Origin of the sequence: Actinoplanes missouriensis 431 (genome assembly GCF_000284295.1) — a bacterium.
Lineage (GTDB): Bacteria > Actinomycetota > Actinomycetes > Mycobacteriales > Micromonosporaceae > Actinoplanes > Actinoplanes missouriensis.
In genome coordinates, this window is sequence record NC_017093.1 from 7,624,674 (window position 1) to 7,854,545 (window position 229,872).

197 protein-coding genes, 4 tRNA genes and 1 pseudogene (1 of these 202 cut by a window edge) are annotated in these 229,872 nt (G+C 71.5%); 73 read left to right on the forward strand and 129 right to left on the reverse strand.

Features of this window, described 5'->3' with window-relative positions; translation table 11 throughout:
- The 4 genes in view from AMIS_RS34720 to AMIS_RS34735 are tightly spaced (at most 2 nt apart) and all read right to left on the reverse strand, a layout consistent with a single transcriptional unit that may run on beyond the window.
- A protein-coding gene (locus AMIS_RS34720; protein ID WP_014447146.1) for a glycosyltransferase family 2 protein crosses the window boundary here: on the reverse strand, positions 1-297 show its 5' end (the start). The gene continues 681 nt to the left of window position 1, outside the view; only the first 297 of its 978 coding nucleotides appear in the window; it begins with the start codon at positions 295-297; its stop codon lies off the left edge, out of view.
- On the reverse strand, positions 294-1,874 hold the full coding sequence (locus AMIS_RS34725) for a hypothetical protein (protein ID WP_157435177.1): 1,581 nt from the start codon (positions 1,872-1,874) through the stop codon (positions 294-296). The genes AMIS_RS34720 and AMIS_RS34725 overlap by 4 nt, the downstream gene beginning before the upstream one ends.
- Positions 1,871-2,584: a hypothetical protein gene (locus AMIS_RS34730; protein WP_407921879.1), complete on the reverse strand. Its 714-nt coding sequence runs from the start codon at positions 2,582-2,584 to the stop codon at positions 1,871-1,873. Before AMIS_RS34730 ends, AMIS_RS34725 begins: the two co-directional genes overlap by 4 nt.
- Positions 2,585-2,586: 2 nt before the next feature.
- The gene (locus tag AMIS_RS34735) at positions 2,587-4,785 is read right to left on the reverse strand and encodes a glycosyltransferase (protein ID WP_014447149.1); all 2,199 of its coding nucleotides are present in this window, start codon (positions 4,783-4,785) and stop codon (positions 2,587-2,589) included.
- A 128-nt stretch (positions 4,786-4,913) separates the two neighbouring features.
- On the opposite strand from AMIS_RS34735, the gene AMIS_RS34740 reads away from it, so the two are divergent.
- Positions 4,914-7,418: a glycosyltransferase family 2 protein gene (locus AMIS_RS34740; protein WP_014447150.1), complete on the forward strand. Its 2,505-nt coding sequence runs from the start codon at positions 4,914-4,916 to the stop codon at positions 7,416-7,418.
- 581 nt (positions 7,419-7,999) lie between these two features.
- On the opposite strand, the gene AMIS_RS34745 is transcribed toward AMIS_RS34740, so the two are convergent.
- The 8 genes from AMIS_RS34745 to ftsY form a co-directional block, all read right to left on the reverse strand.
- Complete coding sequence (locus AMIS_RS34745; protein ID WP_014447151.1) at positions 8,000-10,057, reverse strand: acyltransferase family protein; 2,058 nt, start codon at positions 10,055-10,057, stop codon at positions 8,000-8,002.
- A gap of 3 nt (positions 10,058-10,060) precedes the next feature.
- A complete protein-coding gene (locus AMIS_RS34750; RefSeq protein WP_051042274.1) occupies positions 10,061-11,107 on the reverse strand; it encodes an O-methyltransferase in 1,047 nt (348 codons plus the stop codon).
- A gap of 56 nt (positions 11,108-11,163) precedes the next feature.
- A complete protein-coding gene (locus AMIS_RS34755; RefSeq protein ID WP_014447153.1) occupies positions 11,164-13,602 on the reverse strand; it encodes a glycosyltransferase family A protein in 2,439 nt (812 codons plus the stop codon).
- 73 nt (positions 13,603-13,675) lie between these two features.
- Positions 13,676-15,946 (reverse strand): [protein-PII] uridylyltransferase, encoded by a 2,271-nt coding sequence (locus AMIS_RS34760; RefSeq protein ID WP_014447154.1) that lies wholly within the window; start codon positions 15,944-15,946, stop codon positions 13,676-13,678.
- A gap of 5 nt (positions 15,947-15,951) precedes the next feature.
- Positions 15,952-16,290, reverse strand: a complete 339-nt coding sequence (locus AMIS_RS34765) for a P-II family nitrogen regulator (RefSeq protein ID WP_041830256.1) — start codon at positions 16,288-16,290, stop codon at positions 15,952-15,954.
- Positions 16,291-16,323: 33 nt separating this feature from the next.
- Positions 16,324-17,694, reverse strand: coding sequence for an ammonium transporter (locus AMIS_RS34770; RefSeq protein ID WP_014447156.1), 1,371 nt, complete (start codon positions 17,692-17,694; stop codon positions 16,324-16,326).
- Between the two features lie 174 nt (positions 17,695-17,868).
- A complete protein-coding gene (locus AMIS_RS34775; protein ID WP_014447157.1) occupies positions 17,869-18,666 on the reverse strand; it encodes a phosphotransferase in 798 nt (265 codons plus the stop codon).
- An 84-nt stretch (positions 18,667-18,750) separates the two neighbouring features.
- Complete coding sequence (ftsY, locus tag AMIS_RS34780) at positions 18,751-19,962, reverse strand: signal recognition particle-docking protein FtsY (RefSeq protein WP_014447158.1); 1,212 nt, start codon at positions 19,960-19,962, stop codon at positions 18,751-18,753.
- A gap of 143 nt (positions 19,963-20,105) precedes the next feature.
- Between ftsY and AMIS_RS34785 the strand changes: the two genes are divergently transcribed.
- Complete coding sequence (locus AMIS_RS34785) at positions 20,106-21,776, forward strand: alkaline phosphatase D family protein (RefSeq protein ID WP_014447159.1); 1,671 nt, start codon at positions 20,106-20,108, stop codon at positions 21,774-21,776.
- A gap of 43 nt (positions 21,777-21,819) precedes the next feature.
- The gene (locus AMIS_RS34790; RefSeq protein ID WP_014447160.1) at positions 21,820-22,338 is read left to right on the forward strand and encodes a DinB family protein; all 519 of its coding nucleotides are present in this window, start codon (positions 21,820-21,822) and stop codon (positions 22,336-22,338) included.
- On the opposite strand, the gene AMIS_RS34795 is transcribed toward AMIS_RS34790, so the two are convergent.
- The 4 genes from AMIS_RS34795 to AMIS_RS34815 form a co-directional block, all read right to left on the reverse strand.
- On the reverse strand, positions 22,339-22,938 hold the full coding sequence (locus AMIS_RS34795) for a hypothetical protein (RefSeq protein WP_157435178.1): 600 nt from the start codon (positions 22,936-22,938) through the stop codon (positions 22,339-22,341).
- Between the two features lie 201 nt (positions 22,939-23,139).
- Positions 23,140-23,754, reverse strand: coding sequence for an HAD family hydrolase (locus AMIS_RS34805; RefSeq protein ID WP_014447163.1), 615 nt, complete (start codon positions 23,752-23,754; stop codon positions 23,140-23,142).
- 31 nt (positions 23,755-23,785) lie between these two features.
- Positions 23,786-27,391, reverse strand: a complete 3,606-nt coding sequence (smc, locus tag AMIS_RS34810) for a chromosome segregation protein SMC (RefSeq protein WP_014447164.1) — start codon at positions 27,389-27,391, stop codon at positions 23,786-23,788.
- 239 nt (positions 27,392-27,630) lie between these two features.
- Complete coding sequence (locus tag AMIS_RS34815) at positions 27,631-27,825, reverse strand: hypothetical protein (protein WP_014447165.1); 195 nt, start codon at positions 27,823-27,825, stop codon at positions 27,631-27,633.
- A 580-nt stretch (positions 27,826-28,405) separates the two neighbouring features.
- On the opposite strand from AMIS_RS34815, the gene AMIS_RS34820 reads away from it, so the two are divergent.
- The 3 genes from AMIS_RS34820 to AMIS_RS34830 are packed head-to-tail and all read left to right on the forward strand — an operon-like array spanning position 28,406 to position 31,958.
- Positions 28,406-29,923 (forward strand): DUF3492 domain-containing protein, encoded by a 1,518-nt coding sequence (locus tag AMIS_RS34820; RefSeq protein ID WP_014447166.1) that lies wholly within the window; start codon positions 28,406-28,408, stop codon positions 29,921-29,923.
- Positions 29,920-31,395 carry a hypothetical protein gene (locus AMIS_RS34825; RefSeq protein ID WP_231859156.1) on the forward strand — a complete coding sequence of 492 codons (1,476 nt, stop codon included), beginning with the start codon at positions 29,920-29,922 and terminating at the stop codon, positions 31,393-31,395. The genes AMIS_RS34820 and AMIS_RS34825 overlap by 4 nt, the downstream gene beginning before the upstream one ends.
- On the forward strand, positions 31,392-31,958 hold the full coding sequence (locus tag AMIS_RS34830; protein WP_014447168.1) for a spherulation-specific family 4 protein: 567 nt from the start codon (positions 31,392-31,394) through the stop codon (positions 31,956-31,958). Before AMIS_RS34825 ends, AMIS_RS34830 begins: the two co-directional genes overlap by 4 nt.
- 995 nt (positions 31,959-32,953) lie before the next feature.
- On the opposite strand, the gene mutM is transcribed toward AMIS_RS34830, so the two are convergent.
- The 9 genes from mutM to rsmD all read right to left on the reverse strand — a co-directional run bounded on the left by mutM (position 32,954) and on the right by rsmD (position 39,208).
- Positions 32,954-33,799 carry a bifunctional DNA-formamidopyrimidine glycosylase/DNA-(apurinic or apyrimidinic site) lyase gene (gene mutM, locus AMIS_RS34835; protein WP_014447169.1) on the reverse strand — a complete coding sequence of 282 codons (846 nt, stop codon included), beginning with the start codon at positions 33,797-33,799 and terminating at the stop codon, positions 32,954-32,956.
- Between the two features lie 13 nt (positions 33,800-33,812).
- Positions 33,813-34,988: a mannosyltransferase family protein gene (locus AMIS_RS34840; protein ID WP_231859157.1), complete on the reverse strand. Its 1,176-nt coding sequence runs from the start codon at positions 34,986-34,988 to the stop codon at positions 33,813-33,815.
- 8 nt (positions 34,989-34,996) lie between these two features.
- Positions 34,997-35,737 (reverse strand): ribonuclease III, encoded by a 741-nt coding sequence (rnc, locus tag AMIS_RS34845; protein ID WP_014447171.1) that lies wholly within the window; start codon positions 35,735-35,737, stop codon positions 34,997-34,999.
- Positions 35,730-36,674: a fatty acid synthesis plsX protein gene (locus AMIS_RS34850; protein WP_051042617.1), complete on the reverse strand. Its 945-nt coding sequence runs from the start codon at positions 36,672-36,674 to the stop codon at positions 35,730-35,732. Before AMIS_RS34850 ends, rnc begins: the two co-directional genes overlap by 8 nt.
- 57 nt (positions 36,675-36,731) lie before the next feature.
- Entirely contained in the window at positions 36,732-36,905 is a 174-nt protein-coding gene (rpmF, locus tag AMIS_RS34855) for a 50S ribosomal protein L32 (RefSeq protein WP_014447173.1), read from the reverse strand.
- A 4-nt stretch (positions 36,906-36,909) separates the two neighbouring features.
- Complete coding sequence (locus AMIS_RS34860; protein ID WP_014447174.1) at positions 36,910-37,512, reverse strand: YceD family protein; 603 nt, start codon at positions 37,510-37,512, stop codon at positions 36,910-36,912.
- A 76-nt stretch (positions 37,513-37,588) separates the two neighbouring features.
- Complete coding sequence (locus AMIS_RS34865; RefSeq protein WP_014447175.1) at positions 37,589-38,086, reverse strand: SPFH domain-containing protein; 498 nt, start codon at positions 38,084-38,086, stop codon at positions 37,589-37,591.
- Positions 38,087-38,168: 82 nt separating this feature from the next.
- Positions 38,169-38,648 carry a pantetheine-phosphate adenylyltransferase gene (gene coaD / locus AMIS_RS34870; RefSeq protein WP_014447176.1) on the reverse strand — a complete coding sequence of 160 codons (480 nt, stop codon included), beginning with the start codon at positions 38,646-38,648 and terminating at the stop codon, positions 38,169-38,171.
- Entirely contained in the window at positions 38,645-39,208 is a 564-nt protein-coding gene (gene rsmD / locus AMIS_RS34875; protein ID WP_014447177.1) for a 16S rRNA (guanine(966)-N(2))-methyltransferase RsmD, read from the reverse strand. Before rsmD ends, coaD begins: the two co-directional genes overlap by 4 nt.
- A gap of 312 nt (positions 39,209-39,520) precedes the next feature.
- Between rsmD and AMIS_RS43790 the strand changes: the two genes are divergently transcribed.
- The gene (locus tag AMIS_RS43790; protein WP_014447178.1) at positions 39,521-40,534 is read left to right on the forward strand and encodes a hypothetical protein; all 1,014 of its coding nucleotides are present in this window, start codon (positions 39,521-39,523) and stop codon (positions 40,532-40,534) included.
- Positions 40,535-40,645: 111 nt separating this feature from the next.
- Entirely contained in the window at positions 40,646-41,956 is a 1,311-nt protein-coding gene (locus AMIS_RS41060) for a hypothetical protein (protein WP_014447179.1), read from the forward strand.
- A 54-nt stretch (positions 41,957-42,010) separates the two neighbouring features.
- Here the strand turns inward: AMIS_RS41060 and AMIS_RS34890 are convergent, their stop codons facing one another.
- The 3 genes from AMIS_RS34890 to AMIS_RS34900 are packed head-to-tail and all read right to left on the reverse strand — an operon-like array spanning position 42,011 to position 46,250.
- The gene (locus AMIS_RS34890; RefSeq protein ID WP_014447180.1) at positions 42,011-42,343 is read right to left on the reverse strand and encodes a DUF952 domain-containing protein; all 333 of its coding nucleotides are present in this window, start codon (positions 42,341-42,343) and stop codon (positions 42,011-42,013) included.
- Positions 42,340-44,517 (reverse strand): ATP-dependent DNA helicase RecG, encoded by a 2,178-nt coding sequence (gene recG / locus AMIS_RS34895; RefSeq protein ID WP_014447181.1) that lies wholly within the window; start codon positions 44,515-44,517, stop codon positions 42,340-42,342. Before recG ends, AMIS_RS34890 begins: the two co-directional genes overlap by 4 nt.
- Entirely contained in the window at positions 44,514-46,250 is a 1,737-nt protein-coding gene (locus AMIS_RS34900; protein WP_014447182.1) for a DAK2 domain-containing protein, read from the reverse strand. Before AMIS_RS34900 ends, recG begins: the two co-directional genes overlap by 4 nt.
- A gap of 159 nt (positions 46,251-46,409) precedes the next feature.
- Between AMIS_RS34900 and rpmB the strand changes: the two genes are divergently transcribed.
- Entirely contained in the window at positions 46,410-46,601 is a 192-nt protein-coding gene (gene rpmB / locus AMIS_RS34905; RefSeq protein WP_014447183.1) for a 50S ribosomal protein L28, read from the forward strand.
- A gap of 291 nt (positions 46,602-46,892) precedes the next feature.
- Here rpmB and AMIS_RS34910 read toward each other — a convergent pair whose 3' ends face one another.
- Complete coding sequence (locus AMIS_RS34910) at positions 46,893-47,354, reverse strand: GNAT family N-acetyltransferase (RefSeq protein ID WP_014447184.1); 462 nt, start codon at positions 47,352-47,354, stop codon at positions 46,893-46,895.
- A gap of 20 nt (positions 47,355-47,374) precedes the next feature.
- Entirely contained in the window at positions 47,375-48,313 is a 939-nt protein-coding gene (locus AMIS_RS34915) for a thiamine-phosphate kinase (protein WP_014447185.1), read from the reverse strand.
- A 96-nt stretch (positions 48,314-48,409) separates the two neighbouring features.
- On the opposite strand from AMIS_RS34915, the gene AMIS_RS34920 reads away from it, so the two are divergent.
- A complete protein-coding gene (locus AMIS_RS34920; protein WP_014447186.1) occupies positions 48,410-48,643 on the forward strand; it encodes an Lrp/AsnC ligand binding domain-containing protein in 234 nt (77 codons plus the stop codon).
- Positions 48,644-48,645: 2 nt separating this feature from the next.
- Entirely contained in the window at positions 48,646-49,251 is a 606-nt protein-coding gene (locus tag AMIS_RS34925) for a DUF3515 domain-containing protein (protein ID WP_014447187.1), read from the forward strand.
- Positions 49,252-49,270: 19 nt separating this feature from the next.
- Here the strand turns inward: AMIS_RS34925 and AMIS_RS34930 are convergent, their stop codons facing one another.
- Positions 49,271-50,356: a D-alanine--D-alanine ligase family protein gene (locus AMIS_RS34930; RefSeq protein WP_014447188.1), complete on the reverse strand. Its 1,086-nt coding sequence runs from the start codon at positions 50,354-50,356 to the stop codon at positions 49,271-49,273.
- A 97-nt stretch (positions 50,357-50,453) separates the two neighbouring features.
- Here AMIS_RS34930 and AMIS_RS34935 point away from each other — a divergent pair, with 97 nt between their 5' ends.
- Positions 50,454-50,894: a hypothetical protein gene (locus AMIS_RS34935; protein ID WP_157435179.1), complete on the forward strand. Its 441-nt coding sequence runs from the start codon at positions 50,454-50,456 to the stop codon at positions 50,892-50,894.
- A 146-nt stretch (positions 50,895-51,040) separates the two neighbouring features.
- Here AMIS_RS34935 and AMIS_RS34940 read toward each other — a convergent pair whose 3' ends face one another.
- The 4 genes from AMIS_RS34940 to AMIS_RS34955 are packed head-to-tail and all read right to left on the reverse strand — an operon-like array spanning position 51,041 to position 54,214.
- Positions 51,041-51,397 (reverse strand): hypothetical protein, encoded by a 357-nt coding sequence (locus AMIS_RS34940; RefSeq protein ID WP_014447190.1) that lies wholly within the window; start codon positions 51,395-51,397, stop codon positions 51,041-51,043.
- Positions 51,394-52,503: a cystathionine gamma-lyase gene (locus tag AMIS_RS34945; RefSeq protein WP_014447191.1), complete on the reverse strand. Its 1,110-nt coding sequence runs from the start codon at positions 52,501-52,503 to the stop codon at positions 51,394-51,396. Before AMIS_RS34945 ends, AMIS_RS34940 begins: the two co-directional genes overlap by 4 nt.
- A complete protein-coding gene (locus tag AMIS_RS34950; protein ID WP_014447192.1) occupies positions 52,500-53,492 on the reverse strand; it encodes an NAD(P)H-dependent glycerol-3-phosphate dehydrogenase in 993 nt (330 codons plus the stop codon). The genes AMIS_RS34945 and AMIS_RS34950 overlap by 4 nt, the downstream gene beginning before the upstream one ends.
- Positions 53,489-54,214: a lysophospholipid acyltransferase family protein gene (locus AMIS_RS34955; RefSeq protein WP_014447193.1), complete on the reverse strand. Its 726-nt coding sequence runs from the start codon at positions 54,212-54,214 to the stop codon at positions 53,489-53,491. Before AMIS_RS34955 ends, AMIS_RS34950 begins: the two co-directional genes overlap by 4 nt.
- 269 nt (positions 54,215-54,483) lie before the next feature.
- Here AMIS_RS34955 and cofC point away from each other — a divergent pair, with 269 nt between their 5' ends.
- The 4 genes from cofC to AMIS_RS34975 are packed head-to-tail and all read left to right on the forward strand — an operon-like array spanning position 54,484 to position 58,629.
- On the forward strand, positions 54,484-55,140 hold the full coding sequence (gene cofC / locus AMIS_RS34960) for a 2-phospho-L-lactate guanylyltransferase (RefSeq protein ID WP_014447194.1): 657 nt from the start codon (positions 54,484-54,486) through the stop codon (positions 55,138-55,140).
- Positions 55,141-55,160: 20 nt separating this feature from the next.
- Positions 55,161-55,358: a cold-shock protein gene (locus AMIS_RS34965; protein ID WP_014447195.1), complete on the forward strand. Its 198-nt coding sequence runs from the start codon at positions 55,161-55,163 to the stop codon at positions 55,356-55,358.
- A 56-nt stretch (positions 55,359-55,414) separates the two neighbouring features.
- On the forward strand, positions 55,415-57,751 hold the full coding sequence (locus tag AMIS_RS34970) for an RNA degradosome polyphosphate kinase (protein ID WP_014447196.1): 2,337 nt from the start codon (positions 55,415-55,417) through the stop codon (positions 57,749-57,751).
- Entirely contained in the window at positions 57,751-58,629 is an 879-nt protein-coding gene (locus AMIS_RS34975) for an NUDIX hydrolase (protein WP_014447197.1), read from the forward strand. Before AMIS_RS34970 ends, AMIS_RS34975 begins: the two co-directional genes overlap by 1 nt.
- Here AMIS_RS34975 and AMIS_RS34980 read toward each other — a convergent pair.
- The 4 genes from AMIS_RS34980 to leuC all read right to left on the reverse strand — a co-directional run bounded on the left by AMIS_RS34980 (position 58,586) and on the right by leuC (position 62,113).
- The gene (locus AMIS_RS34980; RefSeq protein WP_014447198.1) at positions 58,586-59,017 is read right to left on the reverse strand and encodes a hypothetical protein; all 432 of its coding nucleotides are present in this window, start codon (positions 59,015-59,017) and stop codon (positions 58,586-58,588) included. The genes AMIS_RS34975 and AMIS_RS34980 overlap by 44 nt on opposite strands.
- An 89-nt stretch (positions 59,018-59,106) precedes the next feature.
- Entirely contained in the window at positions 59,107-59,886 is a 780-nt protein-coding gene (locus tag AMIS_RS34985; RefSeq protein ID WP_014447199.1) for an HU family DNA-binding protein, read from the reverse strand.
- 162 nt (positions 59,887-60,048) lie between these two features.
- Positions 60,049-60,639, reverse strand: coding sequence for a 3-isopropylmalate dehydratase small subunit (gene leuD / locus AMIS_RS34990; protein WP_014447200.1), 591 nt, complete (start codon positions 60,637-60,639; stop codon positions 60,049-60,051).
- Positions 60,640-60,658: 19 nt separating this feature from the next.
- The gene (gene leuC, locus AMIS_RS34995; RefSeq protein WP_014447201.1) at positions 60,659-62,113 is read right to left on the reverse strand and encodes a 3-isopropylmalate dehydratase large subunit; all 1,455 of its coding nucleotides are present in this window, start codon (positions 62,111-62,113) and stop codon (positions 60,659-60,661) included.
- Between the two features lie 49 nt (positions 62,114-62,162).
- On the opposite strand from leuC, the gene AMIS_RS35000 reads away from it, so the two are divergent.
- The 4 genes from AMIS_RS35000 to AMIS_RS35015 all read left to right on the forward strand — a co-directional run bounded on the left by AMIS_RS35000 (position 62,163) and on the right by AMIS_RS35015 (position 67,260).
- A complete protein-coding gene (locus tag AMIS_RS35000) occupies positions 62,163-62,849 on the forward strand; it encodes an IclR family transcriptional regulator (protein ID WP_014447202.1) in 687 nt (228 codons plus the stop codon).
- Positions 62,850-62,880: 31 nt separating this feature from the next.
- Positions 62,881-65,622: a helix-turn-helix transcriptional regulator gene (locus tag AMIS_RS35005; RefSeq protein WP_014447203.1), complete on the forward strand. Its 2,742-nt coding sequence runs from the start codon at positions 62,881-62,883 to the stop codon at positions 65,620-65,622.
- 61 nt (positions 65,623-65,683) lie between these two features.
- Positions 65,684-66,511 carry an alpha/beta hydrolase gene (locus AMIS_RS35010; protein ID WP_014447204.1) on the forward strand — a complete coding sequence of 276 codons (828 nt, stop codon included), beginning with the start codon at positions 65,684-65,686 and terminating at the stop codon, positions 66,509-66,511.
- Positions 66,508-67,260, forward strand: coding sequence for an MBL fold metallo-hydrolase (locus AMIS_RS35015; protein ID WP_014447205.1), 753 nt, complete (start codon positions 66,508-66,510; stop codon positions 67,258-67,260). Before AMIS_RS35010 ends, AMIS_RS35015 begins: the two co-directional genes overlap by 4 nt.
- Here the strand turns inward: AMIS_RS35015 and AMIS_RS35020 are convergent, their stop codons facing one another.
- From AMIS_RS35020 to AMIS_RS35060, 9 genes are all read right to left on the reverse strand, one after another.
- Entirely contained in the window at positions 67,261-67,926 is a 666-nt protein-coding gene (locus AMIS_RS35020) for an MBL fold metallo-hydrolase (protein ID WP_014447206.1), read from the reverse strand.
- Between the two features lie 94 nt (positions 67,927-68,020).
- Positions 68,021-68,093: transfer RNA gene (locus AMIS_RS35025), tRNA-Glu, on the reverse strand.
- Positions 68,094-68,400: 307 nt separating this feature from the next.
- Positions 68,401-68,473 (reverse strand) — tRNA-Glu (locus AMIS_RS35030).
- Positions 68,474-68,530: 57 nt separating this feature from the next.
- Positions 68,531-68,602 (reverse strand) — tRNA-Gln (locus AMIS_RS35035).
- 63 nt (positions 68,603-68,665) lie between these two features.
- Positions 68,666-69,472, reverse strand: coding sequence for an NAD(P)H-binding protein (locus AMIS_RS35040; RefSeq protein WP_014447207.1), 807 nt, complete (start codon positions 69,470-69,472; stop codon positions 68,666-68,668).
- 93 nt (positions 69,473-69,565) lie between these two features.
- Positions 69,566-70,360: a fumarylacetoacetate hydrolase family protein gene (locus AMIS_RS35045; RefSeq protein ID WP_014447208.1), complete on the reverse strand. Its 795-nt coding sequence runs from the start codon at positions 70,358-70,360 to the stop codon at positions 69,566-69,568.
- Between the two features lie 46 nt (positions 70,361-70,406).
- The gene (locus AMIS_RS35050) at positions 70,407-70,649 is read right to left on the reverse strand and encodes a helix-turn-helix transcriptional regulator (protein ID WP_014447209.1); all 243 of its coding nucleotides are present in this window, start codon (positions 70,647-70,649) and stop codon (positions 70,407-70,409) included.
- A 7-nt stretch (positions 70,650-70,656) separates the two neighbouring features.
- Positions 70,657-71,496, reverse strand: coding sequence for an ABC transporter permease (locus AMIS_RS35055; RefSeq protein WP_014447210.1), 840 nt, complete (start codon positions 71,494-71,496; stop codon positions 70,657-70,659).
- Positions 71,493-72,374: an ABC transporter ATP-binding protein gene (locus tag AMIS_RS35060; RefSeq protein WP_014447211.1), complete on the reverse strand. Its 882-nt coding sequence runs from the start codon at positions 72,372-72,374 to the stop codon at positions 71,493-71,495. Before AMIS_RS35060 ends, AMIS_RS35055 begins: the two co-directional genes overlap by 4 nt.
- A 155-nt stretch (positions 72,375-72,529) precedes the next feature.
- On the opposite strand from AMIS_RS35060, the gene AMIS_RS35065 reads away from it, so the two are divergent.
- Positions 72,530-73,471, forward strand: coding sequence for a hypothetical protein (locus AMIS_RS35065; RefSeq protein WP_041830260.1), 942 nt, complete (start codon positions 72,530-72,532; stop codon positions 73,469-73,471).
- 116 nt (positions 73,472-73,587) lie between these two features.
- Here AMIS_RS35065 and arfB read toward each other — a convergent pair whose 3' ends face one another.
- Positions 73,588-73,995: an alternative ribosome rescue aminoacyl-tRNA hydrolase ArfB gene (arfB, locus tag AMIS_RS35070; RefSeq protein WP_386933656.1), complete on the reverse strand. Its 408-nt coding sequence runs from the start codon at positions 73,993-73,995 to the stop codon at positions 73,588-73,590.
- 94 nt (positions 73,996-74,089) lie between these two features.
- Here arfB and AMIS_RS35075 point away from each other — a divergent pair, with 94 nt between their 5' ends.
- From AMIS_RS35075 to AMIS_RS35090, 4 genes are read left to right on the forward strand one after another with little or no spacing between them, the layout of a single operon-like run.
- On the forward strand, positions 74,090-75,412 hold the full coding sequence (locus AMIS_RS35075; protein ID WP_014447214.1) for a M16 family metallopeptidase: 1,323 nt from the start codon (positions 74,090-74,092) through the stop codon (positions 75,410-75,412).
- On the forward strand, positions 75,409-76,737 hold the full coding sequence (locus AMIS_RS35080) for a M16 family metallopeptidase (protein WP_014447215.1): 1,329 nt from the start codon (positions 75,409-75,411) through the stop codon (positions 76,735-76,737). Before AMIS_RS35075 ends, AMIS_RS35080 begins: the two co-directional genes overlap by 4 nt.
- Positions 76,738-76,790: 53 nt before the next feature.
- Entirely contained in the window at positions 76,791-77,798 is a 1,008-nt protein-coding gene (locus AMIS_RS35085; RefSeq protein ID WP_014447216.1) for an endonuclease/exonuclease/phosphatase family protein, read from the forward strand.
- Complete coding sequence (locus AMIS_RS35090; protein ID WP_014447217.1) at positions 77,795-78,304, forward strand: GNAT family N-acetyltransferase; 510 nt, start codon at positions 77,795-77,797, stop codon at positions 78,302-78,304. The genes AMIS_RS35085 and AMIS_RS35090 overlap by 4 nt, the downstream gene beginning before the upstream one ends.
- Here AMIS_RS35090 and cimA read toward each other — a convergent pair.
- Positions 78,282-79,853 (reverse strand): citramalate synthase, encoded by a 1,572-nt coding sequence (cimA, locus tag AMIS_RS35095; protein WP_014447218.1) that lies wholly within the window; start codon positions 79,851-79,853, stop codon positions 78,282-78,284. The genes AMIS_RS35090 and cimA overlap by 23 nt on opposite strands.
- A gap of 205 nt (positions 79,854-80,058) precedes the next feature.
- Here cimA and AMIS_RS35100 point away from each other — a divergent pair, with 205 nt between their 5' ends.
- Positions 80,059-80,805 carry a tyrosine-protein phosphatase gene (locus AMIS_RS35100; protein WP_014447219.1) on the forward strand — a complete coding sequence of 249 codons (747 nt, stop codon included), beginning with the start codon at positions 80,059-80,061 and terminating at the stop codon, positions 80,803-80,805.
- 254 nt (positions 80,806-81,059) lie between these two features.
- Here AMIS_RS35100 and AMIS_RS35105 read toward each other — a convergent pair whose 3' ends face one another.
- Positions 81,060-82,157 (reverse strand): branched-chain amino acid aminotransferase, encoded by a 1,098-nt coding sequence (locus AMIS_RS35105; RefSeq protein ID WP_014447221.1) that lies wholly within the window; start codon positions 82,155-82,157, stop codon positions 81,060-81,062.
- 129 nt (positions 82,158-82,286) lie between these two features.
- On the reverse strand, positions 82,287-83,312 hold the full coding sequence (locus AMIS_RS35110) for a 3-isopropylmalate dehydrogenase (protein ID WP_172666710.1): 1,026 nt from the start codon (positions 83,310-83,312) through the stop codon (positions 82,287-82,289).
- 369 nt (positions 83,313-83,681) lie between these two features.
- Here AMIS_RS35110 and AMIS_RS35115 point away from each other — a divergent pair, with 369 nt between their 5' ends.
- Complete coding sequence (locus tag AMIS_RS35115; protein ID WP_041830261.1) at positions 83,682-84,035, forward strand: hypothetical protein; 354 nt, start codon at positions 83,682-83,684, stop codon at positions 84,033-84,035.
- Here the strand turns inward: AMIS_RS35115 and serA are convergent.
- The 5 genes from serA to AMIS_RS35140 all read right to left on the reverse strand — a co-directional run bounded on the left by serA (position 84,004) and on the right by AMIS_RS35140 (position 92,205).
- The gene (serA, locus tag AMIS_RS35120; protein ID WP_014447224.1) at positions 84,004-85,581 is read right to left on the reverse strand and encodes a phosphoglycerate dehydrogenase; all 1,578 of its coding nucleotides are present in this window, start codon (positions 85,579-85,581) and stop codon (positions 84,004-84,006) included. The genes AMIS_RS35115 and serA overlap by 32 nt on opposite strands.
- A 688-nt stretch (positions 85,582-86,269) precedes the next feature.
- Positions 86,270-87,283, reverse strand: a complete 1,014-nt coding sequence (gene ilvC, locus AMIS_RS35125; RefSeq protein WP_014447225.1) for a ketol-acid reductoisomerase — start codon at positions 87,281-87,283, stop codon at positions 86,270-86,272.
- Positions 87,284-87,310: 27 nt separating this feature from the next.
- The gene (gene ilvN, locus AMIS_RS35130; protein WP_014447226.1) at positions 87,311-87,829 is read right to left on the reverse strand and encodes an acetolactate synthase small subunit; all 519 of its coding nucleotides are present in this window, start codon (positions 87,827-87,829) and stop codon (positions 87,311-87,313) included.
- On the reverse strand, positions 87,829-89,658 hold the full coding sequence (locus AMIS_RS35135; protein WP_014447227.1) for an acetolactate synthase large subunit: 1,830 nt from the start codon (positions 89,656-89,658) through the stop codon (positions 87,829-87,831). The genes ilvN and AMIS_RS35135 overlap by 1 nt, the downstream gene beginning before the upstream one ends.
- A 141-nt stretch (positions 89,659-89,799) precedes the next feature.
- Entirely contained in the window at positions 89,800-92,205 is a 2,406-nt protein-coding gene (locus AMIS_RS35140; protein ID WP_331428993.1) for a putative bifunctional diguanylate cyclase/phosphodiesterase, read from the reverse strand.
- A 101-nt stretch (positions 92,206-92,306) separates the two neighbouring features.
- Between AMIS_RS35140 and ilvD the strand changes: the two genes are divergently transcribed.
- Positions 92,307-94,154, forward strand: a complete 1,848-nt coding sequence (gene ilvD / locus AMIS_RS35145) for a dihydroxy-acid dehydratase (protein ID WP_014447229.1) — start codon at positions 92,307-92,309, stop codon at positions 94,152-94,154.
- A 48-nt stretch (positions 94,155-94,202) separates the two neighbouring features.
- Here ilvD and AMIS_RS35150 read toward each other — a convergent pair whose 3' ends face one another.
- The 4 genes from AMIS_RS35150 to AMIS_RS35165 form a co-directional block, all read right to left on the reverse strand.
- Complete coding sequence (locus AMIS_RS35150; protein ID WP_014447230.1) at positions 94,203-94,673, reverse strand: NUDIX hydrolase; 471 nt, start codon at positions 94,671-94,673, stop codon at positions 94,203-94,205.
- Positions 94,674-94,695: 22 nt separating this feature from the next.
- A complete protein-coding gene (locus AMIS_RS35155; RefSeq protein WP_014447231.1) occupies positions 94,696-95,547 on the reverse strand; it encodes a carbohydrate ABC transporter permease in 852 nt (283 codons plus the stop codon).
- The gene (locus AMIS_RS35160) at positions 95,544-96,524 is read right to left on the reverse strand and encodes a carbohydrate ABC transporter permease (RefSeq protein WP_014447232.1); all 981 of its coding nucleotides are present in this window, start codon (positions 96,522-96,524) and stop codon (positions 95,544-95,546) included. The genes AMIS_RS35155 and AMIS_RS35160 overlap by 4 nt, the downstream gene beginning before the upstream one ends.
- A 73-nt stretch (positions 96,525-96,597) precedes the next feature.
- Positions 96,598-97,875 (reverse strand): ABC transporter substrate-binding protein, encoded by a 1,278-nt coding sequence (locus AMIS_RS35165; RefSeq protein ID WP_041830264.1) that lies wholly within the window; start codon positions 97,873-97,875, stop codon positions 96,598-96,600.
- A gap of 272 nt (positions 97,876-98,147) precedes the next feature.
- Between AMIS_RS35165 and AMIS_RS35170 the strand changes: the two genes are divergently transcribed.
- Complete coding sequence (locus tag AMIS_RS35170; protein ID WP_014447234.1) at positions 98,148-99,161, forward strand: LacI family DNA-binding transcriptional regulator; 1,014 nt, start codon at positions 98,148-98,150, stop codon at positions 99,159-99,161.
- A gap of 17 nt (positions 99,162-99,178) precedes the next feature.
- Here AMIS_RS35170 and AMIS_RS35175 read toward each other — a convergent pair whose 3' ends face one another.
- Entirely contained in the window at positions 99,179-101,788 is a 2,610-nt protein-coding gene (locus tag AMIS_RS35175; protein WP_157435180.1) for a putative bifunctional diguanylate cyclase/phosphodiesterase, read from the reverse strand.
- Positions 101,789-101,988: 200 nt separating this feature from the next.
- Between AMIS_RS35175 and AMIS_RS35180 the strand changes: the two genes are divergently transcribed.
- The 3 genes from AMIS_RS35180 to AMIS_RS35190 all read left to right on the forward strand — a co-directional run bounded on the left by AMIS_RS35180 (position 101,989) and on the right by AMIS_RS35190 (position 105,317).
- Complete coding sequence (locus AMIS_RS35180) at positions 101,989-102,375, forward strand: PH domain-containing protein (protein ID WP_014447236.1); 387 nt, start codon at positions 101,989-101,991, stop codon at positions 102,373-102,375.
- A 65-nt stretch (positions 102,376-102,440) separates the two neighbouring features.
- A complete protein-coding gene (locus AMIS_RS35185) occupies positions 102,441-103,598 on the forward strand; it encodes a PQQ-dependent sugar dehydrogenase (protein WP_041830265.1) in 1,158 nt (385 codons plus the stop codon).
- A gap of 114 nt (positions 103,599-103,712) precedes the next feature.
- A complete protein-coding gene (locus AMIS_RS35190; protein ID WP_014447238.1) occupies positions 103,713-105,317 on the forward strand; it encodes a metallophosphoesterase family protein in 1,605 nt (534 codons plus the stop codon).
- Positions 105,318-105,401: 84 nt separating this feature from the next.
- On the opposite strand, the gene AMIS_RS35195 is transcribed toward AMIS_RS35190, so the two are convergent.
- The 11 genes from AMIS_RS35195 to AMIS_RS35245 all read right to left on the reverse strand — a co-directional run bounded on the left by AMIS_RS35195 (position 105,402) and on the right by AMIS_RS35245 (position 120,131).
- A complete protein-coding gene (locus AMIS_RS35195) occupies positions 105,402-106,664 on the reverse strand; it encodes a pectate lyase (RefSeq protein WP_014447239.1) in 1,263 nt (420 codons plus the stop codon).
- 222 nt (positions 106,665-106,886) lie between these two features.
- Positions 106,887-108,368 (reverse strand): Asp-tRNA(Asn)/Glu-tRNA(Gln) amidotransferase subunit GatB, encoded by a 1,482-nt coding sequence (gene gatB, locus AMIS_RS35200; RefSeq protein WP_014447240.1) that lies wholly within the window; start codon positions 108,366-108,368, stop codon positions 106,887-106,889.
- Position 108,369: 1 nt separating this feature from the next.
- Positions 108,370-109,833, reverse strand: a complete 1,464-nt coding sequence (gatA, locus tag AMIS_RS35205; protein ID WP_041831594.1) for an Asp-tRNA(Asn)/Glu-tRNA(Gln) amidotransferase subunit GatA — start codon at positions 109,831-109,833, stop codon at positions 108,370-108,372.
- Positions 109,834-109,835: 2 nt separating this feature from the next.
- Positions 109,836-110,135 carry an Asp-tRNA(Asn)/Glu-tRNA(Gln) amidotransferase subunit GatC gene (gene gatC, locus AMIS_RS35210; protein ID WP_014447242.1) on the reverse strand — a complete coding sequence of 100 codons (300 nt, stop codon included), beginning with the start codon at positions 110,133-110,135 and terminating at the stop codon, positions 109,836-109,838.
- Between the two features lie 10 nt (positions 110,136-110,145).
- Positions 110,146-112,512 carry a putative bifunctional diguanylate cyclase/phosphodiesterase gene (locus AMIS_RS35215; protein ID WP_014447243.1) on the reverse strand — a complete coding sequence of 789 codons (2,367 nt, stop codon included), beginning with the start codon at positions 112,510-112,512 and terminating at the stop codon, positions 110,146-110,148.
- 146 nt (positions 112,513-112,658) lie between these two features.
- A complete protein-coding gene (gene ligA, locus AMIS_RS35220; protein WP_014447244.1) occupies positions 112,659-114,926 on the reverse strand; it encodes an NAD-dependent DNA ligase LigA in 2,268 nt (755 codons plus the stop codon).
- 64 nt (positions 114,927-114,990) lie between these two features.
- Entirely contained in the window at positions 114,991-115,980 is a 990-nt protein-coding gene (locus tag AMIS_RS35225; protein ID WP_014447245.1) for a uroporphyrinogen decarboxylase/cobalamine-independent methonine synthase family protein, read from the reverse strand.
- Complete coding sequence (mnmA, locus tag AMIS_RS35230; protein ID WP_014447246.1) at positions 115,973-117,061, reverse strand: tRNA 2-thiouridine(34) synthase MnmA; 1,089 nt, start codon at positions 117,059-117,061, stop codon at positions 115,973-115,975. Before mnmA ends, AMIS_RS35225 begins: the two co-directional genes overlap by 8 nt.
- A gap of 9 nt (positions 117,062-117,070) precedes the next feature.
- Positions 117,071-118,246 carry a cysteine desulfurase family protein gene (locus AMIS_RS35235; RefSeq protein ID WP_041831596.1) on the reverse strand — a complete coding sequence of 392 codons (1,176 nt, stop codon included), beginning with the start codon at positions 118,244-118,246 and terminating at the stop codon, positions 117,071-117,073.
- Positions 118,247-118,402: 156 nt separating this feature from the next.
- A complete protein-coding gene (locus AMIS_RS35240; RefSeq protein WP_014447248.1) occupies positions 118,403-119,335 on the reverse strand; it encodes an electron transfer flavoprotein subunit alpha/FixB family protein in 933 nt (310 codons plus the stop codon).
- Between the two features lie 19 nt (positions 119,336-119,354).
- Complete coding sequence (locus AMIS_RS35245) at positions 119,355-120,131, reverse strand: electron transfer flavoprotein subunit beta/FixA family protein (protein ID WP_014447249.1); 777 nt, start codon at positions 120,129-120,131, stop codon at positions 119,355-119,357.
- 408 nt (positions 120,132-120,539) lie between these two features.
- Here AMIS_RS35245 and AMIS_RS35250 point away from each other — a divergent pair, with 408 nt between their 5' ends.
- From AMIS_RS35250 to AMIS_RS35260, 3 genes are read left to right on the forward strand one after another with little or no spacing between them, the layout of a single operon-like run.
- Entirely contained in the window at positions 120,540-120,923 is a 384-nt protein-coding gene (locus tag AMIS_RS35250) for a YidH family protein (RefSeq protein WP_014447250.1), read from the forward strand.
- A gap of 13 nt (positions 120,924-120,936) precedes the next feature.
- Positions 120,937-121,260 carry a DUF202 domain-containing protein gene (locus tag AMIS_RS35255; protein ID WP_014447251.1) on the forward strand — a complete coding sequence of 108 codons (324 nt, stop codon included), beginning with the start codon at positions 120,937-120,939 and terminating at the stop codon, positions 121,258-121,260.
- 38 nt (positions 121,261-121,298) lie between these two features.
- Positions 121,299-121,682 (forward strand): PLD nuclease N-terminal domain-containing protein, encoded by a 384-nt coding sequence (locus tag AMIS_RS35260; RefSeq protein ID WP_014447252.1) that lies wholly within the window; start codon positions 121,299-121,301, stop codon positions 121,680-121,682.
- On the opposite strand, the gene AMIS_RS35265 is transcribed toward AMIS_RS35260, so the two are convergent.
- The 3 genes from AMIS_RS35265 to AMIS_RS35275 are packed head-to-tail and all read right to left on the reverse strand — an operon-like array spanning position 121,683 to position 126,322.
- Positions 121,683-123,305: an acetolactate synthase gene (locus AMIS_RS35265; RefSeq protein ID WP_014447253.1), complete on the reverse strand. Its 1,623-nt coding sequence runs from the start codon at positions 123,303-123,305 to the stop codon at positions 121,683-121,685. It abuts the gene before it with no gap.
- 41 nt (positions 123,306-123,346) lie between these two features.
- Entirely contained in the window at positions 123,347-125,506 is a 2,160-nt protein-coding gene (locus tag AMIS_RS44420) for an Hsp70 family protein (RefSeq protein ID WP_014447254.1), read from the reverse strand.
- Between the two features lie 42 nt (positions 125,507-125,548).
- The gene (locus AMIS_RS35275) at positions 125,549-126,322 is read right to left on the reverse strand and encodes an enoyl-CoA hydratase/isomerase family protein (RefSeq protein ID WP_014447255.1); all 774 of its coding nucleotides are present in this window, start codon (positions 126,320-126,322) and stop codon (positions 125,549-125,551) included.
- A gap of 80 nt (positions 126,323-126,402) precedes the next feature.
- On the opposite strand from AMIS_RS35275, the gene AMIS_RS35280 reads away from it, so the two are divergent.
- The 4 genes from AMIS_RS35280 to AMIS_RS35295 are packed head-to-tail and all read left to right on the forward strand — an operon-like array spanning position 126,403 to position 128,768.
- Positions 126,403-126,864, forward strand: coding sequence for a DUF6232 family protein (locus tag AMIS_RS35280; RefSeq protein ID WP_014447256.1), 462 nt, complete (start codon positions 126,403-126,405; stop codon positions 126,862-126,864).
- Positions 126,861-127,214, forward strand: coding sequence for a DoxX family protein (locus AMIS_RS35285; RefSeq protein WP_014447257.1), 354 nt, complete (start codon positions 126,861-126,863; stop codon positions 127,212-127,214). Before AMIS_RS35280 ends, AMIS_RS35285 begins: the two co-directional genes overlap by 4 nt.
- A 56-nt stretch (positions 127,215-127,270) precedes the next feature.
- On the forward strand, positions 127,271-128,188 hold the full coding sequence (locus AMIS_RS35290) for a methyl-accepting chemotaxis protein (RefSeq protein WP_014447258.1): 918 nt from the start codon (positions 127,271-127,273) through the stop codon (positions 128,186-128,188).
- 52 nt (positions 128,189-128,240) lie between these two features.
- Positions 128,241-128,768 (forward strand): PAS domain-containing protein, encoded by a 528-nt coding sequence (locus AMIS_RS35295; RefSeq protein WP_014447259.1) that lies wholly within the window; start codon positions 128,241-128,243, stop codon positions 128,766-128,768.
- Positions 128,769-128,778: 10 nt separating this feature from the next.
- On the opposite strand, the gene AMIS_RS35300 is transcribed toward AMIS_RS35295, so the two are convergent.
- The 3 genes from AMIS_RS35300 to AMIS_RS35310 are packed head-to-tail and all read right to left on the reverse strand — an operon-like array spanning position 128,779 to position 131,726.
- The gene (locus AMIS_RS35300; protein WP_014447260.1) at positions 128,779-129,687 is read right to left on the reverse strand and encodes a ribokinase; all 909 of its coding nucleotides are present in this window, start codon (positions 129,685-129,687) and stop codon (positions 128,779-128,781) included.
- Position 129,688: 1 nt separating this feature from the next.
- Entirely contained in the window at positions 129,689-130,504 is an 816-nt protein-coding gene (locus AMIS_RS35305) for an ABC transporter ATP-binding protein (RefSeq protein ID WP_041830266.1), read from the reverse strand.
- 46 nt (positions 130,505-130,550) lie between these two features.
- A complete protein-coding gene (locus AMIS_RS35310; protein ID WP_014447262.1) occupies positions 130,551-131,726 on the reverse strand; it encodes an ROK family transcriptional regulator in 1,176 nt (391 codons plus the stop codon).
- Positions 131,727-131,899: 173 nt separating this feature from the next.
- Here AMIS_RS35310 and AMIS_RS35315 point away from each other — a divergent pair, with 173 nt between their 5' ends.
- Positions 131,900-133,351: a glycoside hydrolase family 3 N-terminal domain-containing protein gene (locus AMIS_RS35315; RefSeq protein WP_014447263.1), complete on the forward strand. Its 1,452-nt coding sequence runs from the start codon at positions 131,900-131,902 to the stop codon at positions 133,349-133,351.
- A gap of 907 nt (positions 133,352-134,258) precedes the next feature.
- Here AMIS_RS35315 and AMIS_RS35320 read toward each other — a convergent pair.
- Both AMIS_RS35320 and AMIS_RS35325 read right to left on the reverse strand, forming a co-directional pair.
- A complete protein-coding gene (locus AMIS_RS35320; RefSeq protein WP_014447264.1) occupies positions 134,259-135,218 on the reverse strand; it encodes a type IV toxin-antitoxin system AbiEi family antitoxin domain-containing protein in 960 nt (319 codons plus the stop codon).
- 159 nt (positions 135,219-135,377) lie between these two features.
- Complete coding sequence (locus AMIS_RS35325; RefSeq protein WP_014447265.1) at positions 135,378-140,315, reverse strand: NAD-glutamate dehydrogenase; 4,938 nt, start codon at positions 140,313-140,315, stop codon at positions 135,378-135,380.
- Between the two features lie 236 nt (positions 140,316-140,551).
- On the opposite strand from AMIS_RS35325, the gene AMIS_RS35330 reads away from it, so the two are divergent.
- The gene (locus AMIS_RS35330; protein WP_014447266.1) at positions 140,552-142,456 is read left to right on the forward strand and encodes a penicillin-binding transpeptidase domain-containing protein; all 1,905 of its coding nucleotides are present in this window, start codon (positions 140,552-140,554) and stop codon (positions 142,454-142,456) included.
- A 917-nt stretch (positions 142,457-143,373) separates the two neighbouring features.
- Here the strand turns inward: AMIS_RS35330 and AMIS_RS42075 are convergent.
- From AMIS_RS42075 to AMIS_RS44425, 4 genes and pseudogenes are all read right to left on the reverse strand, one after another.
- Positions 143,374-144,277, reverse strand: a pseudogene (locus AMIS_RS42075) (arginase family protein); the annotation flags it as partial.
- Positions 144,278-144,314: 37 nt separating this feature from the next.
- Entirely contained in the window at positions 144,315-145,283 is a 969-nt protein-coding gene (locus AMIS_RS35340; RefSeq protein ID WP_014447268.1) for a tetratricopeptide repeat protein, read from the reverse strand.
- Between the two features lie 75 nt (positions 145,284-145,358).
- Positions 145,359-147,032 (reverse strand): acyl-CoA mutase large subunit family protein, encoded by a 1,674-nt coding sequence (locus AMIS_RS35345; protein WP_014447269.1) that lies wholly within the window; start codon positions 147,030-147,032, stop codon positions 145,359-145,361.
- A gap of 183 nt (positions 147,033-147,215) precedes the next feature.
- A complete protein-coding gene (locus AMIS_RS44425; RefSeq protein WP_014447270.1) occupies positions 147,216-148,553 on the reverse strand; it encodes an FAD-dependent oxidoreductase in 1,338 nt (445 codons plus the stop codon).
- Positions 148,554-148,606: 53 nt separating this feature from the next.
- Here AMIS_RS44425 and AMIS_RS35355 point away from each other — a divergent pair, with 53 nt between their 5' ends.
- On the forward strand, positions 148,607-149,191 hold the full coding sequence (locus AMIS_RS35355; protein ID WP_014447271.1) for a PadR family transcriptional regulator: 585 nt from the start codon (positions 148,607-148,609) through the stop codon (positions 149,189-149,191).
- Positions 149,192-149,203: 12 nt separating this feature from the next.
- Here AMIS_RS35355 and meaB read toward each other — a convergent pair whose 3' ends face one another.
- Both meaB and AMIS_RS35365 read right to left on the reverse strand, forming a co-directional pair.
- On the reverse strand, positions 149,204-150,160 hold the full coding sequence (meaB, locus tag AMIS_RS35360) for a methylmalonyl Co-A mutase-associated GTPase MeaB (protein WP_014447272.1): 957 nt from the start codon (positions 150,158-150,160) through the stop codon (positions 149,204-149,206).
- Positions 150,157-151,368, reverse strand: coding sequence for an acetyl-CoA C-acetyltransferase (locus AMIS_RS35365; protein WP_041831599.1), 1,212 nt, complete (start codon positions 151,366-151,368; stop codon positions 150,157-150,159). Before AMIS_RS35365 ends, meaB begins: the two co-directional genes overlap by 4 nt.
- Positions 151,369-151,451: 83 nt before the next feature.
- Between AMIS_RS35365 and mce the strand changes: the two genes are divergently transcribed.
- From mce to AMIS_RS35385, 4 genes are all read left to right on the forward strand, one after another.
- Positions 151,452-151,919: a methylmalonyl-CoA epimerase gene (mce, locus tag AMIS_RS35370; RefSeq protein WP_014447274.1), complete on the forward strand. Its 468-nt coding sequence runs from the start codon at positions 151,452-151,454 to the stop codon at positions 151,917-151,919.
- Between the two features lie 279 nt (positions 151,920-152,198).
- Positions 152,199-153,581, forward strand: a complete 1,383-nt coding sequence (locus AMIS_RS35375) for a coiled-coil domain-containing protein (protein WP_014447275.1) — start codon at positions 152,199-152,201, stop codon at positions 153,579-153,581.
- Between the two features lie 244 nt (positions 153,582-153,825).
- Positions 153,826-155,274 (forward strand): coiled-coil domain-containing protein, encoded by a 1,449-nt coding sequence (locus AMIS_RS35380; RefSeq protein WP_041831601.1) that lies wholly within the window; start codon positions 153,826-153,828, stop codon positions 155,272-155,274.
- 139 nt (positions 155,275-155,413) lie between these two features.
- Positions 155,414-156,760: an AI-2E family transporter gene (locus tag AMIS_RS35385; RefSeq protein ID WP_014447277.1), complete on the forward strand. Its 1,347-nt coding sequence runs from the start codon at positions 155,414-155,416 to the stop codon at positions 156,758-156,760.
- Here AMIS_RS35385 and AMIS_RS35390 read toward each other — a convergent pair.
- Both AMIS_RS35390 and AMIS_RS35395 read right to left on the reverse strand, forming a co-directional pair.
- Positions 156,757-157,539 carry an alpha/beta hydrolase gene (locus AMIS_RS35390; protein ID WP_014447278.1) on the reverse strand — a complete coding sequence of 261 codons (783 nt, stop codon included), beginning with the start codon at positions 157,537-157,539 and terminating at the stop codon, positions 156,757-156,759. The two genes, AMIS_RS35385 and AMIS_RS35390, sit on opposite strands and share 4 nt — an antisense overlap.
- 43 nt (positions 157,540-157,582) lie before the next feature.
- A complete protein-coding gene (locus AMIS_RS35395) occupies positions 157,583-157,915 on the reverse strand; it encodes a hypothetical protein (RefSeq protein ID WP_014447279.1) in 333 nt (110 codons plus the stop codon).
- A 53-nt stretch (positions 157,916-157,968) separates the two neighbouring features.
- Here AMIS_RS35395 and AMIS_RS35400 point away from each other — a divergent pair, with 53 nt between their 5' ends.
- The 3 genes from AMIS_RS35400 to AMIS_RS35410 are packed head-to-tail and all read left to right on the forward strand — an operon-like array spanning position 157,969 to position 161,633.
- Complete coding sequence (locus AMIS_RS35400; RefSeq protein ID WP_014447280.1) at positions 157,969-159,462, forward strand: aldehyde dehydrogenase family protein; 1,494 nt, start codon at positions 157,969-157,971, stop codon at positions 159,460-159,462.
- Between the two features lie 9 nt (positions 159,463-159,471).
- Entirely contained in the window at positions 159,472-160,101 is a 630-nt protein-coding gene (locus tag AMIS_RS35405; protein WP_014447281.1) for an ABC transporter ATP-binding protein, read from the forward strand.
- On the forward strand, positions 160,098-161,633 hold the full coding sequence (locus tag AMIS_RS35410) for a DUF6297 family protein (protein WP_014447282.1): 1,536 nt from the start codon (positions 160,098-160,100) through the stop codon (positions 161,631-161,633). Before AMIS_RS35405 ends, AMIS_RS35410 begins: the two co-directional genes overlap by 4 nt.
- Before the next feature lie 64 nt (positions 161,634-161,697).
- Here AMIS_RS35410 and nucS read toward each other — a convergent pair whose 3' ends face one another.
- Positions 161,698-162,357: an endonuclease NucS gene (nucS, locus tag AMIS_RS35415; protein ID WP_014447283.1), complete on the reverse strand. Its 660-nt coding sequence runs from the start codon at positions 162,355-162,357 to the stop codon at positions 161,698-161,700.
- Between the two features lie 93 nt (positions 162,358-162,450).
- Between nucS and AMIS_RS35420 the strand changes: the two genes are divergently transcribed.
- From AMIS_RS35420 to AMIS_RS43530, 5 genes are all read left to right on the forward strand, one after another.
- Positions 162,451-163,059 (forward strand): DUF4126 domain-containing protein, encoded by a 609-nt coding sequence (locus AMIS_RS35420; RefSeq protein ID WP_014447284.1) that lies wholly within the window; start codon positions 162,451-162,453, stop codon positions 163,057-163,059.
- 8 nt (positions 163,060-163,067) lie between these two features.
- Complete coding sequence (locus tag AMIS_RS35425; protein WP_014447285.1) at positions 163,068-164,369, forward strand: hypothetical protein; 1,302 nt, start codon at positions 163,068-163,070, stop codon at positions 164,367-164,369.
- A 57-nt stretch (positions 164,370-164,426) separates the two neighbouring features.
- Positions 164,427-166,955 carry an FtsK/SpoIIIE domain-containing protein gene (locus tag AMIS_RS35430; protein WP_041830267.1) on the forward strand — a complete coding sequence of 843 codons (2,529 nt, stop codon included), beginning with the start codon at positions 164,427-164,429 and terminating at the stop codon, positions 166,953-166,955.
- Positions 166,942-167,874, forward strand: a complete 933-nt coding sequence (locus AMIS_RS44430; protein ID WP_014447287.1) for a hypothetical protein — start codon at positions 166,942-166,944, stop codon at positions 167,872-167,874. Before AMIS_RS35430 ends, AMIS_RS44430 begins: the two co-directional genes overlap by 14 nt.
- Before the next feature lie 469 nt (positions 167,875-168,343).
- Positions 168,344-168,538: a hypothetical protein gene (locus AMIS_RS43530; protein ID WP_172666642.1), complete on the forward strand. Its 195-nt coding sequence runs from the start codon at positions 168,344-168,346 to the stop codon at positions 168,536-168,538.
- Between the two features lie 61 nt (positions 168,539-168,599).
- Here AMIS_RS43530 and AMIS_RS35445 read toward each other — a convergent pair whose 3' ends face one another.
- Complete coding sequence (locus AMIS_RS35445) at positions 168,600-169,448, reverse strand: 3-hydroxyacyl-CoA dehydrogenase family protein (protein WP_014447289.1); 849 nt, start codon at positions 169,446-169,448, stop codon at positions 168,600-168,602.
- 124 nt (positions 169,449-169,572) lie between these two features.
- Here AMIS_RS35445 and AMIS_RS35450 point away from each other — a divergent pair, with 124 nt between their 5' ends.
- On the forward strand, positions 169,573-169,905 hold the full coding sequence (locus AMIS_RS35450; RefSeq protein WP_014447290.1) for a hypothetical protein: 333 nt from the start codon (positions 169,573-169,575) through the stop codon (positions 169,903-169,905).
- Between the two features lie 35 nt (positions 169,906-169,940).
- Here AMIS_RS35450 and murA read toward each other — a convergent pair whose 3' ends face one another.
- On the reverse strand, positions 169,941-171,230 hold the full coding sequence (gene murA / locus AMIS_RS35455; protein ID WP_014447291.1) for a UDP-N-acetylglucosamine 1-carboxyvinyltransferase: 1,290 nt from the start codon (positions 171,228-171,230) through the stop codon (positions 169,941-169,943).
- A 42-nt stretch (positions 171,231-171,272) separates the two neighbouring features.
- Here murA and AMIS_RS35460 point away from each other — a divergent pair, with 42 nt between their 5' ends.
- Positions 171,273-171,848, forward strand: a complete 576-nt coding sequence (locus tag AMIS_RS35460) for a cob(I)yrinic acid a,c-diamide adenosyltransferase (protein ID WP_014447292.1) — start codon at positions 171,273-171,275, stop codon at positions 171,846-171,848.
- 212 nt (positions 171,849-172,060) lie between these two features.
- Here the strand turns inward: AMIS_RS35460 and AMIS_RS35465 are convergent, their stop codons facing one another.
- From AMIS_RS35465 to AMIS_RS35525, 14 genes are all read right to left on the reverse strand, one after another.
- On the reverse strand, positions 172,061-172,891 hold the full coding sequence (locus AMIS_RS35465) for a PhzF family phenazine biosynthesis protein (RefSeq protein WP_014447293.1): 831 nt from the start codon (positions 172,889-172,891) through the stop codon (positions 172,061-172,063).
- Positions 172,892-172,924: 33 nt separating this feature from the next.
- Positions 172,925-173,392, reverse strand: coding sequence for a DUF2550 domain-containing protein (locus tag AMIS_RS35470; protein WP_014447294.1), 468 nt, complete (start codon positions 173,390-173,392; stop codon positions 172,925-172,927).
- 8 nt (positions 173,393-173,400) lie between these two features.
- A complete protein-coding gene (locus tag AMIS_RS35475; RefSeq protein WP_014447295.1) occupies positions 173,401-173,682 on the reverse strand; it encodes a F0F1 ATP synthase subunit epsilon in 282 nt (93 codons plus the stop codon).
- A gap of 73 nt (positions 173,683-173,755) precedes the next feature.
- Positions 173,756-174,871 carry an LCP family protein gene (locus tag AMIS_RS35480; protein WP_041830269.1) on the reverse strand — a complete coding sequence of 372 codons (1,116 nt, stop codon included), beginning with the start codon at positions 174,869-174,871 and terminating at the stop codon, positions 173,756-173,758.
- Between the two features lie 212 nt (positions 174,872-175,083).
- A complete protein-coding gene (gene atpD / locus AMIS_RS35485) occupies positions 175,084-176,526 on the reverse strand; it encodes a F0F1 ATP synthase subunit beta (protein ID WP_041830270.1) in 1,443 nt (480 codons plus the stop codon).
- On the reverse strand, positions 176,526-177,452 hold the full coding sequence (locus AMIS_RS35490; protein ID WP_014447298.1) for a F0F1 ATP synthase subunit gamma: 927 nt from the start codon (positions 177,450-177,452) through the stop codon (positions 176,526-176,528). The genes atpD and AMIS_RS35490 overlap by 1 nt, the downstream gene beginning before the upstream one ends.
- A 2-nt stretch (positions 177,453-177,454) precedes the next feature.
- Entirely contained in the window at positions 177,455-179,023 is a 1,569-nt protein-coding gene (gene atpA, locus AMIS_RS35495; RefSeq protein WP_014447299.1) for a F0F1 ATP synthase subunit alpha, read from the reverse strand.
- 76 nt (positions 179,024-179,099) lie between these two features.
- On the reverse strand, positions 179,100-179,921 hold the full coding sequence (locus AMIS_RS35500; protein ID WP_014447300.1) for a F0F1 ATP synthase subunit delta: 822 nt from the start codon (positions 179,919-179,921) through the stop codon (positions 179,100-179,102).
- Positions 179,921-180,478, reverse strand: a complete 558-nt coding sequence (locus AMIS_RS35505; RefSeq protein ID WP_014447301.1) for a F0F1 ATP synthase subunit B — start codon at positions 180,476-180,478, stop codon at positions 179,921-179,923. The genes AMIS_RS35500 and AMIS_RS35505 overlap by 1 nt, the downstream gene beginning before the upstream one ends.
- A 26-nt stretch (positions 180,479-180,504) precedes the next feature.
- On the reverse strand, positions 180,505-180,735 hold the full coding sequence (locus AMIS_RS35510) for an ATP synthase F0 subunit C (RefSeq protein WP_014447302.1): 231 nt from the start codon (positions 180,733-180,735) through the stop codon (positions 180,505-180,507).
- A gap of 77 nt (positions 180,736-180,812) precedes the next feature.
- A complete protein-coding gene (gene atpB / locus AMIS_RS35515; protein WP_041831602.1) occupies positions 180,813-181,601 on the reverse strand; it encodes a F0F1 ATP synthase subunit A in 789 nt (262 codons plus the stop codon).
- Positions 181,602-181,615: 14 nt separating this feature from the next.
- Complete coding sequence (locus tag AMIS_RS43175; protein WP_231859160.1) at positions 181,616-181,777, reverse strand: AtpZ/AtpI family protein; 162 nt, start codon at positions 181,775-181,777, stop codon at positions 181,616-181,618.
- Between the two features lie 285 nt (positions 181,778-182,062).
- The gene (locus AMIS_RS35520; RefSeq protein ID WP_014447305.1) at positions 182,063-182,545 is read right to left on the reverse strand and encodes a hypothetical protein; all 483 of its coding nucleotides are present in this window, start codon (positions 182,543-182,545) and stop codon (positions 182,063-182,065) included.
- Positions 182,542-183,831 carry a serine hydroxymethyltransferase gene (locus tag AMIS_RS35525; protein WP_014447306.1) on the reverse strand — a complete coding sequence of 430 codons (1,290 nt, stop codon included), beginning with the start codon at positions 183,829-183,831 and terminating at the stop codon, positions 182,542-182,544. Before AMIS_RS35525 ends, AMIS_RS35520 begins: the two co-directional genes overlap by 4 nt.
- A gap of 75 nt (positions 183,832-183,906) precedes the next feature.
- Between AMIS_RS35525 and AMIS_RS35530 the strand changes: the two genes are divergently transcribed.
- Positions 183,907-185,391: an SDR family oxidoreductase gene (locus tag AMIS_RS35530; RefSeq protein ID WP_014447307.1), complete on the forward strand. Its 1,485-nt coding sequence runs from the start codon at positions 183,907-183,909 to the stop codon at positions 185,389-185,391.
- Here the strand turns inward: AMIS_RS35530 and AMIS_RS35535 are convergent.
- The 4 genes from AMIS_RS35535 to prmC are packed head-to-tail and all read right to left on the reverse strand — an operon-like array spanning position 185,350 to position 188,433.
- The gene (locus AMIS_RS35535) at positions 185,350-186,291 is read right to left on the reverse strand and encodes an L-threonylcarbamoyladenylate synthase (RefSeq protein ID WP_014447308.1); all 942 of its coding nucleotides are present in this window, start codon (positions 186,289-186,291) and stop codon (positions 185,350-185,352) included. The genes AMIS_RS35530 and AMIS_RS35535 overlap by 42 nt on opposite strands.
- Entirely contained in the window at positions 186,288-186,890 is a 603-nt protein-coding gene (locus tag AMIS_RS35540; RefSeq protein WP_014447309.1) for an arsenate reductase/protein-tyrosine-phosphatase family protein, read from the reverse strand. Before AMIS_RS35540 ends, AMIS_RS35535 begins: the two co-directional genes overlap by 4 nt.
- A gap of 1 nt (position 186,891) precedes the next feature.
- A complete protein-coding gene (locus AMIS_RS35545; RefSeq protein ID WP_041830271.1) occupies positions 186,892-187,536 on the reverse strand; it encodes an L-threonylcarbamoyladenylate synthase in 645 nt (214 codons plus the stop codon).
- Positions 187,537-187,560: 24 nt separating this feature from the next.
- Positions 187,561-188,433 (reverse strand): peptide chain release factor N(5)-glutamine methyltransferase, encoded by an 873-nt coding sequence (gene prmC / locus AMIS_RS35550; RefSeq protein WP_051042280.1) that lies wholly within the window; start codon positions 188,431-188,433, stop codon positions 187,561-187,563.
- Positions 188,434-188,515: 82 nt separating this feature from the next.
- On the opposite strand from prmC, the gene AMIS_RS35555 reads away from it, so the two are divergent.
- Genes AMIS_RS35555 through AMIS_RS35565 form a run of 3 tightly spaced genes read left to right on the forward strand, consistent with a single transcriptional unit; the run spans position 188,516 to position 192,669 of the window.
- A complete protein-coding gene (locus AMIS_RS35555) occupies positions 188,516-190,012 on the forward strand; it encodes a GGDEF domain-containing protein (protein WP_014447312.1) in 1,497 nt (498 codons plus the stop codon).
- Between the two features lies 1 nt (position 190,013).
- Positions 190,014-191,303 carry an outer membrane protein assembly factor BamB family protein gene (locus AMIS_RS35560; protein WP_014447313.1) on the forward strand — a complete coding sequence of 430 codons (1,290 nt, stop codon included), beginning with the start codon at positions 190,014-190,016 and terminating at the stop codon, positions 191,301-191,303.
- A 19-nt stretch (positions 191,304-191,322) separates the two neighbouring features.
- The gene (locus AMIS_RS35565; RefSeq protein ID WP_014447314.1) at positions 191,323-192,669 is read left to right on the forward strand and encodes an outer membrane protein assembly factor BamB family protein; all 1,347 of its coding nucleotides are present in this window, start codon (positions 191,323-191,325) and stop codon (positions 192,667-192,669) included.
- On the opposite strand, the gene prfA is transcribed toward AMIS_RS35565, so the two are convergent.
- Both prfA and rpmE read right to left on the reverse strand, forming a co-directional pair.
- On the reverse strand, positions 192,653-193,744 hold the full coding sequence (gene prfA / locus AMIS_RS35570) for a peptide chain release factor 1 (protein ID WP_014447315.1): 1,092 nt from the start codon (positions 193,742-193,744) through the stop codon (positions 192,653-192,655). The two genes, AMIS_RS35565 and prfA, sit on opposite strands and share 17 nt — an antisense overlap.
- Positions 193,745-193,833: 89 nt before the next feature.
- Positions 193,834-194,058, reverse strand: a complete 225-nt coding sequence (gene rpmE, locus AMIS_RS35575; RefSeq protein WP_014447316.1) for a 50S ribosomal protein L31 — start codon at positions 194,056-194,058, stop codon at positions 193,834-193,836.
- A 199-nt stretch (positions 194,059-194,257) separates the two neighbouring features.
- Here rpmE and AMIS_RS35580 point away from each other — a divergent pair, with 199 nt between their 5' ends.
- Genes AMIS_RS35580 through AMIS_RS35590 form a run of 3 tightly spaced genes read left to right on the forward strand, consistent with a single transcriptional unit; the run spans position 194,258 to position 196,821 of the window.
- Positions 194,258-195,298, forward strand: coding sequence for an RNA ligase (locus AMIS_RS35580; protein WP_014447317.1), 1,041 nt, complete (start codon positions 194,258-194,260; stop codon positions 195,296-195,298).
- 7 nt (positions 195,299-195,305) lie between these two features.
- Positions 195,306-196,202: a phosphatase domain-containing protein gene (locus AMIS_RS35585; RefSeq protein WP_014447318.1), complete on the forward strand. Its 897-nt coding sequence runs from the start codon at positions 195,306-195,308 to the stop codon at positions 196,200-196,202.
- A 1-nt stretch (position 196,203) separates the two neighbouring features.
- On the forward strand, positions 196,204-196,821 hold the full coding sequence (locus AMIS_RS35590) for an RNA ligase family protein (protein ID WP_014447319.1): 618 nt from the start codon (positions 196,204-196,206) through the stop codon (positions 196,819-196,821).
- Between the two features lie 102 nt (positions 196,822-196,923).
- On the opposite strand, the gene AMIS_RS35595 is transcribed toward AMIS_RS35590, so the two are convergent.
- The 5 genes from AMIS_RS35595 to AMIS_RS35615 form a co-directional block, all read right to left on the reverse strand.
- Positions 196,924-198,093, reverse strand: a complete 1,170-nt coding sequence (locus AMIS_RS35595) for a nitric oxide synthase oxygenase (RefSeq protein ID WP_014447320.1) — start codon at positions 198,091-198,093, stop codon at positions 196,924-196,926.
- A 131-nt stretch (positions 198,094-198,224) separates the two neighbouring features.
- A complete protein-coding gene (rho, locus tag AMIS_RS35600; RefSeq protein WP_041830272.1) occupies positions 198,225-200,393 on the reverse strand; it encodes a transcription termination factor Rho in 2,169 nt (722 codons plus the stop codon).
- Positions 200,394-200,701: 308 nt separating this feature from the next.
- Complete coding sequence (gene thrB / locus AMIS_RS35605) at positions 200,702-201,646, reverse strand: homoserine kinase (protein WP_014447322.1); 945 nt, start codon at positions 201,644-201,646, stop codon at positions 200,702-200,704.
- Between the two features lie 25 nt (positions 201,647-201,671).
- Positions 201,672-202,913, reverse strand: a complete 1,242-nt coding sequence (locus AMIS_RS35610) for an MFS transporter (RefSeq protein ID WP_014447323.1) — start codon at positions 202,911-202,913, stop codon at positions 201,672-201,674.
- A gap of 69 nt (positions 202,914-202,982) precedes the next feature.
- Positions 202,983-206,204, reverse strand: coding sequence for an efflux RND transporter permease subunit (locus AMIS_RS35615; RefSeq protein ID WP_014447324.1), 3,222 nt, complete (start codon positions 206,202-206,204; stop codon positions 202,983-202,985).
- Positions 206,205-206,393: 189 nt separating this feature from the next.
- Here AMIS_RS35615 and AMIS_RS35620 point away from each other — a divergent pair, with 189 nt between their 5' ends.
- Positions 206,394-206,849 carry a MarR family winged helix-turn-helix transcriptional regulator gene (locus AMIS_RS35620; RefSeq protein WP_231859161.1) on the forward strand — a complete coding sequence of 152 codons (456 nt, stop codon included), beginning with the start codon at positions 206,394-206,396 and terminating at the stop codon, positions 206,847-206,849.
- 265 nt (positions 206,850-207,114) lie between these two features.
- Here the strand turns inward: AMIS_RS35620 and AMIS_RS35625 are convergent.
- The 3 genes from AMIS_RS35625 to AMIS_RS35635 form a co-directional block, all read right to left on the reverse strand.
- Positions 207,115-207,186, reverse strand: a tRNA-Arg gene (locus tag AMIS_RS35625).
- 66 nt (positions 207,187-207,252) lie between these two features.
- On the reverse strand, positions 207,253-207,918 hold the full coding sequence (locus tag AMIS_RS35630) for a DUF305 domain-containing protein (protein WP_014447326.1): 666 nt from the start codon (positions 207,916-207,918) through the stop codon (positions 207,253-207,255).
- Complete coding sequence (locus AMIS_RS35635) at positions 207,915-208,724, reverse strand: DUF3105 domain-containing protein (protein WP_014447327.1); 810 nt, start codon at positions 208,722-208,724, stop codon at positions 207,915-207,917. Before AMIS_RS35635 ends, AMIS_RS35630 begins: the two co-directional genes overlap by 4 nt.
- An 87-nt stretch (positions 208,725-208,811) precedes the next feature.
- Here AMIS_RS35635 and argS point away from each other — a divergent pair, with 87 nt between their 5' ends.
- From argS to thrC, 4 genes are all read left to right on the forward strand, one after another.
- Entirely contained in the window at positions 208,812-210,470 is a 1,659-nt protein-coding gene (argS, locus tag AMIS_RS35640; protein ID WP_014447328.1) for an arginine--tRNA ligase, read from the forward strand.
- Positions 210,471-210,472: 2 nt separating this feature from the next.
- Positions 210,473-211,858 carry a diaminopimelate decarboxylase gene (lysA, locus tag AMIS_RS35645; protein ID WP_014447329.1) on the forward strand — a complete coding sequence of 462 codons (1,386 nt, stop codon included), beginning with the start codon at positions 210,473-210,475 and terminating at the stop codon, positions 211,856-211,858.
- Positions 211,855-213,150 (forward strand): homoserine dehydrogenase, encoded by a 1,296-nt coding sequence (locus AMIS_RS35650; protein WP_014447330.1) that lies wholly within the window; start codon positions 211,855-211,857, stop codon positions 213,148-213,150. The genes lysA and AMIS_RS35650 overlap by 4 nt, the downstream gene beginning before the upstream one ends.
- Before the next feature lie 81 nt (positions 213,151-213,231).
- Positions 213,232-214,281, forward strand: a complete 1,050-nt coding sequence (thrC, locus tag AMIS_RS35655) for a threonine synthase (protein WP_014447331.1) — start codon at positions 213,232-213,234, stop codon at positions 214,279-214,281.
- Between the two features lie 526 nt (positions 214,282-214,807).
- On the opposite strand, the gene glmS is transcribed toward thrC, so the two are convergent.
- Complete coding sequence (glmS, locus tag AMIS_RS35660; protein ID WP_014447332.1) at positions 214,808-216,637, reverse strand: glutamine--fructose-6-phosphate transaminase (isomerizing); 1,830 nt, start codon at positions 216,635-216,637, stop codon at positions 214,808-214,810.
- Between the two features lie 68 nt (positions 216,638-216,705).
- Positions 216,706-218,868, reverse strand: coding sequence for a bifunctional polysaccharide deacetylase/glycosyltransferase family 2 protein (locus AMIS_RS35665; protein WP_014447333.1), 2,163 nt, complete (start codon positions 218,866-218,868; stop codon positions 216,706-216,708).
- 97 nt (positions 218,869-218,965) lie between these two features.
- Here AMIS_RS35665 and AMIS_RS35670 point away from each other — a divergent pair, with 97 nt between their 5' ends.
- The gene (locus AMIS_RS35670) at positions 218,966-219,979 is read left to right on the forward strand and encodes a glycoside hydrolase family 18 protein (protein WP_014447334.1); all 1,014 of its coding nucleotides are present in this window, start codon (positions 218,966-218,968) and stop codon (positions 219,977-219,979) included.
- On the opposite strand, the gene AMIS_RS35675 is transcribed toward AMIS_RS35670, so the two are convergent.
- From AMIS_RS35675 to AMIS_RS35690, 4 genes are all read right to left on the reverse strand, one after another.
- Positions 219,969-220,217: a hypothetical protein gene (locus AMIS_RS35675; protein ID WP_014447335.1), complete on the reverse strand. Its 249-nt coding sequence runs from the start codon at positions 220,215-220,217 to the stop codon at positions 219,969-219,971. The two genes, AMIS_RS35670 and AMIS_RS35675, sit on opposite strands and share 11 nt — an antisense overlap.
- A 90-nt stretch (positions 220,218-220,307) precedes the next feature.
- Positions 220,308-222,278 (reverse strand): capsular polysaccharide synthesis protein, encoded by a 1,971-nt coding sequence (locus AMIS_RS35680; protein ID WP_157435184.1) that lies wholly within the window; start codon positions 222,276-222,278, stop codon positions 220,308-220,310.
- A gap of 86 nt (positions 222,279-222,364) precedes the next feature.
- Positions 222,365-223,963, reverse strand: coding sequence for a serine/threonine-protein kinase (locus tag AMIS_RS35685; protein ID WP_014447337.1), 1,599 nt, complete (start codon positions 223,961-223,963; stop codon positions 222,365-222,367).
- A 49-nt stretch (positions 223,964-224,012) separates the two neighbouring features.
- Entirely contained in the window at positions 224,013-224,372 is a 360-nt protein-coding gene (locus AMIS_RS35690; protein ID WP_014447338.1) for a nuclear transport factor 2 family protein, read from the reverse strand.
- A gap of 51 nt (positions 224,373-224,423) precedes the next feature.
- On the opposite strand from AMIS_RS35690, the gene AMIS_RS35695 reads away from it, so the two are divergent.
- Genes AMIS_RS35695 through AMIS_RS35705 form a run of 3 tightly spaced genes read left to right on the forward strand, consistent with a single transcriptional unit; the run spans position 224,424 to position 227,054 of the window.
- On the forward strand, positions 224,424-224,867 hold the full coding sequence (locus AMIS_RS35695) for a hypothetical protein (RefSeq protein WP_014447339.1): 444 nt from the start codon (positions 224,424-224,426) through the stop codon (positions 224,865-224,867).
- Positions 224,868-224,907: 40 nt separating this feature from the next.
- Complete coding sequence (locus AMIS_RS35700; protein ID WP_014447340.1) at positions 224,908-225,507, forward strand: TetR/AcrR family transcriptional regulator; 600 nt, start codon at positions 224,908-224,910, stop codon at positions 225,505-225,507.
- On the forward strand, positions 225,504-227,054 hold the full coding sequence (locus AMIS_RS35705; protein ID WP_014447341.1) for an MDR family MFS transporter: 1,551 nt from the start codon (positions 225,504-225,506) through the stop codon (positions 227,052-227,054). The genes AMIS_RS35700 and AMIS_RS35705 overlap by 4 nt, the downstream gene beginning before the upstream one ends.
- A gap of 64 nt (positions 227,055-227,118) precedes the next feature.
- Here the strand turns inward: AMIS_RS35705 and AMIS_RS35710 are convergent, their stop codons facing one another.
- Positions 227,119-227,448 carry a YnfA family protein gene (locus AMIS_RS35710; RefSeq protein ID WP_014447342.1) on the reverse strand — a complete coding sequence of 110 codons (330 nt, stop codon included), beginning with the start codon at positions 227,446-227,448 and terminating at the stop codon, positions 227,119-227,121.
- A gap of 34 nt (positions 227,449-227,482) precedes the next feature.
- A complete protein-coding gene (locus tag AMIS_RS35715; RefSeq protein WP_014447343.1) occupies positions 227,483-227,839 on the reverse strand; it encodes an STAS domain-containing protein in 357 nt (118 codons plus the stop codon).
- 284 nt (positions 227,840-228,123) lie between these two features.
- Between AMIS_RS35715 and AMIS_RS35720 the strand changes: the two genes are divergently transcribed.
- The gene (locus AMIS_RS35720; protein ID WP_014447344.1) at positions 228,124-229,113 is read left to right on the forward strand and encodes a helix-turn-helix transcriptional regulator; all 990 of its coding nucleotides are present in this window, start codon (positions 228,124-228,126) and stop codon (positions 229,111-229,113) included.
- Between the two features lie 16 nt (positions 229,114-229,129).
- On the opposite strand, the gene AMIS_RS35725 is transcribed toward AMIS_RS35720, so the two are convergent.
- Entirely contained in the window at positions 229,130-229,465 is a 336-nt protein-coding gene (locus AMIS_RS35725; protein WP_014447345.1) for a hypothetical protein, read from the reverse strand.
- Positions 229,466-229,872: the final 407 nt, after the last annotated feature.

Sequence of the window (229,872 nt, forward strand, 5' to 3'; positions counted from 1 at the left end):
CTGCAGGTCCGCGTCGATCACCACGACGGCGTCGCCCGTCGCCTGCTCCAGGCCGGCGAGCAGGGCGGCTTCCTTGCCGAAGTTGCGGGACAGCCGCAGGCCGCGGACCCGGGAGTCGAGGCGGGACTGGTGTGCGATCCGGGACCACGAGTCGTCGGTGGAGCCGTCGTCGACGAGCAGCAGCTCGTAGCGCAGTCCGGCGCCGCCGAGCACCTCGGCGATCCGGGCGGTGAACCGGTCGACGCCGTCGCCCTCGTTGTAGATCGGCGCGACCACCGAGATGAGCGGGTCGTTCATCGGACCACCTGGCAGAACGGGACGCCGGCCAGCGCGCGGGCGGCGGCGTCGAGCGATTCGGTGAGGCGGCGCTGGCGGGCCGGCTCGCCGTCGAGGTTGTGCAGCGCCTCGCCGAGCAGCTCGCAGCGCCGCTCGTTGCCGGCCGCGCCGCGTTCGAAGCCGCCGACCGCGAGCGCGATCCGGTTGTCCAGCTGGGAGGACGCCCAGCCGGCCGAGACGTCGGCGTAGGCGCGGTTCGCGGCGGTACCGGCGCCCGCGCAGAGCACCAGCCCGGCCAGGACCAGGGCGACCGAGGCCCGGCTGCGGACCACGAGCAGCGCCACGACCACGAGCAGCAGCATGCCGGCGGGCGCGGTGACGGCCGAGTCCCGCCAGCCCTGGGTGAGCAGCGCGCGCATGTCGAAGTAGTCGTGCACCTCGACGCTGAGCGCTGCCGGGAGCGCACCGCTGACGAGCAGGGCGGCGGCGGCGACTGCCAGGCCGGTGAGCGGTCCGGCGCCGGGCCGCGACGCCGCGGAGAGGACCTTGAGGGTACGAACCCCGAGCACCGCGAGAACCAGGAACGCGGCGACCGGCAGGACTCCCCAGAGCCAGTTCCCGCGCGCCTGCTCGGTCGCCGCCTGCCACTGGGCCGGCGGGAGCCAGGCCAGCATCCGGGCCGGCAGCACCAGCAGCGACCGGGCGTCCGCCGCGACGTCGGAGCCGTGGTAGCAGCCGCCGTCCGCGCAGTACCCCCGGATGATCCAGCGGACGATCGCGACGACCGGCAGGAAACCGGCCCAGAGCAGGGCGGCGAGGCGCATCCCGCCGGAGGTGAGCAGCCGGCGGCCGCGCAGCCCCAGCACGAACCGGCCGCGGGCCAGGACCGCCACGGTGGCCAGCGGCACGGCGAAGTAGGCGGGCTCGTTGAAGACCGCGAGCGCACCCCCGGTGGTGACCGCCAGGACCGCGTGCCACCAGCGCAGCCGGTCCAGCCGGCAGGCCGCCGCGGCGACGAGCAGGACCAGCCCGGCGGTGCTCAGGTAGAGACCGCCGAAGAGCGTGGTGGTGCTGTTGCGCCCGGCGGCGATCAGGCCTCCCGCGACCGCGTACGGGGTCAGCAGCGCCACCACCGACGGCCCGGCACCGAACAGCGGCCCGCGGGTCAGCACGCTCTCCGCGAAGATCACCACGGCGCCGGTCAGCACCACCGCGGCGCCCATCGTGACCAGTCGCAACATGATCGCCGGGGACAGGTGCAGCTGTTCCGCGCCGAGCAGCACCAGCAGGTCGAGCGCCTTCTCCAGCATCCGCCCGAGCGGCCGGAAGTTGCCCAGCCGCAGGTAGGTCTCCCCGGTCCCGATGGTGTGCGAGACGATCCGCAGCGGGTCGTCGAGGAACAGCCCGCCGTGCCAGTAGATGTTGAACCGGTGGTCACCGCGGGGCGCCACCGCCACGAGCGGCGCCAGCACGATCAGCGGCAGCAGCAGGCAGCGGCGCAGCACGTGCCCCCAGAGCCGGACCCCGGACGACGGATCCGGTGGAGGGCCGGACCGATTCTCCGGCTGCTGCGGTAATAGTGCGGTTTGCGCGGTCACGACTGAGGCAACGACGGGTGCGCGGGCGGGGTTGTGTCGATCTCGGAGAGCAGATCCGGCAATCCGGGCGGCGCGTCCGGATCGACGAAGATCACCTGCGCGGCGCCGTGGTCGCGGGAGAGGTGCGCGAGACGCTCGGCCAGCACGCCGTCCCAGGGCCGGTCCGGCCGGTGCTTCTCCCAGGTCCGCCGGTCCGGCAGGTACTCCAGGATCAGCCCGGCCTTGCGCAGCAGCGAGAACGCCGGCTCGTCGGTGAGCACCACCGCCCGGTGATCGTTCTCGACGAGCAGCCGGCGCCGCACCGCCAGCACGAAGTCGCGCAGGGCCGCCAGGTCCAGCCCGATCGCCACGTACAGGTGGGTGGGCAGCGGCGGCGTGGCGGCCTTCTTGCGCCTCGCCGGCTTCGCCGGCTTGCGGCGCGCCTTGCGGACCAGCTTCCGGGAGGCGCCGAGCGGGCTTCGAGCAAGATCCACGAGGGTACGGCCCAACCGGTACGACCCACTGGCCCGCAACCGCCGGATCGCCTCCCGTTCGTCGTCCCGTTCGCCGGCCACCTGATCGAAGCGGGACCGCCAGGCGTCGCGCTGCTGTTCGATGGTGCGCAGCCGGACGACCAGCGCGTCCACCCGTGCCGGGTCGGTGAGTCCGGTACTGCCGTCGGGCGTCGTCACGTGGGGCTCTGTCACATCGGGCTCTGTCACGTCGGGCATCGTCATACTCCGGGGGTTCGTCGGTCGGCCAGCTCGGCGAGCCAGCGGGCGGCCGCCGCGGCGCCGTTGCCGGGCCTGACCTGTTCGCAGCGGCGGCTCAGCTGGTCCCGCACCTCGGCCCGCACCGCAACCGCCAGCACCCGGTCCAGGTCCTCGCCGTCCGGATCCTCGACGATCAGCGCGGCGCCGGCCGCCGCCGCGAACCGGGCCCGGCTCACCTGGTCGTCCAGGGACGTCTCGTGGTTCGGCACGAAGACCGCCGGCACGCCGAACGCCAGCAGCTCATGGAACGAGTTGTAGCCGGACGCGCTGATCACCAGGTCCAGTCCGCGCAGATACCGACTGATCGGGTACAGCTTCACCAGATGCGCGCCGGGGATCGGCGGCATCGGGTCGGTGGCGATCGCGGACTCGGCGAGCACCACCTGGAAGCCGGCGGACCGCAGGTGCCCGGCGATCCGGGCGACCGGCGACGCGATGTCGTTGATGTTGCCGGCGCCGAGCTGCAGCAGTGCGGCCGGGCGCCCCGGTTCGAGCCCGAGCGCCTCCCGGGCGGCGACCGGCTCGGCCAGCTCGTCCGGGTCCAGATAGGTGATCGGTTCGACGGCGTGCACGCCGGCCCGGTCGGTGACGGTCGGACCCTCGTCGGCGGCGGCCGCGAACTCGCCGGGCTCGAGGATCGCGTCGAAGTACCCGCCCCGCTCGATCCACTCGGCGCCGGTGTCGCGCCGCCACATCGGGCGCCGCACCCAGACCCAGGTGACGTCCGGGCGGGACCGGACCGCGGCCACGATGCCGTCGTGCGGGACGCTGTCGACCGCGACCACCGCCGGTTCGTGCAGGTCGATCAGGTGCTCGAGCCGGCTGCGCAGCGTGTCCGTCCAGCCCTGCCGGGGAAGCTTGAGCACGCTGCGGGACGGGATGTACTCGGTGAGGAAGCCCTCCCGGTGCGCGACCGAGGCGCCGTGCGACTGGGTGGCGATCACCGCCGGGGTGCCCGCCGGGAGCCGCCGGCCGATCGCCATGAGCCGGGACAGGTGGCCCAGTCCCACCCCGTTGTCGCTGACCATCAGCACGCCCCGGTGCCGCCGGGAGACCACGAGCGAGGACGGCCGGTGCACCTCGACGTCGGTGCCGGGGCCGGGTGGGCGCACGCCGCGGTCGGCAAGGCGGGACAGGTGGGACGCGTACCCGAATCGGTCCTCGACGAAGGCGCGGGCGTTCTCGGCGACCTCGCGGTACCGCTGCGGGTCGGCATGCAGCTCACGGACCAGCGGCAACACGCCGGCCGGGGTGGTGTAGAGCGCCGCGTCGCCGAAGACCGGGCGGAAGTGCTCGCCGATCAGCACCGGCACACCGGCCGCCATCGCCTCCATGATCGTGCGGCCGAACGCCTCGACCAGGTCCGGGTCGTGGAAGTAGACGAAGAAGTCCAGGGTGCCGAGGAACTCCCGTGGCGGCACCGAGCCGAACTCGACGATCTCCCAGCCGGCCGGGGTACGGCCGAGCCGCTCGACGGCCAGCTCGCCGCCGCCGAGGATCCGCACCCGCACGCCCGGGTCGTCCGGGTACACCTGCAGCAGTTCCTCGGTGGTGCGCGGCCACTTCACCGGGTCGGGCCGTCCGTGCCGGCCGATGACCGGCGCCGCGCCGGCCGGGCCGTCGCGGCCGGTCCGCCACTGCGCCACATCGATGATCTCGTGCCAGTCCTCGCCGGACAGGGCTGCGTCCGGGGCCGCGCGCAGCACTTCGGCCCGGACCTGCGGGCTGATCGGCGCCCACTCCACGTCACTGCCGCAGTAACCCTCGATCCGCGCCTTGACCTTGGCGAAGTCGTAGTAGCGGGCCGGGTCGGCGGCGTCGCCGGGCGCCTGGTTCAGCACCATGACCGTGCGATCCGCGGCGACCCGGGGCACCGACGCGAGGTCGGCCGTGAAGATCCGTGGCTGGCGGAGCACGAACAGCTTCGCCCGCACCGGCTCGCCCTCCACCGCGAGGTGCGCCGACCCGTCCCGGAGCAACTCCACGATCAGGGGATTGAACGGACGGTCCCGCTTCAGATGCGGCGAGCGCACCTGGATCAGCACCGTGGAGAGCCCGGCTTCCGCCTGCGCCCGCACCTCGGCGGCGATGCTGGCCGAGGTGCCGCCCGGATAGCGGAAGTCCGAGAGGATCGCCACGTCATGGACGTGCTCGCTCATTGAACAGCTCCGATGTCTCGCGTGGCGTGCCTGACGACGCCACAACGAACGGCGCTCGCCCGGCGTCACGCTCCCACCCACCCGGCCGTTGATCCCCGGGGCACCGCGAGATCACCCGGCAGGAGCACATGCGCAGGCTGCACACGACACCCGACGCGTACGGAACCGAGCTGCTCGAACGGCAGTGGGGTGAACTGTGCGACAGCTCACCGGACGGGCCCGCCACGGCCGCCCTGCACACCAGGTCGGCCTCGGCACGGGCGCTCCTCGCCCACGCCGCCGCCCGGCGCTCGGTCGACGAACTGATCGGCGGCGCGTACGAGGGCCGCCTCTTCCCGGACGCCGACCCCTGGGTCTTCGGCGAACTCGCCCGGGTGATCGCCCTCCAGGACCTCTGGACCGAGGACCGGGCCGACGCCATGGTGCTGCTCGACTCGCTGCTGCGCACCGCCGGGGCAGCCGGTGTCGCGCCCCGGCACCAGGGTCTGCACGCGCAGCTCGCTTTCGTCACCGGTGACCGCACCCGCACCGAGAAGCTGCTCGCCGACTATCCGCAGATCCCCGATCCGGTACGGACCGCGCTGGTCGTCGACCTGACCACCGGCGAGGACTGGACCGGCCGTTTCCTCGGTCTGCTGCCGGCGCCCGGCTTCACCCTGGACGGTGAGATCGGCCCCCGGTTCGACCGGATCCGCTCGAACCGGGCCGGCCGGGCCGGCTCGGCACACCGGATCACCACGATCGTCACCACGTACCGGCCGGGGCTGCCGCTGCTCACCGCCGTCCGCTCGCTCGTCGCGCAGAGCTGGACCAACCACGAGATCCTGGTCGTCGACGACGGCTCCGGGCCGGGCCACGACGCGGTGCTGGACCGGGCCGCCGCGCTCGACCCCCGGGTACGGGTGCTGCGGATGCCGCAGAACGGCGGCACGTACCTGGCCCGCAACGCCGGCCTGGACGCGGCCACCGGCACGTTCGTCACGTTCCAGGACTCCGACGACTGGTCCCATCCGCTGCGGCTGGAACGGCAGGTGGCGCCGCTGATCGCCGACGAGACGCTGTTCGCCACCACGTCGGCCGCCATCCGGGTCACCGAGGACCTGACGGTGACCCGGCCCGGCGTGCCGGAGCACCGGTCGTACAACCTGTCCTCGCTGATGATCCGCCGGGAGGCCGCGCTGCAGCGGCTCGGCTATCTCGACACCGTCCGCAAGGGCGCCGACGCGGAGTACGTGGAACGGGCGCGCGCCGTCTTCGGGCGGCCGGCCGTGCATCATCTCGGTGGTGAGCCGCTCGCGCTGGTCCGGCTCGGGGCGGGGACGCTCTCCAGCGCCGACATCGCGCCCGGGTGGATGCATCCGGCGCGGCACGCATACCTGTCGGCGTTTCAGGCCTGGCACCGGCGGCTGACCGCCGGGCGCGCGGAGGCCCGGCGGGAGCGGTTGCCGGGGGCACGGGCCTTCGCCGTCCCACGCCGGCTCGCCCTGCATTCGTCGTCGCAGCGCGCGCTGGCGGCGTCGGCCTGCCCTCCCGCGAGCTTCTCCGGGGGCTTCGATCTGCCCGTACGGGATTATGACGTGATCCTGGCGGCGGACTGGAGCGCGTTGCCACCGGGGCTGGCCGAGCCGCACGCCGACCGGTTGCGTGCCGTGGCCGTGCCGGGCCGCTCGGTGGCGGTGCTGCACCTCAGCCTGCTGCGGAACGTGACGGGCCGGCCCGCCAACCTGGATCCGGACGTCCAAGAAATGATCAATTCCGGACGCGTGGACCAGGTCGTGCTCTCCGACGAGGTGACCGCCCGGCTGGTCCTCGTACAGGATCCGGCGCTCGTCGGCTTCGCACCCGGATACCCCTCGGCGATCCGCGCGGACCGCGTCGTGATCGAGGCAGACTCGGCGTGGGGGGAGGCGGCCTTCCACTGCGAGGCCGAAGCACGACGCCTGTTCGGGGTGGAACCGTGGTGGGCGCCCGCCGGAGCCGCCGACCGCCGGCACCTGGCCGGCGGCCCGTTCGGCATCCGGCTGGCCAAGGCCGACCTGCCGGCGACCATCGACCCCGACCGCTGGCGGCTGCACCGCACCGGGCCCCGCGCGGACCGCCCGGTGATCGGCCGGGTGCTCACCGCCCGCCCCGGCGCCGGCATCGCCGCCGAATGGCTGCGCCTGCGCGAGGCGCTGCCCACACCGGCCGGATTGGACGTACGCGTCCTCGCCCCCGAACCACCCGCCAAACTAGGGAAGAACTGGCTGGTCTACCGGCCGTCCGACGTGGAAGTGCGCGCGTTCCTGCACCAGCTCGACTTCTACCTGCACCTGCTGGCCGACGAGCGGACCACGACACTCGACCCGGAGCTGCTGGCGGCACTGGCGGCGGGCTGCGTGCCGGTTCTGCCCCACCGGTACCGGCCGCTGCTGGGGACGGCCGCGGTGTACTGCGAGCCGGCGGAAGTGGCGGGGACGGTGGCGAAGCTGCACCGGCGGCCGGAGGCGCTGGTGGCGCAGAGCAGGCGGGGGTTGGAGTTCGTCCGGCGGGAGCATCATCACGGTCGGTTCGCGGAGGCGGTGGCCGTGCTGCTCACCCCCGACCCGGTGGAGGGGTCGGCGGTGGCCGCGTTGACGGCGGCGGGCGGGTAGGCGCGGTTGGCGGGTCGCGCGCGGTTGGCGGGTCCGGCGCGGTTGGCGGGTCGGGCACGGTTGGCGGGTCGGGCGTGGTGAGCGGGTGTTGCGGATTTGTGCTGGCGCGCCGCCATTTCGCAGATCTTGGAGCATTCAGGACCGGACCGACGCCGAGCCGTTCGCAGATCTTGGAGCATGCGGGACCACCCCAGCATCGGCCCCTTCGCGGATCTTCGAGCTTTCGAGGCCGGCTGGTTCTCAGCGCGGACAAATCGGGCGCACAAGAGCACTGACGACCAGCCCGGCAAGACCAGCTGGCTACCAGTGCTGCTGATGGGCCCTAAGACAGCACTCAGCACCAGCCGGACCAGCCGGCCCTCAGCGCACAACCGACAACACCCCGCACCAGCCGGACCGGCCGGCCCTCAGTGCACGACACTCAGCGCCAGCCGGTCCGGCTGGTGCTGAGTGTCGTGTGAGCGCGGCCGGGGCGGTGCGGGGACGGCCGGCAACGGTGAAGGCAGCGCGGGCGGAGTGCGGAACCGGCACGAGCGGCCGCGCGGAACCGGCGTGGACCGGGCAGTCGGGCGGGGCGAGGGCTAGCGGTCTGGGCGGGGGTGCCAGGGGAGTTTCGGGTCCAGCAGCGGGGCGATCAGCCTCGCGTACGCCGACGTCATGTGGTTGCTGTCCCGGTAGACCAGCCGATTGCCGACCACCAGCGGACACCTCTGTGCGCACAACCACGGCAACGGATCGACGGTGGGGATCCCCACCTCGTTTCCGGTGGCTCGCTGGATTGCTCGCCAGCCCGGCTCCAGGACCACCATGTCGGCCGGCGGCGCGCAGGTGCCGATCGCGGCTGGGCGGGTGGCGAGGCAGTCGGCCGGGTCGCCGGCCAGGAACGGGGTGTCGCCGAGGATCGCGACCTGGCCGGCGGCGCGCTGGAGCCGGTCGAGGGTGCGGCGCCAGGCGGCCCGCCACACCGCGTCGGGGTCGGACGGCTCGCCGGTGAGCAGGGCGCGGTAGTTGACGCTTGAGGAGACCACGACCAGGTCGGCCCGGAGTTTCCCGATCTTCTTGATGATCTGGCGGCGCCAGGTGTCGCACTCGGTGTAGCGGCGCTGCGCCCGGCGTTCCTGCAGTTCCAGGTCGGCCGGGCTGCAGGCGCTGCGGGTGTAGACCATCAGCCGCCAGTCGTGTTTCTTCGCGAGGTCCTCGAATGCCGGGAACCATTGCAACGCGTGCGAGTCGCCGAACAGCACCACGGTGCGGTCGGCGTCGGTGTCCGCGTAGGCGCAGTCGGTCTGCGGCGCGAACGGGCCGGTCAGCCCGACGTGGCAGCCTTCGTCCTGGGGCGCGGACCGCTCACCGGCGGCCGTCTCGAACTCCGGTGTCAGGTTCTCCGGCACCTTGGTGGCCGACTGCCCGGCGACGATCATGTGTTTGAGTTCAGCGGCCGGGTCGACGGCCCGGGCCATCAACCGGCGGGCGTCCGGGACAGCCTCGCCGGTCGGCACCAGCGGCGGGAAGATCATGCCGAAGGCGGCCAGTCCGGCGGCCGCGGCCGACAGGACGAAGCCGAAGCCCAGGCCGCGGCGCGGGTACGGCTGCCAGAAGCGGTGGTGGCGCACCGGGTTCTCCAGCAGGTGGTGGCTGATCGCGGCGAGCCCGAGCGCGGCGGCCGCGAACCCGGCCCGCGCGGGCAGCCCGGCCGGCGCCAGGAAGAGCATCGGCCAGTGCCAGAGGTACCAGCCGTAGGACATCCGGCCGACCCAGCGCATCGGCCAGGTCTCCAGCAGGCGGTTGCCGCCTGCTGCGATCACCGCGATCGTGCCGAGCACCGGGACCAGGGCGGCCGTGCCGGGGAACGGGGTGGCCTCGTCGTAGAGGACGGCTGCGGCCACCACTGCGGCGGCGCCGAGCCAGCCCAGCCACGGGCGCTTCGTACGCGTACCGGTCAGGAGAAGCGCGAGAAGCGCGCCCGCGCCGAGCTCCCACGCCCGGCTCAGCGAGCCGAAGTACGCCCACGGGGCGGCCCGGCCGAGCTCGTGCACGCTCCAGGCGAAGGAGGCGATGGTGCCGAGGGAGAGCACCGCGCCGGGCAGCCAGCGCCGGCGGCGTCCCCAGATCGCCAGGGCACCGATCAGAACCGGCCAGATCAGGTAGAACTGCTCCTCGACGGCGAGCGACCAGAAGTGCTGGAACGGCGAGGGCGCCTGGTCGGCGAAGTAGTCGGTGCCGGCGTCGGCGAGGCGCAGGTTCATGGTGTACGTGGCGGCGCCGACCGCGTCCGCCGCGTAGCCGCCGAACCTGTTCGGCGGGGCCAGCCACCACGCTGCCGCCAGCGTCGACGCGATCACCAGCGTGGCCAGCGGCAGCAGCCGCACGGCCCGGCGCGCGTAGAACCGGGGCAGGTCGAGCCGTCCGGTGCGCAGCAGCTCGGCCCGGAGCAGCGAGGTGATCAGGAAGCCGGAGATGACGAAGAAGACGTCCACTCCGACGAACCCGCCGGCCAGCCGGGGCACACCTACGTGGGCGAGCACCACGAGCAGCACCGCGACGGCCCGCAGGCCCTCGATGTCCGCCCGGTGCCGGTGGCGGGGAGGTTCCGCGGCGGGCGCCGGACGGGCTTCGGGTCGCACGAGCGTCGTGGTCATCTGTCAGCCGTGCGCGGCGGCCATCGCGGGTGGACGGGCGAACGCCAGCACCGCGTGCCGGCCGAGGATCTCGCCTTCCCGGGTGAGCCCCTCGTACCGCTCGGTCCAGGCGGCCAGCGCGGCCTGCTCGTCCTTGCGCCCGGCGTCGTCGAAGATCAGCGTGGCCCGGTCCGCGAGCCGCTTCTCGATCATGTGAAGGGCCGGGAAGCGGGCGTCGGCGCCGATCGCCGCGGGCGGCCCGTCGATCAGCACGAAGTCGATGTCGTGCAGGTCGGCGAGGGTCTCCGGGTCGTACCAGGGGTAGTCGCGGCCGTCGATCGAGGCGGGCGTGAGCGGCGCGTCGCGGACCTCGGCGACCTCGGTGAGCCCGTGTGCGGCGAGCACCGCGCGGGTACGGCGGGCGAACTCGGCGTCGTGGTCGAGGGAGATCAGCCGGCCGCCGGACTGCTCCAGCGCGTAGGCGATCCACACCGACGACGTGCCGCTGCCCAGTTCCAGCACGAGGCGCGGCTGGCGGATCCGGATCAGGTGCAGCAGCTCCAGCAGATCGGTCGGGTTCAGCGCCCAGTCACCGGAGGACGGCATCGGCGCGCGCGGCACGAAACCCTGGAACAGCTGGACGGTCGCCTCGAACTCGCGCGGCAGGCCGAGCACCTGGGCGGAGCCGGCCTTGCGGTCGGCGACCTGCTTGACCCGGGCGATCGCCTCGGCGAGCTCGAGATGACGGTCACCGGCGGTGAGCCGTTCCCGCTCCACGGCCGCGACCAGGCGCCGCTGCATCTCCTCGACGGTGGTGCGCAGGTCACGCTGGGCGGCGAGACCTGCCTTCTGCACCCCGGCGAGCCGGCGCAGCACCACGAGCAGCAGCGCCAGCGTCACGCCGGCGAGCAGGCCGAGGAGGGCGGTCGCCACCCGGGGGTGCCCGGTGAGCGCGGCAGCCGCGACACCGGCACAGAGGACACCGGCGCCGCACAGGGCGGCCGCCTGCCGTGCGGAGAGGCTCGGCAACCGGCGGACGACCCGCCGGCCGATTCGGGTCAGGGAACTCATGCGGGCACTCCTCATCGCTGCGTTCACCCTCGGTAACGCCGGTGGACACGACCCCGTTACGCCCCGGCGGCGGGCACCCGTTGCGCCGGTGTCGCGGACCGCGGGGTGAGAGCGCTGATCCGGGCGGCCAGCGCGGCCGGCGCGTGGTCCCGGGCGATCGCCGCGCGGGCCCGGCGGCTCTGTTCCGCGTACCGGCGGGGTTCCCGCTGGAAACGGCGGATCACCGCGGGCACGTCGGCCGGGTCACAGGCGACGGCGGCTTCGGCGTACGCGGGAAGCAATCGTCCCGGCACGAGCACCACGCACCCGGTCGCGGCCGCCTCCAGGGCCGGCCGGGAGAGCAGCTCCGGCGCCTGTTCGGACGGGAAGTGCAGGTAGAAGTCGAGCTGCGCGGCGAATGTGCGCGGATCGAGGTCGCCCGGCTCGTAGGCCAGCCAGGACACCGGCAGCGTCCCGGGCCGCAGCGGGGTCTCCGGCAGGCGGACCCGCACGTCGGCGCCCTTGCAGCGGCGCGGCACGGCGAGCGTCGCGGCGAGGTCGGCGGCCCACTCCCCCGCGTCGCACAGGTCGACGCCGATCACCGGCGGGCCGGCCGGGCCGGGCAGCGGGCGGCGGACGTCCTGCGGCTCGACGACCGCGGGGAAGGGCGCGGCGCCGAGCAGGGCGCGGATCCCCGGGTCCGGCGAGCACCAGAGAGGCTCGGCCCCGAACAGCCGCCGGGCCGCCTCGCCGACGGCGCCCACCGTGTAGCGCCGGTCGGTGCCGTCGGCCCGCTGCGGCGCCCGGTCGGCGACCACGACGACGGTACGGGGCCGTAGCCCGCACCCGCCCTCGGGGGCGAACTGGAGCACCTCGGGCTGCCGGATCACCAGCAGATCCGCGTCGACCCGATCGCTCTCCAGCACCTGCGCCACCTGACCGGTGTTGATCAGTTGCTGGACGCTCGGGCTCAGCAGGCGGCGCTGCCGGTCCACCGAGCGCAGCGACTCCAGGTGCATGATCGCCACCGACCGGCCGGCCTCGCGCAGCGCCCGGACCTCGGCGAGGGCGGCCCGCTGCGCGCCGGCCAGGAACCGCCAGTCGGCGGCGATCACCACGTCCCAGCCGGGTGGCGCCGATCCGCCGGTGAGGTGCGGTGGCGCCACGAACGGGCGTCCGGTCGTGCCCGGCTCGCGGCGCAGCGGCCCGCCCGAGGCGTGCCAGCAGCGGTACGCCGACATGTACGCGGTCCTCGCCGGATGCATCCAGTAGGCCCGGATCTCGGCCCGGGACAGCGACCCCTCGGAGAGCCGGATCAGCGCCAGGGGTTTCGGCACCCGCCGTACCGACCCGGCGCCGAAGGCCGCCTCGATCCGTTCCATGAACTCCGAGTCGGCGGCCTTGCGCACCGCGTCGAAGCAGCCGATCCGGCGCAGCACCGGGTCGCGGCGGAACAGCAGCGAGGAGACGTTGACCCGCCCGCGCCGGATGCCCGGCCGGGTCATCACCAGCTGGTCGGTGACGCTGATCCCCTCCGAGGTGGTGGCCATCGTCTCCGGGCGCTGGAGCAGCGGCTGCATCTGCAGCTCGACGCGGCGCGGATGGGACCAGTCGTCGGAGTCCTGGAATGTGACGAACTCGCCGTGCGCCGCCTCGACGCCGGCGTTGCGGGCCACATACGTGCCGCGGTTCTCCGGCAGCCGCAGCACCCGGACCCGGTCGTCGAGCGCCTCTGCCTCGGCCAGGACCGCGTCGTACTCCGGGCCGGACGCGTCGTCCACGATCAGGATCTCCAGGTCGCGCCAGGTCTGCGCGGCGATCGAGCGGACCGCGGTGATCAGGCCGACGCCGGGACGGAACGCGGTCACCACCACAGTGACCCGCTGATCGGCCGTCACCGGTGACGGAGGGTCGGTGGTGAGACGGTCGAAGGGCAGCCGCTCCGGCGCCGCCATCAGCGCCGGCGCGGGCGCGGGGAAGAGCCGCCCGAACCGGGACAGCCAGGTCTCCTCGGCGACCGATCCACCGGCGTACGGGTTGGCGAGGTCGATCTCCAGGGTCTCCCGGGCCGGCCGGGGCATCCGCCGGTACGCCGCGAGCAGGTCACGGGCCTGGGCCGGCCCCTGCCACGCGTACGCGAGCTGAGCGTGCAGGGCCTGGTGCGCCGGTGGCATCGCCCGCGCGCCGAGACCGGTGCGGATCAGCGCGTACAGCGCCAGCGCGTCCTCCCGGTCGCCGGGCAGCTCGTCCTGCAGCGCGATGGTCTGCGCCAGGCCGGCCAGCAGCGCGGGATCGACCTTGCGGCGGATCCTGCGCAGCCGGCGGGTGTCCCCGGCCCGCGCCGCCTCGATCAGCTCCTCGAACGTGGAACAGGCGCCGGTCGCCGCACGGGCGAGAACCCGCCGCGCCGCCACGGAACGGTTGCGCATCGCGGTGTGCGGCAGCGACAGCTCCGCCCCGGCGCCGGCCAACGTAACGTGATCGTCCAGCAGTCCGACCGGCTGCGCCTCGCCCATCGACTCTCCGTCCGTGTATCCCGCGGTGTCGATCAGCTCAACGCGACGCGGCGGCCCGGGGTGACGAGAGGAGTCAGACGGCGGACAGGACGGCGGCCTCCACGCGGTCCCGTTCGGCGGGGTCGGCCCAGGTGCCGACCAGGTAGAAGGCGTCCACCACGTCACCGCCGAGAGTGGAGATCCGAGCGGCCCGGATCTCCGCCCCGGCCTCGTCAAGGGCGGAGGTCACCCGGTACAGCAGGCCCGGCGAGTCGGCGGCGCGCAGCTCCAGCACGACGGCGTCGGTGGCCGCGGCACGCTGCCAGACCACCCGTGGCGAGGCGGTGCCGCCCCGCGCGCTCATCGCGCGGGCCCGCACCCGCTGGGTCACCGAGACGTCGCCGGCGGCGACCCGGCGCAGGTCGGCCGCGAGGGCCACCGGCTCGTACGGCGACCCGAACCGTGGTGACGTGTAGAACTCCACGATCGCCCGCCCGTTCACGGTCGCCGTGTTGGCGGCCACCACGTCCAGCCGGTGCATCGCGAGGCAGGCCGCCACCCCGGCGAGCAGTCCCCGCCGGTCGGCCGCGGCCACCGCGACCCGGTCGCCGTCCAGGTGCACCACCGGCAGGCCGCCCTCCAGCAGCTCCGGGTCGGGCCGGGGCGGCTCGGGCAGCTCACCGGTGTCGAGCGCGGTGTGCACCCGGCGGACCAGCTCGGCCATCAGCCGGCCTTTCCATTCCGACCAGGCGGCCGGGCCGGTCGCCTGCGAGTCGGCGCGGGCGAGGGCGTGCAGCAGGTCCAGGGTGGCCGGGTCACCGACCGCCTCGGCCACCGTCGAGATGGTCTTCGGGTCGCTCAGGTCCCGGCGGGTCGCCACGTCCGGGAGCAGCAGGTGCAGGCGGACCATCTTCTCGATGGTCGCCACGTCGGCGGGCGGCAGCCCGATCCGGGCCGCGATGTCGGCGGCGATCGGCGCGCCGACCACGCTGTGGTCACCGGGCAGCCCCTTGCCGACGTCGTGCAGGAACGCGCCGAGCAGCAGCAGGTCCGGCCGGTCCACCTCCCGGGTGAACCGGGTGGCCTCGTAGGCGGCCTGCACCAGGTGCCGGTCCAGGGTGTAGCGGTGGATCGGGTGGTGCTGCGGGAGGCTGCGCATCCGGGCCCATTCGGGCAGCCAGGCGTCGATCAGCCCGTACCTGTCGGCGGTCTCCCAGGCCGGCAGCAGGCCCGGGCCGGCGCCGAGCAGCGAGATCAGCGCCGCGCGGGCGGCCGGCGGCCAGGGCGTGGGCAGCGGCGGGCAGAACGCGGCGAGCCATTCGCAGGTGGCGCGGGCGATGGGCAGCTCGACGACGGCGGCCGCGGCGGCCACCCGCAGCGAGAGGCTGGGGTCCGGCACCGGGCCGATCGCGGTCCGCGCGAGCACCAGCTCGCCGTCCTGCTCCACCACGTCACGGGCGACCGGGCGGCGGCCGGGCGCGGCCGGTGGCCCACCGCGGCGGCGGCCGCTGCGCAGCCGGTCGACCGCGCGCCAGGCGTCGTCGACGGCGTGCGCGATGGTCCGGGCGTCGCCGGAGACCCGCCGCAGCAGCGCGTCGGAGTCATCCAGTTCGAGCAGGCCGGCGACCGCGGCGCGTTCCTGGGCGACCAGCCGGTCCACCCGCCGGCCGACTGCCAGGTGCAGGGCGTCGCGGGTGTCGAGCAGGCGCAGGCCGGCCGCACGGACGGCGGGACGCATGGTGTCGGCGATGCCGGCCCGGCCGATGCCGCGCAGCAGCGTGAGGTCGCGCAGGCCGCCGGCGGCCTCCTTGAGGTCGCCTTCGAGCAGGAAGGCGAGCTCGCCGTGCTGGGTCCAGCGGGACGTGGTGAGCTCGCGCAACTGCGGCAGGAGCCGGACCGCGGTACGCCGCCACTGGTCGCCGGTCGCCGCGATCAGCTCGGCGGAGAGGGCGGCGTCCCCGGCGACGTGCCGGGCGTCGAGCAGGCCGAGGGCCACCTTGACGTCGTCGTGCGCCACCGAGAGAGCTTCCGGGAGGGTACGCACGGAGTGGTCCAGGCCGAGCCGGGCGTCCCAGATCGGGTACCAGAGGCCGGAGGCGATCCGGTCGATCCCGGCGGTGCCGTTGTGCACCAGCACCAGGTCGAGGTCGCTGTAGGGCGCGCAGTCGCAGCGCCCGAGGCCGCCCACCGCGACCAGGCTGACGCCTGGAACGTGGGACGGGAAGAGATCGGTCAGCCACACGTCGAGCGCCGCCGCCCGGTCGTCCCGGGCAGCGGCGCCGATGTGGTCTCGCAGTTTGTTGAGCGAGCCACCGGCTGCCGGGCGGGCCGGCGGGGCCGGCGGCTCACTCAACGGATTCGTCATGTCGTCTACAGGGCGTCGAGGCCGCGCTCGCCGGTGCGGACCCGGACCACGTCGTCGACCGACGTGACCCAGACCTTGCCGTCACCGATCTTGCCGGTCCGCGACGCCGTGATCACGGCGTCGACGATCTTCTCGACGTCGATCTCGTCGGTCAGCACCTCGACCTTGATCTTCGGCAGGAACTCGACGGTGTACTCGGCACCCCGGTACACCTCGGTGTGGCCCTTCTGGCGGCCGTAACCCTGTACCTCGCTCACGGTGAGCCCGGCGACGCCCAGGGCGTGCAGAGCCTCCTTCACCGCGTCGAGCTGGTACGGCTTGATGACCGCGGTCACCAGCTTCATGCTCAGTCCTTCCATCGGAGCAGCCATCAGAATTTAACCGGATACCTTTTCGCTGACCGGGGAAGTCTCCGGAGCGGCGGAGGAACCGGGCTTGAGACCCGCCATCGCGAAGGCGCCGCCACCGCTGCCGCCGGCCGGCGACAGGTCGTAGCCGCTCTCGGCGTGCTCGGCGAGGTCGATGCCGTCGATCTCGGCCTCCTTGGAGATCCGGAAACCGATGGTCTTGTTGATGACGAAGCCCAGGACGAAGGCGACGACGAAGGAGTAGACCGTGACGATCAGGGCGCTCAGCGCCTGGATGCCGAGCTGCTTGACGCCACCGCCGGTGAAGAGGCCGTCGTTGGCGACCAGCGCGTTGACCGAGCTGTCACCGAAGAGGCCGATCCAGAGGCAGCCGATCCAGCCGCCGACGAAGTGCACGCCGACCACGTCGAGCGAGTCGTCGTAACCGAGCTTGTACTTCAGGCTGACCGCGAGGGCGCAGACCGCACCGGCGACGAGGCCGAGCAGGGTGGCCGCCCACGGGGCGACGAAGGCACAAGCCGGGGTGATGGCGACCAGACCGGCGATGGCGCCGGAGGACGCGCCGACCAGGGTCGGCTTGCCGTCGCGGATCTTCTCGACGATCAGCCAGCCGAGGACCGCGGCCGCGGTGGCGAGCTGGGTGTTGATGAACGCGAGACCGGTGATCGAGTCGGCGGTCAGCTCGGAGCCGGCGTTGAAGCCGAACCAGCCGAACCACAGCAGACCGGTGCCGAGCGCGACGAGCGGGATGTTGTGCGGCTTCATGGCCTCACGCGGCCAGCCCGCCCGCTTGCCGAGGACCAGGACCAGAGCGAGGGCCGCGGCGCCCGCGTTGATGTGGACCGCAGTGCCACCGGCGAAGTCGAGAGCGCCGAGGTCGTAGATGAAACCGCCGCCCCACACCCAGTGCGCGACCGGGAAGTAGACCAGGGTGGCCCAGGCGCCGGCGAAGAGCAGCCAGCCGCTGAACTTGGTGCGGTCGCTGATCGCGCCGCTGATCAGGGCGACCGTGATGACCGCGAACATCATCTGGAACGCCATGAAGACGTAGAGCGGGATGCCGGTGCCGCTCGGGTTCTCCGCGGTGGCGCCCCACAGGTCGCCCTCGCCGAGGAAGGTCTTGGTGCCCAGGTAGTCACCGATGTTGCCGACGACACTGCCCTGGTCGGTGCCGAACGCCATCGAGAAGCCGTAGAAGAACCACAGCACGGAGACGAGCCCGATCGAGCTGAAGCTCATCATCATCATATTCAGAACGCCCTTGGACCGGTTCAGGCCGCCGTAGAACAGCGCCAGTCCAGGAGTCATGAGCAGTACGAGCGCGGTGGAGACGAGCAGCCACGCGGTGTTGCCGGTATCAATCGTCGGTGCTTCAGGCACGCTGGCCTCCTAAGTAGGAATCCCTCCCTCGCGGCACAGCGTGGCGGCGACGCCCCTGGCCGGATGCGGCGAAGCATTCCGGGCCGCTGTTTCGCACACGGTCTTCGAGCGATTACCGGCGAGTGACGGCGTGTTTCCGACGTGTGAAGAAACTCTCACAGTCCTGCGGAGGCGTCAGCGGAGCGCGTATTCGAGAGTGTGCCGCTCGTAGTCGAGCAGCCGCAGGTCGCGCATCGGGCGGCGCAGATGGCCCTTGTGCACGATCCGGACGAACGCCGGGTCACCGGCCGCGGCCATCCGGCGGATGCCCTCGACGTGGTCGACGATCCGCTTGCGGATGGTCCGGACCAGGCGGTGCCGGTCCCGCGGGATCAACCCGTAGGCGTCGGCGAACAGGCGCAGCCGGCGCGGGCGGTTCGGCCGTTTCCAGCCGAGCGTGTACGAGTCACGGTCGCTGAACAGCGGGACCCAGGTCCACGCCGCGTACGCCACGTCGTAGAGCCGTGAGCCCGGCGACGCGAGGTCGAAATCGATCAGGGCGAGCGTGCCGTCGGGCCGCCAGACCACGTTGTGCGGCGCGGCGTCGTGGTGACAGATCACCTCGGTGTCCGGTGGCGGCGGCCCGAACGAGCGCCACACCGCGCCGGGCGGGGGAACGAAACCGTACTGAGCGTCGTGGAACATCCGCAGCATCGTGCCGACGGTGACCAGCGCCTCCTCGGTGACCCAGTGCGGGGCCAGAGGGTACTCGCCGCACTCGCCGTCCAGGTAGGAGAGGACCTCGCGGCCCTTCTCGTCCATGCCGAGCGCGTGCGGCGAGCCCGTGAAACCGACCCGTTCCAGATGGTTCAGCAGTGCGTGCACGGCCGGGGTCCAGGGACCCGCGTTACGCCGGACCGTGTCGCCGATCCGGGACACCGTGCTGACGTTGCCACCGTGCAGCGGTATCTCGCGCACCGGCTCCTGCGTCACCAACGTCCTCCCGGGTCCCTCATCACCATCCGACCACCCCGCCCGCCGCCCTTGAGACGGGCTGAGGGCCGAGCAAAGCGAAGCCTACGCGTCCGCGCCAAGAAGGGCCTCGACGAAGGCGGCCGGCTCGAACGGCGCGAGGTCGTCCGGCCCCTCGCCGAGACCCACCAGCTTCACCGGAATGCCCAGCTTGCGCTGTACCGCGATGACGATGCCGCCCTTCGCGGTGCCGTCCAGCTTGGTCAGCACCACGCCCGTGACATCCACCACCTCGGTGAACACCCGGGCCTGCTCCAGCCCGTTCTGACCGGTCGTGGCGTCGAGCACCAGCAGGGTCTCGTCGACCGGCCCGTGCTTCTCCACGACCCGCTTCACCTTGCCGAGCTCGTCCATCAGGCCGACCTTGTTCTGCAGGCGGCCGGCGGTGTCGACGAGCACGGTGTCCACGCCGACCTCGATACCCCGTTTCACCGCGTCGAACGCCACGCTCGCCGGGTCGCCGCCCTCCGGGCCGCGCACGGTCTCCGCGCCGACCCGCTCACCCCAGGTGGAGAGCTGCTCGGCGGCGGCCGCCCGGAACGTGTCGGCGGCGCCGAAGAGCACGGTACGCCCGTCCGCGATCAGCACCCGGCCGATCTTCCCGCAGGTGGTGGTCTTGCCCGCGCCGTTCACGCCGACGACCATCACGACCGCCGGGCGGCCCTCGTGCGGCGTCGTCCGCAGGCTGCGGTCCATGTCCGGCTCGAGCGCCGCCACGAGTTCCTCGGCGAGCTGCTCACGGACGCCGGAGACGGTCCGCGTGCCGAGGATCCGGACCCGCTCCCGCAGCCGCTCCACGATCACCTGAGTGGCCTCGACACCGACGTCCGCGGTGATCAGGCTCTCCTCGATCTCCTCCCAGTCCTCCTCCTCCAGGTGGTCCCGGGAGAGAACGGTGAGCAGGCCGCGGCCGAACGCGTTCTGCGAGCGGGCCAGCCGGGCGCGCAGCCGGACCAGGCGGCCGGCGGTCGGCGCCGGCTGCTCGATCTCCGGTTTCGCCTCCTCGACCGGCGCCTGCTCGACGACCGGAGCCTCCGCCACCACGGGCGGGGCGGGTGCGGGCGAGACCGGCCGCTCGATCAGCGGCGGCAGCTCCTGCTCCGGAACCGTCGGGACGGCCGGCGGGCGCTCCAGCGTGGTTGTCGAGCCCTTGGACTGCGGCGGGAGCTCCCGGCGGCGCAGCTTCGGCACCACCAGCCCGGCCGCGCCGACGACCAGGACGACGAGCAGGATCACTGCGGCGACCACGTATTCCATGCCCGAATCCTGACAGATGAGCCGTGCGGCCGTGGCGGAGGCCGCGCACTGGCGGTTCCGGTCCTCCGTGACGGAGGATGGGGCACCCCTCGAAAGAACTGCGTGGAAGGCATCCGAATGCGGCGATCCCCCGGCGTCCTCCGATGACGGCACAACTGCTCATCGGGCCGGTGCTGCGACGCGTGACAGGCGACAGCGCCACCATCTGGGTGGAGACCAGCGCGCCGGCGCAGGTCCGGGTCGAGGCCGACAGCGGCGCCTCCGGCTCCGCGACCACCTTCTGTGCGTACGGTCATCACTACGCGCTCGTGGTGGTGGCCGGCCTCGCACCGGACTCGGCCCAGGCCTACACGGTGACACTCGACGACCGTGTGGTGTGGCCGGCGGCCGGTTCCCCGTACCCTCCGTCGGTGATCCGGACCCGGGCCACCGACGACCGCGACCAACCCGTCAGCCTGGCGTTCGGCTCCTGCCGTGAGGCGACGCACGAGTCGTCGCGCCGGCGGCTGCCGCCGGACGCGCTGGACGCCTTCGCCCGGCGGCTGATGGCCGAGCCGATGGAGCGTCCCGACCTGCTGGTGCTGCTCGGCGACCAGGTCTATGCGGACGAGACCTCGGCGAAGGTCCGGCGGTACCTGAAACGCCGTCGCCGCAACGGGCACCGCGGCCCGCAGGATCAGGTCGTCACGTTCGAGGAGTACACCAAGCTCTACCTGGAGTCCTGGCGCGACCCGGAGGTGCGCTGGCTCTTCTCCACCGTGCCCAGCGTGATGATCTTCGACGACCACGAGCTGATCGACGACTGGAACACCTCGGCGTCCTGGCGTGCCGACATCGCACAGAACTCCTGGTGGCGGGAGCGGATCTCGGGCGGCCTCGCGTCGTACTGGATCTATCAGCACCTGGGCAACCTGAGCCCGGACGAGCTGGCCGCGGACCCGATGTTCCAGAAGGTGTCGACGGCCGGCGACGCCACCGACCTGATGCGCGACTTCGGGCTGCGGGTGGACGATCCGGCGTCGGCGGAGAACATCGATCAGCCGTACCAGTGGAGCTTCGCCCTTGATCTCGGCCGGACCCGGCTGGTCGTGCTCGACAACAGGTGCAACCGGGTGCTCACCCCAGGCGCGCGGGCGATGCTGCCGGCCGCCGAGTGGGACTGGTTCCTGGACCGCGCCCACGGCGACTACGACCACCTGGTCGTCGGCTCGTCGCTGCCGTGGCTCATGCCGCCCGCCCTCCATCATCTGGAGGCGTGGAACGAGCGGATCGCCGAGTCCCGCCACCGGCGCACCGCCGCGCTCGGGGAGGCCATGCGGCGTGCCTTCGACATGGAGCACTGGGCGGCGTTCGGCAAGTCGTTCACCGCGCTCGGCGAGCTGTTCCGGCGGCTCGGCGAGGGCGGCGACGGTGACCGGGTCGGCGCGGGCGGCGCCTATGCCGCGCCCGCCTCGATCAGCGTCCTCTCGGGTGACGTGCATCACTCGTACGTGGCACGTGCCGATTTCGGACACCCGCTCGCCACCCCGGTGATGCAGCTGACGTGCTCGCCGATCCACAACCAGGTACCCGCGCCGATGCGCCCGCTCATGCGGTTCAGCTGGTCGCGGGCGGTGGCCCGGGTGGCTCGCGGGCTGGCCAAGTCGGCCGGGGTGGCGAAACCGGCGCTGCGCTGGAAACGGGTCGCCGGGCCGTATTTCGGCAACGCGGTCGGCGTGCTCCGGCTGGAGGGCCGGGCGGCCACCGTCACGATCGAGGGCACCAAGAAGGACGGCGAGCTGTTCGATGTGGCCTCGGTGACCTACCACTCCTGAAATCGGTGGCGGCGGGGACGGGCGTGGACCAGGATCGATCTCGATGACTACCTGGACCGCGCCCGAGGCGCAACGCGTTGACGAACCGACGACCGGCGACGAGCGGGCCATGCTGCAGGGCTGGCTGGACTGGCACCGGCAGACCCTGCTGAGCAAGTGCGCCGGCCTGACCGCCGAGCAGCTCAAGGTCGCCTCGGCCGAGCCGTCCAACCTGACCCTGCTGGGGCTGGTGCGCCACATGACGGAGGTGGAGCGCTCCTGGTTCCGCCAGCGGGCGGCCGCCCAGGACGTGCCGGACCTGTACAGCTCCCCCGACAACCCGGACGGCGACTTCGACGACGTCGCGCAGGCCGACGCCGAGGCCGACCTGGCCGCGTTCCGCGCGGAGCTGGAGCTCGCCGACGCCGCGGCGGCCGGCCTCTCGCTGGACTCCGAGTTCACCGGCCGGCGCAGCCAGATCAGTGTGCGCTGGGTCTACCTCCACATGATCGAGGAGTACGCGCGGCACAACGGTCACGCCGACCTGATCCGCGAGCGCATCGACGGCGCCACCGGGGACTGATCAGTCGAGAGCCGGGATGTTCGCCGCGCCCCGGTCGACCACGGTGAAGCTGGTGAGGCCGTCGCCCTCGCCGCTCTCCTGGACGATCGCATCGGGATCCGTCCCGCCGGCCAGCGTGAACAGCCCGGCCACCTCGACGTGCCGGCCCGAGCGGTCGGCCGCGACCGGGAACGTGAAGATCTGATCCTTCTCGCTCGCGTCGCACCCCTCGATCGCGAGCTGGAGCGGGTTGCTGCCGCCCGGCGAGCGCACCTGCAGGCAGTACGCCTCGCCGCCGGACCGCAGCGTGCCGGTCTTCAGCAGGAACTTCTCGGCGCCGGGGCGGACCGGGACGGCGACGAACAGGGACCTGTCACCGGGGGCGCCGAGCTCGACCACGCCCTTCGCACCGACGGTGAGCACTTTGTCGCCGCCCGACTCGACGGTCGCGAAGACCACCTGCCGGTTGAGGCCGGGCAGGTCACCCGGCCCTCCAGCAGGGGCCGTGGTCGCTGTCTTCGTGGCGGAGGGAGTCGCCGTGGTGGCAGCTGGAGTCGCCGTGGCCGCAGTTGACGTCGCGGCCGGAGCCGACGGCGACGCGGACGCCGGCGCGGCGGCCACGCTTCCCGGAGCCGCGGTCCCGGCTGTGGAAGCCGGGGAGGACGAGCAGGCCTGGACAGCGAGAACCAGGGCACATCCGCCGACTGAAGCGACGATCCTGCCGAGACGAGACATCGAGGTCCTTTCGAGGTGATGTGCCGCGGTGGCACCACCTCATCCTTTCCCGGACCCCTCGCGAGCCGTATCCCGGAAAGATGCCGATCACTCCGGCAGGTCGAGGACCTTCCGCAGGTACGGCACGTGCTCCGAGCCGGTCCAGCGGTACCCGGACAGGCCGGACGAGCGCGCGCCCCGGATCACCCGGTCGTCGTCGTCCACCATCAGCACGTGCCTCGGCAGCTGGCCGACCAGCACGCACGCCTCGGTGAAGAACTCCGGCGCGGGCTTGTGCACCTTCAGCTCCCACGAACTGATCACCAGGTCCACCTCGCCGGTCAGACCGAGCGCGTCGAGGTCGCCGCGCAGCCGGTCGGTGGCGTTGGTGGCGATCGCGACCGGGCGGCCCGCCGCGCGCACCTCCCGGACGAACGCCAGCGCCTCCGGGTCCACCTCACCCCGGTACGCCTGCCACTCCGCCACCGCGGCGGCCGACTCGTCGTCGCCGAGCGGCAGCCGGGTCGCGACCAGGCTCATCCACTCCGCGTCGGTGATCTCGCCGGCCATCGCGGGCCGGTAGATGTCCCACGACATCGCCGTCTCGAGCAGCGAGGCCGGCTTCAGCCCGTACTTCACCTCGACGGCGATCATCGGGGCCGGATCCCAGCGGCGCAGCACGCCGTCCAGGTCGATGAACAGGGCCCGGGCGCGATCGCGCATTGTCTTACTGCTCCTCTGCTGAAGTCAGCCTTCAGTCCGCGTTATGGGTGGCGGGTGGGGCGGTTGGATCGGGGACGAGGCGCTGGCTGATCACCTGGGTGACGCCGGCTCGCATGGTGACGCCGTACAGGGCGTCCGCGACCTCCATCGTGCGTTTCTGGTGCGTGATGATGAGCAGCTGGCTCTTCTCCCGCAACTGCCGGAAGAGCGTAATCAACCGGCCCAGGTTGACGTCGTCCAGGGCCGCCTCGACCTCGTCCATGATGTAGAAGGGCGAGGGGCGGGCCCGGAAGATCGCGCAGAGCATCGCGACAGCGGTCAGCGAGCGCTCGCCGCCGGAGAGCAGCGACAGCCGCTTGATCTTCTTCCCCGGCGGGCGGGCCTCGACCTCGACACCGGTGGTCAGCATGTCCTCCGGGTCGGTCAGCACGAGCCGGCCCTCACCACCCGGGAAGAGCACCTGGAAGACGGTCTGGAACTCGCGCGCGGTGTCCTCGAACGCCGACGCGAACACCTCGAGGATCCGGTCGTCCACGTCCTTCACGACGGTGAGCAGGTCCTTGCGGGTGGCCTTGAGGTCCTCGAGCTGGTCGGAGAGGAACTTGTAGCGCTCCTCCAGGGCCGCGAACTCCTCCAGTGCCAGCGGGTTGACCTTGCCGAGCAGGGTGAGGTCGCGTTCCGCCTTGTTGGCCCGTTTCTCCTGGGTCTGCCGGTGGAACGGCACCGGGCCGGGAGCCGGCTTGCCGTCCTTCTCGGCCTGCGCCACGTCCGCCTGGGTCGGCGGCACCAGCTGGTCCGGGCCGTACTCACTGATCAGCGTGTCGACGTCGAGTGAGAAGTCCTCGGCGGCCTTTGCCTCCAGCTGCTCGATGCGCATCCGCTGCTCGGCCCGCGCCATCTCGTCGCGGTGCACCTCGCTGGTGAGCCGCTCCAGCTCGGCGACCAGACGTTTCGCTCCTGCGCGCACCTCCTGGAGCTGCGCCTCCCGGCTGGTGCGCGCGATCGCCAGCTCGTCGCGGTGGTCGGCCGCGGCCGCGAGCGAGACCGCGACGCGTTCCAGCGCGGCGGCGGCCCCGAGCGCGACCGCCTGCGCGATCTCGGCGCCCCTGGCCCGCGCGGCACGGCGGGCCGCGGCCCGTTCCCGGGCCTGGCGTTCCGCGGTGGCCTGGCGCAACAGCGAGTCGGCCCGTCCGGCGATCGAGGAGACCCGCTCCTCGGCCGTACGCACTGCGAGCCGCACCTCCATCTCGTTCTGCCGGGCCTGCGGGACCAGCGCGGCGAGCCGGTCCCGCTCCTCGGTGGACGGCTCCTCGTCGATCGGCGTGTCCTCGGCCAGCCGGAGGCGTTCCTCCAGTTCGGCGAGGCGCATCAGGTCGGTCTCCCGGGCCGCTTCGGCCTTCTGGCGGGACGCGCCGAGCCGTTCGCTCTCCGCCTTCGCCGACCGGGCCGCCGCGCCCAGTTCGGCCAGCCGCCGGGCGGCCGCGTTCCGCTCGCCCTCGGCGGCCCGTTTCTCGGTCGCGGCCAGGTTCACCGCCTGCTTGAGCTCGGCCACCTCGGCCCGGGCCTCGCCGAGCTGCTCCTTGATTTCGGCGATGGCCTGCTCGGCGGCGGTCCGCTTGGCTTTCGCCTCGTCGACCGCGGCCTGCACCTCGATGTAGCTGGTCGCCTTCGACGAGCCACCGGCCGCCGCGTAGGCACCGAGCACGTCGCCCTCCGGCGTCACCGCCCGCAGCTCCGCGTTGCCGGCGACCAGCCGGGCCGCGGCGGCGAGGTCGGGCACCAGCACCATGTCGCGCAGCACCCGGTTGAGCGCCGGGCGGATCTGCTCGGGGCAGTCGATCACCTCGGGCGCCCAGACCGCGCCCTCCGGCAGCTCGGGGCGCAGGCTCGCGAGCGAGCCCTGCATGCCGGGCCCGGCGGAACCGGCGACCACGAGATCGGCGCGACCGGCGTCGGCGATCTTGAGCGCACGCATCGCCTCGATCGCCTCGTCCACGCCGGAGAGGGCCACCGCGTCGGCGAGCCCGCCCAGCGCCGCGGCGAGCGCGACCTCGTGTCCGGGCCGGACCGTCAGCAGTGAGGCGAGGCTGCCGAGCAGGCCGGGCACCTGACCGGCCCGGGCGAGCAGCGCTCCCGCGCCGTCCTTGCGCTTGAGGCCGAGCGCCAGCGCCTCCTCTCGGGCCTTCCAGCTGGCGGCGTCCTTCTCGGCGGCGCGTTCGGCGTCGGAGAGCTCGCGGACCACCGCGGCGGCCCGGTCGTGCGCCGCGACCGCCTCGTCGTGCCGGGCGTCCAGGCCGGCGTTGTCCCGGTCGGCCTCCGACGACTCGGCCGCGACCAGGTCCACCTCGGCCTGTGCCGCCTCGGCCCGCATCAGCGCGTCGGTGTGCGCCGCCGCGAGCCGCTCGATCTCCTCGTCCGCGCTGCTGGTCCGGGCCCGCGCCGCGTTCACGTTGCCGGCGAGCTTGGCCAGGCCCTCCCGCCGGTCGGCGATCGCCTTCGCGGCCGCGCGCAGCGCGCTCTCCGCCGCGGCCAGCTCGCGTTCCAGGTCCTGGCGGTGCTCGACCGCCTCGGCCAGGCGCATCTGGTCCTCGGTGAGCGCCTCGCGCAGTTCCTCCTCCTGCTCGCGGACCTGCTCCGCCTCGGCCTCGAGCATCTCCGGGTCACGGCCGGGACGCTCGTCGTCTCCGGTGGCGGCGAGGTGACGCAGCCGCTCGGTGGCGAGCTGCTCGGTGGAGCGGAACCGTTCCTGCAGCGCGGAGAGCCGGTACCAGGCGTCCTGCGCGGCCTGCAGCAGCGGCGCGTCCTCGGCGTGCTGCGCCTCCAGGTCGGCGAGCCACCGCTGCACCTCGCGGTTCTCCTCCTCGACCTGCCCGCGCCGCTCGCGCATCGCCGACTCGTCGGCGATCTCCTTGTCCAACGTGGTGCGCAGCGTGTACAGGTCGTCGGCGAGCAGCCGGAGCCGAGCGTCGCGCAGGTCGGCCTGGATGCCGGCCGCGCGGCGGGCCACCTCGGCCTGCTTGCCGAGCGGCTTGAGCTGGCGGCGCAGCTCGTGGGTCAGGTCACCGAGACGGTTCAGGTTGACCTGCATCGCGTCGAGCTTGCGGATCGCCTTCTCTTTGCGCTTGCGATGCTTGAGGACGCCGGCCGCCTCCTCGATGAAGGCGCGGCGGTCCTCCGGCTTGGCGTGCAGCATCGCGTCGAGCCGGCCCTGCCCGACGATGATGTGCATCTCCCGGCCGATGCCGGAGTCGCTGAGCAGCTCCTGGATGTCGAGCAGGCGGCAGGCGTTGCCGTTGATCTCGTACTCACTCGCGCCGTCCCGGAACATCCGGCGGGTGATGGAGACCTCGGTGTACTCGATCGGCAGCGCGCCGTCGTTGTTGTCGATCGTGAGCGTCACCTCGGCGCGGCCCAGCGGCGCGCGACCGGCGGTGCCGGCGAAGATGACGTCCTCCATCTTGCCGCCGCGCAGGGCCTTGGCGCCCTGCTCGCCCAGCACCCAGGCGATGGCGTCGACGACGTTGGACTTGCCGGATCCGTTCGGGCCCACGACACAGGTGATGCCCGGCTCCAGCCGCAGCGTGGTAGCGGAGGCGAAGGACTTGAAGCCCTTGACCGTCAGGCTCTTGAGGTGCACGGATCTCCGAGGGTCGGCGGTGGTCTGCTGGTGGCAGGCTACCCGCAGAGCATCGGCGGAACGGTGACACGCCGCGCCCGAGGGTCCCGCGCAACCGCGAAAGTCAGGCAAAAAGCTGCGCGCCGCCACGAATGTGGAGGCGCGCTTTTTCTTTAGTTCTTCACTTCGTGCGAACTAGCGGTGCGAGGGGATGAACGCCGGGAGGTCACCCCGCGGACTCACCGGCGGCCGGGTGGAGCTCAGGTCAGGGCGGGCTCGGTCAGCCGCGCGAAATCGTCTGCCTCCGCGGCTGCCGCCGCGAGACGATCATTTTCCGCCCGGAGGCGGGTGACCTCGAACTCCAGGGACTGCACCCTGGAACGCAGTCGGGTGACCTCGTCGAGCAGGCGCCGGTCGGGCGCCGCACCTACGTGGCCGTAGAGGGCCTTCGCCATCGTGACTCCTTGTGACGCGCTGCGTCTCGTTGTGATGCGTTGCCGGAAAGGCCGGCCAACGTGCGCCCAGTACGGTGCACTGCACCAGCGATCACGGGCACGCGTGAACGCAGAACCCTGTCAGGTGATCAACAGAGTTCTTAAGGTGCGGAAGCTCATGCCACGAACGGATCGGGGCGTGAGTGGGCGCGACTGGCGACACCTCCATAGTCCGCCGATACCCATGCTCCGTCAAGCCGAGGCATTCGTGGTGGCGCGCTTCTTCTCAGTGAATCACGCCACCAACACGGTTTAGCTGCGGTTATGCGCCTTCTGCCAGTTTCGTGAAGCGGCCCGCATCCCGAGAGGAAGCCGGGACCGCCCCGACCTGGCGTCAGTGTCGACACCACCCATCGGCAGCGGCCGCGCCCACCTGAGACCCCGCCCGGGGCGCTTTTCCGGCCGGATCGGCGTCGCATCAATGCCCCTTCCGGGCAAAAACGGGCAAAGACGGCGTACATATGTGTGCAAAAGGGTCGTAATTGTGTCGCCTAGGCGACAGGCTCCAGTGACTTCGGCGGGCTGCGTCGTTGCCCCCACCGTGAATCCAACCCCGTCGCGCGAGCGCATCTGTCTGCTCACCGGCGGCGGGTACCCGTACCGGCGGGACGCCCTCGGAGGGTGGTGCCGGACCCTCGTGGAGGGCCTGCGCCGGTTCCGCTTCGAGCTGCTGACCGTCACGGACCGTGAACTCCCGTCCGCGCCGGCGTACCCGCTCCCGTTCAATGTCGGCTCGTCGCACGCCGTCGCGCTGGGCCGTGAGACTGCCCGCGCCGGACGCCGCCGCCCCCGTGCGCCGGAGGAGGCCGGTGAAGCGGCGGCGCTGCTCTGCCGCGGGCTGCTGAGCGTGGACGGACACGGCGCCGGGGAGTTCGGTGACGGTCTGCGCCGGCTCGCCGGGCTGACCGGGCGGCCCGACCCGCTCGCCGGGGTCCCGTTCACCGACGCCCTGATCGAGGCGTGGCGCGAGCGGCAGGCCGGAACCGGCTCGGACACCACCCCGCTCCCCCGGCTCAGCGTGCGGGACGCGCGCACCGCCGCCACCCTGCTGCGGCACGCCCTGCGAGCGCTCGCCGTGGAACTCCCCGACGCCGAGCTCGTGCACTGCGTCGGCGGGACCACGCCCCTGCTCGCCGCCCTGGCCGGCCGGTGGCGCACCGGCGTTCCGCTGCTGCTCACCGAGGCCCGCGCGCCGGTGCCCCGGCAACGGCCCGCCGAGGACCGGCTCTCGCCCGCCGTGCGGACCGTGCTGCGGCGGTTCCGGGCCGGGGTGGCACGCGCCGGATACGCCGAGGCGGAGCTGATCGCGCCGTTGAGCACGTACCACCACGGGTGGGCGCTGGAGCACGGCGCGCTGCCGGCACGGCTGGTGCAGGTGCCCGCCGGCGTCGATCCGCGCGACTACCCCGGAGCGGTCGAGCTCAGTGCGGCGCCGGCCGTCGTCTGGGCCGGCAGCGGCGGGCCGGACAGCGGGCTCACGCTCGTGCTGGACGCGTTCATCGAGGTGGCGGCCGCCGTGCCGGGGACCGTGCTGCACCTGGTCGGGGTCACCGCGGCTCACGAGGAACACTGCGCGCAGCGGATCGAGCGCGCCGGGCTGGGCCGCACCGTACGGCTGCATCCGCTGCCCGCCGACCCCCGGGACCGGTACACGGCCGGGCACGTCGTCGCCCATGTGCCGGGACCGGCCGATCCGCCGTACCGGCTGGTGGAGGCCATGATGTCGGGCCGGGCCGTGGTCGGTGTGGACGTCGGGCCGGCCGGCGAGACCCTCGGCACGACCGGGCTGCTGGTGCCGCCGGACGAACCGTCCGAACTGGCCATCGCCATCGTCGGGCTGCTCCGCGACCCGGCCCGCCGCCGCACGCTCGGCGACGCGGCACGGCAGCGGGCGATGAGCCACTTCACCGTCGACCGGGTCGTGCGCGTCTACGGCGCGCTCTACACCGATCTCGCCGCGCCACCGCCGGCGCCGGCCTTCGAACTCGCGCTCGCCGTCCCGGCGCCGCGGACCACGACGCCGGCCACGGTGCGCTGGCTGACCGGAGAGAACCGATGACCATCACGCCTTCACGCGGCGTACCCGCGACGCAGACCCGGTCGGCACGGAACCGGGCCCGCCGGCGGGCGGCCGGCGGGGATCCCCGGCACGCGTTCGACGAGCTGGCACCACCCCGGAGGCGGGCCGGTGGCCGCCACTCGGCCGAGCCGGCGCCGCCGGTCCCGGCCGGTGTGGACCCGACCGGCGGTGGTGCCGCGGTCGTCGCTCTGCCGGCCGCCACGGGACGGGGTGGATCACCGTCCGGGGAGGGCGAGCGCGCCGACCCGTACCCGAGGAGAAGCAGGCGCCGCGCCCGCCGCGGCTTTCTCGGCGGCGCGCTGGTGCGCTGCTGCCTCTATCTGGGACCGCTCAGCGTCGCCGTGGCCGCCGCGCCGTCGCTGAGCGTGGTCGCGTGGCAGGTGCCGGCCGTGATGCTGCTGCTCGGCTGGAGCGCGGCACAGGGTCTGACCAGCATGGGCGTTGTCGCGGCCCGGCGGAACGGCCCGGAGGCGGCGGCCCGGCTCGTCGGATCCGGGTTCGCCGCGGTGACGGGCCTGTGGTGCGCCCTCGTCTGGATCGCGCCGGACTCGCTGCTCGGACCGAGCCGCGGGCTCGCCGCCGCCGTCGGCGCCCTCGGGCTGATCACCCTCGGCAGCGTGACGTGTGCGCTGGTCAGCCGCTCCGAGGGAGTGATCTCCCTGTGGTTCGTGCCGTGCTGGCTGCTCGCCCTTTTCACCACCGCGGGCAATGCCGGCGTCCCCTGGGCCGCCACGCCCGTCGACGCGCTGCTGCCCGCCGCGATCGTGGCGGTGGCGGTGCGCGCGTTCCGGCCGGCCGTGCTCGCCCGCCCCGGACCCGGTCGGCTGACCGGATCGGATCGCCGGCGCGGGCTGTCCTACGTGGTCATCGGGGCGTCGCAGGCAGTCTGCGTGATGCTGCTCTGGCGTACCGGTCCGGCCGTCACCCCGCTGCCCGCGGCGCTGCCTCTGCTGATCGCCGTACCGGTGCTGGAGACCCTGATCAGCTGGCACACCTACCGGATCGAGGCCGCGCTCGACTCCGCCTCCGACTCCGCGGAGTTCGGCCGGCACCTCCGCAACGTCACCGCGATCACGCTGGCCGGTCTCCTGCCGCCGCTCGCCGCCGGCGCCGGGCTCGCGGTCGCCGCCTACCGGCTCCCCGAACTCCGGGACGGCGTGCTCGCCCTGGCCGCGGGAACCCTGCTGGGCGGGGTGTTCGCCGTGACGTTCCTGCTGGCGGCGCGCTGCCGCACCGGCATCGCCGCCAGCCTCGCCGCCGTGCCACCGCTGGCCGCCGCGATCATCGCCCTCGCTCCGGACTCGCCGGCGCCCGCATCCCTGGCGCTCTCATCTCTGATGCCCGCATCCGCCGGCCCGTTGCCGGCCGCCGTCGCCGTGCTCGCAGCGGCGCACCTGGCCGGCCTGCTCATCGTCGCCCTGACCGCTGCCGATCTACGGAGGACGCCGTGAAGACACTGTTCCCCCCTTACGCCCACCCGTCCCCCTCGCTCGAACTGGACGCCGACACCTGGATCGTCCGCGAGCACCCCGGCGACCGCCGGACCCTGCACCAGTCGCTCGGCCGCATCGACCTGGACTGGGGCAGCCGCTCCCTGGCCGACGTGCTGACCGATGTGGATGCCTGGCGCGCGGACGGGGTGGAGGGGTTGTTCCTCGATCGCGCGCCGGCCGGGTCGGGCGGGGTGGGGCCGGTAGCGTTGACGGTCAGGTTGGCGGCGCGGCGCGGGTTGCATCGGGTGGTGCTGAATCCGGGCGTGCCGACCCACCCCCTTTATCGGGATTTAGGCGTACGAATCTGCTCGTTCGAGGGGCCGTGGGACGCGTACCAGAACTGGGACGGCGATGGGAGCCGCCCCGGGGACGGCCACATCGTGCACGGCGTCCCACCCGAGCTGCTCACCGCCGCCCGTCGGTTGATGGGACGCCGCGGGGCGGGGTTCGGCCTGGCCACGGACCTCAGCCCCCGTCGCAGCGTGGCGACGTCCGGGCGTGGGGCGCACGCGGCCGAGTGAGTGTTTCTCTTCCTCGGGGTACGCACTGAGCAGTCCCCACCCGCAGCCGATCCCGTCACCCGGTCTTCCGGGCGACTGACGTCCGCCGGGCCGGCGCTTCCCGCCGCCGGCCCCGGCGCCCCCTCCCGGCCGGGGTCACCGCAATGCCACTCACCTTAAGTTGATCACTCTGTTGACGTGCTGCTCCGGTTGCCCGGGTGGAGCGCCGCCGACCGCCGCACCGACCGGCCGCGCCGCATTGGCGGGGCCTGGCCCGAGACGTCCCGGCGTGGTCACGTCCGCTGGCATGGACGAGGTCACACACAACGCCACCGCCGCATGGACGAGGTCCCACCCAACGCCACCGCCGCATGGACGAGGTCCCACCCAACGCCACCGCCGCATGGACGAGGTCCCACCCAACGCCGGCGCCGCGGGGATCAGGTCACACGCAAGGCCCGTGCCACAGGGATCCGGTCACACGCAACGCTTATGTGGCGATCCATCAACGCCAGGGCCGGGATGGAAGCACACGAACCGTTTCCGTGCGACCTCATCGCGGCCGGCGCGAACGTCGGCGCGCCGCCGCCCCGCGACAGAGCCGCATCGTGAGCCGCCACCCACCCACGAGCCCACCGTGAGCCGCCCTGCCGTTCACCACCCGAACGGGAGATCAACGTGAGCCCGAGTGGCATCACGCGCACGCCAGCCGTAGCCGGCGCAGGTCTCGCGGCCGTTTTTGCCTGCGCGCACTACGGCTCGCGCACGCCGGCCGTAGCCGGCGCAGGCTTCCCGGCCGTTTTACCTGCGCGCACTACGGCTCGCGCACGCCGGCCGTAGCCGGCGCAGGCTTCCCGGCCGTTTTACCTGCGCGCACTACGGCTCGCGAGCGCCCCCACGCCACTTCGCTTGAGTTGATCTCGGCTTCGGCCGGGTGCGGCGATCGGCAGGGGGCGGATCTTGGTCGGCGAGCGGAGTCCCGGATCGTCCAGCGGCGGGTCGTCAGCGGCGGGCTGTCAGCGGCGGGGGCGGGGCTGGCAGCGGGGGCAGCTGAACGAGGAGCGGTTCATGAACTGCTCCCGCCGGATGATGGCGCCGCACCGCGGGCACGGCTCGTTCTCCCGGCCGTAGGCGTTCAGCGAGCGGTCGAAATAGCCGCTCTCGCCGTTCACGTTGACGTACAGCTCGTCGAAGCTGGTGCCGCCCGCCACGATCGCCTCGGACAGCACGTCGCGCACGTGGGCCAGCAGGCGTTTCGCGGCCGGGCGGGTGATCTGGTCGGTGGGGCGGGCGCCGTGCAGCTTGGCCCGCCACAGTGCCTCGTCGGCGTAGATGTTGCCGACACCGGAGATCAGGGTCTGGTCGAGAAGGGCTCGTTTGATCTCGGTGTGGCGGCCGCGCAGGCGGGCCACGAAGGCCTCGTCGTCGAAGAGCGGGTCCATCGGGTCACGGGCGATGTGGGAGATCTCGCCGGGCAGCTCGGCGCCGCCTTCGGAGACCGAGAGGCCGCCGAACGTACGCTGATCGACGAAACGCAGCTGGGGGCCGCCGTCGGTGAAGGTGAAGCGGACCCGCAGGTGTTTCTCGTCGGGTGCCTCGGCGGGCTGCATCAGCAGCTGGCCGCTCATGCCGAGGTGGGCGATGACCGCGTCGCCGGAGTCCAGCGGCAGCCAGAGGTATTTGCCCCTCCGGGAGATGTCCAGGATGGTGCGACCGGCCAGGACCGCGGAGAAGTGGGCGTCGCCGGGCAGGTGCCGGCGGATGGCACGCGGGTGGTGCACCTCGGCGGCGGCGATCGTGCGGCCGGCCACCCACTTGGACAGGCCCTGGCGGACGGTCTCGACCTCGGGGAGCTCAGGCACGTGGAGAACCTTTCTACAACGTGTACGGCCAGACGGTGACCAGATAGGCGCCGTACCAGAGTCCGAACACCGCCCACGCCGTGATCGACAGGATCGCGACCCGGGGACGGGCCCGTGAGGCGGCGACCGCGGCCGGCAGCAGCGTCAACAGTACGGGCAGCAGCAGGCGCGGCTTGGAGTGGTAGAAGCCGGCCTGGCCGTACACCAGGATCATCGCCACCACTCCGTAAACCGCGAGGGGCAGCCACGGCTTCCCGGACAGCGCGACCCCGGCGGCGGCCAGCGCGGCCAGGAGGATCAGCGCCACGCTCATCGGGATCCAGCCGTCACCCGTACGCAGGGTGGTCTTGAGAAATGCGAAGGTGCTGGAACCGTAGTCGAACGTGGTGCCCCAGCCCGCAGTCTGAATCTTGAACCAGGCGTCGAGGTCGCCGACCCGCCACGCCACCCAGCCGATGTAGAGCGGCACGCCGGCGAGGGCGGCCGCCGCCGCGGCGAGCGGTTCCCAGGCGAACCGGCTCTCGGCCTTGCGAATCTCCCTGACGGCGATCACCGCGGCCACCGCGAGCGCCAGCGCGGCCGCCGCACCGGTCGGGCGGCTCAGCGCGGTGAGCAGGCCGAGCAGGCCGGCCGCCCACCAGACCCGCCGATGCGCGGCCACCAGCATCCCGGCGACCAGGGCGAGAAAGATGCTTTCCGAGTACGCCATGGAGAGCACCACCGAAGCGGGCGCCGAGCAGCAGATCGCCACCAGGGCCCAGCCGGCCCGTTTCCCGTAGAGGCTGGTGCCGAGCAGGTGCAGGGCGACCGCCGCCCCGATCGACGCGAGCCACGCGACGAGGATCGCCGCGGTCGACGCGGGCAGGCCGATCGCGGCCCCGAGCCGGATCAGGATCGGGTAGACCGGGAAGAACGCCAGCTCGTTGCCCTGCAGCACGCCGTTCGCGTCGTAGGTGTACCCGTGCGGGTACCCGTCCATCGCGACCCGCAGGAACCAGCCGCCGTCCCAGACGAGCAGCCGGTCCCAGACGCTGCGTGGCTCGGCGGTCGCCCCGCCCAGCCACCAGATCATGAGAAGTTGGCCGGCCCGGGTGAGCGCGAGGATGCCGATCGCGGTCCCGACACCCTGCGCAGCGCCCGCTTTGTCCCAGAGGCGCTCTTTATGCGCCACCATGGTCTCCGTCTCCACGCCCGGGATCATGGCACGTCCGGCACCGATTCCTCAGCCTCCGCACGGTCCGTCAGGGTTCGCCAGGCCGCCGCGGCGGCCCGTTGCTCGGCCTGCTTCTTGCTGCGGCCCTCGGAGCCGCCGTAGCGCTCACCGGCCACCACCACCCAGGCGGTGAACGTCTTCGCGTGGTCCGGGCCGGAGTCCTCGATCTCGTAGTCCGGCACGCCCAGGCCGAGAGCGGCGGTGAGTTCCTGCAGGCTGGTCTTCCAGTCCAGGGCCGCGCCCCGGCTCGCCGACTCGAGCATCAGCGGGTCGAAGAGCCGGTGGATCACCTCGCCGGCGACCTCCAGCCCGTGCTCCAGGTAGATCGCGCCGAGCAACGCTTCCAGGGTGTCGGCGAGGATGCTCGCCTTGTCCCGTCCCCCGGTGGTCTCCTCGCCCTTGCCGAGCAGCAGGTGCGGCCCGAGGCCCAGCGGTCCCAGGCCACGCGCCACGTCGGCGAGCGCGTGCATGTTGACCACGCTGGCCCGGAGCTTGGCGAGCTGCCCCTCGGGCAGGTCCGGGTGGTTGTGGAAGAGCGCCGACGTGATCACCACGCCGAGCACCGAGTCGCCGAGGAACTCCAGCCGCTCGTTGGTGGGCAGACCACCGTTCTCGTACGCGTACGAGCGGTGGGTCAGCGCGCGTTCCAGAAGCTCCGGCTTGAAGGGAATGCCGAACGCCTCCTCCAGCGGCTCGGTGGACGGACGGCGACGCTTGTCAATCATGCGATACCTCGCTGTATCTGAGCAGATCGGCGATGGCCGCGACCGAGGCGCGGCGATGCAGGTCCGCCGCGTGGGCGATGCCCGCGGCGAGATCGGAACCGGAGGCCGCGCCGTGGCAGACCACGACGGTGCCACCCACCCCCAGGAGCACGGCGGCCCGCGGGGGCATCTCCTGGGAGATCAACGGTGGCCCGGCCAGCGCGTAACCGGTCTCCAAGCCTTTGAGCAGGATGTTTCCGGTGAAACCGTCGGTCACCACGACGTCCGCGGCCGCACCGAGGACGACGTCGCCGCCCTCGACCAGCCCGGCGTAGCTCGCACCGGCGGGCAGGGGCCGGGCGGCCAGCAGCGGAGGGAGGGCACGGCGCAGGCGATCGCCCTTGCCGGGCTCGGTGCCGATGGTGAGCAGGCCGACGCGGGGGTTTTTCACGTCGAGAACCGCTGATGCGTACGCGGCGCCGAGGCCCGCGTGCACCAGCAGGGTCTCCTCGTCCGGGTCGACGGACGAGCCGACGTCGAGGAGGACGATCCGGCCGGCAGCCGTGGGCAGCACCGCGGCGAGGGCCGGTCGGCGCACACCGGGCCAGCGGCCCAGTTCCCGGGCCGCGGAGAGAACCGTGGCGCCGGTGTCACCGGCCGAGACCAGAGCGTCGGCGCGCCCCTGGGCGACCGCGCGGGCCGCGCCCCGGGCGGTGCCGGACGTGGTGATTGTGGTGCTGATGCGCTGCCGATCCGCGGGATCGAGGGCAGCGAGGATCGCGTCGGCGGCTTCAGCCGGGCCGACGAGGGTCAGGTGCAGGGCGGGATCGGCCTGAGCGGCACGCAGAGCGCCGTCAACCACGACGGCGGGAGCTTGGTCCCCGCCGAGGAGGTCGACGGCGATCCGCGCGGTGCCCGGCTCCCCGACAGTCCGCTGTCCGGGAGCCGTTGCACCGATGGTTCGCCATCGCTCCGGTGCGACCCGCCCGATGATCGGGCGTGTCACGCGACGACGTCAGACCTCGAGGACCTGACGGCCGTTGTAGGTGCCGCAGACCGAGCAGGCGGTGTGCGGAAGCTTCGGCGACTTGCACTGGGGGCACGCCGCGGTGACGACCGCGGTGGCCTTCCAGTTGGCCCGGCGCGAGCGGGTGTTGCTGCGCGACATCTTGCGCTTGGGGACGGCCACGGTACTACTCCTTAGAATATTGCTCTTGCTGCGGCGCAGCCGCCTCAGGCGACTCAGCTGTCAGGTTGCGCAAAGCGGCCCAGCGGGGATCGACGTCCTCGTGGCTGTGATCGGCCGGAAGGTCGTCGAAGTGCACCCCGCACTCGGGGCACAACCCTGGGCAGTCCGGCCGGCAGAGCGGGTTGGTCGGCAGGGTCAGCACGATCGCGTCCCTAATCGCCGGCTCCAAGTCGAGCAGGTCGCCCTGCATCCGCCCCACCTCGTCGTCGTCGGTGGTCTCCTCGGTGGTGCTGTCCTCGTAGGCGAACAGCTCCGCGATGGAGACCTCGAACGACGTGCCGATCTCGTTGAGGCACCGCCCGCACTCGCCCGAGAGCGAGCCACGAACGGCGCCGCTGATGTAGACCCCCTCGGAGACCGACGTCATGCTCAGATCGAGCTCGAGGTCGGAACCCTCGGGGACCGAGATCAGCTCCAGACCGAGGTCCGCCGGCGCCGGCACCACCCGACTCAGGGCACGCGTCGCACCAGGCTGCCGGGGAAGTTTCGTCGTGTCGACGACAAGCGGCTGCCTGGGATCCAGGTGACTCTGCGGTGACTTGGGCATCGTGATTCCTCAGCCATAGGTAGGCCGACCGAAAACATTACCTGAGCTTGGTTGACGTCGTCGAATCGGGCTCCGCTTAGAAGGGGAGAGGCCGCTCACTGTCCTCGCCCTGGAAAGTGCCGATCTCGCGGAGCGCGTGCATCTTGTCACGGCCCCGCTCTATCGAGGCGAGTGCCCTGGTCAGGAACTGTTCGAAGTTGGCGAGGGCGGTGTCGACGTAGTCGTCCACCTCCTCGCGGAGCCGCTGCGCCTCGGTGCGCGCCTCGGCGATGATCCGCGCGCCCTCGTGCTCGGCCGAGACGGTGATCTCGTTGACCGAGACCAGCCGGGCGTGCTCGGCCTCACCCTCGCTGACGATCCGGTCGGCCTCGCGGCGGCCGGCCTCGATGATCCGGTCGCGCTCCTCCAGCACCGCCGCCGCCTTGCGCAGCTCGGAGGGGAGCTCGGACCGGAGGATCTCGAGCCGGTCGATCATTTCGACACGGTCGAACATGAAATTCGTACGAGACATGGGTACGGAGCGCGCGTCCTGCACGAAATCGATGATCTCGTCGATCCGATCGAGTGGATCCACCAGTTCCTCACCTCTCCGTTTGCAGCATCGCCCGAACGTTACTGCGTCTCCGGCGTACCGGAATTCGGCGCGCCGGAGCCGATCAGTTCTGCTTCAGCCGGCTGATCAGACGCTCGAGCACCGGGTCGGGCAGGTACGCCGACGCGTCGCCGCCCCACTTGACCACGTCTTTGACGAGGCTCGACGAGAGGAACGAATAGAGCGGATTGGTCGGCATGAACAGCGTTTCCACACCGGACAACCCGATGTTCATCTGCGCCATCTGCAACTCGTAGTCGAAGTCGCTGACCGCGCGCAGTCCCTTGACCACCACGGCCGCGCCCTGGTCCCGGCAGAAGTCCACCAGCAGTCCGTGGAACGCGGCGACGCGGACGTTGCCGTACTGGGCGGTGGACTCGCCCAGCATCTCGAGCCGTTCCTCGATGGTGAAGAGTCCCACCTTCGACTGATTGATAAGCACGCCGATGATGACCTCGTCGAAGAGCCTGCTGGCCCTTCCGATGATGTCGAGATGTCCGTTGGTGACAGGATCGAAGGAGCCTGGACACACCGCTCGTCTCATGATCGGCGACCGTACCAAAGAGTGGTCTCGCCGTAACGCCGGGTGCGCTCTCCGACAAGACCGTCCACCCAGCTCAACGGGCCACTGCGACGGGATCTTTCGAAAACCACGACGGCGTCCGGCGCGAGCCAGTCCTGGGACACCAGAAGCTCCTGCACAGTGTCCACCTCGTCGGCGTCCAACGCGTACGGCGGATCGGCGAAGATCACGTCGTAGGGGCCGCCGTCCGGGGGTCCGGCGAGGACCTGCAGCACCTTTCCGGTCACCACGCGCGCGGCCGGTCCGACACGGAGAGCCACCACGTTGTCACGGATCACCCGTGCGGCTTTGGCATCCGATTCCACCATCAGGGAGTGTGCGGCACCCCGGGAGAGCGCCTCGAGGGCGACCGCGCCGGACCCGGCATAGAGGTCGGCGAACCGCGCATCGGAAATGTCCGTCATGGTGTCGAGTGAGCTGAACAGCGCCTCTCGCACACGGTCCGAAGTGGGCCTCGTGTTCGCGCCGGCGGGGGCGGAGAGCCGGCGACCGCCGTGCAGGCCCGCGATAATCCTGGTCATCACCGCTGACGCTACTTCACCAGCAAAGTCAAGCCACCAGCCAGTGAAGATTTCCCTCGTCACGGGCACTACGCGCGACGGCACCGTTCCGTTCGGTGCATGGAAGATCTCGGATTGATATCAAGAGGCTTGGAGGCCCCTGCGCGGTTTCTTTGATCTCGTGAAGTGACTATGGTCGGGCGACGTTGCGGGTCCGTTCTATCGTTCCCGCCGATGACGCGGGGAGGCGTTGTCGCAGGTGTCGCTACGTCCACAAGCGACAGATGCGGGCCCCTCGTGCGCACCTTCCTGACCCCTTACACAGGAGATGGCGTGAACCTGCCCCAGTCCCCGCTCCGCCGCTTCGGCTCGCTGGCCGCCGGCACCGTCCTCGGCCTCGCCGGCGTCGCGGTCGTCGCATCGCCCGCTTTCGCCCACCACAGCGAGGTCACGGGCGAGTACTGCAAGACCGCCAGCGGTGACCTGAACGTCACCTGGAACCTCGACGCCGTCGGCCAGCACGTGGGCGAGCCCCGCCCGTACCGGCTGGTCACGTGGAAGCCGAGCCCGGCCGGCACGGTCACGAACATCGCCGCCACCGAGGACGAGAACAAGTTCCCGTACACGGCGGGCACGGTCGTCACCGGCAAGCAGACGATCACCGGCGCCGAGCCGGGAACCGTCCCCACGGTCGAGTACAAGGCCAAGTTCGACAACGGTCACGGCGACATCGACGTGCGGACCGCCAAGGCCGTGGACAAGGGCGCCTGTGCCCCCACCGAGCAGCCGCCCGCCGAGGAGGAGCCGCCGCCCGCCGAAGGGGAGCAGCCGCCCGCCTCACAGTCGCCGTCGGCCTCGCCGAGCGCCTCCCAGTCGCCGTCGGCCTCGCCGAGCGCCTCCGAGGAGCCGGAGATCCCCACTGAGGACATCCCGGTCGACGCGGACATCAAGGAGATCTTCGAGGTCACCTGCGACACCATGACGATCGGCCTCGACAACCCGGCCGACAGCCTGCCGATCAACCTGCACTACAAGACGAGCAAGGGCGAGGAGCGCGACCTCACCATCAACCCGGGTGAGGCCAAGAGCGAGAAGTTCAGCGCCTCCGAGGGCTTCACGGTCGACCTGACCATCTCGATCAGCGCCGAGGGCGAGACCTTCAGCGAGACCGTCACCGTCCCGTGGGAGAAGCCGGCCGGCGAGGACTGCGACGGCGGCACCGGCGGCGGCCTGCCCGTCACCGGTGCGGCTGCCGGCGGCATCGCCGGTGGCGCCGCGGCCCTGCTGGCCGTGGGTGCGGTCCTCTTCATGCTGGCCCGTCGCCGCAAGGTGAAGTTCACCGCCTGATTTGAGCAGTAAGTACCACCGCACACTTGCGCGGCATCAACCGGGGGGCGCGTCGACATCACTTCGTCGGCGCGCCCTTCGTCACTCCTCTCGTTCCCCCTGGAGAACAACTTGCGAACCACCCCCCTCCGCCGTGCCGCGCTCGTCGCGGCCGGCGCGCTGCTGGGCCTGACCGGCCTGATCGGCGTCGCCTCCCCCGCCAGCGCCACGAACCACGGCTCCGAGCCGCTGCCCGGCTGCGTCTCGGCCGACAAGGCACCGCTCAGCGTCTCGGGATGGCAGAAGGGCAAGACGGACGCCGTCGTCAAGTACGACGGTCCCGCTCCCCTGTGTCAGGACCTCGTCGTCAACATGCTGACCTACACGGCGACGTCCTCCAGCTTCAAGCTGCCGCAGTACCTCTTCGACAGCCAGACGCTGCAGATCAAGAAGGACGCCACCTCCGGCACGCTGGAGTTCTCCGGCGCCGAGGTCCCGGGCTGCTTCGCGCAGATCGACCTGGTCCGTGGCGAGCGCATCATCAACCCGCTGAAGAGCGACAACGACCTGTACGGCGACCGCAAGCTCAAGTGGTGGAACGGTGGCGAGGGCGAATGCTCCGCCAAGCCCGTCGCCGAGCCGATCGCGGACTGCACAGGCGCCGCCTCGGTCAAGCTGATCAACCCGCAGACCACGAAGGAGACCACCTTCGACGTCACCGCGGAGGGCGGCTTCACCAAGACTGTCGTCATCGAGCCGAACGACTTCGGCACCGTCGAGATCCCGGCCGACAACGCCAAGAACATCGTGGTGAAGGCGAACGGCAAGGAGCTCTACAACGGCACCCCGAGCAAGCCCGAGGACTGCCCGAAGCCGCAGCCGACCCCGGCCGTGCTCACCCCGTCCAGCACCTGTGACGGCCTGACCTTCACGGTCAAGAACCCGGGCGACGGCAAGGACGTGACCGTCACCTTCACACCGAGCCAGGGCAACGGCGACGCCAAGGTCGTCACCCTGAAGCCGGGCCAGGACACCGAGGTCACCTTCCCCGCCAAGGAGAACCTGGCCGTCACCGTCTCCGGTGACATCACCGCCTCCAACGGCGTCGTGACCTGGACCAAGCCGGAAGAGTGCGAGACCCCCGTCAAGCCGAGCACCCCGGCTTCCGAGGGCCCGTCCGAGCAGCCTTCCGAGGGCCCGTCCGAGGAGCCGTCGGCGACCCCGTCCGAGTCGGTCAGCGAGTCCGCCTCGCCGTCCGTGTCGGCCACCACCAGCACCACGCCGGTCGCCACCACCCCGGTGAGCGACAACGAGGACGGCGGCTCGCTGCCGGTCACCGGTGCCGCTGCCGGTGGCATCGCGGGCGGTGCGGCTCTGCTGCTCGTCGTGGGCGCCGGCCTGTTCTTCATGGCCCGTCGCCGCAAGCTGAACTTCAAGGCCTGACGTAACAAACCGTAAGAACGAGAAGGGCGCGCCGATCACGGCGCGCCCTTTTCGCTATCCCAGGGGCGGGAACGATCCGTCCTCGCGAGGCGGGTACGGACTGACGGTCATCACCGCCGAGACCGGCAGCGGACCGTAGATGTGCGGGAACTGCCGCCCGTCCGGTGACGGCGGGACACCGTCCTCCCAGACCACCGGCACGTCCACCAGAGCGGGGTCGATCTCCAGCACCAGGAGATCGGTACGGCCCCGGAACCTCGCCGTCGCCGGGACGTGCACCCAGTCGGGCGGTGAGCAGTGGATGAAACCCTCGGTGGCGAGCGTGTCGCCCTCGTAGGAAGCGGCTGACGGATCCCACGCGTCACGCGGGCAGATGTGCAGGATCATCCCTTCTCCAAGTACTCGGCGCGTTCTTCGTCGACCAGCGCGGCCACCGAGGCGGCCAGCGCCGGATAGCGGGAGAGGTCGGGATCGTCGCCGATCAGCTCCGACGCCTCCGCCCGGGCCTCCTTGATCAGTTTCTCGTCGCGCAGCAGCGAGAGCAGCCGCAGGTGCGAGTGCTTGCCGGACTGGGACGCGCCCAGCACGTCACCCTCTCGGCGCTGCTCCAGGTCGATCTCGGAGAGTTTGAAGCCGTCCGTCGTGGAGGCCACCGCGTCCAGCCGCTCCCGGGCCGCCGATCCCTCGGCTGCCTCGGTGTGCAGCAGGCAGATGCCGGGCGCCGAGCCACGGCCGACCCGGCCGCGCAGCTGGTGCAGCTGGGACACCCCGAACCGGTCGGCGTCCAGGATCAGCATGACCGTCGAGTTCGGCACGTCCACCCCCACCTCGATCACCGTGGTCGCCACCAGCACGTCCAGGTCACCGGCGGCGAACGTACGCATGACCCTGTCCTTGTCCTCGGCCGGCATCTTGCCGTGCAGCATGCCGATCCGCAGGCCCTTCAGGTACTCGTGCTCGAGCAGCGGCAGCACCTCGGTGACCGCCAGCGGGGGCCGGCGGGCACCCTCGTCACCCTCTTTCGGAGGCGACTCGTCGTCCTCCCCGATCCGCGGGCACACCACGTAGGCCTGATGCCCGGCCCGTACCTCCTCCTTGATCCGCACCCAGGCACGGTCCAGATAGGCCGGTTTGTCCAGGGCGGGAACCACGTGCGACGCGATCGGCGACCGGCCCCGCGGCAGCTGCGACAGCACCGACGTCTCCAGGTCGCCGTAGACGGTCATCGCCACCGTGCGCGGAATCGGCGTGGCGGTCATCACCAGCACGTGCGGGGGCCGGGCCGCCTTGGCGCGCAACGCGTCCCGCTGCTCCACACCGAACCGGTGCTGCTCGTCGACGACCACCAGCCCGAGATCCTTGAAGTCGACCCCCTCGTACAGAAGGGCGTGTGTGCCGACCACGATGCCGGCGGTCCCGTCCGCGACCTTGGCCAGCGCCGCACGCCGGGCCGCCGCGCCCAGCGAGCCGGTCACCAGGGTCAGCTGGGTTCCCTCCGGGTCGCCGTCCAGCTCACCGGCTCGGCCGAGCGCGCCGAGCTGCGCGCTGATCCCGCGGAAGTGCTGCGTCGCGAGCACCTCCGTCGGCGCCAGCAGAGCCGCCTGCCCACCGGCGTCCACGACCTGCAGCATCGCCCGTACCGAAACGAGGGTTTTGCCGGAACCGACCTCGCCCTGCAGCAGCCGGTGCATCGGATGCGGCCGGGCCAGGTCCGCGGCGATCTCCTCACCGACCTGACGCTGCCCCTCGGTCAGCTCGTAGGGCAGCGCGGCGTCGAACTTCGCGAGCAACCCGGCCTCCGCGCGGGGCCGGGCGGTGCCGGGCGCCAGGGCCGCACGCGCCCGGCGTTGCACGAGCGTCAGCTGTACGGCCAGCGCCTCGTCCCACTTCAGCCGGTGTTTCGCCCGGTACAGCGCCTCCTCCGAGCTCGGCCGGTGAATCTCGCGCAGCGCCGTCCCGATGCCGACCAGGCCGCGCTTGCCCCGCACGTCGCCGGGCAGCGGATCGGTCGGCGGCGCAAACGTGTCCAGCAGCGTCCGCACACACTTCGCGATCGTCCACGTCGGCACCGCCTGCGCCGCCGGATAGACCGGGATCAGCGCGCCGGCGAACTCCTCGATCTCGGCCGCCGCGTCGTCCTGCGTGGCGTCGGCCTTGAGCAGCTGATAGGCGGGCCCGTTCAGCTGACGCTTGCCGCGGAAGTCGGTGACCTTGCCGGCGAACAGGCCCCAGACACCCTTGCGCAGCTCCCGCTCACGCCACGCCTGGTTGAAGAAGGTGCAGGTCAGCGTCGCGCCCGAGCCGTCGCCGATGGTCACCTCGAGCATGTTGCCCTTGCGCGCCCGGAACGGTTTCAGACTGATCCCCTGCACCTGGGCCAGCACCGTGACCTGCTCGTCCACCTCCAGCCGGCGCAGGTCGGTGTGCTCGCCGCGCTCGTCGTAACGCCGCGGGAAGTGGTAGATCAGGTCCCCCGCGGTGTGCAGGTCCAGGTGGTCGGCGAGAGCCTTCGCGGTCTTCGCGCCGAGCACCTTGGTGAGCGGGGTGTCGGTCGTGGTCATTCGACTCCTGCCAGAAGGTGGTACCGCGGTTGTCCGCCCGCGTAGCACTGCAACTCGATGAAGGGCCAGGTCCGGTGGGTGTGCTCGCGTATCCGGTCCTCGAGGTCCGGCGGGGCGTCCGCGCCGAGCACGCAGGTGACCAGCTCGCCACCGCCGCCGAGCATCCGGTCCAGCAGCAGGCGGCTGACCTCGGTCAGATCGTTGCCGATCACGTGCACCTCGCCGTCGACCAGGCCGAGCAGGTCACCCGCACGGCACGGGCCGGCCACCGTGAGGGCGTCCCGCTGGGCGGTGCAGACCTCGCCGTACCGGCACGCGCCGGCCGCCTCGGCCATCGCGATCACGTCGTCGGGGAACGGCCGCTGCGGGTCACGCACCGCCAGAGCCGCGAGCGCCTGCACCGGCGACCGGGTCGGCACCACGCTGACCTGCACTCCCCCGGCCGCCGCCTCCCGCGCCGCCGACGTGGCGACGGCATGCGTGTTCGCGTCGTTCGGCAGCACCACCACCGAGCCGGCCCCGGTCGCGGCGATCGCGGCGAGCAGCTCGGCGGTCGACGGGTTCCGGTCCACGACCATGGCGCCCTCACCCTCGAAGAGCGCGGTCAGCCCGTCACCCGCGGCGACGACCACCGCGGCCCGGAGATCATGTCCAGGCCGTCGTTCCTCCAGCCTGGTCACACTGATCTTGTACGGCCGGCCCGCCTCGATCCCTGCCTCGATGGCCGGCCCGACGTCGGCCACGTGGACATGAACGTTCCACGTGCCGTCCCCGGTGCCGACGACGACGAGCGAGTCACCGAGGGCGTCGAGGGTCTCGCGGAGCTTGGTGACGGCTTCGGGCGGGGCGTCCAGAAGGTACTGAACCTCGTAGCCGTAACCGCTGCAGTCGTCGCGATCAGCACCGGGCCCGCCGGCGCGGTCGGCGTGCTCGCCACCGGCCTCGGATGTCCGGGTGCCTGTCCAAGACTTGCGTGATTCGACTTGCGGGGCACTTCCGGAATTTCGGTCATGCTCGTTGGGAGTCCGCTCCGCTGTGATCCGCACGCCGTTGCCGCCGGCCTCTTCCGCGGCCGCCCCGGCCCTGCCACCGTGGTTGCCGCCGTCTTCCGCGGTCTCGCCGGCCACGGCATCGACCAGCGCGTCCAGCAGCAGGCACAGTCCGCGCCCACCGGCGTCCACCACGCCCGCCCGGGCCAGCACCGGCAGCTGCTGCGGCGTGCGGTCCAGCGCCTCCGCGGCCGCCCGGGCCGCCGCGCGCGCCACCGCCAGCAGGTTGTCCGACTTGATCCGGCCGGCGCCCTCGGCTGCCGCGGCCACGACCGAGAGCACCGTGCCCTCCACCGGGCGGGCCACCGCCGCATATGCCGCGTCGGTCGCCATCCGCAGCGCCCGCGCCAGCTCCGGCCCCCGGACCGTCACCACCGTCGCGAACGTGTCCGCCATCCCCCGCAGGATCTGCGAGACGATCACGCCGGAGTTGCCCCTGGCCCCGAGCAGGGCGCCGCGTGCCATCCGGCGCATCAGGCGGTCGACCGGGCGGCCCGGCTCCGGGGTCTCCTCGTCGAGCGCCTCGTAGGCCGCGGTCAGCGTCAGGACGAGGTTGGTGCCGGTGTCACCGTCGGGCACCGGGTAGACGTTCAAGTCGTCGATCTCACGCTGGTGTGCCCGGAGTGCCTCCAGCCCACCACCGCACCAGCGACGGACCGTGGCGGCATCGAGGGTCTCCAGCACGCGAAAATCGTACTAACCACCCCCGACAATCGCCCGGGCACGCACCCTGAGCGGGGGCGATTGGTTCTTACCCCGGTGAGTCGGGTAAGCTCGCCGGGTTGCCTGGCTGAGGTTGTTCGTCAGGTGCCTTCAGTTTCGTTTCAAACCCAGGAGTATCCCGTGGCTAGCGTGTGCGACGTCTGTGGCAAGGGACCGGGCTTCGGCCACAACGTGTCCCACTCGCACCGGCGGACCAACCGCCGCTGGAACCCGAACATCCAGTCGGTGCGCACCCCGGCCGGTGGCGGGACGACCAAGAAGGTCAAGGCCTGCACCTCGTGCATCAAGGCCGGCAAGGTCACGCGCGCCTGACCCTCTGAGTCTTACATCGTTGTAGCCGCCGAGCCCTCAAGCTCGGCGGCTACAACGCGTTTACCACGGGAAGCGCGAGCCGCCCACCCGCGCCCCACGGTCGCAGCTGGCACCGCCGACGCCCACCGCGCCGTGACGAGCACGAGCAGCGCGCGGCGGCAGCTGCGGAACGACGCGCGGCGGCCGCGGAACGGCACGCGGCGCGGTCGTGGAACGGCGCGCGGCGGCGGCTGCGGCGGAACGACGCGCGGCGGCGGCCGCGGAACGGCGCGACCGCGACCGCCGTCCGCGCTACAGGGGCTTCGCGTAGGACAGAACTCCCTCGTGCCCCGCGTAGAACCCGAAGTCCTCGATCCGCACGTATCCCGCCGATTCGTACAGCGCGATCGCCTCCGGCTGCTTGTCGCCCGTCTCCAGGATCACCCGGGAGCACCCCGCCTCCCGCGCTGACTCCTCGATCGCGGCCAGCATGCGGCGGGCCACCCCGCGACCACGGGCCTCCGCCAGCGTGAACATCCGCTTCAGTTCAGCGTCGGAGGCCCCGTGCCGGCGCCAGCCCGCGCTCCCGATCAGCTTCCCGTCCAGCGAAGCCACGAGGAAAGCCCCGTTCGGCGGCGTGAAGTCAGCGCCGCTGATCGGGGTGTCGTCGCCGGTGCCGCCGTAGCGTTCGGACAGGTCCCGCAGGTTCGCCGTCACCAGCCGCTGGACGTCCGGGTCGTCGAAGTCCGCCAACTTGATCTTGATCTCTGACACGTGGGACAGGCTAACCAACGTCAGCGGAAGTGGTCCCAGCCCAGGCCCCCGGTCCACGGCTTGCGGTCGACCGTCACGCCCTCGCCGTCGTGCACCGCGCCGATCACCTGCCAGCCGGCCGGCAGCGCCACGCCGGGCGGGAACGTCGCGGCCAGCGGGTGGTCGTCCCCACCGGCGAGGACCCACTGGTACGGGTCCACCCCGAGCGCCTTGGCCGCGTCCCGCATCTGGTCGGGTACGTCGAACGCGTCCCGGTGCACGTCGATAGCGACGAGACTGGCAGTCGCGATGTGTCCCAGATCCTGCAGCAGCCCGTCCGAGACGTCGATCATCGAGGTCGCGCCCAGCCGTGCCGCGAGCGGGCCGGACGCGTACGGGACGGCCGGCCGCCGGTACGCCTCGACGAGCTTCTTGGGGGTCCGGAACCCCCGGGAGAGGACGGTGAGTCCCGCGGCCGCGTACCCGATCCGGCCGGAAAGGGCGAGAACGTCGCCCGGCTGCGCCCCGTCGCGCCGGACCGGTTCCGCCCCGCCCAGGTCTCCCAGCGCGGTGACCGCGATCGTGAGCGTCGGGCTGGCGGTGGTGTCGCCGCCGACGACGCTCGCGCCGACCAGCGCGGCCTCGGCGGTCAGGCCGTCGGCGAGGCTCTCCACCCATTCACTCTCCACGCCGGGCGGCACGCAGAGGGCCACCAGCAGCGCGGTCGGGACGGCGCCCATGGCGGCTATGTCGGCGAGGTTGGCGGCGGCGGCGCGGTGCCCGATGTCGGCGGGGCCGCACCAGTCGCGGCGGAAGTGGCGTCCGTCGACGAGCACGTCGGTGGAGGCCACCACCCGCCCGTCGGCGGCGCGCACGATGGCGGCGTCGTCACCCGGACCGAGCAGGGTGGACGGGCTGGTGCCGAGACGGGAGACGATTCGGCCGATCAGTCCGAATTCGCCGCCTTCGGAGATGCTCACGTCTAAGTCCTTCGATGGTGGCGTCCCGCTCCCGGGTCGCTTCGTACGGTAGTTTCACGACCGGGGATCACCGACAGTGGCGGATAGGAGTCGATCGTGGTCCAGGCATACATCCTCATCCAAACCGAGGTCGGTAAGGCCCGTGACGTGGCCGCCGCGATCGAGAAGATACCGGGGGTCGTCCGGGTGGACGCCGTGACCGGGCCGTACGACGTCGTGGTCCTCACCGAGGCGCACACCGTCGACGAGCTCGGTGGCCTGATTGTGAGCAAGGTCCAGTACGTGCCGGGCATCACGAGGACGCTCACCTGCTCCGTGGTAAACCTCTGAGCATGGTGAACAAGGACCCGGCCACCCGAGCAGCCGCCCTCTGGGCAACCGTGATCGCCGTTCCGGTGGCGCTCCTGGTCGGTGTCCTAGCATTTATCGCAATTCAACCAGATAAATCCGAAAAAGCGGACAACACGCCGGTCGCCATCCCGAGCACGCCCGTCGTCATGGACGCGCCGAAACTCGACGACCGTACCGCCACCGTCTGCCTCGCGGTCACCTCGCAGCTCCCGGCGACGATCCGGGAGCTGCCGGCCCGGGTGGTCTCCGCCGGCCCCGAGCAGAACGCCGCCTACGGCGAGCCGCCGGTCACGGTCTCCTGCGGCGTGCCCGCGCCGGTCATGTGCGAGTCGCTCAAGGACGAGACCCCCGGCTGCGTCCCGATGGACACCGAGCTGCTGATCATGAACCGGGTCTGCTGGTACGCGAAGATCGGCGCCGACGCGGCCACCGTCACCACGATGGACCGTGAGGTCCCGGTGGCGGTGACCGTGCCGAACACCTACGAGAACCCGGCGCAGTGGGCGAACGAGTTCTCCGACACGATCGTGGAGACCGTGAAGTCGAAACCGGTCGCCGAGATGCCCAGCGGGTGCCAGATCAGCTAGGCCCGATCAACCAGATCAGCTAGTGCAGGCCGGTCCCGCGCCGCAGCGCGGTGCGGATCAGCCGGTCGACCACCTTCGGGTACTCCAGGCCGGTCGCCGCCCACATCATCGGGAACATCGACGTCGGCGTCATCCCCGGCATCGTGTTGATCTCGTTGAGAAAGATCTCGCCGGACGGGGTCACGAAGAAGTCGACGCGGGCCAGCCCGGCACAGTCCAGGGCGGTGAACGTCTGCAACGCGAACTCCCGGACCTGACGGGTGATCTCCGGAGAAAGCGCGGCCGGGATCGTGTAGCGGCTGCCGACCAGGTACTTCGTCTCGAAGTCGTACCAGTCCGCGTCGTCCACGTGGATCTCGGCGAGCAGCGAGGCCTCGGGCGCGCCGCCGGCCTCGCCCTCCAGCACGCCGCACTCGATCTCCCGGCCCACGATCGCGGCCTCGACCAGCACCTTCGGGTCGATCTGCCGGGCGGTGGCGACAGCCGCGTCCAGGTCCGCCCAGTCGGTGACCTTGGTGATCCCGGTGGACGAGCCGGCCCGGGACGGCTTCACGAAGACCGGCAGCCCGAGACGCTCCTTGTCCGCTTCCGACAGGGAGACGCCGGCGCGGAGCACCGCGTACGGCCCGACCGGGATGCCCTCGGCGGCCGCGAGCTTCTTGGTGAACTCCTTGTCCATGGCGGCCGCGGAGGCGAAGACGTTCGCCCCGACATACGGAATACCGGCCATCTCCAGCATCCCCTGGATCGTGCCGTCCTCGCCGTAGGCGCCGTGCAGCACCGGGAACACCACGTCCACGCCGTCCAGCGAGGGAAGACCGTCCTGGACGATCAGCTCGGTCACCGTCGGGTCAGCCGCGAGGACCACCGAGCTTCCGGAGGCCTCGGTGATCTCCGGCAGTGTGCGGCCCTGGATCGTCAGCTGCGAGGCCTCGCCCGTGGGGAGAACCCAGCGACCCTCTCGGGTGATTCCGACCGGAACCGCCTCGTACTGATCCGGATCCAGCGCGCCGAGGATGGCGCCCGCGCTCACGCAGGAAATGGCGTGCTCAGTGCTGCGACCGCCGAAAACGATCGCGACGCGGGTCTTCCGGGGGGTCGTCACTCTTCTCTGTGCCTCTCGCTAGCGGTCATGCCGGGGGTGACCCTACTCTGCGTAAGCCGAATATGGGATGTGCCGAGGCGGGGGGAACGAACAGGTCATGGCACCAGCACTCCACGTGATCGCCGGGCCTGGTCCGGGGCAACTGGCGACGATGGCGCACCCGTCCGGTGATCCGTGGTCGGCGACGGAGCTGGGGGCGCTGGCGCGAGCCGGCGTGCAGATCCTGGTCTGCACGAACGCGACAGGCGATACCGCCGGCATCGAGCTGATCCCGTTCCCGGGCACCACCGAGCCGCCGAAGCGGGAGGAGGCCACCGAGATGGTCGCGCTCGCCGCCCGCCTCGCGCAGGACGTCCGCGCCGGCTGCTTCGTGGTCACCGAGTCCTCCTCCGGCACCGGCCGGTCCACCCTGCTCGCGGTGATGACCCTGGTCCTGCTCGGCGTCAGCCCCGGCGAAGCCCTGCGCCGCATCGGCGGCCGCGCCACCGCCGAGGTCCCCCGCAACTGGCTCCACGACTTCGTCTCCACCCACGGCTGACCCCAAAAACGTCAGATTTACGCGCAGACCAGCCCACAACCGCACCGGACCCGTCCCGCAGGCCCCCGCGACTGACGCCCCTTCCGCCGGCGCGACCCGCCGCCGGCCCCGGCGTCCCGGCAGGCTCCAAGCCGGGCCGGCAGCCTCTACGCCGCGGTGAAGGTCTGTGGCAGGACTCCCGTGTTCCAGAGGGAGTCCAGGTGGGCCAGGAAACCCGTCACCGTGCGCTCCAGCTCGCGCCGCTCGTCCGCCGGCAGCAGCGCCAGCGGGTCCGAGAAGATCAGCCCCTCCGGGTGCTTGGCGCGGGTGCCGACGAACTTGCCGCACCCGCTGCACCAGACGTAGCTGACCAGCGTGGGCCGCCGCGCGTTCGCCGGTGCCGTGACATAGGCCCGCAGCCGCCGCTCGCCGCACGACGGGCACTCCCGCTCCCCCGGCGCCAGGAAGAAGCTCTCCCCCAGGGTGAGAGCCGCCACCTCGTCGGCGGAGAACGTGCCGGTCACCGGGACGCGTCCAGGGCCGCCGTCACGTCCGCGATCAGATCCGCGGTGTCCTCGATCCCGCAGGAGAACCTGACGAACCCGGGCGACGTGTCGTCACCCCACTGCGCCCGCCGGTCAGCGGTGGTGTGCACGCCGCCGAACGACGTCGCCGCGAACACCAGGCGTGCCGCGTCCAGGAACCGGGCCACCCGCTCGGCCGTGCCCAGGTCGAACGAGACCACCCCGGGGATCCGCCGCATCTGCGCCGACGCGACCGCGAACGACGGGTCGGCGGGCAGCCCCGGCCATCGCACCCCGGTCACGTCCGTGCGGCTCACCAGCAACGACGCGAGCGCCTCGGCGTTGCGGCTCTGCCGGGCCAGCCGCAGGTCGAGCGTCGCGATCGAGCGGTGCGCCAGCCAGCAGTCGAACGCCCCCGGCACCGCGCCGGTCTGCTTGCGCCACGTCTCCACCCTGCCGAGCAACTCCGGGTCGGTGGCCGCCACGTAGCCGAGCAGCACGTCGGAGTGCCCGGTCAGCGCCTTGGTGCCGGACGCGACCACCAGGTCGGCGCCGAGCGCGAGCGGGTTCTGCCCGAGCGGCGTGGCGGTGGTGTTGTCGACGGCGACGAGCGCCCCCGCCCGGTGTGCCTGCGCGGCGACCGCGCGCACGTCGCAGACGTCGAGGCCGGGGTTGGCCGGGGTCTCCAGCAGCACCAGCCGCACCCCGGTGAGGTCCGGGTACGGGCCGGCGGTCGGCACCAGGACCGTCGTCACCCCGAGGTCCCGCAGGAAGCTCTCGGCGAACGCCCGCACCGTGAAATAGCCGTCCGCCGGAAGCGCGACCGTGTCGCCGGACCGCAGGACCGCGAGCAGCAGCGCGGTGATCGCCGCCTGGCCGCTCGAGAAGGCGAGCGCCGGCCCGCCCTCCAGCTCGCCGATCGCGGCTTCCAGGAGCTCCCGGGTCGGGTGCTCGGTGCGGGCGTACCCGTGCTCGCCGGGCCCGGTCGCCGGGTCCAGGTGGTAGGGCGCCGCGAAGACCGGACCGGGCAGGAACGGCTCACCGACGGCCGGCGCGGGGAGACCGGCGTGCACGGAACGGGTGCCGTCAGAAAAAGGGGTGCTCACTCGGGTTTCATCTCTCGTGTCATCAGTAGTTTCACCGCGACCCGCGGGTCGGCGCCCTCGTGGCAGACCCGTTCCACCTGCTCGACGATCGGCATCTCGACGCCGTTCGCCCGGGCGAGGTCGCGGATGGAGAGGCAGCTCTTGACGCCCTCGGCGGTCTGCCGGGTGGCGACCTGCGCCTGTTCGAGGGTCTCGCCGCGGCCGAGGTGCTCGCCGAAGGTCCGGTTCCGGGCCAGCGGCGAGGAGCAGGAGGCGACCAGGTCGCCGAGGCCGGCCAGTCCGGCGAACGTCAGCGGGTCGGCGCCGAGCGCCACACCGAGCCGGGCCGTCTCGGCCAGGCCGCGGGTGATCAGCGACGCCCGGGTGTTGTCGCCGAGGCCGATCGCGACGGCCATCCCGTAGGCCAGCGCGATCACGTTCTTGGTGGCGCCGCCGAGTTCGCAGCCGATCACGTCGTCGCTGGTGTACGGCCGGAAGTACGGCGTGGCGAGCGCGTGCTGCACCTGCTTGGCACGCCCCTCGTCGGAGCAGGCCACCACCGTGGCGGTGGGCTGCCGCGCGGCGATCTCGGGCGCCAGGTTCGGCCCGGAGACCACCACCACCCGGTCCGCGGCGACACCGGCCGTCTCGACGATGACCTCGCTCATCCGTTTCAGGGTGCCGAGTTCGATGCCCTTCATCAGCGAGACCACCGTGGCGTCGGAGGGGAACGCGCCGGCCCAGTCCGCGAGGTTGCCGCGCAGGGTCTGCGACGGCACGGCGATGGCGATCAGCTCCGCGCCGGCCACGGCTTCGGCCAGATCGGTCGTGCCGGTGACCGACTCGGCGAGGCGTACACCCGGAAGTGATCCCTCGTTGCCGCGCCGCTCCCGGATCTCGGCAGCGACGGCCTCGCGCCGCGCCCACATGGTGACCTGCGATCCGGCGTCGCCGAGCACCTTCGCGAACGCGGTACCCCAGGCTCCGGATCCGATGACGGCGGCCCTCATGAAGCGTCCTCCGAGGTAGAGGCCCGGCGTGCGGGCCGTTCGTAGAGCGCCGGCGGTTCGCCGTCGCGGATCTCAGCGAGCAGGTCCCGGACATCGAGCATGATCGCGTCGGTCATCTCCTGCAGCACCGCGCGGGTCGGCGCGGCGCCGGCCCACCGGCTCAGGTCGATCTGCGGCCCGGCGATGACCGTCACCGGCGTACGCCGCAGACGCAGTTTGTTGGTCCGCGGGTCGAAGATCGTCTGCGGGCCCCAGGTGGCGATCGGCACGACCGGCGCCCCGGTGAGCAGCGCGAGGCGTGCCGCGCCGGTCTTGCCCCGCATCGGCCAGAGGTCCGGGTGCCGGGTGGTCGTGCCCTCCGGGTAGATCACCACGGCGCCGCCCTCGTTCAGCGCCGTGACCAGGGCCTCCACCGACTTGGCCGCCTCGGTGCTGCCGCGCTCGACCGGAATCTGCCGGGTCTTGCGCAGCAGGTACCCGATGACCGGAACCTTCCAGATGCTGGCCTTGCCGAGGAACCGCGGCCACCGCGGAACCCGGTAGATGAAGTGGGCGACCACCAGCGGGTCGAAGTGCGAGACGTGGTTCGGCACCAGGATCACCGGCCCGGTGCGCGGGATGTTCTCCCGGCCGATCCAGGTCTTCCGGGTGAGAGCGGTCATGACGGGAAGGACCAGCATCACCGCGACACGCTGCCAGAATCCGAGCCTGAGCTGCGTCACGGCTTCCCCTGTCCCTCGTTCGGCGACGAATCCGCGCCGCACCCGCTCCACCTGTTCACCTGCGGAGAAATCATGCCCGCTGAGAACCGGCGAGACCAGGCAGGGGTCTCCAGGAGTAAGCAAAAGCGCAGTGCTGACCGGCTTCGCTCCGCTCGCGGCAAGGCGCCTGATACCCGGTGAGATGACACACGGTTTTCCGCCACCGCAAACCCCGCGGCGTCGGAAAACCGCGGGCCATCTCACCGGCGGCGCCTTGCGAGCATCTCGTCGTGCAGACTGGCGGGGTGGTGCGGAAGTGGACTGTGGTGATCCCGGTCAAGCGGCTGAGGGCGGCGAAGACACGGTTGCGAGGCGCCGTGCCCGCCGACCGGCATCCGGATCTGGCGCTCGCCATGGTGCGCGACACCGTGGTCGCGGTCCTGTCCACGCCCGCGGTGACCCGGCTGATCGTGGTGACCGACGACGCCGCCGTCGCGGCGTCGGTGGGCCGGCTCGGCGCCGAGGTCGCCCCGGACCCGGGCGCGGGGCTGAACGCGGCTCTGCGGTTCGGCGCGGACGACGTCGCGGGCCCGGAGGCGTACCGGGCGGTGCTCACCGGCGACCTGCCGGCGCTCACCCCTGAGCAGCTCGACCAGGCACTGGGCGGCGTGAGCGGCCGCAGTTTCGTGCCGGACGCGGCCGGCACCGGCACGGTGCTGCTCGCGGTCCCGCCGGGCGAGTCCCTCCGGCCGCTCTTCGGCCCGCACTCGGCGCAGGCGCACGCCGGCTCCGGCGCCACGCCGCTCACCGGGGACTGGCCGGGCCTGCGGCAGGACGTCGACACCGCCGCCGACCTGGGCACCGTGCTGAGTCTCGGCGCCGGCCGCCGCACCTGCGAGCTCTTACGTGATCTCGGACTCACGGCGGAGTGCGCCCCGGCGGCCTGAGCCGGGTAGCGTGCAGCGTTATGCAGGGCACCGTCGCGACCTTCGACTCCGGCACCCGCAGCGGCACGCTGCTCCTCGACGACGGCTCTGAACTGGGGTTCGGAGCTGAAGCGTTCCAACGGTCCGGTCTGCGGCTGCTGCGCCTCGGGCAGCGGGTCACGGTCGAGGCGGGCGACGACGGTACCGTGCGGCGGGTCTCCATTCCCGGAGTCGACTGAATTGATCACCCAGTAGTTCGTTTCACGTTCCGCCGGAAGCGGCAAGAATAAGCTTCATGCAGACCCCGCCCCGGACCCCCGACCCCCGTAGGCGTGGCCCGAACGGCCGCTTTCTCCGCACCTCGGAACTCGCGGAGTCAGAACCGGCCGCGACCGTCGAGCCCGTCGCCGATCAGCTTCCCGAGCGGGAGACCGGGATGGAGGTCGTGGTGAAACCCGAGGCGGAACCCGTGGGAATCGAGACCGTGGTGACAGACGAGGCAGCCGAGGCTTTCGAGGAAGACGCCGACGACGACGCGGCGGAGGCCGTCCCGGACGAGCGCTACCTGCTCCCCGACGACCGGTTCCTGAACCGGGAGCTCTCCTGGCTGGACTTCAACGCCCGGGTGCTGGCCCTCGCCGAGGACCCCGGCACGCCGCTGCTGGAGCGGGCGAAATTCCTGGCGATCTTCGCGAGCAACCTCGACGAGTTCTTCATGGTCCGGGTCGCCGGCCTGAAGCGGCGGCTCAGCGCGGGTCTGCCGGTCCGCGGCGGCGACCGTTCCCCGCTGCGCCACCAGATCGAGATGATCACTGGGCGGACCGCCGACCTGGTCACCCGGCACGCCGCCTGCTTCGCCGACGAGGTCCGGCCGAAACTCGCCGCCGAGGGCATCGAGGTGGTCAGCTGGAAGGAGCTGGACGCGCCGGAGCAGGGGCGACTGCGGACGTTCTTCCGGGAGCAGGTCTTCCCGGTGCTGACGCCGCTCGCGGTCGACCCGGCGCACCCCTTCCCGTACATCTCGAGCCGTTCGCTGAACCTCGCGGTGGCCCTGCGCTACCCGGGTGAGGACGCCGCGGAGCTGTTCGCCCGGATCAAGGTGCCGAACAACGTGTCCCGTTTCGTGACGGTGCAGAACGACAGCCGCGGCGTGCGGTTCCTGCCCATCGAGGAGCTCATCGCCAACCACCTGGACCAGCTCTTCCCCGGGATGCAGATCCTCGAGACGCACGCGTTCCGGGTGACCCGCAACGCCGAGCTGGAGGTCGACGAGGACCGCGACGAGGACCTGCTGCAGGCCCTGGAGCGGGAGATCGCGCAGCGCCGGTTCGGCCCGCCGGTCCGGCTCGAGGTGGCCGCGTCGATCAGCGACCACGTGCTCGACCTGCTGGTCCGCGAGCTCGACATGGACAGCCACGACGTGCTGCGGGTGCCCGGACTGCTCGACCTGTCGGCGCTCTGGCAGATGTTCGGCGAGGTCGACCGGGACGACCTGAAGGACCGCCCTTTCGTGCCGGCGACCCATCCGCAGCTGGCGGACGGGGAGGTGCCGCGGAGCGTCTTCAACCGGCTCCGTGAGTCGGACATCCTGGTCCACCACCCGTACCACTCGTTCTCGACGAGCGTGCAGCGCTTCATCGAGCAGGCCGCGGCCGACCCGAATGTGCTGGCGATCAAGCAGACGCTGTACCGGACCTCGGGCGACTCCCCGATCGTGGACGCCCTGGTCGACGCGGCGGCGGCCGGCAAGCAGGTGGTGGTGCTGGTCGAGGTGAAGGCCCGGTTCGACGAGGTCGCCAACATCGCCTGGGCGCGCACCCTGGAACGGGCCGGCTGTCACGTGGTCTACGGCCTGGTCGGCCTGAAGACGCACTGCAAGACCGCGCTGGTGGTCCGCCAGGAGGGCAACCAGATCCGGCGGTACTGCCACATCGGCACCGGCAACTACCACCCGAAGACCGCCCGCCTCTACGAGGACTTCGGCATGCTGACCGCCGACCCCGAGGTTGGCGCGGACGTCACCGACCTGTTCAACGTGCTGACCGGGTACAGCCGGCAGACCACGTACCGGCGGCTGCTGGTGGCGCCGCACGGCGTACGCAAGGGTTTGATCGAAAGAATTGAGGAGCAGTCCCGGATCGCCCGGTCCGGCGGCGAGGCGCTCGTCCAGATCAAGGTGAACTCGCTGGTGGACGAGGAGACCATCGACGCCCTCTACCGCGCCTCTCAGGACGGTGTGAAGGTCGACCTGGTGATCCGCGGCATGTGCGCGCTGCGGCCGGGTGTGCCGGGGATGTCGGAGAACATCCGGGTACGCTCGATCGTCGGCCGGTTCCTGGAGCACTCCCGGGTCTTCCGGTTCGGTCCGGGCGCCGACTCGGAGTACTGGATCGGCTCGGCCGACATGATGCACCGCAACCTGGACCGCCGGGTGGAGGCGCTGGTCCGGGTCACCCTCCCGTCGGCCCGTGAGGAGCTGCGCACCGTGCTCGACCTGTCGATGCGAGATCAGTCGGAGGGCTGGGACCTGGACGGCGACGGTGTCTGGCACCGCAACGCCGGCACCCCCGGCCGTCCGCAGGTCCACCTCCAGGAGGCTCTGCTCCGCCGCGTCATCGGCAAGAAGAGCTGATGCCGGAGAAGGAACTCGCCGCGGGCGCGGTGCTGCACCGGCCCGGCGCGGACGGCATCGAGATCTGCGTGGTGCACCGGCCCCGCTACGACGACTGGAGCCTGCCGAAAGGCAAGCTGACGGCCGGCGAACCGGCGCTTCTCGGCGCGCTGCGCGAGGTCGAGGAGGAGACCGGCACGGCCGGGATCCCGCTGCTGCGCCTGCCCGACGTGGACTACGTGCTGCCCGGCGGCCGCCCGAAGAACGTGGCGTACTGGCTGATGCTGGCGTCCTCGGATGGTCCGGTGCAGGACGTCGAGGAGGTCGACGAGCTCGCCTGGCTGCCGCTCGCGGCGGCGCGGGAGAGGCTCACCTACGCCGGCGAGCGGGAGCTGCTGGACCACGTGGCGTCGCTGCCGCCGGTGACCGCGGTGACCGCGCTGGTCCGGCACGCCCACGCGGGCGAGCGGAAGAAGTGGAACGGCCGGGACGAGCTGCGCCCGATCGACCCGGAGGGCACGAAGCAGGCCGACCGGATCGCGGCGACGCTGACCTCGTTCCGTCCGCGCCGGCTGGTGTCCGCGCCGCCGCTGCGCTGCTCGCAGACGCTGGAGCCGCTTGCCGCCGCGCTCGGCGCCCAGCCGGTCATTCTGGACGGCGCGTTCGCCGAGCCGTCCGACGTGGCGGGTCTGCCGGCCCGGCTGGCGGCGGCCCGGTCCCGGATCGCCCAGCTCCGCGCGGACGGCCGGGTGGTGATCTGCAGCCAGGGCAAGGTGATGCCGCCGCTGCTGGCCGCGCTGCACGGCAGCGACGACCCGGAGCCGTTCAAGACCCGCAAGGGCGACGGCTGGCTGCTCACCTGGTCCGGCGAGCGGCTGCTGGGCGCCTCCCGGCTGTGACAGCCCGGCCGGAGGGCAGGTCGGCCCGCCAGTAACCGAGCAGGTCCCCGGTGAGCCAGCGGGCGCGCCAGAGCTCGTCACGCCGGGGATCCCAGTCCCGGTAGGGCAGCAGCGCGAGCCGCCAGCTCAGCACGCCGAGCAGGTACCAGCCGTAGAGCGGGACGGCGCCGAGCCAGCCGTCCCGCCGCCGGTACGAGCACCACGGCGCGTAGACCGTGACGGCCAGCCCGGACCAGCCGCAGGTGATCAGCCAGTCCAGCACCGGCCGGCCGGTCCGCTGCTCGGCCAGGCCACCGAGTGTCCATCCGGGCAGGAGGGCGACCGCGAACAGGGTCGCGGCCAGGGCGGATCGCGCGGTCAGGCCCCGCGGCGTCGAACGGTGTCCCATGTCCGGACGGTAGGACCGGCCCGGTGCCCGCGGGCCCGGAACACGAAAGGCGTCCACCCAGCGGTGGACGCCTTTCGGTGCGGCTGCGGTCAGCGTGCCTTGCGCGACGACGCGGAACGGGCCCGGGCCGGCGCCGGGGCCGGCGTGGTGGACTTGCGTGCCGTCTTCTTGGCAGCGGCGCTCGTCGCCTTCGGAGCCGCCGCCGCCTTGCTCGTGGTCTTCTTCGCCGCGCTCTTCGCCGGCGCGGCCTTGGCGACCGTGGTCTTCTTCGCGGCCGCCGACTTGGCCGTGGTGGCCTTGGCAGCGGTCGCCTTGCTCGCAGTCGCCTTGCTCGCCGTGGCCTTGCTGGCCGTGGCCTTGCTCGCTGTGGCCTTCGCCGCGCCCGACTTCGCCGGGGTCGCCTTGCTGGCCGTCGCCTTACTGGCGGTCGCCTTGGCCGCCGACTTCGCAGCCGTGGCCTTGGTGGCAGTGGCTTTGGTAGCGGTGGCCTTGGTGGCAGTGGCTTTGGTAGCGGTGGCCTTGGTCGCCGTGGCCTTGGCAGCCGTCGTCTTCTTCGCCGCGGTGCTCTTGCCGGCGGCTGCCGCCTTGGCCGGCTTGCCGCTCGCCACCAGCTCCCGGAACGCGCTACCCGGTTTGAAAGCTGCGACCGACGTCTTCTTCACCTTTACCGGCTCACCGGTTCGCGGATTCCGTGCGGTACGCGCATTGCGCACTCGCTTCTCGAAAGAGCCGAAGCCGGTGAGGGCCACCTTGTCGCCCTTGGCGACGGCGTTCTGCACCTCGCTGATGAACGCGTCCAGTGCCTGGGTCGCGACCTTCTTGTCACCCAGTCGGACGGCGAGCGCCTCGATGAGCTCGGCCTTGTTCACGGTTTTCCTCCCGGACGTGAGAACTGGCCCGTCACGGGCCATTCTGCGCGCACGGTATGCCCTGTGACCTGGAGACACAAACATTCGCGGCAAAAAAGCCGTTGTGTCCCAACGAATTCGCCCCGGCCGGGCGACCGGCCGGGGCGAATTGCAACCACAGAGCTAAAGGACGACGACCGGCTTGAAAGCGGGACGGCTCTTCTCGTACGCGGTAATCATCTCTTCGTTGCGAAGCGTGAGTCCGATGTCGTCGAGGCCTTCCATCAGCCGCCAGCGACTGAAATCGTCGATCGGGAAGCCGTAGGCGGCGTCGTCCACGCGAACCACTCGCGCTTCGAGGTCGACCGTGATCTGCTTTTCCGGCTCGCTCTCGGCGAGGTCCCAGAGGCTCTCGATGATCTTCTGGTCGAGCTGGATCGGGAGCAGGCCCTCCTTGAGGGAGTTGCCCCGGAAGATGTCGCCGAACCGGGAGGCGATGACGGCCTTGAAACCCCAGTCGCGCAGCGCCCAGACGGCGTGCTGCCGGGACGAGCCGGTGCCGAAGTTCGGGCCGGCCACCAGGATCGTGGCGCCGGCGTGGGCCGGCCGGTTCAGCACGAAGTCCGGGTCCTCACGCCAGGCGTTGAAGAGGCCGTCCTCGAAGCCGGTCCGGGTGACCCGCTTCAGGTAGACCGCCGGGATGATCTGGTCGGTGTCCACATCGGAGCGGCGCAGCGGCATGACCTTGCCGCTGTGGGTGACGAACTTGTCCATTTTCTGAAAGCTCCCCTGCTCAGAGGTCCGCGGGGGCGGCCAGCCTGCCGACCACGGCGGTGGCGGCGGCGACCTGCGGCGAGACCAGGTGGGTGCGGCCACCCTTGCCCTGCCGGCCCTCGAAGTTGCGGTTGGAGGTCGAGGCGGCACGCTGGCCGGGGCTGAGCGTGTCCGGGTTCATACCGAGACACATCGAGCAGCCGGCGAAGCGCCACTCGGCGCCCGCCTCCTTGAAGATCTGGTCGAGGCCCTCGGCCTCGGCCTGCTCGCGCACCTGGTACGAGCCCGGGACGATCATCATCCGGACGCCCTCGTGCACCTTGTGACCGCGGATCACCTCGGCCGCCGCGCGCAGGTCCTCGAGCCGGCCGTTGGTGCAGGAACCGACGAAGACCACGTCCACCGGGACCTCGCGGAACGGGGTGCCAGGCGTGAGATCCATGTACTCCAGGGCGCGCTCGGCGGCGGACCGCTCGACCTCGTCCAGGAAGTCCCCGGGGCTCGGCACGACGCTGTCCAACGCGGCGCCCTGACCCGGGTTGGTGCCCCAGGTGATGAACGGGCTGATCGTCGAGGCGTCCAGGATGATCTCGGTGTCGTACTCGGCGTCGGCATCGGTGGCGAGGGTCTGCCAGTACGCGACGGCGGCGTCCCAGTCGGCGCCCTTCGGCGCGTGCTCGCGGCCCTTCAGGTACGCGAACGTGGTCTCGTCCGGCGCGATCATGCCGGCCTTGGCGCCCCACTCGATCGACATGTTGCAGATCGTCATCCGGCCCTCCATGGAGAGCTTGCGGATGGCCTCACCGCGGTACTCCACGATGTGGCCGTTGCCGCCGCCGGTGCCGGTCTGCGTGATCAGCGCGAGGATCAGGTCCTTCGCGCTCACGCCGGGGCCGAGCTCTCCGACGACCGTGACGGCCATCGTCTTCGGCTTGGCCTGCGGCAGCGTCTGGGTGGCGAGCACGTGCTCGACCTCGCTGGTGCCGATGCCGAAGGCGAGCGCGCCGAACGCGCCGTGGGTGGCGGTGTGCGAGTCGCCGCAGACGATCGTCATGCCCGGCTGGGTGAGACCGAGCTGCGGGCCGATGACGTGCACGATGCCCTGGTTCACGTCGCCCAGCGGACGGATCTCGACACCGAACTCGGCGCAGTTCTTCCGCAGCGTCTCGATCTGGGTACGCGAGACGGTGTCGGCGATCGTGAGCAGCTCGCCGCGGCGGGTGTTGAAGGCGGGATCCGCGTACCCGGTCGGGGTGTTGTGGTCCTCCGTCGCCAGCGTGAGGTCGGTCCGGCGGACCGGGCGACCGGCCATCCGGAGACCGTCGAACGCCTGCGGGCTGGTGACCTCGTGCAGCAGGTGCAGGTCGATGTAGAGCAGGTCGGGCTCGCCCTCGGCCGTGCGCACCACGTGGTCATCCCAGACCTTCTCGGCCAGGGTCCTGGGTTTCCCGCTCTGGGGAGTGACTCCCACCATCTGGACATCCTAAATTCTGGAATGTATGTTTCGGCTTGTGGGACACAGTATGAGCGGTGTCGGCGTTCTCGACAAGGCGGTCGTCATTCTTGCCGCCTGCGTCGACGGCGCCAGCCTGGCCGAACTAGTCGAGCGCACGAAGCTGCCGCGGGCAACCGCACATCGCCTGGCACAGGCCCTGGAGATTCATCGGATGCTGGTCCGTGACACCCAGGGCAGGTGGCGCCCGGGACCCCGTCTGGGCGAGCTGGCGAACGCCGCGCCGGACGTGTTGCTGACCGCCGCGGAGCCCCTGCTGTCCGCATTGCGGGACGCCACCGGGGAGAGCGCGCAGCTCTACTTGCGCCGCGCCGACGAACGCATCTGCGTGGCCGCCGCGGAGCGTGCGAGTGGTCTTCGCGACACCGTCCCGGTCGGCTCGGTGCTGCCGATGGTGGCCGGTTCCGCCGCGCAGATCCTGCTCGCGTGGGAGCCGCCGGAGGCGGTCATGCCGCTGCTGCCCCGCTGCAAGTTCACCGGCCGCACCCTCGCCGAGGTCCGCCGCCGCGGCTGGGCGCAGAGCGTCGCCGAGCGCGAGCCCGGTGTGGCAAGCGTCTCCGCGCCGATCCGCGACCGGACCGGCCGGGTGATCGCCTCGATCTCGATAAGCGGTCCGATCGAACGGCTCGGCCGCCGTCCCGGCGAGCGTCACGCGATGGCGGTCGTCCGGGCCGGCCAGCGGCTCTCAGGCCTGTAATCCATCGATCACCGTCCGATAGGCTGCCGCCGTGCGGCTCTTCGGACTCCATGATCGGCTCTTCGGTCGCGAGACTGAGTGCGCGGTCCTCGACGGCCTCCTCACGGCGGCGCGATCCGGGCACAGCGCGGCCCTGGTGCTGCGCGGCGAGGCCGGCGTGGGCAAGACCACCCTCCTGCGGTACGCGTTGAGCACCGCGCCCGAGAGCCTGTCCGTCAGCGGTGTCGAGTCCGAGGCCGACTTCCCGTACGCGGGTCTGCACCGGTTGCTGCTCCCGTTGCTGCGCCGGCGTCACCGGCTGCCGGCCGGTCAGCGCGCCGCCCTGGAGGTGGCCTGCGGTCTCGCCGACGGCCCACCGCCCGATCTCTACCTGGTCAGCCTCGCGGCGCTCACCCTGATCGCCGCGACGCCCCGGCTCTGCGTCGTCGACGACGTGCAGTGGCTGGACCGGGAATCGGCCCGGGCTCTCGCGTTCGTGGCCCGGCGGCTGCACGCCGAGGGGGTGGTCCTGCTCTTCGGCAGGCGCCGCACCGAGGAGGAGACGGACGTCTTCGCCGGCGTCGACGTGCTCGAGATCGAGGGGCTGACCCGGGACGCCGCGATCGCGCTCCTCTCCGACGTGGTCGCCGGCGACCTCGACCTCGTCCTGGCCGAGAACCTCGCGGCGTCCACCGGCGGCAACCCGCTGGCGCTCACCGACCTCGGCCACGAGCTCACCGGCGACCAGTGGCGCGGCGCCGCTCCGCTGCCCGAGCCGCTGCCGATCGGCAGCCGCCTGGAGTCGCACTACTCGTCGCAGGTCCGCGGCTATCCGGCGGAGACCCGGACCTGGCTGCTGCTGGCCGCGGCCGGCGCCGGCGGCCGGGACGAGCACCTGCTCGCCGCGGCCCGGCTCCTCGACGCCGAACCGGAGGACGCGGCGCCCGCCGAGGCCGACCGGCTGATCGCCGGCTCACCCCCGGTGCACTTCAAGCACCCGCTGGTCCGGTCCGCGGTCTACGGCGACGCGGCGCCGGCGCAGCGCCGGGCCGTGCACGCCGCGCTCGCCGCGGGCACCACCGATCCGGCCGAGGCCGACCGGCGCGCCTGGCACCTGGCGGCCGCCACCCCCGCGCCGGACGAGGACGTCGCCGCCGAGCTGGAGCGTCGCGCCGGGCGGGCCGGCGCACGCGGCGGATACAGCGCGCGGGTCACCTTCCTGAACCGGGCCGCCGAGCTCACCCCGGACACCGCCGTCCGCGCCGGGCGGCAGGTGGAGGCGGCCGCCGCGGCGATGACCGCCGGCGCGCCGGCCCGGGCCCTGGCGCTGCTGGACACCGTGGACGGTGAGCTGCTGACCGGCCCGGTGCTCGGCTCCGCCCTGCTCACCCGGGCGCTCGCCACCGTCAACGTGGGCGCGCCGACCGGGCTGCGGGACGCCTCGGAGCTGTGCCTGCGGGCGGCCGCGGCGTTCGGCGACGACCACGCCCGGGCCCGGCAGGCAGCCGTGCAGGCCGTCGACCACTCCAGCGCCGCCGAGCACCTCGCCTCGATCGACTACACGGTCGTCGCCACCGAGGCGGCCCGGCTGGCCGGCACCGACCCGGACGGGCTGGACGGGCTGCTGCTGGCCGGGTACGCGGCGTTCGTCCTGGGCGGATACGAGACCGGCGCCCCGGCGCTGCGCCGCGCGGTCGCCGCGATCACCGACCCGGCCGTCCCGGACGAGACGCTGCTCCGGAGGTTCGTCGTCGGGATCAACTTCGCCAACCAGCTCTGGGACGACGTCAGCCGGATGCTGCTGATCGAGCGGGCCGAGAGCGCGGCCCGGCGCACCGGCGCGCTGCACGCGCTCGACCTGGTGCACTTCGTCGGGGCGATGACCGAGGCCACCCTGGGCCGGCTCAACCACGCCGACCAGCACGACGCGGCCGGGATGCGGACCCGCCGGTCAATCGGTGTGACGGGCGAGCAGGAGCAGGTGTGGCGCCACCCCGAGCTGGTGGCGTGGCGGGCGCCGGACGGTTTCCGCCAGACCGTGCCGCAGGCGCTCCAGGTCTTCGAGATGCTGCACCTCGGCGGCATGCAGTCGGTCACGCTGCTCGCCATGGGCGTCCTGGAGAACGCGAGCTGCGACTACCGCGCGGCCCGCGAGGCGCTGCTGCGCATCGTCGACCTGGGCCGGCCCCGGCGGTACGCCTACGCGCTCCCGGATCTCGTCGAGGCCGCCGTGCGCTCCGGCGACCGGGCCACCGCCACCGCCGCGCACGCCGACCTGACCCTGGCGGCCCGGGCCAGCGACACACCTCTGGCGCGGGGACTGCTCGCCCGGTGCGACGCGCTGATGAGCGGGCCGGAGCGGGCCGAGCAGCACTACCGGGACGCGATCGAGCTGCTCGGCGGGACGGCCGGCTACGGCGATCTGGCCCGCGCCCGGCTGCTCTACGGCGAGTGGCTGCGCCGGCGACGACGCCGGCGCGACGCCCGGGATCAGCTCGCCGGGGCGCTGGAGATGTTCTCCGACGTCCAGGCGAACGCCTTCGCCAACCGGGCGCGGCAGGAACTCGCGGCCCTCGGCGAGAGTGTGCTCTCCCCCGTACCCGAAAGTGACGAGACGGCCCTGACCCCGCAGGAGGCCGCCGTGGCGCGCCTGGCCCGCGCCGGATCGACGAACGCCGAGATCGCGGCGCATCTGTTCCTCAGCGCCAGCACCGTCGACTACCACCTGCGCAAGGTGTTCCGGAAACTCGGCGTCAGCTCGCGGCGGCAGCTCCGGGAGGCGCTGCGGGACTGATCGCACGCTGCTTGCACGCGCGACTACGCGTGACACGTGATGCGCGCGCGGGATCGCTCCCATGAGGATCGGGCCAGGTTCTCAACAGGGGGTAAAGATCTTGAAACCGATCGTTCTCGTCCATGGATTCTGGGTGACGCCGCGGAGCTGGGAGAACTGGATCGCACACTACGAGGCCAAGGGACACCCGGTGATCGCACCCGGATACCCCGGCTTCGAGGTCGAGGTGGAGGCGCTCAACGCGGACCCCGCGCCGATCCTGAACGTCACCGTGCCGCAGATCATCACCCACTACGAGGAGGAGATCCGGAAACTGCCCGAGGCGCCGATCATCATCGGTCACTCGGCGGGCGGGGCGTTCACCCAGATCCTGCTCGACCACGGGTACGGGGCGGCCGGCGTCGCGATGAACTCGGCGCCCACCGAAGGCGTCCGGGTGGTGCCGCTCTCCCAGGTGAAGTCGACCTTCCCGGTGCTGAAGAGCCCGGCGAACCGGCACAAGGCGGTGCCGCTCAGCTTCGAGGAATGGAAGTACGCGTTCACCAACACGTTCACCGAGGAGGAGTCCCGCTACCTCTACGAGCGGTACGCCATCCCGGCCAACGGCGGCATCCTCTGGGGCAGCGTGCTCGCCAACTTCCAGCCCGGCCACCAGGACACCTGGGTCGACTACCACAACGACGACCGGGCGCCGCTGCTCTTCGTCTCCGGCTCCGAGGACCACATCATGCCGCCGGCGATCCAGGAGTCGAACGCCAGGCACTACAAGTCGAACACCGTCACCGAACGCCGGGAGTACGCCGGGTACGCCCACCTGCTTCCCGCGCAGAAGGGCTGGGAGCAGATCGCGGACGAGGTGCTCGACTGGGCGCTGCGGCACGCCCGATGAACCTGTCGATCACCCACGTCGGCGGACCCACCACACTGATCGAAATCGACGGTGTGCGCCTGCTCACCGACCCCACCTTCGACGAGCCGGGCCGCCGGTACGCGTTCGGCCTCGGCACGTCCTCGGTGAAGGTCAGCGGGCCGGCGCTGCAGCCCGACCAGCTGGGCCGGATCGACGCGGTGCTGCTCACCCACGACCACCACGCGGACAACCTGGACGACGCCGGACGGGCCCTGCTGCCGTCGGCGCCGGTCGTGGTGACCACGGCAGGCGGCGCCCGGCGGCTCGATCCGTTCTGCACGTCCGTCGGCCTCGACCCGTGGGCCACCACCACCGTCGGCGCTCTGGAGATCACCGCCACCCCGGCCCGGCACGGCCCGCCGCTGAGCCGCGGCATCGTGGGCGACGCCATCGGGTTCGCCCTGCGCCCGGCCGGCGCGCCGTCGGTGGTCTGGATCACCGGGGACACGGTGCTCTTCGGCGGGGTGCGCGAGGTGGCGTCCCGATTCACCGTCGACACCGCGATCGTCCATCTGGGTGAGGTGCGGTTCGGGCTGACCGGCCCGATCAAGTACACGATGAACGGCCGGGACGCGGCCCGGCTGATCGCCGCCGTGAAGCCGCGACGGGTAGTGCCGGTGCACTACGAGGGGTGGTCGCACTTCCATGAGGGGCGGGCCGGCGTCGAGGCGGCCTTCCCCCCGGCGACGCTGACGTGGCTCACGCCGGGGGTGCCGCAGGCGGTCTGATCAGGGTTCCCAGACGGCGTTGTCGTGGGCGAAGACGATGCGCCGCGGATCCAGGTCGAGCAGCCCGGCCAGCCAGGGCGGCTGCTCGCCCACCCCGGCGTGCGCGCCCAGCACGTCACTCGTGAACGCGGTCGCGTGGTCGTGGCTCTGCCCGGCGACGATCACGGTGCCGTCTCCCGTGGTGAGCACCACCGACTGGTGGCCGGCCGTGTGGCCCGGCGTCGGCACGACGAGGACGCCGGGGAGGATCTCCGCTTCGCCGTCCAGCTCCTCGTAACGGCCGCCGTCCAGCAACTCCGGCAGAGTGTGATGGGTCACGGTCCGGGCGGTCCGCAGCTCGGTGCGCTGGGTGAAGACCGGAGTGCCGGCCAGTTCCGGATTGCCACCGCAGTGGTCGAAGTGAAGGTGGCAGTTCACCACGTACCGGATCTGGCTCTTGATCGTGCCGGCGGCCGCCAGCGCCGCGTTCAGAGCGATCCGGCGGGGCTGGTAGTGGGCGTCGACCTCGGGGTGGCTGCCCATGCCGGTGTCGATCAGCAGCTGGCCGTCGGGATGATCGACCAGATAGCCCAGCGTGGGCTCGACGCGCGGGGACCCGGTGCCGGTCTCGGTCGCCGGCCGGACGAACCAGCCGTAGTCGATCCGGCGAACAGTGATGTCGGTCATGCCGCGATTTTTCCCGCTGCGGCGCTCGGGAGTCGCATCTGTCTCCGGCAAGCAGAACGGCCCGCATCGAAGTGATGCGGGCCGTTCTCAGATGTAGTCCCGAAGGGATTCGAACCCTCGCTACCGCCTTGAGAGGGCGGCGTCCTAGGCCGCTAGACGACGGGACCCTTGCCGCTCGGTGCGAACTCCCCCGTGCGGCGGGCTGAACTCTATCAGCCCACCAGCCTGCACCCGAAATCGGCCGCCGCCGCTCTCCCCGCCGGCCCGCCGACCCGTCATGCGCAGGCCCGCCAACCGGCGGCGACGCGACGGCGGCACGGCAGCGCAGCACGACGACGACACGGCGGCACGGCAGCGCAGCACGACGACGACACGGCGGCACGGCAGCGCAGCACGACGACGACACGGTGCCACCCGATGACCTGCCGAAACGACGAACGGCCCGCATCATGTGATGCGGGCCGTTCGCAGATGTAGTCCCGAAGGGATTCGAACCCTCGCTACCGCCTTGAGAGGGCGGCGTCCTAGGCCGCTAGACGACGGGACCCCTTGCTGCACTTCGTGAGAAGCTCCAGCACCCCCCTCCCTCGCGGGAGGAGAAGCGCTGGGGTACCAGGACTCGAACCTAGACTAACTGAACCAGAATCAGTCGGGCTGCCAATTACCCCATACCCCATTTGGCCCGGCTTGCCGAGCCGTTGAGAACTTTACCTGAGCCCACCCGGCCCGCCAAATCGGGTTACCGAAACAGGTCTGAGTGACGTCGTGCCCACTCTTCGTAAGTCATCGCCGGGCGGCCCAGCAGATCAGCAACGGTCGATACCGCTGCCTGCGGATGAGCGGCCAGCTGGGTGAGGCCGTCGAGGTACCAGTCCCCGTACTCGCCCATCACCGAACGGAACAGCGACCGCGCCTCCTCGTCGGCCACCTCGACGTACTCCAGGTCGCGACCGAGGGCTCGCCCGATCGCCGCCACCTTCTGCCGCCGGCTGAGCGCCTCCGGGCCGGTCAGCTCGTACGAGCGGCCCGCGTGATCGTCCGCGGACAGCAGCACCCGGGCTGCCACGGCCGCGATGTCCTCCTGGGCGACCGGCGCGTTGACGACGTCCGCGCCGGCGTCCCGCACCACGTCACCGGCCCGGATCTGCGGCGCCCAGAGGTCCGCGTTCGCCATGAACTCGCCGGGCTCGAGATGCGTGAACGCCACCCCGCACGCCTCGACCGCGTCCTCGACGACCTGCCAGTGTTCGCCTTTCGCGCCCGCCATGTCGACGATGTGCCGTACCCCGGCCTCGGCAGCGAGCCGGCACACCTCGAAAGCGGAGGCGGGGTGTGGCGCGAGATACATCCGGTCGACGCCCGCCAGGGCGGAGGCCAGGGTGGCGGGCCGCCCCACGAAGCCGCGCACCACCTCGACGCCCGGTGGCAGCGCGGCTTTCGCGGGATCGACGGTGAGGGCGCGGACGCTCGTGGCGCCGAGGGCGAGAAGCTCGTCGACGACCATCCGGCCGACGTTGCCGGTGGCGCCGGTGACCAGGATCCTCATCTCCGTAGGCTATACGGAATTAGCCGCCCGGCAAGACCCCGCGAGCGAACCGCTGGCGGGTGGCGGCCATTGCCGCCGGCCGGCACCCGGACCTCAGTCCAGCGCCACCACCGGGTTACGCAGCTCCCCGATGCCCTGCACGCTCACCGACACGGTGTCGCCGGGCACGATCTGGCTGACCCCCGCCGGCGTGCCGGTGAGGATGATGTCGCCGGGCAGCAGCGTCATGACGTGCGACACGTACGAGATCAGGCTGGGGATGTCGAAGACCATGTCCTTGGTCCGGCCGATCTGCCGCACCTCCATGTTCTCCGGGTCGCGGCCGACCTCGCAGCGCACCTCGATGTCGCTCACGTCCAGGCCGGTGACGATCCACGGGCCGATCGGGCAGAACGAGTCGAACCCCTTGGCCCGGGTCCACTGCGGGTCCTTGCGCTGCAGGTCGCGGGCGGTGACGTCGTTGCCGCAGGTGTAGCCGAAGATCGCTTTCTCGGCGCCGGCCCGGTCGACCCGGCGGGCGCCGCTCGCGCCGATGACGACGGCGAGCTCGGCCTCCTCCTCGACCCGCTGGGTGACGCCGGGGATGCGAATCGCGTCGTTCGGCCCGATCACCGACGTCGACGGCTTGATGAAGATCAGCGGCTCCTTGGGCACCTCGTTGCCCATCTCGGCCGCGTGGTCGGCGTAGTTGCGGCCGATCCCGATCACCTTGCTGGAGAAGATCGGCGCGAGCAGCCGCACATCGGCGAGCGCCCACCGCTGACCGGTGAAGCGGACCTCCTCGAACGGCAGGCTGTTGGTCTCGGCCACCGTCAGGCCCGAGGAGCCGTCACCCTCGACGACGCCGAACGACACTCCACCGGCATGAACAAATCGGGCGAAACGCACGGTAACCCCATCTCTAGGAACGCAGATTCCCTCGAAATCTACGCTCTCACGCGGACTCCGCCGTCGCGCCCAGGCGCGGGAACGGGTGCAGTGAGAACACCACCTCGATCGGCACCCCGAAGTACTCCGAGATCCGCAACGCGAGGTGCAGGCTGGGGCTGAACTCGCCGCGTTCCAGATAGCCCACGGTCTGGTAGTGCACGCCGAGGGCATCCGCCAGCTGCCGCCGGGAGATCCCCCGCTCGGCGCGCAGCATCGCGATCCGGTTGAACGTGACCTCGCTGCCCATCGCTCCCTCAAACGCCCATGCGCGTCATCGCCCGCTCACGACGAGCCGCCACGACCGATCCGGACTCCCGCCGCGCCATCCGGCGCAGGATGCCCGGCGCGAGCGCCAGACCGGCTGCCGCCCAGACCCCCAGCACGGCGAAGGTCGCGAGGTGCCGCCAGGAACCGCCCAGCTCGACGGCCGCCAGCGCGTCCGGCAGCAGAGCTGACCGCAGGCCCAACCCTAGCCAATACATCGGGAAGATCTGCGCGACGCCCTGCAGCCAGCCGGGCAGCGCGGTGATCGGATAGAAGATGCCGGAGATCGCGGTCAGCCCGAAGATCGGGAGCATCATCATCGAGAGCGTGCGCACGTTGTCGAAGAGCGAGCCGAGCACCGCCCCGATCGGGATGGTCGCGAGGAACGCCAGCGGCACGAGCCAGAGCAGGATCAGCGCGCCGCTCACGCCGAGGCTCAGCCCGTCCACCAGGAAGGCGCCCGGCAGCACCACGACGCAACTGATCAGGCCGACGCCGGCAACCACGACGATCTTGCCGGTCAGGTAGCCGACCATGCCGCCGGGCGTGGCCTTCGCCCGCAGCAGGGTGCCGTCCTCCCGGTCCATCGCCAGGTACTGCGCCATCGTCATCACGCCGCTCAGCGCGATCAGCAGGCCGAGCGAGCTCACGAACGTGTGCGCGCCGAGGGCAAAATTCGTACCGGGAATGGTGGATCCGCGCATCAGCGCCAGCGTGCCGACGAGCAGCAGCGCGGGCAGGAGGTAGCCGAACAGGTCGGCGCCGTTGGTCAGCGTCTGCCGCAGCTCCACGCCGCCGCGGGTCAGACCGAGCCGGATCACCCGGGTCATCGTGCGCTCCCCTCCGCCTCACGGACCAGCTTCATGTACGTCTCCTCGAGGCTGCTCGGGCGCACCTCCAGATCATCGATCTCCGCGTCGTGCTGGCGGAACAGCTCCCGGACGAAGGCCGTGGCGTCACCCGTGGAGTGCACGAACCGCCGGCCGTCGCGGGTCCAGCGGACCTCGGTCTCCCCGGCCACCTCGCGGGCGAGCTCGTCGGCCGACCCGCCGGCGACGATCCGGCCACCGGCCAGGATCAGGATGCGGTCCGCCAGTTTCTCCGCCTCGTCGAGATCGTGGGTGGTGAGCAGCACCGTCGTCTCCTCCACATCGGTCAGCCGATGCACGAGGTCGTGGAACTCCCGCCGCGCCTCCGGGTCGAACCCGACCGTCGGCTCGTCGAGGAAGAGCAGCTCCGGCCGCCCGACGATGCCGATCGCGACGTCCAGCCGGCGCCGCTGGCCGCCGGAGAGCCGGGCGATCCGGGTCCCGGCCGACTCGGTCAGCCCGACCACGTCGAGAAGCTCGTCCACCGGCCACGGCCGCTCCCGGTCACCGGAATAGCCCGCGTAGTAGGCGCCGAGATGCCGCAGCAGCTCCCGGACCCGCCACTTGCCGTGGTCGCGCCAGGACTGGAGCACCACGCCGAGCCGGGCCCGCCAGGGCTCGTCGCCACGTGCCGGGTCCACGCCCAGAACCCGCACGTCACCCGCCGAGCGCCGCCGGAACCCCTCCAGGATCTCGATCGTCGTCGACTTGCCGGCGCCGTTCGGCCCGAGCAGGACCAGCACCTCGCCGCGGCGTGCCGTGAAGTCGACACCCGCCAGGACCTCTTTCGGCCCGTAACTCATCCGGAGGTCACGCACCTCGATGACCGCGCCTGTCATGTCCAGCACACTATCAAAGCCGTAGTAGGTGTACTACATACCTGAGCAGCTGTACTTCATGACGGTACGGGTTCGATCGGCGTACATACCGTGGCGGAACTCATTCGCGCCAAACGGTGATCGTGTTGATCGCCTTGGCTATATACATTGGTGCGATGGGGATCAAGCAGGTGAGGGCACTCACCACCACGTTGCCCTCGGTCACCTGGATACCCCTCGCCCGAGCGCACGCCGAGCGCGCCGACCAGATGACCGCTGACCACCGTGCCCGCCGGGCCGCCGGCGAGAAACACGCCATCGAGGACTTTCTCTACGACTACTACAACACCCGCCCGTCGCTGCTGCGTCGCTGGCATCCGGGCGTGGGCGCGGGCCTCGCCCCGGCACCCGACGGGGTGGCCGAGCACGCCGGGTGGAAGTTCTACGTCACCCACCCGGACGGCGTGGTGACACTCGATCAGGACGCGTTCCTGCACGCCCGCGGCGAGAGCGTGCGCTACATCCACGGCCTGCTCACCGCGACCGCGTCCCGCCCGGTCTTCTCCGGCTGCTTCGGCCTGCACGAGTGGGCGATGGTCTACCGCGACCCCGACCACCGCCACGAGCTGCCGCTGCGCCTCGGCCAGGCGGAGACCGACAAGGTGGTCGAGCAGCACACGATCCGCTGCACCCACTTCGACGCGTTCCGCTTCTTCACCCCCGAGGCGGTCGGTCTGAACCGTCTCCAGCCCACCCGGGCCACCCAGGTCGACCTCGACCAGCCCGGCTGCCTGCACGCCGCGATGGACGTGCACAAGTGGGCGCAGAAACTCGGCCCCGCGGTCCCCGGCGCCCTGGCCCTGGACTGCTTCGCCCTGGCCGGCGAGATCCGCCTGCTCGACATGCAGGCCAGCCCCTACGACCTGGCCTCCTACGGCCATCCCCCGGTGAAGATCGAGACCCCGGAGGGCAAGGCGGAGTACGTCGCCCGCCAGCGCGAACTTGCCCGCCGCGCCGCGGGCCTGCGCAGCCGCCTCATCCGCGTCTGCGAGGAACTCCTCGGCCCCGACGCCTCCGCCCAGAACCGCGAGGCCGTCGCGCCCTTCAACCAGCGATAAACCAGGGGGTACGCGCTCCACCTCCCTCGCCGACCCGAGCCGTCCCCCGGCGATCCGGGGCGACCCTCTGCAGCGCAAGGCCGTAACGCCCCTCTCGCGTCAGGTGCCCACCACGCTCAGTCGAGCTCGCCGCGGCGGCCCTTCTTCACCTGGCCGCGGCGTTTCTTCTCGGCTATGCGGCGCTCGACGGCGCCGCGCGACGGCCTGGTGGCGCGGCGCTGGCGGGGTGGCGCGGCGATCGCTCCCGCGATCAGGCCGGACAGCCGGGCCGCGGCGGCCTCACGGTTGCGCAGCTGGGAACGGTGCTCGGAGGCGGTGATCGTCAGCACACCGTTGACGAGGCGGTTGCCGAGGCGGTCGGCGGCGCGCTCCTTCAGGACCGGGGGCAGCAGGTCGCTGCCGAGCACGTCCCACGACAGCTCGACCCTCGAATCGGTGGTGTTGACGCCCTGGCCACCGGGGCCGCTCGCGCGGGAGAAACGCCACGAGAGCTCGGCCGCCGGGATGGTCAGGCGGTCGTTCACCCGGATGTCCTCCAGCACGCGCCAAGCATTCCACCCTTCACGATCATGCGCCACGCGGTTATCGGCGGCTCTCCGGCAGTGCAAGATTGGTGGGGTGACGTCACCAACCGCACCGGTCGCCACGACCGGGTATCCGTGGCCCATCGAAACAACGCGGCTCGCGAACGGCCTCCGGGTCGTCGTGAGCGAGGACCGGACCGCCCCGGTCGTCTGCGTCAACCTCTGGTACGACGTCGGCTCACGGCATGAACCGGCCGGTCAGACCGGGTTCGCACACCTCTTCGAGCACCTGATGTTCGAGGGTTCGCAGCACGTGAAGAAGACCGAGCACATGAAGCTGGTGCAGGGCAACGGCGGCTCGCTGAACGCCACCACCAACCCGGACCGGACGAACTACTTCGAGACCATGCCGTCGGAGCACCTCGAGCTGGCGCTCTGGCTGGAGGCGGACCGGATGGGCGGGCTGGTCCCGGCGCTCACCCAGGAGACGCTGGACAACCAGCGCGAGGTGGTGAAGAACGAGCGCCGGCAGCGGTACGAGAACGTGCCGTACGGCGACGCCTGGCTGCGCCTGCTCCCGCTGCTCTACCCGCAGGGCCACCCGTACCACCACGCCACGATCGGGTCGATGGAGGACCTGAACGCGGCTGCCCTGGAAACCTTCCAGGCGTTCCACCAGCAGTATTACGCGCCGAACAACTGTGTGCTCACGGTCGTCGGCGACACCACGCCGGCGGAGGTGTTCGCGCTGGCCGAGAAGTACTTCGGCGCGATCGCGGCGGTGCCGGACATCCCGCCCGCCCCGGACGGCAGCCTGCCCGCCCCGGCGACCGAGCCGGCCGTCGAGACGGTGACCGCCGACGTGCCCGCGCCGCGGCTCTACCTGTCGCACCGCACCTACCCGTTCGGCACGGCCGGCTACGACACGGTCACCGTGCTCGCGACGGTGCTCGGCAGCGGCCGGGGCAGCCGGCTCTACCAGCGGCTCGCGGACGGCGCCCGGATCGCCCAGCCCGACTACATCGGGTCGTACGGCGTCGACCTCGCGCACGCGCCCGCCCCGCTGATCGTCACGGCGACCGCGAAGGACGGCGTGCCGGTGGAGACGCTGGAGGCGGGTCTCGCCGAGGTGATGCAGAGCCTGATCGACGAGCCGGTCACCGACGACGAGCTGAACCGGGCGAAGGCGCTGCTCACCACGGCCTGGTGGCGCCAGGTCTCCACGGTCGGCGGCCGCGCCGACACGCTCGGCCGGTACGCCACCCAGTTCGGTGACCCGGCCGCCGCCGCGGACCGCCTGGCCGGATGGCTCGCGGTGACCGCCGAGGACATCGCGGCCGCCGCCGCCGAGACCCTGCGTCCCGAGTCCCGCGTCACCCTTACCTACATCCCCGAAGCGAAGGGTGAGCAGGCATGACACTCATCACCGAACGGCCCCTGCCGGGGACGGCCCGGCCGTACACGTTCCCGCAGATCCGACGGGCCGGCAACGTGATCGCCGCGCACCTGCCCGGCCAGATCCTGGCCAGCGCGGTCCTGCTGCTCGACGCCAGCGCCGCCCGGGAGACCGAGGGCCGCGAGGGCACCGCCACGGTGCTCGCCAAGTCGCTGGAGGAGGGCACGAAGAAGCGCGACTCGGCGGCGTACGCGCTGGCCCTGGAAGGTCTGGGCGCCGAGCTCTCCCCGTCGGTCGACTGGGACACGTTCCGGGTGGGTGTCTCGGCGCCCGCGCCCATGCTGGCCGACGCCGTGCGCCTGGCCGCCGAGGCCGCCCGCACCCCGCGGCTGGACCCGTCGGACGTCGCCCGGGTGCGCGACGACGAGGTGACCGCCCTGCGGATGGACTGGGCCCAGCCGGGTCCGCGGGCCGACGCGGCGCTGCGCAGGGACCTGTTCGCGGCGGACGGGCGCTACTCCCGGCCGCTGCACGGCGACCCGGCGAGCGTCGCCGCGGTGACCGTGGAGGACGTGCTCGCCTTCCACGAGGCGTGGATGCTGCGGCCGGGTGTGCTGCTGGTCGCCGGTGACCTGGACGCGCTGAACCTGGACGCGCTGGCCGAGGCCGCGTTCGCCGGCACGTCCGGTGACCCGCTGACCCCGGAGGGCCCGCTCGGCGTGCCGGTCCGGCAGGGCCGCCGGACGATCCTGGTGGACCGGCCCGGCTCGGTGCAGTCGACGCTGCGGATCGGGCACCGCGCCCCGGAGCGGGCGACGCCCGACTACGTGGCGATGACCCTCGCGGCGACGGTGCTGGGCGGCGCGTTCACGTCCCGGCTGAACCACCTGATCCGCGAGGTGAAGGGCTACACGTACGGCATTCGCGGCTCGTACGGGATGACCCGCCGCGCCGGCCGTTTCGAGGTGGCCGCCGGCGTGCAGACCGCGGTCACCGGGCCGGCCGTCGCGGACACGCTCGGCGAGATCCGCCGGACCCAGAACGAGGGTGTCACCGAGGCGGAGCTGGAGGTGGCCCGGTCGTGGCGGGCCGGCCAGCTCTCGGTGGAGATGCAGACGCCCGGCGCGATCGCCGGGGCGCTCTCCACGCTGGTGGTGCACGGGCTGCCGGACGACTACTACGAGACGCTGCGCCGGGAGTACCTGGAGGCGACCGTCGAGCAGGTGTCCGAGGCGGCCGCCCGGCATCTGTCGGTGGACGGGCTGACGCTCGTGGTGGAGGGTGACGCGGCCGTCATCCGGGATGATCTGGCCGAGTTCGGCGAGCTGGTCGACAGCGAGATCTGAGACGGGTGGCCGTCAGGGCGCTCCCCTGGCGGCCTCCCGCTAACGTCACCGCCATGACGATCACCGACGCGCCTGCCGAGACGCGCCCGGCCCATCGGCCGCGGATCACCCGCACCCTCATGATCTGGCTGCTGGTGATCCCGGCCGTGGTCTGGTTCGTCATCCGGGCCTTCGGGCTGGAGAGCGGCCGGATGATCCAGGGCATCGCCTTCACCCCGTACGTCGCTGCCTGGTCCTTGATCCCCGCCCTGCTGGCGCTTCTGGCCCGGCGGTGGGGCGCCGCGGCCGTGGCCGTGCTGACCGCTTTCGGTCTGGCGATGGGCGTCGTGCCGCGCGCGCTGCCGAACCTCGACCGGGGACCCGCGGACGGGGTGACGCTGACCGTGATGACGGCGAATCTGCTGTTCGGCGGCGCGGACCCGGCCGATGTGGTGCGGCTGGTCCGGGAGAACGACGTCGCGGTCCTTGCCGTGCAGGAGTTCACCGAGCCGGCCCGGGACGGTCTGCGCGCGGCCGGCCTGGACGAGCTGCTGCCCCACCACTCGTTCGCGGCGGAAGCGGGCGCGAGCGGCTCCGGCCTGTACTCCCGTTATCCGGTCAGCGATCCGGGTGCGCGCCGCAACAACGGCGGCTGGCGCTTCTTGCAGGCGTACGCGACCGTCCAGGTCCCCGGTGCCACGCCGGTGCTCGCCGAGTCGGCGCACCCGCTCGCGCCGGCGGTGCCGAACACGTTCGACGGGTGGCGCAGCGACCTGGCCGAGCAGCCGGCGGCGGATCCGGACGGGACACCGCGGATCCTGCTCGGGGACTTCAACTCGACGCTCGATCACAAGCCGCTGCGTGACCTGATCAAGACGGGTTACCGGGACGCTGCGGAGACCACGGGCGAGGGGCTGATCGGGACCTGGGGGCCGTACGACGGGGACCTGATCCCGCCGGTCACGATCGATCACGTGCTGGTCGACGAGCGGATCGGCGTAAACGACATTTCCGTTTTCAACGTGAAAAATTCGGACCATCGCGCCGTGATCGCGGCCCTCACTCTCCCGGAGGCGAAATGATCAGGCTGGTCACGCCGGACGACGCCGGCGTTCTCGCAGCCCTGCTCACCGCGAACCGCGCGTACCTGGCGCCATGGGATCCGATTCGCGAGGACAGCTTCTACACCGAGGCCGGCCAGCGGGAGAAGATCGTGGACCTTCTGGGGGCCGGCACCGCGTTCCCCTACGTGATCATCGAGGACGGCGAGATCGTCGGCCGGGTCAACCTGAACAACGTGGTGCTCGGCACGTTCCTCTCGGCGAGCCTCGGTTACTGGGTGGCGGAGAGCGCGGCCGGCCGCGGGGTGGCGACCCGCGCCGTCGCCGACGTCGTCGACCGTGCGTTCACCGAGCACGGCCTGCACCGGGTGGAAGCCGGGACGCTGACCCACAACGTACGGTCGCAGCGGGTCCTGGAACGCAACGGCTTCACCCGGTTCGGCCTGGCCCCGCGCTACCTGAAGATCGCCGGCGAGTGGCAGGACCACATCCTGTTCCAGAAACTCAACGAGCCAGACCGTAGGTGAGGGCGTCGACAAGCGCGGTCCACGAGGCGTCGACGATGTTCTCGTGGACGCCCACGGTGGTCCACTCGCCACGGCTGTCGCTGGTCTCCAGCAGCACCCGGGTGATCGCGTTGGTGCCGTGGCTGCCCTCCAGGATCCGCACCTTGAAGTCGGTCAGCTCGAACGTCTTGAGCTGCGGGTAGTTGTTCGACAGCGCGGTGCGCAGCGCCTCGTCGAGCGCGTTGACCGGGCCGTTGCCCTCGGCGGTCGCGATGATCCGCTCGCCCTCGACGCGTACCTTCACTGTCGCCTCGGAGATCACCTTGCCGTCCTCGCGGTGCTCGACCAGCACCCGGTAGCTCTCCAGCTCGAACGGCTTCGGCACCTCGGCGCCCGGCAGCTCGCTGCGGACCAGCAGCTCGAACGACGCGTCCGCGGCCTCGAACGACCAGCCGCCGGCCTCCAGCTCCTTGACCTTGTTGGTGACGGCTGTCGTCGTCTCCGGGTGGCCGGCCAGGTCCAGTCCGAGCTCGGCGCTCTTGAGCTCGATGCTGGCCCGGCCGGCCATCTCCGTCACCAGGATCCGCATGTCGTTGCCGACAACCGCAGGGTCGATGTGGTTGTACAGCAGCGGATCCACCTTGATCGCGCTCGCGTGCAACCCCGCCTTGTGGGCGAAGGCGGCGGCCCCGACGTAGGCCTGGTGGGTGTCGGGGGCGATGTTGGCGATCTCGGCGAGCGCGGCCGAGACCCGCGTCGCCTTCTCCAGGCATCCGTCCGGTAGGACCTTCAGCCCGAGCTTGAGTTGCAGGTTGCTGACCGTGGCGAACAGGTCGGCGTTGCCGGGGCGCTCGCCGTACCCGTTGGCCGTGCACTGGAAGTGCTTCACGCCCGCCTCGACCGCGGCGACCGTGTTCGCGACCGCGCAGGAGGTGTCGTTCTGGCAGTGGATGCCGAGCCGGTCAGCGGACACCCCGGTGCGGGAGACCACGTCGTTGACCGCCGCCGTGATCATGGACGGGAGCATGCCGCCGTTCGTGTCGCACATGACCACCCGCTCGGCGCCGGCCTCGAAAGCCGCCTTGACCACGCTCGCGGTGTAGGCGGGGTCATGGCGGAACCCGTCGAAGAAGTGCTCGCAGTCGACGAACGCCCGCCGGCCGTTCGCCACCAGGTGCCGCACGGTGTCCCGGACCATGGCGAGGTTCTCCTCACCGGTGGTGCGCAGCGCCCGCTCGACGTGCCGGATGTCCGACTTGGCGACCACACAGACGACCGGCGTCTCGGCGTCCAGCAGCGCCTTGACCTGCGGGTCCTCGGCCACGTCGACGCCCGCCTTGCGGGTCGAGCCGAACGCGACGAGCACCGCGTGCTTGAGGTCGAGCTCGGTCTTGGCGCGCTCGAAGAACTCGGTGTCCTTGGGCATCGCGCCCGGCCAGCCGCCCTCGATGAACCCCACGCCGAATTCGTCCAGCAGGCGCGCGACCGCGAGCTTGTCGGCGACCGTGTAGCTGATTCCCTCGCGCTGCCCGCCGTCGCGCAACGTCGTGTCGAACACCTGGTAGTCCATCGGGGAAGTCCTCTCGGTTGGTCACCCACCACAACAAAAAGACCCCCCGCGGATGCGGGAGGTCTGCGCGTCGGGCTGGACAGTGTCAGCAGCAGCCGGCGCGCTGGGTGCGAATAATCAGCACGGAGTGGGTCACGAGATGAAGCATGCCACTAACCGGGTTCGTGGGAAGCGCCGTTCCACTTTTCGAGACTAAGTTGGTCGCGTGGTGGACGAATCGTATTCACGAAACCTGCCCTTCTCGAAGGCGTACAACTTCCGTGACGTCGGCGGTTACACCGGCCTCGATGGACGGACGGTGCGCTGGCGCCGCCTCTTCCGGGCCGACTCGCTGCACCGGCTCGGCGAGCAGGACGCCGAGGCGTTCGCGGCGCTCGGCGTCCGGACCGTGATCGACCTCCGACGTCCGCACGAGGTGGAGAAGTTCGGCCGCGTCGCGGAGGAGCACGGCACGGACTACCGCAACCTGGTCCTGCGCCACGTGGACTGGGAGGAGGTCGACCACCCCGAGGACGCCGTGCACGAGCGCTGGCTGGCCGACCGCTACCTGAACTTCGCCGAGGACGGCCACGAGGCGCTGCTGGAGTCGCTGCGGGTGATCGCCGACCCTTCCGCGGCCCCCGTCGTCGTGCACTGCATGGCCGGAAAAGATCGCACCGGCACGGTCTGCGCCCTGGCCCTCTCCCTGCTCGGCGTCGGCGACGAGGAGATCGCCGCCGACTACGCCCTGACCACCGAGGCGATGCGCCCGCTCACCGAGTACCTTCTGCGCACCAGCCCGGAGTCGATCCTCGGCAACGAGCACATGTTCGACTCCCCGCCCGAGGCCATGCTCCTGTTCCTCGCCGACCTCCGCGCGCTCCACGGCTCGGTCGAGGGCTACGCCAAACAGATCGGCCTCACGGACGACGAGATCGCGTCCATGCGGGCCCACCTTCTCAACCCCATCTAGTACGCCGTCGAACAGCCCCCAACCGCACCGAAGCCGTCCCCGGGAAGCCGCGCGGCCGAAGCGGCCGGTCCAGGCCGTTGCGCGTCTTTCGCTACCGGCGCGGGGCTCGTGACCTCCTGCGGGACCGGGCGGGGCTTGAGGTGGCAGCGGTAGCGGAAGACGCGCAACGGCCCGGACCGGGGTGGCGCGGTGGCGCGGCATTCCCGGGACGGGCCGATGGCGGTGGGGGACTGCTCCATGGCGTACCGAATGGGTCAGAGGACCCGGTGCACCCAGCCGAAGGGGTCGTCGGCCAGGCCGCGCTGGATGTCGACCAGCTGTTTGCGGATGCTCATGGTGACCTCGCCGGGGCCGCCGTCGCCGTTCGTGAACTCGCCGCTCTCGCTCTTCACGACGCCGATCGGGGTGATGACCGCGGCTGTGCCGCAGGCGAAGGCCTCGCGGACGCGGCCCGAGGCGGTTCCCTCGCGCCACTCGTCGAGGCTGACCTGGCGTTCCTCGACGCGGCGGCCGTCGCGCTGCGCCAGCTTGATCACCGAGTCGCGGGTGATGCCGGGCAGGATCGTGCCGGCCAGCGGCGGGGTCACCAGCGTGCCGTCGTCGAGGACCAGGAAGACGTTCATGCCGCCCAGCTCGTCGATGTACTTACGCTCGATCGCGTCCAGGTAGACCACCTGGTCGCAGCCGTGCTCGGCGGCCTCGGCCTGGGCCGACAGACCCGCCGCGTAGTTGCCGCCGCACTTGGCCGCGCCGGTGCCGCCGGGGGCCGCCCGGGTGAAGTCCGGCGTGACCCAGAGGTTCACCGGCTTCACCCCGCCGGAGAAGTAGGAGCCGACCGGCGACGCGATCACCAGGTAGAGGTACTCCGTGGCCGGGCGGACGCCGAGGAAGACCTCGCTCGCGTAGGCGAACGGGCGCAGGTAGAGGCTGCCGTCCTCGACCTCGGGGATCCAGCTGCGGTCGATCTTGATGACCTCGTGCAGCGACCGGAGGAACGTCTCGACCGGGAGCTGCGGCATCGCCATCCGCTGGGCGGAGGAGTTGAACCGGTTCGCGTTCGCGTCCGGGCGGAACATCGCGACGCCACCGTCCGGCAGCGTGTACGCCTTCAGACCCTCGAAGATCTCCTGGGCGTAGTGCAGCACCGCGCTGGCGGGGTCCATCGGGATCGGCGCGCGGGCCTCGACCCGGGGTTCGTACCACCCCTTGCCGTCCGCGTACCGGATGGTCGCCATGTGGTCGGTGAAGATGCGGCCGAAGCCGGGGTTGGCCAGCAGGGCAGCGCGGTCAGCGTCGCCTACGGGTGCCGGGTTCGGACGGATCTCGAATTCGAGGTTGTCACCACCGCTCATGACAAAAGAACCTGCTTTCTCGCAGAAAGACTGAGGGCATGCGGGCACCCGTAGTGTCGCGCATGAAATTTACCCCGAACGGTCGTTAAAACAACGACCGCACGGGGCATCGACGGACTTCAGCCGTGCTCAGACGGCAGCTGCCACCAGGTCGCCGACTTCGGCGGTACGCAGCGCCGCGCCCGGGGTCCGGGACGCGACATGAGCCGCGACCGCCTCGGTTACTCGGCGGGCCTCGTCGTGGCGGCCCAGGTGCTCCAGCAGCAGCGCGGCGGAGAGGATCGCGGCCGCGGGGTCGGCGATGCCCTTGCCGGCGATGTCCGGCGCGGAGCCGTGCACCGGCTCGAAGGTCGACGGGTAGGTGCGCTCCGGGTTCACGGAACCGCTGGCCGCCATGCCGATGCCGCCGGTCACGGCCGCGGCGATGTCGGTGAGGATGTCACCGAAGAGGTTGTCGGTCACCACCACGTCGAACCGCTGCGGGTTGCTCACCATGAACATGCTGGCGGCGTCGATGTGCTGGTACTCCGTGGTGACCTCGGGGAACTCGGCGGCGACCGCGGCGAAGGTCCGCGACCACAGGTTCCCGGCGTGGGTCAGCACGTTGGTCTTGTGCACGAGCGTGACGTGGCGGCGGTCGCGGCGCTGGGCGCGGGCGAACGCGTCCCGGACGACCCGCTCCACGCCGTGCCTCGTGTTGAGGCTCTCCTCGGTCGCGATCTCGGCGGGGGTGTCCCGGTGCAGGACGCCGCCGGCGCCGACGTAGAGGCCCTCGGTGCCCTCGCGGACCACGACCATGTCGATCTCGCCGGGCTTGACGCCGGCCAGCGGGCTCGTGGTGCCGGGCCAGAGCTTGGAGGGGCGGAGGTTCACATACTGATCGAACTCGAAGCGGAGCTTCAGCAGCAGGCCGCGCTCGAGCACACCCGGCGGGACGCTCGGGTCGCCGATCGCGCCGAGCAGGATGGCGTCGTGGCCGGCCAGCTCGTCCTGGATCGCGCCCGGGAGGACCTCGCCGGTCCGGTTGTAGAGGCGGGCGCCCAGGTCGTACTCGTTGTAGTCGACGCCGGGGAGGACGGCATCGATGACCTTGCGGGCCTCAGCGGTCACCTCGGTCCCGATACCGTCACCGGCGACCACCGCGATCCGCGCCACGCTCACGTCACAACTCCCCAACTGTCGACCCAACCAGGGACACGGTAGCGCGCTATCCCGAGGTACGGAACGAGAGTCCCATTAAATGAAATGACACCGGAACGGGAACAGCCCCCGGGCCGCGGCAAACGGCTCGGGGGCTGTTGCGACGATGACACGTGGTTCGGTCCCGCCGGGAACACACACGGCCCTGCGACAGACGGCGTCACCCGAAGACGGGTCCACCCGGGTCGTGCGGCAGGGACAACGCTAGCGATGCGGACTAAAGACGCGCAAGACGCGCCCCCGCGTGTCGGCCCACGGTTTCGGTACGCTGGGCCTCGGTGGTGGCACCATGCGCCGGTGAGTTTCGACCTAGTGGTGTGGGCCATGGCCCCGTCGGCGGCGCCGGACGCCGTCCGCGACGCGAACGCGCGATGCGCCCGCGGCGAGCACCCGCAGCGGCCCGCCGACCCTCGCGTCGTCGCGTTCTACGACGCGCTGACCAGCACGTACCCGGATCGCGGCCCGCGTGCGGCAGCCCCCGGTTCGCCCTGGGCCAGCGCGCCGCTGCACGCCGCCGCCGACCACGTGCAGATGCGGCTCGACGAGCGCTGCCCGGATGTGGTCCTGGAGACGATCGAGAGGCTGGCCGGCGAGCTCAACCTCGACCTGCTGGACCTCCAGGACGGCACGGTGTACCCGCCGCCCGTCAGGACAGGTCAGCCACTGCTGCCCGGGTAGAGCCGATCTCCGCCGCCACCTCGGCCAGCAGCTCCGGCGCCACGGGCGAGTCCACGGTGAGGGCCATCAGCGCCTCGCCGCCGGCCGCCCGCCGCGACACCTGCATCGCCGCGATGTTCACCCCGGCCCGGCCCAGCGTGGTGCCGATCGTCCCGACCACGCCCGGCCGGTCCCGGTAGCGGAAGAAGAGCAGCACGCCCTCCGGCGCCAGGTCCAGCTCGAAGCCGTCCACCTCGACCAGCCGGGACTCGCTGGCGAAGGCGCCCGCCACCGCGAGCGTGCCGCCGTCCGGCATCGCGCCGCACACGGTGATCAGGGTGGCCGGGCCGGCCGCGCCGTCCGCGGTCGCCAGCTCCACCTCGACGCCGCGGTCAGCGGCCATGTGCGGCGCGTTCACATAGGTGACCGCCTCCGCGGCGATCGGCGCGAACAGCCCCTTCATCGCGGCCAGTTCCAGCACCGAGACGTCGTGCGCGACCACCGCGCCGTGCACCTCGACGGTCATCCGGGCGGCCACCCCGCCGGCCACCGCCGTGAAGATCCGGCCGAGGCGTTCGGCGAGCGGCAACAGCGGGCGTACGTCCTCGTCCACCGCCCCGCCGGCCCGGATGTTCACCGCGTCCGGCACGAACTCGCCGCGCAGCGCCAGCCGCACGCTCTCCGCCACGGCCAGCCCGGCCTTGTCCTGCGCCTCCACGGTGGACGCGCCGAGATGCGGGGTGACCACCACGTTCTCGAAGGCGAACAGCGGCGACGAGGTGAGCGGCTCGGTCTCGAAGACGTCCAGGCCGGCGCCGGCCACCCGTCCGTCGGCGAGCGCCTCGGCCAGGGCCCGCTCGTCCACCAGGCCGCCGCGGGCCGCGTTCACGATCCGCACGCCGGGCTTCACCTCGGCGAGCTCCTTCTCCCCGATCAGGCCGAGCGTCTCGGGAGTACGCGGCAGGTGCACCGAGATGAAATCACTCTCCCGGAGTAGTTCGTCGAGGCTCACCAGGCGGACGCCGAGCTGCGCCGCGCGGGCCGGTTGCACGTACGGGTCGTACGCGATGAGCCGCACCCCGAAAGCGGCCATCCGCTGCGCGAAGAGCACGCCGATCCGCCCCAGCCCGACCACGCCCACGGTCTTGCCGTGCACCTCGACGCCGGTGAACGCGGACCGCCGCCAGGATCCGGCCCGCAGCGCCGCGCTCGCCGCGGCGGTGTGCCGGGCCACCGCGAGGGTCAGCGCGACCGCCTGCTCGGCGGCCGAGACGATGTTGCTGGTCGGGGCGTTCACCACGAGCACGCCGCGGGCGGTGGCGGCCGGGACGTCGACGTTGTCCAGGCCCACCCCGGCCCGGGCAACGACACGCAGCCGACCGGCTGCGGCGAGCGCCTCGGCGTCGATGCGGGTGACGCTGCGGACGATCACCGCGTCCGCGCCGGCCAGCGCGGCCAGCAGGGCGGGGCGATCGGCGCCGTCGACCTTCCGGACCTCGAAGTCGGCGGTCAGCATGCCGATCGCGGGCGCCGCCAGTTCCTCGGTCACCAGGACTACGTCAGTCATGGTCCTCCATCCGATCCGCGCCCCCATCGGCGCTCGCCTCATCGACGATGCCGAATGGTACGGAGGGATGTCATCCCGAAGTTCAGTTCACTCACGGCGTGAAGCGCTTGACGCTCCTGACGAATCTCACTCGTCCGGGTGCGTGGGGTGTCCCCCGGTCGTGTGCGTCGGCGGACGGACGGGGTCCCGCGGTGCGGCGATCCCATCCGTGGAGTGATCCGGGCTATCGGACTGATCAGAAGCAGTGCGGGGCGTGCTGCTTCTCCCGCCTGGGCGAAGCGCCTGGATGAGGCCACACACAACGCTTGCGTGGCGATTCATCAACGCCAGGGCAGGGATGACGGCACACGAACCGTTTCCGTGCGACCTCATCGCGGCCTGCGCAAACGTCGGTGCGCCGCCGCCCCGCCCCGCGACAGAGCCGCATCGTGAGCCGCCACCCACGCACGGGCCGGCGGGCTACACGAGCGGGCGGGCGCGCGGGGCGCGAGCGGGTGGGGCGCGAGCGGGCGGGGCGCGAGCGGGCAGGGCGCGAGCGGGCAGGGCGCGAGCGGGCAGGGCGCGAGCGGGCAGGGCGCGAGCGGGCAGGGCGCGAGCGGGCAGGCCGCGAGCGGGCACCCGCCCGCCCCCGGACAGCGAAATGCCCGGCCGGGGGGAGCCGGCCGGGCATTTCATGACATGCGGAGAATCAGGCGGTCTCGGTGATCGGCCGGTCCACCCAGCTCATCATCCCGCGCAGCTTCGCGCCGGTGATCTCGATCGGGTGCTGGGCGCCCTGCTCCCGGTACTTCTTCAGCTCCGGGCCACCGGCCTCGTCGTCGGCGATCAGGTGACGGGTGAACTCGCCGGACTGGATGTCCGCGAGGATCTTCTTCATCTCCTGCTTGGTGTCCGCATTGATCACCCGCGGGCCGGAGACGTAGTCACCGAACTCGGCGGTGTCCGAGACGCTGTAGCGCATCCGGGAGATGCCGCCCTCGTACATCAGGTCGACGATCAGCTTGAGCTCGTGCAGGCACTCGAAGTACGCGATCTCCGGGGCGTAACCGGCCTCGGTGAGCACCTCGAAACCGGTCTGCACCAGCGCCGCCGTACCGCCACAGAGGACGGCCTGCTCGCCGAAGAGGTCGGTCTCGGTCTCCTCCTTGAAGGTGGTCTTGATGACGCCGGCGCGGGTTCCGCCGATCGCCTTCGCGTAGGAGAGGGCGAGGGCCAGGCCGTCGCCGGCCGGGTCCTGCTCGACCGCGACCAGGGCCGGAACGCCCTTGCCGTCCACGTACTGGCGGCGGACCAGGTGGCCCGGGCCCTTCGGCGCGACCATCGCCACGGTGACGTCCGCCGGCGGCTTGATCAGCTCGAAGCGGATGTTGAGGCCGTGGCCGAAGAAGAGCGCCTTGCCCGCGGACAGGTTCGGGGCGATCGACTCGGAGTAGATCTTGCGCTGCGCGGTGTCCGGCGCGAGCACCATGATCACGTCGGCCCAGGCGGAGGCCTCGGCCGGAGTCTTCACCGTCAGGCCCTGCTCCTCGGCCTTGGAGCGGCTCTTCGAGCCCTCCTGCAGACCGACCACCACGTCGACGCCCGAGTCACGCAGCGACAGCGAGTGCGCGTGGCCCTGGCTGCCGTAGCCGATCACGGCGACCTTCTTGCCCTGGATGATCGACAGGTCGGCGTCGTCGTCGTAGAACACTTCGGCGGTCATGAACTTCCTTCTTCTCTCTGGGGAAAACTATGCGGCGCGCAGAGCGGGCCCGGTGGTGATGGAACGAGAGCCGCGCCCGATGGCAACGAGTCCCGACTGCACCATCTCCTTGATGCCGTACGGCTCGAGGTCGCGCAGTAACGCATCCAGTTTGTCTGGATTACCGGTGGCCTCAATCGTCAGGGTGTCCGGAGCGACGTCGATCACTCGCGCCCGGAACAGCTCGACGGTCTCGAGCACCTGGCTGCGCTGCGCCCGATCGGCACGCACCTTCACCAGGAGGAGCTCACGCTGGACCGACTGAGAGGGGTCCAGCTCCACGATCTTCAGGACGTTCACCAGCTTGTTGAGCTGCTTGGTGACCTGTTCCAACGGGGACGAGTCCGCGTTGACCACGATCGTGATGCGGGAGACGTCCGGGTTCTCCGTCTCGCCCACCGCAAGGGAGTCGATGTTGAAGCTCCGGCGGGAGAACAGGCCACTGACGCGCGCGAGCACACCGGGCTTGTTCTCGACCAGCACGGACAGCGTGTGCTTGTTGGTCATCAGAGGTCGTCCTCTTCGAACGTCGGGCGCACGTCCCGGGCGAACATGATCTCGTCGTTGCTGGTGCCGGCCGCGACCATCGGCCAGACCATCGCGTCCTTGCCGACGGTGAAGTCGATGACCACCGGGGCGTCGTTGATCTCCATGGCCTGCTTGATGACCTTGTCGACGTCGTCCTTCGACTCGCACCGCAGGCCGATGCATCCGAGCGCCTCGGCCAGCTTCACGAAGTCCGGGATCCGGTGCTTGTGGGTGCCCAGCTCGGTGTTCGAGTAGCGGCCGTCGTAGAACAGGGTCTGCCACTGCCGGACCATGCCGAGGTTGCCGTTGTTGATCACGGCGACCTTGATCGGGATGCCCTCCAGGGCGCAGGTGGCCAGCTCCTGGTTGGTCATCTGGAAGCAGCCGTCGCCGTCGATCGCCCAGACCTGGGTGTCCGGCTTGGCGACCTTCGCGCCCATCGCGGCCGGGACCGCGTAGCCCATCGTGCCGGCGCCGCCCGAGTTGAGCCAGGTGCCCGGCTTCTCGTACTTGATGAACTGGGACGCCCACATCTGGTGCTGGCCGACGCCCGCGCAGTAGACCGCGTCCGGACCGACCAGCCGGCCGATCCGCTCGATCACGTACTGCGGGGAGAGGCTGCCGTCGGTCGGCTCCTCGTAGCCCAGCGGGTACCGCTCGCGGATGTCGTTGAGCGTGCGCCACCAGGCTTCGTACTGCTCGGTGCCGCCGGCACCGGCCGAGACCGCCGCGATCAGCTCGTCGATCACGTGCCGGGCGTCGCCGACGATCGGGACGTCCGCGTGCCGGTTCTTGCCGATCTCCGCCGGGTCGATGTCGGCGTGGACCACCTTGGCGTCCGGAGCGAACGAGTCGAGGTTGCCGGTGACCCGGTCGTCGAAGCGGGCGCCGAGGGTGACCAGCAGGTCGGCCTTCTGCAGCGCGTAGACCGCCGGGACCGTGCCGTGCATGCCGGGCATGCCCAGGTGCTGCGGGTGCGAGTCGGGGAACGCGCCGATGCCCATCAGCGTGGTGACCACCGGGATGCCGGTGAGCTCGGCCAGCTTGCGCAGCCCGTCGGTGGCACCGGCCTTGTGGACGCCGCCGCCCACGTACAGCACCGGGCGCTTGGCCGCGGCGATCAGCCGGGCCGCCTCGCGGATCTGCTTGCCGTGCGGGTGCAGGGTCGGCCGGTAGCCGGGCAGGTCCAGCGTCGGCGGCCACTGGAACGTGGTCTGCGCCTGCAGCACGTCCTTCGGGATGTCGACGAGAACCGGGCCGGGGCGGCCGGTGGCCGCCAGGTGGAACGCCTCGGCCAGGATCCGGGGCAGCTCCTCCGGGGTCTGCACCAGGAAGTTGTGCTTGGTGATCGGCAGCGTGATGCCCTGGATGTCGGCCTCCTGGAAGGCGTCCGTGCCGATGTACGGCCGGCCCACCTGCCCGGTGATCGCGACGATCGGGACCGAGTCCATGTACGCGTCGGCGATCGGCGTGACCAGGTTCGTGGCGCCCGGCCCGCTCGTCGCGATGCAGACGCCGACCTTGCCGGTGGCCTGCGCGTACCCGGTCGCGGCGTGGCCCGCGCCCTGCTCGTGGCGGACCAGGATGTGGCGGACCTTGGAGTCGAACAGCGGGTCGTAGGCCGGGAGGATCGCCCCGCCCGGAATGCCGAACGCGACCTCTACCCCGAGCGCCTCGAGCGACCGGACGAGCGCGCCGGCGCCGGTGGTGGCTACCGGGGAGACGGCGGCCGGAGCGGTGTTCGCGGCCGCGGCCACGGTGGCCGGGTTGACTCGATGGGCGAGCGTTTCAGGAGTGGGTCTCGTCATGGCTGTTCAGACCTTCTCGGGATGGGCGTCCGGAAACTTGAGCAACAAAAAAGGCCCACGTGCAATGCACGGGACCTAGCGCACTCTCCTGTCGGTGGAGAGCGCGCTCAAATAAGTACTCGGGACGCGAAGCACATGCGGCTAACCTTGCCCCATCTCACGCCCTGAGTCAACTGATCCCACATTTTGATCACGGCGGGTTCCCTTGAAATCCGGATCGCTCGGCAGCAACGCTCTGACCTGCCGCATTCCGGGTCCGAGGCGGACGACCTGACTCCGCGCCGGCGCGTCACTGCGCGGAATGGACCGGGGCGCCGGCAGCGGCCGCGGACCCACCGGCTGAAGTGTCCGGAGCCGGGTCTCGAAGTGCTCGGCCGGCACTCCCCAGCCGAAGAGCGAGCCCTGCCCGAGCCGGCAGCCGGCCTCCTCGACCACCTCGCGCTGCGCCGTGGTGCCGATCCCCTCGGCCAGCACCTCCAGGCCCAGCCGGTGCCCGAGCCGGACCACCACGTCGACCAGCGGGGCGGCCGTGCCGGTCCGCGACTCCGGCTCCGCCACCAGAGCGTGGTCGATCTTCAGGATGTCCACCGGAAGAGTGCGCAGCTGGGTCAGCGACGAGTACCCGGCGCCGAAGTCGTCGAGCGCGATCCGCACGCCGGTCTCCCGCACCTCGGCGAGCCGTCGGACGAGCTCGTCCATGTCGGTGGCGACCGCGTGCTCGGTCACCTCCAGGACCAGCCGCTGCGGCGGCACGTTGTGCTCGGCCAGCACGTCGGCGACCTGGGCCGCGTAGTCGGCGTTGTGCAGCTCCTTGGGCGACAGGTTCACCGAGACCCAGACGTCGTGCCCGGCCGCCCGCCACGCGGCCAGCTGCACGACGGCCTGCTCCAGCACCCAGGCGCCGATCCGGTTGATCAGGCCGGACTCCTCGGCGACCGGGATGAACTCGTCCGGGCGGACCGGGCCGAGGTCCGGGTGGGTCCAGCGGAGCAGCGCCTCGGCGCCGACCGGCCTCATCGACGGCAGGGCCACCACCGGCTGGAAGACCAGGCGCAGCTGCTCACGGTCGATCGCGTGCCGCAGCTCGCCCTGGAGCGTGCCGCGCCGGCGGAGCAGCTCGTCGTACCCGGCCTGATAGCGCTCGACCCGGTTCTTGCCGCGCTGTTTCGCGTAGCGCAGCGCCAGGTCGGCGTCGTGCAGCAGCTCACCGGTGTCGGCCACGCCGAGGCTGGCGGAGAGGAAGATGGAGCCGCCGTCGACCTCGTACGGCTCACCGAGCACCGCGAGCAGCCGGTGCGCCGCGAGCATCGCCTCGTCGGCGTCCCCGTGCATGAGCACCGCGAACTCGTCCCCGCCGAGCCGGGCCGCCACGTCGCCGTCGAGCAGGTTGCGCCGCAGCCGGGCGGCCACCTCGGCGAGCACGCTGTCGCCGATGTCGTGCCCGCGCATGTCGTTGACGGTCTTGAAGCCGTCCAGGTCGATGCCGATCAGTACAGCTCTTCGGTGGTCCTCCCCCGCCGGACGGCCCGGCACGGCGTCGTCGCGCTCCTGGGCGAGCAGGGCCCGCTGCAGCCCGCGGCGGTTCGCCAGGCCGGTCAGCGGGTCGGTGTGCGCCAGCTCGCGGAAGTGCGCCTCGCGCTGGCGCAGCCGCACCGTGTAGCGCCGCACGTCGTCGAGAGCGAGGTACTGCCGGGCGACCAGGGCCAGCCCCACCACGCTGGCGCCGAAGTAGCCGAGCGCGTCGAGCGTCCCGCCCCGGGTCAGGTGATAGCCGAGGGCGCCGATCACGGCGAGCATCGGCACCACCGCGTACGCCCCGCCGCGCTCCAGCACGTCGCCGGTGACCTCGACCGGACGGTCCGCGGCCTTCACCGCGAGGGCCACCGTGATCAGCCCGGCGGCGAGCAGCAGCACACCGGCCAGGGCCAGCGCGTCACGCTGCCGGCAGATCGCCGTGGAGACCGCGGTCGCCGCCACCGCGACGACGCTCACCCCGGCCGCGATCCGGATGCTGTTGCGCCGGGGCCGGTGCGCGTGCAGCGCCATCACCGCGGTCAGGCCGAGCGCGAGGGCCGCCAGCACCGCGGGCAGCAGGACCGCGGGGCAGGGGTACGGCGTGAGGTCGCCCAGGATCCGGGTCGGCCGGGAGATCAGCACCCAGCCGACGAACCAGATCGCGGCCGCGATGACCAGCCCGTCCAGCACATGACGCAGCGCGGCGGCCGGGCCGCGGGTGGCGCCGGGCAGCGCCACCGCGCCGGCCAGCAGGGTCAGCGTGCCGATGCCCATCGCGATCGCGACCATGGTCGCCAGCGACCGGGCGTGCGCCGCGTCGTGGTGATGGTGACCGCCGCCGGTGATCAGCGCGCTGGCCAGCCCGGCCAGGGCCCCGGCGGCGGAGAGCGCGCCCCCGGCGGCGAGCAGCAGGTGCGCACGCCGGGCCGCGCCGGTGTGCCGGCGTCCGGACTGACCGAGATAGGCGACCGCGGGCACCGCGGCGAGCAGGCCCGCGAGACCCGCCAGCTCCATACCGGACGGTGAGTGCACGGACACACTCTGCCCGATCATCGTCGATTCGAACAGTCCCGGCGTCCCGCGCTGTGGACGTCCTTGGCATTTCGCCAGGGGGCCGGTGGCACTATGGGGGGATGCCTGAGCTGCGCTCCCGGACCTCGACCCATGGTCGCACCATGGCCGGCGCGCGCGCCCTGTGGCGCGCCACCGGCATGACCGACGACGATTTCGGCAAGCCGATCGTCGCGATCGCCAACAGTTACACCCAGTTCGTACCCGGGCATGTGCACCTCAAGGATCTCGGCGGCCTCGTCGCCGATTCGATCGCCGAGGCCGGCGGCGTCGGTCGCGAGTTCAACACGATCGCCGTCGACGACGGCATCGCGATGGGCCACGGCGGCATGCTCTACTCACTGCCCAGCCGCGAGCTGATCGCCGACGCCGTGGAGTACATGGTGAACGCGCACTGCGCCGACGCCCTGGTCTGCATCTCGAACTGCGACAAGATCACGCCCGGCATGCTGATCGCCGCGCTGCGGCTCAACATCCCGACGGTCTTCGTCTCCGGCGGCCCGATGGAGGCCGGCAAGACGGTCGCCATCGAGGGCATCGTGCACGAGAAACTCGACCTGGTCGACGCGATGAGCGCCGCCGCCAACGACAACGTCACCGACGCCCAGCTGGACACCATCGAGCGCTCGGCCTGCCCGACGTGCGGTTCCTGCTCCGGCATGTTCACGGCGAACTCGATGAACTGCCTGACCGAGGCAATCGGCCTGTCGCTGCCCGGCAACGGCTCGACGCTGGCGACGCACGCGTCCCGCAAGGCGCTCTTCACCGAGGCCGGCCGGCTGATCGTGGAGATCGCCAAGGACTACTACGAGAAGAACGACGAGTCGGTGCTGCCCCGCTCGATCGCCAACCGGGACGCCTTCGAGAACGCGGTGGCGCTCGACGTGGCGATGGGCGGCTCCACGAACACGGTGCTGCACCTGCTCGCCGCAGCCCGGGAGGCGGGTCTGGACTTCTCCGTCTCGGACATCGACGCGATCTCGCGCCGGGTGCCGTGCCTCGCCAAGGTCGCGCCGAACAGCCCGAAGTACCACATGGAGGACGTGCACCGCGCCGGCGGCATCCCCGCCCTGCTCGGTGAGCTGCACCGCGGTGGCGCCCTGAAGACGGAGGTCCGCTCGGTGCACGCGCCGTCGCTGACCGCCTGGCTCGACAAGTGGGACATCCGAGGCGAATCGCCGTCGGCGGAGGCGCTGGAGCTCTTCCACGCCGCTCCCGGTGGCGTCCGCACCACCCAGGCGTTCAGCACCACCAACCGCTGGGCGAAACTGGACACCGACGCCGAGGGCGGCTGCATCCGCTCGGTCGAGCACGCCTACACGGTCGACGGCGGCCTGGCGATCCTCTTCGGCAACCTCGCCCCGGACGGCTGCGTCGTGAAGACCGCCGGCGTCGACGAGTCGATCTGGAAATTCACCGGCCCGGCCCGGGTCTACGAGTCCCAGGACGACGCGGTCACCGGCATCCTCGGCAAGGAGGTCGTCGAGGGCGACGTCGTGATCATCCGATACGAGGGCCCGAAGGGCGGCCCCGGCATGCAGGAGATGCTCTACCCGACGAGCTTCCTGAAAGGCCGTGGCCTCGGCAAGGCGTGCGCGCTGATCACCGACGGGCGCTTCTCCGGCGGCACGTCCGGCCTGTCGATCGGCCACGTCTCCCCCGAGGCGGCCGGCGGCGGCCTGATCGCCCTGGTCGAGACCGGCGACGAGATCACCATCGACATCCCCGGCCGCAGCATCACGCTGAACGTCCACGACGACGTCCTCGCCCAGCGCCGGCACGAGCAGGAGCGGCGCCCGAAGCCGTACACGCCTGTCGACCGCGAGCGCCCGGTGTCGGCGGCTCTGCGCGCGTACGCCTCGATGGCGACCAGCGCGTCGGACGGCGCTTACCGCAAGGTCCCGGAATAAGCCCGCAAGTCCCGGATCAAGCCCGCAAGCTCCCGGAACAGGAAGTCCTCAGCTGAGGAAGGACGTGGCGGCGGACGCGTCACCTGCCTGTCGCAGGTAACGCGTCTGCCGCTCGTTCAGTTGCGGCAGCGCGTCCGGTTCGAACCACCGCACGTCCAGCGACTCGTCGTCGTTGACCCGGGCTTCGCCGCCCACCGCCCGGCAGGCCAGCACGGTCTCGAACCAGTGGACCTGGTCACCGTTCTGCAGCGTCCGCAGCTCCAGCGCCTCCACCGCGACGACCCGCTCGCACACGATGTCGACCGCGGTCTCCTCCCACACCTCCCGGATCGCACCGGCGGCCGGCTGCTCGCCGGGTTCGAGCACACCGGCGAGCAGCGACCAGCGCCGATCGTCGCTCCGCTGGTTCAGGAGCACCCGCCCTCGCTCGTCGAAGACGACCGCCGTGACGCTGGGGAGGAACAGCGGAGCGTGCCCGATGGACTTGCGCAGTTCCAGGATGAATTCAGGGGTAGCCACAAACCCACCCTAAACGGCGCAATCACTTCAGGGCGCCCTCCATGATGCCGCGGACGATCTGGCGGCCGCCGATCAGCAGCAGGATCACCAGGGGGACCGTGGCGGCGAAGGCGCCGGCCAGGACCCGCCGGTAGATCACGTAGTTGCCGCTTGCCAGGTCGGACAGCGCGACCATGGACGTCGGGAAATCGGTGCCGCCCAGGGTGATGAGCGGCCACTGGAAGTCGTTCCAGGTCGCCACGAACGTGAGCAGGCCGAGCACGGCCAGAGCCGGGCGGATGGCCGGGAGCACCACGGTCCAGTAGATCCGCAGCGTGAGCGCACCGTCGATGCGGGCCGCCTCGATCAGCTCGTCCGGGATGGCGTGCGAGATGAACTGCCGCATGTAGAAGACACCGAACGCGGTGACCAGACCGGGCGCGATGACCGCCAGCAGGGTGCCGTTCCAGTCCAGCCGGGCCATCAGGATGTAGAGCGCGACGACGCCGAGCTGGTTGGGCACGGTCAGGGTCAGGATGACCACGAACATCAGCGCGTTGCGATACCGGAAGCGGAGTTTCGCGAACGCGAATCCGGCGAGCGAGCAGAAGAACAGTGTGGTCGCGGTGACCACGCCGGCGACGATCACACTGTTGATCAGGGACGCCGTGAAGTAGACGTTCTGCATGCCGAAGACCTCGCCGAGGTTCACCAGCAGCTGGTCGCCCGGGATCACGGTGGGCGGGAAGCCCATCACCTTCTCGTCGGTGCTCGTCGCGATGACGAACATCCAGTACACCGGGAAGGCCGAGATCACCATGAAGGCGGCGAGGGCGGCGTACGTCTTCCAGTTGCCCCGTGTCTCCTGCGGCGCCCGATTCACCAGGGTGGTCACTTGTCACCGCCGAGGCGTCGGGTGGCGAGCGCGTTCACACCGGCCACGATGAGGATGATCAGGAAAAGGGCCCAGGACATCGCTGCCGCGTACCCGAGGTTGAGGTCCTTCCAGCCGACCTTGTAGATCAGCTGGGCGATGGTCTGGAACTGCCCGTCGGAGCCGCCGCTGGCCGAGGCCGGGTTCTCGTCGAAGAGCATCGGCTCGTTGAAGAGCTGGAGCCCGCCGATCGTGGAGAGCACGACGGTGAAGAGGATGACCGGCTGGATCATCGGGACGGTGATCCGCCACAGCTGCGTCCACGGCCCGGCGCCGTCGACGGCGGCCGCCTCGTAGACGTCCTTCGGGATGGACTGCATCGCGGAGAGGTAGAGCAGCGCGTTGTAGCCGATCCACTTCCAGTTGACCATCGTGGCGATGGCGATCCAGCTGCTCCACTTCGCGGCACGCCAGTCGATCGGATCCTCCTCGCCGAAGCCGACGAGGGAGAGGAACCAGTTCGCCAGGCCGTAGTCGCGGGCGAAGAACATCGCGAAGACGAGCGTCGACGCGGCGACCGGTGTGACGTACGGAAGAAGAATGCCCACCCGCCACCACGTGGTGGCCCGCAGCTTGCGATTGAGCAGGTTCGCGACGATCAGCGCGATGAGCAGCTGCGGGATCGTGGAGAGCACGAAGATCCCGAAGGTGTTGCCGAGCGCGTTCCAGAAGTCGTCGTCGGTCAGCAGGCGGGAGAAGTTCTCCCCGCCGGCCCAGCCGCGGTTGTCCGGCTCGTCGATCCGCCAGTTCCGCAGTGACACCACCGCGTTGAAGATGATCGGAAAGAGCCCGAAGACCGCGAAGAGCAGGAAGAACGGCGCGATCAGCAGGTACGGGACGGTTTTGGTGTCGAAGCGGTACCACCAGTACCGCGAACGCGGCGGCGGTGCGTGTTTCGGCTCGCCCGGCGGGGCGGGACGGGTCTGGGTGAGCGACACGGGAACTCCTGTCGAAAGGCCGGGAGGCGGGGCTCCTCACCGGGTAGGAGGAGCCCCGCCGGTCAGCGACGGGTCAGGCCTTGGAGGCCTTGTCGGCTTCCTTGACGGCTTCCGCCCAGGCGGCTGCCGGCGCCAGGCCACCCTGCTGCACCCGGGTGATCACGTTCTCCACGGCGACCCGGGTCGGGCCGTTCTTCTTGCCCAGGTACTGCGGCTTCAGGTTCTCCGCGGTCGCCGCGAAGATCTGGCCGGTCGGGGCGTCGGTGAAGAACTCCTTCTTGTAGTCGAGGACGGCCGGGTCCTTGTAGAGCGCCGGCTGCGACGGCAGGTTGCCGACCGTCTTGAAGACCTCGATCTGCTGCTCCGGCTGGATCAGCCACTCGACGAACTTGTACGCCTCGTCGACGTTCTTGCCCTGCTTCGGGATGGTCCACCAGGAGCCGCCCCAGTTGCCGCCGCCGCCGGGGATGTTGGCGATGTCCCACTTGCCCTTCTGGTCGGGCGCGGTGTCCTGGATGTGGCCGAGCATCCACGCCGGGCAGGCCAGTGCCGCGAACTGGTCCTTCTTGAAGCCCTGGTCCCAGTTCGGCTGGAAGCTGGCGAGGTTCGCCGAGATGCCGGCCTCGATCGCCTTCATGCTGACGTCGAACGCGACCTTGGGGCCGCCCTCCATCTGCAGCGCCTCCTGCGGGTCGTAGAAGCCGACCGGCTGCTGGGCGAGGACCGGGTTGAACAGGTTGGTGCCGGAGTCGACGAACTTCTTGCCGGTCGCCTTGGTGTACTTCTTGCCGGTCTCGATGAACGCGTCCCAGGTCGGCCAGAGCTTGGAGACCGACTCACGGTCGGTGGGCAGGCCGGCCGCCTTGAACAGGTCGGTGCGGTAGCACATGGCGAGACCGCCGACGTCGGTGCCGAGGCCGATCTGCTTGCCGTCGGCGGACTGCGAGGCCTGCCATTTCCAGCCCAGGTACTTCGACTCGTAGCTGCTCGCGCCCTTGTCCAGCAGGTTCACGAACTGGTCGGCCTGGCTGCGGAACTGGACGATGAAGCCCTCGTCGACCGCCGAGATGTCCGGCGCGCCGGAGCCGGCGACCAGCTTCTTCTGCAGGTCCTCGTGCTGGGCGTTGTACTCGCCCGAGTTCAGCACGATCTTGACGTTGGTGTGCTCGGCCTCGTACTTGGCCTTCAGCTTGTCGAGGCCCATGTCGCCCCAGAAGTTGATCTTCAGGGAGACCTGGCCGTCGCCGCTCGCGTCGTCGCCGCCGTTCTCCAGGCTCTGCCCGCTACAGCCGGCGAGGGCCAGTGCGGCCACCAGGCCGACGGCCGCCACTCGGCGCGCTGAACGTCCCATAACTACCTCCATCAAGGAGAGCTGCATCACTGAACCGGGTAAGTTCGCAGAACGGTAGGCGTCGATTCGAGGCGTGTCAATAGCGTGTTACAGCCGTGATCACGTCCCGTGCCAAGCTGGATTAAACGGACGTATTGGCGATCACCGGTTTACATTGCTCGACAGGTGCCGTAACACTGAACCGATCAAGCTTCCGATCCGGGTCGAGGGAGTTCGTTGAATGCTGTTCAGCTCCAGATAAGCTCGGCAGCAGTGGGGACAGAGGAGATCGAGTGAAGCGGCCCACGATCGCCGACATCGCGCGGCGGGCGGGCGTGTCCAAAGGCGCTGTGTCGTACGCGCTGAACGGCCAGCCCGGCGTCTCCGAGGCGACCCGGAAACGGATCATCGCGATCGCCCAGGAGATCGGTTTCAACGCGAACAGCGCCGCCCGCGCGCTCTCCGGCGCTCGCGCCCGCGCCGTCGGCCTGACCCTGTGCCGCCCCGCCCGGATCCTCGGCATCGAGCCCTGGTTCATGGGGCTGATCAGCGGTTTCGAGGCCGAGCTCGGCGCCCAGTCGTACGCTCTGACCCTCCAGGTGGTGGCCACCCCCGAGCAGGAGGTCGAGGTCTACCGCCGCTGGTGGGGCGAGCGCCGCATCGACGGGGTGATCGTCACCGACATCCGGCAGGACGACGTCCGCATCCCGGTGCTGCAGGAGCTCCAGCTGCCCGCCGTGGTGATCGGCGGTCCCGGCGACACCGGCAGCATCGCGCAGATCTGGTCCGACGACGCCGGCGCGATCACCGAGGCGGTCCGCTACCTGGTCGCCCTCGGCCACCACCGGATCGCCCGGGTCAGCGGCGTCCCCGGTCTGCTGCACACGCAGGTCCGCACGAAGGCGTTCGACGAGATCTGCGCGTCCCTCGGCCTGGAGAACACGATCACCGTGCCGGCTGACTACACCGGCGAGGAGGGCAGCCGGGCGACCCGGCGACTGCTGATCGGCGGGGACCGGCCGAGCGCGATCATCTACGACAACGACGTGATGGCGGTGGCCGGGCTGGCCGTGGCGCAGGAGATGGGCCTGTCCGTTCCCGGCGACCTGTCGATCGTGGCCTGGGACGACTCGCCGCTCTGCAGCCTGGTCCACCCACCGCTCACGGCGCTGAGCCGGGACATCTCGGCCTACGGCGCGCAGGCCGCCCGTGAGCTGCTCAACGCCATCGACGGCAAGCGGGTCGGCAACGTCGAGGCCGGCCGCGTCCACCTGACCCCCCGGGGAAGCACCGCCCCGCCCCGCTAGCCGGCGGCAATCGCGGGTCAGCTGGTCCGGTGGGTCTCCAGGTATGCCTCGATGCGCTCTGCCGGGGCCGGGTGGGCCAGGGCGAAACCCTGGCCGTACCGGCAACCCGCCGCCGCGGCGCGCTCGATGCCCTCCGCCGATTCCAGTCCCTTGGCGACGATCTCCAGGCCCAGCCGGCGACCGAGACTGACCACCACGTCGAGCACCGAGTCGGGGCCTCCGGCGACGAGGGACTGACTGAGTTTGAGCATGTCCACGGGAAGCCGCCGAAGGTGGGACAGGGAGGTCTGGCCGGAGCCGAAGTCGTCGAGCGCCGCCCGTACCCCCAATTTTCGCAGGCCCGTCAGGGCCGCGACGATGGCCGGGACGTCCTCGGCGATCCACGTCTCCGCGACCTCGACGACCAGGCGTTCCGGGGTGAGGCCGTAGCGTTTCAGGGTGCCGGCCACCCGGTCCGGGAAACGCGCGGTGAGCAGCTCGCGCGGCCCCACGTTGACCGAGAGCCAGAAGTCGGTGTCACCGCCGTCCCACGCGGTCAGGCTGCGGCAGGCCTCGTCGAGCACCCATTCGTCCAGCTCCGCGGTGATGCCGAGCGCGGACGCGATCGGCAGGATCTCCTCCGGGAGGATCGTGCCGAGCTCCGGGTGGCGCCAGCGCAGCAGCGCCTCGACGCCGACCGGGCGGCCGTCGCGCAGACCCGTCACCGGCTGGAAGACCAGGTCCAGCTCACCCCGGCCGGCCGCGCCGAGCAACTGTTTCTCCAGCTCCATCCGGCGGTGCAGCTGGATCTCCACGTCCGTGTCGTACCACTCGACGCGGCCCAGGCCGAGCTGACGGGCGCGCTGCCGGGCCAGGTCGGCGTGGCGCAGCACCTCGTCCGAGTCGGCGCCGCCGGCCAGTTCCGCCAGGCCGACGCTGCACTGCAGCTCGACCGGCCCGCCGGGCAGCTGGTACGGCTCGCCGAGGACCGTCACGATGCGGGTGGCCAGCGCGTACGCCGCGACGGCCGACTCCGTGGTGAGCACCGCGAACTCGTCACCGGCCAGCCGGGCCGGCACGTCCTGCTCACCGATCAGCGACTTGATCCGGCGGCTCACCTCGATCAGCACCGCGTCACCGACCTCCCGGCTCCGGGCGTTGTTGATCTCGGCGAGGCCGTGCAGGTCGATCACGATGACGTTGCCCCGGCGGCCCGGGCGGCGGCGGTACGCCAGCAGGTCCCGCATCAGCGCCCGGCGGTTCGCCAGGCCGGTCAGCTGGTCCAGGTAGGAGAGCCGGTGCAGGGTGCGTTCCAGGTGCACCCGCTCGCCGACGTCCCGCACGTGCACGACCAGAGCGGCCACCTCGGGCACGCCGCGCTGGTCGGAGATGGTGGACTCGGTGTCACGCCAGAGCCGGGCGCCGTCCCGCATCCGGGCGCTGACCAGCACCGGTGGCCCGCCCTCGTGCTCGCCGGCCAGCACCGACCCGATCACCGCCTGGGCGTCCGCCACGTCCTCGGGGTGGATCAGCTCCCGGAACTCGCGGCCGATCACCTCGTCGTCGCGCAGGCCGAAGAGCCGGGCCGCGGCCGGCGACTGCCAGCGGACCGTGAGCTGCTCGTCGAGGACCAGGGTCAGGTCGGTCGCGCCGGCGACGAGCGAGCGGAAGTGCGCCTCGGCGACCCGGAGCCGGCCGGCGTAGCGGCGGATGTCGCGCACCACGAGCAGTTCCCGGACCACCAGCACACTGACCATCACGAGACCGAAAATGATCGCCTTGTTGTCGAAGCTGCGCACGGTCGCGAGATGCCAGACGGCGGCCAGCACACCGACCGCGGCCGGCACCGCGAGAAGCGGGTAGCTCGCCAGGTACTGATCCGGGTTGCGGGGCTCCAGCACCGGCGGCGGCAGATCCCGGCGGGAGCCGCCGACCGCCGCGGCGGTCATCCCGGCGACGATCGGCACACCGGTGAGCGCGAGCAGCCAGTCGTCCGCACCGGCGTCGATCAGAGCGGTCAGGACGCCGAGCGAGAGCAGGATCAGCACCGAGCCGGCGGCGCACCAGATCGCCGGGCGCGGGCGGGGCCGGGCGCGCAGCACGATCACCGTGACGATCGAGACGCCGCCGGTCGCGATGAGCATCGCCGGCACCGCGGCCGGCCGGGTGGACACGCCGGGCACCAGGTACGCCGCGAAGCCGAGGCTCACGCCGAGCCCGGCGCCGTCGAACGCCCGCCGCAACCGGACCGGCCAGCTCCGCGCGGCGCCCGGCAGCAGCGAGATGCCCGCCACGTAGCAGCCGGCGGCGACGGTCAGGCCGGCGGTGAGCCAGCCGGTCACGTCCGGCGGGTTCCACCACGGGACCGCTGCGGTGGCGGCCGCGACCACCGTGCCGACGCCGACGATGCCCGCGCCACGACAGGATACGAACGCCCGCTCGGCACGGTGCAGGTCGATGGCCGTACCGAAGAGGAAGGCGGAGGCGCACACACCGGCGCAACCCACCGCACAGGCCAGCGCGAGCGCGGCCGGCAGCAGGCCGGCGACGCCGGCCGCGAGCAGCACGGCAGCGACGCTCGGCACAGCGACCAGGACCGCCCGGCCAGGAACTCGGGGCGGGGCCGGCGCGGGGTGCGACACAGCCACGGCGTGTCCTCTGCGGTGTTCCCCTGCGGGATCCGGGGAGGGTGGGAGAGGCGGATTACGTGAGGAGGGACTGGCACCCGGTCAACGAGCGTCTCCGGAGCGGGTAACGCCTTGAACGAAATCGTCAGTCATGCAACGACGGTGGTCAAATCGAGCGGTGCTGCGGGTCCCGGTCCGGGCGGTGGTGGGAGGATGGGCACGTGCGCAGTCGTCCCGCCCTTCGTGTCCGCAAATCCGGCGCCCTGCTCGTCGCGGCCCTGATCGCCCTGGTCGGCGCGTTCCCGCTGGCCGGGTCGTCGTGGGCACTCGCCCCGATTCTGCTGATCCCGCTCGCTGTGCTGATCTGGACCTATCGGGCCGGCACCGACGTCTACCCCGACGAGCTGCGGGTGCGGGCGCTGTTCGGCGGCACCCGGGTGCCGTGGAGCCGGATCGCCGAGCTCGCGCCGGACGCCCGGGGCCGGGTCTCCGCGCTTCTCGACAACGGCAACGTGATCCGCCTGACCGGTGTCACCAGCGACAACCTGCCGGCGGTGCTGGCCGCCGGCGGCCAGGCGGTGGACGCCACCCCCGCGACGGATCAGTGATCGCCGGGATCTCTCAGCGCGCACGGCTACCCTGGTCGGCAGGAATCTTAGGGGGTGGTCTGGTCGTGCGTTCCCGCCGGGGCCGTGCCGCGGTCGCGACGGTCGGTGCCGTTCTGGTGCTGACCACCGGATGCAGCTTCGGACCGCCCGGCCCGGACCAGGCCGGCTCACCGCCCAACCTGCCCCGCCCCTCGGCGGCGCCCACCTCCAGCCAGGGCGGCGAGGACCGGGAGGCCGCGATCACCGTCCTCGCCAAGAACCTCGAGGTGCCGTGGGGCGTCGCGTTCCTGCCCGACGGATCCGCCGTGGTCACTGAGCGCGACACCGCCCGGATCCTCAAGGTCGGGCCCGAGTCCGACGCCGAGGGTCTCAAGGTCACCGAGATGGACCGGCTCGCCGAGGTGCGCCCGTCCGGCAGCGGTGGCCTGCTCGGCATCGCCGCGTCGCCCGCATTCAAGACCGACAAGACGTTGTACGTCTACTACTCCACCGAGCGTGACAACCGCGTCGGCAGCCTCGTGGACGGCAAGCTTCAGCCGATCCTCACCGGCATCCCGCGGTCCGCCCAGCAGAACGGCGGCGCGCTCGCCTTCGGCCCGGACGGCATGCTCTACGTCGGGACCGGCGACGGCACGCCCACCGGCGCCCTCGCGCCCGACCCGAAAAGCCTCGGCGGCAAGATCCTGCGGATCACCACGGCCGGCAAGCCGGCGAGCGGCAACCCGGTGAAGAACTCCGCGGTCTGGTCCTCCGGCCACCGCGACGTCCAGGGTCTCGCCTGGGACTCGACGGGCAAGATGTACGCGACGGACAGCACCCAGCCGAAGACCAGCGAGCTGAACGTGATCCGCAAGGGCGGCAACTACGGCTGGCCGAAAGCCGACGGCGACAGCACCGACGCGAAACTCGCGAACCCGATGGTCTCCTGGCCGGCCACCGAGTCGTCGTGCGGCGGGGTGGCCGCGGTGGAGAGCCTGGTCGCCACGTCGTGCCTGCTCGGCGAGAAGCTCTACGTCCTCTCCGTCACCGGCAACGGGACCGTGCTCGGCGAGCCGCAGGAGCTGCTCACCGAGGAGTTCGGGCGGCTGCGCGCGCTGGTCGCCGCGCCGGACGGGTCGCTCTGGGTCAGCACGTCGAATCAGGAGGACGGCGGTGAGCCCGGTCCGGAGGACGATCGCCTGATCCGTCTGGTGTTCTCCGACGGCGGCGCCGGCCGGAGCTGATGGCTGCTTCACGGGTGCTGACGGCCGTGTCACCGCGTCCCGCGGTGCCGGCAGCCGGTCCCGTGGCGCTGACGGTTGTTTCGCGTGGCGCGAATTCGGGCAGGTGAGCGCTCGATGACTCCGGACACCGCAGCGACACCGCCCGCGTGGCGCCGCCGCTTGAGCTCCACCGCCCGGCTGACCGGCCGGGTCCTGCGCAGCAGGTGGACCCGGCGAATCCGGACCGCCCTCGCGGTCGGGCTGGTCAGCCTGGTCGGCGCGGTGATCGGCGTGATGCTCTTCGCGCACGCGAGCATCAACGTCGGTCCGTTCAGCGCGGAGATGTCGGTGGCGCCCTCGGTCCACGGCGGCACCGAGGTGGACATCCCGCCGCTCGGCTCACTGCACCTGGACAGCCACCGCGGGCCGCTGCACCTCAAGGTCGCCCTCGGCTCCCTGGACCAGAGCCGTACCGAAGCGCTGCTCGACAACCCGGCCGGGATCACCTCGGCCGGTGACCGCGCGGTCGACGAGGTTGTGGACGGGGTGTCCCGGCTCGGGTTGCGGACGCTCGGGCTGGCCGTCCTCAGCGCGCTCATCCTCGCCGCGCTGGTCTTCCGCGACGTCCGGCGCACCGCGGCGGCCGGCGTCACCGCCCTGGTGGTCACGGCGGGCAGCTTCGGCGTCGCGGCCGGCACGCTGCGGCCCGACGCGATCAGCGAGCCACGGTACGAAGGGCTGCTCATCAACGCGCCCGCCGTCGTCGGTGACGCCCGCCGGATCGCCGACAACTACGGCCGGTACGCGGAACAGCTCCAGACGATCGTGAGCAATGTGAGCCGGGTCTACTCGACGATCTCGGCGCTGCCCGTCTACGAGCCGGCCGGGAACACCACCCGCCTGCTGCACGTCTCCGACCTGCACCTGAACCCGTCGTCGTGGGGCCTGATCCGGACCGTCGTGGAGACCTTCGAGATCGACGCCGTGATCGACACCGGGGACATCGTCGACTGGGGCAGCGGGGCCGAGACGTCGTACGTCTCCTCGATCCCGTCGATCCAGGTGCCGTACATCTACGTCCGGGGCAACCACGACTCGACAGCCATCCAGGCCGCCGTGGCCCGCCAGCGCAACGCGGTCGTCCTCGACAACGCGATCACAGAAGTCGACGGGCTGACCATCGCCGGCATCGGCGACCCGCAGTTCACCCCGGACAAGAGCGAGTCCAACGAGGCGACCGGCGACAACGCCGGCCCGGAGTTGCTCACCGCCTCCGGCGAAACGCTCGCCGCCACGGTCCGCGGCTCGGCGGACAAGGTCGACATCGCGCTCGTCCACGACCCGGCCATGGCCCAGCCGCTCTCCGGCCTGGTGCCCCTCGTCCTGGCCGGCCACCGGCACCAGCGCTCGGTCTCGATCCTGCCGGCGCCGGCCGCTCCCGCTCCGGACCCGTCGGCGTCCGCCTCGCCGGCTCCGGCGGCCTCCGCTCCGGCCGAGCCGCTGATGACCACGCGTCTCATGGTGGAGGGTTCGACGGGCGGCGCGGGGCTGCGCGGCCTGGAGAACGACGAGCCGACTCCGCTGGCGTTGTCGGTGCTCTATTTCGACGAGAACAACGAGCTCAAGGCGTACGACGACATCCAGCTCGGCGGCACGGGCGAGTCGAACGTGGAGATGCAGCGCAACGTCGTGGGGCTCGCGCCGGAGGAGTCACCCTCGCCCACCCCCTCCACCAGCTGACCGACCGGGGATGGGCGCTGGGGGGTGTGGGCTGCGGGTGACCGGAGTCCTTGGCCGCCCGCAGCCCACGACTGGGATGGGGGATCAGGAATACGTGATGTCGGACGTCGAGTAACGGCAGTACGTGCCGTCCGGGCCCGAGCCCGTCTTCGTCGGCTCGTTGCCGCTGCTGTTGCCCGTGAAGCGGTCGCAGATGGAGATCTTCCTGGAGCTGTCACCCACGATGACGATCTGGCTGAACGTGGCGGTGTCGCCGTAGTTCGTGTTGATGCCGGCGATCGAGCTGCCCGGCGCGGTGGCACGGATGTTCTGGATCACCACGGTACGTTTGTACTGGGTGGAGCAGTTGCCGCACGAGCGGTACAGCTTGCCGAAGTTCGACACCTGGAAGTTCTTGATGGTCAGAGTGCCGCCGCCGTTGTGCTGGAACACCTTGTCGGACGCGGAGCGCGCGCCGCCGCCGTCGACCGTCGCGACAGTGGAGCTGCCGCCGCGGAAGGTCGCCGCGTCCTCGCCCACGTCGAGCCACCAGACGTTGCGCAGGGTGCAGTTGCCGTCGCAGTGCACGCCGTCGCCGGCCGGGGCGCCGATGATCACGTTGGCGAGGGTGGCGCCGTTGGCGAGCTTGAACATCGGGTCCTGGCTCTCGCTCTGGCCGCCGTCCCCGATGCCGTAGTAGCGCTTGTTGCCGCCGTCGAGGCCGCTGGCCGGTACGGCGATCGTCGCGTTCACCTTCACGCTGCCGGTCTCGGACGGCCACGGCGTGGTCGGGCCGGTGCCGCCTCCCCCGCCGCTGCTGCCCATCTTGATGAGCTGCCACTGCTGGTTGGCGAAGTTCTGGTCGGCGTACTGCACGACGTTGCCGCCGTCTGCCGTGGACCACTCGAAGACCTCGAGCGCCTTGCCGCTGTTCCGGTTGATCAGCTGGATGTTGCTGCCGATGTCCTGGATCTTCCACTGCTGGCTTGTCGCGTTGCGGTCGCCGTTGGACTGGATGATCTGCGCGCCGTCGGCGGTCGAGGCGCCCTGCACGTTGAGGACCTTGCCGCTGTGCTTGGCCTGCAGGCGGTAGTTGCCGCTGCCCATGTCGAGGAACTTGAACTGCTGCCAGTCGCCGTTGTTCTGGCTCCACTGGTTGATCACCGCTCCGTCGGCGGTGGAGTAATTCCAGACGTCCAGCACCTTGCCGCTGTGCTGATTCTTCAGGACGTAGTAGGCGTTCAGGTCGATGCTGGCCGCGCTCGCCTGCTGCGCCGTGACCAGCCCGGCCGCGCCGAGAGCCGCCGTGGCGAGCGTCGTGACCGCCACGGCGGCCCATCGGCGGCCGGGTCCGAGGACGAGACTCATGACTTCCTCTCCGCCCGCCGGGGCGCGGGCGTGGATCAGGGGATGCGAGTGACCGACATTCATCGATGTTGTCGCTCACAAAATCCCTGGTCAAGGGAGGACGTAGTTGCAGTTTGTTGCAGGTTTCCGGGGCGATGGAAGCGCTCCCACGAAACCGCTGGTCAACGCGGAGACGCCCGGCCCCGCAGACTCGCGGGACCGGGCGTCGGCCGTACCGGGAAATCAGGAGACGCCGAGGCGCTCCAAGAGCAACTCGCGGACGGCCTTGGCGTCCGCCTGGCCGCGCGTGGTCTTCATGACCGCGCCGACCAGAGCGCCGGCGGCCGCCACCTTGCCATCACGGATCTTGGCGGCGATGTCCGGGTTGGCGGCGATCGCGTCGTCCACCGCCTTGGTGAGCGCGCCGGTGTCGCTGACCACCTCGAGGCCACGGGCGGCCATCACCTCGGCCGGGTCGCCCTCGCCGGCCACGACGCCCTCCAGCACCTGACGGGCCAGCTTGTCGTTCAGCTTGCCGTCGTCGACCAGCTTCTGCAGCGCGGCGACCTGAGCCGGGGTCGCGCCGACCGCGGCCAGCTCGACGTCCAGCTCGTTGGCGCGGCGGGCCAGCTCGCCCATCCACCACTTGCGGGCGCCGGCCGGGGACGCGCCCGCGGCGATGGTCTCCTCGATCAGCTCGACCGCGCCGGCGTTCGCCACCGACTGCATGTCGATCTCGGAGATGCCCCAGTCCTCGCGGAGACGGGCCCGCTTCACGCTCGGCTTCTCCGGGAGAGCCTCCTTGAGCGCCGCGACCCACGCCCGGTCCGGCGCGATCGGCACCAGGTCGGGCTCGGGGAAGTAGCGGTAGTCGGTCGCGGTCTCCTTGGAGCGGCCCGGACGGGTGTCGCCGGTGGTCTCCTGGAAGTGCCGCGTCTCCTGGAAGATCTTGCCGCCCTCGTCCAGGATGCCGGCCTGCCGGATGATCTCGGAGCGGACGGCGCGCTCGACCGAGCGCAGCGAGTTGACGTTCTTCGTCTCGGTGCGCGTGCCCCACTCCTCCCCCGGCAGGTTCAGCGAGGTGTTCACGTCGCACCGCATCGAGCCCTGCTCCATGCGCACATCGGAGACACCGAGCGAGCGGACGATGTCGCGCAGCTCGGCGACGTAGGCCTTGGCGATCTCCGGGGCGAGCGCGCCCAGGCCGGGGACCGGCTTGGTGACGATCTCGACGAGCGGGATGCCGGCCCGGTTGTAGTCGACGAGCGACTCGGTGGCGCCGTGGATGCGACCGGTGGCGCCGCCGACGTGCAGCGTCTTGCCGGTGTCCTCCTCGATGTGCACCCGCTCGATGCCGATCCGGTGCGTGACGCCGTCCACCTCGACGTCGACGTAACCGTCGACGCAGAGCGGTTCGTCGTACTGCGAGGTCTGGAAGTTCTTCGGCATGTCCGGGTAGAAGTAGTTCTTCCGGGCCATCCGGCACCACTCGGCGATGTCGCAGTTCAGCGCGAGGCCGATCTGGATCGTCGCCTCGATCGCGGCCTTGTTCATCACCGGCAGCGCGCCCGGCAGGGCCAGGCAGACCGGGCAGACCTGGGTGTTCGGCTCGGCGCCGAAGTCGGTCTTGCAACCACAGAACATCTTGGTACGCGTACCGAGCTCGACGTGCGTCTCGAGCCCGATCACCGGCTCGTACTTCGTGAGGATCTCTTCGTATGTCATCTCACAGCTCCGGAGGAGTGAACGAGCCGACAGCGGACTCCAGCGCGGCGGCGACCCGGTACATCCGGTCGTCGGCCATGGTCGGGGCCATGATCTGGAAGCCGACCGGGAGGCCCTCGGAGAGCCCGCAGGGAACCGAGATGGCCGGCCCGCCGTACAGGTTCGTCGGGATCGTGAAGAGGTCGGCGAGGTACATCTGGTACGGGTCGCTGGTCCGCGATCCGAACGGGAACGCCACGAACGGGGTGGTCGGCGAGACCAGCACGTCGACCCGCTCGAACGCGGACTGGAAGTCGCGCGTGATCAGCGTGCGGACCTTCTGCGCCTGGCCGTAATAGGCGTCGTAGTAACCGCTGGAGAGCGCGTACGTCCCGATGATGATGCGGCGCTTCACCTCGGCCCCGAAACCGGCCTCGCGGGTCAGCGACATGACCTCTTCGAGTGAGCGGTTGCCGTCGTCGCCTTCCCGGAGCCCGTACCGCACGCCGTCGAAGCGGGCCAGGTTGCTGGACGCCTCGCTGGGGGCGATCAGGTAGTAGGCAGGCAGGGCGTACTGGAAGTTCGGGCAGGAGACCTCGACGATCTCGGCGCCGAGCTTGACCAGCTTCTCCAGGGACTCGTGGAAGCTGCTCAGAACGCCCGGCTCGGACCCGTCGCCGGCGAACTCCTTGACGACACCCAGCTTCACGCCAGACAAGTCACCATTTTTGCCGAGACGTGCTGCTTTGACGACATCCGGAACCGGGGCGTTGATCGACGTCGAGTCCCGCGGGTCGTAGCCGGCCATCACCGAATGCAGCAGCGCGGTGTCCTCCACGGTCCGGCCGCACGGACCGGGGGTGTCGAGCGAGGACGAGAAGGCGATCAGCCCATAGCGGGAGGTGCCACCATAAGTCGGTTTTGCACCCACGGTTCCCGTAACCGCGCCGGGCTGACGGATTGAGCCACCGGTGTCCGTGCCGATCGCGAGCGGCGCCTCGAAAGCCGCCAGTGCCGCCGACGAGCCGCCACCCGAGCCACCGGGGATCCGGCCCAGGTCCCACGGGTTGTTGGTGGCGCCGTAAGCGCTGTATTCCGTGGACGAGCCCATCGCGAACTCGTCCATGTTGGTCTTGCCGAGGATCGGCATGCCGGCCTGCTTCAGACGCTCCACGATCGTCGCGTCGTACGGCGGCTTCCAGCCCTCAAGGATCTTGGAAGCGGCGGTCGTGGGCACGCCCTTGGTCGTCACCACGTCCTTGACCGCGATCGGCACGCCGGCCAGCGGCCCGGTGATCTCGCCGTTGTCGACCTTCCTCGCCGCCGCCAGAGCACCCTCGCGGTCGACGTGCAGGAAAGCGTGCACCCGCTCGTCGACGGCGGCAATCCGGTCGAGGTGAGCGGTGGTCACCTCGACCGCCGACACCTCCTTGCTAGCGATCTTGGAAGCCAGCGAAGCGGCGCTGAGCCTGGTCAGGTCGGTCACGGTCATTCCTCCTCGTCCAGGATGCGCGGCACCCGGAACCGGGCCTCGTAGGCGTCCGGCGCGCCGGAGAGCGCCTCCTCCTGCGTCAGGCTCGGGGCAGGAACGTCCTCGCGGTACACGTTGGTCAGCGGAACCGAGTGCGAGGTCGGCGGGATGTCGTCCGCGGCCACCTCACCGACCCGGGCGACCGACTGCAGGATCACATCGAGCTGACCCGCGAATCGATCGAGCTCCTCTTCGGTCACGGCGAGCCGCGACAGGCGCGCCAGATGCGCTACCTCTTCGCGGGAGATGGCGGCCATCCTGCCCCCTCTATTGGTTCGACGGTTTGCCTGATTCTATTTTCCGGGGCTGGACCGGCCGGTACCGGGCCAGCCACTCGGCGAGATCGGCGGCCGGCATCGGGCGGGCGTGGAACCAGCCCTGCGCGGTGTGACACCCGGCGGCGGCCAGGAGCCGCCAGGTCGCCTCGTCCTCGACCCCCTCCGCCACGGCGCGCAGGCCGAGCGAATCGGCGAGAGCCACCACCGAGCGTACGATCGCCGCGTCGCCCCGGTCCGTCGCCATCCCCAGCACGAACGACCTGTCGATCTTCACCTCGGAGAGCGGCAGCCGGCGCAGGTGCTGCAACGACGAGTAACCGGTGCCGAAGTCGTCCAGCGAGATCGCCACGCCCATCCGGCTGAGCCGCGTGGTGGTCTCCAGCACCCGGAACGGGTCGGCCATCAGCGCGCTCTCGGTGATCTCCAGCTGGAGCAGGTCGGCGGGGACGGCGTACCGCTGGAGCAGTGCGCCGACCCGGTCCGCGATGTCACCGGAGTGCAGGTCACGGGCGCTCACGTTGACCGCGGCCCGCAACGGCCGGTCCTCCGCGAGCCAGAGCGCCAGCTGGGCGATCACCTCCTCCAGCACACGGGCGGTGAGCAGCCGCATCACCGGGGTCGGCTCGGCCACCCGCAGCAGCTCCTCCGGCCCGACCGTGCCGCGGTGCGGGTGACACCAGCGCAGCAGCGCCTCCACGCCGATCACCTCGCCCGTCGCGATCGCGATCTGCGGCTGGTAGAAGAGCGTTATTCCGTCGTCGTCCTCGCGCAGGGCGGTCCGCAGCTCGGCCAGCAGCGCCAGCCGGTCCGGGGAGTGGTGCGCGGCGTCCGGTCCGTGCACCGCCACCTGGTCGCCGCGCTGCTTCGCCTCGTACATCGCGGCCTCGGCCTCGCGCAGCAGCGTGCCGGCGTCCCGGCGGCCGGACTGCAGCGAGATCCCGATCGAGGCGCTCAGCTCCACCGGCATGCCGTCCAGCGGGAACGGGTCGCTCAGCGCTTCACCCAGGTGCTGCGCGATGCGGCGGGCCGACGCCGGGCCCTCGACCCGGGTGGCGAGCACCGCGAACTCGTCCCCGCCGAGGCGGACCACCAGGTCATGGGACGGGACCACGGTGGTGAGACGGTCCGCGACCCGGGCCAGCAGGCGGTCGCCGGCGCCGTGGCCGAGGGCGTCGTTGACGGTCCGGAACTGGTCCAGGTCCAGCAGCAGCAGCGCACGGCGGCGGTCCGGGGAGCGGTCCGCGATCGCGGCCTGCAGCGCCCGGCGGTTCGGCAGGCCGGTGAGCGCGTCGAACCGGGCGGCCCGCTCGGACTCGCCCGCCCAGCGGACCATCCGGTGCACGGCGTGCAGCGCGAGCAGGGCCAGCGGCAGCAGCGCCGGGCTCACCACGGCCGCGACCAGCAGGATCGGCCCGAGCAGCAGCAGCGCCGCGGTGGCGAGCAGATCGGCGCGCCCGCGGCGGCGGTGGGTGCGCGGTTTGCTGTCGGCGGTCCAGCGGCGCACGCAGGCGGCCACCGCGTACCGGGCGGCGATCCAGGCAGCGGCCGCGGCGCAGGTCAGGGCGGCGTCCCGCCAGCTCGGACCGGCCGCCCCCACCGCTCCGGCCGCCCCGGTTGCCAGGCCCGAGCCGTCCGGCGCGAGGCCCGGCCCGCCGGTGGCGAGGCCCAGCTCGGCCGGGCCGATGCGCAGGCCGGTGAGACCGGCGACCGCGGCGGCCGCGCCGAGCGCGACCGCGTGCTGAAGAGCCAGATGGACGGTACGGCGGACGGAATGGCGCAGCCGCACCCCGGCGACGGTCACCGCCGCGATCTGCACCGCCAGTGCCGGCGGGCCGCCCCAGGCCAGCAGGATCGCGAACGTGAAGCAGATCGACGGAAGGATGATCGCGCTGGCCCGGCGCCCGGGGACCAGGTAGGGACGGGCGTCCGCGATCAGCGCCAGGACGGCCATCACCCAGAAGGCGGCGGGCAACCCGGCGAAGGCGCCCGGGTCGGCCGCCCAGAGGATCAGGCCGCCGGCGATCGAGCCGATCGTCGTGACGATGATCGTGCGCCGGTGCCGCGCGTCCGCCCTGGCGTCGTCTCCGGCCGCGTCGCCGGCACCGCCGCCGCTCGGACGGCCGGCGACCGGCCGGCCGAGATCCGGCCGCATGAGGTCGAGCCGCGTGACATCCGGATGCGCGGCATCCAGGTGCGTGACATCCGGATGCGGGGCATCCGGGTGCGGCCCATCCGGGCATGCGGCCTCCAGACGCATGGTGTCCATGCACCCCGCGTCCATGCGTGTGACATCCGTGCGCGTGACGTCCGCGCCGGCGGGGGACGAGCCGGCCGTGTGCAGGCGAGCGGCATCCATGCGACCTCCATGACGGCCTTGATCACCGATCGCCTACACCATAGATCCACATGGTGCCTTCTAGGCTAAACTACCCATCAGTTACTAAAGCGACATAGCCTCCACCACGCCAGAATGGCACCAATTCCTCCTCCTGGGTGACCCGGTCAGCCCTCGGCAGCCTCGCGCGCCGCTTCCGGGCCGCTGTCCAGCAGAACCGCGAAACCGGCCTCGTCGAGCACCGGAACCTTCAGCGCGATCGCCTTGTCGTGCTTGCTGCCCGGGTTCTCCCCGACCACCACGAAGCCGGTCTTCTTCGAGACCGAGCCGCTCACCTTGCCGCCGCGCGACGTCACCGCCTCGGCGGCCTGGTCGCGGGTGAAGCCGGCCAGCGTGCCGGTGACCACTACCGTCACACCCTCCAGCGGGCGCGGGCCGGAGTCGACCCGCTCGTCGGCCATCTTCACGCCGGCCGCACGCCACTTCGCGACGATCTCCCGGTGCCACGGAACGGTGAACCACTCCCGCAGGCTGTCCGCGATGATCGGCCCCACGCCCTCGACGGCGGCGAGAGGGTCGACCGCCTTGGCCTTCCGCGCGGCCTCCGCAGCCTCGGTGTCCTCCGCGTTCTCCCCGCTCTCCGCGTTCTCCCCGCTCTCCGCTTTCTCCGCGCTCGCCGCTTTCTCCGCGCTATCCGCGCTCGCCGCTTTCTCCGCGCTCTCCGCTTTCTCGGCGGCCTCGGCGGTCGCCGCCACCACCCCGGGCTCGGCCGCCGTCCGGGCGAGCAGCTCCTCCAGAGCCGTCATCGACCCGAACTCGGCCGCCAGCGCCTGGGCCGCCGTCGGGCCGACATGGCGGATCGAGAGCGCCACCAGGATCCGGGCCAGCGGGCGGGATCTCGCCTCGGCCAGGCTCTGCAGCATCTTGCCGGCGTTGGCGCTCAGCTCGCCGTTCTGTTTCACGAAGAACGGCACCTGACGCAGGTGCTCCTCGGTGAGCCCGAACAGATCGCCCTCGTCGTGCAGCACGCCGGAGTCGAGCAGCGCCCGCGCGGCTTTCGCGCCCAGCACCTCGATGTCGAGCACGTCCCGGCTGCCCACGTAGCCCAGCCGCTCGCGGCGCTGACCGGGGCAGAACTCCGCGTTCGGGCAGCGGATGTCGATGTCGCTCTCTTTCGCCGGGGCGAGCGGGGTACCGCAGTCCGGGCAGGCGGACGGCATGACGAACGGGCGCGCGTCGGCCGGTCGCAGGTCCATCACCGGGCCGAGAATCTCCGGGATCACGTCGCCGGCCTTGCGCAGCACCACGGTGTCGCCGATCAGCACGCCCTTGCGGGCCACCTCCTGCTCGTTGTGCAGGGTGGCCTGCGCGACCACCGAACCGGCCACCTTCACCGGCTCGAGCACGGCGAACGGCGTGACCCGGCCGGTGCGTCCCACGTTCACCGCGATGTCGAGCAGCTTGGTGGTGACCTCCTCCGGCGGGTACTTGAAGGCGATCGCCCACCGCGGCGCCCGGCTGGTCGACCCGAGCCGGCCCTGGATCGCCACGTCGTCGACCTTGACCACCACGCCGTCGATCTCGTGCTCCACGTCGTGCCGGTGCTTGCCGTAGTAGTCGATGAACTCGCGGACGCCGGCCATGTCGTCGACAAGCCTCCACCGGGTGCTGGTCGGCAAACCCCAGGCCCGCAACGCGTCGTAGGCGTGCGCCTGGGACGCCGGGTGGAAGCCCTCCCGCGCGCCGATGCCGTGCACCACCATCCGCAGGCCGCGGGAGGCGGTGACCCGCGGGTCCTTCTGCCGCAGGCTCCCGGCGGCCGCGTTACGCGGGTTGGCGAACGGCGGCTTGCCCTGCTCGACGAGCGTCGCGTTCAGATCGGCGAACGCCTCGGCCGGGAAGTAGATCTCGCCGCGCACCTCGAGCAGATCGGGCACGTCGTCGCCGAGCAGCCGCTCCGGGATCTCCCGGATGGTCCGCACGTTGGGCGTCACATCCTCACCGGTGCGCCCGTCACCGCGGGTCGCGCCCCGGATCAGACGGCCTTTCTCATAGGTCAGGTTGATCGCCAGACCGTCGACCTTGAGCTCGCAGAGGAAGCCGACCGGGCCGCCCGCGTCCCGCACGGTCCGCTCGGACCACGCCGTCAGCTCGTCGAAGTTGAACACGTTGTCGAGCGACATCATCCGCTCGGCGTGCTGCACCGGCGTGAACTGCGTGGAGAAGGTGCCGCCCACGTTCTGCGTGGGCGAGTCGGGCGTGCGCAACGCGGGGAACTCGGTCTCCAGCGCCTCCAGCTCGCGCAGGAGCACGTCGAAGTCGGCGTCCGGGATCGTCGGCGCGTCGAGCACGTAATAGCGGTACTGATGACCGCGGATCTCGTCGGCCAGCTCGGCGTGCCGCGCGCTCGCCTGTGGTGTCGGATCCTCGATCAACGCAACCCCCTGGTCAGTGGATACCTAGGAGCACCGTAGCCCCACCCACCGACAAATCCCGGGGTCACACCTCGGAGATCCGGCGCCCCGCTTCGGTGATCGCGGTGAGGACCGCTCGCGCGTACCCCGGCGAGGCGCCCGCCAGGCCGCAGGCCGGCGTGATCACCACCTGCTCGGGCAGGCGCGCCGCCGGGAAGCCCAGCCGCCGCCAGAGCGTGCTCACCCGCTCGGCGACCGCCTTGGCGTCCGGCCGGGTCGTCCCGGTCGACGGCGCCGCGCCGGCGAAGACGCCCAGTCCGGCCTCGATCGCCTCACCGAGCGGGTCGAGGTCCTTGACCAGCGACAGGTCGAGCGCCACCGCGGAGGCCGTGGCGTCCCGGATCACCTGCAGCGGCACCGAGGGAGCGCAGCAGTGGACGACGACCGGCACCTCGACGGCGGAGACGACGGTACGCAGGCGGGTGGCGGCGTCCGGGCCGTCCACCTCCCGATAGGCGGAGAGGCCGCTCTCGGTCGGCACCCGGCCGGCCAGCACGGCGGGCAGCGACGGCTCGTCGAGCTGCAGCAGCACCGTCGCGCCCGGAACACGTTTGCGCACGTCGGCGACGTGCCGCCGGAGGCCCTCGGCGAGCGAGTCGGTCAAGTCCCGGACCGCGCCCGGGTCACGCAGCAGACGGCCGCCGATCGGCAGGTCCAGGCCGGCGGCCAGGGTCCACGGCCCGGTCGCCTGGACCTTCAGCGTGCCGGTGAACCCGTCGCCCTGCTCGGTGAGCTGGTCCAGGTCTCGTTCCAGCAGGTCAGCCGTGCGACGCTGGTCCTTGCCGGGCCGCGAGGCGATCTGCCAGCGGCCGGCGTAGAGCTGCACCGGCAACTCGACCAGGAACCCGGCGCCCCGGCCGATCATGTCGGCGCCCGGGCCACGGCCCGGCAGCTCGGCGAGATGCGGCAGCAGCGGCAGCTCGCCGAAGACGATCCGCTGCGCCTCGTCGATGTCGGTGCCGGGCAGCGAGCCGATGCCGGTGGCGGAACCGGCCGGCCAGGGGAAATCAGGCATCGACGGCGGCCCGGCTTCCCTCGGTGATCGTCGCGGAGCCCAGCACGATGTCACCGTCGGCGTCCGGCTGGTAGGCGACGATGGCCTGACCGGCGGCGACACCGCGAGCCGGCGACTTCAAGCGGGCGGTCAGCACGTCACCGGCCACCGACACGGAGGCCTCGACCACCTCGCCGTGGGCCCGCAGCTGCACCTCGCAGTCCGAGATGTCCGCCGCGGAGTGCCAGATCGGACGAGCGGCGCTGACCACGTCGACCTCGAGGTCCTCACGCGGGCCGACCGTCACCGTGTTCGACACCGGGGTGATCGACAGCACGTAGCGCGGCCGGCCGTCAGCGGCCGGGACGCGCAGATCGAGGCCCTTGCGCTGACCGATGGTGAAGCCGTAAGCCCCGTTGTGGGTGCCCAGTTTCTCGCCGGTCCGCCCGTCCACGATGTCGCCGGGGGCCGACCCGAGCCGGCTCTCCAGGAAGCCACGGGTGTCACCGTCGGAGATGAAGCAGATGTCGTGCGAGTCGGGCTTGTCGGCGACGGCCAGCCCGCGCTCCGCGGCCTCGGCCCGGACCCGCTCCTTGGTCGAGTCGCCGAGCGGGAACATCGCCCGGTCCAGCTGCGCCCGGGTCAGCACGGCCAGCACGTACGACTGGTCTTTCGCCAGGTCGACGCTGCGCCGCAGCAGCCCGTCGGCGCCCAGCCGGGCGTGGTGGCCGGTGACCACCGCGTCGAAGCCGAGCGCCACCGCCCGGTCCAGCACCGCCGCGAACTTGATCTTCTCGTTGCAGCGCAGGCACGGGTTCGGCGTGCGGCCCGCCGCGTACTCGTTCACGAAGTCGTCGACCACGCTGTCGTGGAACTCCTCCGCCATGTCCCAGACGTAGAACGGGATGCCGATCACATCGGCGGCGCGGCGCGCGTCCCGGGAGTCCTCCAGGGTGCAGCAGCCGCGCGCTCCGGTCCGGAACGTCTGTGGGTTACGCGCCAGCGCCAGGTGGACGCCGGTGACGTCGTGCCCGGCGTCACGGGCCCGCGCCGCCGCCACCGCGGAATCGACACCACCCGACATCGCCGCAAGAACTCGCATGACACCAGCCTATCTGGGTGTCTTCCACGCTCCGGCCCGGCGGGCACGCTCGACGGCGCCGGGCAGCGCGGCGAGCAGCGCCTCGACGTCCTCGCCGGTGCTGTCGTGGCCGAGCGTGAACCGCAGCGAGGACCGCGCCCGCGCGTCGTCGGCACCCATCGCGAGCAGCACGTGGCTCGGCTGGGCCACGCCGGCCGAGCAGGCCGAGCCGGTCGAGCAGTAGACCCCCTGCGCGTCCAGGAGCAGCAGCAGCGCATCGCCCTCGCAGCCGGGGAAGGAGAAGTGCGCGTTGCCGGGGAGCCGCTCCCCGGCCGCGCCGTTGAAGATCACATCGGGGATCAGCGCCCGGACCCGGGCCACCAGGTCGTCACGGAGGGCGGCGACGCGCTGCGCGTACTCGTCGCGGGTCTTGACCGCTGCCTCGACGGCGGTGGCGAACGCCACCACACCGGCCGTGTCCAGGGTCCCGGAGCGCACGTCGCGTTCCTGCCCGCCGCCGTGCAGCAGCGGGGTGACCGCCACGTCCCGGCCCAGCAGCAGCGCGCCCACCCCGACCGGGCCACCGAGCTTGTGCCCGGTGAGCGTGAGCGCGGCCGCGCCGCTCGCCGCGAAGTCGACCGGGATCTGGCCGGCCGCCTGGACCGCGTCGGTGTGGAACGGGATGCCGGCGGCGGCCGCGAGACCGGCCAGCTCGGCGATCGGCTGGATCGTGCCGACCTCGTTGTTCGCCCACTGCACGCTGATCACGGCGATCCGCTCGCCGGCCTCGGCGATCAGCTCGGCCACCGCCGCGGGCAGCACCCGGCCGTCGCCGTCCACCGGCAGCGTCACCACCTGGGCGCCCTCCCGCGCGCCCAGCCAGTCGGCCGCGTCCAGCACCGCGTGATGCTCGACCGAGGAGACGACCACGAGGTCGCGCGCGGGGTCGGCCGCACGCCGCGACCAGAAGATGCCTTTGACCGCCAGGTTGTCGCTCTCGGTCCCGCCACCCGTGAAGATCACTTCGGAGGGGCGTGCGCCGAGCACCGCGGCGATCCGCTCGCGCGACTCCTCGACCAGGCGCCGGGCGCCGCGACCGGCGGCATGCAGGGACGACGGATTGCCGACCTCCCGCGCCGCCTCGACGTAGGCGTCGAGCGCGGCGGGAAGCATCGGCGTGGTCGCCGCGTGATCCAGGTAGGCCATCACGTCCAAGCTTAGGCCGTGCTCAGCCGGAAACCTCCAGCCGTCCAGCCGCCCGAGATCAAGGTCAAATTCTGTGGGTACGGGAACAATCCGCCCGTACCCAATAAACCGAAACGGCCCGGCGGCGAACCACCGGGCCGTTCGCGAGCACGTGGCTCACTTACGCTTGCGCACCTCGTCGGCGGCCTGCGGGACGACCTTGAAGAGGTCGCCCACGACACCGAAGTCGGCGAGCTCGAAGATCGGCGCCTCGGCGTCCTTGTTCACCGCGACGATGGTCTTCGAGGTCTGCATGCCGGCCCGGTGCTGGATCGCGCCGGAGATGCCGAGCGCAACGTAGAGCTGCGGCGACACGGTCTTGCCGGTCTGGCCGACCTGGAACTGGTGCGGGTAGTAACCCGAGTCGACCGCCGCGCGGGACGCGCCGACCGCGCCGCCGAGCAGGTCGGCGAGCTCCTCGACCAGCTTGAAGTTGTCGGCGTTGCCGACGCCGCGGCCACCGGAGACGACGATGCCGGCCTCGGTGAGCTCGGGGCGCGAGCCCTTCTGCTCGACGACCCGCTCGACGACCTTGGTCAGCTTGTCCTTGTCGGACACCGTGACGGTCAGCTGCTCGATCGCGGGCGACGCCGCGGCGGGCTCCGGTGTGACCGAGTTCGGGCGGATGGTGACGATCGGCAGGCCCTTGGTGACCTTGGACTTGACGATCGTGGAGCCGGCGAAGACCACCTGGGTGGCGGTGCCGTCGGCCTCGACCGCGACCGCGTCGGTGAGCAGGCCGTTGTCCAGCTTGACCGCCAGGCGACCGGCGATCTCCTTGCCCTCCTGGGTGGAGCCCAGCAGCACGGCGGCCGGCTGCACCCGGTTGACCAGCTCGGCCACGACGGCGGCCTTCGGGGCGACCAGGTAGCCCTCGACGTCCTCGCCGGACGCCACGTAGATCTTCTCGGCGCCGTACTCACCGAGCTTGGCGGTGTCGGCCTCGCCGAACACCACCGCGGAGACCGAGCCCAGACCGCGAGCGATCGTGAGCATCTCCAGCGTGACCTTCTTGACGCCGGCCTCGACGACGACCAATACCTCAGCCATGTCCTCTACCTCTCCCGGCTCAGACGAACTTCTCGGTGGCGAGGAACGCGACAAGCTGCGTGCCGCCGTCGCCCTCGTCGATGACCTTGGTGCCGCCGGAACGCGCCGGCCGCTTCGAGAACTCCAGCACCTGGCTGGTGGCGCCGGCGAAGCCGACCTCGTCGGCAGCGACGCCCAGGTCGGCCAGGCTCAGGCTCTGCACCGGCTTCTTCTTGGCGGCCATGATGCCCTTGAAGGACGGGTACCGAGGCTCGTTGATGGTGTCCCAGACGCTCACGATCGCCGGGGTGGCGGCCGTGACGACCTCGTAGCCCTCGTCGGTCTGCCGCTCGACGGTCAGCTGCGAGCCGTCCACGGTCAGCTTGCGGGCGCCGGTCAGGGCGGCCACGCCGAGACGCTCGGCCAGCATGTGCGGCACGACCTGGACGCGGCCGTCGGTGGACTCCGCGCCGCAGAGGATCAGGTCGGCGTTGAGCGTGCCGAGAGCGGCGGCGAGGACCTTGGAGGTGGCGACCGCGCAGGAGCCGTGGAGGGCGTCGTCCTGAACGTGGACGGCCTTGTCGGGGCCCATGGAGAGCGCCTTGCGGATCGACTCGGTCGCGCCGGCCGGGCCGACCGTCAGGACGGTCACCTCGCCGCCGTGCGCTTCCTTGATCTTCAGCGCTTCCTCGATGGCGTATTCGTCCATCTCGTTGATGACGTTGCTCGAGGACGCCCGGTCCACCGAGTAGTCGGCGCTCAGGGTGCGCTCGGCACCGGAGTCGGGTACCTGCTTGACCAGTACGACGATATTCATCGCGCTCCTACGACCCTCCTGTATTGAACGCACCGTTGCGGTCGCCCGTCCGCCGGCATCTCGCACCTTCGCGGCGGACATGTCGGCAAGGTTACCCGCCAGTAGCTTCCGTGTTGCCGGCCACCCAGAGTGACACACCTCACCCACGAGACGATCACGATCGCTACAGTGAGCACAGAGGAGGTGTCACGACATGTCCGGCCAAAACGTCTCACTCGTGGACGACACCAGCCCGCCCACGCCCCATAATCTCTCACCCGGCAACTTAACGGCGCCTCAGTCCCACGGCCGCGCCGGGCCTGACTCTCCGTGGTGCCTCTGCGGCCGCCCCCGGGAGGCCTGCGTCAGTGACGAAGTCCGCACCCTGTGGCACCCCCTTCTTGACCCGGCAGGTCAATAATCGGCGTCGTGCTCGGTGACCTGACGCTGTGGTTCGACCCGGAAAGATCGTCGAAGGTGGGCACCACCCCGGACTACCGGTTCTCGCTCGCCAACGAACGGACGTTTCTCGCCTGGATCCGCACCGGCCTCGCGCTGATCGCGGGCGGCCTGGCCTGCGCCCAGTTCCTGCCGCCGCTCCCGATCGAGCACCTCCGCGAGATCATCTCCATCCTGTTGCTGCTGCTCGGCGGCCTGGTCGCGCTGCGCGCCGTGGATCACTGGGCGCGCACCGAACGCGCCATGCGGCTCGGCGTGGACCTCCCCCGGTCCCGCTTCCCCGCGGTGCTCGCGCTGGTGGTGGCGGTCGGCGCGGTGGCGCTGATCGTCGCCGTGCTGGTCCAGGTCTTCTGATCTTCTGTATTCGATGCCTGATCCCACACCGGGCGCGGCCACCGACCCCGGGGCGGCGCCCCAGCGCACCCGGCTGGCCTGGCGCCGTACCGGCCTCTCCGCCGCCGCGGTGGCGCTGCTCTCCGTCCGGCCCGCCTTCTCCCCCGGCGCCGGCCCGCCGGAATGGCTGGCCGCGGCCGGCGCGATGATCTGCTGGGCCGCCCTGGTCGGCATCGCCCTGCACCGCGCTCCCGGTCTGCGCGCCCCCGTCCCGGCCGTCGTTCCGCGGTCGATCCGGGCCTACGCGCTGATCACCGTGGCGCTGGCGGCGCTCGCCGGATGGGTTGTCATGCTCTGATCGTCGCCGTCCCGGCTCCGGCGGGGCATCATTGCGGCATGGTCCGGTTGTTCATCCTCTTGGCCGCGGCGGCGCTCGTCCTGCTGATCCTCGCGCTGATCAGCGGTCTCTCCGCGGATCGCGTCCGCCACCTGCCGCGCGCGGTCTGGGTTCTGGTGATCCTTCTCATCCCGATCGCCGGTCCGGTCGCCTATTTCGCCTGGGGCCGTCCGGTCGCCGCCCGCCGCGCGCCGGCCCGCCCCTCGTCACCGGATGACGACCCGGAGTTCCTGCGTTCGATGAATGTCGAGCAGTCCCGCCGGGAGCGCGAGATGCTGGCGAACTGGGAGCGGGAGCTGAACCAGTCCGGGGAGAGCCAGACCGCCGAGAAGCACGACGAGGAACAGCCGGATGGCGAACAAAAAGACGAAAAGAAGCCCTAGCTAGGCCAGGTTCGAGCTCCGGGGGTAAGCGTCGGCCGGGTCGGTGAGGACATTCACCAGGTACGGGACCCCCGCCGCGAACGCCCGACGCAGCGCCGGCCCGATCTCGCCGGCCTTCTCCACCGTCTCGCCCGCGCCGCCGAGCGCCCGCACCACCTCGTCGTAACGCAGCCCCGGCGTCAGATCGGCGGCCACGTCATAGCCGTACATCGCGCGCATCGGGTGCTTCTCCAGCCCCCAGATGCCGTTGTTGCCGACCACGATCACCACGGGCAGGTTCTGCCGGACCAGCGACTCGGCGTCCATCAGCGAGAACCCGGCCGCGCCGTCGCCCATCAGCACGCAGATCTGCCGGTCGGGATGGACGACCCGGGCGCCCATGGCGTAGCCCAGCCCGGTGCCGAGACATCCGTACGGTCCGGGGTCCAGCCACGTGCCGGGACGGGACGGTTCCAGGTACCGGCCCGCGTACGAGACGAAGTCCCCGCCGTCCCCGATCGTCACGGCGTCCGGCTCCAGGATCCGCCGCAGCTCGCCGTAGACGCGGGCCGGCCGGATCGGGTCGGTCTCCGCGGCCGTCTCGGCGGCGTCGCGGGCCTTCCCGGCGTCCTCGGCGGCCCGCAGCCCGGCCACCCACTCCGCATGATCGGCCCGCCGGCCGGTCCAGGCGGCCAGCGCGGTCAGCGTCCGGCACAGGTCACCGGCGGGCGCGGCGGCAGGCGTCAGATGCGTGGCCCGCTGCTCCGGCGCGGCCACGACGTGCACCACCCGGGCCGCACCGAAATCGCCGAACCCGAGCCGGAAGTCGAGCGGCGTGCCGATCACCGCGACCACGTCGGCCTCGGCCAGGGCCGGCCGGCGGGCCCGGGCGAACGCCAGCGGATGCCCGGGTGGCAGGACGCCCCGGCCCATACCGTTGGTGAAGACCGGGACGTTCAGCTCCTCGGCGGCGTGCCGGAGCTCGTCGACGGCGCCCAGGCTCCAGACGTCCGAGCCGGCCACGATCACCGGCCGCTGCGCGGTGGCGAGCAGCTCGGCGGCGGTGGCCACGTCGTCCGGGTCGGCTTCGGTGACCGCGATCGCGAGCTCCCCCGGCCGCGGCGCCTCCGCTGTTGAGAAGATCACTTCGAGCGGGAGGTCGAGGAACGCCGGCCCGCGGTGCGGGGTGAGCGCGGCGGTCAGCGCGGCGGCGATCTCACCGGGGATCGACGCGGTGGCCGGGACCGTCGCGGCGTACCGGGTGATCGGCGTGACCAGCGGGACGTGATCGATCTCCTGGAGGCTGCCGGAGCCCCAGCGGAAGGCCGGCGCGCGCCCGCCGAGCACCAGCACCGGCGAGCCGTTGAAGTGGGCGCTGGTCACGGCGGAGATGCCGTTCGTCACACCGGGACCGGCGGTCAGCACGGCGAGCCCGGGACGGCGCCGCAGTTTCGCCACCGCCTCGGCGGCGAAGACCGCGGACTGCTCGTGGCGCACGTCGTAGACGCCGAAACCGGCGTCGTGCGCGGCCGCGTACAGGGGGAAGACGTGCCCGCCGGAGAGCGTGAACATCTCGGTGATCCCGTGTGCCCGCAGCGCCGCCAGCGCCAGCTCGCCGCCGTGCCCCTCGATCGTCTCGCCCATGCCCGCTCCCGTCCGTCACGCCGGCCGGCCCCGCCGGTCGGTCAGCCCAGGCCGACAAGCCTGGCGATGTCCTCGAAGACGTTCACCGCGTCCTGCGGCAGCGGCTTACCGTTCGCGTACCCGTACGCCAGCACCAGCGCGACGAGCGGCACGACCACCATCGCCATCAGGCTGATCAGGATCTGCACCGCCCGCAGCATCCGCCCGCGCCGCTTCGGTTTCCGCTGCGGTTTCTGCTGCGGTTTCTGCTTGCCGGAACGTTTCCGCAGGTCGGGCTGCGGGTCAGGACCGGGTGGCTGCGGTCGCTGCGGCGCACGCGGCGCGGCCGCGACCGCCCGCGCCGGCGGAACCGGGCGTGCCGACCCCATCACCGGCGAGACCGGACGCGTCTGCGCGCCCATCGGGGAGATCGGCCGGGCGTGTGCCACCACCGGCGGCGCCTGCCGCGTCGCGCGCGGCGCCGGTCCGGCCTGCCTCGGGGGTACGGCTGACGGCCACCCGTCGTTCCGCGGCGGCGCAGTGGCGGCCGTGGCGTCCGGATCGGGTCGCCAGGTCGACGGGTCGGCGTGCGGCCACGGGTCGACCGGCGGTCGCAGATGCGGCGGCAGGTCCGTGTGCTCGGGTTCGAACCGCTGCGGCTCCGGCTCGGCGGCCTCGACCCGCTGCGGCGTCCGCTTCGGCAGCGGCGCGGCCTCGTCCCGGCGGTCCGCCCCGGCCGAGCTCGGTGCCGGCTGGTCCGGTGGCGGGGTCTCGCCGAGGTTCTCCGTGGCGAGCGGCCCGGGAACCGGGAACGGGCCTGACACCCGCACCGCTGTCGGGCCGTCCTCCGCCGGACCCGCCTCGTCCGGGGAGTCGGCGGCCGGCTCCGGGCGATCGGCGAGCGCCGTCGCCGCCTCGGCCTCGGCGGCCAGCTCGGCCGACGGCTGCACGGCGACCGGCGTGGTCACCGCGGGTCGTTCCTCGGTCGGACCGGCCACCGCGGTCAGCGGGGCGCCGGACACGGCGGCCGGGAGCCGGCCGGCCACGACCGTCGCGCCGTCCGGCTCGGCGCCGGCCTTCTCGGCCGGGAGGTACTTCGAGGGCAGCCGCAGCTCCTCGGTGGGCCCGGGCGCGGCCGGCTCGCTCGCCAGCAGCGCCGCGCCGGCCAGGATGCTGCCCTCGGCCACCACCAGCTCCGGCTGTTCGATCACCACCGGCGGGTCGCCCAGCTCGCGGTGCAGCAGCGTGGCGACCAGCGGGATCCGGCTCGCGCCGCCGACCAGGAAGACGCCGGCCAGCCGGCCGTCCGGCAGGTCGGCCCAGCGCAGCAGGTTCCGGGTGATCTCGACGGTCTGGTCCAGCACCGGCCGGGCCACCGTCTCCAGCTCCTCGCGGGTGAGGTGCGCCTCGGTGTCCAGCAGCGGCACCACGAAGTCCGCGGCCTGCGCCCGGGAGAGCCGCTCCTTGGCGATCCGCACGTCGTCCCAGAGCTGCCGCCGGGCGCGCCGCTCCTCGACTGTCGCCGGTTCCATCAGCGGCTGCCAGCCGTCGGTCCGCAGGTGCTCCACGATCGCCGCGTCCACGTCCAGGCCGCCGAGATCGTCCCGGCCGTCCACGGCCAGAACCTCGAACCCCGACGAGGTACGCGCCACCACGCTCGCGTCGAACGTGCCGGCCCCGAAGTCGTGCACCACCACGACCGAGCCGATCGGCACGTCGCGCCCGAGCACCTCGGCGAAGTACGTCGCTGCGGCGACCGGCTCGGCGACCAGGCGGACGCTCTCCAGACCGGCTCGCGCGGCCGCCTCGGCGAGCAGGGTGCGGCGCGCCGAGCCCCAGCTGGCCGGGCAGGTCAGCGTGGTCTCCGGCCGGTACGGCCCGACCGCCCGGTGCCACTCCTCGACGACCCGGGCCAGCACCGCCGCGATCAGCTCGACGGTCTCGAACTCCCGCTCGCCGAGCAGCACCAGGCCGTCGTCGACGCGGCGTTTCGGGTTCGGCTCGAACCGCGCCGGGTCGAGCCGGGCGCTGTGCACCGCGTCCCGCCCGACGAGCAGGTTGCCCGCGGCGTCGGCGTAGACGGCCGACGGCAGCAGCGGGGAGCCGTCGACCAGGATCGGCCGGGCACGGCCGTCCGGCCATCGCGCCACGGCGACGGTGTTCGAGGTGCCGAAGTCGATGCCGAGGGCGTACCGCTTCGGACCACCCTGGTCGATGGACATGACCGCAGTCTAGGCAATGACGGACCCGTATCGGTCCCTCCACTACCTGCCGGTGAACTTCGGCCGCCGCTTCTCGACGAAAGCGGTGGTTCCCTCCACCCGGTCGTCGGTCGCGAACAGCCCGGTGAACAGGTGCGACTCCAGCGCAAGGCCGGAATCGAGGTCCACGTCCAGTCCGCCGTCGATCGCCTGTTTCGCGGCGCGCAGCGCGAGCGCCGGGCCGGTGACGAACGGGCGGACCAGGTCGAGCGCCGTCGCGTAGACCTCCGCGGCCGGGACGACCCGGTCGGCGAGACCGATCCGCAGGGACTCCTCGGCGTCCACCATCCGGCCGGAGAAGATCAGGTCCTTGGCCTTGGCCGGGCCGATCAGGCGGGCCAGCCGCTGGGTGCCGCCGGCGCCCGGGATGAGCCCGAGCTTCACCTCCGGCTGGCCCAGCTTGGCGTCGTCCGCGACCACCCGCCAGTCGCAGGCGAGAGCCAGCTCACATCCGCCGCCCAGCGCGTACCCGGTGATCGCGGCGACGACCGGTTTCGGGATCCGGGCGACGGTATCGATCGCGCTGGTCAGCGCGCCGGCCCGGGACACCATCCGCGAGTAGGTGGCGGTGGTGAACTCGGTGATGTCGGCGCCGGCCGCGAAGACCTTCTCGCCGCCGAAGACGACCACCGCGCGGATCTCGTCGTCGGCGGACGCGGCCTGCGCGGCCTCCCGCAACTCCTCCTGGACCCGCACGTTGACCGCGTTCATCGGTGGCCGGTCGAGCCGGATCGTCCCGATGCCACCGGACACCTCGAGCCGTACGAACTCGCCCACCCGTGCCTCCTCGCGCTGGGTCGTTTGGCCGACAGCCTATGCCGGGTACCGATTACATTGGGGGGTCTCTGGGAGGGGAAATGACGACGTACTACCGGGACCCGGAAGTGCTCATCACATCGTCCGGCGTCCACATGAACAACCAGGACTTCCGGCTGCCCGAGCTGATCCGGGTCTGGTACACGCGAGGCGCCCGGGACTGGGGCGTCATCGCCCGGCGCGGCGCGCTCGGGCTCACCATGCTGCTGCCGCTCGCGGCCGGCGTGCTCGCCATCGGCGTGGCGCTGGTCATCGAGGCCACCTTCGCCACCACGCTCGCCTTCCTGGTCGGCGGTGTCCTGGTCGGCCTCGCCGTCGTGCCCGTCGCCGACCTGCTGCTCGAGCGGGTCGACAGGTCGTACGACCGGGGGAGCCGCAGCCTGGAGATCTGGGGCCGCGTGCCGGGCGGCGACGTGCTGCTGCTGCGCACCGACAACGCCCAGCGGTTCGGCCGGGTCTACCGGGCACTCCAGCGGGCTCTCGAACCGGCCGTGCGCCGGTGAGGCGGGACGCCGCGGGCCTGGCCGCCCTGCTCGCCACGACGGGTGTGCTGCACCTCGCCGTCCCGAAGCCCTTCGACCGGATCGTCCCGCGGTCCCTGCCCGGATCACCGCGCACGTGGACGTACCTCAGCGGGGTGGCCGAGCTGGCAGTGGCCGCCGCCGTCGCACATCCCCGGACCCGGCGGGCCGGCGGTCTCGCCGCCGCCGCGCTCTTCGCGGCGGTCTTCCCCGCCAACGTCACGATGGCCGCCGACTGGCGGCGCGCCTCCCCGGCCCGGCGGGCGATCGCCTATGGCCGGCTGCCGCTGCAGGCGCCCCTGATCGCCTGGGCCTGGCGGGTGTCCCGCTGACCGCTTCGGCGGAAATCACGGACCTCGTCGTCCGTCTTGGGGACGATGAAGGGACCATGAGCAGGAACGCCGGAATTCCCATCGCATCCCTGGACGACGCCGTTCGCGTGGTCACCGACGTCTGCGACCGTGCCCGCGGCGGCGACATGGAGGCCCGGGTGCCACCGCTCGGCGACGCGCCCGAGGCGGCCGGCCTGCGGACGGCGGTGAACGGCCTGCTGGACCAGGTCGACGCGTTCGTCCGGGAGGCGGGGGCGGCGTCCGCCGCGGCCGCCGCGGGACGGTTCCACCGGCGTTTCCTCGATCAGGGCCTGAACGGGGTGTACCGGGCGGCCGCCCGGCAGATCACCCACTCCAACCAGGTGATGAGCCGGACCGCCGCCGAGTTCGCGGACGCCGCGCAGGGCCGGCTGCGCCTCGCCGACCAGCTGGAGTCGGCGGTGCTCACCGTCTCCGAGCAGGTCGCCACCGCGGCCACCGAGATGGGCGCCTCGGCGAACGGGCTGGCCTCCTTCGCCCGGGAGGCGGTCACCGACGCGGAGCGGGGCCTGGGCACGGTCTCCTCGCTGCGCAGCTCCTCGGACGAGATCCGGCACGCCGTCGACCTGATCAACAAGGTCTCGGCGCAGACCCGTCTGCTGGCGCTCAACGCCACCATCGAGGCGGCCCGGGCCGGGACCGCCGGGCTCGGCTTCGGCGTGGTCGCGGGCGAGGTGAAGACCCTCGCGAACGAGACGAGCGCGTCCAGTGAGGAGATCATGCGGCAGGTCGCCACGGTCCAGCAGGCGGCGGCCGATGCGATCGGCGTCCTGGAGGCGGTCACCGCGCGGATCCGCGAGATGAGCGACCTCGTCGACGGCATCGCGCGGGCCGTGGACGGCGGACCGGACCTGGCGTCCGGTGGGTTGTCCCAGCTCGCCGAGGTGCTGCAGGGCGAAGTCTCGCGGTTCGTCACGATGATCCGCGAGGCGTGAATCGGCGAACCCGGCGCGCGGGCCCGGCCGGCCGGGGACCATCGGAGTCACCATGAAACCGACACTGGTCCGGCCGAGCGGGGTGGAGCGCACGTTCAGCGAGGGCGAGCTGATCGTCACGAAGACCGACCCGCGCGGCGTCATCACGTACGCGAACGACGTCTTCCTGCGCATGTCCGCGCTCACCGAGGAGGAGGCGGTCGGGCAGCCGCACAGCGTGATCCGTCACCCGGACATGCCGCGTGCCGTGTTCAAGCTGCTCTGGGACACCCTCAAAGCCCAGAACGAGATCTTCGCGTACGTGGTGAATCTCGCCGCCGACGGAGCGCACTACTGGGTTTTCGCGCACGTCACTCCGTCCTACGACAGCGCCGGACGGGTGGCCGGTTACCACTCCAACCGGCGGGTGCCGTCGCGTACCGCGATCAGCGCGGCCGAGGAGCTCTACGGCGTGCTGCGGGCCGCCGAGCGCCGGCACGACCGCACCCCGGACGCCGTGGCAGCCGGCGAGGAGGCCCTGATCCGGATCCTCGCCGAGCGCGGCCGCACCTACGACGAGCTGGTCTGGGATCTGGCCTGACCGGAGGGCCTCAGCTCGCCCCGCTCGCGTACAGCCGGTCGATCTCGGCGCGTTCCGGGAGCGCGGTGCTGGCACCCACCCGCTGGACGCAGACCGCGCCTGCCGCGTTGGCCCAGCGGACCGCGTCCACCAGGTCGCGGCCCTCGCCCCAGGCCACCGCGAGGGCGCCGGTGAACGCGTCGCCGGCGGCCGTGGTGTCGGCGACAGGCACCGCGAAGGCCGGCACGTGCACGTCCCGGCCGTCGCGGTCGGCGAACCGGGCGCCGGAGCCACTGAGCGTGAGCACCACCCGCGGCACCAGCGCCAGCAGCGCCGCCATGCCGGCCGGATCATGAACCTCCGTGCCGGTGATGGCCCGCGCCTCGATCTCGTTGACCACCAGCAGGTCGACCTCGTCGAGCAGGCCGGCCGGCAGGTCCCGAGCCGGTGCGGCGTTGAGGATGGTGCGGGTGCCGCCGGCCCGGCCGGCCCGGAGCGCGGCGTGCACCGTCTCCATCGGAATCTCCTGCTGGCAGAGCAGCACGTCGGCTCCGGCGATCACCGACTGCTCGTCGGCGGTGAGGCCGGTGAACGTCCGGTTCGCCCCCGGGCTGACCAGGATGGAGTTCTCGCCGGCCCGGTCCACCATGATCACCGCGACACCGGAGGCGCCGTAGCTCGTGCGTACCCGCCCGGTGTCGACGCCCGCGGCGGCCAGCCGCGCGCCCAGGGTGACCCCGAACGCGTCCGAGCCGATCGCGCCGAGGAACGTGGTCGCGCCACCGGCCCGCGCGGCCGCGATGGCCTGGTTCGAGCCCTTGCCGCCGGGCGCCATCACGAAATCGTCACCGAGCACGGTTTCACCCGGCCGGGGCAACGCCGGCGCCAGCCCGACGAGGTCCATGTTCGCGCTGCCGGCGACGACGACCCGGGGCGCCATCTCAGGCGGCCCGTGCCGTGTAACGGTCGCCGAACCGGTCCACCACCAGCGGCAGCCCGAACGTCTTGGTCAGGTTCTCGGCGGTCATCACCTCGCCGAGCAGACCGGCCGCGACGGCGACGCCCTCGCGCAGCAGCAGCGCGTGGGTGAAGCCCGGCGGGATCTCCTCGACGTGGTGCGTGACCAGCACCATGGCCGGGGCGTCCGGGTCCAGCGCCAGCTCGCTCAGGTGGCCGATCAGGTTCTCCCGGCCGCCCAGGTCGAGACCGGCGGTCGGCTCGTCCAGCAGCATCAGCTCGGGGTCGGTCATCAGCGCGCGGGCGATCTGGGTGCGCTTGCGCTCGCCCTCGGAGAGAGTCCCGAACTCACGGTCGGCGAACGCCGTCATGCCGAGCTGTTCGAGCAGCTCACGGGCGCGGGCCTCGTCCAGCGGGTCGTAGCTCTCCCGCCAGCGGCCGACCACCGACCAGGCGGCGGTGAGCACCACGTCCAGCACCTTCTCGCCCGGCGGCACCTGGTCGGCGAACCGGCCGGTGGTGATACCCACCCGGGTGCGCAGTTCGTTCACGTCGGTGCGGCCCAGCTTCTCGGCCAGCACGTACGCCTGGCCGCTGGTCGGGTGCATCCGGGCGGACGCGAGGTTGAGCAGGGTGGTCTTGCCGGCGCCGTTCGGCCCCAGCACCACCCAGCGTTCGTCGAGCTCAACCTGCCAGGACAGGTCACGGATCAGGAAGTTGCCCGCGCGGACCACGCTGACGCGGTCGAAGGCGATGACGGTGTCCTCGTCGGGCGGAATGGATACAGCGGCCTCCAGCACGCGTCCATCCAACCACGTGGGCGTGGTGTTCCCCGGCACCACCTACTCAGTCGGTGGTCGAGCCGAAGACCTCGTCGCGGACCGCGTTCAGCGCCGTCCGCAGGGCGCCGTGCAGCACCGGCTCGGACGCCACGCCGGTCACCACGACCTTCGGCGAGACCAGCGTGATCGCGGCGACCTCCCGCTCCACGCGCTCGGCCAGCGCGGTGTCACCCGCCCGGCCGACCTCGCCGGCCAGCACCACGAGCGGCGGGTCGAGCACCACACAGGTCGCCGCGACACCGAGGGCGAGACGCCGGGCCAGCTCGTCGAGCACCGGCTCACCGGCCGGACCGGCCGCGACGGCGGCCCGCACCACGTCGACCGCCTCCGCGCCACGGAACCCGAACTGCTTGCCGATCGCCTTGACCGCGTCGGCGCCGGCCAGCGCCTGGAACGCGCCTTTCACTCCACGGCGGGACGCGTTGTGCGGCACCTCGGCGCCGGCCACCGGCAGATAGCCGATCTCGCCGGCCGCCCCGGTGGCGCCCTGGTGCAGGCGGCCGGCGATCACCGTGGCGAGGCCGACGCCGCGGCCGATCCAGATCAGCGCGAAGTCGCTGACCCCGGTGGCCGCGCCGGTGCCGGACTCGGCGACCGCGGCCAGGTTCACGTCGTTGCCGAAGAAGACCGGGGTGCTCAGGTCCCGGCGCAGCTCGGCGAGCAGGCCCCGGTGCCAGCGCGGCAGGTCGTGGGCGAAGGAGATCTCGCCGGACTCCGGGTCGACGAGTCCGGGGGTGCCGAGCACGACACGGCGTACCGAGGACATATCGGTGCCGGCCTCGCCGGCGGCCTGGACCACCGCGTTGTGCACCACGCCGACCGGGTCGTCGGTGTCCTTGGTGCTCTGCTCGACACGGCTGATGACGGTGCCGGTGATGTCCGCGCAGGCGGCGACCACGCAGTCCGGGCCGACGTCCACGCCGATCACGTACGCGCTGCCGGGGGTGACCGCGTAGAGCTGCGCGTTCGGGCCACGGCCACCGGCCTGCTCGCCAATCCGGCGGACCAGGCCGCGTTCCTCGAGACGCTCGACGAGCTGGGAGGCGGTGACCTTGCTGAGGCCGGTCATCTCACCGAGCTGTGCCCGCGTCAGCGGTCCACGGGTGAGCAGCAGGTCCAGCGCCGCACGGTCGTTGAGTGCGCGCAGCAGCCGGGGCGTGCCCGGGAGACGGGTGACCATAGCGTTGTCCCCTAATACTAAAGGTTCTTTCCTGTTACAGTGTCGACGCTCGACACGCAGCCGCAGCGTAACGGTAGGCGACGTTGCCTGACCGGAGGGTGGCTCATCGACTCCGAGCGATCATGGCAGGTCGCGGGCATCCCGGACCACTCTCCCGCCACCGGAAGGACAACATGTCTCACGATCCGGGCCTTCGCCGGCTCGCCCTGCGCACCCTGCTCGCGGCCTTCCCCGGCGCCACCGCGCCGGACTGGGCGCTCGAACTCGTCGCCGACGGGCTCGCCGGGCACACCCTGTTCGCGACGAACGTGGACGACCCCGCCCAGCTCGCCGCCCTGACCGGGACACTCCGGACGGCCCGCCCCGATGTGCTGGTCGCCATCGACGAAGAGGGCGGCGACGTCACCCGGCTGGGGCATCACGCGGGTAGCCCGTACCCCGGAAACGCCGCCCTCGGCGCGGTGGACGACCCGGATCTCACCCGCCGGGTCTATGCCGCCATCGGCGGCGACCTGGCCGCCGCCGGCGTGAACCTCGACCTCGCGCCCACCGTCGACGTCAACACCGCCGACGAGAACCCGATCATCGGAACCCGCTCCTTCGGCGCCGACCCCGACCTGGTCGCCCGGCACGCCGCCGCGGCCGTCACCGGCCTGGAATCGACAGGCGTCGCGGCCTGCGCCAAACACTTCCCCGGCCACGGCGCCACGGTCAGCGACTCGCACCTCGAACTGCCCACCGTCGACGTGCCACTGGACGTGCTGCGCACGCGGGACCTGCCGCCGTTCGCCGCGGCGGTGGCGGCCGGCGCGCAGGCCGTGATGAGCGCCCACATCCGGGTGCCCGCACTCACCGGGGCCGGGCCCGCGACGTTCAGCCGGGCCGCGCTCACCGGCCTGCTCCGCGAGGAGCTCGGCTTCCGGGGCGCGATCGTGACGGACGCCCTGGAGATGCGCGGGGCGGCGGGGGCAGCCGGGAGCATTCCGCTCGCCGCGGTGGCCGCGCTCTCCGCCGGGGCCGACCTGCTCTGCATCGGCGCGTCGGTCGGACGGGAGCTGGTGGAGCAGGTCGCCCTCGAGATCGCTGCGGCGGTGCGGGACGGGCGGCTCGCGCAGTCGCGGCTGGAGGGTGCCGCGGCGCGAACCGCGGCGCTTGCCGCCTGGGCGGCTGCGCCGCGCCCGGCGGCGGAATCGGACGGCGAGCTGGGTGCGGCGGCGGCACGATTGGCGGTACGCGTGGAGGGGGCCCCCTCCCCCCTCCCCTCCCCCCTCGTCGTGCGGCTGGTGTCCGGCTCCTCGATCGCCGAAGGGCGCGTGCCGTGGGGCCTGCGCCCACACCTGAACGGCATCGAGCAGGTCGACCTCGTCGCGGCGTCGACGACCGCCGACGAGGTCGCGGCGCTCGCCGGTGACCGGCCCGTGGTCGTCGTCGGCCGGCGACTGCACAGTTCGGCACCGGCCCGGGATCTCGTGGAGAAACTGGCCGTCGCGCGACAGGTCAGCGTCGTCGAGATGGGCTGGCCGTCGAGCTGGCGGCCGGCCGGGGTGGCGGCCTTCGTGGTGACGCACGGCGCGAGTCTCGCGAACGGGCGGGCCGCCGCGGAGGCCCTGCACCTGGCCGGCTGACGCCAATGCCACTCAGCTTGAGTTGATCGTTCGATGACGTGCTGCTTCGGTTGACTGGGTGGAGCGCCGTGGGCCGTCGCATCGCCCGGCCGCGCCGCAGTCGCGGGGCCCGGCCCGAGACGTACCGGCGCCAGCGGTGGCGGCGTGGATGAGGCCACACGCAACGCCGGCACCGCAGGGACGAGGTCACACGCAACGCCCGTGCCACGGGGACGAGGTCACACGCAACGCCCTTGCCACAGGGATCAGGGCACACGCAACGCCCGTGCCACAGGATCAGGTCACACGTAACGGCTGCGTGGCGTTTCATCAACGCCAGGGCCGGGATGGAAGCACACGAACCGTTTCCGTGCGACCTCATCGCGGCCGGCGTGAGCTTCGGTGTGCCGCCGCCCTCGCGACAGAGCCGCATCGTGAGCCGCCACCCACGCACGAGCCACCGTGAGCCGCCCTGCCGTTCACCACCCGGGCCGGGCCCCGCGACTGCGGCGCAACCGGTTGATGCGGCGGTCCGGTCGCTCCGTCCAGGCGAGCGAAGCAGCACGTCGGTGAGCTGACGCCGTGACCACTGACGTGTCCCGGCGGTCGCGCTGCGGCCTTGAGTGGCAGGTGGTCGCGCGGCTTCTCGGGGACTGTGCTGGTGCGGTTGTCCGGCGGATCTGCGCGTACCCCATTATTTGTTTTCATCGACACCTTCCGCCCGAAACGGGCTAACCGAACGGACATAGTCGGCGTTGGGCGGTTTCCGGGTGGGGGTCCATCACGTAGCGTCATGGTCACAGGTGGATCTGGGGACGTCGTGGACTTCGGCTCGGGACCAGCAGGAACCGCGACGCAGACGGTGGGCCGGGCACGGGTCGACTTCGCCGAGTAGTCGCGGCGCCCGGCTCACCACCGTGCCGCCGCGCTATGCCGCTGCCTCGTGGAGATCCAGCCTGCACGCCGCGCCGCACTGCCGGGGCACGCCGCGCCAGCCTCGGCTTCGCAGCACGCCGGCCACCTGAGCGGCCACCCCGCACGGGTCCTCGCCGATGTCGAGTGATCCGTAGCGGAGGACGCGCTCACCGGACCGCACCCCTGCGTGGTCCCTGCGGAAGTTCCGCCGGCGGCCCTCGGGCGGGTGTGCCGCCAGGCCGTCGAGTTCGACGCGGACGCCGTGTTCCAGGTAGTGGACGTCGTCGTACCAGCTTCCGCCGGGACGCGGGCGACGCTGCTGGCGGGCGCCGGGTGGCAGGGCGTGCGCCCGCTCCACGTCACGCAGGTAACGCCACTCCAGCACCGATCCGACGCCGGCGCCCGCCTCGCCGAGCAGGACGGTCAGGTCGCGCCGCCGCAGCAGGCGGGGACGGTCGGACAGCGCCTTGGCGATCCGGGCCGGTGTGGTGAGGCGACGACCGCAGGCTGCCGCTATCCACGCCATCGCCTCCTCCTCCGAGCGCGCCGCCGACGCCATGTCCAGCACGGTGTCCTCCACCCGGGTCTGCGGTGGCAGCCGGACCGGGTCCAGACGCGTCGCGGTCCCCTTGGCGCGGTGCACCACCAGGCCGGCGGACGGGCGGACGCGCCGTTCGTCCGGGATGAGGACGTGGATCGGGCCGGGTGTGTCGTCGGCCAGGCCGGCCTCCTCGGCGGCCGACCGGTGGGAGAGCATCGCGCCCCGGCCGGCGGCGAGGACCGCGGCCCAGCGCAGGGCCGGGCGGGCCACCGGGCCGCTGAAGGTGGCGTAGACGCCCCGGTGGAGCCGTTGCCAGCCGCCGGACGTGTACAGGCGCCGGAGGTGGTCCGGGCTCATGCCGCTGGCCAGAGCCTGGGCGCGGGTCAGGATGCCGCGCTGATGCCGGCTGATCTCGTCGATGTGTCGCGTCATGCGGGCCAGGATCGCCGGGCGCCGGGGATGCCGCCGGTGGGGTTGTGGACGAGGCGGGGATGTGGACAACGGGTTCGCGGAGCCCGGCGGGTGGTAGGGGCGTGACGCAGGAAGCGGGCCGCCCGGTTCCCCGGACGGCCACGCCCCCACCGGGACCCGTCAAGCAGCCGACGTCTTGACCAGCGTCCGGATCTGCCGCAGCAGCACCGACAACGCCGCCAGGTCAGCCGGCGAATCCTCCACGTTCCCCATCGCGTTCGACGCCCGCGCGATCGACGCCGCGTTCACCTGCTCCCACTCGGACACCCGGTCCTCCGGGGCCGCCTCCGCCGGCGTCGACTGCAGGACCTCCGCCGTCAACGCGGCCAGCGCCGCGTACAGGTCGTACCGCAGCGCCATCCGCGCGAGCGTCTGCCACCTGTCGTTACGCGGCAGCCGGGAGATGTGCGACAGGAGCGTGTCGACCCCGAAGCGCTCGGAGAGCACGAAGTACACCGACGCCACCTCGTGCGGGTCGCGGCCGACGGACGCCGCCGTCTCCAGGATGTCCAGCAGACCGAAGCCGTAGAACACCCGGCTCACCGACTCGGCGATCGCCTCCGGGACGTCCTTGCCGGTCAGCGCGGCGGTCCGCTGTTCCAGGTTGCGCCGCTCGGCGCCGACGATGACGTGGGGCAGGCGGGGCATCAGCTCGGCGACGCCGGGCCGCAGCTTGGCGATCTCGCCGGCCACGTCGATCGGCGAGCGGCGGGTGCTGACCAGCCAGCGGACCGCCCGGTCGAGCAGCCGCCGGGTCTCCAGCAGCACCGCGGTCTGCGCGGCGGTCGGCACCTCGTTGTCCAGGCCCTCGGCGGCCTGCCAGATCTCCTTGAGGCCGTAGACGTCGCGGACCACGATGTACGCCCGGATCACGTCGGCCGCCGACGCCCCGCTCTCCTCCATCGCCCGGTAGACGAACGAGGTGCCGCCCCGGTTGACCACCTCATTCACCAGCGACGTGGAGATGATCTCCCGGCGCAAGCGGTGACCGGCCATCCGGCCGGCGAACCGGTCGCGCAGCGGTGTGGGGAAGTACCGGGTGAGGACGTCGGCCGTCCAGCCCTCGTCGACGAGCTCGTCGGCGAGGACCTCGCGCTCCAGACTGATCTTGACGTAGGCCAGGAGCACGGCGAACTCCGGCGCGGACAGGCCTTCGCCGGTCTCGTACCGGGCGGCGAGCTCCTTGTCCGAGGGCAGCGCCTCGAGCTCGCGGTTCAGTTCGCCCCGCTCCTCCAGCGACTTGAGCATCCGCCGGTGCACCGGGAGCAGCGAGTGCGCCTGGGCCCGGGCGTTGCCGAGCGCCATCGCCTGCTCGTAGTTGTCCCGCAGCACCAGCGCGCCGACCTCGTCGGTCATCGCGGCGAGCAGCTCGTCGCGTTCCGGCAGGGTCATCTCGCCGTCGGTCACCGCGCCGCCGAGCAGGATCTTGATGTTGACCTCGTGGTCGGAGCAGTCCACACCGGCCGAGTTGTCGATGAAGTCGGTGAAGACCCGGCCGCCGGAGCGGGCGAACTCGATCCGCCCGCGCTGGGTGAGACCGAGGTTGCCGCCCTCGCCGACCACCTTGACCCGCAGGTCGGCGCCGTTGATCCGGATCGCGTCGTTGCCCTTGTCACCGACGTCCGCGTGCGACTCGGAGGCCGCTTTCACGTAGGTGCCGATGCCGCCGTTGAAGTACAGGTCGACCGGCGCGGTCAGGATCCCCCGCATCAACTCGGTCGGGCTGACCGAGGTGGCCTCACCGAGCCCGAGGACGGCCCGGACCTGCGGGCTCACCGGGATCGACTTGGCGCTGCGCGGATAGACGCCGCCGCCCTCGCTGATCAGCTCACGGTCGTAGTCGGCCCAGGACGAGCGCGGAAGGTCGAACAGGCGGCGCCGTTCCGCGTACGAGATCGCGGGGTCGGGGTCGGGGTCCAGGAAGATGTGCCGGTGGTCGAAGGCCGCCACCAGCCTGATGTGCTCGGAGAGCAGCATCCCGTTGCCGAAGACGTCGCCGGACATGTCGCCGACGCCGACCACGGTGAAGTCCTCGCTCTGGGTGTCGATCCCCAGGTCGCGGAAGTGCTTCTTCACCGACTCCCACGCGCCGCGGGCGGTGATGCCCATCTTCTTGTGGTCGTAACCGGCCGAGCCGCCGCTGGCGAACGCGTCACCGAGCCAGAAGTCCTTGCTCACCGAGATCTCGTTGGCGATGTCGCTGAACGTGGCGGTGCCCTTGTCCGCGGCGACCACCAGGTACGGGTCGTCGCCGTCGTGCCGCACCACGTCCTGCGGCGGGATGATCTTGCCGCTCAGGATGTTGTCGGTGACGTCCAGCAGCGCGGTGATGAAACCCTTGTAGCACTCCACCGCCTCGTCCCGGTCGCCCGGCTTCTGCTTCAGGACGAAGCCGCCCTTCGCGCCCACCGGGACGATCACCGCGTTCTTCACCATCTGCGCCTTGACCAGGCCCAGGACCTCGGTGCGGAAGTCCTCGCGCCGGTCCGACCAGCGCAGGCCGCCGCGGGCCACCGCGCCGAACCGCAGGTGCACACCCTCGAACCGCGGCGAGTAGACGAAGATCTCGTACTTCGGGCGGGGCTGCGGCAGGTCCGGGATGGCCTGCGGGTCCAGCTTGAACGCCACGTACGACTTGGGCCGGCCCTCGGTGCCCCGCTGGAAGAAGCTGGTCCGCAGGGTGGCCTCGATCAGGGTCAGGTACGAGCGCAGGATCCGGTCCTGGTCGAGGCTCTCCACCTGGTCGAGCAGCGCGGTGATCCGGTCCCGCAGCCCGGTCGCGCGGCGGGCCCGTTCCGCCTCGCCCACCTCCAGCGCCGGCGAGAACCGGGTCTCGAAGAGCCGCACCAGCAGACCGGCGATCTCCGGATAGGCGGTGAAGGTCGATTCCACGTACCGCTGGGAGAAGACGTTCCCGGTCTGCCGCAGATATTTCGCGTACGCCCGCAGCACCACCACCTGACGCCAGGTGAGCCCGGCCCGCAGCACCAGTTCGTTGAACCCGTCCACCTCGGCCTCACCACGCCAGGCCGCCGCGAACGCGTTCTCCACCTGCGGGCGCACCTCGGCGAGCTCGCGGTGGCCGGCCGGTGGGAGCAGGCCGAAGTCGTACAGGTAGATCACGCCGTCGTCGCGGCGGATCTCGTACGGCCGCTCGTCGGTGACCCGGACGCCGAGCGAGTGCAGCACCGGCAGGACCGTGGAGAGCATCATCGGCTCCCCGTACCGGTAGACCTTGAACCGCACGTCCCGCTCGTCCGGCTCGGGCACGCCGTCCGCGCCGAGCCGGCGGCGCCGGAACAGGTGCATGGCGAGCTGGCCCGGCTCCTCGAGCAGCTCCAGCTTGGCGAGATCCTGGATTCCCTCGTACGGGGTGTGCCCGTTCTTGTAGCTCTCCGGGAAGGCCGCCGAGTACCTGTTGAACAGCGTCTTGGCCTGCTCGTCGCCGAGTTTGCGCTCGAGGACCAGGGAGAAGTCGTCGTCCCACATCCGGGTCGCGTCGGCGAGCAGCTCGGCCAGCTCGTTCGGGTCGACGTGGCCGGGCGGGTCGCCCGGGTCGGTCCGCACGATGAAGTGCACCCGCGCCAGCATCCGCTCGGTGACCCGGGTGGTGTAGTCGACACCGACGCCGTTCAGCTCGCGGAGCAGGATCTCCTGCATGCGCAGCCGGTTGCCGGTGGTGAACCGGTCCCGGGGCAGGTAGATCAGGCAGGAGATGAACCGGCCGTACCCGTCGCGGCGCAGGAAGAGGCGCAACTGGCGGCGGCCGGCCATCCGCAGGACGCCGATCACCGCCTCGTACAGATCGTCGGTCTTGATCTGGAAGAGCTCGTCGCGGGGGTAGGTCTCCAGGATCTGGAGCAGGTCCTTGCCGGAGTGCCCGCGCGGGGACAGCCCGGAGCGCTCCAGCACCTCCATCACCTTGCGCTTGACCACCGGAAGCTGGCGCACGCTGGTCCGGTACGCGGAGGAGGAGAAGAGCCCGAGGAAGCGGCGCTCGCCGACCACGGTGCCGGAGGCGTCGAAGATCTTCACGCCGATGTAGTCGAGGTACGCCGACCGGTGCACGGTGGCCCGCGAGTTGGCCTTGGTGATCACCAGGAGCCGTTTCTCCAGGACCCGCTGGTACGCCTCGGGCGCCATCGTGGCGAGCGGGCGCGGCTTGCTGGCGCCGCGCATGATGCCGAGCCCGGTGCCCGGAACCGCGCTGAGGACCCCCTCGTCCAGGTGGTACTCGCGGTAGCCGAGGAACGTGAAATGGTCGTGCGCGAGCCACTCGAGCAGCTCGATCGTGTCCGTGACGTCCTTGTCCGGCACCGGTGGCATGGTGCCGGACTCGGTGGCGGAGGCCAGCTCCGCGGAGATCATCAGGGCGCGCTGCCGCATCCGGGGCCAGTCCTCGACCGCGTCCCGGACGTCGGTGAGCACCCGGCGCACCTCGTTGGTGAGCTGCTCGCGGGCCTCCGGGCGGCGGACCGGGTCGACCTCGATCCGGATCCAGCTCTCCACCAGGTCGCCGTCGATCGCGTCGTCCGGCTCGACCTCGGGCTCCACCTGCGCGAGCGCGCCGAGCGGCTCGCGGCGGACCACGATCAGCGGGTGCACGAGCAGGTGGACCTGCAGGTTGTGCGCGGTGAGCAGGGCCATCACGGAGTCGACCAGGAACGGCATGTCGTCGGTCACGATCCGGACGACGGTGTGCCCCTGGGAGCCGCTGGGCTCGGTGACGGACAGCTTCACCTCGCCGGGCAGGCGGTTGCGGGCCAGCTCGCGGTGCTCGACCGCGGCCGCGTACATCTCGTCCGGCGTGTAGCCGACCAGCTCCTCGTCGGGTGCGAACCGCCAGAAGCGGTCGACCAGTGATGCGGTGCTGATGTCCTCGCCCGCCTGCTGGACCGCCTGCGCGACGAGCCTCTCGGCGTTCGGCAGTGGCTCGTCCAGCTCCCCTGAGTCGGTGGACGCCCCCAGACGCCCGGTGAGGGCGAGTCCGGGCTGCGGCACCGAAGGATCGGGCACAGTGTGATCAGAATCGGTCGCTGCCTCGTCGGCGACAGCCATGGCTCCGGCGCTCCCCTCACCCACGGCACTGTGGGTTCGAACGTGTCGAGCACAGCCTAGAACGACCGGCCCGGCACCTCTCACACCCCGGGTGTGCCAGCGAGTGATGTGCGCTTTTGCGCCGTATCACCTACTGCGGGACACCATGACGGGCGTTGGCCTACTACGGTTCGATGAGCTACCCAGGGATTCGATCAACTACCCAGGGGATCAACTACCCAGGGGAAAGGAACGTCATGCGCCGCACCACCGCCGGGATCGCCGCGCTGCTCGTACTCGCCGCGGGCGGATTGGCCGGGTGCTCCGCCGACCCGCCCGAGGACGCCGTCTCGGCGTTCGTCGCCGGCTGGCAGAGCGGTGACCTGAACGACGTCGGATTCGTCACCGCGAGCGGCAGCGGGATCGCCGCGCCCGAGGTGCTCACGGGCATCCGCGAACTCTACGGCGACCTCACCGGACCGCCGCCGGCGGTCTCCGCCGGGAAGACCACGACCACCGGGGACGACGCCAGCACCCCGATCACCGTGAAGTGGACGCTGCCCGGCGGGGTCGAGTGGTCGTACCAGAGCACGGTCCGCGCCACCAAGGCCGGCCGCGACGACTGGGCCGTCATCTGGGAGCCGGCGCTCGTCCAGCCGGATCTCGCCACCGGTGACAAGCTGCGTCTGCGCCGGGTCGCCTCGGACCGCGCCACCATCCAGGACGCGGACGGCAAACCCCTGGTCGGGCCGCAGAAGGTAGTGGTGATCGGGGTCAGCCCCGAGAAGATCACCGACTTCACCAAGCTGAAGAACGGCCTCGCCGCCGCGTTCAAGAAGGTCGCCGTGGACGTGGACCTGGACGCACTGAAGGGCCGGGTCGACGCCGCCGATCCGGGCGCCTTCATCGACCTGGTCACGCTGCGGCGGGCCGACTACAACAAGGTCCGCAATCAGGTACGGCCACTGCCCGGCACCGTGTTCCGCGAGGAGACCCGGCAGCTCGCGCCGACCCGCGCCTTCGCCCGCGCCCTGCTCGGCACCGTCGACGCCGCCACGAAAGAGGACATCGACGCCCGTCCGGACGTCCTCAAGGTGGGCGACCAGGCCGGGCACGGCGGCCTGCAGCAGAAGTACGACGACACGCTGCGCGGCACCGCCGGCCTCTCCGTGGTGATCTCCCGGGAGGCCGCCGACGGCGCCGTCGAGGACGACCCGATCTTCCAGTCCGACCCGGTCGACGGCAAACCCGTGAAGGTCACCATCGACACCGCCACCCAGAACGCCGCCGACAAGGCCCTGGCCGGCGAGAAACAGCCCAGCTCGATGGTGGCGATCCGGGTCAGCGACGGGGCCGTGCTGGCGGTCGCGAACGGCCCCGACGCGGGCGGCGTGAACACCGCCCTGACCGGCCAGGTCCCGCCCGGCTCGACATTCAAGATGGTTTCCGGGTACGGGGTTCTGGCCCGTGACGTGGTCACCGCCGACACGGTCGTCGACTGCCCGAAGACGTTCACCGTCGACGGGCGGGAGTTCAAGAACTCGCACGACGAGGCGCTCGGCAAGGTGCCGTTCCACGTCGACTTCGCGAAGTCCTGCAACACCGCGTTCGCCAGTCTCGCGCCGAAACTGACCGCGGCCGGCCTGCAGGAGGCGTCCACGGCGCTCGGCCTCGGCGGCGCCTGGGACATGGGCATCGAGGCGTACACCGGAGAGGTCTCCGACGGCGGCACCGGGACCGAACTGGCCGCCGCGATCTTCGGTCAGGGCAGCACCGTGGTGAGCCCGGTCGCCATGGCGGCGGCCACCGCGGCCGTCGCGAAAGGACAGTTCCAGCCGCCGAAACTGGTCCTCGACCCGGCGCCGGCGAAACCCGGCGAGGCCGGGCCGCAGCTCGACCCCGAGGCGGTGGCGTCACTGCGGGAGATGATGCGCGAGGTCGTCACCAACGGCACGGGTACGGCGTTGAAGAGCGTCCCCGGCAAACCGGTGCACGGCAAGACGGGCACCGCGGAGTTCGAGAACGGCTCCGAGGACACCCACTCGTGGTTCGTCGGCTACCAGGACGACGTGGCGTTCGCGGTGATGGTGCAGAAGGGCGGCGCCGGCTCGGAGGCGGCCGTGCCGATCGTCAAGCGCTTCCTCACCGAGCTGAACAAGTAGGACCCGACCCGAGACCCCCAGGCGGCCGGTGCGACAGCGCACCGGCCGTCTCAGCGGCGGCGCCGGCGGTCTCAGGAGCCGTGCGGCGGGCAGGGCCGGCTCAGCGGGCGCGGTGCCGGCTCAGGCCGCTCCGCCGCCCGGGAAATCCGGACCTTGGAAATCGCCGGCCGGGAACTCGGTGGCGCGGAAGCCGGGCCGCAGGACGCCGATCGCCGGCGGGTCCAGCGGCGGCCGCGGGCGCAGCATGCCGGGCCTGGTGGCCGGGAGCGGCTCGGAGTCGAGCAGCGGCGCCGAGCCGAGCGGCCTGGTCAGCAGCCGCATGTCGGGGCGCTCGCTCGGAGCAGCGGCGGACGCCGTAACCCGGTGCTCGCTGTCGTCCGGCTCCGATTCGTGCTGTTCGTCCGGCTCGTGCGCTTCCTCGGCCTCGTCGAGCGCCGCTGCGGAGCGCTCGTCCTCCGCGAAATCGTCCTCGCCATCACCCGAAGACGGCTCCTCGAACTGATCGGAATCAGCCACAGCCTCGAAGTCACCCACCGTCTCCGGCTCGGGCGCTTCCTCCGGCTCGCCCATCGATTCCGGCGCGGCGGTCAGATCCGGCGCGCGGACCGGGTCAGGCTCAGCGGTCAGGTCCGGCTCAGCGGTCAGGTCGGGCTCGGCTATCGGGTCCGGCTCGGCGATCGAGTCCGGCTCAGCGACGCGGTCCGGCTCAGCGATCGGGTCCGGCTCAGCGACGGGGTCCGGCTCGGCGATGGGGTCGGGGCTGTCGTCCATGGCGGGGATCGGGTCCATCCCGGCCGCCGACACCACCACCGGGTCCTGCGCCGCCGCGTCGTCCACGCCGTCCAGCAGCGGGGACACCTGCGGGGTCGCCAGATCACGGCGGGCCGCTATCAGGTCCGGCCGGGGCGCCGTGGTCTTCACCGGCGCCAGCCCCGCCGTCACGGCCGACACTATCTCCGCCGCGTAACGGCCGTCCGGGTCGTAGTCCGGGTCGAAGACGGTGATCTCCACGCCGAGGCAGTGCGGCGACTCGACCAGACCGGCCAGCAGCAGCTCCAGCTCGGGGAAGGCGATGCCACCCGGGTCCGGCGCGTCCACGGCCGGCATCACCGCCGGGTCCAGGACGTCGACGTCGATGTGCACCCAGTACCCCGCGCAGTCGACCAGCTGGTCGCGTGCCCACTGGGCGCTGCGGGCCGCCCCCTCGGCGCGCAGGGCCGGCACCGGCCGGGTCACGATCCCGGCGGCCTGCAGGTCCAGCCGGTACTCGTCCTGGGCGCGGATGCCGAGGACCACCACGTCGACGTCGCGGAAGTACGGCCGGCGGCGCTCGATCGCGGCCAGGTCGGCCTGACCACGACCGGTCACCAGGGCCAGGTCCTCACCGGCGGCTGCGCCCACGTAGGACGCGTTGCCCGGGTGCCGGAAATCGGAGTGCCCGTCCACGAAGACCAGGCCGATCCGTCCGCCGACCGCCTCGCCGAGACGGTGCATGGCGACGCCGGATCCGATCAGGATGGAACAGTCCCCGCCGAGCACCACCGGGAACTCACCGCCGTCGATGATCGCGCCGATCCGGTCGGCCAGCGCCCGCGAGTACGCGGCGATCTCCGCGGCGTGGGCGACGCCGTCACCGGGACGCCAGTCGCCCGGGTCGTACCGCGGCGGGGTGAGGCAGCCCGCGTCGCGGGCGCCGAGCTTGCTCAGTAGTCCGTGGTCGCGGAGGGCGCCGGGCGCCTTGGCGCAGCCCGGCACCGACGTCGCGGTCGGCGGGCGCAGGCCGAGATTGGACGGCGCGTCCAGAACGGCGATGCGGCGCACGACGCCCCCCTCTTCCTCAGTAGTAAGAAGCGCTGCCCTAGAAGAGCGCGCTGGCGAGGGCACGGCGTGCGCCGGCCACCGCGGGATCGTCCGGACCGGCCACGCTGAACAGCGACAGCAGGTGCTTGCGCACGGCGTCGCGATCCTCGCCGCTGGTGCGCTTCACCAGGCGGACCAGCCGCGCGTACGCGTCGGCGGCCTGCCCGCTGAGCACCTCGATGTCGGCGGCGAGCCGCTGCGACTCGACGTCGTCCGGGTTCGCCTCGGCCTTGGCGAGCACGGCCGCCGGGTCAGCGCCGCTGATCCGGCGGTAGAGCTCGACCTGGGCCAGCCCGGCCTCGGCCGCCGCGTCGGCCGGCGACTCCGCCAGGATCTTGCGGTACGCCGCCTCGGCCGCGTCCAGGTCGCCGGTCATCAGGGCGTCGTCGGCCGCGTCGAGCCGCGGGTCCTCGGGCGCGGCCACGCTCACTCCGGCCGCCTTGAGAACGGCGTCGATGTACTGCCGGATCTGGGCCTCGGGGAGCACCCCGGTGAAGCCCTCGACCGGCTGGCCGCCGATCACCGCGGTGACCATCGGGATGCCCTGCACCCGGAAGACCTGAGCGAGGCGCGGGTTGGAGTCCACATCGACCTTGCCGAGGAGCCAGGCCCCCGCGTACTCCCCGGCCAGCCGCTCCAGCACCGGCGAGAGCTGCTTGCACGGCTCGCACCAGTCGGCCCAGAAGTCCAGCAGGATCGGCGTGGTCAGGGACCGCTCCAGGACGGACTGGAAGTTGGCCTCGTTGACCTCGATGATGGTCTCCGGCGAGACGCCGGGAACCGCACCGGGGACACCGGCCGGCGGCGGGGCGGCTGCGGGCGCGCCGGTTGCCGGGTTACTGGTCGCCGGGGCACTGGTCGCCGGGGCACTGGGCGCGGCCGGTTTGGCCGGCGCCGAGGGGCGCAGCGCGCTGAGATCGACCGCGCCGCGGGTGAAGATCGACGGAGTGGTCCGTGGGTCGCTCATGGTTATTTAGTCTCGCACGCAGCAACGCCTGTTCGCGCCGCCACCAGGCCGCCGATATCGGACGTCACAGCGCTCCTAGAACCGGGCCGGCTCGCGGTAGATCCCCCACTCGTCCTTCAGCACGCCGCAGATCTCGCCCAGCGTCGCCTCGGCGCGGGCGGCGTCGAGCATCGCGGGGATCATGTTCTCCCCGGTGCGGGCCGTCGCGACCAGCCTCTCGAGAGCCGCCTTGACCCGTACCCCATCACGGTTGATCTTGCGAGTGCCCAGCTCGCGCCGCTGCACCACCTCGACCTCGTGGGAGACACGCAGGATCTCCAGGTCCTTGGCGACGGTGGTGGTGTGCGCGTTGACGCCGACCACCCTCTTGTCGCCTTTCTCCAGCGCCTGCTGGTAGACGAACGCGGCCTCGGCGATGTTCGCGGTGAACCAGCCGTCCTCGATGCCACGCAGGATGCCCTGTGTCACGCTGCCGTCGTGACCGAGCTCGCGGATCCGGGCGAAGATCTCCTCGGCCTCGGCCTCGATCCGGTCGGTGAGCGCCTCCACGTACCACGAACCGCCGAGCGGGTCGGCCACATTGACCACACCCGTCTCCTCCATCAGCACCTGCTGGGTGCGCAGGGCGATCTCGGCCGACTCGTCGGTGGGCAGCGCGAGGGTCTCGTCGAGCGCGTTGGTGTGCAGCGAGTTGGTGCCGCCGAGGACCGCCGCCAGGGCCTCGACAGCGGTCCGGACCACGTTGTTGACCGGCTGCTGCGCGGTCAGCGAGACACCGGCGGTCTGCGTGTGGAACTTCAGCCACAGCGCTTTCTCGCTCGTCGCGCCGTAGTCGTCGCGCAGGTGCCGGGCCCAGATCCGGCGGGCCGCCCGGAACTTCGCGATCTCCTCGAAGAAGTCGACGTGCGCGTCGAAGAAGAAGCTCAGGCCGGGCGCGAACTGGTTGACGTCGAGACCGCGGGACAGGCCCAGCTCGACGTACCCGAAGCCGTCCGCGAGGGTGTAGGCAAGCTCCTGCGCGGCGGTCGCCCCGGCCTCGCGGATGTGGTAGCCGGAGACGCTGAGCGGCTTGTATTTCGGGATCTCGGCCGCGCAGTACTCCATCAGGTCACCGATCAGGCGCAGGTGCGGCTCGGGCTCGAAGAGCCACTCCTTCTGCGCGATGTACTCCTTGAAGATGTCGGTCTGCAGCGTGCCGTCGAGCTTGCTGAGGTCGGCGCCCTGCCGCTCGGCGGCCACCAGGTACATGCAGAAGACCGGCACCGCGGGACCGGAGATGGTCATGCTGGTGGTGACGTCCTGCAGGGGGATGCCGTCGAAGAGCACGTCCATGTCGGCGGCCGAGTCGATCGCCACGCCGCAGTGGCCGACCTCGCCGAGCGACTGCGGCTCGTCCGAGTCGCGGCCCATCAGCGTGGGCATGTCGAACGCGACGCTGAGCCCGCCGCCTCCGGCCGCGAGGATCATCTTGTAGCGCTCGTTGGTCTGCCGGGCGTTGCCGAACCCCGCGAACTGCCGGATGGTCCAGGTCCTGCCGCGATAGCCGGTGGGATAAAGACCGCGGGTGTACGGGTATTCGCCCGGCCACCCGATGCGATCGAAGCCCGGGTAGTCGGCGCCGTCCGGCGGGCCGTAGACGGGATCGACCGTCGAACCGGAGAGCGTGGTGAAGTCGGCGTCCCGCTTGCGGGCAGCATCGAAGCGTCGTTGCCAGCGCTCCCGGCCGGCGGCGATCTCGGCAGCGTTCATCCCGACATCCTAGAGCAGAACTGAACGTTCATTAAGGCTATGACCCGGTTGCGATGACCAGCATGAGCTGTTCATCCCACTTTGACTGTTGTCGCTTCTTGCCCGGCCGACCGTCCGATCGCGAGAGTGGTCAGCGGATCCCCCCACCGCCCCGGTGGCGTCCGCCACGCTGCCGGGGCACCCTCAGACGATCTCCGGCACCCGGTGCTCGAAGATCCACGCCTGCGGGTCGCCCTTCCGGGTGAGCATCTTCGCCACCAGCGGGAACATCGCGTCCCGGATGGCCGCGCCGACCGGTCCGGCCGTCTTGCCGCTGCCGTTGCGGCGGCCGTGCGCGACGACCTTCTGCACACGGGTACGGCGGAGACGCTCGTATTTCTCCAGCGCGGCCGCCGTGTCGCCGGTCGCCGCCAGGCATCGCCCCAGGGTGACGGCGTCCTCGATCGCCATCGACGCGCCCTGGCCGGAGGAGGGCGAGACGGCGTGGGCCGCGTCGCCGATCAGGACGGTTCGCCGCGAGCGCCACACCGGGACCCGGCGCAGGTCCTCGGTGTTCCACGGGCCGAGCACCTCGTCGCTGGCCCGGATGATCGCGGCGGCGGGCAGGTCGTCGCCGTCGAAGAGGTCGATCAGGTAGTTCTTCCAGCTCTCCGGGGTGAACTCGCCGGGGCGGACCGGCTCCCGCCGCGGCGGATTGGCGAACCACCAGACCCGATTCCCGGGCCGATCCTCCGCGACCGGCCCGCTACCGGCGGCCGGCTCGTGGGCCGGTTCATGGGGCGGCTCGTGGGACGGCTCGTAGGGCGGCTCGTGGGACGGCTCGTAGGCCGGCTCGCGGAGCGGCTCGCGGGGCGGCGCGTGGGGCGGCTCGTGGGGCGGCTCGACCACCCAGCCGAAGAAGGCTCGGCGCCCGAAGGCCATCTGCACCAGGCCCGGGACGCCGGCGTCGACCGGACGGCTGGTGAACCCACCGGCGTTGAGCAGACCCAGATAGGCGGGCTCGGCGGCGCCCGGGTTCAGCGCCGCGCGGACGCGGGAGCGGAGGCCGTCCGCGCCGACCAGCAGTTCCCCCTCCGCCTCACCGCCGTCCTCGAACCGCACGGTCACGCCGGGCTCGGTGAAGCCGACGACCCGGCGGCCGTGCTCGATCGGGATGCCGCGCTCGGCCGCCGCTGACCGCAGCGCCGCGTAGAGGTCGGCACGCCGGATCGTCGTCGTCGTGGAACCGTCCGCGGCCGGGCCGCCGAGCGGCAGCACCGCGAGCCGCTTTCCCCGGCTGTTGCACATCGCCAGGGCCGGTGTGGGGAAGCCGGCCGCCAGCATCCGCTCGGGGTCGAGGCCGAGGTCACGCAGGGCGGCCACGCCGTTGACGGCCACCGTCAGGAACGCGCCGCGCTCGTCGGCGCCACGCTCGCGGGCCTCGAAGACGCGGGGCTCCCATCCGGCGCGGTGCAGGGCGATGGCGGTGACCGCTCCGGCGATGCCACCTCCGGCGATCAGAGCTCTCGGTTTATTAGTCATGTAATGACTATTGATGCCATGACTAAGAACCGTCAAGGCCTATTCTGAGCGCCATGAAGCGGTCCCCCCTCGCGATGGTTCTGCTGGCGCTACTGGTGGAGGCGCCGATGCACCCGTACCGGATGCAGCAGATGATCAAAGAGCGCGGGCAGGACCAGCTGGTCAACGTCGCGCAGCGCAACAGCGTCTACCAGGCGCTGGACCGCCTGGTGCGGGACGGCCTGGTGCGCGCCGGCGGCACCAGCCGGGAGGCGGGACGGCCGGAGCGCACGGTCTACGAGGTGACCGCGGAAGGCACGGCCACCCTGCGGCAGTGGCTGCTGGAGACGCTGCCGGAGCCGGCCCGCGAGTTCCCGGAGTTCCCGGTGGCGCTCGCGTTCCTGCCGATGCTCAGCCCGGACGAGGCCGCCGGCCTGCTGCGCCGGCGGCTCACCACGCTGGAGGAACGCGCCGCCGGCATCGAGGCACAGGCACCACCCGGGTTGCCACGGCTCTTCCTGGTCGAGGACGAGTACCGCGTCGTCCTGCTTCGCGCCGAGATCGCCTGGCTACGCGCCCTGACGGCCGATCTGGAGGCGGGGCGCCTCACCTGGGACCGTACCCTGATCGAGGAGACGCTGAAGCGTTTCGGCAGCTAGCCGCGGCAGGCGTCAGGTGAGGCCGGCCAGCAGCTCGCCGGCTGCGGCGTAGGGGTCCAGTTCGCCGGCTGCCACCTTCGCGGCCAGCTCGGTCAGGGTGGTTCCCTGCGACGGGTCGCCCATCCGGGCCCGCAACGAGCCCAGGGCGATCGCGGACACCTCGGCGGCGGCGCGGCGCTCACGGCGTACCCGAAGGTTGTCGCTGCTCTCCAGCCAGTCCCGGTGCTTGGCGATCGCGGCGACCACGTCGTCCAGACCCTCGCCCTTGACCGCCACCGCGCGGGTGACCTGCGGCCGCCAGTCCCCCGGGCCGCGCTCGCCGAGGGCAAGCATCCCCTGGATGTCGCGGTAGGTGATGTCCGCGCCGGGGCGGTCCGCCTTGTTGATCACGAAGACGTCGGCGATCTCCAGGACGCCGGCCTTGACCGCCTGGATCGCGTCGCCCATGCCCGGCGCGAGCAGCACCAGCGTGGTGTCGGCGAGCGAGGCGATCTCCACCTCGGCCTGGCCGACACCGACCGTCTCGACCAGGATCACGTCGCAGCCGGCGCCCTCCAGCACGCGCACCGCCTGGGGTGTCGCCGCCGAGAGACCGCCCAGCTGGCCGCGACTGGACATCGAGCGGATGTAGACGCCCCGGTCGGCGCTGTGGTCCTGCATCCGGATCCGGTCGCCGAGGATCGCGCCGCCGGTGAACGGGCTGGACGGGTCGACGGCGAGCACACCGACCCGGGCGCGTGTCGCGCGCAGCGCCCGGACCAGCTCGTTCGTGGTGGTGGACTTGCCGACGCCGGGCGCGCCGGTGAGGCCGACGACCTGGGCGCGGCCCGCGAACGGCGCCATCGCGGCGGCCACCTCGGGCAGCGCCGGATCGCCGTTCTCGACCAGGCTGATCAGGCGGGCGACGGACCGCGGATCGCCCTCTCTCGCCGCGGCGACGAGAGAGGGGACGTCGCGGGATCTGCTCACGCGGCCGGGGCCTCGGTCACCGGAGCGCCGGCCGGCACCTTGAGGATGAGGGCGTCGCCCTGGCCGCCGCCGCCGCAGAGGCCGGCCGCGCCGAGGCCCCCGCCGCGCCGCTGCAGTTCGAGGGCGAGGGTGAGCGCGAGCCGGGCGCCGGACATGCCGATCGGGTGGCCCAGGGCGATCGCGCCGCCGTTCACGTTGACGATCTCCTCGCTCACCTTGAGCTCGCGCGCCGACTGGATGACCACCTGGGCGAACGCCTCATTGATCTCGATCAGATCCAGATCGTCCACCGCGAGACCGGCCTTGTCCAGGGCGTGCCGGATGGCGTTGGCCGGCTGGGACTGCAGCGAGCTGTCCGGGCCGGCGACGTTGCCGTGCGCGACGATCTCGGCGAGCCAGGTGAGCCCGAGCTCCTCGGCCTTGGCCTTGCTCATCACGACCACCGCGGCGGCGCCGTCGGAGATCGGGGAGGCGGAGGCCGCGGTGATCGTGCCGTCCGCGGTGAAGGCGGGGCGCAGCTTGGCCAGCGACTCGGCGGTGGTGTCCGGGCGCACGCCCTCGTCGGTGTCGACCGGGCCGGTGGCGCCGCGGCCGCCGGCCGGGACTCCCGTGATCTCCTCGGCGAACCGGCCCTCGCGCTGGGCCGCGGCGGCGCGCTGGTGGCTGAGCGCGGCGAACGCGTCCTGCTCGGCGCGGGTGATCCCGAGCGCGGTTCCGCTGGTCTCGGTGGACTCACCCATCGAGATGCCGGCCCACGGGTCGGTGAGCCCGTCGAGGGCCATGTGGTCGCGAACCGTCACGTCACCGAACTTCTTGCCCTGCCGGGAGTCGGTGAGCAGGTGCGGGGCGTTGGTCATCGACTCCATGCCGCCGGCCACCACGATGTCGAACTCGCCGGCCCGGATCAGCTGGTCGGCCAGGGCGATCGCGTCCAGCCCGGAGAGGCACACCTTGTTGACGGTGACGGCCGGGGTGGTCATCGGGATGCCGGCCGCGACGGCGGCCTGCCGGGCCGGGATCTGCCCGCAGCCGGCCTGCAGCACCTGACCCATGATCACGTACTGCACCTGGTCGGGAGTGACGCCGGCGCGCTCGAGGGCGGCGGCGATCGCGTGACCGCCGAGGGCGGTGGCGGTCAGATGCTTGAGGTTGCCGAGCAGGCGCCCCATCGGGGTCCGGGCGCCACTGACGATGACGGAGCTGGTCACGGTCACGATCCGATCTGCGTCGACCGAGTGCTGAGGAGACACCCGTCTGGCCTTAACGATGGGTCAGGCCCGAGACTAACCGCATGACGGACGTCTCATCGAGTAACAGTGCCCCTGAGAATGTCACATTCTCCGGCGTCGAACTGCTGCGCATCGACCACGTCGGGATCGCGGTCGCCGACCTGGACGCGGCCATCACCTTCTATGCCGAGAACCTGGGTTTGCGGTGTGTGCACCAAGAGACGAACGAGGAGCAAGGCGTACGGGAGGCGATGCTCGCGGTCGGCGACGACAGCGGGCCGCGGATCCAGCTCCTCGCGCCGTTGCGCCCCGACTCGGCGATCGCCAGGTTCCTCGACCGCAGCGGCCCGGGCCTGCAGCAACTGGCCTACACGGTGGCCGACGTCGAGGCGGCCGCGGAGAAGCTGCGGGCACGTGGGCTTCGTCTCCTCTATGACACGCCGCGCCGGGGCACCGGCGGGTCGCGGATCAACTTCGTGCACCCCAAGGACGCCGGCGGTGTCCTGGTGGAGCTGGTGGAGCCGGCCTGACGGGTACGCCGGTCGGGTGATTTGACCTGACTCATCCCGACCGGCCTGGCAGGATCGAGAGCATTGAGCAGCTCCGACGACCCACCCGGACCGACCACTGTCGCGCAGAGCCCCGACTGGGCTGGTGACAGCGGGAGGAGAGCGAACTGACCGGTGAGTCGAGCATCGCATCCGTTCGGCCCGGTACCGCGCTACGGTCCTGGTCAAAGCTGATCTACGATGCGGTTCGGATGCCCATCCGCTCTTGCATGTCCGTTCCCTTCTCGCCAGGATGGCGCAATGCCCCAGCAGCAGGATCAGAACCTGGCCTTCTTCGAGACCGCTAACTCGCAGCACGACTTCACCGTGGTTCTGCGGGGTTACGACCGTCACCAGGTCGACGGACACATCGGCCGGCTGCTCGCCGCGCTGAACCAGTCCGAGCAGGCTCGCGGCGAGGCCGAGCAGCGGATGAACGACGCCCAGCGTCGTCTGCGCCAGGCCGAGCAGCGGCTGAACGCGCTGGAGCAGAAACTCGCCGACTCCAACAAGCTGCTGGAGGAGAACAACCGGCCGACGCTCTCCGGGCTGGGCACCCGGGTGGAGCAGATCCTGCGTCTCGCCGAGGAGCAGGCGAACGACCACCGCAACGAGGCGAAACGGGAGTCGGAGGGCATCCTCTCCGCGGCTCGCCTCGAAGCACGTGAGATCACCGACAAGGCGCGGGCCGAGGCCGCCGCGATGAAGGCCACCGCCGAGCGGGAGGCCGGTCAGCTGCGGACCCACGCCGAGCGCGAGGCCGCCGAGAACCGGGTGCAGGCCCGTCGCGAGGCCGACACGCTGCGCTCCGACGCGGACCGCGAGACCAAGCAGCTGCGCACGGTCACCGCGCACGAGGTCGCCGAGCTGAAGTCGACCGTGGAGCGTGAGGTCGCCTCGATGCGGGCCACCGCCGAGCGCGAGATCACCCAGGCCCGGGCCAAGGCCGCCCGCGAGGCCGAGGAGAAGCGCGCCGAGGCCACCAAGCTGCTCACCGACGCCCGTGACAAGCGTGACAAGGACCTGCAGGCGCTGGCCCTGGAGATCGCCGAGCGGCGGGAGAAGGCCGAGCGCGAGGAGTCCGAGCGGCACGCCGCGCAGGTCGCCGCCACCCAGAAGATGGTGGCCGAGGCCGAGGAGCGGGCCCGTGCCGCCGAGGACCGCGCCAAGGAGATCGAGCAGCGCGCCGAGAGCCGCCGCATCGAGTCCGAGCGCAGCGCCGCCGAGGCCGTCGAGAAAGCCCGCGCGCTCGCCGAGAAGACCGTCACCGAGGCGCGCACCGAGTCGCAGCGCCTGCTCAGCGAGGCCCGCACCGAGGCCGAGCTGACCACCCAGGCCGCCCGTCGCGAGGTCGAGGACCTCACCCGGCAGAAGGACGCGGTCACCAACCAGCTGGGACAGATGCTCTCCGGCCTGTCCGGTCTGGTGCCGGGCGTCGGCGGCGCCGCGGCGGTCAAGGCGGTGGCCGAGGCGGCCGCCCCCAAGCCCGCCGAGCAGCCCGCCAAGCCGGTCGAGGCGCCGGCGCAGCGGGCCCCCGAGCAGCCCGCCCAGCCGGCCGCACAGCAGGCCGGCGAGCCGGTCGCTGAGGAGGATGACCAGGCAGAGGCCGGTGACGAGCCGGTGACGGCTCAGACCAACTCCTGAGATATTCGACGCGTCGTCTCCGGGTTGCGGAGCCGCCGTGAGTACGCGACGGTGAAACGGCCGGACGGTCGTGGCTGATTCGAGGCCGTATCGGAGTTTCTCCGGTGCGGCCTCGCTCGTTTTCGCCGCGTAGCCTTGGGTCTTGGCAGCCTGGGTCGGACAATTCGTAACTACCCGCACAGTCCCTGCCAGCCTGGTGTGTATGCACACGCCTCGGGACGATGCGTATGTGAGGATGGACAGCATGTCGCACGGCGGTGAAATCTTCGGTCTCAGCGGAGACTCGGCCACCGAACCGAGCTTCGAGACCGCCCTCCGGGGCTACGAGAAGAAACAGGTCGAGCGATACGTAGCCCGGGCGGAGAACGAGATCGCCGCGCTGGCCGCAGAGCGTGAGCAGGCGTACTCGCAGATCCAGGCGATGAGCGCGCAGATCGAGCGGCTGCAGCAGGAGATGACCCAGGTCCGGCGGCAGTCCGGCGCGGTCGGCGAGGTCTCGTTCCGGCACCTCGGCCCCCGCGTCGAGCAGATCCTCGCGCTGGCCGAGGAGCAGGCCGAGGCGATCAAGGCGTCGGCGACCGACGACATCGCGGGCCGGCTCGCCGAGGCGGAGCGGATCCGGGCCGAGGCCGAGGCGCACGCGCACGACGGCATCCGGGACTTCGAGATCGCCCTGGCCGCGCGCCGGGCCGAGGAGGAGAAAGCCGACACCGCCAAGCGCGTCGCCACCGAGAAGGCGCTGGCCGCGACCCGGCAGAACGCCGAGCAGATGCGCAGCGAGGCCGAGGCGACGCTGAACCGGGCGCGCAACGAGGCCCAGCACCTCACCGACAAGGCGGTGCAGGAGGCGCAGCGCACCAAGGCCGAAGTGGACGGTTACGTGCAGTCCACCCGGCTCCAGTCGGAGCAGGAGCTCAAGGCGCTGCGCGAGAAGACGCAGCAGGAGATCGCCGCGAAGCGGGCCGCCGCCGAGCGCGAGGCCACCGAGCTGAAGGCCGCCGTCGACCAGGAGCTGGCCCTGCGCCGGCACTCGGTGATCGAGGAGCTGGGCCAGATGCGGTCCGGCGTCGAGAAGCAGTGCGCCGACCTGCGCAGCGAGGCCGACAAGTACGCCGAAGAGGTGCTCCGGCGCTCCGACGAGCAGGCCACGGCCGTACGCAAGGAGATCGCCGCTCAGCAGGAGAAGATCGCCCAGGCCGGCCGGGATCTGGAGGCCGCGCAGGCGAGGATCGCCGAGGCGGAGGCTCGCCGGGCCGCTGCGGAGCAGCAGGCGGCCGAGTCGGAGACCGAGTGCGAGCGCGTCCAGCAGCGTCTCGGCGAGACCCAGCAGAAGCTGGAGGCCGAGCTCAAGCGGGTCACCGAGGCCGAGCGGGCCGGGGAGGCCGCCGAGCGGCACGCGGCCGAGGTGCGCCGGCAGGTGCAGCGCGAGGCGAAGCGGGTGGCCGAGCTGGCTGCCGCGGCGGTGCTCGCGGCCGCTGCCTCACCGGAGGACCAGGATGGGTACGCGGAGGGCGAGCCGGCCGCCGAGAAACCGGCTGCCGAGAAGCCCGCGGCGCCGGCCACCCCGTCGGTGCCGGCCGCCACTGCGGCACCGGCCCCTGCTGCGCCCGCCACTGCCGCGCCGGCCAAGGTCACTGCCTCGGCGAAGGTGACGGTCCCGCAGGCGAGCCGGATTCCGGCCGACGCCGAGTAAGCGGAAGGCCGCTGCCCGGCTGGTGCCGGTGTAAGCCGGAAGCCGCTGCCCGGCCGACGCCGGGTGTAAGCCCGAAAGCGATCATCGACACGCCTCCTCCGCCCGGGTAGCGGAGGGGGCGTGTCGGCGATAGCGTCCGGTGGTGTCGTCCGAGACGCCTGCCGAGAAACCCGCCGTGAAGCCCACTGACGAGCCCGTTCCCCCCGATCCAGCGGCCGGCTCCGGCACGGCGACAGGCCCCGCGACCGGCACGGCGACCGGCTCCGGCACGGCGACCGGCTCCGGCCCGGCGACAGGCCCCGCGACCGGCACGGCGACAGGCTCCGGCCCGGCGACAGGCCCCGCGACCGGCACGGCGACAGGCTCCGGCCCGGCGACAGGCCCCGCGACGGGCCCGGCGACAGGCTCTGCGACCGGCTCGGGCAGCGACGACGAGGGCCGCTTCGGTGAGCCCGGGCGGCCGCTCAACCGGCGCAGCCCGTTCCTCTTCGGATTCCTCTTCGGACTCGGCGCCATCCTGGCGTACGCGCTCTTCCTCGGCGTCCGCAACGCCGCCTCGATCCTGGTCCTGATCTTCATCGCGCTGTTCCTGGCGATCGGCCTGAACCCGGCCGTGGAACGGCTGCGCCGCTGGGGCCTGCGCCGCGGGCTGGCCGTCGCGATCGTCGCGCTGGCCGTCGTGGGCCTGCTGGTCGGCGGCCTCATCGCGCTGATACCGCCGCTCGTCACGCAGACCACCGAGCTGATCAACAACGCGCCCGACACGATCGAGAGCTTCCGGCGCAGCGAGACCGTCAACGAGCTGATCCAGCGCTACGACATCGTCAACAAGGTGCAGAGCGCGATCAACGCGGGCACCGTCGGCAACGCGGTCGGTGGCGTGGTCGGCGGCGCCCGGCTGCTGTTCGGCACGGTCTTCAACATCCTCACCGTGCTGGTGCTGACGATCTACTTCATGGCCGCGTTCGAGCGGATCAAGGAGACCGGGTACGCGCTGGTCCCGGGGTCACGGCGCGAGCGGGTGCGGCTGCTCACCGACGAGATTCTCACCAAGGTCGGCGCGTACATGGTGGGCGCGCTGGCGATCGCCATCCTGGCCGGGGTGAGCACCTTCGCCCTGGCCCTGGCGCTGGGTCTGGCGTACCCGTTCGCCCTGGCCGTGGTGGTCGCGGTCTGTGACCTGATCCCGCAGATCGGCGCGACGCTCGGCGCCGTGGTGGTGAGCCTGGTCGGGCTGGCGTCCTCGATCACCGACGGCGTCGTCTGCATCGTGTTCTTCATCGTCTACCAGCAGATCGAGAACTATCTGATCTACCCGAACGTGATGCGCCGCTCGGTCAAGGTGAGCGACGTGGCGGCGCTGGTGGCGGCCTTGGTCGGGGTCGGCCTGTTCGGCGTGATCGGCGCCCTGGTGGCGATCCCGATGGTGGCCGCCATCCAGCTGATCATGCGTGAGGTGCTGGTCCCGAGCCTGGACGAGCGTTAGCCGTCCAGCGGTTTGAAGGCCGCGGTGGTGCGGTCCGCGTACGCGTTCATGTCGCCCGTCTCGATCGGCCCGTCCCAGGTCGTCGGCAGCGGGGTGGCCACCTCCGGCGCGACCCGGCGGACGATCTCGTCGAGGATGGTCTCGGCGTCGCCGACCCAGAGGTGCTTGCCGCCCTCGACCGGCACCACGTCGCACTGCGGGATCGCGGCGAACCGCTCCGTCGCCTCGGCCGGGCGCAGGTAGTCGTCGAACTCCGGGATGATCGCGGTGAGCGGCTTGCCGTCGGCGGCCCAGGCGTCCAGGTGCTCGGGTTGCGAGAAGCGCAGCGGCGGGGAGAGCAAAATCGCGCCGGTCACCGCGGGGTCCAGCCCGTACATCAGGGTGAGGTCGGTGCCGAACGACCAGCCGACCAGCCAGATGTTCGGGAGATCGGCGAACTCCGCGTACTCGATCGCGGCTGCCACGTCGAACTTCTCGTCCACGGCGTTGCTGAACGATCCGCCGCTCGTACCCCGTACCGATGAGGTGCCTCGGGTGTTGAAGCGCAGCACCGCGATGCCGGCCAGCGCCGGGAGCCGCCACGCCGCCTTACGGTAGATGTGGCTGTCCATCATCCCGCCGTGGGTGGGCAGCGGGTGCAGGCAGACGAGGGTGGCCACCGGCTCGCGGTCGAGCGGGCGGGCCAGCTCACCGACGAGGGTCACGCCGTCCGCGGTGTGCAGCTCGATCTCCTCGCGGTGCGCGGGCAGGATCGAGTTGGCCCGGATCTGGTTGCTCATTCTGGGAAGGCCTTCAGTCGTTTCGGGCGGGGCGGTCGGATGGTCAACCATAACGAGGGGCGTTGCGCGAGCGCTCCACCCCGGGGCCGCGCCGGTCCCGGGCTCGCCAGCAGCCGGTGTGCCAGTGCCGCCGGTCGGACTCGTCGCCGTAACCGTCGGCCGGCCACGCCACGATGTGCGCGACGCCCGGACGGATGTCCCCCATGCACCCCGGGCACCGGTACGTCTTGACCGCCGCCTGCCCGAAGATGTTGCGCACCATCCACTCGCCGTCCTGGTACTGCTGGACACGCTGCTCGGTGATACCGGGACGATCCGGACCCGGATCCTCGGCGTCGTGCTTCTTCTTGAGGGGGCGATTGCGGCGGGGGCTCACAACTCCAAGAGTACGTAGTGACTGTTCAGTAACAATCACCCTAGACTCCGTACATGACGGCGACTCACGTTCCCGGCCTGCCCGTGATCGAGGACGGCTGGCTCATCTCCACCAACCCGGCCACCGGCGAGGAAGCCGGTCGCGTACCGATCTCTGACGAAAAGGCCGTGGTGGCCGCCGTCGAGCGCGCCAAGGCGGCCGCCGTCTGGTGGCAGGGCCTCGGTTTCGAGGGGCGCAAGGTGCGGCTGCTGCGCTGGCGCACGCTGCTCGTCGAGCGGATCGAGGAGCTGGCCGAGCTGGCGCACCGGGAGGCCGGCAAACCGGTCACCGACGGGATCATCGAGGTGACCGCCGCGGTCGAGCACCTGGACTGGGCGGCCAAGCACGCTAAACGGGTGCTCGGCCCGCGTAAGGTGCGCACCCGCCTGCTGCTCGCCGAGCACGCCGGCCACCTGGAGTACCAGCCGTTCGGCGTGGTCGGGGTGATCGGACCATGGAACTACCCGATCGTCACGCCGGTCGGCCCGATCAGCGGCGCGCTGGCAGCAGGCAACACCGTGGTCCTCAAGCCGAGCGAGTACACGCCCGTCGTCGGCCAGTGGCTCGCCGACACGTTCGCCGAGGTCGTCCCCGAGCACCCGGTGCTGCAGGCCGTGCACGGGCTGGGCGACGTCGGCGGCGCGCTCTGCCGCTCCGGCGTCGGCAAGATCGCGTTCACCGGCTCCACCGCGACCGGCAAGAAGGTGATGGCGGCCTGCGCCGAGAACCTGGTGCCGGTGGTGATCGAGGCCGGCGGCAAGGACGCGCTGATCGTGGACGCCGACGCGGACGTGGACGCCGCCGCCGAGGCCGCCGTATGGGGCGCCATGACCAACGCCGGGCAGACCTGCATCGGCATCGAGCGGGTCTACGCGGTCGCCCCGGTCTACGACAGGTTCGTGGACGCGGTGGTGGAGAAGGCCGGCAAGCTGCGCACCGGCACGGAGATCGGGCCGATCACCATGCCGAAACAGCTCGACATCATCCGCGACCACATCGAGGACGCCCTGGCGCAGGGTGGCCGGGCGGTGCTCGGCGGGGCGTCGGCGGTGCAGGCGCCCTACGTCTCCCCGACCGTCCTGGTCGACGTGCCGGAGACCTCCTCGGAGATCCGGGAGGAGACGTTCGGGCCGACCCTGACGATCACCAAGGTGCGCGACGCGGACGAGGCGGTCGCGAAGGCCAACGACACCGCGTACGGGCTGGGCGGCGCCGTCTTCGGCAAGCGCAACGCCATCCGGATCGCCCGGCGGCTGCGCTCCGGCATGGTCGCGGTGAACGGGACGCTCGCCTTCGTCGGCATGGGCAACCTGCCGTTCGGCGGTGTCGGCGAGTCCGGGTTCGGCCGGATCCACGGCGAGGACGGGCTGCGCGAGTTCGCCCGGGCCAAGGCGATCACCGTCCGCCGGGCGAAGTCGCTGCTTCCCGCGATGACGTTCGAGCGGACGCCCGCCCAGGTGAACCAGATCGTCAAGGCCCTGCGACTTCTCTACGGACGCAAGCCCTAGTCTGTCCGGGTGGATCATCCGGCGGTCGAGGTCAGCGGTCTGCACGTCAGCTACGGCTCCACGCCGGTCCTGGTCGACGTCGGCCTGGTCCTGCCGGCCGGCGCCGGGATCTGCGTGACCGGGGAGAACGGCATCGGCAAGTCCACGCTGCTGCGCTGCGTGAGCAGTCTGCAGCAGCCGGACGCCGGTGAGATCCGGATCTTCGGGGGCGAGCCCGGCGACACCCCGGAGTTCTGGCGTGCCGTGGTCACCACCGTGGAACCGCCCACCTGGTACCCCGGTCTCACCGCCCGCGAGCACGCCGAGCTGATCTGCCGCGCGCACGGCCAGGACCCGGCCGGCGCCGGGCTCGACGAGGCCTTCGAGCGGTTCGGCCTGGCCGGGCACGCCGACGCGATCCCGCCGTCGCTCTCGTCCGGCCAGAAACAGCGGCTCACGCTGATCCTGGCCCTGATCCGGCCCAGTTCCCTGCTGATCCTGGACGAGCCGGAGCAGCGCCTGGACCCGGACGGCAAGGCCGCCGTCGCCGCGATGCTCGCCGAGTACCTGACGACCGGCGGCTCGCTGCTGATGGCGAGCCACGACGACGCGTTCGCGGCCGCGTCCGGCGCCACGGTGACCACGATGGACTCGCTGTGACCGGGTCCGCCGTCCCGTTAGGCCCGCTCCGGCGCTGGATCCGGGGCACCCAGGCGTCGCACCGGGAGCGCGGCGCCACGCTGAGCAACGTCTACATCGCGGTGCTCTGCGTGGCGATCGGCGCGGGCGTCTTCAAGGTCCAGCTCACCAAGATCTTCTGGCCGGCCGACCCGTCGCTCTCCGGTGTCGCCGGGCTCTCCGCGTCGGTGATCTGCGCCGCCCTGCTCTACCATGCGCTACGCCGCCTCGGCCCGGCCACGCTGAGCCGCCCCGCCTCGTATTTCCTGCTCACCGCCCCGGTGAGCCGCCGCCGGCTGCTGCTGCCCTCGGTGCGTCTGGGCGCGGCCGGCGCGGCGCTGACCGGCGCCGCCGCCGCGTTCGCGGTGCTCGGTCACGCCGGCGCCCGCGACGCGCTGCCCACCCTGCTGGTCGCCGCCGGCGCGCTGCTCGGCCTGCTGATCTTCCTGCTCGCCGCGGTGGCACAGCGCCGCTCGGCCACGGCTGCCTCGCCGGCCCCGCTGGACCGCCTGGCCTCGCCGGCCGTGCTCGACCGTCTCGCCTCGCTGGCGCTCGCCGCCGGTCTGGCCGAGCTGGTCGCGGAGGCCGCCGGGTGGACGCCACCCACGCTGGGCGGCCCGCCCGCGGCCACGTCGCTGGTTCCGCTCACGGGTGCGCTCACGGCCCTCGTCATCGCCGGCTTCACCCTTCTGGTACGGGGTCTGGCCCGCACCCGCAACGACCGGATCCTGGAGTCCGCCAAGACCGCCGGCACCCTGTTCGACGCGGCGTTCGGCATGGAACCGTCCTGGGTCACCGACATGCTGGAACGGCGCTACTGGGCGAACCGCCGCCTGCGCTCCACCCGCCCGCCGGCCCGGCTCCCGGTGCTGACCGGGCAGGACCTGCTGCTGGCCGGCCGGCGGGGTCCCCGGCTGCTCTGGCTGCTCGGCGCGACCACGCTGCCGCTGCTGCTGACCTCGGCGCCGCACTGGCTGCTCGCGATCGTCCTGCTGGTCGGCATGATGGTGGCCGCCCGCACGTCGACCGCCACGATCCGCACCGACGCCGGCAACCCGGTGCTCGCCCGGATGCTCGGCCTCACCTCGCGACAGGTCATCTACCAGCGCTTCTGGGTGCCGCTGGCGCTGTCCGGCATCTGGGGGACGCTGACCCTGACGCTGCTCCAGATGACCGGCAACCTCCCGCCCGGCCCGTGGTGGGCGTTCGGCATCGCGCTCGCGCCGGCGGGCGCGGCGGCGGCGGTCCGGCACGCCCGGGTCGGGTTCGTCCGCAACGACCTGCTGCCGCTGGACACCCCGATGGGCACGGTCTCCACCGGCCCGCTGGTGAACTCGGTCGCCGGCCCGGACCTGCTGATCCTGGGCCTGCCGGCGCTGCTGGCCCTGGCCGGGGACGACCCGCTGCCGTGGTCGTCGGTGCTGCTGCAGGCCGGGGTCGCGCTGCTGGGCGCCCGCGCTTACCTGAACGCCACCACGGCCGAGGACCGCACCGAGCTGACCGCCCGCCGCTAGCCCTTCCCCCGTGTCGGCTTCGGGCGCGCTCCGCCCTCCAAGCCCTGCACGCGGGGCGGGCCGGTCAGAACAGGGTCAGCTCGTCGCGGTCCATGCCGCGCAGCTTGTCGTAGTCCACGACCACGCACCGGATCCCCCGGTCGGTGGCGAGCACCCGCGCCTGCGGCTTGATCTCCTGGGCCGCGAACACGCCCTTCACCGGGGACAGCAGCGGGTCCCGGTTCATCAGCTCGAGGTAGCGGGTCAGCTGCTCGACCCCGTCGATCTCGCCACGGCGCTTCACCTCGACGGCCACCGAGCCGCCTGTCGCGTCCTTGCAGAGCAGGTCGACCGGCCCGATCGCGGTCATGAACTCGCGGCGGACAAGCGTCCAGCCCTCGCCGAAGGTCTCCGGGTGCGCCGCCAGCAGTTCCTGCAGGTGCGCCTCCACCCCGTCCTTGACCAGGCCCGGGTCGACGCCCAACTCGTACGAGTAGTCCTGGAAGATCTCCTCCAGGGTGATCCGGAGCTCCTCGCCGGCCTTGTTCACCACTTTCCACACACCGGGAGACTCCTGCAGCTTGCAGGGCGGGCTCATCCAGTTCAGCGGCTTGTAGGCCCGGTCGTCGGCGTGGATCGACACCGACCCGTCGGCTTTCACCATGAGCAGCCGCACGGCGGGCGGGAGGTGGGCGGACAACCGTCCGACGTAGTCCACTGAGCATTTCGCGATGACCAGACGCACCGCACGACACTACCTGACGGGGTTGCCTCCTGTTCTCCGCCGCGGGGCAGGCACCGCCCGGCGGAACGTGCGTGGCGGTGCCATGCTGAGAACGTGTTCGAAGTGTTGACCGGCACAGGCCTCGCGGCATCCGCCGGCCTGAATGCGTACATACCTCTGCTGACGATGGGTCTGCTGGCCCGTTTCACCGGCGCGATCGACCTGCCGTCCGGCTGGGCCTGGCTGACGAACGGCTGGACCCTGGCGATCCTCGCCCTTCTGCTGGCGATCGAGGTGGTGGCCGACAAGGTGCCGGTCGTCGACCACCTGAACGACGCGGTGCAGACGTTCATCCGGCCGACCGCCGGTGGCCTGGCGTTCGGCGCGGGCTCGACGGCCGAGACGGTCACCGTCACCGATCCGGGCTCGTTCTTCAGCTCGCATCAATGGGTGCCGATCGTGGCGGGTGCGGTGATCGCGCTCGGCGTGCACGGGGTGAAGGCCGCGAGCCGCCCGGTGGTGAACGCGACAACGGCCGGGGTCGGCGCGCCGGTGGCGAGCACCGCGGAGGACATCAGCAGCGTGGTGATGTCGATCGTGGCGATCGTGCTGCCGGTCCTGGTGCTGATCGGGCTCGGCGTGCTGCTCTGGGCCACGTTCTGGGTGGTCCGGAAACGACGGCAGAGAAAGGCGGCTGTCGAGACCCGGCAACTCTTTGGTTGACTCTTCGGGTGCCCGCTCTCGCCGTTCCCGCATTCACCCTCACCGCGTGGCTGGCCTGCTACCTGGTCGGGCGCGATCCACGACGGACGGTTCTGCGGTGGGCGGGGGCGGCGCTCGGGGCGTACGCCGTCGGGCTGGTGATCTGGACCCTCGCACCCGGCGGCGCGGCCGCCCAGATCTGGCTCTGCCTGCCGGCGCTGGGGTGGGCCGGCGCCGTGGTGGCGCTGCTGCCGCTGACGCCGCGGGAACGGCGGCCGATCGACCGGGGCGCGCTGGTGCTCGGGGTGCTGTTCCTGGCGATGGTGATCGCGTTGCCGCCGGCCGGCCGGCTGGTGGCGCTGACCCCGCTGGCCGGCGCGTTGTGGCTGCTGTGGCGGCTGCGCGCGCAGGTGTTCCCGCCCCGGCTGCCGGCCGCGATGACGATGCTCGCGGTGCTCTACGCGGCGGCGCTGGCCCTGCTGCTGATTCCGTCGCCGAGCACCGAGATCCCGGCGCTCGCGGCGCTCGGCGTGGACCTGCTCGCGGCCGGTTACCTGATCGCGGTGGCGCACGCGGTGGAGACCGGTGAGCGGCTGCGTCCGGACCTGCGACGGTCGATGACCGGAGCGATCGCGGTGACCGTGCTGGCCGGCGTCCCGGCCGCGGTCACCCTGATGCTGACGGACGGCGACGACGTGGTGGCGGTCCTGCAGTTCCTGATCCTGGCGATGGTCGCCGCCGTCGCCGGCCTGGGCAGCCGGATCCGGCGCCTGCTGGACCGGGTGGCGCTGGCCGACGAGGGTCCGTTGCGGACGGACCGGGCCGCGCTCTTCCTCAACGCGGACGCGCTGCTGCGACGCCGCGAGCGCCGCCGGCTGGACGGCATCAGCGAACCGGAGTTCCTCCGGCTGACCCGGCGGGCACTGTCCGATTTCGGCGATCTGGACCGGCTCACCCGCAGCCCTCTCACGGATCTGCCGGCGGTGGAGCGGCGGCTGGCCGGGCGGGAGGACCAGCCGCGGGCGCGGGCCCGTGAGCTGCGCGCGGTGCTGCGGGAGTCGGTGTCGGCACTGCGCCCGCCGGGTCCGTTCGGGACCACCGACGAGTGGCGGTACTACAACGTGCTGCAGTTCTGCTGCGTGCTCGGCCTCAACCCCTATGCGCGGCGTCCGCGCACGGACGGGGTGAGCCGCGAGGCACGGCTCGCGGTGGACTGGTTCCGCAGGTACGTGCCCCGCGACGTGACCCGTCAGTGGCAGCAGGAAGCCGCCATGATCGTGGCCGGCCGGCTGTGGGAGGAACAGAGCCTCACGGCGACACGCAACGCCTGAATGCCCGAATTGGGCAGATGTGGCTAAACTCCCCCAACATGGACTCCGGGGGTGCGCGTGGGTAGTCACCGCAACGCGTTGGTCGCCGCTGTCCGGCAGGAACTCGCCGAGGCTCGGGGCACCGCACGGGCGGTGCTCGCCGCCGCCGAATCCGCACGGGGCGAGGCCCAGCAGCGGAACCGGATGGTGCGCGAGGCGTACGCGACCTGCCTGACTCAGCTGGCCGCGGCCCGGGAGGCCGCCCGAGACGACATTCAGCGGCGGTACCGCAGCGAGGCGGTCCGGCTCGCCGGGCACCTGCGCGGACTCGCCACGGTCAGCGCCACCGGTGCGGCCGGGGCGCCGTGGCGGGTGTGGGCGCCGAGCGAGCCGGAGCCGGGCGACCGTCCCGGCATGCTGCGGATCGGCACCATCGCGTTCGAGGAGACGGCCGCCCTGCCCGCGCTGGTGCCCCTGCTCGGCTCCGCGCACCTGCACCTGAGCGGCCCGGCGCCGGTTCTCGACCAGATGATCACCGGACTGCTGTTGCGCGCGCTCGGCAGCACCCGGCCCGGGGACGTGCAGCTCACCGTCTACGACCCGGAACAGCTCGGCGGGACCCTCGCGCCGTTCGCCCCGCTCGGGCCCGCGCTCGTCGGCCCCGGCGCATTCGGGTCCCTTCTGGACGAGCTGGTCGAGCACATCTGCCGGATCAACGGGATGCCGGGACCGCGGACCGAGCCGTGGCGGCTCGTGGTGCTGCTCGCCGATCACGCCACCGCCGCCGAGATGACGGCCGTCCAGCGGGCCCAGCTCGACCGGGTGATCCGTACCGGGGTGGCCGGCGGGGTTCACCTGATCGTGCGCGGCCTCGACGTCGAGGACATCAACAGCGTGGAACGGGTCGTGGTGCACGAGCAGACCGCGTTCTGCGACTCGCTCGGCCCGCTCCCGATCACCCTGGACCCGCCGCCGCCCGCCGACCGGGTCGCCGCGTTCTGCAAGGCGGCCGCCGACCGGCTGCACGCCGGACCGGCCCCGGCCCGGCTCAGCGACCTGGAGCCGCCCAAGTTCTGGGCCGCGTCCGCAGCGCACGGGCTGCCCGCGCCGATCGGCGACTGCACCGACGGGACGATGGTCGAGGTGCCGCTCGGCGACGAGTTCCCGCACGTGCTGATCGGCGGCCCGTCCGGATCCGGCAAGACGAACCTGATCCACGTCTGGCTCGGCTCGCTCACCACCCGGTACGGCCCCGAGGAGCTCGCCCTCTACCTGCTCGGCTTCTCCGAAGGGGTGTCCTTCGCCCGGTACGCCCCCGGCTCCCGCGACCCCAGCTGGCTCCCCCAGGTACGCCTCGCCGGGGTCAACGTCAACGCCGACCGGGAGTTCGGCCTCGCCATGCTGCGGCACCTCGCCGAGGAGGTCCGCGCCCGCTCGCTGCACGGCGCCGGCTCACTCGCCGAACTGCGGGCCGCCGCCCCGGACGGCCACTGGCCCCGGATCGTCGCCGTCATCGACGAGTTCCAGACACTCATCACCGGGCGCGACGCGGTCGCCGAGGAGGCCGCCGGCCTGCTCGCCGACCTGGCTCGGCGCGGCGGCCCGCAGGGCGTACACCTGATCCTCGCCTCGCCGGACACGATCGGGGTGCAGACGCTCGCCGGCCACGTGCCGTTGCGGATCGCGCTGCCCAAGGCCCGCCGGGTGCTGACCGACGACAACCTGGCCCCCGCGGTGATCCCGCGCTACCACGCCGTGGTCAACACCGAGGCCGGGGCGCCCGGCGCGAACCGGATCGTCCGGCTCCCGGACGCCGGCGACCGCACGGTCTGGCGCACCCTGCAACGCCGGCTCTGGCGCTCCCGCCCGGTCGGCTGCGAGGAGCCGCGGCTCTTCGACGGCAACGCGGTGCCGCGGCTGCCCGCCGCGTACCGGCCGGCCGGACGGCTGCCGGGCGCCGGCGCGCCCGTCGGCTCGTCACCTGGCGCGGTGCTGGGCGAGCGGATCGACGTGGCGGCGCAACCCGCACGGCTGCGGCTCGGGCGGATGCCGGGGCGCAACCTGGCGGTGCTCGGCGCCCGTACCGACGAAGCCGGCGACGTGCTCGCCGCCGCCGCGCTCTCGCTCGCCGCGCAGGGTCCCGCGCACTTCAGCGTGATCTGCCTGGCCCCGGAGGCGGAACGCGCGGCGGCCCGGCTGGTCGCCGAACTGCCCGCCGCCGACTGGTACGACGCCGCCGACGTCACGTTCGACCTGCCCGCCACCGACGTGCCGCACTACGTCATCGGGTACGCCCTGGACGCGGCCGGACCAGCGCACCGGGAGTCGCTGCGCGCGCTGCTCGACACCGGGCCGGAACGGCGCACCCACGTGCTCGGGTGGTGGCGGACCGTACCCCGGCTCCGCGACGACCTGGGCGGCGGTTTCGAGGCGATCGGCGCCTGGGTCGCGCTCGACGTCGCCGGCGCCGATCTGGCGCCGCTCTACCCGCAGCCCGGCGGCCCGGTCTGGTACCCGCGCAACCGGCGGGCGCTCTTCTTCGACCGTTCGGTACACCGCACACCCGAAGTGATCATCCCGTACGAGGTGAACAGTGACCACACGTGACCGGCAGCCCCTGGGCCGCGACTACCAGCTGATGGTGAGCGCCCTCGCCGAAGTGTCCCGCCGCCGCGACAGCGAGCTGGACAACGCCGAACAGGCATACCAGGACAACGCGGCACGGGCGGCCGGTGAGCTGGCCCGCGCCGAACACGACGCGCTCACCGCCGACCGCTGGGCAGGCGCGGCCGCCGCCCAGGTGCTCGACGTGGACCGGGAGGCGGCCCGCCTCTGGGACCAGCTGCGCCGGGCCCGCGGGATGCGGGTGCGGGCGCTCGGCGAGGTGCCGGAGCCGGCCCCGATCGAGGCGATGCCCCGGGTGGCGTTGCAGCGCCGCCCGGAGTCGTCCAACGGCATCACCGGCCCGGCCGGGCCCGGTTCCAGCACGGGCGGTGCCGGCGGATCCGGGGGCGGTTCCGGCACGGACGGCGCCGGCGGCTTCGGCGGGGGCGGCTCGCACGGGCTCGACCCGGCGGGGCTGGGCGTCGCGGGCATGGGCGCCGGTGGCTTCGGGGGCGGTGGCTTCGGGGCGGGTGCGCTCGTGCCGGGCCGGCAGTCGCCGCGGGCGCTGCTGTCGCGGGCCGCCGAGCGGATCGAGGTGACCGCCCGGCCGGCGCGGCACGGGCTGACCCGGTGGGTGCTCCCACTGCTCCCGCTGGTGGGCGCGCTCTGCGCGGCCCTCGCGGGCCTGGTCGCCGCCGGCTTGGTCACCTTCGGGAGTACGGACGTGTTCGGCGGCGTGGTGATCCGCGGAATGGGGTGGCTCGGCTTCCTGGTGGCCCCGTCGACAGGGGTGCCGGTGGCCGCCTGGCTGGCACACCGTCGATTGCACGCCCGCCTCGACATCGGCGGGATCGGCCTGACCCTGCTCGGCGGCATGGCAGCCGCAACAGCGTTGTCACTGGCGTTCGCAGCCCAACGGTGAGCAGCCCCATACCTGCGCCACCGACGGCTCGCACTCCCCCGAACCCCCGAGCCGTAGCCCAGGCCGGTGATCACGCCCGCATAACCCGCCCCACCTACGGCTCGCCCACGCCAGCCGTAGCCCAGAGCGGTAACAACGCCCGCATAACCTGCCCCATCCACGGCCCGCCCGCGCGCAATGCCACTCAGCCTAAGTTGATCTCCAGGCCGGCGCCGAACGACAGGGCGGCTCGCGGTGTGCTCCTGCTTCGGCGGCGGCTCACGGTGGGCTCCCGCTTGGGTGGGCGGCTCGCGATGCGGCTCTGTCGCGACGGCGGCGCACCGAAGTTCACGCCGGCCACGATGAGGGCGCACCTAAACGGTTCGTGTGCCCCCATCGTGGCCCTGGCGTTGATGGATCGCCACGTAGGCGTTGCGTGTGACCTTGTCCATGCGACGCCGGCGTGGCGCTTACTCTCATCCACGCCGGCGTGGCGCTTGCTCTCATCCACGCCGGCGTGGCGCTTGCTCTCATCCACGCCGGCGTGGCGCTTGCTCTCATCCACGCCGGCGTGGCGCTTGCTCTCATCCACGCCGGCGTGGCGCTTGCTCTCATCCACGCCGCCGCCAGCGCCGGCGACTCCCCGGCAATCGTCGCTCTGCCTCGAACTCCGGAACAGCGCTGAAACCGGCGCACCACGAGACGGCTCACGCTGCTTCCGGGGGAGGTGCAGCCCGTACCCGATCTCAGTATGTGTAGAAGCCCTTCCCGGTCTTCCGGCCCAGGTCGCCCGCCGTGACCATCCGCTGGAGCAGCTCCGGCGGGAAGAACTTCGCGTCCGCGGTGTCGCGGTAGATGTTGCCGGCCGCGTTCAGCATGACGTCGAGGCCGGTGAGGTCGACAGTGGCGAGCGGGCCCATCGCGTGACCGAATCCGAGCTTCATGACGGTGTCCAGGTCCTCGGCGCTGACCACGCCCGACTCGACGAGCTGGATCGCCTCGACGAGCAGCGCGGAGAAGAGCCGGTTCGAGACGAAGCCCGCTACGTCCCGCTTGACCTCGACACACGTCTTACCAACGCCCTCGGCGAACGCGCGCGCGGCGGCAAGTGTCTCGTCGGAGGTCTGGTATCCACGGACCAGCTCGACCAGTTTCATCATCGGGACCGGCGAGAAGAAGTGGATGCCGACGACCGATTCCGGCCGGGCGGTGACGGTCGCGATCTGGGTGATCGGGATGGCCGAGGTGTTGGTGCCGAGGACCGCGCCGGCCTTGCAGATCTTGTCGAGCTGCTTGAAGACGTCGTGCTTCGCCTCGATCTTCTCGAAGATGGCCTCGACCACCACGTCGGCGTCGGCGGCGGCGTCCAGGTCGATGGTGGGGGTGATCCGGGCGAGGGTGGCCTCCACGTCCTCCTCGGTGATCTTGCCCTTGGCGGCGAAGCGGCTCAGCGAGTCCTTGATCGCGGACATGCCGCGGGCCAGCGAGGCGTCGTCGACGTCCCGCATGGTGACCTGCCAGCCGGCCTGCGCCGAGACCTGCGCGATGCCGGAACCCATCAGACCGGAACCGATGACCGCGAGACGATCCGCCATGTTGCACCCCTTCGTCGACAGACTCGAAGCACACCCTAACCGGGTTACTTAACGAAGCCTCAGCCCGGTTCTCGATCGGGGCAAATCCCCAGAAATCAGCGCCTGACGGTGCCACACTGTGCCCATGGCCACGAGCGACGGCTGGTACCTCATCGGACCGTTGATCGCTGTCGGTCTGGTCGGCTTTCTCGGCGCGGTCTTCTGGCGCATGGGTCTGCAGCCCACCGGCTCCACCGGCGGGGAGCCGGACGGTCTGTCGATCTTCGCCGAGTGTGAGGACTACGGACTGCTCTGGCCCGCGGCCGTCACGGAGGACCCCGAGATCGCCGACGAGATCCGGCGGCTGCTCGCCGATGCGGGCATCCGAGCGACCAGCGCGACCCGGCGCGACGGCCGGGTCAGCGTGCTGGTCTTCGCCGAAGAGGTCGAGGAGGCCCGAAGGCTGGCCCAGAGCTGATCAAAAGGCCCAGCCAGAACTGATCAGGGGCCTGATCAGAAGTCGTACGTCGGCTCCGGCACGTCGGTCCGCTCCACCTCGACACCGAGGTTCGCCAGGTCCGAGACGAAGTCCGGGTAACCCCGGTCGATGTGGTGCACCTCGCCCACCTCGGTGATCCCGTCCGCGCAGAGCCCGGCGATCACCAGACCGGCGCCGGCCCGGATGTCGGTGGCGCGTACCGGGGCGCCGGAGAGCCGCTCCCGGCCGTTCACCACGGCGTGGTGCCCGTCGGTACGGATGTCCGCGCCCAGCCGGACCATCTCGTTCACGAACATGAACCGGCCGTCGAAGATGTTCTCGGTGATCAGCGACGACCCCTCGGCCACCGCGGCCAGCCCGAGCGCCATCGGCAGCAGGTCGGTCGCGAACCCCGGGTACGGCAGCGTCACGATGTCGACGCCCCGCGGCCGCTCGGCCATCCGTACCCGGAACCGGTTGTCGCCCGGCTCGACCGTGGCGCCCGCCGTGACCAGTTTGTCGAGGGCGATGTCCAGGAACTCCGGCCGCACACCGTGAACCGTCACGTCGCCACGGGTCATCGCCGCGGCGTACGCCCACGTCCCGCCGACGATCCGGTCCCCGATCGTGGTGTGCGCGACCGGGTTGAGCGGCCCGTTCACCCCTTCGATGATCAGCGTCGACGTGCCGGCGCCCTCGATCTTCGCGCCCATCGCGGTGAGCATCTCGCAGATATCCACGATCTCCGGCTCGCGGGCCGCGTTGTCGATCTCCGTGACGCCGCGGGCCAGCACCGCCGCCATCAGCAGGTTCTCGGTGGCGCCGACGCTCGGGAAGTCCAGCCAGATCTTGGAGCCACGCAGGCCGTTCGGCGCCGAGGCGATCACGAAGCCGTGCTCGTTGGAGATCTCCGCGCCCATCCGGGCCAGCCCGGACACGTGCATGTCCAGCCCCCGGGAGCCGATCATGTCGCCGCCGGGCAGCGCGACCCGCACGAATCCGCGCCGGGCCAGCAGCGGGCCCAGCACGCAGATCGACGCGCGCAGCCGCCGCACCAGGTCGTAGTCCGCCTCCGCGCCCGGCTCGGCCGGCACGTCGATGATCGCGTCGCCGTCCTTGAGCACCACGTCGCAGCCGAGCCGGCGCAGCACCTCGGCCATGATGGCGATGTCGGTGATGCGCGGGACGTTGGACACCACGCTGCGACCCTCGGCCAGCAGCGCGACAGCCATCAGCTTCAGCGCCGAGTTCTTCGCCCCGCCGACCGCGACGTCACCGGCAAGCCGTGCGCCGCCCTTCACCCTGATCACATCCACGCGGGCCATCGTAGGGTTCCCCCGCCCGGTTCGCCTCGTAGGGTGGGGCGCATGGCAGTCCACCTCACCCGCATCTACACCCGTACCGGCGACGCCGGCGAGACCCGGCTCGTCAACAACGAGGTAGCTCCGAAGACGTCCCCGCGGATCGCCGCCTATGCCGACGCCGACGAGTGCAACGCCGCCATCGGGGTGGCCCTCGCCCTCGGCGCGCTGCCCGAGGAGATCCGCGCGGTCCTGTCCCGCATTCAGAACGATCTCTTCGATCTCGGCGCCGACCTGGGCAACCCGCTCTCCGACGAGCCGCCCGCCTATCCCCCGCTGCGGATCACCGAGGACTACGTCACCCGTCTCGAAGGCTGGTGCGACGAGTTCAACGAGTCCCTCCCCGCGCTGGACAGCTTCGTCCTCCCCGGCGGCACCCCCGGCGCGGCCCTCCTGCACGTCGCCCGCACCATCGCCCGCCGCGCCGAACGCTCCGCCTGGTCCCTGATCGAGGCCGACCCGCAACGCACCAGCGTCGAACCGGCGAAATACCTCAACCGCCTCTCCGACCTGCTCTTCATCCTCTCGAGGGCCGCCAACCCCACCGGCGACGTGAAATGGGTCCCCGGCGGCAAACGCTGACCATCGGGTACGCGTAGCGCCCTCCCCCAACCGCACCCGAGGAGTCCCCGAGAAGCCGCGCGACCACGCGCGGGGCGCAAGGCCGTCCGGCGACCGCCGGCTACCGGTGCCCGGCCGGCCCCCGCGCCGCGCCCACGCGAGCGTGTGGAGTCGAGGCGCTCTCCGCACCCCGACTTCCACACGCGGGCGCTGTTCCCGCCCGTGTGTGGAGTTCAGGCGTGCAGGGTCCCGTCGATCACGGTCACCGCGTGGCCGCTCAACTCGGTGCGCTCGCCCCTGCGCCGCACCCGCACGAACCCGCCCCGCGCCGACGCCTGGTACCCCACCAGCTCGTCGCGGCCGAGCTTGCCGGCCCAGTACGGCGCCAGGGCGGTGTGCGCGCTCCCGGTCACCGGATCCTCGTCGACGCCGACGGCCGGGCCGAAGAAACGGGACACGAAGTCGTACCCCGTACCCGGATCCTCGGCCGCCGCCGTCACGATCACCCCGCGCCGGGAGAGCGCCGCCAGCGTGCGCAGATCCGGCGAGACGGCGCGGACGGCCTTCTCGTCGGCGACCTCCACCAGCAGGTCGTCGGTGTTCGGTCCGGTGTGGTGGACGGCCACGATCGGCACGCCCGGCCCCAGGGCGGCGCCCAGCTCCGGGTCGGCGTCGACCGGCGTGAGCGGCGCGGTCGGGAAGCTCAGCGTGATCAGGCCGTCCGCCGCGACCGACGCGGTGAGAACACCGCTGCGGGTGGCGAACCGCACCGGCCGCGCCGGGTCGAGCTCCGGCGTCGGCGTCAGAGTGGCGAGAACGTGCGCCGAGGCGAGCGTGGCGTGACCGCACAGGTCCACCTCGACCGCCGGGGTGAACCAGCGCAGCGCCCAACCGGCTTCCCCACCGGCGGGCAGCGGGTGCAGGAACGCCGTCTCGGCGTGGTTGACCTCGGCCGCGACCTGCTGCATCCAGGCATCCGGCGGGAACTCGTCGAGCAGCAGCACTCCGGCGGGCGCACCCTGAAACGGCTTCTCGGTGAAGGCGTCGACCACTCTGATCCGCATGCCCCGACGGTAGAGCACGTCAGGAAGCGCGGATCAGGACTCGCTCGGGCGCGGGCCGAAGACCGGACGGCTGCGAAGCGCCCCCGGGTCGCGCGGCGGCCCCGCCTCCAGCCAGGAGAGGAAACCGGTCACCGTGGTCTCCGCCATCGCGATCTCCAGCGGGACGCCGCCGGTCACGCAGCGCAGGACCACCCAGTGGCCGGGCATGGTGAGGCGCTCCGGCCCGGTCGGCAGGCGACGCTCCTCGACGGCCATGAACCGCCTGTCGAGGACCCGTTTCGGCCGGATCGCCAGGCTGAACATGCGGTGGAAGCGAAGCTCGTCGCCGACGAACTGGCCGAGGCCCGGCGACCAGCCGCGGCCGGGGACCAGCGTGCTGAGCCGGACCTGCAACCTGATGGTTCCGCCGCCGGCCATCAGCAGCCGGCGGCGGAAGAAGATTGCGAAGAGGAGCGCGAGCAGCGCGACGACGCAGATTCCGACTATTTCCAGAACCCGCATCGTCGGCGTCAGTGCGACTCGGGGGTGGCCGGCGTGGCGCTCTCGGCGAGCACCGTGACGCCGTTCGCGTCGATCGAGAGGAAGCCACCCGCCACGTCGTAGGTGAGCTGCTCGCCACCGGCGAGCTTCACGCGGACCTGGGACGGCTCCTTGAGCAGGCCGAGCAGCGGGGAGTGGCCGGGGAGAACACCGATCTCGCCCTCGGTGGTCCGGGCGACGAGCATCTCCGCCTCGCCGGTCCACACCTTCTCCTCGACGGCGACGACCTCGACGTGCAGCTGGTTGGCCACGCTGTCTCCCTTGCGGATGCAGAACCTGAACGGGTGAAGTCTAAACGGCTGCCCGCGCCGACGTGGTACGGGGTCAGCTGTTGACGTTGACGTACTCCGGGTGGTCGAGCAGGAACGGGGCGATCCGGTCCTCCCGAACCGCCTGGAAGAACCCCTCGTAATCCCCGGAGAGCTTCTCCCCGAGGTACTTACCGCCGTCGAAGAGGCCGCCACCGGGCAGCTTGATCGAGGTCATGTCGTCGGTGTTGACCCCGCGCAGGGCCATCGCCCAGTCGATCACGCCGTTGCCGCCGCCGTCGAAGGTGAGCGAATCGCCGGCCGCCTCGATGATCGCGAGCAGCTTGGTCGGGTTGGAGACGACGTCCTTGCTCATGGCCTGCTTCGCCATGGCCTTGATGAACTGCTGCTGGTGACGCTGGCGGTCGTAGTCGCCGTTGGGCAGCGTGTACCGCTGACGCACGTAGTCGAGAGCCTCCCACGCCTGGAGGTGGTAGGTGCCCTTCTTGTACGTCTTCTGCGGTCCGGTGTACGGGTGGGCGCACTTGTCGCAGCCGGGGATGCGCGGGCGGGCCTTGCCGTTCGGCTGGAGGTGCTCGGACTTCACGTCCTGGTCGATCGTCATGGTGACGCCGCCCATCTCCTCGACGATCTTCTTGAAGCCGCCGAAGTTGATGATGGCGCCGGCGTCGAAAGTCTTGATGCCGGTCAGCTTGGTGACCGTCTTCGCCAGCAGTTGGAAGCCCTGCTTCACGTCGTGCTCGCCGTTGCCGACCGAGCTGCCGAACGACATCGCCGCGTTGATCTTCGACCTGCCGCCCGGGTAGCCGGTCGCCTGGAAGGCCGGGATCTCCACATAGAGGTCACGCGGGATGGAGAAGAGATAGACCTGGTCCATCGACTCCGGGATGTGCGCCACGATGATCGAGTCGGAGAGCGGCGCCGTCTTCGTGTCGCGCGGGTCGATGCCGGCGAGCAGGATGTTGAGCGGACCCTTGATCTCGCTCTTCGCGGTGGCGGCGGCCGGATCGCCGATCAGGCTCCCGCTCCCGGCGTCCACCGCTCCGGTGTATTTCGAGATCAGGGCGTTGCCACCGACCAGGACGCCGCCGCTGACCACCATGAGCACCGCGCCGAACACGGCGGAGAGCCGCGCCCACAGCGGTGCCCGGCGCTTGTAAGACTTAGCCACCCGATCCCCAACCCTCACCGGACGTCGGCGAAAATGACCCCGGGATGATCGCAGGATCACGCGAACGCGCGGCCAAGAATACCCGAGCAAAAGGCGAACTCGGCCGCCTCGGAACCCATTCACAGGCTGGGTGGACGCAGAGAGACCGTCCGGACACGGAGAAGCCCCGCCGGCGAGACGCCGGCGGGGCTTCCTCGATCAGAGGGGCTCGATCAGCCCTTCATCAGCTCGTGCGCGTTCTTCTCGAGGTCCTCGAGGCCACCGCACATGAAGAAGGCCTGCTCGGGGTAGTTGTCGTACTCACCCTCGGAGATCTTCTTGAACGCCTCGATGGTCTCCTTCAGCGGGACCGTCGAGCCGGGAACGCCGGTGAACTGCTCCGCCGCGTAGGTGTTCTGCGACAGGAACCGCTCGATGCGGCGGGCCCGGGCGACCGTGACCTTGTCTTCCTCGGAGAGCTCGTCCATACCGAGGATGGCGATGATGTCCTGCAGGTCCTTGTACTTCTGCAGGATCCGCTGCACCTCACGGGCGACCGCGTAGTGCTCGGCGCCGACGAACTCGGGCGCGAGGATCCGCGAGCTGGAGGCCAGCGGGTCCACGGCCGGGTAGATGCCCTTGTCGGAGATCGACCGCTCGAGGTTCGTGGTCGCGTCCAGGTGGGCGAAGGTGGTGGCCGGCGCCGGGTCGGTGTAGTCGTCGGCGGGCACGTAGATCGCCTGCAGCGAGGTGATCGCCTTGCCCCGGACCGACGTGATCCGCTCCTGCAGCTCGCCCATCTCGTCCGCCAGGGTGGGCTGGTAACCCACGGCGGACGGCATGCGGCCGAGCAGGGTGGACACCTCGGAGCCGGCCTGGGTGAACCGGAAGATGTTGTCGATGAAGAGCAGCACCTCCTGGTTCTGGACGTCACGGAAGTACTCCGCCATGGTCAGAGCGGTCAGGGCGACCCGCAGGCGGGTGCCCGGCGGCTCGTCCATCTGGCCGAAGACCAGAGCGGTCTTGTCCAGAACGCCACCCTCGTCCATCTCCAGGATGAGGTCGTTGCCCTCACGGGTGCGCTCGCCGACGCCGGCGAACACGGAGGTACCACCGAAGTTGCGGGCAACTCGGATGATCATCTCCTGGATGAGCACCGTCTTGCCCACGCCCGCGCCGCCGAACAGGCCGATCTTGCCACCGCGCACGTACGGCGCGAGCAGGTCGAGCACCTTGATGCCGGTCTCCAGCATCTCGGTCTTCGGCTCGAGGTCGGCGAACGCCGGGGGCTTGCGGTGGATCGACCAGCGCTCCTGGATGTCCAGCGTCGACGGGTCGACGTTGAGCACCTCGCCGAGGGCGTTGAACACGTGGCCCTTGGTCACGTCGCCGACGGGCACCGAGATCGGCGCGCCGGTGTCGGTGACCTCGGAGCCGCGGACCATGCCGTCGGTCGGCTGCATCGAGATCGCGCGGAGCAGGTTGTCACCCAGGTGCTGGGCGACCTCCATGGTCAGCTTCTTGGTGCCCTCGGAGAGGGTGACCTCAACGTGCAGCGCGTTGAAGATCGCGGGCATGGCGTCACGCGGAAACTCGACGTCGACGACCGGGCCGATGACCCGGACGACGCGGCCGACACCGGTCTTTGCCTTTGTGGGCTCAGCAACAGCAGTCATCACACATCACTTCCCGCCGCGGCCAGCGCGTTGGCGCCGCCGACGATCTCACTGATTTCCTGGGTGATCGCAGCCTGCCGCGCGGAGTTCATCTCGCGCGTGTACCGCTTGAGCAGATCGTCGGCGTTGTCCGACGCGCTCTTCATCGCCCGCCGCCGGGATGCCGACTCACTGGCCGCCGAGTCCAGCAACGCCGCGTAGAGGCGGGTGTTGAGGTACTTCGGCAGCAGCGCGTCGAGCAGCTCGTCGGCGTCCGGCTCGAACTCGTACGCCGGGCGCAGGCCGGTCTCTTCCTCCTGCGCCTCGACCTGCACCGGCGCGAGCGGCTTCGCCTGTGCGGTCTGCGTCATCAGGGACTTGAACTCGGTGCTCACGATGTGCAGCTCGTCCACGCCCGCGATGCTCTCCGGGCCGAACGTGCCGTTCTCGCCCGAGCCGGCCGCGAACGCCTCGATCAGCGCGTCACCGATGCGCTTGGCATCGGCGAACGACGGGCGCTCGGAGAAACCGGTCCAGCTGGCGGCCACGTCCCGGTTGCGGAACTTGTAGTAGCCGACGCCCTTGCGGCCCACCACGTACAGCGCCACCTCCTTGCCCTCCGACTTCAGCTGAGCGATCAGCTGCTCGGCGGTGCGGATGGCGTTGGCGTTGTAGGCGCCGGCCAGGCCCCGGTCACTCGTGATCAGCAGGACACCCGCCCGCTGGACGCGCTCACGCGCGACCAGCAGCGGGTTGTCGACCGAAGCGTTGGTCGCCAGCGCGCCCAGGACCTTGGTGATCGCCTCCGAGTACGGCCGGGAGGCGTTCACCCGCTCCTGAGCCTTGGCGATGCGGCTGGTGGCGACCAGCTCCTGCGCCTTGGCGATCTTCTTGGTCGACTTGACGGTGCGGATGCGCCGTCGCAGCGCCTGTACCTGACCGGCCATGCCTAGTTACCGCTCTCGGTGGCCTGCGCCGACCCCTGGAACGACTTCTTGAACTCGACCACGGCGCCCTCGAGCGCGGTGATGTTGTCGTCGGTCAGGTTGTTCGTCGACTCGATCGAGGTGTAGACCTCGCTCAGGTTGCGCTTGATGTGCTCGAGCAGCTCCTGCTCGAACTTGCGCACGTCGCCGACCGGGACGTCGTCGAGCTGGCCGGTGGTGCCGGCCCAGATCACGATGGTCTGGTCGGTGACCGAGTACGGCGAGTACTGCGGCTGCTTGAGCAGCTCGACCAGGCGGATGCCCTTCTCCAGCTGCGCGCGCGACGCCTTGTCCAGGTCGGAGGCGAAGGCCGAGAAGGCCTCCAGCTCACGGAACTGGGCCAGGTCGAGGCGGAGCCGGCCGGAGACCCGCTTCATGCCCTTGACCTGCGCCGAACCGCCGACCCGGGACACCGAGGTGCCGACGTTGATCGCCGGGCGGACACCCGAGGCGAACAGGTCGGACTCCAGGAAGATCTGGCCGTCGGTGATCGAGATGACGTTGGTCGGGATGTAGGCCGAGATGTCGTTGGCCTTGGTCTCGATGATCGGCAGGCCGGTCATCGAGCCGCCACCCAGCTCGTCGGAGAGCTTGGCGCAGCGCTCCAGCAGGCGGGAGTGCAGGTAGAAGACGTCGCCCGGGTACGCCTCGCGGCCCGGCGGGCGGCGCAGCAGCAGCGACACGGCGCGGTACGCCTCGGCCTGCTTGGTCAGGTCGTCGAAGACGATCAGGACGTGCTTGCCGTTGTACATCCAGTGCTGTCCGATGGACGAGCCGGTGTACGGGGCGATGTACTTGAAGCCGGCCGGGTCGGAGGCCGGGGCCGCGACGATCGTCGTGTACTCCAGCGCGCCCTGCGCCTCCAGGGTGCCCCGGATGCTGGCGATGGTGGAGGCCTTCTGGCCGATCGCCACGTAGATGCAGCGAACCTGCTTGGTCGGGTCGCCCGACTCCCAGTTCGCCTTCTGGTTGATGATCGTGTCGATCGCGACCGTGGTCTTGCCGGTCTTGCGGTCGCCGATGATCAGCTGGCGCTGGCCGCGGCCGATCGGCGTCATGGCGTCGATCGCCTTGATGCCGGTCTGCAGCGGCTGCTTCACGGGCTGGCGGGCCATGACGTTCGGCGCCTGCAGCTCGAGCTCGCGGAAGCCCTCATTGACGATCTCGCCCCGGTCGTCGATCGGGTTACCGAGAGCGTCGACGACGCGGCCCAGGAAGGCGTCGCCCACCGGGACCGAGAGGACGCGGCCGGTGCGCTTGACCGGCTGGCCCTCCTCGATCGCGGCGAAGTCACCCAGGACCACGGCGCCGATCTCACGGACGTCGAGGTTCAGCGCGACGCCCAGCGTGCCGTCGGCGAATTCGAGCAGCTCGTTCGCCATCGTCGAGGGCAGGCCCTCGACGTGCGCGATGCCGTCGCCCGCATCGGAGACGATGCCGACCTCCTCGCGGGAGACCTCGGGCGAATAGGACGAGACGTAGCGCTCTAGCGCCCCCCGGATCTCGTCCGAGGAGATGGTCAGCTCGGCCATCCTCTGCCTTCTCTGTCTAGCTCGGGACGTCGCCGCCGCCGAGGGGCCTTCTCGATGAGTTATCGAGGGGAAATGTCTATTTGGCGAACGCCTGCTTGGCGGCGTTCAGCCGACGCAGGATCGTGCCGTCGTAGAGGTCGGATCCGACTCGGACGCTGACCCCGCCGATCACCGCGGGATCGACGCTGACCTGCAGCGAGACCTCACGGCCGTAGATGGCGGACAACTTCGCGGCCAGGGCCTGCTCCTCGGCGTCGGTGAGCGGCTTGGCCACCGTCACATACGCCACCTCGCGGTCCCGCTTCGCGGCGGTCAGCTCGACCAGCCGGGTCAGCGAGGCCTCGAACCCGCGGCCGCCGAAGCCCTCGAGGGCAACCTCGGTCAACCGGCCCGTAGCCACGTGGACCTTGCCCTTCAGCAAGTCCTCCACCAGCTTAACCCGCCGCTCAACCGGAGCACCGGGGTCACTCAGCGTGACGGCCAGGGTGGAGTCGCCCGCGACGATCTGGCTGAACCGGAACAGCTCGTCCTCGACGTCGCCGAGCTTGCCGTCCCGTTCGGCCGAGGCCAGCAGGGTGTCGACACCGAGTCGCTCGGTGGCGGTCAGCAGCTCGGACGGCTTGGAGAACCGGCCGGACACCAGGGTGCGCAGCACGTTCACCGTCGTCTCGGCCAGCTTGCCGGCGAGCAGCGACTTGAGCAGCTCGGCCCGGTCTGCGCCCGGCCGCGACGGGTCGGTCAGCGCCCGGCGCAGCCGGGGCTGTGCCCGCAGCAGGCCGGCCACCGACAGGATCTCGTCGGCGACCGAAGCCAGCTGTGCGGCCGTGGCGGACGCGGTCTCCGCGCCCAGCCGGTCCGACGCCTCGCCGTAGGCCTCGCGGCTTACGCTCGACGTCATCAGCGCCGCCCACCGGTGGTGCCGGCGGAGTCGAGGTCCGCGATGAAGCGCTCGACGGTGCCACGGGTGCGCGCCTCGTCGGCCAGAGCTTCGCCGACGATCTTGCCGGCCAGGTCGACCGCCAGCGTGCCGACCTCGGAACGCAGGTCACGCACGATCGACGCGCGCTGGGTGGCGAGCTGCTCGTTGCCGGCCGCGATGATGCGGTCCGACTCCTCGCGAGCCTTGGCCAGCACGTCCTGACGGATGCCCTCGGCGTCGGCCCGGGCCTCGTCGCGGATGCGAGCGGCCTCGGTACGAGCCTCGGCGAGCTGGGTCCGGTACTGCTCCAGCAGCTCGTTCGCCTCGGCCTGAGCGGCCTCGGCGCGCTTGATGCCACCCTCGATGGCCTCGACCCGTGCCTGGAACGTCTTCTCCATCTGCGGGAAGACGAACTTGATCAGCACGAAGCAGAGCACCGCGAAGGCAACCGAGCCAACGACGATCTCCTGCCAGACCGGGATGATCGGGTTGTGCTCTTTGGCGCCCTCTTCGGCGGCCAGATAAAGGTTGATCATTAAAACCTCCTAGTCGAGGTCGAAGATCAGAGCTGGCCCTGCCAGATGAAGCCGAACGCGATGCCCAGCAGGGCGAGGGCCTCGATGACGGCGAAGCCGATCCAGACGTACGGAAGGGTCAGGCGCGACGACTCCGGCTGACGGGCGGTCGACTGGATGTAGGCCGAGAAGACCAGACCAACACCGATGCCCGGGCCGATGGCGGCGAGGCCGTAGCCGATGGCGGCGGTGCTACCAACAACGTCGGCGAGAAGCATTCTCTGTTCCTCCTGGTATCTCGCGTGACTGTCACGCGGGACGACAACGGGGTGTAACTAGTACGACGGGGTAATGCTCAGTGCTCGTCGGCGAGCGCGCCCTGGACGTAGCTCGCGGTCAGCACCGTGAAGACGTAGGCCTGCAGGCAGATCACCAGGAACTCCAGCATGGTCAGCGCGATGGTGAGCAGCCAGGAGAGAACCGAGATGGGCGCCAGCAGCGCGTTCGCGTTGATCATCGCGAAGCCGCCGAGCGTGAAGACCAGCAGCAGCATGTGGCCCGCGAACATGTTGGCGAAGAGACGAACCGCCAGCGAGAAGGGCCGGACGATGAAGTTCGAGAAGAGCTCGATCGGGACCAGCAGCGGCAGGATGAACCACGGCGCCGGCGGGATCAAGGCGTGCTTGAAGTACTTCAGCGGTCCGTGGTGCCGCATGCCGACGTAGATGAACATCACGTAGCTGATCGCCGCGAGAACCGTCGGGAACGCGATGTGCGACATCGGCGACATCTGGATCAGCGGCACGATGCCGAAGAAGTTGTTCACCAGAATGAAGAGGAACAACGTCGTCAGGTACGGCGCGAACCGCACGCCGGCCGGGCCGATCATGTCGACCGCGATGTTGTTGCGCACGAAGCCGTAGGCGCTTTCCGCGAGCCACTGCTTCTTCGTCGGAACCAGCTTCGGCTTCCGGTAGGACACCAGGAAGAAGATGATGATCGCCGCGACCGCCACCCAGATGAGCAGCGTTACCTTCGTGAACCAGTAGTTGTCGTGCTCGCCCCACGGCAGGATGCTGGGCAGGTAGAAGTCCTCGACGCTGGGCGGGAACGCCGCCGCGAAGACCGTCGACTGACCGATCACCATGGCCCTTCCTGTCAGGCGCCGAGCCGGCGCACGATGAGGTACACACCTCCGGCGACACCGAGGACGGCGCCGAGGCCGGCGAAAATGCCCTTGGTTCCGACGAAGTGGTCAACCAGCCAACCAATCCCACCCCACACCAAAATGCCCGCGATGAGATAGGAGACTGCGGTCATGCCCACTCCCGTGTCGGGAGGCGGTTGCTGACCTTTGTCACCGCGAGATTCGGGGGGAGGTTCTTGGCCGGTCATGACGGCCCGAACGATATCAGCAGGAAACACGAAGCTAAGCGGGACCCCCCGCACAACCGTCGTTGTCCAGGCGTCAGAGGTCTCGCAACTGGAAGGACACGGTACTCCTGTCGCGCCAAAACGGAACGCGGCACGAGGGGGAAGGTCACCGGATCGTGGTTGCCTGACCGAGATCAGCCTGTCTGACCAGCAACTATACGGTGCCCTAGATCACTTTCGGGCGGTTCGCCGGTACATCCACCAGGCCTGCACGCCGGTCCAGACCATGACCCCCGCGACGATGCCCAGGCCCAGCGCGGTCCGGCCCTCCCAGTCGGAGCTGACGCCGAACGCGAGGATCACCCCGAGCAGCGTGTACTTCAGCGTGTAGGTGAGCAGGCCGAGCGGCATCAGAAGAGCCGGGCGAACCGTGTCGGCCCACGCGATGACCAGCGTGCTCATCGAATAGCTGATCGTCACGATCAGGACGCCGGCGGCCGCGCCCAGCGCGTCCGGAGCGCCACCGGCGAAGAAGCCGGCGGACGCCGCGAAGAGGATCAGCGCCATGCAGACCACGGAGAGGAACGGCAGGTGCTCCACCCGCCAGCGCGGGTCGGCGGGCAGCGGCGGCAGATCCGGCAGCGGCGTGTCCGGTTCCTCGTCCGCGACATCCGGCACGTAGGGAACCACGTCCACCGGTTCTCCACGACTCACGCCATGACCTCCTGCTCCCTGTACACCGGGAACTGCCGGACCAGCTCCGACACCTCCGCGGACACCTCGTCCAGACCGCTCGCGCCGCCGGGCGCCGACGGGTCGCTGCGGGCCGCCGCCCCGATCAGGCCGGCGATCCGCCGCATCTCGTCCTCCCCCATGCCCTGGGAGGTCACGCTCGGCGTGCCGACCCGGACACCGGAGGCCTCGGCCGGCCGCTCCGGGTCGTACGGAATCGCGTTCTTGTTCAGGGCGATCCCGGCCCGGGCGCAGCGCGCCTCGACCTCCCGGCCGCAGACGCCCAGCTCGCGCACGTCGAGCAGGGCGAGATGAGTGTCCGTGCCGCCGGTGACGGGACGGATCCCCTCGGCGGCGAGCCAGGACGCGAGGGCCCGGGCGTTCCGGACGGCCTGCTGAGCGTACCTCTGGAAGCCCGGAAGGCTCGCCTCGCGCAGGGCCACCGCCTTCGCCGCCACGGTGTGCATCATCGGGCCGCCCTGCGCGAACGGGAAAACCGCCTTGTCGATGCGGCGGGCCAGGTCGGCGCGGCAGAGGATCATGCCGCCCCGGGGACCGCGCAGCGCCTTGTGGGTGGTGCAGGTGACCACGTCGGCATAGGGCACCGGCGAGGGGACCGCCCGGCCCGCCACCAGGCCGATGACGTGCGCCGCGTCCACCATCAGGTAGGCGCCCACCTCGTCGGCGATCTCCCGGAACAGGGCGAAGTCGATCAACCGGGGGTACGACGCCGAGCCGCAGATGATGAGCTTGGGGCGATGGGCGAGCGCGAGGTCGCGTACCTCGTCGTAATCGATCTCCTCGGTCGCCGGGTCGACGCGGTAGGCGATCGGGTGGAACCACTTGCCGGAGAAGTTGGCCCGGCTCCCGTGGGTCAGGTGCCCGCCGTGCGGCAGACCCATCGCGAGCACCGGATCGCCCGGTTCGGCGAGAGCGGCGTACGCGGCCAGGTTCGCCGACGCCCCGGAGTGCGGCTGCACGTTCGCGTGCTCGGCGCCGAAGAGGTCGCGGGCCCGCTCGATGGCGAGCTGCTCGGCCCGGTCCGCCTGGACGCAGCCGCCGTAGTAGCGGTTGCCCGGATATCCCTCGGCGTACTTGTTCGCCAGCGTGGAGCCGAGCGCGGCCAGCACCGCGGGCGAGGTGAAGCTCTCGCTCGCCACCAGCTGCAGCGTCTCCCGCTGCCGGGCCAGCTCGTCGAGGAGCACGGTGGCGATCTCCGGATCGTCGCGCTCCAGCGCGGCGAAGTCCGGACCCCAGAAGGTGCCCACCTGGCCTCCCCTCGCGGACCTGCGTTTCGAAGCATATGGCTTAGGAGGGTGCCCGCGCGGGCACAGTCTGTAGTTGTGCGATGCCTTGTCACCGGCGCGACCGGATACATCGGCGGCCGCCTCGCGCCGCGGCTGCTCGACGCGGGCCACACGGTCCGCTGCCTGTCCCGCAGCGCGGGACGCCTCCGGGACGTCCCCTGGGCCGACCGGGTGGAGATCGTCGAAGCCGACCTGAACGAGCCGGACACCCTGCCCGCGGCGCTGGACGGCGTCGACGTCGCGTACTTCCTGGTGCACTCGCTCGGGCAGGGCGACTTCGAGCGGCGCGACCGGGAGGCCGCCGCCAACTTCGCGGCCGCCGCCCGCGCCGCCGGCGTCCGCCGGATCATCTATCTCGGCGGTCCGGAGCCACCGCCCGGCGACCGCCCGTCGCCGCACCTGCGGTCCCGCGCCGAGGTGGCCCGGATCCTGCTGGAGAGCGGGGTGCCGACCGCCGTGCTGCGCGCCCCGGTGATCATCGGATCCGGCTCGGCCTCGTTCGAGATGCTGCGCTACCTCACCGAGCGCCTCCCGATCATGGTGACGCCGCGCTGGGTGACCAACCGGATCCAGCCGATCGCGGTCCGGGACGTGCTGCGCTACCTGATCGACGCGGCCGGCCTGCCGCCCGAGGTGAACCGCGGTTTCGACATCGGCGGCGCCGACGTGCTGACCTACGCCGAGATGATGCGGCGGTACGCCCGGGTGGCCGGCCTCCCCCGGCGGATCATCATGCCCACCCGGGTGCTCAGCCCCTGGCTCTCCGCGCACTGGGTCGGGCTGATCACCCCGGTGCCGAACGCCATCGCCCGCCCGCTGGTGGCGAGCCTGATCCACGAGGCGGTGAGCCGGGAGAACGATCTGCGGACGATGCTGGGGGCCGAGCCGCCGCTCGGCTTCGACCACGCGGTCCGCCTGGCCCTCGGCAAGATCCGGGACGCCGACGTGGAGACCCGCTGGTCCAGCGCCTCCGGCCGGGACGCCGCCGCCGAGCCGCTGCCGAGCGACCCGGAGTGGTCCGGCGGCAGCCTCTACGTCGACGAGCGGTCGAGCCCGGTGCAGGCGCCGCCGGACCGGCTGTGGCGGGTGATCGAGGGCATCGGCGGCGAGAACGGCTGGTACTCGTTCCCGCTGGCCTGGTCGGTGCGCGGCTGGATGGACCGGCTGGCCGGCGGGGTCGGCCTGCGCCGCGGGCGGCGCGACCAGGACCGGCTGCGGGTCGGCGAGGCGCTGGACTGGTGGCGGGTCGAGGAGATCGAGCCGGGTTCGCTGCTGCGGCTGCGCGCCGAGATGCGGGTGCCGGGCCGGGCCTGGCTGGAGATGCGCGCCGAGCCCGACGGCGAGGGCGGCAGCGTGTACCGGCAGCGGGCGATCTTCCTGCCCCGCGGGCTGGCCGGGCACCTCTACTGGGCGTCGGTGCTGCCCTTCCACGGCATCGTCTTCAGCGGCATGGCCAAGAACATCACCGCGACGGCCGAATCATTCCGCCGCGGCGCGGGACAGCCGGTCGCGAACCGCTAGCCACTCCTCGGTCTGCGGCGGCTCCTGGACCAGGATCGTCGCGACCCCGGCGTCGTCCAGCCGGTGCAGCGCCGCGTAGAGGTCGGCGGCGTACTCACGCGGGTCGGCGGAGAGGATCTCCGTCCCGGAAGTGCCCTCGTAGGTGAGCACGCCGACCGGCCCGGCCAGCGACGCCGGGTCCACGTCCGTGACGTCCTTGCAGAGGATCACGGTGGCGCGCGGGGCGTAGTGCCGCCGGCTCATCCCCGGCGACGGGCGGGCCGCGCCGTCGGCGACCGCGTCCGGCAGGGCCAGCGAGCCGGTCACCTCGCGCAGTTCCCGCAGGCCGAGCGCGCCCGGCCGGAGCAGGGTGGGAACCGCCGAGGTCAGGTCCAGCACGGTCGACTCGATGCCCCACGAGCTAGGACCGCCGTCCAGCACCAGCGGCACGTCCGGGAGGCTGCGCATCACGTGCTCGGCGGTGGTCGGCGAGATGCTCTCGGTGCGGTTCGCGCTGGGCGCGGCGAGCGGCAGTCCGGACGCCTCCAGCAGCCGCAGCGCCACCTCGTGCGCGGGGACCCGGACCGCGACCGTGTCGTTCGCGGCGCCGATCCCGGGCAGCCGCCGGGCCCGTCGGACGACCAGGGTGAGCGGTCCCGGCCAGAACCGGGCGGCCAGCTCGTCGGCGCCCGCGGGCCAGGTCTCGGCGAGTTCCCGGGCCGCCGCCACGTTCGCCACGTGCACGATCAGCGGGTTCCAGGAGGGCCGGTTCTTCAGCCGGTAGATCTCGCCGACGGCCTTCTCCGAGAACGCGTGCGCGCCGAGGCCGTAGACGGTCTCGGTGGGGAACGCGACCACCGAGTCGGCGGCCAGGATCTCGACGGCCCGCCGGATGCCCTCGGCGTCGGGGCGGACGATCACGGGATCAGCAGCGTGGCGAGCGGGACGGTGGTGTCCTCGATCTCGTCGCCGATGCGCTGGAACGTCTGGTCGCCCCGGCCCCACGGGTCGTCCAGGTCGTCGCCGGGCTGCGGGGCGTCGCTGCCGCGCAACCGGGCCGCGGCCTCGACGATCGCGACACCGCGGGTGTGCACGGCCTCGGGCTTGCCGTCCGAGTCCGGCAGGGAAGCCGGCGGCAGGGACTCCGCGTCGACCGCGGCCAGCAGCCGGCCGAACTCGCCGAGCACGAACGTGCGGTCCGCGGCGTCCGGGCGCAGCGCCACCACGTAGTCGAACTGGTCGGCGGTCGCGGTGAGGATCAGGTCGGCCTCGTCGATGAAGTCGCCGCGCAGCTTGCGGGCCAGGAACCCGTCCGGCGTGCCGCGGCGCGAGCGCACCTGGCGTGCCGCCGGCGGGTTCATCTCCTCGCCCTCGTGCCAGCCGCCGGTGCCGGCGCTGACGCTGCGGACCAGGCCGGGCTCGCCGCTGCGGTCGCGGACCGCGCGGTCGAGCAGGCGCTCGGCCATCGGCGACCGGCAGATGTTGCCCATGCAGACGTGCAGGACGGTGAACGGCGCCACGTCAGGCCTGCCCATCGACGATGTCGGGAACCACGTCGCGCAGTTTCTCCAGCGCGATGGCGCCGGTCCGCAGCACCCGTGGCACGTCACCCGTCACGTCCACGATCGTGCTGGGCGCGGGGTCGGCGGCCGGGCCGGCCTCCAGATAGACGCGAACGGTGTATTCAAGCTGGTCACGGGCCTCGTCGGCGGTGCGTGGCGCAGGCGAGCCGAGCTTGTTCGCCGTGGTGACGGCCATCGGGCCGACCTCGCGCAGCACCTCCAGCGCGACCGGGTGCAGCGGCATCCGCACGGCCACCGAGCCACCGGTGTCACCGAGGTCCCACTGCAGGCTGGGCGAGTGCTCCACGATGATGGTGAGAGCGCCCGGCCAGAACGCGTCGGCCAGCTCACGGGCCGCCCGGGGCAGGGAGTAGACCAGGCCGTCCAGCGTGTGCCGGGAGCCGACCAGCACGGGCGGCGGCACCCGCCGGTCGGAGCCGCGGGCGTGGTGCAGCTGGGTGACCGCGTGCGGGGTGAAGGCGTCCGCGCCGACGCCGTAGACGGTATCGGTGGGCATCACCACGAGCTCGCCGCTCTTGACGGCCTCGACGGCCGCCGCGATGCCACGGTCCCGGTCGGCGACGGTGGCGCAGTCGTAGAGCATCACGACGTGCAGTCTGCCATGCCGTTACTTCCGGCGAGCGGTCGCATATCTCGGCCGGCCGGTGAGGTCGGCGTGCGCCGTCACCTCGGTGAACCGGCCGTCGGCATCGAGGAGCGCGGGCACCGCCGCGCCGTGCACGTCGTCGTGCTCGATGCCCAGCCAGCCGCCGGGCTTCAGCAGCTTCGCGGCGAGGTCGATCACCGGCCGGATGATCGTCAGGCCGTCGGCGCCACCGAACACCGCCTCGGCGGGGTCGTGATCGGACACTTCGGGCGGCACGGGCGTCCCGTCGGGCACGTAGGGCGGGTTGCAGAGCACCACGGACACGTGTCCATCAAGGTAGGAGAGGAGATCCGGATCGGTCACGTCGCCTTCGATGACGCGTACCAGAGGGAAGTTTGCGGCATTGCGCCGCAGCCAGCGCAAGGCGGCCGGTGAGCGCTCCACCGCGACGATCCGGGCCGCGTTCGTCTCGTCCGCCACCGAGAGCGCGATCGCGCCGCTCCCGCTGCACAGGTCGACCACGATCGCGCCCCGGGTGGTGTGCTCGATCCCCCACCCGGCCAGCAGCTCGGTCTCCGGGCGCGGCACGAACACGCCGTCGCCGACCGCCAGCTCGATGTGCCGGAACGCGGCGGAGCCGAGCAGATGCTGCAACGGGATCCGGCGGACACGCCCGGCGACGAGCGCGCGGAAGCGTGCCAACTCGTCGGCGCGCAGAGTGTCGAGTATCAGCAGCCGGCCGCGCGGCACGCCGAGGGCGTGCGCGGCCAGGAGTTCCGCATCGACCCGCGGTGATGCCACCCCGGCGGCGGCGAGTTCCGCGGTGGCCGCCGCCAGCTCGGGCGCCAGACGGGTTCGATCCGCGCTCTCGCGGGGGTGTTCGTGGCTCGGCATCACGGCATAATCATGAGACGTCGCGCACGCAGGGAATCGGCCGGGTGACCTGTCGGCGTGCCGAGGCCGTGGGAGGCGCCTGGTGGGTTGGTTGGACCAGCTCGCGGAACATGTCGAGGAACTGCGCCGGGCCGGGCAGCTGCAGCAGAACGGGAGATCGGCGCAGGCCCTTCCGATCCTCGACGCGGTCCTGGCCGCCAGCTCCGACCCGCCCACCCGTGCCTACGCGCTGATCCAGCGATTCGGCGCACTGATCAATCTCGGTCGGGTCGCCGAGCTCTCCGCCGCGATGGCGGCCGCTGCCGAGGCCGTCCGTGAGGCCCCCGACCCGTACCTGAAAGGCCAGATGCACGCGTTCGCCGCGCTCGGCGCGCATCTGCAGAGCAACCTGGACCGTGGCATCACCCATCTGGTGCAGGCCGCGCGGGCGCTGGCCGCCGTGCCGGAGCGGGACGCGGAGACCGCCTGGGGCTGGCACGACCTCGCCATGGCGTACTCCTATCTGGGATTTCACGGTCAGGCGCTGACCGCCATCGAGCAGGCCCGCGAGGTCGGCGCCAGCGCCGGGCTGGTGCCGGAGATCTTCGCGGCGCCCGGCATCCGGCTGCGCAACGCCGTGGGGCTGGACCACCAGGGCGACACCGACGGCTGCCTGCGGGTGCTGCGCGACATCGACGCCGAGCTCTCCCGTTACATCGCCACCGACCAGCTGCGACCGGGCAGCCGCACGGTCTACGGGTACGCGCTGGCCCGCCGCGCCGCGCTGGGCGAGCCGACCAGCGCCGACGCCGCGCCCTGGCTGATCGGCGGCGGTGACAGTGTGCGGACCCGTGACCTGCGGCATCTCGGCTCGGTCTGCCTCACGATCGCGGACGGCAAACCGGAACGCGCGCTGTCCATGCTGGAGGCCGTGCCGGTCTCCGCCCAGGTGCTCGGCGCGCCGGAGGCGGCCCGGCTGCGCAGCATCTGTTACGCCACGGCCGGCGACCACGCGGCCGCGCACGCCGCCGACCGGTACGCGTTCCGCCTCGCCGCCCAGCGCATCGACCAGCTCCGTGACGGTTATCTGGACGGGGTGGCCGCCCGCCTGGACGCCCAGGAGACCCACCGCGACCCCACCCGGTACGGCGACGAGACCCTGGTCGACCCGCTCACCGGGCTGCCCAACCGCCGCCAGCTGGAACGCTACGTGGACACGTTGCTGGCCCGCGGCGAGCGGGCCGCTGTCGGGATCTGCGACATCGTCGGGTTCACCGCCGTCAACGCCCGCCACGGCCGGCACTGCGGCGACCTGGTCCTGCAGCGCATCGCCGGCGTCCTGCACCGCACGATGCGGCGCGGTGACTTCGTGGCCCGCTTCGCCGGTGACGAGTTCGTGCTGGTCCTGCCGGGTGCCGGGCCCAGCCAGGCGGCCGAGGTGGCACGCCGCATCGGCACGGCGGCGAACGCGGAGAACTGGCAGGCTCTGGTCCCCGGCAGCCCGATCGGCCTGGCCGCCGGCTGGTCCGAGGTGGGACGCAACGGCCGCGGTCTGAGCGCCGCCCTGGCAGCGGCGGCGGCGAGCCGGAAACCCACCTGAGATGAGCGTGATCGAGCTCGGTGACGTGACAGCGGAACGCCCGCCGGACCCGGCCGCGGACCGGATCACCGGGTTCGATCGGCGCCGGCTGCGGCCGGTCGCGCTGCTCGCCGTCCTGCTCGTCGCGCTCGCCTGCGGCGGCGCGGTCCGGCCGGAGCCGAACGGGATGCGACTGCTCTGGATCGCGCCGCGCACCGTGGAACAGGGCGTCGTGCTCGCCGAGGACGCGGTCTACGTGATCACCGGCGGTGACCGGGCCGAGCTTGTCGCGTACTCGCTCGACGACGGGCGGCGGCTGTGGCGCTGGGGCACCGACGCGCACCTGATCACCATCCACCCGGCGCCGGGTGGCGGCCCGCTGCTGGTCGTGGCGGACCCGGCCTCCGCCGGGAACCCGGACGGACCGGCCGCGAAGGCGTCCCGGACCACGATCGCCCTGCGCGCCACCTCCGGGGCGGAGCTCTGGCGGCGCCCCGGCGAACCGCACATGGACGCTGTCGAGCAGTCCTCCGCGATGCTGATGGAGTTCGACCCGCGGGGCGGCGTCGCGGCGCTGACCCGGATCCGGCTGGAGGACGGCGCCGGGATCTGGACGACCGGCGAGTCCACGCCGGTTCAGGAGGTCGTCGTCGAGAGGCTCGGCGACCGGCCGCACCGGGTGATCACCATGACCGCGGCCGGTGACGTGACGGTCCGCGGCTACGACGACGGCGCTCACCGGGTGACCCGCCGGTTACCGCCGACGGGGTACACCGCCCGGAACTCCCTGCTCTTCGGCGTAGCCTTCGACGGTGAGCGGGAAAGCACCACCGTCTACCGCCTGGAGACCCTGGACGAGCTGCTGCGGAGCGAGACGATCACCGACTGCGGCGGGGTCATCTGCGCCGTCGGCCCGTCCGGGCTCGCCGCGCTCGATCCGGCGGACGGCCGGGAGCTGTGGCGCGGCCCCGAGATCTACGGCTCGGTCATGACCGGCGACCGCATCCTCACCGACGACCGGGACGGCGCCGAGCACGTGCTGCTGGAGAGCCGCACCGGGCGGCCGCTCTCCGGGACCGTCCACGGGTACGTCGCCTGGTCGCAGCGCTGGCGCGACGAGGTCCTGCTGCTGCGCCCCACCAGCGACCCGATCGGGTTGACCTCGGTCACCCGCCTCGACCTGCGGACCGGGCGGACCGCGCTACTCGGCTCGCTCGAGCCGATGCCCGACCAGCAGGCCTGCCAGGCCACGCCGGGATACCTGATGTGCACCAGCTGGGACCGGATCGTCATCGCGGCGGTGCCGCGATGAGAGTCACGGCGGCGCTGCGATGAGCGTCATCGAGCTGGGTGAGTACAACGTCCCGATCGAGCCGGAACCGCCCGCCCGGCCCGAGTTCAACCCGCGCAGCGTGCGCCGGTTCCTGCTCGCCGGCGTGGTCCTGGCCTGCCTGCTGCTGCTCGGCACCGGCGGCCCGATCGCCGGGCCGCTGGTCCACGACGTGTGGTCGACGCCGATGACCGACCAGGACTCGATGTCGGTGCGCGGCGACGGCATCTTCCTCTTCCGGAACAGCGGGGCCGGCCGGGTGGCGCTGACCGCGTACGAGCCGGCGACCGGTGACGTCCGCTGGACCAGGGAGTCCGCGGGGAACGTCAGCTGGATGTATCAGGGCGAGGAGGCCGGCCTGCTGCTGATCCCCGGTGACGAGAAGCTCGCGAACATCGAGTTCGACGACGGCAGCCAGGGCCAGATCGCGTACGGCGGGACCACCACCGCCCTCGATTCCCGCACCGGCCGGCAGCTCTGGAAGGTGCCCGGCGAGGCGCAGGCGGTCGCGTCGGCCTCGGTGCTGCTGGCCGAGCGGGACACGTCCGGCAACTACATGACCGTGCGGCTCGTGGACGCGCGCACCGGCGCCGAGATCTGGCGGCAACCGGCCGGTGGGGCGTTGCACCTGATCGTCCGGAACGAGGGACCGTCCCCGATCCTGATCGTCCTCGCTGCGAACGACGGCCGGACCACCGTCCTGCGCTACGCCGACGGCTCGCTGATCCGGCAGAGGACGCTGCCCTGGTCGACCGGTTCGGACGACGACACGTACCTCTCGGTAGTCGAGGACATGGTGCTGGTGAGCCGCAACTTCTGGCAGAAGGCCAGGGTCACCGCGTACCGCACGGGAAGCCTGGAACAGCTCTGGGAGACAGAGACGGGCCCGTACTCGTACGTCTCCGAATGCGGCCCGGTGCTCTGCCTCACCGACGGCGCCATGCTGCGCGGACTGGACCCGCGCACCGGCCGCGAGGTGTGGAACCGCAGCGGCGGCAGCGGCGGGGCCACACCCGTCAGCGACCGGCTGATCGCCTCGGACGGCGCCGATCCGCCGATGCAGGTGGTGCTCGACCCGGCCACCGGGGAACAGATCGGATCCGGCGGGATCGGCTGGCCGATGCGGTACGAGGCGTACCGGAACCACGTCGTGCTGCTGCACCGGATCTACAGCGAGGGCCCGATACACGACGCGGTCGACCATCTTGACCTGACCACCGGCGACATCACCCGGGTTGGCCGGCTGCAGTCCTCGGCCGACGTGCAGCAGGGCTGGCGCTGCGACTCGACGGGCCGTTACCTGGCCTGCCAGCGCGACACCCGGATGGTCGTCACTGCCGTCGGCTGAGCTCGGTCTCGCCGGCCAGGCGAGCGGCCCGGTCGGCCTCGGCGAGGGCGTCGAGCACCCCGTCGAGCTCGCCGCCGAGCACCAGGTCCAGGTTGTAGGCGGTGTAACCGATCCGGTGGTCGGTGATCCGGTTCTGCGGGAAGTTGTAGGTGCGGACCCGCTCCGAGCGGTCGACCGTGCGCACCTGAGCCTTGCGGGCGTCACCGGCCGCGGCGTCCGCCGCCTCCTGCGCCTGCGCCAGCAACCGGGAGCGCAGGATCCGCATCGCGGACTCCTTGTTCTGCAGCTGGCTCTTCTCGTTCTGGCAGCTCACCACGGTGCCGGTGGGCAGGTGCGTGATCCGGACCGCGGAGTCGGTGGTGTTGACCGACTGGCCGCCGGGACCGGACGAACGGTAGACGTCGATCCGCAGGTCACCGGGCTCGATCTGGACGTCGACGTCCTCGGCCTCGGGCAGCACCAGCACGCCGGCCGCCGAGGTGTGGATCCGGCCCTGCGACTCGGTGACGGGCACGCGCTGCACCCGGTGCACGCCGCCCTCCCACTTCATCCGGGACCAGACGCCGTGGCCGCCCTCCGGCACGCCCTTGGTCTTCACCGCGACCGAGATGTCCTTCACGCCGCCGAGGTCCGACTCCTGCGAGTCGATCACCTCGACGACCCAGCCGCGGCGTTCCGCGTACCGGGTGTACATGCGCAGCAGATCGCCGGCGAAGAGCGCGGACTCCTGGCCGCCCTCCCCCGCCTTGATCTCGACGATCACGTCCTTGGCGTCGCTCGGGTCGCGCGGCATCAGCATCTCGCCGAGCTTCTCCTCGAGCGCCGGCAGCGCGGCCGCGACCGCGTCGACCTCGGACGCGAACGCCGGGTCCTCGGCGGCCAGTTCCTTCGCCGCGGCCAGATCGGCGCGCGCCGCCTCCAGCTCGGTGTGCGCCGCGAAGAGCGGCGCCAGCTCGGCGAACCGGCGGCCGACCCGGCGGACCAGCGCCTGGTCGGCGTGTATGGAGGGGTCCTCCATCTGCTTCTCCAGGCTCGCGTACTCGTCGAGAAGCATGGTCAGACGGTCGTTGCTCATCGATCTCTCCAAGCCGTGAAAAGCGGACCCACCGGCGCAATGCGAACGGCGCCCGCCCCGAAAGACCGGGACGGGCGCCGTTGAAGCAGTTACTTCTTCTTCGCGGCGTTCACCTTGGCGTACTTCGCCTGGAACTTCGCGACCCGGCCCGCGGTGTCGAGGACGCGCTGCTTGCCGGTGTAGAACGGGTGGCAGGCGCTGCAGGTCTCGACGCGGATCTCGCCGCCCTTGGCGGTGCTGCGGGTGGTGAAGGTGCTGCCGCAGGAGCAGACGACCTCGGTGGTCGTGTACTCGGGGTGGATGCCGCTCTTCATGTTTACTCGGTCCCTCTCGATGATCGGGTCGCCGGGTCGCCATTCCTGCTGGAACGTGGCGTGAACCGGAACCCCTACTGGCCGATGTACCAGTCTGCCATGCCTGCCGTACCAACCGGAAATCAGGAGGCGCAACCGGATTCGCCCTGGTTAACGTGAGCGCCCTTCCCATGATTCCCGCTCGCGAAAGGCACCGGAGATGACCCTGCTCGACGACGTCCTGGACCCGGTCGAACTGGCCGCGGCGGTCGGCAACGGGCTGGTCCGGGCGCAACGCCACCCCACGCTGCCCTTCACGATCTACAACTACACCGAGGCCTGCCAGTACAGCGCGGCGTGGTCGCCGGTGACGCTGGCCTGCCGGGGCCTGATCGTGGACGCGGACGGCCGGATCGCGGCGCGACCGCTCCCGAAGTTCTTCAACCACTCGGAGTCGCAGGCCCCGGCGATGCGGCCGGACGCGGCGGTCCTGGTCACCGACAAGGCGGACGGCAGCCTCGGCGTGATCTACCACGACGGCGCCGGCTGGGCGGTCGCCACCCGCGGGTCCTTCGCGTCGGACCAGGCGCGGCACGCGACGGAGCTGCTGCGTACCCGCTACGCGTCGTTCACCCCGCCGCCCGGCACGACGGTCCTCGTCGAGATCATCTACCCGGCCAACCGGATCGTCGTCGACTACCGGGGCCTGGACGACCTCGTGCTGCTCGGCGCGGTCGACATCGCCACCGGCCGCACGTCCGGACCGGCGGCTGTCCCGGACTGGCCGGGCCCGGTGGTCGAGACGTTCGGCTACGCGACGCTGACCGAGGCGCTCGCCGCGCCGCCGCGGGACGGGCGCGAGGGCCTGGTGGTGCACTTCACCGAGACCGACCAGCGGGTGAAGATCAAATACGCGGACTACGTCCGGCTGCACCGCCTGGTCACCGGGCTCACACCCCGTACCGTGTGGGAGATCCTCGCGGCCGGCGGCGACCTGGACGCCCTGACCGCACCGCTCCCGGACGAGTTCCACACCTGGGTCCGCGGCGTCGCCGCGGAGCTCACCGCCACCGTCGAGGCCCGCGCCGAGGCGGTCGAGGCGGCGTTCGCGGAGATCGTCGCGGCGCTGCCCGAGGGGTGGGGCCGCAAGGAGTTCGCGACGGCGGCGCTGCGCAGCGAGTACCGCGGTGAGCTGTTCCTGCGGCTCGACGGCAAGGATTACCGTCCTGGCCTGTGGCAGCGGGCACGGCCGGCCGCTTAGGAGAACCATGACACGACTTCTGATCACCCGTGGCCTGCCGGCCTCCGGCAAGACCACGTTCGCGCGCAAGCTGCAGCCCGGCGTGGTCCGGGTCAACCGGGACGACCTGCGCCGCATGCTGCACGGCGCGCGGCTCTACACCCAGCACGCCGAGGCGCAGGTCACGAACGCGCAGCGGGCAGCGGTCGAGGCCCTGCTGCGGGCGCACGGCAGCGTGATCGTCGACGACACCAATCTGCGGGCGAAGACGGTCCGGGAGTGGGCCGAGCTGGCCGCCCGGTTCGGCGCGTCGTTCGAGGTGCACGACTTCACCGACGTGCCGCTCGACGAGTGCCTGCGGCGCGACGCCGAGCGGCCGGAGGACGAGCGGGTCGGTGAGGGCGGGATCCGCCGGATGCACGAGCGCTACCTGGCCGGGCGGAACCTGCCGCTGCCGGTGCCGTTCGTGGACCCCGGCGGTCCCGGGGTGGTCTACCGGCCCGATCCGGAGCTGCCGGAGGCCGTGCTGGTGGACATCGACGGCACCGTCGCGCTGATGACCGGCCGCAGCCCGTACGACTGGGACCGGGTGGGTGAGGACGCTCCGAACCCGGCGGTGATCACGGCGGTGCGGGCGATGCACGCGGCCGGTCATGCGATCGTCTTCTGCTCGGGGCGCGACGAGGTGTGCCGGGCGGAGACCGAGGCGTGGCTGGAGCTGTTCGTCGGTGTGCCGTACGAAGCGCTGTTCATGCGTCCGCAGAACGACAGCCGCAAGGACGCGATCGTCAAGCGGGAGATCTTCGACCGGGAGATCCGGGACCGCTGGCGGATCACCGGGGTGTTCGACGACCGTCAACAGGTGGTACGTATGTGGCGGGCGCTCGGCCTGACGGTGTTCCAGGTGGCGGAGGGAGATTTCTAGGGTGAAGTACCCCCGGACGTTCCACCTCCCGGACTCACCCGGCGCCACCAGCGACGACCGGGTGCAGCACGATCTGTCCTGGCTGGACGGCGAGCTCGTGGTGACCGAGAAGATGGACGGCGGGAACCTCACCTTCACCCGCGACACGATGTTCGCCCGCTCGCTCGACTCCGGCACCCAGCCGTGGGACCGCCCGGCGAAGGCGCTCTGGGCGATGACCGCGCACCGGATACCCGACGACTGGCGGGTCTGCGGCGAGTCCATGTGGGCCCGCCGCAGCATCGCCTACCGCGATCTGCCCGGCGTCTTCCTGGTCTTCGGCATCTGGGACGAGACGGACACGCTGCTGGGCTGGGACGACACGGTCGACTGGGCGAAACGCCTGGAGCTCCCGATGGTCCCGGTCCTCTACCGCGGCGGCAGTCTCTCCGAGGCCCGCGCGGCGTGGGCCACCCGGCGCGACACGGAGAGCTCGGAGGGTTTCGTGGTCCGCGCGGCCGGCCGCATCCCCGCCGCCGAGTTCGACCGCAAGGTGCTCAAATGGGTCCGCCCCGGTCATGTCCGCACCGACGCGTCCTGGCGGCGCCGCGACGACTTCCCGCTCAACGAGTTCGCCTGAAAACCCTTCCCGGGTACGCCCGACACCTCCCCGACCGCACCCGAGAAGTCCCCGAGAAGCCGCGCGACCACCTGCCCGTTCCAGGCCGTCCGGCGCGTTTCGCTACGGGTGCGTGGTCACCCCGCGCGGGCACCCCGCCGCACGGCGGGCGGCCGGCTCGTCCAGATAGAACGCCGGCCGCAGATCCATCTCCTGGTAATACCTGTGGAAGACCGGGGTGATCCCGCCGGACATCGGCGGCACGATCCAGGTCCAGTCCGCCGGGACCGGCCGGCCCGCCTTCTCCTCGTTGCGCAGGTGCGCCATGAAGCGCTGGGACTCGGTGTGGTGGTCGGTCATCTTGACCCCGGCCTGCTCGAAACTGTGCAGCACGGCCCGGTTCAGCTCGACCAGCGCCCGGTCCCGCCAGAGCGTCGACTCGCGGCTGGTGTCGAGGCCCATCCGGTCGGCGACCAGCGGCAGCATGTCGTACCGGTCGGTGTCGGCGAGGTTGCGGGCGCCGATCTCGGTGCCCATGTACCACCCGTTGAACGGCGCCAGCGGATAGTGCACCCCACCGATCGTCAGCCGCATGTTGGCGATCGCCGGGACCGCGTGCCAGCGCAGTCCGAGCTCGGCGAACCAGCCGAACTCGGGGTGGCTCAGCGGCACCTCGCGGATCGCGCGCTCCGGCAGCTCGTAGAGGCGGATGCCCTCCCCCGGCGTCTCGATCACCAGCGGCAGCACGTCGAACGCCTCGCCCTTGCCCTGCCAGCCGAAGCCGCGCACGGCGTCGGTGAGCCCGAGCTGCCGCCCGTCGCCGATCGTGGCGCCGGTCGCCGAGCGGTAACCGGCGTACCGGATCAGCTGCTCGTTCCAGACCCGCGCGCACGGCTGACCGGGCTGCGCCGCCGGGAAGACGCTGATCACCGGGCGGATCGCGGTGGTGCCGGCGGACTGCAGATGCTGCACGAGCAGTGAGTAGATCTCGTCAGCGGTCCGCGCCCGGCGCCGGTCCAGCACCACGAGGCTGCGCCAGTAGAGCCGGCCGATGCAGCGGCTCGCGTTCCGCCAGGCCATCCGGGCGCCGTGTGCCAGTTCCTCGGTGGTGTGCACGTAGCTGCCGGTCGCCGCGATCTGTGCCCGGACGATCGCCAGCCGCGGCTCGACCGGGCCGAGTCGCGGGTTCTCCAGGTAACAGCGGCGCAGGAAGTCCTCGGCCTCGCCGGGATCCGCGGGAGCGTCCGGATCCCAGGGCTCGGCGGGGTGGTCCCGGTAACCGGGCACGATCATCGAGCGCCTCCGAGTATCGAGGGGATTGATACCGGAGGTTCGCACGGTCCCGAGCGGGTCCAATCAGACACGTTGTGCGACGAAAGAGACAGGGCCCACCCAATAGGGCAGGCCCTGTCTCATTTGACCGATTATTCGCCAGGCGTCGACTTGGCGATCTGCATCAGGAACTCGATGTTGGTCCGGGTCTGCTTGAGCCGGTCCAGCAGGAGGTCCAGAGCCGCGCCGGACTCCAGCGAGCTGAGCACCTTGCGGAGCTTGTGGATGATCGCCAGCTCCTCCTTGCCCATCAGGATCTCTTCCTTACGGGTGCCGGAGGCGGAGACGTCCACGGCCGGGAAGGTCCGCTTGTCCGCGATCTTGCGATCGAGCTTGAGCTCGGCGTTACCCGTGCCCTTGAACTCCTCGAAGATCACCGTGTCCATCATCGAGCCGGTCTCGACGAGCGCCGTCGCGAGGATGGTGAGCGAGCCACCGTTCTCGATGTTGCGCGCCGCGCCGAGGAACCGCTTCGGCGGGTAGAGCGCGGTCGAGTCGATACCACCCGACATGATCCGGCCGGAGGCCGGCGCCGCCAGGTTGTACGACCGGCCGAGCCGCGTCACCGAGTCGAGCAGCACGACCACGTCGTGACCCAGCTCGACGAGGCGCTTGGCCCGCTCGATCGCCAGCTCGGCGACCGTGGTGTGGTCCTGCGGCGGACGGTCGAACGTGGCCGCGACGACCTCGCCCTTCACCGACCGCTGCATGTCGGTGACCTCTTCCGGCCGCTCGTCCACGAGCACGACCATCAGGTGGCACTCGGGGTTGTTGTGGGTGATCGCGTTGGCGATCGCCTGCAACACCATCGTCTTACCGGCCTTCGGCGGGGAGACGATCAGCGCCCGCTGGCCCTTGCCGATCGGCATGACCAGGTCGATGACGCGGGTGGTGAGGATGTGCGGCTCGGTCTCCAGCCGCAGGCGCTCCTGCGGGTAGAGCGGGGTGAGCTTGTAGAACTCGGGACGGCGGCGGGCCTCGTCCGGCTCCATCCCGTTGATGGTGTCCAGGCGGACCAGCGGGTTGTACTTGTCCCGGCGCTGCTCACCGGTGTCCCGCGGGGTGGAGCGCACCGCGCCGGTCACCGCGTCGCCGCGGCGCAGGCCGTACTTCTTCACCTGGGACATCGAGACGTAGACGTCGTTCGGGCCGGAGAGGTAACCGGTGGTCCGGACGAACGCGTAGTTGTCCAGCACGTCCAGGATGCCGGCCACCGGGACGAGGACCTCGTCCTCGGCGACGTGCGGCTCCCGGCCCTCGCGCTGGCCACCGTCACGCTGACGGCCACCGCCGTCGTCGTCACGGTCGCGGCCACGGCGACGGTCCCGGAAGCGGCTGCGCCGGCTCCGGCGGCCGCCCTCGCCGCCCTCGTCGTCATCGTCGTGCCCCTGGTCGGCACGACCGGAGTCGGACCGGCCCTGGTCGGACCGCGCGTCGTTGCGATCCCGCTGGTCACGCTGCCCATCGCGCTGGCCGTCACGCTGCCCATCGCGCTGGCCGTCACGCTGATCGCGCTGGCCGTCACGCTGGTTGCGCTGCCGGTCCCGGTTGCGCTCGCCACGCTCGGGACGGTCGCCACGCTCCGGGCGGTCGCCCCGCTCGCCACGCTCGGTGGTCTCGGCGGGAGCAGTGGACGCGGCCGGGGCCTCGGCCGGCGCGGAGGCGGCGACCGGAGCAACGGCGGCCGGGACGGCCTCGGCGGGCTCCCGGTTCACGGACTCGCGGTTTCCGGACTCGCGGTTTCCGGACTCGCGAGCGGCGGGCTCACGGTTCGCGGAGTCGCGAGCGGCAGGCTCACGGGTCGCGGCGTCGCGGGCCGACTCACGCGGAGCCGAGTCCCGGGAGGCACGCTCCCGGCTGCGCCGCGACGGACGCTCGGTGGCAGCCGGGGCCGGCTGCTCGGACTGTGCCGGGGCCTTGTCGGCCGGGGCGGCTGCGGTTTTCGGCGTCTCGACCGGAGCGGCCTGAGCCGGGGCGGGGGCCGAGGCGACGGCCTCGGAGCCGTTGGTGCGCGGACGCGGCGCCGGCTCGGCGGCCGCGCCGCCACCGCTCTGGCGCTCGGTGATCGCGGCGATCAACTCGCCCTTGCGCATCCGGGCAGTGCCGGAGATGCCGAGGGAGGCGGCGAGGCTCTGCAGCTCGGGCAGCAGCATCGCGGACAGCCCGGTGCCGCCTCGGCGGCGCTTCGTGGCGGTCGCGGTGGTGCCGGCGCCGTCAGCGACGTCAGAAACACCCGACGTCACGTCGGTGGTGTCGCTCAATGGATTCCTTCCGTCGGAAAATACCCGAGTCCACCCGGAACTGCAGCCTGGGCCGGGTGCCCTCGGAGCCCGCTTCGCAACAGCGGCGCGGGAGTTTCGTGCAGCACGGCAGCTCGACCGGTATCCCTGCCCGCCAGGGCTTGACGGGTAGGTCTCGGCGAGTGCAGCGATCTATCGACTGCTGCCCGGCGTGTGCCTTGATGAGAGTTTGAGACAGGCCATCGGCCCAGAAATCTCGGGGGTGCGCCGAACCGCAGAGATCGCTTGCTTCGCGGCTGTTCTGAAGCACTGCTAGGTCTTGAGCGTAGTCAACTCGTGCGACCTGCGGCAACAGGGCCCCGCTCGGCGTGTTCCACCATACCCCCTTTCACACAAGCACCGGCGTCATCCACGCCCAGCACTTCGCCGCGCCAGTGCGATCCCGGGTGGAAATCGGCCGGGACCTCGGTCAACGCGAGAACCGTCGGTCCCGCGCCACTGACCACGGCGGCCACTCCGACCGAGCGGAGAGCCGCGACGAGCGACGCGGTCCCCGGCATTCCCGGTCCCCGATAACCCTGGTGCAACCGGTCCTCGGTGGCCGGGAACAACAGGGACGGATCACTCGTGAGGGCGTGCGTGAGCAACGCGGCGCGCCCGGCGTTGAACGCGCCGTCGGCGTGCGGCACCTGCGGCGGCAGCGCGGCACGAGCGGTAGCCGTATACCCTCGCTCGTCCGGGACGAAAACCGTCGGACGCACGCCGGCCGCAGGCGCCAGGGTCACCGCGCGGGCGCCGGTCCCCTCGGTCCAGGCGATGGTGAAGCCGCCGAGCAGGCACGGCGCCACGTTGTCGGGGTGCCCCTCGATGCGCGCGGCGATGCGCAGCGCGTCCGCGTCATCGAGCAGCGTCAGACCGTTCTTGACCAGGCCACGGGCGAGCTGCACGCCGCCCACGATCGCCGCCGAGGAGCTGCCCAGGCCGCGCGCCTGCGGAATCCGGTTCACACACCTGACCGCGAGGCCGGGCGGGCGCTCGCCGAGCTCGTCGAAGGTCGCCAGCATCGAGCGCACGACCAGGTGCGTCTCGTCGGTGGGCAACTCGCCCGCGCCCTGTCCCTCGATCTCGACGGTGAAGCCGGACCCGGTCACGGTCGCGGTGAGGTCGTCGTAGAGCGTGAGCGCCAGGCCCAGCGCGTCGAAGCCGGGGCCGAGGTTGGCGCTTGTCGCCGGCGTGCTGACCGACACCGGTTCGGAGACGAAGGACAGGCCCATGCGGCACATGCTAGGGCTTGATCATCTAAACGGAGGTGTCGCGGCCCGGTATTCCCGAATGCCGAGGCGTGGCGAGGCGGCGTGTCGCGATCCGCCAGACGACCGCGTAGACCAGCGTGATCGAGGCACAGCCGGCCAGGACCCACTTCTGGTCGACGTGGTCGACCACCGCGCCCGCGCCGAGCTGGCTGATCGCGATGGCCAGCGTCGCCAGCATCATGTCGGTGGCGAACACCCGCCCGCGCAGCGCGTCCGGCACCTCGGCCTGCAGCGCGAAGTTGGAGAGCACCCAGTTCGTCCCGCCGGCGAAGTGCGCCACGAAGACCAGCGCCAGCACCAGCGGGAACCAGGGGCTGAACGCGACGCCGAGGTACCCGAGGCCGTACAGGCCCATGGACACGGCGAGACCGGGCAGCAACCAGGAGGGACGGTTCAGCACCGGGCGCATCAGCAGCGGGCCGACCAGGGCGCCCGCGCCACGCAGCGCGAAGAGCAGACCGGCGCCGAGCGCGCCCGCGCCGTGCGCCACCGCGATCAGCGGGAGGACGGTGAGCACCCCGTTGCCGAGCCCGACCGCCGACTTGACGGTCACCAGCGCCCGCAGCCGCGGCCGGGCCCCGATGTAGCGCAGCGCCTCGATCAGCGCGTGCAGCGTCTCCGGGCGCTCACCGGTCGCGGACGCGGTCTGCAGCGGGCGGCGGATCAGGCTGGTCAGCACGCTTCCGGCCAGGAGCAGGACCGCGGTCACGGCGAAGCAGGCGTACGGGCCGGCGACGGTGCTCACCACGCCGCCGAGGGACGCGCCCACCACCGTCATGGTGCCCCACGCGGAGCCGGCGACGGTGTTCGCCGCGGCCAGATCCTCCGGGTCGACCACGTTCGGCAGCGCGGCCGAGGCGGCCGGGGAGTAGAAGGACTTCGCCACCGCCATGGCGCCGACCGCGACCAGGGCCAGCGGTGCGGTCGCGGCGGACTGCACGGCGAAGAGCAGCAGCACCGCGAGGAACGAGGCGAGGTTCGCCGCGACCAGGATCTTCCGCCGGTCCACCCGGTCCGCGATCGTGCCGGTGTACGGCAGCAGCAACGCGTTGATCCCGGTGTCCACGGCCAGCACCATCGCGCCCCAGGCGCCGCTGCCGGTCAGCTCCGGCAGGAGCACGAGCAGCGGAACCATGACGAACCAGTCCGCTCCGAAGACCACGAGCTCGGCGGAGAAGAGGCGGCGGAAGTCACGGTTGCGGGCGAGAACCGAAAGGGCTGGTGGCACCCAGAGACCTTACAAGCGCCGATACCCGGCCACCGTGTGGGTGACCGGGTATCGGCGATCTATCCGTTGTTACTGGGCTTCACCCGGTTTGCGAGGCATCTTCAGCACCTCGAACTGGTCGGTGTAGCCGCGCAGAGCGCCCTCCTTGGCCGGCGGCGCGTCGTCGCCGGCCGGCGCCTCCGGGGTTTCCGCGCCCTCCGGCCCCTCGACCGGCGTGCCGGCCTTGCGGGCCCGCTTGGCCTGCCGCTTCGTCCGCGACTTCTCCTTGCGGTTCTCCACCAGCGTGTAGAGCGTCGGCACCAGCACCAGGGTCAGCAGCGTCGAGCTGACCAGACCACCGATCACCACGATGGCGAGCGGCTGCGAGATGAAGCCGCCCTCGCCGGTGAGGCCGAGCGCCATCGGGATGAGCGCGAAGATGGTCGCGATCGCGGTCATCAGGATCGGGCGCAGGCGGTGCCGGCCACCCTCGATCACCGCTTCCTGGACGCCCATGCCGGCCGCCCGGTAGTGGTTGATCAGGTCCATCAGCACGATCGCGTTGGTGACCACGATGCCGACCAGCATCAGCACACCGATCAGGGCCGGCACGCCGAGCGGGGTTCCGGTGATCAGCAGCAGGCCGATCGCGCCGGTCGCCGCGAACGGGATCGACACCAGCAGGATGATCGGCTGCAGGATGCTGCGGAACGTCGCGACCATGATGATGAAGACGATCGCGATGGCGGCGAGCACGGCGAGGCCGAGCTGCGCGAACGCCTCCTGCTGGTCCGCGCTGACGCCACCGATGGTGTACTCGGCGCCGGCCGGCAGGTCGAGCGTGTCGAGCTGCTTGGTGAGGTCCTGGTTGACCGCGCTGAGGTTCGACCCGGTGACCGTGCCGGTGACGGTGGCCGTGCGGTTCCCGTCGGTACGGGTGATCTGCTCCGGTCCGTCGACCTGCTTCACCTCGGCGACCTGGCCCAGCGGGACCACGCCCTTGGCGGTGGTCAGCGGCAGCGCCTTGAGCGCCGCCGGGTCGGCCGGCGCGCTGCCGAACGAGATCACCACGTCCTGGCTGGCGCCGTCGACGGTGATCTCACCGGCCGGCGCGGCCCGGAACTGGCCGGCCACGGCCTGACCGATCTGCGCCTCGGTGAGGCCCGCCTTGGCCGCCGCCTCGCGGTTCACCACCACGTCGAGACGCGGCACGCTGGTCTTGAGGCTGGTGTCCACGTCGGTGACGCCGGAGATCCCGGCCATCGCGGCACGCACCTGCTCGGTCGCGTCGCCGAGCACCTTCGTGTCGGCCGCGGTCACCTCGACGGAGAGGCCGCTGCTGCCGACGCCCGTGCTCTCCTGACCGATCTTGATCTCACCGGCGTCGGTCAGCGCGTCGAACTTCGGGCGCAGTTCGTCGGTGACCTTGCCGGCGTCGGCGTCCTCGCCGAGGGCCACGCTGTAGGTCGCCGTGGCGGCGCCGCCACCACCGGCGAACGGGTTGCCCGAGCTGCCGCCGACGGTCACCTGGTACGTGGTGATGTCCGGCTGGTCCGCCAGGATGGCCTCGACCTTCTTGGCCGCCTCGTCCGTCGCCGCCAGGCTGGTGCCGGCCGTCAGTTCCTGGCTGATCGTGATGCTGTCCTGCCCGGAGTCGTCCAGGAAGTTCGTCTCCAGGCGGGTGGAGAGGGCGAACGTGCCGACGAGAACCAGCACGCCGATCAGCACCGTGGTCCAGCGCTTCGTGGTGGCGAACTTGATCACCGGCAGGTAGCCGCGCTGCAGCGGGTTGCGCAGTTCCTTCGCCTCGGCGGCCTTGCGGACCTCCTCGGTGTCGGAACCCGGGGGCGGCGGCTTGAGGAACCAGTACGCGAGCACCGGGACCACGGTCAGCGCCACGAACAGGGAGGCGATCAGCGCCACCGTCACGGTGATCGCGAAGGACGAGAAGATCTGTCCGACCAGGCCGCCGACCAGGGCGATCGGGGCGAACACGGCGACCGTGGTGAGCGTCGACGCGGTGACCGCTCCGGACACCTCCTTGACCGCCGCGAGGATGGCGTGGGACTTCTCCTCGCCGTACTCCAGATGTCGTTTGATGTTCTCCAGGACGACGATCGAGTCGTCCACCACCCGGCCGACCGCGATGGTGAGCGCGCCGAGGGTGAGCAGGTTCAGGGTGTAGTCACCGATCCAGAGCGCGATCAGGGCGATCAGCACCGAGAGCGGGATGGAGACCGCGGTGACCAGCGTGGAACGCACGCTGAGCAGGAAGACCAGGATCACCACGACGGCCATCACGAGGCCGAGCAGGCCCTCGGTGGTGAGGCTCTCGATCGAGCGCTCCACGTACGGCGCCTGGTCGGTGATGACGGTCAGCTTCGCGCCGGAGTCGGCCTCCAGGTCGGCGAGCATGTCGCGGACCTCGTGCGAGATGTCGACCGGGTTGCCGTCCGGGCGGGCGGTGACCGCGATGCCGAGGCTGTTCACCCCGTCGGTCCGGGTGTACGACTCGGCGGCCGGCAGCTTGCTCTCCACCGTCGCGACGTCACCGAGCTTCACCGGGGAGCGGGAGCCGGTCAGGTAGACACTCTTGAGCTGGTCGACCGAGGTGATCGGGGTGCCCACCTGCACGGTGAGCGACTTGTCGCCCTCGACGACCGCGCCGGCCGGGATGGAGACGCCGTTGGCCTGCAGCACGGTGGTGAGCGACTCCGGGCTGACCCCGGCCGCGCCCATCTTCGCCAGGTCCGGCGTGATCACGACCTGTTCGGCCCGGGCGCCGGTGACCTGCACGTCGCGGACGCCGGAGATGCCGTTGAGCTCCGGGACCACCGTCTCGTTGAGCCGGTTGAGCAGGTCGCTCTCGTCGGAGCCGCCGGTCGCGGCGAGCACGATCGCCGGGATGTCGTCGGTGCCGCCGGCGAAGACCTGCGGGTCGACGTCGTCCGGAAGCTGCGACTGGATCCGGTTCACCGAGGTGGTGACCTGGTTGACCGCGGACTCGATGTCGGTGCCGAACTCGAAGAGCACGACCACGCTGGACACGTTCTCGCGTGACGTCGACGTCACGCTGTCGATGCCGTCGATCCCCTTGACGGCGTCCTCGATCGGCTTGGTCACCTGCTCCTCGACGGCCTCGGGCGAGGCGCCGGGCAGCACCGCGCTCACGAAGGCGGCCGGCAGCTCGATCGAGGGGAAGAGCTGCTGCTTGAGAGACGGGATCGCATAGAGCCCGAAGCCACTGATCACGATCGCGATCAGGGCGACGAGTCCTCGGTTCTTAAGGCTTAGCCGTGTCAGACCTGACATGGGCGCTCCCCCGAGAAAAGTTCGGTCGATACTGATATTTTGCCTTACACGAACAAACGATTTTCGGCCGGGGCCCGCTGGTACCGTCCGAAACCAGACGGACGCGGTCCCGTCATGAGAACGTCACCATCGAGCAGGTCACCAGAGGAGCAGGCGCTGAGCGAGAAAGAGAAGCTCATCGCAGACATCATGGGCGCGCAGATCCGGCTGCAGCACGTGTTTGCCGATGACCGGTCCGACCCGCTGTTCACCACTCACCTGACCATGTCGCAGCTGAAGATCCTGCTGCTGCTGGCCCGCCACGGCACGGTCTCCGGCGGAGAACTGGCCCGCATGCTCGGCGTCGGCGCGGCCGCCCTGAGCGGCATGATCGACCGCCTGGTGGTGCAAGAGCTGGTGACGCGCACGGAGGATCTGCACGACCGGCGCGTACGCCGCATCGGGCTCACCAAGGCCGGCACTGAGGTCATCGAGGACATCATCACCGCGGGCGTCTCCCGGCAGCGCGACCTCCTCAGCCGCCTCACAGCTGAGGAGCTGTCAGTGGTCGCCCAGGCGATGGACATTCTCCTGCGCGAAGCAGTGGCCGACATCACCACCGCCGCCAACTCCGACCCCGGCCCCGACCGCGACCTGACGCCCTGACGGGACGGCTCGCAGGGCGACCACCCGCCGGTAGCGAAACCCGCCGAACGGCCGCGCCCACCCACGAAGACCGCGCGGACCACACGGGACGACCACGAAAAAAGGAACGGCCCCACTCGTACCAGAGGCGAAGGCGCAAAGCGCAAGAGAAAGTCGAAGCGCGCCCACCGCAACGCGGGGGTTCGGGGGGCTCGGCCCCCCCCCGGCAGACAAAACGAGGCGGCCCGGTTCGCGCGTTCCGCGAACACAAACCGCCTCCGACTCGTGCCCCCGGCAGGATTCGAACCTGCGCTTTCGCCTCCGGAGGGCGACGCTCTATCCCCTGAGCTACGGGGGCCCAGTGGTTCAGAACTCTAGCAGGCCCGCCGGAACCATCGCCAATCGGTTCCGGCGGTGTCGCCCGTCAGCTCGCCTGAGCCTTCTTGAGCAGGGAATCGATCAGTTGGATCTCGCCCTGCTGCGCGGTCACCATGCTCTCCGCGATCCAGTCGACGTTCTCGTTGCCGGAGAGCTCGACGCCTTCCTGTGCCATGTGCACGCCGCCGACGTGATGGGCGCGCATCAGGGTGAGGAACTGGACGTCGAGGTCCTTGCCGGTGGCCTTGCGGAGCGCGGCCATCTGCTCGGGGGTGGCCATGCCGGGCATCAGGCCGTTGACGATCGAACCGTCGGAGCCGGGGATCCAGGCCATCGGCTCGGCCGTGCCGGTCGGCGAGAGGTCCCAGTCGCGCAGCCAGGACTGCATGTAGCCGATCTGGCCCTGCTGCGTGGTGGCGATGTCCGCGGCCAGCGTCACGACATCCGGGTTGGTGGAGCCGGCGTGGGCGATCATCGCCATCTCCACGGCCTGGGCGTGATGGGTGGACATGTCGCGCAGGAAGCCTGCCTCGACCGAGTCGTCGCCGGGGTGGCGGAGACCGGGGACGACCAGACCCGTCCCGATGCCGAGGATCAGGCCAACGAGGAGCGTGGCGACCGCGAGGTACCCGAACCGGCGTTGCGGGGCGCCGCCCGCCTCGGACGCGTCGGCCGACGCGTCCGGAGCGGAGGGCTGAACTTCCGAGATCATCCGGTCGGGGAGTCCATCTGCGTGCCGTTGCTGCCGGCGGCGATCGGTCCGGTGCTGGTGTTGCCGCTCGAGCAAGCCGCGCCGGGCTCCATCGAGGCCTTGACCCGGGTGGCGCGCATGAAGTCGTCGATCCGGCTGTCGTCCGCGCTGTCGACCTTGAGCTGGTAGCCCCAGACCTGAACCGAGATGTTCTTGTCCAGGTTCGCGATCGGGGACATGAAGGTGTACTCCTTGCCCTCGACCTTCGACTTCAGCTTCTCCACCTGGTCGGCGGCGAGGCCCTGCTTGTAGGTGATCCAGACCGCGCCGTGCTCGAGGCTGTGCACCGCGTGCTCGTTGGCGATCGGCTCGGTGTAGACGTCACCCATGCAGTTCTGCCAGGTGGCGTTGTGCGCGCCGCCGACCGGCGGGTTGGTCACGTAGGTCTGCGCACCCTCCTTGTGGGTGCGGTCGTCGATCTGCGGGTTCTTCTGGGCGCGGTAGTCGACGACGCCCTCGATCGCGGTGGTCTGCTCCTCCCACGGCTTGCTGCCCTGGACCGAGGCGAAGACGCCGTAGCCGATGATGCCGGCGGCGATGAGGACGACGGCGCCGGCGACCGCGATCGGACCCCAGTTGCGCCCGCCGCTGACCTTGACCGGCGTGACCGGCTTGCGGCCCTTGCCCTTGCCACCCTTGCCCGCGGGGCGGTTGCCGCCGGGCCGGTTGGTCGCGGACTTGCCGGCGGGCGGCTTGCCCTGGCCGGTCGTCTTGCCGACCTTGACGGTGGACGGGACCCGTTCGGGACCCGGCGTGCTCATGCTCATCGCGCCTCGTCGATTCGTAAAAGAGAGAAAGGGGCGGGGCTCGGGTGGCCGCCGAACGCCGAAGTCTACCCCCGATAGCATGGCCGGGTGACTCCCGCCAACCTCGCTGACACCGTTCTCTCAGCTGCTCGTGCCGTATTCGAGACGCGCGGTCTCGACATCGCGGCGCTGCCCGCCACCACGGCGGTGGAGCGTCCGCGCAACCCCGAGCACGGCGACTACGCCTCGACGATCGCCCTGCAGGTCGGCAAGAAGGTGGGGGTGGCGCCGCGCGAGCTGGCCGCCGACCTCGCCGAGGAGCTGGGACGACGCCCGGGGATCAAGTCGGTGGAGATCGCCGGTCCGGGCTTCCTGAACATCCGGCTGGACGCGGCCGCGGCCGGCGTGCTGGCCCGCGACATCGTCCTCGCCGGTTCAGCCTACGGCCGGACCGAGAAGCTCGCCGGTGAGCGGATCAACCTGGAGTTCGTCTCGGCGAACCCGACCGGTCCGGTGCACATCGGCGGCGTCCGGTGGGCGGCGGTCGGCGACGCGCTGTCCCGGCTGCTGCGCACGGCGGGGGCCGAGGTCGGCACCGAGTACTACTTCAACGACGCGGGCTCGCAGATCGACAGGTTCGCCCGGTCGCTGCTCGCCGCCGCGAAGGGCGAGCCGGCGCCGGAGGACGGGTACGGCGGCGCGTACATCGCCGAGATCGCGGCCGAGGTGGTCACGAAGTCGCCCGGGGTGCTGGATTCAGCGGATCCTCAGGAGATCTTCAGGCAGATCGGCGTCGAGCTGATGTTCGCCGAGATCAAGAAGTCGCTGGCCGACTTCGGTGTCCGGTTCGACACGTACTTCAACGAGAAGGACCTGCACGACCGGGGTGAGCTGCAGGAGGCTCTGGACCGGCTGCGCGAGCAGGGGCACGTCTTCGAGTCGGACGGCGCGACCTGGCTGCGCACCACGGACTTCGGTGACGACAAGGACCGGGTGCTGCGCAAGTCCGACGGCGACTGGACGTACTTCGCCGCCGACTGCGCCTACTACCTGGACAAGCGCAAGCGCGGCTTCGACCGGGTCGTGATCATGCTGGGCGCCGACCACCACGGCTACATCGGCCGGATGAAGGCGATGGCGGCGTGCTTCGGCGACGACCCGTCGAAGAACCTGGAGATCCTGATCGGCCAGCTGGTCAACCTGGTGCGTGACGGCGAGCCGGTGCGGATGAGCAAGCGGGCCGGCACGGTGGTCACGCTGGAGGACTTCGTCGACGCGCTCGGCGTGGACGCGACCCGGTACGCCCTCGCCCGGTACTCCAGCGACTCCCCGATCGACATCGACATCGACCTGTGGACGAGCGCGAGCCGGGAGAACCCGGTCTACTACGTGCAGTACGTGGCGGCGCGGACCGCGAGCGTCGCGCGGAACGCCGCCGATGCCGGGCTCGTCCGCACGGACGACTTCAAGCCCGAGCTCCTCGCGCACGACAAGGAGAACGAGCTCCTCAAGACGCTGGGCGAATACCCGGAGACGGTGGCCTTCGCCGCGCAGCACCGCGAGCCGCACCACGTCGCCCGCCTGCTGGAGAAGATCGCCGGGGCGTACCACCGCTTCTACGACGAGCCGGCCTGCCGGATCACCCCCAAGGGCGACGAGCCGATCACCGACGGGCACCGCGCGCGGCTCTGGCTCAACGACGCCACCCGTACGGTGATCGCGAACGGGTTGTCCCTGCTCGGCGTCTCGGCCCCGGAGAGGATGTAGGCATGCGCGCACACGAGGCCGGGGCCCTGCACGGCGACCTCGGCAGTCGCGGGCCCGCCTGGCTGCGCAACCCGGAGGACGTGAACGCGCTGGTCCCGCAGCTGTGGCCGCGGACCGTCACGCGCACCCCCGAGGGTGGCCTGAGCGTCGGCGGCGTGAGCGTCACCGAGCTGGCCGCCGACTACGGCACCCCGGCGTACCTGCTGGACGAGGACGACCTGCGGGCCCGGTGCCGGGACTTCAAGGCGGCGTTCGCGGGCGCCGACGTCTACTACGCGGGCAAGTCGTTCCTCTGCAAGGCCGTGGTGCGGGCGGTCGAGGAGGAGGGTCTCTTCCTGGACGTCTGCTCGGGCGGCGAGCTGGCGGTGGCGCTGGCGGCCGGCTTCCCGCCGGAGCGGCTCGGCTTCCACGGCAACAACAAGTCGGTGCGCGAGCTGGAGCGGGCGCTCGAGGCCGGGGTCGGCCGGATCATCGTCGACTCGTTCGACGAGATCGCCCGGTTGACGGAGTTGTCCCGCACGTCGGGTAAGCGCCCCGGTGTGCTCATCCGCGTGACGGTCGGTGTCGAGGCACACACCCACGAGTTCATCGCGACCGCCCACGAGGACCAGAAGTTCGGCTTCTCGCTGGCCGGCGGCGCGGCGTTCGCGGCCGCCGCGCGGATCCTCGACGACGGCGTGCTCGACCTGCGCGGCCTGCACTCGCACATCGGCTCGCAGATCTTCGACACCAGCGGGTTCGAGGTGGCCGCCCGGCGGATCCTGGAACTGCAGGCGCAGATCCGGGACGCGCGCGGCGTCGAGCTGCCCGAGCTGGACCTCGGTGGCGGCTTCGGCATCGCGTACACCACGCAGGACAACCCCTCCACGCCCGGCGACCTGGCCAAGCGGATCAACAAGATCGTCGAGTCGGAGTGCGAGCTGGCGTCGCTGCGCGTGCCGCACCTGTCGATCGAGCCGGGCCGGGCCATCGTCGGCCCCGCCGTCTTCACCCTGTACGAGGTCGGCACGGTCAAGGACGTCGACGGCATCCGCACCTACGTGAGCGTCGACGGCGGGATGAGCGACAACATCCGTACCGCGCTCTACGACGCGTCCTACTCGGCCACGCTGGCGAACCGGAGTTCCGCGGCGGAGCCGATGCTCGCCCGCGTTGTGGGAAAACATTGTGAGTCCGGGGACATCGTCGTGAAGGATGAATTCCTGCCCGCTGACGTGCAGCCCGGAGATCTTGTTGCGGTGCCGGGCACCGGCGCCTACTGCCGGAGCATGGCCAGCAACTACAACCACGTTCCTCGGCCGCCCGTGGTGGCGGTGCGCGACGGCGCGGCACGCGTCATCGTGCGGCGCGAGACCGAGGACGACCTGCTTGCATTGGATGTTGGATGAGCCCAGCGAAGTCACCGATTCGCCTCGCCCTGCTCGGCTGCGGCACCGTCGGCACCGAAGTGGTCAAGCTGCTCCACGAGCAGGCCGGCGACCTGACCGCCCGGATCGGCGCGCCGCTGGAGCTGGTCGGCATCGCGGTGCGCCGGCTGGGCCGTGAGCGCGGCGACCTGCCGGTCGACCCGGCGCTGTTCACCACCGACGCGCTGGGCCTGGTCAAGCGGGACGACGTGGACGTGGTGATCGAGGTGGTCGGCGGCATCGAGCCGGCCCGCACCTGGATCACCGAGGCGCTGCGCGCCGGCAAGAGCGTCGTGACCGCCAACAAGGCGCTGCTCGCCGAGGACGGCGGCGCACTGCACGACGCCGCGGCCGAGGGCAACGCCGACCTGTACTACGAGGCCTCGGTGGCCGGCGCGATCCCGTTGCTGCGGCCGCTGCGCGAGTCGCTGCACGGCGACCGGGTCACCGCTGTCACAGGCATCGTGAACGGCACCACCAACTTCATCCTCTCCTCGATGGCGTCCACCGGCGCGGGCTTCAACGAGGCTCTCGAGGAGGCCACCGAGCTGGGTTACGCCGAGGCCGACCCGACCGCCGACGTGGAGGGCTTCGACGCCGCCGCGAAAGCCGCGATCCTGGCCTCGCTCGCGTTCCACACCCGGGTCACCGCGGCCGACGTGTTCCGCGAGGGCATGACCTCGGTGACGGCCGGCGACATGGCCAGCGCCAAGGAGATGGGCTGCACGATCAAGCTGCTCTGCATCGCCCAGCGCACGGCCGACTCGGTGAGCGTCCGCGTGCACCCGGCGATGATCCCGCTCAGCCACCCGCTGGCGAGCGTCGGCGACGCGTTCAACGCGGTCTTCGTGGAGGCCGAGGCGGCCGGTCCGCTGATGTTCTACGGCCGCGGCGCGGGTGGCCGGCCGACCGCCAGCGCGGTGCTCGGCGACATCGTGGCGGCGTCCCGCAACAAGCTCACCGGCACCCGCGCGCCGAGCGAGAGCAACTACGCCCAGCTCGCGGTCCGCCCGATCGGCGAGTCGATGACGCGGTACCACATCAGCCTCGACGTGGCCGAGCGTCCTGGCGTCCTGGCGGCCGTGGCCGGCGTCTTCGCCGATCACGAGGTCTCGATCGCGACGGTCCGGCAATCCGGGCGTGCGGATGACGCGAAATTGGTCATCGTGACGCACAGTGCGCCGGACGCGGCTCTGGCGGCTACCGTCGAGTCGCTGTCCCGTCTGGACATCGTCCGCTCGATCGCCAGCGTGCTCCGGGTCGAAGGTTCCTGAATAGTGGGCAGCTGGTCCCAGAGATCGGATGACTGGGGCACTCTTGGCGTCGAAAACACCAGCTTGAGTGAGGAGTAGGCCATGTGGCGGGGCTTGATTGAGGCGTACCGGGACCGGCTGCCGGTCACCGACGCCACGCCGGTGGTCTCGTTGCACGAGGGCAACACCCCGCTGGTGCCGGCGCCGGTGCTCTCGTCGCGGGTCGGCGCGGACGTCTACCTCAAGGTGGAGGGCGCCAACCCGACCGGCTCCTTCAAGGACCGCGGCATGACGATGGCTGTCTCCAAGGCCGTCGAGGAGGGCGCCAAGGCGATCATCTGCGCCTCCACCGGCAACACCAGCGCGTCCGCCGCCGCCTACGCCGCCCGGGCCGGCATCACCTGCGCCGTCCTGGTGCCGCAGGGCAAGATCGCGCTCGGCAAGCTGGCCCAGGCGCTCGTGCACGGCGCCCGGCTGCTCCAGGTCGACGGCAACTTCGACGACTGTCTCGCGCTCGCCTCCAAGCTCTCCCAGGACTACCCGGTCGCCCTGGTCAACTCGGTGAACATCTTCCGCCTGCACGGGCAGAAGACCGCGTCCTTCGAGATCGTGGAAGCGCTCGGCGACGCCCCCGACATCCACTGCCTCCCGGTCGGCAACGCCGGCAACATCTCGGCGTACTGGATGGGTTACCAGGAGGACCAGGCCGCCGGAAACTCCACGAAGCTGCCGAAGATGTACGGCTTCCAGGCCTCCGGCGCCGCGCCCATCGTGAACGGCAAGGTCGTCGAGAACCCGTCGACCATCGCCACCGCGATCCGGATCGGCAACCCGGCCAGCTGGACCAAGGCCCTCGACGCCCGCGACGCATCCGGCGGCCTGATCTCCGCGGTCACCGACCGTGACATCCTCAACGCCTACCGCCTGCTCGCCCGCGAGGTCGGCGTCTTCGTCGAACTGGGCAGCGCGGCAAGCGTCGCCGGCCTGTTGCAGCAGGCAGCGGCAGGCCAGATCCCGGCCGGTTCCCGGGTCGTCTGCACGGTCACCGGCCACGGCCTCAAGGACCCGGAGTGGGCGATCTCCACCGCTCCGTCGCCGACGGTCATCGCCAACGACGCCCTGATCGCCGCAAAGGCCCTCGACCTGGCCTGACGGGCGCGTTCCAGGACTGCCGGTTCCGCTCCTTTCCCGGTACGCGTACCGGCAGTCCCCACCCGCACCGGCCCCGTCCCCACCGGGCCGCCCCTGACGTCCACGCTCCGGCGCGACCCGCCGCCGGCCCCGGCGGCGGGTCGCCGTCACCCCGTCCAGGCCGGGTCCAGCCACCCACCGCCGGCCCCAGCGCAACCCGCCGTCACCTCCGGCCCACCGCCGACCCGGCTCACTGCCGGCCCGGCCCACCGCCGGCCCCGACCCTCTGCAGGCACGGCCTTTTGTCGGCACGGCCCTCTGCCAGCGCGGCGCGCCACGCAGGTCTGCCTCGCCTCGCGCGGAACACTGTCGCCGCCCGGCGTGGATGAGGGCGCACACAAGCTCATCGTGAGCCCCTGCCCCTGCCATAGCCGGGATGAACGCACACACAACGCGTCCGTGTGCCCCCATCCCCGCGCAGGCGAGGTCCGGTGTGCCCTGATCCCGGCTACGCGAGTTCCACGGGCACCGGGTCCCCGGGCCGGCTTTACTCGACCGTCACGGACTTGGCGAGGTTTCGGGGCTGGTCGACGTCGTGGCCCCGGGCCGCCGCTGTCTCGCACGCCAGGATCTGCATCGGGACCGTGGTGAGCAGGGGCGCCAGTAGCGCCGGCGTGGCGGGCACCGGGATCACCGCGTCGGCGAAGGGGGCGACCGCCTCGTCGCCCTGCTCGGCGATCACGATGGTGCGGGCGCCGCGGGCGCGTACCTCCTGGATGTTGGAGACCATCTTGTCGTGGAGGGCGTCGGTGGGCGCCGGGACCACGCAGATCACCGGCGTGCCCTCGTCGATCAGGGCGATCGGCCCGTGCTTCAGCTCGCCGGCCGCGAAGCCCTCGGCGTGCATGTAGGCGAGCTCCTTGAGCTTCAGCGCCCCCTCCAACGCCACCGGGTACCCGACGTGCCGCCCGAGGAAGAGCACCTGCCGCGCGGTGGCGAGGTCGTAGGCGAGTTCCCGGATCGCGCCGCTGCTCTCCAGCAGGGTGCGCAGCTGATCCGGGACCGCCCGCAGCGCTTCCTGGACACCGGGGGCCGAGAGGCCGCGGGCGGCGGCCAGTCGCAGGCCGACCAGGTAGCAGGCGACCAGCTGGGTGAGGAACGCCTTGGTCGACGCGACGGCGATCTCCGGACCGCCATGGGTGTAGAGCACCGCGTCGGATTCGCGCGGGATGGTCGAGCCGTTGGTGTTGCAGATCGCCAGCACCCGGGCGCCCTGCGCCTTCGCGTGCCGCAGCGCCATCAGAGTGTCCATGGTCTCGCCGGACTGACTGATCGCGATCACCAGCGTGCCCTCGTCGATCAGCGGGTCGCGGTACCGGAACTCGCTGGCCAGCTCCACGTCGCAGCCGATCCGCGCCCACTGCTCGATCGCGTACCCGGCGATCATGCCGGCGTGGTACGCCGTGCCGCAGGCCACGATGATCACCTTTTGGACGCCGCTGAAGTCGAGGTCGGGCATCCGGGTGAGCAGGGTGGCGGCGACGGCCTGCGGCTGCTCGGCGATCTCCTTGAGCATGTAGAAGTCGTAGCCGCCCTTCTCGGCGGCCGCGACGTCCCAGTCCACGACGAGGTCGGTCCCGCTGGACGGCGTGCCGTCGAAGCCGGTGATCTCGATCCGGTCAGCGGTGATCAGCACTACCTGGTCCTGACCGAGCTCGATCGCCGACCGGGTGTGCTCCATGAACGCCGACACGTCGCTGGCGAGGAAGTTCTCCCCGTCGCCGCGGCCGACCACGAGCGGCGAGTTGCGCCGTGCCGCGACCACCGCGCCGGGCGCGTCCGGGGAGACCGCGAGCAGCGTGAACGCCCCTTCGAGCTGCCGGGCCGTGCGCCGCATGGCCTCGGCGAGAGCGGCCGGGCCGGCCAGCTCGTCGGCGTGCGCCGCGACCAGGGAGCCGGCCAGCAGATGCGCCGCCGCCTCGGTGTCGGTGTCGCTGGTGAACGCGACCCCGTCCGCCTCCAGCGAGGCGCGCAGCCGGGCGAAGTTCTCGATGATGCCGTTGTGGATCACCGCGACCCGGCCGTCGGCCGAGACGTGCGGGTGAGCGTTCCGGTCGGTCGGGCCGCCGTGGGTGGCCCAGCGGGTGTGCCCGATCCCGGTGGCGCCGACGTCGAACCCGGTGTCGATCCGTTCGGCGAGCGCCTTCTCCAGGTTGACCAGCTTGCCCGCCGCTTTCTCGGTGAGAAGGGTGGCCGCGCCGGCGTCGACGACGGCGACGCCGGCCGAGTCGTAGCCGCGGTACTCCAGGCGCCGCAGACCGTCCATCACGATGTCAAGGGCCGGCCGTCCGCCGGCGTATCCCACGATTCCGCACATGCCGGCAAAGGTAGGAAGGCTGCCGAGGTGTTCCGCTGTGCGACATCCATGGATCAGCTAAGAACGAATCAGGACGAACCGTCACCAGTAGGCAGTCGCTGACCCATCAGCGCGTTCAATCCACCGGTCCGGCGCAGCTTCTGCCAGCCGAGGCGGATGCCACCCAGGGCCGCGAGCACCGACTGGATCAGCACCAGGTACATCAGCTGGCGGTAGACGAACTGCTGCAGCGGCAGACGCCAGAGCGGCTTCAACGACTCCCCGTCGAGGCGGAACGCGTAGACCGTGCTGACCAGTTGCACGCCGAGCATGCCGAGCCAGGCGATCACCGTCGTCGTCGGGTTCAGGAAGATCAGGCCGTACACCAGGAAGACGTCGATCAGCGGCGAGAGCAGCGGCAACAGGGTCTGGAAGAGAGCCAGGTTGAGCAGGCCGCGACGGCCGAACCGACCGCCGGCGCCCTTCTCGAACAGCGCCCGGCGATGCTTCCACATCGCCTGCATCGTGCCGTAACTCCATCGGTAGCGCTGACGCCAGAGCTGCGGCATGGTCGACGGCGCCTCGGTCCAGGCCCGCGCCCGCTCCTCGTACACCACCCGCCAGCCGGCCCGGATGATCGCGATCGTCAGGTCGGTGTCCTCGGCGAGGGTGTCGTCGCTCAGGCCGTTGACCTGGCGCAGCGCCTCCCGGCGGAACGCGCCGATCGCGCCCGGGACGGTCGCCATGCAGCGCATCACGTCGTACGCGCGGCGGTCGATGCTGAACCCGACGACGTACTCGATGTGCTGCCAGATGGCAATCATGGAGTTCCGGTTCGCGACCTTGGCGTTGCCGGCCACCGCCCCGATCGTGGCGTCGGCGAAGGGCTGCACGAGCAGGCGTACGGTGTCCGGCTCGAAGACCGTGTCACCGTCCATCATCACGACCACGTCGGTGTCCGCGTGGGCGATGCCGTTGTTGAGAGCCGCCGATTTGCCGCCGTTCGGCTGCCGGACCACCGTGACGTTCTCGTGCCCGAGCCCTTCCGCGATCTCCGCGGTGCCGTCGTCCGACCCGTCGTCGACCACCACGATCCGGATCGGATGGGTGCTCGTCACCAGCGATCCGAGGGTCTCGGCGATGATCTCCTTCTCGTTGTAGGCGGGCACGATGACGGTGACCGGCTCGGTGTACGGCGGCCCCCAGACCGCGTCACCCTTGCGATATCGCCGCGCGTGCCGGCGGCCGAGGATCAGCATCATCACCAGCCGCAGGACGGTGAGCACGCCGAGCGCCACGAGCAGCCAGGTGAACCAGACGGTCGCCCTGGTGGCGACCAGGACCGCGCTGACGATGCCGAGACCGAGCACCCACTCGCCGGTGGTGGCCGTCGGATTCACCGTCTTCATACCGGTGAGCGCCGCCACCGTGGTGAACGAGTACCCCGCCTCCTGCAGGGACGGGATGACCGTACGCAGGGCCGATGCGGTCTTGGACCGGTCGCCGCCGCCGTCGTGGAAGAGCAGGATCGCGCCGGCCCCGTCGTCCGGCGTGACGGCCTCGACGATGTCGTCGTTGGTGACGTCCGCTTCCCAGTCCCGGCTGTCCAGGTTGTTGACGACGGTGAGATAGCCGCGCTCGCCCATCTCCTCCATCACGGCCCAGGTCGGGTTGTCCAGCGCCTTGACCGTCGACGAGTACGGCGGCCGGAAGATCACGCTGGTCACCTGGGCGGCGCCGGCCAGCGCGTACTGGGTCTCCTGCATCTCCACCTTGCGGCGCCACTCGTTCTTCGTGGACATGTCCGGGTGGGTGTAGGTGTGGATGCCGATCTCGTGGCCGGCGTCGAGGACCTCCTTGGTGAGGCCCGGGTACCTGCTCATCTCCGAGCCGATCATGAAGAAGGTGCCGGGTACGCCGTACTCCTCGAGAACGTCCATGATCTCCGGCGTGTACTCCGGGCTCGGGCCGTCGTCGAAGGTCAGCACGATCTGGTGGTCCCCGGGGCTGACCGTGGTGGTGGTCGTCCCGTCGGTCTGGATGATCGGGCCACCGCTGAGCGCCTCGTCCGGCACCTCGTCGGTCTCCGAGGTGGACTCCACCGCGCCGTCCTGCGCGAACTCACCCTGCACCACGCCGTTGACCACGAGGATGCTGGCGAAGAGGACGAGCACCACCGAGAGGACGATCCAGCGCGGCCGGGGCACCGGGATGCGCCGCCGGGCGGGCACCCGGCGCGTCTCGACGGTCACCCGCCACCCCCTTAACCTGGCTCAACCCCCTCATCGGCCGGGTATCGGATTCGCTGAGCGCCGGAATTCGGCATGCCCCTTTTGCGAGACTTCCAAGGTGCACCGCAGACATCGCCGGATCGCCGGCATCACGGCTGCCGCGACGCTGCTGCTCGCTGCTGGGTGCGGAGGCGACGACGAGACCACCGTGACGGCCACCACCTCGCCGACGGTCGCCGCGAGCACCACGGCCACCGCTGACGCTCCCGCGGTGGCGCCGTACATCGACATCGTCAGCGGCACGGTGGACATCGACGAGGTGGCCGAGCAGACCGGTCAGGACGACTACACGCTGGCGTTCCTGCTGGCCGACACGGCCGGCACGTGCACCGCGACGTGGGGTGGCAGCAAGGCGCTCGACGACAGCACCGTCCAGGCCGAGATCGCGAAGATCGCGGCGCTGGATGGTGACGTGATCGTCTCGACCGGCGGGGCCACCGGCACCTATCTGGAGAGCGTCTGCACGGCGGACGAGCTGGCCGCCGCGTACTCCTCGGCCCTGGACGCGGCCGGCAGCAACGCCCTGGACGTGGACATCGAGCAGACCGTCACCGCCGCGACCGTGACGCAGGCGCTGCGCACCCTGCAGACCGACCGGGGCACCGCGATCACGCTGACCGTGCCGGTCGGCGGAACCGTGCTCGGGCTCACCGACACCAGCATCGCGCTGCTGCAGAGCGCCGCGGACGCCGGCCTGGACGTCACGGTCAACGCCATGACGATGAACTTCACCGAGGAGAACGACGACTGGGGCGCCTCGATGACCACGGCCACCGAGGCGGTGGTCGCCGACGTCAAGTCGGTGTGGACCACGCTGAGTGACGCCGAGGCCTATCAGATGCTCGGCGTGACGCCGATGATCGGGGTCAACGACACCGGTCCGATCACCGAGACCGCGGACGCTCAGACGCTTCTCGACTATGCCGAGGAAAAGGGGCTGGGATTCGTCCGGTTCTGGTCGGTCAACCGCGACAACGGGGGTTGCACGACCGGTGAGGTGGAAGCGACGTGCAGCGGGATAGCGCAGGAAACCTACGAATTCACAAAGATGTTCGCCGATTTCACGAACTAGTCGACGCCGAGGCGGAGGTGGATGCCGACGCCGAGGCCGACGTGGAGACGGACGCCTTGGTCGACAGCCCGGAGTCCGAGGCCCGCACCACGCTGGCGCCGACCACGGCGATATAGAGCGCCGCGAACAATGCCACGAAGAAACCGAGGACGGCGAGCAGCCGCTTACGCCGGCCGGTGGAATCGACGAAGACCTGATCCCCCACCGGCTCGACCGCGTTACGAATGACTTTCTGCATGCCGGAAACGTTAAGAATTCAACCTATGAATCTCCTGGGCAAGCAGGCAACGATCTCTGTGTAAATAACTGACAGTAAGCAAGAGTGCAACTACGGAAGGTCACCACGGATGATCCGCGCCAGGTAGGACTCGCTCCGCAGCTCGTGCGGCTGGTACTTGTAGCGCAGCTTGTGCGCGAAAGCACCCTCCATCACCGTCTGGTACATGTCCGGCTCGTACGCCTGGAGCATCACCGACTGCAACGCGTGCGGCGGCTTCGAGTTGAGCCGCAGCCCGGCGTCCCATTCCGCGCGGAACCGCTCGTCGAGGTGGTGGAGCATCTCGAAGATGTGGTGGTGCAGGAAGTAGTCGATCAGCTCGCCGCGCTGCTCCCACCAGAGGAACGAGGCGGCCCGCCACAGGTGCATGGCGTAGCTGTCCGGCCGGCTAGCGAGGAACCAGTTCGAGATGTACGGCCCGGTGTAGTTGAACGCGAAGATGCTCCCCTGCGCGAGCGCCCGGTCCATGTGCGGCCGCAGCGGCTCGGAGACGAAGCAGGTGCTGTCCACCCAGACCCCGCCGAACTTCTCCAGCAGCAGCATCCGCAGCAGGTCGGAGAAGTGGGTGCGGTTGCCGCCGAGCTTCGCGACCAGGTCCTCCGGCATGTCCACGTACGCGCCGACGTTCGCCTCGGTCAGCTCGTGCACCCGCGAGCCGGGGTTGTTCGCCTTCAACGCCGCGAGGCAGGCCTGGACCACCGGCGGCGCCGCGTCGAAGCCCTGCGCCCAGAAGACGAAGATCGGCTGGTCGAACGTGCTGGTGACCCGCCGGTCCAGCCGCTGCTGCGCCTGGGTGCGGATCAGCTCCAGGTTGTCCGCCACGAAGATGCCCAGCTCCCGGCGGGCGCCGAACGACTTCACGTCCAGGTCGAGCACGGCCGGCCCGTCGAACGGCAGCTTCGGGTCGTGGGCGAGCGCGGCCCGCGACGTCCGTTTGCTGTCGTCACGGCGCTTGAGCTTGTCGTACGCGAACGCCAGCGCGTAACCACGCTCCGGCGACGAGGGGTCCTTCGTCACCGCGGTGCGCAGCAGTTTCTCGGCCGCCGCCCACTTGTGCCCGGCGAGCGCCAGCCGGCCCAGCTCGAACGCGGCCGCGCCGTCCGGGTCGCCGGCCTTGGTCACCTTGCGCAGCGCCTTGAGCGCCGCCTCCTCGTTGCCCGCCGCGAGCGCGATCCGGGCCGCCGTCATCCGGTCGCCGGTCAGCTGCTTGCGCAGGAACGTGGCCTCGTCCAGCACACCGGCCCGGGCCAGCCGGACCGCCTCGGCGGCGATCTCCGCCGGGTCCGCGGAGGGCTCGGCCCGCAACGTCCGGCGGGACGGCGACGCGTCCGGCTCCCCGGTCCACTCGAAGACGTGGAACTCGGTCGCCGGCGTCGAGCCGTCGAAGTGGTCGATCGCCACGGACGTCTCGGTGAGCGAGTAGTCGTACCAGTAGACGACGCCGTTGCCCGCGGACATGCCGCTGTGCAGCCGGATCCAGGCGCCCTTCGCGTCCTCGGGGATCGTGAACGTCACGCTGATCCGGTGGTGGCCGTGCTCGTTGCGGGCCGGCGCGGACTGCGCGAGCGTCCACTTCATCGCCTCGTCCACGATGCAGCCCGGGATGAGCCGCAGCGCCGACGCGTTGAGCGTGCCGGTCAGCGGTTCCGGCAGGTAGACCGAGACGCTCGCGGTGTAGGTGCCGCCCGGCCGCATGCCGAGCCGGAACTCGCCGACGGCGTTGCGGCCACCCGGCGCGATGTGCGTGTCGTTGTTGCCGCCGACCCCCTCGACCCGGGCGCCGCGCACTCCCGGACGGCCCGGGACCTCGGTGAACTCGCACGAGTTGTGGGAGTGGACGTAGAGCCCGCCGGCTTCGAACGGCCGGTCCGGCGCACCCCGGAAACCGGGATCCGGCACGAGGTTGACCACCGAGGGGGCGACCGGTGGCGGCGGCGGAGGTGGGGTCGGCCGCAACCGCCGGCGAGCCGCCGCCCGGACCCGGGCGAGACTGCTTCTGAGCGTATTGGCGGTCGCCGTCATCGATGTCCCTTTCGCCGGCCGTGACGGGACAGTCTAGTCAGAGTTCCACGCAGGGTGACGACGCACCCGACGGCGACGCGCGGCTTTCAGAGTGGGAGCACCACCGCCGAGGGCCGGTCGCCGATACACGTCACGGTCATCCGGTACCGGGCCAGTTGACCGCGGAACACCACCGCCGTGGTCAGCGCGGGTCCCGCGTTCACACTGTCCACGCCGAACCCCGGATTCGGCTCCCACGCGATCAGCTCGGCGCCGTCCGGGACGCAGCGAGCCAGCACCGTGCCGCCCGGCGACTCGAGACGGGTGCCGTCGGCGGGCGGCGGGTCGGCGGTGGCCGGCGGCACGCTCGGGCTCGGGCTCGACGCCGGCGCGGACGTCGCGCCGGGGGACGCAGCCGCGGACGGCGACGATGACGACGACAACGGTCCGGACGCGACCGGGGCCTGCGAACCGGTGGACTCCGGCACCCGCCCGGGATCGACCACGGGCGCGGCGGGCCGCGGGACACCACGAGCAGCGGGCGCGGACTTGCTCACCCTCGGTGACGACGTCGGCTCCTCCGTGCTCTCCACCCCGGGTGCGGCGTGCGGTTCGCCGCCGGCTTCCGGCCAGAGCAGCGGCGCGGCGAGGAGCACGGCCGCGATCCCGCCGCCGGCCAGGACCTTCCTCCGCTTCCACCACCGATCGGGTACGGGATTCCAGCCGTCCCCACCCGCACCCGACCCTCCCGTGTCCAGCCGGTCGTCCGCTCCACCCGAGGACAGGCGAGGTGTCACGCCGACCGTGGCCTCACGAAGCAGTGTCGTCCCGCCCGCCAGTCCCCGGGCCGCCACCGCGACGGGCGGAGCACCAGGCGCCTCGGCGGCCTCGGCGGCGTCGCCCAGGATCTCGGACGCCTCGGCCGCGCCCGGACGATCGGCGGGATTCTTCGCGAGGCAGCGCTCGACCAGCTCGGCGATCGTCTCCGGGACACCGGCCAGGCTCGGCAGCGGAAGCGGTTCGAGGTAGACGTGCGCGCTGATCATCTGCGTGGTGGTCTCCACGCTCCACGGCGCGACGCCGGCCAGCAGGCGGTAGAGCATCACCCCGAGCGCGTAGACGTCGGACGCGGGCTCGATGGCGCCGCCGGTGAGGCGTTCCGGTGCGAGATAGGCGGGCGTGCCGAGCAGTGCGTCCTCGGGTGAAGCCGGGCCGGCGACCGCGGCGATGCCGAAGTCCACCACCTTGGCGCCGCCCGGCGTGACCATGATGTTGGCGAGCTTGATGTCGCGGTGCACCAGTCCGTCGGCGTGCGCCACCGCGAGCGCCGCGGCGACCTCCCCGGCGATCCGGAACACCGTTCGCGGCGGGATCGGGCCGCGCGCCACCCGCTGCTGCAGGGTCGGCCCGTTGATCAGTTCCATCACCACATAGGGCACGGGCCGTCCGTCGTCGCCGGCGTCGGCGGACTCGCCGAAGTCGTAGATCTGCGCGATGTTCGGATGGGAGAGGGTCGCCGCGGCGCGGGCCTCGTGCAGGATCCGGGCCCGGAACCGCTCCTCGCCGGCGTACCGCCCGGCCAGCACCTTGATCGCGACGGGGCGCCCGAGCACCTCGTCGAGGGCGCGCCAGACCACGGCCATGCCGCCGCGGCCGAGTTCATCGCCCAGCCGGTACCTGCCTCCGAGTTTCCGCTCCTCCGCCACCCAGGCAGTGTGCCGAAAGGCGCGGGAAATCCCGATCGGGTGACACCCGTCAGGGTGACGGCTCCTGCATCCACCACTCGGTGAACTGGCGTGCCTGTCCGGTGTGGTCGAGCCGCAGCACCCACAGGTTGCGGTAGACCCGGTCCGGATACGTCGTGGTCGCCTCGATGATCGCCAGCTCCTCGGTGACGATCAGCGGGTGCCAGGCGAACGTCGTGGTGCCCGGCTCGTCGGGATGAGCCAGCCAGCCGGTGACGATCGCCTCCCGGCCGACCCAGGGCGGGGCGTAGGGCTCGGTGAAGTAGGCAGCGTCGTCGGCGAAGAGGTCCCGGATGTGGTCCGGGTCGTTGGACTCCCACGCCCGGCGGTAGTTGCGCACCCAGGCGGTCACCGCGTCCAGGCTCGTCATGGCCGCTCCCCTCGGTCCTGCGGTGGACCCATCCCACCGTAGAGTCGCCGCATGAACAACAGCTGGCGTCACCTGCCGCCACCGGCCCGGCCGATCGCCGCGGCCACGGCCGGCGCTGTCGCAGCGGTCCGCGAGGGGCAGGAGCCGGACGGCGACCTGGCCGCGCAGGACCCGGCACAGACCGGGCTGATCCTCGGCACGGTGGTCCGGCTGCTGCTGGAGGACGGTCACCCGGACGGCCTGACCGCCGACGACGTCCGTACCGCCCTGTCGAGTTGCGTGCGGTCCTGGCCGGAGGCGGATCCGCAGGTGGTGCTCTGGCTGCTGGCCGGCGCGCTCGGCGTGCTGGAGGAGGACGGCGCTCCGGCCCCGAAACCGGACGTGCTGGCCCGGCACGCGGTGGCGCTCATCACCGACCTGCTCGCCGGCCGACCGGTGGAGCCCTGGCTGACAGCCGCGCTGGCCGACATCGAGCGCTCTCAGCTGCACGATTAAACTTTGCAGAAACTGCAATATTGTCGGTAGCCTCGGGCGCGTGCTCCGAGAGGCCAAACGCCGGCAGACCCGGCTCGATCTGATCACCGCCGCGCTCCGCCTGGTGGACGAGCGCGGCGCCGACCGCGTGACGGTCGACGAGATCGCCGCCACCGCCGGGGTGTCCGCGCGGACGTTCTTCAACTACTTCGCCACCAAGGAGGACGCGCTCGTCGGTGATCCCCTGGAGGGCTGCACCGACCTGCGCGCCCAGCTGCTCGACCGGCCCGCCGACCAACCGCTGCTGGACGCCCTGCTGGACGCCCTGGCCCCGGTCTTCCAGCAGATCCACGACGACCGCGACAGATGGCTGCTGCGGATGCGGGTGATCCACCAGAACCCGCAGCTGCTGCCGCTGCTGATCGCCGCGGCCGCCACCGCCGAGCAGCAGTTCGCCGACGCCGTCGCGGAGCGCGCCGGCCTGCCCGCCGACGACCCGTACCCGCAGGTCGTGGCCGCGGTCACGAGCTGTGCGGTGCGTGTCGCCGTGATGCGCTGGGCCGGCGACGACGGGCAGGAAAGACCACTCACCGAGCACGCCCACGAGGCCTTCGGCATTCTCGCCGCCGGTCTCGCCCACCCCCAACCGAGGACCGCATGACAGTCGCATCACCCGCAGCCCGCATGTCCCAGCGCGAGGTCGTTCAGGCCCTCTCCGGCCTGCTCCTCGGCATGTTCGTCAGCATCCTGGCCTCCACCGTGGTGGCCAACGCCCTGCCCCGGATCATCGCCGATCTCGGTGGCAGCCAGTCCGTCTACACCTGGATCGTCACCACCGAGCTGCTCGCCATGACGGCCACCGTCCCGCTCTGGGGCAAGATGGCCGACCTGTACAGCAAGAAGCTGCTGATCCAGCTCTCCCTCGGCCTGTTCGTGATCGGCTCGCTGATCGCCGGCCTCACCCCGAACGTGGAGATCCTGCTGGTCAGCCGGATCGTCCAGGGTGTCGGGGCGGGCGGCATGACCGCCCTCGCGCTGATCGTGATGGCCGCGATGATCCCGCCGCGCGAGCTCGGCCGGTACTCCGGTCTGTTCGGCGCCGTCTTCGGCGTCGGCACCATCGCCGGCCCGCTGATCGGCGGCGTCCTGGTCGACACGTCCTGGCTGGGCTGGCGCTGGTGCTTCCTGATCGGCGTGCCGTTCAGCCTGATCGCCATCGCGCTGTTGCAGAAGACCCTGAACCTGCCGGTGGTCCGCCGCCAGGTCAGCATCGACTGGCTCGGCGCCCTGCTCATCACGGCCGGCGTCAGCACGCTGCTGATCTGGTCGACGCTGGCCGGCGACAAGTTCGACTGGGCGTCCTGGCAGACCGGCGCGATGGTGGCCGGCGGCCTGGTGCTGCTCGCGCTCGCCGTCCTGGTCGAGTCCCGGGCCAAGGAGCCGATCATTCCGCTCGGCATCTTCCGGCACCGCACGGTCACCCTCACGATCATCGCGAGCGTCCTGGTGGGCGTCGCGCTGTTCGGTGGCACGGTCTTCCTCTCCCAGTACTTCCAGATCTCCCTGGGCAAGTCGCCGACCGTGGCCGGCCTGATGGGTCTCCCGATGGTCTTCGGCCTGCTGATCTCGTCGACCGTGGCCGGCGCGCTGATCACCAAGCACGGCCGGTGGAAGGGATACCTGGTCGCCGGCTCGATCATCATGACCGCCGGCATGCTGTTGCTCAGCACGATCGGCTCGAAGACCAGCGTGCCGCTGATCTCGCTCTACATGGCGGTGCTCGGCATCGGCGTCGGCATGCTGATGCAGAACCTGGTGCTCGCCGCGCAGAACGACGTCCCGGCCGCCGAGCTGGGCGCCACCACGTCCGCGCTGACGTTCTTCCGCAGCATGGGCGGCTCGATCGGCGTGAGCGCGCTCGGCGCGGTGCTGACCCACAAGGTCACCTCGCTGTTCGCCGAGAAGTTCGGCGCGCAGGCCGGTGGCTCCACCGAGGTGCCCGACGTGTCGGCGCTGCCGCCCGAGGTGGTCACCGTGGTCCAGGACATCTACGGCACGGCCACCGCCGAGCTGTTCCTGGTCGGCGCCCCGATCGCGTTCCTGGCCATCATCGCGGTGATCTTCATCAAGGAGAAGCCGCTCTCCACGCTCTCCGGCGAGGAGCGGCGCAAGCAGGAGGAGGAAGCGGCGACGCTTCCCGTGCACTGAGCTTTCCGCGGACTGAGCTTCCCGCGGACTGAGCTTTCCCGTGGACTGGCGAACCGGCCCTCTGTCAGGCTCCGCGTGGCGCGTACATGATGACCGCCACGCCGGCCAGGCAGAGGGCCGCGCCGATCAGGTCGAACCGGTCTGGCCGGAATCGGTCGACGACCATTCCCCAGATGAGTGAACCCGCCACGAAGACACCGCCGTAGGCGGCCAGGATCCGGCCGAAGTTCGGATCGGGCTGCAGCGTGGCGATGAAGCCGTAGACGCCGAGGGCGACCACCCCGGCGCCGGCGAAGAGCAGACCGCGGTGCTCACGGACGCCCTGCCAGACCAGCCAGGCGCCGCCGATCTCGGCGAGCGCGGCCAGCAGGAACAGCAGAATCGAACGCAGCACCGCTCAGTTATACGGCCCTGGTCACCGCTGCGGCTCAGGAGGGGCGAAGACCCACCTGGGTACGCGGTGAGGGCGGCTCGGCGCAGCCGAGGAGACCCACCAGGCCGGAGACCCACAGCTGCCGGTAGACCGTGGCGCTGGGGTGGCTGACGACCAGCTTTATGCCGCTGGCGGCCGCGGTATGGAAGCAGGCGACCAGGATGCCGATCCCGATGCTGTCGATAAGCATCACCCGTTGCAGATCAAGACAGATCTTGCTGGGGGTCATGCTCGTCAGCACATCGTTGACCGCGTCGCGCATCACGTGCGCGTTGTCCAGATCGATCTCACCACTCGGTGCGATCTCGACAGTTCCGTCGGCCAGCTGGCGGGTCGTGATCGGCAGATACACAGCTGCCCTCTTCCTGGCGTCGAGCCGAAAAGCTAAACACCGACTTCCGCGGGACTCTGGTGCGCAGACCGGAGAAAAAGGGTCGTGGGCGTTCGCTGGGACGCCGACCGGAACCCGCGTTCCTACAACAATCCGCTGGTCTGCAAGTTACGCCACGTAGGCGCGGAACGCCAGAGTAGTTCATATGGCCGGAATGTGCTGTAACGGTCACTGCGTGGCGGCCACGTTGACTCCCGACGGACTTGGACCGAATACTCACCGTATGCGATGGAGCGCCGGACCGCATGGTTGATGACCCTTCCCGCGCCACCTCGGCGCCGGGAGCCGTCTACTTCGACAGCGTCGACGCCACTCGCGCCCAGGACGTCCTGAATCGTTTCTACCCCCCGATGTCGGTCGGCACGCCCGACGGCGCCGATCTCAAGATCGGCCTTGAAGTGATCCAACTCGGACCCCTGACCGTCGGCCACCTGACCTTCACGGGCTCCGCCACTCTTGTTTCCCCGCAGGCCGGGGGTTACCACGTGACGCTGCCCACGGCGGGGCGGGTGCGGGCCCAGCGCGACGATCAGGAGATCACCGCCACCCCCGCCACCGCGCTGGCGTTCCGCCCCGGCGACCGGCTGCACCTGCGACAGGAACCCCACTCCGCCGAACTCGACGTGCGCATCGAGCCCTGGGCGCTGGAGGACGAGCTCGCCGCGCTTCTCGGTCACCCGGTCGAGGGACCGATCGACCTGGCGCCGGCCTTCGACCTCACCGGCGGGCCGGCGCACAGCTGGAGCCGGCTGATCCGATTGCTCCACGACGAGCTGGACCACGAGACCAGCCTTTTCCACCAGCCACTCATCGCGGAGCAGCTCTGCAGCAGCGTGCTCAGCGGCCTGCTGCTGAGCGTCCCGCACCGGTACCACGCGGAGCTCGTCGCGCCGGCCGCGAGCGGTCCGCCCCGGGCCATCCAGCGCGCCGTCGAGGCGATCCACGAGGAGCCGGAGCGCGCGATGACCGTGCGGGACCTGGCCGCCGTCGCCGGGATGAGCGTGCGCTCGCTCCAGGAGGGCTTCCGGCGGCACGTCGGCTGCGCGCCGATGACCTACCTGCAGCAGGTCCGGCTGGGGCGGGTACGGGAGGCGCTGCTCCAGGGCGACCCGGCGCGGATCACGGTGGCGGCGGTGGCGCACCGCTGGGGGTTCGCCCATCTGGGGCGGTTCGCGTCGGCGTACCGGGAGAGGTTCGGCGAATCACCCTCCGAGACGCTGCGCCAGATCACCTGATCGAGGCCGCCGCCTGTCACTCGCCGGGGTCGCCGCAGCGCCTCGGCTGGGGGACGCCGTTCACCGGGCGGGGTTTCGCCGCGGCGCCGAAGAGGTGGCCCCGGGACGGCACCCAGTCCCGCCAGGGCGCCAGCCGGGGCGGCACAGCGGCCAGCTCACCGTCACCGGCGCCACGCTGCTCGCGGAGGAACGCGGCCGCCCGACCGGCGGACTGCTCACCGTTGCGGGCGAGGCTCAGCAGCTGGTCGCGGTCCATGTCGCCGACGGTGCCGCACTGCAGCAACGCGACTATGCCGGCCAGTGCCCGCGCCGCGTCGGAGGCGTCCCGCTCGGCGTCCCACCGGCCCGTCACGACCGTGCTCCCCCGAGCGCGGCCGGCCTCCCGGCGGTCATGCCACGCCGCTTTCCCGCGACCGGCACGGCCACCACTCACGCACCCATGGCGCACGCGCCCATGATTGACGGCCCCATGACGGGCGTGCCCACGACTGATGTGCCCTTGACTGCTCTGCCCACTCGGTCATGCGATGCGTCCCCTCACCCCCGCACGCGTCCGGATCGTCGCCGCGCACCCGCTCGGCCGCGCCGGACGCCGCGCCCGGACGGGCGTGACAAGCCAAAAATGTATTCGGCTCACTACTAAGCGTCCATCCGTAACGCGCAGGTTCTGTCCAGTTAGCGCTCAGTTCGGGCTACCCGGGTTCTACGATCAAGAAACGGGTACGGAACGGGACGAGATTTCGCTTTTCCGCTTCTTGT

What these genes read in the sequence shown, in the direction of transcription:
- AMIS_RS34730 (WP_407921879.1), bottom strand. Translation starts at nt 2,584, where the DNA reads ATGCCCGACGTGACAGAGCCCGATGTGACAGAGCCCCACGTGACGACG.
- AMIS_RS34735 (WP_014447149.1), bottom strand. Translation starts at nt 4,785, where the DNA reads ATGAGCGAGCACGTCCATGACGTGGCGATCCTCTCGGACTTCCGCTAT.
- AMIS_RS34740 (WP_014447150.1), top strand. Translation starts at nt 4,914, where the DNA reads ATGCGCAGGCTGCACACGACACCCGACGCGTACGGAACCGAGCTGCTC.
- AMIS_RS34745 (WP_014447151.1), bottom strand. Translation starts at nt 10,057, where the DNA reads ATGACCACGACGCTCGTGCGACCCGAAGCCCGTCCGGCGCCCGCCGCG.
- AMIS_RS34750 (WP_051042274.1), bottom strand. Translation starts at nt 11,107, where the DNA reads ATGAGTTCCCTGACCCGAATCGGCCGGCGGGTCGTCCGCCGGTTGCCG.
- AMIS_RS34755 (WP_014447153.1), bottom strand. Translation starts at nt 13,602, where the DNA reads ATGGGCGAGGCGCAGCCGGTCGGACTGCTGGACGATCACGTTACGTTG.
- AMIS_RS34760 (WP_014447154.1), bottom strand. Translation starts at nt 15,946, where the DNA reads ATGACGAATCCGTTGAGTGAGCCGCCGGCCCCGCCGGCCCGCCCGGCA.
- AMIS_RS34765 (WP_041830256.1), bottom strand. Translation starts at nt 16,290, where the DNA reads ATGAAGCTGGTGACCGCGGTCATCAAGCCGTACCAGCTCGACGCGGTG.
- ftsY (WP_014447158.1), bottom strand. Translation starts at nt 19,962, where the DNA reads ATGGAATACGTGGTCGCCGCAGTGATCCTGCTCGTCGTCCTGGTCGTC.
- AMIS_RS34785 (WP_014447159.1), top strand. Translation starts at nt 20,106, where the DNA reads ATGACGGCACAACTGCTCATCGGGCCGGTGCTGCGACGCGTGACAGGC.
- AMIS_RS34790 (WP_014447160.1), top strand. Translation starts at nt 21,820, where the DNA reads ATGACTACCTGGACCGCGCCCGAGGCGCAACGCGTTGACGAACCGACG.
- AMIS_RS34805 (WP_014447163.1), bottom strand. Translation starts at nt 23,754, where the DNA reads ATGCGCGATCGCGCCCGGGCCCTGTTCATCGACCTGGACGGCGTGCTG.
- AMIS_RS34815 (WP_014447165.1), bottom strand. Translation starts at nt 27,825, where the DNA reads ATGGCGAAGGCCCTCTACGGCCACGTAGGTGCGGCGCCCGACCGGCGC.
- AMIS_RS34825 (WP_231859156.1), top strand. Translation starts at nt 29,920, where the DNA reads ATGACCATCACGCCTTCACGCGGCGTACCCGCGACGCAGACCCGGTCG.
- rnc (WP_014447171.1), bottom strand. Translation starts at nt 35,737, where the DNA reads ATGATTGACAAGCGTCGCCGTCCGTCCACCGAGCCGCTGGAGGAGGCG.
- AMIS_RS34860 (WP_014447174.1), bottom strand. Translation starts at nt 37,512, where the DNA reads ATGCCCAAGTCACCGCAGAGTCACCTGGATCCCAGGCAGCCGCTTGTC.
- coaD (WP_014447176.1), bottom strand. Translation starts at nt 38,648, where the DNA reads ATGAGACGAGCGGTGTGTCCAGGCTCCTTCGATCCTGTCACCAACGGA.
- rsmD (WP_014447177.1), bottom strand. Translation starts at nt 39,208, where the DNA reads ATGACCAGGATTATCGCGGGCCTGCACGGCGGTCGCCGGCTCTCCGCC.
- AMIS_RS34890 (WP_014447180.1), bottom strand. Translation starts at nt 42,343, where the DNA reads ATGATCCTGCACATCTGCCCGCGTGACGCGTGGGATCCGTCAGCCGCT.
- recG (WP_014447181.1), bottom strand. Translation starts at nt 44,517, where the DNA reads ATGACCACGACCGACACCCCGCTCACCAAGGTGCTCGGCGCGAAGACC.
- AMIS_RS34925 (WP_014447187.1), top strand. Translation starts at nt 48,646, where the DNA reads ATGGTGAACAAGGACCCGGCCACCCGAGCAGCCGCCCTCTGGGCAACC.
- AMIS_RS34935 (WP_157435179.1), top strand. Translation starts at nt 50,454, where the DNA reads ATGGCACCAGCACTCCACGTGATCGCCGGGCCTGGTCCGGGGCAACTG.
- AMIS_RS34950 (WP_014447192.1), bottom strand. Translation starts at nt 53,492, where the DNA reads ATGAGGGCCGCCGTCATCGGATCCGGAGCCTGGGGTACCGCGTTCGCG.
- AMIS_RS34965 (WP_014447195.1), top strand. Translation starts at nt 55,161, where the DNA reads ATGCAGGGCACCGTCGCGACCTTCGACTCCGGCACCCGCAGCGGCACG.
- AMIS_RS34970 (WP_014447196.1), top strand. Translation starts at nt 55,415, where the DNA reads ATGCAGACCCCGCCCCGGACCCCCGACCCCCGTAGGCGTGGCCCGAAC.
- AMIS_RS34975 (WP_014447197.1), top strand. Translation starts at nt 57,751, where the DNA reads ATGCCGGAGAAGGAACTCGCCGCGGGCGCGGTGCTGCACCGGCCCGGC.
- AMIS_RS34980 (WP_014447198.1), bottom strand. Translation starts at nt 59,017, where the DNA reads ATGGGACACCGTTCGACGCCGCGGGGCCTGACCGCGCGATCCGCCCTG.
- leuD (WP_014447200.1), bottom strand. Translation starts at nt 60,639, where the DNA reads ATGGACAAGTTCGTCACCCACAGCGGCAAGGTCATGCCGCTGCGCCGC.
- leuC (WP_014447201.1), bottom strand. Translation starts at nt 62,113, where the DNA reads ATGGTGGGAGTCACTCCCCAGAGCGGGAAACCCAGGACCCTGGCCGAG.
- AMIS_RS35000 (WP_014447202.1), top strand. Translation starts at nt 62,163, where the DNA reads ATGAGCGGTGTCGGCGTTCTCGACAAGGCGGTCGTCATTCTTGCCGCC.
- AMIS_RS35010 (WP_014447204.1), top strand. Translation starts at nt 65,684, where the DNA reads ATGAGGATCGGGCCAGGTTCTCAACAGGGGGTAAAGATCTTGAAACCG.
- AMIS_RS35015 (WP_014447205.1), top strand. Translation starts at nt 66,508, where the DNA reads ATGAACCTGTCGATCACCCACGTCGGCGGACCCACCACACTGATCGAA.
- AMIS_RS35020 (WP_014447206.1), bottom strand. Translation starts at nt 67,926, where the DNA reads ATGACCGACATCACTGTTCGCCGGATCGACTACGGCTGGTTCGTCCGG.
- AMIS_RS35040 (WP_014447207.1), bottom strand. Translation starts at nt 69,472, where the DNA reads ATGAGGATCCTGGTCACCGGCGCCACCGGCAACGTCGGCCGGATGGTC.
- AMIS_RS35050 (WP_014447209.1), bottom strand. Translation starts at nt 70,649, where the DNA reads ATGGGCAGCGAGGTCACGTTCAACCGGATCGCGATGCTGCGCGCCGAG.
- AMIS_RS35055 (WP_014447210.1), bottom strand. Translation starts at nt 71,496, where the DNA reads ATGACCCGGGTGATCCGGCTCGGTCTGACCCGCGGCGGCGTGGAGCTG.
- AMIS_RS35060 (WP_014447211.1), bottom strand. Translation starts at nt 72,374, where the DNA reads ATGACAGGCGCGGTCATCGAGGTGCGTGACCTCCGGATGAGTTACGGG.
- AMIS_RS35065 (WP_041830260.1), top strand. Translation starts at nt 72,530, where the DNA reads ATGGGGATCAAGCAGGTGAGGGCACTCACCACCACGTTGCCCTCGGTC.
- AMIS_RS35080 (WP_014447215.1), top strand. Translation starts at nt 75,409, where the DNA reads ATGACACTCATCACCGAACGGCCCCTGCCGGGGACGGCCCGGCCGTAC.
- AMIS_RS35085 (WP_014447216.1), top strand. Translation starts at nt 76,791, where the DNA reads ATGACGATCACCGACGCGCCTGCCGAGACGCGCCCGGCCCATCGGCCG.
- AMIS_RS35090 (WP_014447217.1), top strand. Translation starts at nt 77,795, where the DNA reads ATGATCAGGCTGGTCACGCCGGACGACGCCGGCGTTCTCGCAGCCCTG.
- cimA (WP_014447218.1), bottom strand. Translation starts at nt 79,853, where the DNA reads ATGGACTACCAGGTGTTCGACACGACGTTGCGCGACGGCGGGCAGCGC.
- AMIS_RS35105 (WP_014447221.1), bottom strand. Translation starts at nt 82,157, where the DNA reads ATGAGCGGTGGTGACAACCTCGAATTCGAGATCCGTCCGAACCCGGCA.
- AMIS_RS35115 (WP_041830261.1), top strand. Translation starts at nt 83,682, where the DNA reads ATGGCCCCGTCGGCGGCGCCGGACGCCGTCCGCGACGCGAACGCGCGA.
- serA (WP_014447224.1), bottom strand. Translation starts at nt 85,581, where the DNA reads ATGACTGACGTAGTCCTGGTGACCGAGGAACTGGCGGCGCCCGCGATC.
- ilvC (WP_014447225.1), bottom strand. Translation starts at nt 87,283, where the DNA reads ATGACCGCCGAAGTGTTCTACGACGACGACGCCGACCTGTCGATCATC.
- ilvN (WP_014447226.1), bottom strand. Translation starts at nt 87,829, where the DNA reads ATGACCAACAAGCACACGCTGTCCGTGCTGGTCGAGAACAAGCCCGGT.
- AMIS_RS35135 (WP_014447227.1), bottom strand. Translation starts at nt 89,658, where the DNA reads ATGACGAGACCCACTCCTGAAACGCTCGCCCATCGAGTCAACCCGGCC.
- ilvD (WP_014447229.1), top strand. Translation starts at nt 92,307, where the DNA reads ATGCCTGAGCTGCGCTCCCGGACCTCGACCCATGGTCGCACCATGGCC.
- AMIS_RS35165 (WP_041830264.1), bottom strand. Translation starts at nt 97,875, where the DNA reads ATGGGACGTTCAGCGCGCCGAGTGGCGGCCGTCGGCCTGGTGGCCGCA.
- AMIS_RS35190 (WP_014447238.1), top strand. Translation starts at nt 103,713, where the DNA reads ATGACTCCGGACACCGCAGCGACACCGCCCGCGTGGCGCCGCCGCTTG.
- AMIS_RS35195 (WP_014447239.1), bottom strand. Translation starts at nt 106,664, where the DNA reads ATGAGTCTCGTCCTCGGACCCGGCCGCCGATGGGCCGCCGTGGCGGTC.
- gatB (WP_014447240.1), bottom strand. Translation starts at nt 108,368, where the DNA reads ATGACATACGAAGAGATCCTCACGAAGTACGAGCCGGTGATCGGGCTC.
- gatC (WP_014447242.1), bottom strand. Translation starts at nt 110,135, where the DNA reads ATGGCCGCCATCTCCCGCGAAGAGGTAGCGCATCTGGCGCGCCTGTCG.
- AMIS_RS35215 (WP_014447243.1), bottom strand. Translation starts at nt 112,512, where the DNA reads ATGGATGCCGCTCGCCTGCACACGGCCGGCTCGTCCCCCGCCGGCGCG.
- AMIS_RS35225 (WP_014447245.1), bottom strand. Translation starts at nt 115,980, where the DNA reads ATGCCTGATTTCCCCTGGCCGGCCGGTTCCGCCACCGGCATCGGCTCG.
- mnmA (WP_014447246.1), bottom strand. Translation starts at nt 117,061, where the DNA reads ATGCGAGTTCTTGCGGCGATGTCGGGTGGTGTCGATTCCGCGGTGGCG.
- AMIS_RS35235 (WP_041831596.1), bottom strand. Translation starts at nt 118,246, where the DNA reads ATGGCCTACCTGGATCACGCGGCGACCACGCCGATGCTTCCCGCCGCG.
- AMIS_RS35240 (WP_014447248.1), bottom strand. Translation starts at nt 119,335, where the DNA reads ATGGCTGAGGTATTGGTCGTCGTCGAGGCCGGCGTCAAGAAGGTCACG.
- AMIS_RS35245 (WP_014447249.1), bottom strand. Translation starts at nt 120,131, where the DNA reads ATGAATATCGTCGTACTGGTCAAGCAGGTACCCGACTCCGGTGCCGAG.
- AMIS_RS35255 (WP_014447251.1), top strand. Translation starts at nt 120,937, where the DNA reads ATGCCTGATCCCACACCGGGCGCGGCCACCGACCCCGGGGCGGCGCCC.
- AMIS_RS35260 (WP_014447252.1), top strand. Translation starts at nt 121,299, where the DNA reads ATGGTCCGGTTGTTCATCCTCTTGGCCGCGGCGGCGCTCGTCCTGCTG.
- AMIS_RS35265 (WP_014447253.1), bottom strand. Translation starts at nt 123,305, where the DNA reads ATGGGCGAGACGATCGAGGGGCACGGCGGCGAGCTGGCGCTGGCGGCG.
- AMIS_RS44420 (WP_014447254.1), bottom strand. Translation starts at nt 125,506, where the DNA reads ATGTCCATCGACCAGGGTGGTCCGAAGCGGTACGCCCTCGGCATCGAC.
- AMIS_RS35280 (WP_014447256.1), top strand. Translation starts at nt 126,403, where the DNA reads ATGACGACGTACTACCGGGACCCGGAAGTGCTCATCACATCGTCCGGC.
- AMIS_RS35290 (WP_014447258.1), top strand. Translation starts at nt 127,271, where the DNA reads ATGAGCAGGAACGCCGGAATTCCCATCGCATCCCTGGACGACGCCGTT.
- AMIS_RS35295 (WP_014447259.1), top strand. Translation starts at nt 128,241, where the DNA reads ATGAAACCGACACTGGTCCGGCCGAGCGGGGTGGAGCGCACGTTCAGC.
- AMIS_RS35300 (WP_014447260.1), bottom strand. Translation starts at nt 129,687, where the DNA reads ATGGCGCCCCGGGTCGTCGTCGCCGGCAGCGCGAACATGGACCTCGTC.
- AMIS_RS35310 (WP_014447262.1), bottom strand. Translation starts at nt 131,726, where the DNA reads ATGGTCACCCGTCTCCCGGGCACGCCCCGGCTGCTGCGCGCACTCAAC.
- AMIS_RS35315 (WP_014447263.1), top strand. Translation starts at nt 131,900, where the DNA reads ATGTCTCACGATCCGGGCCTTCGCCGGCTCGCCCTGCGCACCCTGCTC.
- AMIS_RS35320 (WP_014447264.1), bottom strand. Translation starts at nt 135,218, where the DNA reads ATGACGCGACACATCGACGAGATCAGCCGGCATCAGCGCGGCATCCTG.
- AMIS_RS35325 (WP_014447265.1), bottom strand. Translation starts at nt 140,315, where the DNA reads ATGGCTGTCGCCGACGAGGCAGCGACCGATTCTGATCACACTGTGCCC.
- AMIS_RS35330 (WP_014447266.1), top strand. Translation starts at nt 140,552, where the DNA reads ATGCGCCGCACCACCGCCGGGATCGCCGCGCTGCTCGTACTCGCCGCG.
- AMIS_RS35340 (WP_014447268.1), bottom strand. Translation starts at nt 145,283, where the DNA reads ATGAGCGACCCACGGACCACTCCGTCGATCTTCACCCGCGGCGCGGTC.
- AMIS_RS35345 (WP_014447269.1), bottom strand. Translation starts at nt 147,032, where the DNA reads ATGAACGCTGCCGAGATCGCCGCCGGCCGGGAGCGCTGGCAACGACGC.
- AMIS_RS44425 (WP_014447270.1), bottom strand. Translation starts at nt 148,553, where the DNA reads ATGACTAATAAACCGAGAGCTCTGATCGCCGGAGGTGGCATCGCCGGA.
- AMIS_RS35355 (WP_014447271.1), top strand. Translation starts at nt 148,607, where the DNA reads ATGAAGCGGTCCCCCCTCGCGATGGTTCTGCTGGCGCTACTGGTGGAG.
- mce (WP_014447274.1), top strand. Translation starts at nt 151,452, where the DNA reads ATGACGGACGTCTCATCGAGTAACAGTGCCCCTGAGAATGTCACATTC.
- AMIS_RS35375 (WP_014447275.1), top strand. Translation starts at nt 152,199, where the DNA reads ATGCCCCAGCAGCAGGATCAGAACCTGGCCTTCTTCGAGACCGCTAAC.
- AMIS_RS35380 (WP_041831601.1), top strand. Translation starts at nt 153,826, where the DNA reads ATGTCGCACGGCGGTGAAATCTTCGGTCTCAGCGGAGACTCGGCCACC.
- AMIS_RS35390 (WP_014447278.1), bottom strand. Translation starts at nt 157,539, where the DNA reads ATGAGCAACCAGATCCGGGCCAACTCGATCCTGCCCGCGCACCGCGAG.
- AMIS_RS35400 (WP_014447280.1), top strand. Translation starts at nt 157,969, where the DNA reads ATGACGGCGACTCACGTTCCCGGCCTGCCCGTGATCGAGGACGGCTGG.
- AMIS_RS35445 (WP_014447289.1), bottom strand. Translation starts at nt 169,448, where the DNA reads ATGGCGGATCGTCTCGCGGTCATCGGTTCCGGTCTGATGGGTTCCGGC.
- AMIS_RS35450 (WP_014447290.1), top strand. Translation starts at nt 169,573, where the DNA reads ATGGCCACGAGCGACGGCTGGTACCTCATCGGACCGTTGATCGCTGTC.
- murA (WP_014447291.1), bottom strand. Translation starts at nt 171,230, where the DNA reads ATGGCCCGCGTGGATGTGATCAGGGTGAAGGGCGGCGCACGGCTTGCC.
- AMIS_RS35460 (WP_014447292.1), top strand. Translation starts at nt 171,273, where the DNA reads ATGGCAGTCCACCTCACCCGCATCTACACCCGTACCGGCGACGCCGGC.
- AMIS_RS35465 (WP_014447293.1), bottom strand. Translation starts at nt 172,891, where the DNA reads ATGCGGATCAGAGTGGTCGACGCCTTCACCGAGAAGCCGTTTCAGGGT.
- AMIS_RS35470 (WP_014447294.1), bottom strand. Translation starts at nt 173,392, where the DNA reads ATGCGGGTTCTGGAAATAGTCGGAATCTGCGTCGTCGCGCTGCTCGCG.
- atpD (WP_041830270.1), bottom strand. Translation starts at nt 176,526, where the DNA reads ATGACTGCTGTTGCTGAGCCCACAAAGGCAAAGACCGGTGTCGGCCGC.
- AMIS_RS35490 (WP_014447298.1), bottom strand. Translation starts at nt 177,452, where the DNA reads ATGGCCGGTCAGGTACAGGCGCTGCGACGGCGCATCCGCACCGTCAAG.
- atpA (WP_014447299.1), bottom strand. Translation starts at nt 179,023, where the DNA reads ATGGCCGAGCTGACCATCTCCTCGGACGAGATCCGGGGGGCGCTAGAG.
- AMIS_RS35500 (WP_014447300.1), bottom strand. Translation starts at nt 179,921, where the DNA reads ATGACGTCGAGCGTAAGCCGCGAGGCCTACGGCGAGGCGTCGGACCGG.
- AMIS_RS35505 (WP_014447301.1), bottom strand. Translation starts at nt 180,478, where the DNA reads ATGATCAACCTTTATCTGGCCGCCGAAGAGGGCGCCAAAGAGCACAAC.
- AMIS_RS35510 (WP_014447302.1), bottom strand. Translation starts at nt 180,735, where the DNA reads ATGCTTCTCGCCGACGTTGTTGGTAGCACCGCCGCCATCGGCTACGGC.
- AMIS_RS43175 (WP_231859160.1), bottom strand. Translation starts at nt 181,777, where the DNA reads ATGACCGCAGTCTCCTATCTCATCGCGGGCATTTTGGTGTGGGGTGGG.
- AMIS_RS35545 (WP_041830271.1), bottom strand. Translation starts at nt 187,536, where the DNA reads ATGCTCTACGACTGCGCCACCGTCGCCGACCGGGACCGTGGCATCGCG.
- prmC (WP_051042280.1), bottom strand. Translation starts at nt 188,433, where the DNA reads ATGCCGAGCCACGAACACCCCCGCGAGAGCGCGGATCGAACCCGTCTG.
- AMIS_RS35560 (WP_014447313.1), top strand. Translation starts at nt 190,014, where the DNA reads ATGAGCGTGATCGAGCTCGGTGACGTGACAGCGGAACGCCCGCCGGAC.
- AMIS_RS35565 (WP_014447314.1), top strand. Translation starts at nt 191,323, where the DNA reads ATGAGCGTCATCGAGCTGGGTGAGTACAACGTCCCGATCGAGCCGGAA.
- prfA (WP_014447315.1), bottom strand. Translation starts at nt 193,744, where the DNA reads ATGAGCAACGACCGTCTGACCATGCTTCTCGACGAGTACGCGAGCCTG.
- rpmE (WP_014447316.1), bottom strand. Translation starts at nt 194,058, where the DNA reads ATGAAGAGCGGCATCCACCCCGAGTACACGACCACCGAGGTCGTCTGC.
- AMIS_RS35580 (WP_014447317.1), top strand. Translation starts at nt 194,258, where the DNA reads ATGACCCTGCTCGACGACGTCCTGGACCCGGTCGAACTGGCCGCGGCG.
- AMIS_RS35585 (WP_014447318.1), top strand. Translation starts at nt 195,306, where the DNA reads ATGACACGACTTCTGATCACCCGTGGCCTGCCGGCCTCCGGCAAGACC.
- AMIS_RS35595 (WP_014447320.1), bottom strand. Translation starts at nt 198,093, where the DNA reads ATGATCGTGCCCGGTTACCGGGACCACCCCGCCGAGCCCTGGGATCCG.
- thrB (WP_014447322.1), bottom strand. Translation starts at nt 201,646, where the DNA reads ATGGGCCTGTCCTTCGTCTCCGAACCGGTGTCGGTCAGCACGCCGGCG.
- AMIS_RS35615 (WP_014447324.1), bottom strand. Translation starts at nt 206,204, where the DNA reads ATGTCAGGTCTGACACGGCTAAGCCTTAAGAACCGAGGACTCGTCGCC.
- AMIS_RS35620 (WP_231859161.1), top strand. Translation starts at nt 206,394, where the DNA reads ATGGGCGCGCAGATCCGGCTGCAGCACGTGTTTGCCGATGACCGGTCC.
- AMIS_RS35630 (WP_014447326.1), bottom strand. Translation starts at nt 207,918, where the DNA reads ATGATCTCGGAAGTTCAGCCCTCCGCTCCGGACGCGTCGGCCGACGCG.
- AMIS_RS35635 (WP_014447327.1), bottom strand. Translation starts at nt 208,724, where the DNA reads ATGAGCATGAGCACGCCGGGTCCCGAACGGGTCCCGTCCACCGTCAAG.
- lysA (WP_014447329.1), top strand. Translation starts at nt 210,473, where the DNA reads ATGCGCGCACACGAGGCCGGGGCCCTGCACGGCGACCTCGGCAGTCGC.
- AMIS_RS35650 (WP_014447330.1), top strand. Translation starts at nt 211,855, where the DNA reads ATGAGCCCAGCGAAGTCACCGATTCGCCTCGCCCTGCTCGGCTGCGGC.
- thrC (WP_014447331.1), top strand. Translation starts at nt 213,232, where the DNA reads ATGTGGCGGGGCTTGATTGAGGCGTACCGGGACCGGCTGCCGGTCACC.
- glmS (WP_014447332.1), bottom strand. Translation starts at nt 216,637, where the DNA reads ATGTGCGGAATCGTGGGATACGCCGGCGGACGGCCGGCCCTTGACATC.
- AMIS_RS35675 (WP_014447335.1), bottom strand. Translation starts at nt 220,217, where the DNA reads ATGCAGAAAGTCATTCGTAACGCGGTCGAGCCGGTGGGGGATCAGGTC.
- AMIS_RS35680 (WP_157435184.1), bottom strand. Translation starts at nt 222,278, where the DNA reads ATGACGGCGACCGCCAATACGCTCAGAAGCAGTCTCGCCCGGGTCCGG.
- AMIS_RS35690 (WP_014447338.1), bottom strand. Translation starts at nt 224,372, where the DNA reads ATGACGAGCCTGGACGCGGTGACCGCCTGGGTGCGCAACTACCGCCGG.
- AMIS_RS35695 (WP_014447339.1), top strand. Translation starts at nt 224,424, where the DNA reads ATGAACAACAGCTGGCGTCACCTGCCGCCACCGGCCCGGCCGATCGCC.
- AMIS_RS35705 (WP_014447341.1), top strand. Translation starts at nt 225,504, where the DNA reads ATGACAGTCGCATCACCCGCAGCCCGCATGTCCCAGCGCGAGGTCGTT.
- AMIS_RS35720 (WP_014447344.1), top strand. Translation starts at nt 228,124, where the DNA reads ATGGTTGATGACCCTTCCCGCGCCACCTCGGCGCCGGGAGCCGTCTAC.